Raw genomic sequence first — 229,789 nt, forward strand, 5'->3', positions numbered from 1 at the left:
GTGGTGTGGCGCCCTTATAGTCAGGCTCCCGAAGGTCTGCAAGCGGAAAAATGCATGATTTGACAAAAAAATGACATGGGCAGCCAGAAGCCCTGAAAAACAAGGATTCCTGTTTCGTAACAAATGGTTAAACTGCGACGCCGCGCCCATTTTCGTGCTCTTGGCGTTTCGAGAGCAGTGGAATCACGGAATCGAAATCATCGCGCTCGTGCATGGAGATAACGATTTCAGCAGGTCTCCAGAAACGAAAACGGGGCCGAAACGGCCCCGCTCGACATACATGTCGATCGCAGTCTCAGTGCAGAATCTGGCTGAGGAACAGCCGGGTGCGCTCGTGCTGCGGGTTGTCGAAGAATTCGGCGGGCGAGTTCTGTTCGACGATCTGGCCCTGGTCCATGAAGATGACGCGGTTTGCCACCTGGCGGGCGAAGCCCATTTCGTGGGTGACGCACAGCATCGTCATGCCGTCTTCGGCAAGGCTGACCATGGTGTCGAGCACTTCCTTGACCATTTCCGGGTCGAGCGCCGAGGTCGGCTCGTCGAACAGCATGATCTTCGGCTTCATGCAGAGCGAGCGGGCAATCGCCACGCGCTGCTGCTGGCCGCCGGAGAGCTGGCCGGGATATTTGTTCGCCTGCTCGGGGATCTTGACGCGCTTCAGATAGTGCATCGCCACTTCTTCGGCTTCCTTCTTGGGCATCTTGCGAACCCAGATCGGCGCGAGCGTGCAGTTTTCGAGGATCGTCAGATGCGGGAAGAGGTTGAAGTGCTGGAACACCATGCCGACTTCACGACGCACCTCATCGATCTTCTTCAGGTCGTTGGTGAGCTCGATGCCATCGACATTGATCGTACCCGACTGATGTTCTTCAAGCCGGTTGATGCAGCGGATCATGGTCGATTTGCCCGACCCGGAAGGACCGGCGATGACGATGCGCTCGCCCTTCATGACCTTCAGGTTGATATCGCGCAGCACGTGGAAGTCGCCATACCACTTGTTCATGCCGATGAGTTCGATCGCCACGTCCGTTGTCGAGACGGTCAGTTTTTTTGCTTGGGTTTCTGCCATTTGAGCGTCCCTTATCGTTTATGCCCGGTGTCGAGGTGCCGTTCCATGAACAGCGAATAACGCGACATACCGAAGCAGAATATCCAGAATACGAAGCCTGCGAAAATATAGCCAGTCATGGCGGTGACGGGCGTGGCCCAGTTCGCATCCGATTGGTTGAGTGTGACAATGCCGAGCAGGTCGAACATGCCGATGATCGAGACCAGCGACGTGTCCTTGAACAGCCCGATGAAGGTGTTGACGATGCCCGGAATGACGAGCTTCAGCGCCTGCGGCAGCACGATCAGTCTCGTCTTCTGCCAGTAGTTCAGGCCGAGCGAATCCGCACCTTCATATTGTCCTTTCGGAATGGCCTGCAGGCCGCCGCGGATCACCTCCGCCATATAGGCCGAGGAGAACAGCGACACGCCGACGAGCGCGCGCAGGAACTTGTCGAAGGTCCAGCCATCGGGCAGGAACAGCGGCAGCATGATGCTGGCGAAGAACAGGACGGTAATCAGCGGAATGCCACGAATGACCTCAATGAAGAGCACGCAGAGCATCTTGATCACCGGCAGGTTCGACCGCCGGCCGAGCGCCAGAAGAATGCCGAAGGGGAGCGACACCGTGATCCCGAAGAACGACAGGATGAGGGTCACCATCAGGCCGCCCCAGAGCTGCGTTTCCACCTTCGGCAGGCCGAAGACGCCGCCGATGAGCAGGAAGAACGCAATGAAGGGCAGGATGATGAAAAGCGCCAGCGCATTCAGTCGCTTGAACGGCGCTTTTGGAATCAGCATCGGTATCAGCAGGATGGCGAACGCCACCATCACCAGGATGGGACGCCAGCGTTCGTCGATCGGATAGCGGCCGAAGACGAATTGGCCGAGCTTCGCCGAAACGAAAGCCCAGCACGCACCGGACTGGCCGTCCGGCAGCGCGCCGCCCTGCGAAGCGGTAAGGCAGGCGATACGATCGCTGCCGGTCCATACCGCGTCGATGAACAGCCACTTGATGATCGGCGGCACCAGATAGGCGAGCAGGGCAAGGGCGATAACCGTCAGGACGGTGTCCTTCGGCGTGGCGAAAAGTTTGGTGCGCAGCCAGTGGCCGAAGCCGACGGCGCTCGAGGGCGCGGGTTTGGCGTCCTCGATGGTCTGTCGCACGAATGCGTGATTGCTGATCGTCATCGTTATCGCTCCACCAGGGCCATTTTCGCATTGAACCAGTTCATGACCACGGCCGTGAGCAGGGACAGCGAGAGATAGATGACCAGCCAGATTGCAACGACTTCGACCGCCTGTCCCGTCTGGTTCAGGATCGTGCCGCCGACCGAGACGATGTCGGCGAAGCCGACAGCGACCGCAAGCGAGGAGTTCTTGGTCAGGTTAAGATACTGGCTCGTCAGCGGCGGGATGATGATGCGCATCGCCTGCGGAACGACGATCAGGCGCGTCGTGGTGCTGGAGCGAAGTCCCAGTGCATCCGCAGCTTCCGTCTGACCCTTCGCCACAGCCTTGATGCCGCCGCGAACGATTTCGGCGATAAAGGAGGCGGTGTAGAAGGAAAGCGCCAGGAACAGCGACATGAATTCAGGTGCGACGACCGCGCCGCCCGAGAGATTGAACCGCCCGGCAATCGGATAGTCGAATGTCAGCGGCGCCCCGAGCGCCAGAAATGTCGCCAGTGGCAGGCCGATGATGAGAAGCGTCGCCGTTATTCCGGTGCGGAACTGCTGTCCGGTTCTTTCCTGTCTGGCCTTCGCCCAGCGGTAAACGAAGACGCTGAGAACGATGGCGACGAGGAAGGCCAGCGGCACGAGCCAGGTGCCTTCTCCCCACAGCGGCTTGGGAAAGAAAAAGCCGCGATTGTTGAGGTAGGTTCCAAGCGGAAGCTCGAGCGACTCGCGCGCCTGCGGCAGAACCGAGATGACGCCCTTGTACCAGAAGAAGATAACGAGCAGCGGCGGGATGTTGCGGAAGATTTCCACATAGGCCTGCGCGAGTTTCGAAATCAGCCAGTTGTTGGACAGCCGGGCGATGCCGACGATGAAACCGATGATCGAGGCGGCGATGATGCCGAAAAACGCAACCTGGATCGTGTTGAGAATGCCAACGAGCAATGCCCGGCCATAGGTCGCATCGCTGGTATAAGCGATCAGCGACTGGCCGATATCGAAACCGGCTCTTCCGTTGAGGAAGCCGAAGCCGGACGAGATGTTTGACCGTTGAAGATTGGTGATCGTATTCGTCACGATGATCCAGACGAAGGCGGCCAGGACGACGACTGTCAGGACCTGATAAAAAATGCCGCGTATACGTGGATCGTAGATAAGTGACGACGCGCTTTGCGCGCGCGATCGTTGCGAACTGACCGCGTTGCCTGCCATAGGCACCTTTCCCTTTTATGTGCTCTTTGCGAGCTTATTTATATAATTTGAAGCGGAGGCCGGGCGTTGCCCAGCCTCCTTATGATCTAGCCGGTAATGGGGCCGATCAACGGACCGGCGGTGCGTATTGCAGGCCGCCCTTGGTCCACAGCGCGTTCTGGCCACGCTCGATCTTCAGCGGGGAGCCAGCGCCGACGTTGCGGTCGAAGACTTCGCCGTAGTTACCCACCAGCTTGATGATGTTGTAGGCCCAGTCGTTGGTCACGCCGAGATCGGTACCGATCTTGGTGCCTTCTTCCGTGCCGAGCAGGCGCTTCACGTCCGGATTGGCGCTGTTCTTCTGCTCATCGACATTCTTGGAGGTGACGCCAAGCTCTTCGGCGTTGACCATCGCATAGTGAACCCAGGTCACGATGTCGAACCACTGGTCGTCACCCTGGCGAACGGCCGGGCCAAGCGGCTCCTTGGAGATGACTTCCGGCAGAACGACGTTTTCGTCCGGGTTCTTCAGCTTCAGACGGATTGCATACAGACCCGACTGGTCGGTGGTGTAAACGTCGCAACGGCCCGAATCATAGGCGGAGGTTGCGTCGGATTCCTTTTCGAAAACGACCGGGTTGTACTGCAGATTGTTGGTCTTGAAGTAGTCGGCCAGGTTGAGCTCGGTGGTCGTGCCGGTCTGAACGCAGACGGCGGCGCCGGAGAGCTCGAGAGCGGACTTCACGTTGAGGCTCTTCTTGGCGATGAAGCCCTGGCCGTCATAATAGTTGACGGTGCGGAAGTTGAAGCCGAGCGACGTGTCGCGGCTGATCGTCCAGGTGGTGTTACGGGTCAGAACATCGACTTCACCGGACTGGAGAGCCGGGAAGCGGTCCTTGCTCGAAAGGGCGACGAACTTGGCTTTCGAAGGATCACCGAAAACCGCGGTGGCAATACCACGGCAATAGTCCACGTCGATACCGGACCATTCGCCCTTGTCATCGGGATTGGAAAATCCCGGAATGCCCGCGCTGACGCCGCAGGTGACGAAACCTTTTCCCTTCACATCCTGAAGCGTCGCAGCCGAAGCGACCGAGGCTCCTCCCAAAACTGCTGCGCCGATGGCGGCTGACAGAATTGCCTTTTTCATTTTTCCCAACCTTTGTTTGTTATCGTCACTTGGAAGGGGACCGGCATGTTTGTCTTCCCCAGCTCCCCCTTCAGCGAGATCTTTTTCGATCCGCTTTTTCTATCACAATCACAATTGGCAGCGGGGTCAAGACGTGCGGGCAATAATTGTGCCTATAAAACGGAATTTTCCAAATTTTGGTCGGGAAGTGTGCAAAGGGTGAAAATATAAGCATATTTTTGCGGAAATTTGCACTTGCACAGTATTTGTATACTTATTGTATTCTGGTTGGCGATGGATCAATCCGACCTGCTCAGGCGTCCCTGCGGGACTTGACCTTGCGTTGCGGTCTTAGCATTGTCGCACGCGTCAATGTTCCTTCGAAAGCTGATCTGAAATGACCAAGACAAATGACTTGCTTTCCGCCGCAGGTGTGAATACGCGCCTGACCCATGGCGGCAACGATCCCGCGGACTGTTTCGGTTTCGTCAATCCGCCCATCGTGCGCGGTTCGACCGTGCTTTTTCCCGACGCGGAGACGCTTTCGACCGAAAACCAGAAATATACCTATGGCACCCACGGCACGCCGACGACGGATGCTTTGTGTAATCTCGTCAACGAACTGGAAGGGTCTGCCGGAACCATTCTCGTGCCCTCGGGCCTTGCGGCCATCACCGTGCCATTCCTTGCCTATCTCGGCGCCGGCGATCATGCGCTGATCGTCGATTCCGTCTATTTTCCGACGCGCCGTTTCTGCAATACGATGCTGAAGAAGCTCGGTGTCGAGGTGGAATATTACGACCCGGCAATCGGGGAGGGCATTGAGGCTCTCATCCGGCCGAACACCAAACTGGTGCATCTGGAAGCGCCGGGCTCCAACACCTTCGAGATTCAGGATGTAAGGCTGATCACGGATATCGCTCACCGCCATGATTGCGTGGTGACGATGGACAATACCTGGGCGACGCCGCTTTATTTCAAGCCGCTCGATTTCGGCGTCGATGTCTCCATTCACGCCGCCACCAAATATCCTTCGGGTCATTCGGATGTGCTGATGGGCTTCGTTTCGGCCAATGAAAAGCACTGGAAGGCGCTTTATCAGGCCAATACCAATCTCGGCATCTGCGTCACCTCCGACGATGCCTATCAGATCCTGCGCGGCATGCGCACCATGGGAATAAGGCTGGAGCACCACCAGAAAAGCGCGCTCGATATCGCCACATGGCTGGAGAGCCGTGACGACGTCGTCCGCGTGCTGCATCCGGCGCTGCCGAGCTTTGCCGGGCACGAACTCTGGAAACGCGATTTCAAGGGCGCAAGCGGTGTCTTCTCCTTCGTGCTGAAGGCGGAAGAAGGCAAATACAAGCAGGCGGCGGCCGCCTTCCTCAATGCGCTGACCTTCTTCGGGCTCGGCTATTCCTGGGGCGGATACGAATCGCTTGCCGTTTCGGTCTCGCTTGTCGACAGAACCATTGCCAAGGGCCCGTCGGAAGGGCCGGTCATCCGCCTGCAGATCGGGCTTGAGGATATCGCCGATCTCAAGAAGGACCTCGAGGTCGGGTTTGCGGCAGCGGCCGGGGTTTGACCTCAGCCTTTGGCGCGATAGCCGTAGAGCCAGTCGAAGTCCTTCAGGAAGGCGTCGGTGGGACGCGTGGAAAACATGAAGTCCCTTGCAATACGCACCGGGCCCGTGGCGTGATAGGCAAAACGATTGAGAGAGGCCCGCTTGCGGGCCTTTTCTATGCGCGGCAGGCGAAGGGCCTCAAAGCTGGCAAGGGCCTGCGGCAAGGGCAGGGCCTTTTCGGCGTTGCCGCCTGCCGTCGCCCCCGCAAGCTCGAAAGCATCCTCTATCGCCATGGCCGCGCCCTGTGCGGCGAAGGGCATCATGGCATGCGCCGCATCGCCGATCAGCACCGTGTCGCGGCCATTGTGCCAGCGGCCCGGGCCGGCCTGATAGAGCGGCCAGAAGGTGGGATTTTCAGATGAATCGAGCAATCGTACGATATCCGGGCTGAAGCCGCGAAACTGTTCCAGCAGCATGGCTTTCTGCCGCCCGCTCGATTCCGCCCGCCAGGTTGCGCCGGGGTCGGCACCGAGCGCGATGGCGACAATGTTGAAACCGCCGACTTCCTTCAGCGGATAGGCGACGATATGGCCGCCGGAACCGAGATAGGCGGTCACGGCGCTTTTATTGATGGCTGACGGCACATCATTTGCGGCGACCGTGAAGCGCCAGGCAATATTGCCGGAGAAGGTGGCTGTGGGGGCGGAAGGGACCGCGAAGCGGGCCGCCGACCAGACGCCGTCCGCGCCGACGATCAGATCATGGTCACGGAAGGTGGTTGCGGCAATCACGTCCACCGTCGCGTTTTCGATGCGCTTGCCGAGATGCAGGCGGCAGAGCGGGTTGCGTGTCACCGCCTGGAGAAGCGCATTCTGCAGCGTCGAGCGGTGCAGCACGCCATAGGGTGCGCCCCAGCGTGTGCGCGCCACCGCGCCCATCGGCAGCGAGAGCAGCGTGGCGAGCGATTTTCCGGAGGCGAGTTCGACGCTGACCGGTTCGGTCCAGCGCGCTTCGATTTCCGGCAGCACGCCGAGTTCGGCGAGAATGCGGGCGGCATTGGGCGAGAGTTGCAGGCCTGCGCCCACTTCCGTCAGTTCACCGGCCTGCTCGATGATGTCACAGTCGATACCGTACCGGGCAAAGGAAAGGGCAGCGGTGAGACCGGCGATGCCGGCACCGACAATGGCTACGGATTTGATGGGCATTGGTGCGCCCCGATCAGGAAAAGTGGAAGGTCAGGCGGCCTTCACATGGAAGACGCAGCCCGGAGGATTGGTCTGCTCGGCCTTCAGCGACGGATTGTAGCGGTAAAGGGTGGAGCAGTAGGAACAGACCTTCTCGTTGTCGTCGCCCATATCGATGAAGATATGCGGATGATCGTAGGGAACGGAAGCGCCGGTGCACATGAATTCCTTGACGCCGATCTCGATCATGCGGTGTCCGCCATCGTTCTGGAAGTGGGGAATGGAATGCCCGGCCATGTTCGTCTCCAAATGCAATATCGTTATCGAGCCGCAATCCGTCTTCGCGTGCCGGCTCGTCGTTGCGGATATGTAGCCTCAAACGCATTGCATCTCCATAAAAATCGTCAGCAAAACATGTTCAACATTGCTAATTCCTGCCATATGGTCCGGCAAAAAGGATGTCCTTGATGAATCTCAACACGCCGCAGTTTTCCGATTTTTCCCATGACGGCCTTCGCCTTGCCTATTTCGATGAGGGCGATCCGGCGGGCGAACCGGTTCTGCTGATCCACGGCTTCGCCTCCAGCGCCAATGTCAACTGGGTGCATCCCGGCTGGTTGAAGACGCTGGGCGAAGCGGGCTACCGGGTGATCGCCATCGATAATCGCGGCCACGGCGCAAGCGACAAGCCGCACGATTCCGAAGCTTATTATCCGCCCGTCATGGCCGGGGATGCGGTGGCGCTGCTCAACCATTTGGGCATCGCCGAAGCGCATGTGATGGGCTATTCCATGGGCGCGCGCATTTCCGCCTTCCTTGCCATGGCGCATCCGGAGCGCGTGCGTTCGCTGGTCTTCGGCGGGCTCGGCATCGGCATGGTCGAAGGTGTCGGCGACTGGGATCCGATTGCCGAGGCGCTTCTCGCACCTTCGCTCGATGTCGTCACCCATGAGCGCGGCCGCATGTTCCGCGCCTTCGCCGACCAGACGAAAAGCGACCGGCTGGCGCTGGCCGCCTGTATCGAGACGTCGCGGGTTCTCGTCACGCGCGAACAGGCTGAGAAAATCGATGCGCCGACGCTGATTGCGGTCGGAACGAAGGACGATATCGCCGGTTCCGGTGCGGAGCTCGCCGCGATCATGCCGCATGCGCGGGCGATCGATATTCCCGGCCGCGACCACATGCTGGCCGTCGGCGACCGGGTGTTCAAGGCGGCGGTGCTGGAATTTTACCGCTCGCTTTGACCCGGAGCATTTCCGGGAAAAGCGGAGCCCGGTTTTCCGTCCGGAAATGCGCCAACGCTGAGGACGGCAAGAAACGGTTTTTCATGCTGCATGAAGAAAAACTGAAGCCTTGCCGCCTTTAAAGTCGTCATTCGAATCCCATTTCTAATGCACGTCTTTTTCTGTATAAAGAACGACCACTGCAAACGAGGAGACCATTCATGGTCGCACGTACCGAGGCCCGTCAGCCCGAACAGCTGGCGATCGTCGATCCCATCTGGGGCAGCCTGCTCAATGAAGCCCGCAGCGCCGCGGCGCAGGATCCGCTGCTTTCGGCCTTCCTTTATTCGACGATCCTCAATCACCGGTCTCTCGAAGAATGTGTGATCTACCGCATCTGCGAACTCCTCGATCATCCCGACATGCAGGCCGTGCTTCTGCGCCAGACCTTCCAGGACATGCTGGATGACTGGCCGGAATGGGGAAGCGTGCTGCGCGTCGACATTCAGGCCGTTTACGACCGCGATCCCGCCTGCACGCGCTTTATGGAGCCGCTCCTCTATTTCAAGGGGTTCCAGGCCATCCAAACCCACAGGCTCGCCCACTGGCTGCTGCAGAAGGGCCGCAAGGACTTCGCGTTTTACCTGCAAAGCCGCTCCTCGAGCATCTTCCAGACGGATATCAATCCGGCCGCGCGCATCGGCAAGGGCATCTTCCTCGATCATGCCACCGGGCTTGTCGTCGGTGAGACGGCGGTAATCGGCGACAACGTCTCCATCCTTCACGGCGTCACGCTCGGCGGCACCGGCAAGGAAGGGGCGGACCGCCATCCGAAGATCGGAAACGGCGTGATGATCGGGGCTGGGGCGAAAATCCTTGGCAATATCGAGATTGGCAGTTGCTCGCGCATTGCCGCCGGTTCGGTGGTGCTGAAGCCGGTTCCGCCCAAGACGACCGTTGCCGGCGTGCCGGCGCGTGTGGTGGGAGAAGCAGGGTGTTCCGAACCTTCGCGCCTGATGGACCAGCTTATCGGGGCCGATATCTGACCGGCCCTGCCGCGCTCCGATGGGGCCGGCATTTTCACGGTCGTCCGTGTGGAAGACACGGATGACTTGCCGCTTTCACTTTACTTTGGCCTTTGTCCCATGCCAAAAGCGGGCCAACGCGAACCGCACAGGAGAATAGTGGTGAAAGCCGACGAAATCAAAAAACTCGACGCCTATTTCAAGCGCACCTTCAACCCGACGATGGTGGTCAAGGCACGTCCGCGCAAGGACGATTCCGCCGAAGTGTATCTTGGCGAAGAGTTTCTCGGCGTCGTTTATATCGATGACGAAGACGGCGACCGCTCCTACAACTTCTCCATGGCGATCCTCGACGTCGATCTGTGATCGTCACCATCCGGTGACGGATGGAGTTTCGCACTGAACCAGTCGCCCGTGGCGGTTACGCCGCGGGCGATTTGTTTTTTCGGCTGCTGACCTGCATCATCAGGCGGTTTTCCGGCCGCAGGGTAACCCGCATCAGCGGCTCGGTATTTGCCGGGCTTTTGTTCCCGAGGTGGTCGTTCTGCAAAAGAACGGCAAGGATTGCGACAGCCTCCATCATGGCAAAGGCATTGCCGATGCAGACGCGCGGACCGGCGCCGAAGGGCATATAGGCGTAGCGGTGGCGCGCCTTGACCTTTTCGGGCTCGAAGCGTGACGGGTCGAAGCGGTCGGGTTCTTCCCACAGTGTTGTGTGCCGGTGGACGGCGTAGATCGGCACATAAAGAACGGTGCCGGCGGGGATATCGTGTTCGCCGAGCCTGAAGTCCTGCAATGCGGTGCGTGTCACGACAGGGGCGGGCGGGTAAAGCCGCATCGCTTCCGAAAATACCTGTCTGGTATAGGTCAGGCGGGCGATATGTTCGGCCGCGACCGGTTCACCTGCGGTAACGGTTTCGATCTCGTCGATGACCTTGCGCTCCACGTCGCTGTTTTGCGAGAGCAGATGGAAGGTCCAGGCAAGGCCGAGGGCCGTGGTTTCATGCCCGGCGGTGATGAAGGTCAGGAGATTGTCGATGATTTCCGTGTCGCTCATCATGCGTCCGGTTTCTGGATCTTTCGCTTCGAGCAGCATGGAAACCAGATCGTTCCTCTCGATTGGCTTCCGGCGTCTTTCGGAAATGACGGTTGCCAGGCTGGAGCGAAGATAATCCACCGCCGCGCGCGCCTTGCGCCGGCCCGGATGCGGAAGCCATTCCGGTGCGCCCAGCATGGCGAGTGCGAAGGTCCAGCCCGTGGGTTTCAGATAGTCGGTGATGCTTTGCTCGACACGCCCGATATCGATGCCGTGGCCGCCGGACATCATGGTTTCGACGATGATGTCGAAGGTCGTCCGCATCATCTCATGGCCGATATCGATGTCGCCGGCAGGCGATGAGCGCCAGCGCTGTTGCGTGCGGCGCGCGGCGTCGATCATGACCGGCAGCAATTCCAGCAGCTTTTCGTGCCGGAACGCTGCGGCGACGGATTGCCTTTGCCACTTCCAGTGATCGCCATCGGCTGTCAGAAGCCCCTGGCCGAGTGCGAGGCCGAGGGCGCGGCGCACATCTTCGCCCTTGCCGAGCAGATGGGCGTTCTTGACCAGCGCCTCATGGATAAGCGCGGGATCGGCAAGATGAACCCGCATGACGCCGCCGAGACGGGTAAAGACCGCCGGCTCGCTGAAAATTTCCGGCGGCAGAGCCTTCAACGGATTGCGGATGAGCGACAGCGCGACGCGGGCTGTTGCGAATTTGGAGACGGGAGCGATTCCGGGCGTATCCGGGGAGGCGGTGCGAAGGTCGGTTCCGGTCATTTACAGGTCCTTTGTCCGCGTTGAACACTTACATTTCCTGTTAAGGTGTATACCTTATTCTGGGTATTTAAGGTGCATACCTTAGATTTCAATGGTCGGGTTCGAAATCAATGAAGAAAAGCAGTACCGGGCGGACGGCGGCACGCCCCACACGCCAGAGAATTCTCGACGCCGCACTCACTCTGTTTAACGAGCGCGGGCCCGACCACGTGACGACCGCCGAAATCGCAAGGGCGGTAGAGATCAATGAGGGCAATCTCTATTATCACTTCCGTACCAAGGAAGCGCTGGTTCTGGCGCTGTTTGCCCGGTTCGAGGCCGACGCGCTGGCAATTGTCGGAAAGATTGACGGGGCCGATGAGGGAGCGGCGGCAACCTATGCCGGTTTTCTGCGGCTCTGGTTTTCGCTGGTGTGGGACTACCGGTTCCTGTTTCGCGATCTGGTCGGTCTTGTCTCTTCCGCCCCGGCGCTGGTGGAGCCCGTGCGAACCATAAGCGCCGCGATGCGGCTTGCTGTCGGCGATATCGTCGCGCGCATGGAGAAAGCGGGCCTCGCCGCGATACCCGAGGAAGAGCGGCCTGCCGTTCTGACGAACCTCTGGATCGTCTCCACCTATTGGGCGTCCTATCTCAACCTTCAGGAAGGCATCACCGAGTTCGGTCCGCTGCAGCTTGAGTGGGGATTGAAGCAGGTCTCAAGCCTGTTCAGGCCCTATCTCTCCGCGGAAGCGAAAGTCGAGCTGGAAGTGTTGCTGGTCGGGGAGCCGTAGGTTTCACCGGACGGTGATATGGCTGGAAAACAGGGACGCCCGCGACGATATCCGTCGCGGGCGCTTTTACGATGATCAGCCATATGCCGCTGAAGTATCAGGCAGCCTTCAGCAGATCGCCATGCGGATCGAGGACGAACTTGGTGGCCGCGCCCTGATCGAAGCTTTCATAGCCCTGCACCGCATCGTCGAGTGCGATGATCTTGGCGTTGACGATATCGGCAATCGGCAGGCGGTCATGCAGGATCGCCTGCATGAGCTGGCGGTTATATTTCAGCACCGGCGTCTGGCCGGTGTGGAAGGATTGCGCCTTGGCCCAGCCGAGGCCGAAGCGCAGCGACAGGCTGCCCTGTTTCGCCGCCGCATCGACTGCACCTGGGTCTTCGGTGACATAGAGGCCCGGAATGCCGATGGAGCCGGCGGCGCGGGTGATTTCCATCATCTGGTTGAGAACGATGGCCGGCTGTTCGCCGCCCGCATGGCCGCGCGCTTCGAAGCCGACGGCGTCGATGGCGCTATCCACCTCGTTGGTGCCGACGATTTCCGCGATCATGTCGCCCAGCCGGTCGCCCTTGGAAAGATCGACGGGTTCAAAACCGACTTTTGCCGCGTGCGCAAGGCGATCCTTGTTGAAATCGCCGATCATGACGACCGCAGCACCCAGAATGCGGGCGGATGCGGCGGCGGCAAGGCCGACCGGGCCGGCGCCCGCAACATAGACCGTGGAGCCGACGCCGACGCCCGCCTTGACAGCGCCGTGGAAGCCGGTCGGCAGAATGTCCGACAGCATGGTGAGGTCGCGGATCTTCGACATCGCCTTGTCGCGGTCCGGGAACTTCAGCAGGTTGAAATCGGCATAGGGGATGGTGACATAACGGGCCTGTCCGCCGATCCAGCCGCCCATATCGACATAACCGTAAGCGCCGCCGGCGCGGGACGGGTTCACCGTCAGGCAGACGCCGGTATCCTGCGACTTGCAGCAGCGGCAGCGGCCGCAGGCGACGTTGAAGGGCACCGAGACGATATCGCCGATTTCCAGCATCTCGACATCGACGCCTTTTTCGATGACTTCGCCGGTGATTTCATGGCCGAGGACGAGGCCCGGCATCGCCGTGGTGCGGCCGCGCACCATATGCTGGTCGGAGCCGCAGATGTTTGTGGAAATTACCTTGAGAATGACGCCGTGCTCGATACGGCGGCCATCCGGCGCCTCAAGCTTCGGGTCATCGATATCGCGAACCTCGACCTGACCCGGCCGCATGTAAACGACGCCTCTGTTCCTGCTCATATCCATCTCCTCCATGGTTTGAACACCGTACCTGTCCGCTCCTCCGGAAACAGGTGACTCCATGGGTGCAGCAAACCATGTGAGGGGAGATGTGGCGTTCGGGAATACGACACGCGGTGTGGTCGTAACGACACTGCGTTTCGCCCGATGTCACGGTGGCGTTATCTGTCGAGCGGTTTTCTGAGGCGGCCGGCGGCGTCCTGAATATATTGCCAGGCGACACGGCCCGAGCGGCCGCCGCGCGTGGTCGCCCATTCCAGCGCCTCGTGATGCAGCGTTTCGCGGTCCAGACCCAGATCGAAATGCGCCGCATAGCTGTCGATCATCGTCAGATAATCGTCCTGGCCGCATTTGTGGAAGCCGAGCCACAGGCCGAAACGGTCCGAAAGCGAGACCTTCTCCTCCACCGCTTCCGAAGGGTTGATGGCGGTGGACTGTTCGTTTTCCATCATGTGGCGCGGCAGAAGATGGCGGCGGTTGGAGGTCGCATAAAACAGCACATTGTCCGGCCGGCCTTCGATGCCGCCGTCGAGCGCGGCCTTCAGCGATTTATAGGCCGTATCGTCATGGTCGAAGGAGAGGTCGTCGCAGAAGACGATGACGCGATGGCCGGAGGCTTTCAATATATCGAGCAAAGCGGGCAGGGTGTGGATGTCCTCGCGGTGCACTTCCACCAACTTCAGCGAAACGCCGCTTGCCGCGCGCACATCTTCGTGAACGGCCTTGACCAGCGAGGATTTGCCCATGCCGCGCGCACCCCACAACAGCACGTTATTGGCGGCAAAACCTTCCGCGAAACGCAGCGTGTTTTCGTGGAGGATATCGCGGACATGGTCGACACCACGGATGAGCTTCAGGGCGATGCGGTTGGGGCGGGGAACCGGCTGGATAAAGGAGTTGACTGGCGCCCAGACGAAACAATCGGCCGCATTCCAGTCGTTTACGGCGGGCGCCGGCCCGGCCAGACGTTCCACGGCGATGGTGAGCCGGCGCAGTTCTGAAAGAAGCAGGGAGGCCGTTTCTTCTCGAATCATGGTGTTTCTTCCGCTTGTCTGGTGTTCAAAACTCTGTTTTGCGCCCGGCCTAGCATGGCGTTTCAGGCCCATAAAGGTTAAGAGGTCCGGAATCGGTACGGCGTGGGCCCTGCATCTGTTGCAATCCCGGCGTTCCCCACTATATTCCGGCGGCTTGAAAGCTGGGGCGGCATCCAAGGTCGTGCCGTAATTCTGAGGAGTTTTATATGTTCATTAGTCAAGCTTTTGCCCAGGACGCAGCGGGCGGCGCATCGGCCTTCGGTTCCGGCCTTGAAATGCTTTTCCTGTTTGCGCCGCTTATGGTGGTCTGGTACTTTTTCCTTATCCGCCCGCAGCGCGCGCAGATGAAGAAGCGCCAGGAAACGCTGACCAATATTCGCCGTGGCGATCAGGTCGTTCTCGGCGGCGGCATCGTCGGCAAGGTGACCAAGGTCATCGATGACAATGAACTCGAAGTCGAAATCGCCGAAGGCGTGAAAATCCGTGCCGCCCGCGCCTACATTGCCGAAGTGCGTGTGAAGGGCGAAGTGGTCAAGACGGAAGCCGCTTCCTGATCCTGCCGGATTATCGAATGCCCGATTGCGAATTTTGACGGGTTGCGCACAGCGCGACCCCAACCCTGACCGAGATCGAAATGCTTCATTTTTCCCGTTGGAAAACAGTCTTCATCTGGCTGCTTGTGCTGGCAAGCGTCTTCATCGCCTCTCCCAACCTGTTTACGGACAAACAGCTGGAGGGCATGCCTGCCTGGTACAAGGACAACAAGGTAACGCTCGGTCTCGACCTTCAGGGCGGGTCGCACATCATGCTCAAGATCGAGCGTTCCGACATCGTCAAGGAACGGCTTGAAACGATCGTGGGCGATGTGCGCACGCAGCTTCGCGACGCCAACATCCGCTATTCGGGGCTTACCGGCAACGGCCAGCAGATTCAGGTCCGCATCAGCGATCCCGCGCAGGTGGAAGCCGCCAAGAACGCGCTTCGCGACCTGACGCAGCCGGTGTCCGCCGGCACGCTGGTCGGCGGCTCCATCACCGAAGTGACGATGAATGACGGCGGCGACAATCTGCTCAGGCTCAACCTGACGGATGAAGGCATCGACTACCGCCTGTCGTCCGCCGTTTCGCAATCCATCGAAGTCGTGCGCCGTCGCGTTGACGAAGTCGGCACCACCGAACCGCTTATCCAGCGTCAGGGTTCGGACCGCATCATCGTGCAGGTGCCCGGCCTTCAGGATCCGCAGCGCCTGAAGTCGCTTCTGAACCAGACGGCAAAGCTCTCCTTCCGCATGGTCGATACGACGATGCCGGTACAGGAAGCCATGAACGGCCGTCCGCCCGCAACGTCGGAAGTTCTTTATTCGCAGGACGATCCGCCGGTTCCCTATCTGGTGGAGCGCCGTGCGCTCGTTTCCGGCGATAATCTCGTCGACGCGCAGGCAAGCTTCAACCAGCAGACCAACGAGCCGGTCGTCACCTTCCGCTTCGACAGCCGCGGTGCGCAGCGCTTCGCGCAGGCGACGCAGCAGAATGTCGGCAAGCCTTTCGCCATCGTGCTCGACAACCAGGTCATCTCCGCGCCTGTCATCCGCGAGCCGATCATCGGCGGTTCGGGACAGATTTCGGGTAATTTCTCGGTACAGGGCGCCAACGATCTCGCGGTTCTGCTGCGTGCCGGCGCGCTGCCGGCCACGCTGACCGTGGTTGAAGAACGCACCGTCGGCCCGAGCCTCGGTAACGACTCCATCACCGCCGGCCTGACGGCCAGCGCCATCGGCGCGGTCGGCGTCCTCATCTTCATGTTCGTCTTTTATGGCTTCTTCGGCCTGCTGGCGAATATCGCCCTTATCGTCAACGTCATCATGCTGCTCGCTGTGTTGAGTGTGATCGGATCGACGCTCACCTTGCCGGGTATTGCCGGTATCGTCTTGACCATCGGCATGGCTGTGGATTCGAACGTTCTGATCTATGAGCGCATACGCGAGGAGGTGAAGAGCGGTAAACCGCTGATCCAGTCATTGGATAACGGCTTCACCCGCGCCTTTGCGACCATTATCGACGCCAACCTGACGACGCTGATCGTGGCAAGTGTGCTGTTCTACATGGGCACAGGCCCGGTGAAGGGCTTCGCAGTCACGCTGGCCGTCGGTATCATCACCACCGTCTTCACGGCCTATACGCTGACGGCATGGATGTTCGGCTACTGGGTTCGCCGCAGCCGCCCGAAACACCTGCCGAAGGGTGTCCGCACCGCCATGTTCGACGGTCGCGACATTCCCTTCATGCGTTATCGCCGCGTGGTATTCATGATCACCGGCGCCATCATGCTCGCCTGCGTCGGCGGTTTCGTGGCCAAGGGTCTGAACCTCGGCATCGATTTCCAGGGCGGTTCGGTCATCGAAGTGCGCGCCAAGCAGGGTGAAGCCGATCTCGCCGATATTCGCGATCGTCTGAACCAGCTCAATCTCGGTGAAATCCAGGCGCAGAATTTCGGTACGCCGCAGGATGTTCTCATCCGCATCCAGGCGCAGGACGGCGGCGAAAATGCCGAGCAGTCAGCCATCACCATGGTACGCGGCGAGCTTGAGGACAAATATGACTTCCGCCGCGTGGAAGTCGTCGGTCCTGCCGTTTCCGGCGACCTGACGGTTACCTCCACCATCGGCGTTATGCTCGCCATGGCGGCGATCATGGTCTACATCTGGGTTCGCTTCGAATGGCAGTTTGCACTCGGCGCGGTCATCTCCATGGTGCACGACGTGGTCTTCACTATCGGCCTGTTCGTCTTCCTTGGGATAGAGTTCAATCTGACCAGTATCGCGGCGATCCTTACGATCATCGGATATTCGCTGAACGATACCGTGGTCATCTACGACCGTGTCCGTGAAAACCTCAGGCGATACAAGAAGATGCCGCTTTCCATGATCATCGACGTGTCGCTGAACCAGACTCTGTCGCGTACGATCCTTACCGGTCTGACCGTACTTCTGGCACTGCTGGCACTGTATCTCTTCGGCGGCGAGGTCATCCGTTCCTTCACCTTCGCCATGCTGTTCGGTGTCGGTATCGGCGTGTTCTCCTCGGTCTACATCGCCGCTCCGGTGCTGATCGCCTTCAAGCTGCGTCCTGATAGCAAGGATGCGGAAGACGAGAAGGACGACAAGAAAGAAAACAACACCGGCGCCATTGGCGGCAAGCCTGCCGTCTGATGGCCGGCGGGATTGAAATACGCCCGGCCCATTTTCCTGGCCGGGCGCCCATCGATGCCTATGGCAATGGCGGGTTCCGTTTTGCCGACATGTCGCATCGCGGTTCGCTTCTGCTCCTGCCTTCCGGCATCTACGGGTGGGAGCCTGTCGATGCGAAAGAACTGACGGTCGGACATTTCGAAAAGGTTCTGGCGGAAGCGCAGGATATCGAAGTGCTGCTGATCGGGACGGGCGACGGCATGCGGGTCCTGCCGAAGGAATTGCGCGCCGCCTTCAAGGAGGCGGGCATTTCCGTTGACCCGATGAGCACGGGCGCCGCCGTGCGCACCTATAATATCATGCTGTCGGAATCGCGCGCCGTGGCTGCGGCGCTGATTGCCGTCGAAGGCTGACAGGACGTTTCGCGCGGGGAACCATGGCACCCACAGAAAATCTCGACGTCTGCCTCGCGACGCTGCGCGATACCGATCGCGACCGCTATCTCGCCTGTCTTCTGTCGCCTGCCGACAGGCGTAATGCGCTTGCCGCGCTATACGCCTTCAATGCCGAAATCGCCCGCATCCGTGATTCCGTGCGCGAAGCGCTGCCCGGCGAGGTGCGCATGCAATGGTGGCGCGATCTTCTCGACGGTAATCCGCACGGCGACAGCCAGTCCCACCCGGTGGCTGCCGCGCTTTTGACGACGATCGAGCGATATCGCCTGCCGCGCCCGGTTCTCGCCAATATGATCGAGGCGCGTATCTTCGATCTCTATGACGACCTGTTCGAGGATCGCAATGCGCTGGAAGGCTATGCCGGAGAGACCGCATCCGCATTGATCCAGCTTGCAAGTCTCGTGCTTTCCACAGAAGACGCCGCATCCAGCGCGGAGGCGGCAGGTCACGCGGGCGTTGCGCAGGCCATGGCCGGCATGCTGCTGCTCATGCCGCTGCACCGGCGTCGCGGGCAGGTCTATATTCCCGCCGATATGCTGGCTGCGGCCGGGCTCGACCGCGAAACATTTCTTGAAGGGCAGGACAGGCAGCGCATCGGCATCGCCATCGAAATTTTTGCGGCCCATGCGCTGGATCATATCGAGAAGGCGAGACGCTCGAAGATTTCGAAAAATGTCTTTGCCGCCTATCTTCCCGTCGCCCTGTCCGGGCCGGTCATCGCTGCCGCGAGAAAGGCGGGGAGCGGCGTATTCGACGGCGACCTGCAACTGTCGCAGCTTCGCCGGCAATGGCTGCTGGCGAAGGCTTCCTTCCTCAAGCGTTTCTGATGGCACGGATCGCGCCAAGCGGTGAAACGACGTCGATCCCGCAAAGCCACACTTCACACAAGCCTCGGTCTATATGAAGCTGAACCGGGTTCGCATCGTTTCGATTCGCGAATCTTGATGTTTCGATGCTGAGGGAGCGTCCCGGATGAGTATTGCGATCTGGATTATCGTTTTCGTGCTGCTTTCGGTCTTCGCTGTTTACGCCTGGCGCATGACGCGGGCGACGGATGAGGATAACAGTCATGATGTGGGGCAGGCGATCATGGATTTCGCCCGCGCCTTTCCCAATGAGGCGATCAGAAGTCTGCATATGACAGCGGATGGCGGCGCAGCCTTCGTGCGGCTGCACGACAACAAGGCCGGCTTCATGCGCAATATGGGATCGCATTATGTGTGCGTGATGATCGATCCCGAGCGCATCCGGGTCGAAAGTCTTGAGAGCGGCGACGGTTTCGTCGTCACCTTCTTCGACATGCCGAAATATAGCGGCTCATACCGGTTCAAATCGGCCGGAGAGGCGGCCGAGGTTTCCCTCTGGCTGCTCGGCAGTCTCGTGGAGGCGCAGGACCATCACGACGAAGGGCCGCTGCCCTCGAACGGTTGAGGCATGTCAGGTGTCGGCTGTCACTGCCCGTCAAGCGGTGGGGTCGCACCGGCCTGCTGGCGCTCGCGCCAGATGATGAACAGGCCGGATGCGACGATGATGAGGATGCCGAGCCATTTCGACGGCGTCGGGAAATCCGAAAACAGCGCATAACCGAGAATCGTCGCCGAGATGATCTCGAAATACTGGAACGGCGCCAGCAGAGAGAGCGGCGCCAGCCGGAAGGCCCTGACGATCAACAGGTGCATGTAGCCGGATATCGACCCCAACAATACGAGCAGGGCAAGTGCGAAGCCGGATTGCGGCAGCGAGACGGCAAAATCCTTGTCGCCCAGCGCATCGCCGGCGAAAAGTGCGGCCCCCATGAACACGGTCCCCGCAATGCCGGACATTGTCTGCATGACCAGCGGGCTGTCGGCATCGCCGATGGCGCGGTTCAGGAAGAGGTAGAGCGTATAAAGAAAGGCGCATGCGACCGGCAGAAGCGATGTCCAGCCGAAGATTTCGAAGCTGGGCTGTATGACGATCAGCGCGCCGCCGAACCCGACCGCAATCGCCGTCCAGCGCTTCCAGCCCACCTTGTCGCCGAGGAAGAGGGCCGACATCATCGTCAGCATGAAAGGCTCGACGAAATAGATCGCGAAGACATCGGCGAGCGGCATATATTTAACGGCGGCGAAGAACATCAGGCTGGCCGAGGCGTGCAGCACGCCGCGCAGGCAGTTCATCCACGGCCGCTTGGCGCTGAACAGCGCCCTGGGCGACACCACGAGCAGCAGCGGCAGGGTGCAGAGCACCTGGAAAAAGAAGCGGTAGAAGGTCACCTGCGCCGGCGACATGCCGCCGCTCACCGCCATATATTTGGCAATCGCATCCATGACCGGCAGCACCAGCATGCAACCCGCCATGATGGTCATGCCCTTGGCGATATCGTTGAAACCGGTCTGGCTGGTCATGGATCGGGGAGTCATGGGTCAGGCTGCGCTTTCGACCAAAAGGTCCAACGGGAGAGGGGACGCCCGAAAGGTCGCCCCCCTTCCGGGGTCAGGCGGCCTTCTGGCGCGGCAGGCTCTTCATATCAATGACGAAACGATAACGCACATCGCTTTTTATCATGCGTTCATAAGCGTCGTTGATCTGATCGATATCGATCATCTCGATTTCGGCGGCGATGCCTTTTTCGGCGCAGAAATCCAGCATTTCCTGCGTCTCGGGAATACCGCCGATCATCGAACCGGCAAAGGTCTTGCGTCCGGGAATGAGGCTGAAGGCCATAACCGAGAGCGGTTTTTCCGGCGCGCCCACCTGCACCAGCGCGCCGTCACGTTTCAGCAGCGCCAGATAGGCGTTGATGTCATGGTCGGCGGCCACGGCGTCGATGATGAGATCGAGGCTCGAAGCGGCCTTCTTCATCTGCTCTGCATCGCGGGAGACGATCACCTCGTGGGCGCCGAGCTTTTTCGCGTCCTCCGCTTTGGCGGGCGACGTCGTGATCATCACCACCGTCGCGCCCATGGCATTGGCGAGCTTGACCGCCATATGGCCAAGACCGCCGAGACCGACGACGCCGACACGCTTGCCGGGGCCGGCGTTCCAGTGGCGCAGCGGTGAATAGGTGGTGATACCCGCGCAGAGCAGGGGTGCCGCCGCCGCCGGATCGAGGCCTTCGGGAATGTTGAGGACGTAACGATCATCGACGACGACGTGGGCGGAATAACCGCCGAACGTATGCGCGCCGCCGCCCATCGCTTTGTCGGGCGAATTATAGGTGCCGGTCATGCCGTTTTCGCAATATTGCTCCAGCCCCTCGGCGCAGCTTGCGCATTCCCGGCAGCTATCGACGATGCAGCCGACGCCGACGCGGTCGCCCGCCTTGAACCGGGTGACCTGCGCGCCGACACGGCCGACGCGGCCGATGATTTCGTGACCGGGAACGCAGGGATAGAGGGAGCCCGGCCATTCGCTGCGGGCAGTGTGGATATCGGAGTGGCAGACGCCACAGAATTCGATCTCGATTTCGACATCGCGCGGGCCGGGATCGCGACGCTTGATGGTCGCGAGCTTCATCGGCGAAGAGCCGTCATCGCAGGCATAGGCGGACGTAGTGAACATGATCGTTCCTCCTCTTGTGGTGATCGATGCTGGAAACACCGGCCTGCGGCAAAGGTTGCGGTGGGATCAGCCGCTTGCGCCGGTTTCGGGCACTGCCTCGCCAAACACCTCCTCAAAGGCCTCGCGCAGCAGAACGTCGACGTCGCCGATCATAACCGGCAATCCAAGATCGACAAGGCTGGTGACGCCATAGGCGCTGATGCCGCAGGGAACGATGCCGGAAAAATGCGAGAGGTCTGGATCGACATTGATCGAGAGCCCGTGGAAGCTCACCCATTTGCGCAGCCTGATGCCAAGTGCCGCGATCTTGTCCTCGGCCATGCCGCCATCGGGAAGCAGCGGTTTTTCCGGACGCCGGACCCAGACGCCGACGCGGTCCTCGCGCCGCTCGCCACGCACATTCATCTTGTCGAGCGTGCGGATGATGACATCCTCCAGCGCCGCCACATAGGCGCGGACATCCTGCCGCCGCCGCTTCAGGTCGAGCATGACATAGACGACCCGCTGTCCCGGCCCGTGATAGGTATATTCGCCGCCACGACCCGTGGCGAAGACGGGGAAACGCTCCGGCTCTATAAGATCGGCGGCGTCGGCGCTGGTGCCGGCGGTATAGAGCGGCGGGTGTTCCAGAAGCCAGACGAGTTCGTCGGCCTCGCCGCTGGCGATGGCGGCGACTTCACGCTCCATTTCCTCAATCGCCTGTTCATAGGGGACGAGGCCTTCCGAGATTCGCCAGCGTACGGGCGGCGATCCGGCGACGGGCAGCATGTTTGTCTCGATATCGGTGCGTGTGAGCATGAAAAAGTCCTTTCCACAGCCTTCTCGCAAAATGGCGACAAGGCCGCAACCCCAGCATTTCCGGGCTTCCTGCATATAGGATGGTGCGGTGCGATTTTTAATTTCAAAAAACTGTCACGACGCTCTTGTGCACCGAAAATCCTTTTGCTACATGCACCCCCGTCGGCGCAAGTCGACGCCTACCACGATGCGGTCGTGGCGGAATTGGTAGACGCGCAGCGTTGAGGTCGCTGTGGGGCAACCCGTGGAAGTTCGAGTCTTCTCGACCGCACCAAAGAAACCCGCTTCGGCGGGTTTTTTCTTTTTTAGCCAGTCGTTTAGCTTGCCTTCTGTTTCCTGTCCCCGGTTCGTTGGACGGTATTGGATGTGCCCCAAGCCACACCAATCTGCTTTATCCCGCAGCCAGAGCGCCATGAATTAAGGGCGGCAAATTATCGACCTGCCGCCGTTCGAATTGAATGGACGAGGTGGATCAGCGTCGGTTGCGCTGGCCGTCACCGACACGGTAGGGGTCACCGTCCATGACCTGATCCATGCGCCACTCGTTTCCACGATATGGACTATGCCACGTCTGGCACCCGGCCAGAAAGACGGTTGCGGTCAGCAATCCGAAAGTGAGGGCGGCTCGCACCATATTGAACTCCTTCGACATGTCATCACAAGCCATGTAGGCGCAGCCAGGTGGTTTTGCGATGCCTCTTTGAAATTTATCGTCCATTTCGGAACCCTGGAGCACGTCCGGTCAAAACGGAATCGTCGGACGTGCTCTATCGCTTTGTTTTTTCGCATTTCCAGACGTAAAACCGCTGCGCACTTTTACTGGAAATGCTCTAGCTGGATTCGGCCATCGTCAAATTTCGGTGGATATCGATGCACGCTGCAGTAGTCGTGCGGTTCCCCCCTACAAAAACGAGGGGTGGAATATTAGAGGTCCGATGTTAGCTTTTGTCAGGAAAATATGTCTGGGGGTTTTCGTGCTGGGGGACAAAACGGATTCAGACAATGCGCTTGGCTATTACATGTGGAGCATTTCCGACAACAGGCTGATCATGGATGCGGTCACTGCGGAATGCCACGGGTTTTCGGAGCCGGTTGCGTCGCGCGGGGTGACGATCGAGGAGATTCTGGAAAGAATCGATGTCGAGATGCGCGATCAGGTGGCGCAGGCCATTTTTGAGAGCATCACTACCGGTGTGTTTTTCGACCAGCGCTACAAGGTCAATCTGCCGGATGGGTCGGACCGGTGGATTGTGGCGAAGGGCAGGGCGATTTTTGATGCCGACAATACGCCGTTTCTGGGTATTGGCAGCGTTCGGGATATTACCCTGAAAAAAACCTATCAGTTCGAGCCTCGGCAATAGCGACCGGACGGGGTGAAAATCGTGCATAAAAAGAGGCGGCTTTCGCCGCCTTTTTTCGTCTGCACTGTGCCGGGACATCAGAAGACGGCAAGATATTTCAGCAGCGAAATAATGCCGATGATGATGACGATCACCTGTGCGATCTGTTTCGCACCGCCGCCGACCGGCAGTCGCGCGATAAGCCACAAGACGAGCACAATCACCAGGAAGGTGATCAGAATGCTGACGAGCGTAGATGTAACCATATGTCCCAGCTCCCTTTTCAATCAATACTCAACGGTCGTTCACCGTTGCGTGAGTAAAAGCGCGAGGCTAATTTTGGTTCCATCGGGTGAAATCGCGGTGTGAGGTCGGGCATGAATCAGTTCAGGGTTAAAAAGCGGCCGACGGGCGCTGTCGTCACTCTTGGCCGTCTCGGGCATCCCGATGTCGTCACGGCCACTGGAGGCGCCCTGACGGTGGTGACGGCGGCCTCGGAGCCGGGTTTCAATCCGCTCGACCTTCTTTATTCGTCGCTGTCGGCCTGTCTGGCGCTCAGCGCCCGGATTGCGGCGAGCCGCATGGGTGTGCTCGACCGGTTCGAGAAGGTCACGGTGCATGTATCAGGCGAAAAGGCTGAGGAGGAGCCGTCGCGGATCGTGCGTTTCGATGTCCGGATCGAGATAAAGGGGGATTTCGATGAGGCCGCGCGCGGCGCCATCGCCCATATGGCGGAGGATATCTGCACCGTCAGCAACACGCTGAAGGGCGATGCGGAATTTGCGCTTTCGATTACCGGCTGACCATCAGGATTTCCGGGATTTTTCCCATTTTTTCACCAGCCGGTCGCGCTTGAGCTTTGAGAGGCGCTTCAGCCAGAAAATGCCGTCCAGCTGGTCGATCTCGTGCTGGATGCAGATGGCGTGAAATCCCCCGGCGGTCTGCCGGTGTTCGCAGCCGGCTATGTCCTGAAATCTCACCTCGATTTCGGAGGGCCGCTCCACCTCGTCGGTAAATCCCGGCATGGAGACGCTGCCCTCCACATGGCGCATAGTCTGCGTGGATTGGCTGACGACTTCAGGGTTGATGTAGGTAAGGACGGTTCCCGGTGTCAACTCCAGCACAAAAACTCGCTGTTTGACGCCGATATGGGCGGCGGTGATGCCGACGCCGGGCGCGGCGCGCATCGTGTCGATCAGGTCCGTCACCAGCTCCTGCAATTGCCCGTCGAAAGCCGTGACCGGCGCGCAGATTTCGGACAAGCCGGGATGGGGGTAGGGCAGGATCGGCCTGATTGCCAAGGAATGCTCCGTTCGTTTCAAATCCGCAGGGACGCCGCCGCAAGGGCCTGTCCTTCTTCGGTTGCCTCCAGAAAGCTGCGCTGGGTGCGGGCATCGCGTTTTGTCACCTGCACGAAACGTGGCGACAGGGCAGTGATTTCGCGCAGAATGAGGGCGTGTGCAAGCCCCAGCCGGTTGGCGATGCTGCGGCTGTCAGCGGCGATGTTCAGATAAACCGAAAGAAGGATCGCTGCGCCCGTGGCTGTCAGCGCCCGTGAGGCGCTTTCATGAACCCGCTCCACCGCCGCCATGAACGCGGCGGCGGATTGCTCCTCTTCCATCAGGAGGCATCCCGGCGCAGGCGAACGGAGACGAGCACCGATTTCGATGTCGGCGTGAAACTGCCTTCGCCATAGCTCGACAGCGGCACCAGCACGTTAAGTTCGGGATAATAACCGCCGACGCTGCCCTGCGGGATATTATAGGGCACCAGCCGGAAATTCCGCGCAATGCGTTCAACGCCGTCGCCATATTCGCCGATGACATCGACGCGCTGGCGGGAATGGGCGCCGAGCGCTTCCATGTCCTTCGGATTCATGAAGATGACGTGGCGCTCGCCATAGACACCGCGATATCGGTCATCCATGCCGTAGATCGTGGTGTTGTATTGATCGTGGCTGCGGAAGGTCTGCAATACGAAGAGGTCATCGCGCGTGAGCGCCTGCTGGTGTTCGGTTTGTTCGGGCAGCGGACCGCTATAGAAGGTGGCCTTTTTCGCCGGTGTGTTCCATTCCCGTTCGGCTGCTGCGTTGCGCAGATGAAAACCGCGCGGCACGCGGACGCGCTCGTTGAAATTATCGAAACCGGGAATGACCCGCTCGATCATGTCGCGGATGAGATCGTAGTCATCGGCAAGCGCCTTCCAGTCGACTTGGGCATTGCCAAGCGTCGCCTCGGCGATGCCGGCGACGATGGCGACTTCCGAACGCAGCTCATCCGAGGCCGGCGGATTGATGCCGCCGGAACCGTGCACCATGCTCATGGAATCCTCCACCGTGACGATCTGCGAGCGGCCGGCCGAATTGCGGTCGATTTCCGTTCGGCCGAGACAGGGCAGCACGAATGAAGTTTCGCCCGGCACCAGATGCGAATGGTTGAGCTTGGTGGCGATGTTGACGGTCAGCTTCTGCTTTTCGAAGGCCTTGACGATCAGCGGGCTGTCGGGCGTCGCACGCATGAAATTGCCGCCGAGCGCGATGAAAGTATCCGCCTCGCCGTCCAGCATGGCGGCGACGGCTTCGACGGTGTTGTGGCCGGGCTTGCGCGGCATGGGGACGCCGAGTTCCTTTTCCAGCGCGTCGAGAAGTGCGGGCGGGGCTTTTTCATCGATGCCGACGGTGCGGTCGCCCTGCACGTTGGAATGGCCGCGCACCGGGCAAAGGCCGGCGCCCGGACGGCCGATATTGCCGCGCAGCAGCATGAAATTGGTGATCTCGCGAACGATGATGACCGAATGCTTGTGCTGGGTGACGCCCATGGCCCAGGTGGCGATGACGGAACCGGCATTCATGTAGATACGGGCGGATTCCTCAATCTCCGCGCGGGTGAGGCCGGACTGGTCGAGGATGCTTTCCCAGCTCGTTGCATCGACGGCGGCGCGATAGGCCTCGAACTCCGCCGCATGTTCGGCGATGAAGTCGTAATCGATGATGGCGGGTTCGCCCGCCGCCCTTGCGGCATCGTCAGCGGCGAACACCGCCTTGCTCATGCCGCGCACGGCCGCCATGTCGCCGCCCTGGCGCGGCTGGTAATAATTGGTGGCGATGCGGGTGCTGCTGCCGGTAATCATCTCCACCTTGTCCTGCGGGTCGGCAAAGCGCTCCAGACCCTTTTCGCGGATGGGGTTGAAAACGGCGATGCGGGCGCCGCGAAGGGCGGCGCGGCGCAGGTCGCCCAGCATGCGGGGATGGTTGGTGCCGGGATTTTGCCCGATGACGAAAATGGCGTCCGTCTGCTCGAAATCCTCAAGCAAGACGGTGCCTTTGCCGACGCCGATCGAAGCCTTAAGGCCGACGCCGCTTGCTTCGTGGCACATGTTGGAACAGTCGGGGAAATTGTTGGTGCCGTAAAGCCGAACCATCAACTGATAGAGGAAGGCAGCCTCGTTGGAGGCGCGGCCGGAGGTATAGAACTCCGCCCGGTCCGGGCTGTCGAGACTGTTGAGAATACGACCGATTTCGGCGAAGGCATCGTCCCAGGAGACGGGCAGATATTTGTCGCTCGCCCGGTCATAACGCATGGGGTGGGTGAGGCGGCCCTGCTTTTCCAGATCGTAGTCGGACCAGCTGCGCAGTTCCGAGACGGTGCGGCTGGCGAAGAAGTCCGGCGGCACGCGGGCTTCCGTTGCTTCCCATGACACCGCCTTGACGCCGTTTTCGCAGAACTCGAAAGATGAGCCGTGTTCCGGGTCGCCCCAGGCGCAGCCCGGGCAGTCGAATCCGTCCGGCTGGTTGGTCTTCAAAAGCGTGCGGGCGCCGGAAATCGGGGCACCGGATTCAAGAAGGCGTTTGCCGACGCTTTTGAGTGCGCCCCAGCCGCCTGCGGCGGTCGATGCCTTGCCTATGAAGTCCGTCTTGCTCATGGTCCTGATTCCCGGAAACTGTCTTCTCGTGCCCGCCTGCCGGCGTTTGCCGTTTGTCAAATGCCTATCCAGAAGCGCCGTTCCACGCTGCCTGTCAATGTCTTAATTGTGCATTGCGGCGAAACCTTTGTTCGCCCGTTCGACATTTAAAACGGGAACGGCGTAAAGGGGGTGGGCGTTGTCGCAAAACAAGCTGCAAAGCTTGGCTAAACATGCCTATAGCCGCTGGCCGCGGCTGAGCCTGCGAACCGGAAGGGGAATGTCGGATGGATTTTTCGCCGCAGCCGGAGAGCTTGTTTATTTGCCGCTATCCGGTTGTTGACAATAAACCTTTTAACGCCATTCTGCCTGCGCATCCGTGCACTGCGGCATTTGAATACAAGGGGACGCCAGATGACAGACCGTGACGACGATCCTGTCGCGCCCGAGGACATGAAGCCTGCGGAAGCGCCCTCCGATATTTACGCAGAAGACGGGTCCGTCCGCTCGGATTTTCTGACGATGGTGGGTGCCGCGATCGCTGACCGCGATCTGCTTTTCCTGCGCAAGAACGTGGCGCGGCTGCACGAATCCGAACTCGGCGACCTGCTGGAATCCATCCTGCCTGAACAGCGTCATGCGCTGGTGCGCCTTCTCGGTTCCGACTTCGACATGACGGCGCTGACCGAGGTGGATGAGGGCATCCGCCTCGATATCGTCGACCAGATGTCGAACGAGCAGATCGCCGCCGGTATCGGCGAGCTGGATTCGGACGACGCCGTCTATATTCTCGAGGATCTCGACGACGAGGACCGCGAGGATATTCTCTCGCAACTGCCGTTCACCGAACGTGTGAGGCTGATGCGGGCTCTGGATTATCCGGAAAGCTCGGCCGGCCGCCGCATGCAGACGGAATTCGTGGCAGTGCCGCCGTTCTGGACCGTGGGGCAGACCATCGATTATCTGCGCGAGGAGGAGGAGCTGCCGGATTCCTTCACGCAGATCTTCGTCATCGATCCCACCTTCAAGTTGGTCGGCGCGCTCGATCTCGACAAGGTGCTGCGCGCCAAGCGTCAGGTGAAGATCGAAACGATCATGCATGAGACCAACCATTCCATTCCGGCCGAGATGGACCAGGAAGAGGCGGCGCAGCTTTTCGAACAATACGACCTTCTCTCCGCCGCCGTGGTCGACGACAACGGTCGACTGGTGGGCGTGCTGACCATCGATGACGTGGTGGACGTCATTCAGGAAGAGGCCGAAGAGGATCTGCTGCGCCTTGGCGGTGTCGGTGACGAAGAACTGTCGGACTCGATTGCCAGCACATCGCGTTCACGCGTGCCCTGGCTTGCGGTCAATCTCATCACAGCCTTTCTCTCCGCCTCCGTCATCAGCCTGTTCGATGCGACGATCCAGCAGATCGTCGCGCTGGCGATCCTGATGCCGGCGGTGGCCGGCATGGGCGGCAACGCCGGATCGCAGACCATGACGGTGTCTGTGCGCGCACTCGCCACCAAAAGCCTCGATATTCACAACGCCGCGCGCATCATCCGGCGCGAGGCGGGTGTGGGTATCCTGAACGGCATGCTGTTCGGCTGCGCCATCGGCATTGTTGCCGGCATCTGGTTTCAGGATATCCATATCGGCGGCATCATCGCCACGGCCATGTGTCTCAACATGCTGGCGGCGGCGCTGGCGGGCATTCTCATTCCGCTGGTGCTCGACAAGTTCGGAGCGGACCCGGCGGTCTCTTCGGCGGTCTTCGTCACGGCGGTCACCGATATTGTCGGTTTTTTCGCCTTTCTGGGGATTGCGACCTGGTGGTACGGTATTTCCGGGTAGGGCCAGGCGGGCGAAAATTGACTTTTACGTGAAGGTCAAATAATATCATCCGGTTATGAATCGGATAGGCCCTTGGACAAGTATTATAGCATAACCGAACTGACACGCGAATTCGGTGTTTCCACCCGTACCTTGAGATTTTACGAGGACGAGGGGCTGATTCACCCTGAGCGTCGCGGGCGCACACGGCTTTTCAGGGCTGCGGACCGCCGCCTCATTCAGGAAATCCTGCGCGGCCGCCGTATCGGTTTCACCATCTCTGAAATTCGCGAAATCATTCACGTCTACAAGGAACCGCCGGGCGAATCGGGCCAATTGGTGCTTCTGATGAAGAAGGTCGATGAAAAGCGCGCCGAGCTTCGGCAAAAACGCAAGGACATCGAAGAGACGCTGGCGGAACTCGACAATGTCGAAGAAGCCTGTCTGACGCGGCTTGCCGAAATCGGCGTTGGGACTTGAAGCCGGCCCTATAGCGGTATTGGCTATTCCGTCGACGTAACTGTCGAGAATTGCTCCGAAGCCTTTCCATTTTTGTTGCATATGGAACGAGCGGGTTTTGCTTGTCTCTTCTCCCCGCCGGGGAGAAGAAAAGGCGGCAAGGCTAACGTTCTGGCTACCTGAGCCTACTGCGCCTCAACGGTACACTGTTGCGCCACCTCGCTGACCTTCGTCTGCTGATCGGCGCTGAGCTTGCCTTCCATCATCGTGTCGAACAGGTTTTCCGCCTGCAGCTTCTCCAGCGTGCAGCCGCAAAAACGCTGGCACAGTTCCAGCCCGTTCGCCTGCTCGACGCAGCTCTTCTCACAGCTCGATTTGTAAAGCTCGACCTGATCGACAGGCGGGGGCGGGGCGATGAGCGACAGCGTGTAGACGAGGCCGATCAGCACCGGCTGGTGAATGAGGTAAAAGGCAAGGCTGTGACGGCCGGCGCCTGCGATCAGGTTGCGAGGTGAACTCGGGCTTCGAAAGCGGTCGAGCCAGTCGCGCGGCGTGACGAATTGCGAGACCGCAAGTCCGGCAAGGAAGGGCGCAAGCCAGGGGAGAAGCGGCACATAATCGTTCGAGCGGGGGGGCATGGTGGAAAAACCGATCCAGGCCAGCCATTTTGCGTTGAACAGTTCCGATTGCAGATAGTGCGGCAGGATGAAAGCGATCGCTGCAAAAAGCAGCGTCACGGCCGCGGGTGCTCGCAGGAACAGCAGCCCGACAAGGCTTGCGGCGGCGATATTGTGCAATATGCCGAAGAAGATGAAGCTGTCCGGAAAGGCGAAATAGGTGGCGACGGTAATGAGCAGCGCCGAGCCGGCCACCATCGCAAAACGCTTGCCGAAGGACGGCCAGTTCACGCCCTTGCCATGGGCGAGAAACAGGCTGAAACCTGCCAGAAACAGGAACGAGCTGGCGATGCCGCGCGCATAGAGTTTCCACAGGCCGGTCGTCGCCGTGCCGGGTTCGAGATAGCCGAAATATTCCAGATTCCACGTGAAGTGGTAGGACGCCATGGCGATGAGGGCCAGCCCGCGCAGGGTGTCGAGACCGCCTATGCGGCCTTTGCGGCGGTTTTCGTTTGCGGCTGCGTTCGTGTCCATGGTTTCCGTTTTTCAAGCTTTCGGGGAGGCCGGTATCACGATGGGCTTGGCCCTTGAAGTGCGGCTATTTCAAGGCCTGTTTTCTTCCATGATGGCGCGTCGTGCTTCGGAAAAGAACTGGCGGCGTAACAGCGCCACGATGATGATGACCGTGCTGGCGATGAAGACGTAAGGGCTGATGAACCAGCCGAGATAACCGATGGACAGAAAGATGGTCCGCAGGCCGTCATTGAAGTTCTTAGCAGCGATGATGTTCATCTTTATGACGTTTTCGGCCGCCCGCTCCGCCGCCTCGCGATCGGCGCCGACATCGTGGACCATGGGAATGGCGCCGAACAGGATCGTGCAATAGTTGAACAGGCGGTAGGACCAGCCGAACTTGAAGAAGGAATAACCGAAAAGACAGGTGAGCCCGATGACCTTCAGTTCGAAGGCCGTGCGCCCGGCATAATGAACGAAAGGCATGTCGCGAAACACCGATTCGACCTGTTCTGTCGCGCCCAGAAGGGCGAAACATCCGCCGATGGCGAAGATGGAGGTGGAGGCGAAAAAGGCGGTGCCGTTCTGCAGGCCGGCCATAATCTGCGTGTCGATCATCTTCAGGTCGCGCTTCAGCGAGTTCATGATCCAGTCGCGGCGGCGCTCGGCCATGGCCTGATTGAGGCTGGCTCTCGAAAACAGCCTCGTTCCCGTCGTGACATGGGTATAGACGGCCCATAACAGGATGAAAACGACGATCGAGATATAGTCCATGACGGTCATCACGGGCAGGTCACCTTGCTGTTTGCGAATCTTCGAAAGCATATTGATTTGAAGGCGATGGCAAGGCAATGGCGGCGGCTGCCGTCACTCCATATTCTCCTTTGGCGTTGCGGTTTCATCATTCGGTTTTTCGCTAACTTTCCGGTAACCAAGTCGCTTTATCAATCCAGTCGCGGACGACAGGTCTGCCGGTTCCGGATTAAGGTTTTGCGTCCCGGTTCCGCCTGATTTTTGGCTAACGGCAGGGACCGATTGACAGGATAGCCGTTCGCACCTAGCCTTTCATCAGGACCGGTGTTTCCGGTATCCGGAGTCGCCAAGGCTGATATGCCCCGCATCCTGCAGGCAGGTCTTGTTTTCTCCGGTCCGGTATCAGCGGCAGTCCGGCATGAGCAACCGGGGGACGCCTTTTTCTACGAATCGTTCCCTTCATGTCTGCCTGTCCCTGGCTTGCGACACGGCGAAGATGCCGGTCCGCTTCATTCTCTTCCTTCAGGTTTTAGATGACAGATAAAAACCGCTCCGTTTTCATTCTTGGCGGCGCGCGCTCCGGCAAGTCCCGTTTTGCAGAGGAGCTTGCGGGCAAGTCCGGTGGAAGCCTGCATTATCTGGCCACCGGCCGGGCATGGGATGACGAGATGCGCGACCGCATCGTCCATCATCAGGCGCGGCGCGGCGGCGAATGGACCACCCATGAAGCGCCCGTCGATATTGCCGCCGTGCTGGAGCAGCTCGACGCGCCGGAAAATGTCGTTCTCATCGATTGCCTCACCCTGTGGCTCACCAATCTGATGATGGAGAATGCCGATATCGAGGTTGCCTTTGCGGCGCTTGAGGCGGCGATTGTATCGGCTCGGGCGAGGCTGATTTTCGTCTCCAACGAAGTCGGTCTCGCATCGTGCCGGAAAACCGCATGGCGCGGGAATTTCGCGATCACGCCGGCCGCCTGCATCAGCGAATCGCCGCCATTGCCGCTGAGGTCTATTTTGTCGCCGCCGGTCTGCCCCTGAAGATGAAGGGCTAATTGCGCTTAGAACTTCATAGTGAGGGACGCTTTGAATGTCCGTCCTGGACCCGGCATCATGCTGAGCGACAGGGGATCGATGTAGTAGCGGTCGAACACGTTTTCGATGCTGAATCCGGCGGTGGCGTTTTCGCTTATCTTGTAGGATGCGGATAAATCAAAGAGCGTCACCGGCTGGTAGAATAGCTGTGTCGCGACGCCTCCGAAATTGTTCCAGGGTTTATCCAGTTTCGTGATCGGCGCGCTCGTGTGGGTCACTCTGGTTGCGATTTCCAGAGCCTCATCCAGGAAACGCGCTCCGAAGGTTCCGGTCAATGTGTATTGGGGCGGGTTTTGCGCGTTCGTGAAGGAGCCGGAGAACCCGCCATCGACGCATCCGGGTATGTTTTTCAGCCGGCTGTCGGAGGACATTGTCCTCATGAATTGCGCTACATCGGGTGCGCATGTTGTGGCTGAGAGATTGTATGTGGCCGAAACATCCGTGAAGAACGCTCCATTGTCGTATGTCGCCTGGAGTTCCAGTCCCTTCACGGTAAAGGAATCGGCATTGTAGAACGCATTATTATATTGGCGCGCCAGTCTCCTGAGCGCGGGATCCCTGTAGGAGCCCTCATTATAATATTCGTGTCGGGTGATGTAGTCCTTGGTTTTGTTGTTGAAGTAGGAGAGGCGGGCCATGAAACTGTCGCCGCCCTCCAGAAGATTTTCCATTTTGGTCGACACGCCGAATTCGAGGTTGCGGGCCTGTTCGGGTCTCAGATCGGCAGGCGCCGCGGCCGAAGCGTTGCCGACCATGGATTCCGTGAGGCTTGGCATACGAATCCCGTGGGTATAGGCCGCGTGAAGCTTCCAGCCATCGAAAACTTCGTAGCTGCCGCTGAGACTGGGCGCAAAGCCTGAGTTGCGACGCCGCAGATTGTCATAATATATGGTTCTTTTACCCTCGCTGGACCATTGATCACTTTCGACCAAAGTGAGACTGTCATCATAGTCTAAAGAGGAAAGAGATGTCATTTCACTGTCATCCCCCGCGTGTCCAACAGGATATCCTTTGCCATCGGGCATCTTTCGCGGATCGGTGGCATCGGTATAGTTCCCTTGGGTATCGGAATACCAGAACGCATTGCCGCGCGGCACTGGGCGTGTCTCTAGCGGAAGAGAATAATCATACAGGTACCAGCCGTTGCCGTCCGGAACCAGATTGCCGTCGCCATCGACCAGGAAGTCGTACTCGGTTTCGTTCTTGTAAAAATAGAGCGATTTACGGTTGATCGTATAAGTCTCTTCTTCACGTCTTTTGTTATGATCGTAGGTCTTGAATTTGGTGAACCTGCCGCCGAGGCTGATGTCCAGGCGCTCGTCCGGCTCCCAGGTCACTGTGCCGAAGCTATCGAACTGCTCACGGTCCGCCTGCTGATGAAAGTTTCCGCTGACCTGTCTGCCATTGGCTTCGCTGGGGGCGTCCGAGGGCGGGAAAAGCTTCTCGAAGCGCAGCGCCGCACCATAGTTGATTTTGAACTGTCCAATCTCGGTGTCGACTTTGGATGTGTTGGCGATATCAACCGAAGTCGTCTCCATGATACGTGACGCGCCGTAAAAGCGTTTGTAGCACCGCTCCGAGAAAGGATCGTCGTTGCATGCGGGCCGGTCGCTGGGCGTCTGGCTCGATAGCGTCAGATAGCCGTCATAGGCCAGATGCGAATAAGCGAAATTGGCTGTCAGGTCGATGAGGTCGCTGTCTTGTGGATTCCACCTGTATCGTGCCGTTACGCTATCGCTGTTGACCGTCGAGGGATCCCATTGCGGGATGGAGCCTGTTGAGTTTCGCAATATTTGCGAACTCATGATCTCGCCCATGCGACCATTGAAATAGCGATAGCCGAGATCCAGTGTGTGATCCTCGAGCGGACGCAATGTCAGCTTGAATAGGGCGGATTCCGTCTGGCTTGAGGTGTTGAACACCTCGCCGCCATCCGGGTAGAGCTTTGCGACCGAGTTTTCCTCTCTTCCATCCTGGAATATCCGATATTTGTCGCGGCCCTTGCTGCCGGCGAAGTAATTGCCGTTGTGACGTTTTGCATAGGCGCCAACCACGTCGAAGTTTTCCTGGCCGAGTGCGAAGGCAGCGCTTCCATTGCCCGTTTGCGGTTCGAAAAACGAGTTTCTGTCGGTATTTTCCGGCGCATTGAAAGTATCGGGCAACGATGCGCTGTTGGAAGCGACGCTTCCCCTGAGCCTCACGCCGATTTCGTTGCCCTCTATCAGAACATCCTCCGGCCGGATCGTCGACATGGCGATGGTGCCGCCGATGGCGTCAAGGGCGGGAGAGGGGCCTTTGAAGACGCTGACCGAGCTTATCAAATCCGGATCGATATAGTTTCTTTCCTGACGCCCCGCATAACCGCGATAGACATCGATGCTGTTTTCCGCGCCGTCCACGGTCACCTTGACCCGCTTTTGCCCTTGCAGACCGCGAATATTGGGATCGATGCCTCCGCCTGTCCGCGCTTCGCCGGTATAGACGCCTGGAATTCCTTTCAGAATATCGGAAGGGCTGGAGCCGGTCAGCCGGCTGATCGTTTCCTCATCCACGAAGTAAGCGCTTTGCGCCTGATCGTAGGCCGCGGTTTTTTCCCCGTTGAAGCGGCCAAATCCTGCGCCTGACACAATGATTGGTTCGAGCTCCGTGCCTTCCGCCTCTACCGATGCCTGGGGTGTGGCGGTGATGGTGACGACCTTGTCATTCAGGAAACGGTATTGAAGTCCGGTGCCCCGCAAAAGACGGCTTATGGCTTGCGAGGGTGTGAAGGAACCCGAAAGGCCGGATGTGGTTCTTTCCCTGACGAGTGAAGCTTCGATGCCGATCTGTAAGCCGAGGCGTGCTGCCAGCGCGTTGAGAGTCGCGGATAGTTTGCCGGCGGGAATTTCGAATGTTATGGCTTCACCTGGCGTTTGCGCGGTCGCAAGCGGCATCACGCACAGGCTCGCGCCGCTATAAAGGGCCGCAGCCAGCATGCCGCGCATAACGATCTTTCTCTTCATATCCCCAATCCCCAGCAAATCCGATAAAAAAGGTTTGTCGGGGAGCTAGACGAATGAGCATCGGGGTTTCTGCAGTCCGGTGAAGAAAAACTAGTAAATTATAGTCAGGAATTTGCCGGTCCGGGCGATCCGCAGACCGAAAGCATCGGCGAAATCGTCAAGTGCGCGGTTTCCATCCGTCAGATTGAACGAACCGGTTATCCTTTTCCTGTTCAGACGGGGATCGAGCGTAATGACGCGGCCGGGTATATGACGGAATATCTGGGTGACCACCTCCGATAGCGGGCGATCGTCGAAGACGAGGCGACCGTTGCGCCAGGGTGTCTGAAACTCCGCTGGGACCGTTTCCTCAGGTCCGATGCCCGCGTCATCGACGATGATGCGTTTTCCCGGATCCAGAACGACCCTTTGCTTCGTGGCGTCGGAATGGACGGCGACCCTGCTTTCTGTCACCGTTACCTCAAAGCCGCTCTCCAGAAGATTGACGTCGAAAGCCGTTCCGAGCGCCGTGACGGCGCCCTCCGGCGTGGCGACTTCGAAAGCGCCGAGCGTATCGGACCGCGCCACCTCGAAATAGGCTTCGCCTTTCAGCAAATCTATCCTTCGGCGTCCGTTGGAGAAGGAAAGTGCAATCGCGGTATCGGAATTCATATGTATGGTCGAACCGTCCGGCAGCTTTTCGGTTCGCAGTTCCGTCTTCGCCGTCATCAGGTCGGCCCTGAGCTGGGTCGGAACATCCAAGACGGCAATGAGGCTACCTGAAACGGTCAGCAAAAGGACGGCCACGATTATTTTGCCAGGCCCTTTGCCGCGGCGAAATGTCTTCCTCGTGAAAGCCGGCTCTTTTGCAAGCGCGATATGCGTCTGATCAAGCACGGCTGCGACGCGACGATAGGATTCCGCATGCGCGGGATCGGCCGCGAGCCACCGGTCGAATTCTTCCTTTTCGGCCGGGCTTGCGGTTTCCGAAAGACAGAGCGCCCAATCCACCGCTTGTTGCCGGATGCGCTTGCTGTTGTCTGTCATGCTTTCACGTTTCCATCGCGTTCGATCGGGGTTGCGGAATTGGGCGCCGAATGCGGCTAGTCGAACTGATCCATCTTTTCCAGACAATGGAGCACGGCATGTCGCAAATGCCTGTCCACCGATCCACGTGTGATGCCCATGGCGGCGGCGATATCCTCGCGCGGTATTTGTCCCACCCTGTGTGCTATGAACACCCGGCGGCATGTCGGCGGCAAAGCCTGGATTGCCTCGCGCAATGCCGCAAGCCGCTTGCGGAGATCAAGATTTTGTCCGGGGGCGTGCTGCTGGATGGCGATTGCTTCTGCGGATCGGTCAAGCTGCGCGAAAAGCCGTGTTTCGAAAGCGGCTCTTCTCATCCTGTCGAAACCGAGATTGACTGCCGCCCGAATGAGAAAGGCTTTTATACTGGATTTGTGTTCCAGCCGATGGTCACTGGTTGCAAGCTTTATATAAAGATCATGCACGACATCGTGCGACAGGGACTGATCGATACCTTTTCGACTGACAGCCTGAATTATCTCCCTGTAATAACGTTCAATAGACATGTCCAGCGGACGCCTTTCTTCGGAAAAACGTTCTGGAGATACTTCGAGCGGCGGCTTCGAACTCATTATAATCTGTTGCCAATCCAGTTAAAACCGCAGTTTCCCAGACGAAATAGCATTGCCGCATGAAAAGGCAATAAAAACATGATTGTATTATTCATATTTTTTCCGGGTTCTTTTCTTGATCTGGATCAAGGTGGCGTTCCCCTGCCGGTGGCAATGCTCCAACCGACGCAAAGGCGCGTTTCCGCTCTCCCAGGCGCGTGCCGTGCCTTTCGTCGGTCGGCTTGCACGTTGGGGGAAACCAACAATGAATTACACGTTAGAAACCGCGATCGTGGCGCTCGGCGCCTTTCTCGCGTTGCTCGGGGTAGCCTTTGCCCATGACAGTCTTTTCGCCGCCCATATGTGGGTGCTGTTCTTTACGCTTCTGGTCAGCACGGTGCTTCTGCTGCGCCGTGTCTCCTTCGCACCTGTCGATTCAGCCGCGCGTGCCCGCCTCAAGTCGGAATATTTCGACGAGGTGGTGAAATACGGCGTCATCGCCACCGTGTTCTGGGGTGTCGTCGGCTTTCTGGTCGGCGTCGTGGTGGCGCTTCAGCTCGCCTTTCCCGATCTCAACATCGCGCCCTATTTCAATTTCGGCCGGATGCGGCCGCTGCACACATCGGCGGTGATCTTCGCTTTCGGGGGAAATGCGCTGATCGCCACCTCCTTTTACGTGGTGCAGAGAACCTGTCGGGCGCGCCTGTTCGGCGGCAATCTCGGCTGGTTCGTGTTCTGGGGCTACAACCTCTTCATCGTCATGGCCGCCACCGGCTATCTGCTCGGCATCACGCAGGGACGCGAATATGCGGAGCCCGAATGGTATGTGGACATCTGGCTGACCATCGTATGGGTCGCCTATCTGCTTGTGTTCCTCGGCACGATCCTCACGCGCAAGGAGCCGCATATCTATGTGGCGAACTGGTTCTATCTGAGTTTCATCGTCACCATCGCCATGCTGCATATCGTCAATAATCTGGCGGTGCCGGTGTCCTTCCTCGGGATCAAGAGCTATTCGGCCTTCTCGGGCGTGCAGGACGCGCTGACGCAATGGTGGTACGGCCATAACGCCGTCGGCTTCTTCCTGACGGCCGGCTTCCTCGGCATGATGTACTACTTCATCCCGAAGCAGGTGAACCGCCCGGTCTATTCCTACCGCCTGTCGATCATCCACTTCTGGGCGCTGATCTTCATGTATATCTGGGCCGGCCCGCACCACCTGCACTATACCGCGCTGCCGGACTGGGCGCAGACGCTCGGCATGGTGTTCTCGGTGATGCTGTGGATGCCTTCGTGGGGCGGCATGATCAACGGTCTGATGACGCTTTCGGGCGCATGGGACAAGATCCGTACCGATCCCGTCGTGCGCATGATGGTGATGGCGGTGGCATTCTACGGCATGGCGACCTTCGAAGGCCCGATGATGTCGATCAAGGCCGTCAACTCGCTCAGCCACTATACCGACTGGACCATCGGCCATGTTCATTCCGGCGCTCTCGGCTGGAACGGCATGATCACTTTCGGCGCGATCTATTACCTGACGCCGAAACTGTGGGGCAGGGAGCGCCTCTATAGCCTGCAACTGGTCAACTGGCACTTCTGGCTCGCCACGCTCGGTATCGTCGTTTACGCCGCCGTCATGTGGGTGGCCGGCATCCAGCAGGCGCTGATGTGGCGCGAATATGATGCCCAAGGCTTCCTCGTCTATTCCTTCGCGGAATCGGTCGCGGCGCTGTTCCCCTATTACGTGATGCGTGCATTGGGCGGCCTGATGTTCCTCAGCGGCGCGCTGATCATGGCCTACAACGTCACGATGACCATCCTCGGTCATCAACGCGAGGAGGGCGCCAGCAAAGGCGCGGCACCCTCGCTGCAGCCTGCTGAATAAGGAGGGGCCCCATGTCCATTCTTGACAAACACGCCGTCATCGAACGCAACGCGACGCTGCTTCTGGTCGGTTCCCTGCTGGTCGTTTCCATCGGCGGCATCGTTGAAATCGCACCTCTCTTTTATCTCGAAAATACCATCGAGAAGGTGGAGGGCATGCGACCCTACACGCCGCTGGAGCTGGCCGGGCGCAACATCTACATCCGCGAGGGATGTTATGTCTGCCACAGCCAGATGATCCGGCCGTTCCGCGACGAGGTGGAGCGTTACGGGCATTACAGCCTGGCGGCGGAATCCATGTACGACCACCCGTTCCAGTGGGGCTCCAAGCGCACGGGGCCTGATCTTGCGCGCGTCGGCGATCGTTATTCGAACGAGTGGCACGTGCAGCATCTGGCCGATCCGCGTTCGGTGGTACCGGAATCGATCATGCCCTCCTATGCGTTCCTGAAGACCACGCCGCTGAAGATCACCGACGTTTCCATGGAGCTGAAGGCCAACCGCGCCGTCGGCGTTCCCTATAGCGACGAGATGATCGAAAAATCCGCCGCCGATCTGGCCGCCCAGGCCGACCCGAATGCGGATTCGTCGGAACTCCTGGCGCGTTATCCGAAGGCGAAGGTGGGAGATTTCGACGGCGATCCGACAAAGCTCACCGAAATGGATGCGCTGGTCGCCTATCTGCAGATGCTCGGCACGCTGGTCGATTTCTCGACCTATGACGATGCCGCCGGATACCGGTGAGGAGGTTTAAGCCATGGAAACCTACACGGCCATGCGCCACTTCGCCGATAGCTGGGGCCTGCTTGCCATGACCCTGTTCTTTGCCGGCGTCGTCGTTTTCACCCTTCGCCCCGGCTCCAGACAAGCCGCGGACGATGCCGCCAGCATTCCGCTCAAGGAGGACTAGGATATGTCCGAAAAACACATTGATGACATCAGCGGCGTCGAAACCACCGGCCATGAATGGGACGGTATCCGCGAGCTTAACAATCCCATGCCGCGCTGGTGGGTCTGGACTTTCTATTTCACGATCCTGTGGGCCATCGGCTACACCATCGCCTATCCGGCATGGCCGCTGATCAATGGGGCGACGCAAGGGTTGCTCGGCTGGAACAGCCGCGGCGACATCGCCGCCGAAATTGCCGATGCAAAACAGTCGCAGAGCGTCTTTGTCGACAAGATCGCCAATTCGTCGCTTGCCGAAATTCAGGCGGATCCGACCCTGATGCAATTTGCCCTTTCCGGCGGCGCTGCCGCTTTCAAGGTCAATTGCATTCAGTGTCACGGTTCGGGCGCTAAAGGCGGGCAGGGCTATCCCAACCTCAACGATGACGACTGGATGTGGGGCGGCAGCGTCGACGACATCTATACGACGGTGAAGCACGGCATTCGTTTTGCCGACGATGCGGATACGCGTGCTTCGGAAATGCCGGCCTTTAGCGATATCCTCCAGTCGAATGAAATCCGCGAGGTTGCCGCCTATGTCGTCAGTCTCACCGGCACCCCCTCCAACCCGGCGCTGGTGGAGCCCGGCAAGCAGCTCTTTGCCGACAATTGCGCCTCCTGCCACGGGGAAGACGCCAAGGGCAATCGCGAATTCGGCGCGCCCAATCTTGCCGATGCGATCTGGCTGAAGTCCCAGGGCGAAGAGGGAATTGTCTCACAGATACGGTCGCCCAAGCACGGGGTCATGCCCGCCTGGGGCGAGCGCCTCGGCGATACGACGGTCAAGCAGCTTGCGATTTTCGTGCATTCGCTTGGCGGCGGTGAGTGATAGCAAAGACAGGAAATGGAAAGGGCTGTGTCATGCGGCCCCCGGATAGATGACAGCGGCCTGAAAGCTGTCTTCCGTCATGCTCGGGCCTGTCCCGAGCATCTGCAACGTCTCGATTTAATTGGACGTGATTAGATCCTTGGGACAAGCCCAAGGATGACGTCGAGTGTAAAGAAGCTCTGCCATCACACTCAAAGGGCCGCATAGCGGCCCTTTTTTCTTTATCGGTCCGACCAGACGGCCAGTTCATATCCGTCCGGATCGGTGAAGTGAAAACGCCGGCCGCCGGGAAAGGCGAAGATTGCGACGCTGATCTGCCCGCCGGCGGCTTCGACGCGTCGTTGCACATCCTCGATATCGGCGGCGTAGAGAATGACGAGCGGTCCGCCCTTGGCCGAGACCGGCGCCGTGGTGGTGAAACCGCCGGTCAGCCGGCCATCGGAAAACTCGCAATATTGCGGACCGTAATCCTTGAAGGACCAGCCGAAGGCGCCACCGTAAAATTCCTTGCTGCGTTCGATATCGGTGACGTTGAATTCGACATAGTCGATCCGCCGGTCGTTCGTATTCGTGGTCATGCTTCCTCCATCAATCCGTTTCGAGCAGCGCCTTCAGCGTTTCGAGATCGGCCGTGACAGCTTTTGCGTCCTGCTCGAAATCCTCGTCCGTCATGCCCTGAAGGCGAAGCAGGGTGAAACTCACCTCCGTACCGCTGCCATTCGGCGTTACCCGTAGCGCGTTATAAACCTTCACGCCATCCGGCAATGTCACGACATGGTCGATGACGCCGAACTCGTTTGCGGGCGCGAAATTGACGCGCACCTCGCCAAGCGGCCCGCCCTCGGCGATCCAGTCCTCGCCGTCCGGTGTGAGGCCGCCCGCAAGGCCTGCGGCCCAGCGGGGCATGTTCTGCGGGTTGGAGGCGAAGTCATAGACGTGGCTCCAGGGTTTTTCGACCGACAGATGAATGATTCTCGACTGCATGACAGGCATTTCATCCTCCCTTGGCGGCGCGTTCCCATCTGCGCCACTTTGTCGTCACTTGATGTAAGTCAAGGATGTTTCACCGGGGAGATGGGAGAAAGCAAGGAGATAAAAACGGACTCCTATCATGAACATCTATCGCGCCGGACAGGATCGCCCGCAACAGCCCGTCGAGAGGCTGGAGGCGGAGGCCGTCAATTCCGCAAAAACGCGCAAACCGCTCTATGAAGCACGCAGGAAGATTTTTCCCAAGCGTGCGGAAGGCAGGTTCCGGAGGTTCAAATGGCTGGTGATGCTGGTCACGCTCGGCATCTATTATCTGACGCCGTTCCTGCGCTGGGATCGCGGTCCCTATGCGCCGGATCAGGCGGTGCTGATCGATATCGCCAACCGGCGCTTTTATTTCTTCTTCATCGAAATCTGGCCGCAGGAGTTCTTCTTCGTCGCCGGATTGCTGGTCATGGCCGGGCTTGGGCTCTTTCTCGTCACTTCCGCTGTCGGGCGCGCATGGTGCGGTTACACCTGTCCGCAGACCGTCTGGGTCGACCTGTTTCTGGTGGTCGAACGGGCGATAGAGGGCGACAGGAATGCGCGCATGAAACTGGATGCCGCACCCTTCACATTCGGCAAATTGCGCAAGCGGGTGCTGAAACATGCGATCTGGCTGGTGATCGGCGTTCTGACCGGCGGCGCCTGGATTTTCTATTTCGCCGATGCGCCGACGCTGGCGATGCAGTTCATGACAGGGCAGGCGCCGATGATCGCCTATTCCACCGTCGCCATCCTCACCGCCACCACCTATGTCTTCGGCGGGCTGATGCGGGAACAGGTCTGCACCTATATGTGTCCGTGGCCGCGCATTCAGGCGGCGATGCTGGATGAGAATTCGCTTGTCGTCACCTATAATGACTGGCGCGGCGAACCGCGCTCGCGGCATGCCAAGAAGGCTGCGGCGGCAGGGGAGAGCATCGGCGACTGCGTCGATTGCAATGCCTGCGTCGCGGTCTGTCCCATGGGCATCGACATCAGGGACGGGCAGCAGCTGGAATGCATCACCTGCGCGCTCTGCATCGATGCCTGCGACGGGGTGATGGACAAGATCGGCAAGCCGCGCGGGCTGATCGCCTACGCGACGCTTTCCGAATACCAGTCCAACATGGCGTTGGCGACCGGCAATGGTGAGCATGCCATCCGCCCCGCCAATGTGCGCGAGGAGGACGGCAGCTTCAGGAAGAGCATCCGCCACTTCAACTGGCGCATCGTCTTCCGGCCGCGCACGTTGCTTTACACGGCCATATGGTCGGCGGTCGGCATCGGCATGCTGTTTGCGCTGGTGACGCGCGAGCGGCTGGCGCTGAATGTGCTGCATGACCGCAATCCGCAATATGTGCTGGAATCGAACGGTTCCATTCGCAACGGCTATACGGTGCGCATTCTGAACATGGTGCCGCAGCCGCGCATAATGAGCCTCACCATCGAGGGCATTCCGAATGCGGTGATGAAGATCAACGGCATGCCGGATACGGCCGCGCGGACCTTCGAGGTGACGGTGGAGCCGGACGAGGCGACGACGCTGAAGGTCTTCGTCACCCTGCCGGGCGAGGATGTGGCGCGTACGGCGGAAAACTTCGAATTCATCGTCAGCGATACGGGCGGCCATGAGACGGCCCGCTACGGTGCTGTCTTTAACGCTCCGGGAGTGAAAAAATGACCGTGAACAATCGTCAGACGTCCGGTTTCACGTTCACCGGCTGGCATATGCTGGGTGTCATGCTGCTGTTTTTCGGCACCGTCATCACCGTCAACATGGTGATGGCCTGGAACGCGGTCAACAGCTGGAGCGGGCTCGTCGTGCCCAATACCTATGTGGCCAGCCAGCAGTTCAACGCCAAGGCGGAAGCCGCCAAGGCAAGGGCTGCGACCGGTATCAAGGGCAAGCTCATCGTGGATGAAAAGACGGTGCGTTACGAGGTGTTTCATCCCGATACCGGCCCGGTCGACACCGATAAGGTGACGGCGCATTTTCGCCGGCCTGTCGGGGAGCGCCAGAATTTCGACATGGAGCTGACCCCGGTTTCCACCGGCGTCTTCACCGGCCCGCATGACATGCTGCCGGGCCAATGGATCGTCGAGGTCACCGCCGTCAAGGACGGCCGGATCATCGTCCATGAGGGCACGCGGATCGCCGTCATCAGGGGGCGCCAATGAGCTGCTGCGCACCGGGAACGGAAGGTTCGCTGCAACTCGGCGAGCCGGTCAATCCACCATCGTCAGAGGAGTTGATGCTGGCGAGCCGCGATCTGGGGCAGGGGTTGCGCCAGACCGATCTCAGCGTGCCGGATGTGTATTGCGGCGCCTGCATCGCCACCATCGAGACCGCGCTCGGCCGTCTGCGCCAAGTGGAGCGGGCGCGGGTGAACCTGTCGTCCAAACGCGTGGCCGTCGTCTGGAAAGAGGAAGTCGACGGCGTCAGGACCGATCCCGCCGAGATTGCCCGCGCCATTCTTGCGACGGGATATCGCACGCATCTTTTCGCCAGCGGGCAGGATGCCTCGGACGCCTTGCGTTCGCAGCTGATAAGGGCGGTGGCGCTGTGCGGCTTTGCTTCCGCCAATATCATGCTTCTGTCCGTCTCCGTCTGGTCGGGGGCGGATGCGGCGACGCGCGACATGTTCCACTGGATTTCGGCGATGATCGCCGCGCCGGCGCTGATCTATGGCGGGCGTTTCTTCTATCAATCTGCCTGGAACACGCTGAAACATGGCCGCACCAATATGGACGTGCCGATCGCACTCGCCATCACGCTTTCCTATGTCATTTCCCTGTGGGAGACGATCCATCACGGCGAACATGCCTGGTTCGATGCGACCGTCTCGCTGCTGTTCTTCCTGCTGATCGGCCGGACGCTTGACCATATCATGCGCGACAAGGCGCGCTCGGCCATTGCCGGACTTGCCCGGCTTTCGCCGTGCGGGGCAACGGTGATCGGTGAGAACGGAACGCGGGAGTATCGGCCGCTTGCCGATGTCCAGCCGGGAATGTCGATTGCGATTGCGGCCGGGGACCGGGTGGCGGTGGACGCCGTGGTCGTCTCCGGCAGCAGCGATCTCGACATGTCCATCGTCAACGGTGAAAGCGCGCCACGCCGCGTTGCGGCAGGCGACAGCCTGCAGGCCGGCACGCTCAACCTCACCGGTTCGCTCACCGCCCGGGTGACCGCCTCGGCCAGGGATTCCTTTCTGTCGGAAGTGATCGGATTGATGGAGGGGGCCGAAGGCGGACGGGCGCGTTACCGCCGTATCGCCGACCGCGCCGCAAGCTATTATTCACCCGTGGTGCATCTTCTCGCGCTGGTGACGTTTCTCGGCTGGGGCATTTTCGGCGGTGACTGGAAACAGGCGATGCTGATCGCCATTGCGGTTCTCATCATCACCTGCCCCTGCGCGCTTGGTCTTGCCGTTCCCGTCGTGCAGGTGGTGGCCGCCGGGAGGCTTTTCCGCCACGGCATCATGGTCAAGGAAGGCTCGGCGATGGAGCGGCTGGCCGAAATCGACACTGTGCTGTTCGACAAGACCGGCACCCTGACTATCGGCAAACCGAGACTGGTCGAGACTGGCGATGTGAAGCCCGCCACCATGGCGATTGCAGCGGGGCTCGCCGCCCATTCGCGGCATCCCCTGTCGAAAGCCCTGCATGCTGCCTATAGCGGCGTTTTGCCGGCCTATGAGGCGGTGCGGGAAATTCCGGGCTCCGGCGTCGAGGCGGAGAACGAAGCGGGAACCTACCGGCTGGGCAATCGCCGTTTCGCGTGCCCGGATGAAGTGAGCGTCGATAATGGCGATGCGCGGTCGGAAGTTGTGCTGTCCCTCGACGGCCGGCATCTGGCGAGCTTCGGTTTCGAGGATAATCCGCGCGCAGGTGCGGTTGCGGCACTGCGCAGCCTGTCGGTACGGGGGCTGATGCAGGAAATCGTTTCGGGTGACCGGGCAGCAGCCGTCAGCGCCATGGCGCAGCGGCTGGGGATCGGCAACTGGCGTGCCGATCTGTCGCCGAAGGACAAGGCGGCGCGCTGCGCCGAGCTTGCCGGAGAGGGGCGCAGGGTGCTGATGGTGGGAGACGGTATCAACGACGCGCCGGCGCTTGCCGCCGCGCATGTGTCCATGGCGCCCGCCACCGCCGCCGATATCGGCCGGCAGGCCGCCGATTTCGTGTTCATGCAGGAGGATCTCGATGCCGTGCCTTTCGCAATCGAGACATCGCAGCGGGCCGGAAGGCTGATCCGGCAGAACTTCGCGCTTGCCATAGGCTATAACGTCATCGCCGTGCCGATTGCGATTGCCGGTTATGCGACGCCGATGATTGCGGCCATCGCAATGTCGACATCGTCCCTGATCGTCGTCGCCAATGCCCTGCGGCTTGCCGGTACGGCTGAAACCGTCCGTCCTCAGAACCAAGCGAAGACCGGATTTGCAGGCGAGGGGGTGCAACTGGCATGAATATGCTGATCTATCTCATTCCCGTCGCGCTGTTTTTAGGGGCGCTTGGCCTTTTCGCCTTCCTCTGGTCGGTGCGCTCGGGCCAATATGAGGATATGGACGGGGCCGCCTGGCGCGCGCTGGATGATGGTGACGACCGGCCCCGACGATCATAAGAGGCGAGGCGGGCTAGCCGTTTTGAACTGGCCTCGACCTGTCGCAAATATGCAAAGCTGATTTGCGTCATCAAAATTTAATCGTTTCAGTCGCCCCCAGCCTTGCCGTTTGTTCATTACAGTGCCACAACACGACCACCTAAAAGCAAGATGGAGGCACATCCGTGGAACAGGCAGAAATCGGTTTGATCGGTCTCGGCGTCATGGGCTCGAACCTGGCGTTGAACATCGCGGAAAAGGGCAACAAGATTGCCGTATTCAACCGAACCCCTGAAGCGACGAAAAAATTCTACGCCGAGGCTGGGGACTTGCAGGGACAGTTGATCCCCTGCGAAACCATCGAGGAATTCGTCGCCGCCATTCGCCCTCCGCGCCCGATCATCATCATGATCAAGGCCGGCGATCCGGTCGACCAGCAGATGGAAATCCTGAAACCGCATCTGTCCAATGGCGACATCATGATCGATGCCGGCAATGCGAATTTCCGCGATACGATCCGTCGTTTCGACAATCTGAAGGATAGCGGCCTGACCTTTATCGGCATGGGTGTTTCCGGCGGTGAAGAAGGCGCGCGCCATGGACCGTCGATCATGGTCGGCGGCACCGAGGACAGCTGGAAGCGCGTCGAGAAGGTGCTGACTTCCATTTCCGCCAAGTACAACAACGATCCATGCGTGGCATGGCTCGGCAATGATGGTGCCGGCCATTTCGTCAAGACCATCCATAACGGCATCGAATATGCCGATATGCAGATGATCGCCGAAATCTACGGCATCCTGCGTGACGGCCTTGGCATGAGTGCCGTGGAAATCGCCGATGTGTTCGCAGAATGGAACAAGGGCCGCCTGAATTCCTACCTGATCGAAATCACCGAGAAGGTTCTGCGCGCCGCCGATCCGATCACCGGCAAGCCCATGGTCGATCTGATCCTCGACAAGGCCGGCCAGAAGGGCACCGGCAAGTGGTCGGTCATCGAGGCGCAGAACATGGGCGTCGCCGCAACCGCCATCGAAGCGGCCGTGGCTGCGCGTATTCTCTCCTCGCAGAAGGATGAGCGTGAAGCTGCCGAGAAGATCTTCGGCCTGCCGACCCTTGCGCCTGCACCGGCTGACAAAAAGGCTTTCATCGCCGATCTGGAAAGCGCGCTTCTGGCCGCCAAGGTCGGCGCTTATGCGCAGGGCTTCGCCATCATGTCGGCCGCTTCCAAGGAGTTCAACTGGAACCTGCCGATGCCGACGATTGCCCGCATCTGGCGCGCGGGCTGCATCATCCGCTCGGAATTCCTCGATGAGATCACCTCGGCCTTCACCAAGGACCCGCATGTAGCCAACCTCATCGTGACGCCTGCCTTTGCCGGCATCGTCAAGGATACCGACGCACCGCTGCGCCGTGTCGTTTCCTATGCCGTTCTGTCGGGCCTGCCGGTTTCGGCGCTGGCTTCGGCGCTCGGCTATTTCGACGCCTATCGCCGCGGCCGCGGCAGCGCCAACCTCATCCAGGCGCAGCGCGACTTCTTCGGCGCGCATGGTTTCGAACGTACCGACGGTGTGGACAAGCCGCACGGCCCTTGGGGCAGCGGCGCCGACATTTTCTGATCGGCTGAAACGACAAACAAAAAGGCCCGCGAAAGCGGGCCTTTTTTTATTTCATCGATGCCTGGATTAGCGGGCGGCGGCGAGGCCGACGATCAGGCCGCTGACGGCGTTGATGAGCAGGAACTGGTTGTCGACGCGCACCCAGCGCTGGTCGCGGCGCGGCTCGGCAAGGCGATAGCGGCGATAATCACGGCGGTCGATGACGTTGCGGCGTTCACCCGCAGACAGGCGCTGGCCGCGATCCCAGCGGTGCTTCTTGACGATGACCTTCTTGGTGGTGACCTGACGCTCGACGGTAACACCGCGATGGCGATCGTCGTGACGACTTTGGGCCTGCGCCATCGGAGCTGCGAGAACGGTAGCGGCCAGAAGAATGGTGACGAACTTTTTCATGGAAGTTTCCTCTCGTGTTTCGATGAGGAGAACTTACGAATAAACGAATGAACGGAAACTGAATTTAAAATTACATTTATGTAATGGTTATTAACGGTTAGGGGCGGGAGTTAATCTTTTGTTTTGAGATTTTTGGCCCGGCTTTTGCAATGTGCAGACCGCCCGGCGGAACCGGGCGGTCTCTCATCAGTCAGACGCGTTCGGCGGATTTTGCCCAGAGGTTGATATCCGCTTCCTTGGCGTAACGGTCGATTTCGGCAAGTTCCTCGGCCGTGAAATCCGGCTTGTCGAGCGCCTTCACGCAATCCTCGACCTGTTCGACACGGCTTGCGCCAATGAGCGCCGAGGTGATGCGGCCGCCGCGCAGAACCCAGGCAATCGCCATCTGCGCCAGCGTCTGGCCGCGCCGCTCGGCAATGCTGTTGAGTGCACGGATGTTCTCGACATTGCGCTCGTTGAGGAAAGCGGGGTTCAGCGACTTGCTCTGCGCGGCACGGCTGCCCTGCGGCACGCCACCCAGATATTTCGTCGTCAACATGCCCTGCGCCAGCGGGGAGAAGACGATGGAGCCGATGCCCAGTTCTTCCAGCGTATCAACGAGACCGTCTTCCTCGATCCAGCGGTTGATCATCGAATAGCTCGGCTGATGGATGATGCAGGGCGTGCCGAGGTCCTTCAGGATCGCGGCGGCCTCGCGGGTGCGCTTCGAATTATAGGACGAGATGCCGACATAAAGCGCCTTGCCCGAACGCACGATCTGGTCCAGCGCGCCGCAGGTTTCCTCAAGCGGCGTATTGGGGTCGAAACGGTGGGAATAGAAGATATCGACGTAATCCAGCCCCATGCGCTTCAGGCTCTGGTCGCAGGAGGCGATTACGTATTTGCGGCTGCCCCATTCGCCATAGGGGCCGGGCCACATGTTGTAACCGGCCTTGGAGGAGATGATCATCTCATCGCGATAGCCCCTGAAATCCGTCTTCAGGATTTCACCGAAGGCGGTTTCGGCGCTGCCGGGCGGCGGGCCGTAATTGTTGGCGAGATCGAAATGGGTGATGCCGAGATCGAAAGCGCGGCGGCAAATGGCCTGTTTGGTCTGGTGCGGCGTGTCGTTGCCGAAATTGTGCCAGAGCCCCAGCGAGATTGCCGGCAGTTTCAGGCCGGTCTTGCCGCAATGATTATATTTCATGGACGCGTATCGGTTTTCGGCCGGTTGCCAAACCATGGGTCTTCCTCCGCTTGCTGATGACTGGCTGCCGGAGAACCCGGCAACCTTTTGAACCGATGAAGACAGGCGTGGGTTCACCTGTCATTCCCGAGAGGGATGGTTATGCCTTTCTCCGCATGGTTTCAATGCCGGGATTGGGCGAGGATTGGCAGGTATGAAGATCGAAGATGCGGAAATGCGGCTGGGGGCCGTCCGCCTTCGGGGTGAAGATGATACGGCGCGTTTCGCCGGCGGCAAGATCGAAGAGATTGTCGGAATAACGTCCGGGTTGATCTGCCTCCAGCATGACGAAGAGGGCGAGACCCGTGGCGGTGACATCGATTTCGAACTGGCCGTTTTTCAGTGTGTTGGTGGTGAATGTCAGGCCGGCAGGCTGAAGCTCCAGCGCCTTGTAGCTATCGCGCACATGGTGGCCTTCGCCGGTCATGCCGTTGGAAGCGATGAAGCTCCAGGCAAGGACGGCGCCGTCAGGCAGACTGTCCATGTCGATATCGGTCAGCATGGCGGCCCTGTCGGTCGCGCAGGTGCCGTTGGCGGATTTCAGCGGCACGCGGTTGCCGTCCATGGTCAACGCAACGATGTTCATGTCGATCTCCACATCCTCCGCCGTGTCGTTGACCATGGAGAAGCTCACCCGGCGTCCATCTTCTGAGGGGATGGCCGAGACCGTGACGGGCTGGAAGAAACGGCGGGCGGCATAATGCAGCGCTTTCCAGCCGCCGCCATAATCGAGACTCGACCATGAGGCGACCGGCCATGTGTCGTTGAGCTGCCAATAAAGCGTGCCCATGCAATGGGGCTTGAGCGAGCGCCAGTAATCGACAGCCGTGCGGATGGCCAGCGCCTGCTGGACCTGACTGAGATACACGAAATTCTCGAAATCCTTCGGGAAGCGGAAGTAGCGGAACATGGTGCCGGCGATGCGCTCATTGCCGCCGACATTCTTCTGGTGCAGCTCGATGACCGGGGAGGCGATGTTCATGTCCCTGTCTTCCGCGTAGGTACGGATGACGGGCATGGATGTATAGGACTGGAAACCGAATTCGGAGCAGAAGCGCGGCTTCACGCATCGAAAATTATCGAACGACTTGTTCTCGTGCCAGACGGACCAGTAGTGCATGTCGCCGGAACCATCCGCATGCCAGGCATCGCCATAATCGAGATAACCGGAGGCGGGGCTCGAAGGCCACCACAGCGCTTCGGGAGCGGCTTTTTTCAGGGCCCGTTCGATGGTGCGGTTCAGGCGGTCATAGGCCACGAGATAACGATCGCGATTGTTGCGGGATTCATCGAACCAGGTCAGCGCACCCACCAGCTCGTTATCGCCGCACCAGAGCGCGATGGAGGGATGGGAAGAGAGGCGTTTCACCTGATAATCGACCTCGTGTTCGACATTGTCGAGGAAATCCTCGCTGCAGGGGTAAAGGTTGCAGGCGAACATGAAATCCTGCCAGACCAGCAGGCCGAGACGGTCGCAGAGATCGTAGAACCAGTCTTCCTCATAAAAGCCGCCGCCCCAGACGCGGATCATGTTCATATTGGCCTCGACCGCAGAGCAGAGAAGGTCTTCGGTCTTTTCCCGGCTGGTGAGCGAATAAAGCGCATCGGCGGGGATCCAGTTGGCGCCGCGGCAGAAGATTTCCCGGCCGTTGATGCGGAAAGCGAAGCGGCTGCCTGCCTCGTCCTTGTCCGTCAGAAGCTCGATGGTCCTGAAGCCGATCTGCCGGGTCACGGTCTCATCGGGCAATTCCACCGTCAGCCTGTAGAGCGTCTGTTCGCCACTGCCGGCTGGCCACCAGAACTCCGGATTTTCCACGAAGAAGACGTGGCGCACCACCGTTTCACCGGCTCCGACGCCGCAATCGAGCCTGAGCCTTTCATCGTTGAGAGACAGATATACCGGCAGGCTCGCGGGGCCTTCGGCAAACAGCGTGACGGCGACATGCAGCTCGACGCCGCCCTCAACATGGTGCTGCGAGGTGACGACATGTTCGATGCGGGCTGTATCGAGGCGCTTCAGTAGAATTTTGCCGTAAAGGCCGAGCGGCGCAATCGCGATATTCCAATCCCAGCCGAAATGGCATTGCGGCTTGCGCAGCATGTTGCCATTGGCAATCGGTGAGTTGCCGGGGTGATAGGGAATATAAAAAGGCTGCCGCGCCTGCCGTTCCGCGCCGGCCGCAATGTTGGAATGGAAATGGATGCGGATGGTGTTTTCACCGGGCCGCACAGCCCGCGAAACATCCGGGCGGTAACGGCGGAAACAATTGTCGGCGCTCAGGACAGGGATGTCGTTGACGAAGACGATGGCGACGGTGTCGAGGTAGTTGATATCGAGATACCAGCTGGCATCCGCCTCATCGAGAATGAAGGTTCGCTCGAGAATCCAGTCCTGCTGCGCGACCCATTGCACCGCCTTCTCATTGGCGCCGTGATAGGGATCGGGAATGATGCCCGCATTTTTGAGCGCGGTGTGAATATCGCCCGGTACGGAAAGCTGGGTGGCGTGGTCTCCTTCCACCGAGGTCAGGCGCCAGGACCCGGCCAGATCGATGACGGTTTCGGGCGAGGAAGAAGAAATCATAATCGGACCCTGCATAATATGAATTCGAAGAAGACTGGGCTGCATCATGGTGCAGGCTTGTGTCAGAATCTGGGGGAGAATGGATGCGTGCAAAGCGGCTGCCTCACATTTATCCGGCTTTGCGATTTCCTCCCTTCGGCAACGTTACCGTAAAACAATCGTTCCGTCATTCCTTTGAGTGACAATCTGTAACATGAAAAATGCCGGGGAAGGCCGGGTCTTGATAATGACGTTGCCTCGTCCAAAATTAATCTATTTTTATTATTTTATATTAGTGTGTTATATGGATTTTTTAATCTATATAATGAGGAAATTTATCCAATGATATCCGGACTTTTGGCCCCGTAAGAAAAAGAACGCGGTCGGGAAATATTTTCCGGACCTATATCGTTTTAGCTGAATTGGCCGATAGCCGGACAGGACCGGCCTTTGACCGCAGACCTTTGCCTTTGCAACAGGGCAAAAGCTATCTATGATTACCGTTCGGTAAAGCGTGGCGAAATGACATGAACGATACTGGCAAATCCGGCAGGGACGACATACCCGCGACCACGGGCGAGCGTCCGACCTTGAAGACAATCGCCTATATGACGGGTCTCGGCATCACCACCGTATCGCGCGCACTGAAGGATGCGCCCGATATCGGCGCTGAAACCAAGGAGCGCGTGCGGCTGATCGCCCGGCAGATCGGCTACCAGCCAAACCGCGCCGGGGTGCGCCTTCGCACCGGCAAGACCAATGTGATTGCCCTTGTGCTGAGTGTCGATGAAGAACTGATGGGTTTCACCAGCCAGATGGTCTTCGGCATCACCGAGGTTCTTTCCACGACACAATATCATCTGGTCGTGACGCCCCACATCCATGCCAAGGATTCCATGGTGCCGATCCGCTATATTCTCGATACCGGTTCGGCGGATGGGGTCATTATTTCGAAGATCGAGCCCAACGATCCGCGCGTTCGTTTCATGACCGAGCGCAACATGCCCTTCGTCACCCATGGGCGGTCCGATATGGGCATCGACCATGCCTTTCATGATTTCGATAACGAAGCCTATGCCTATGAGGCGGTCGAACGGCTGGCGCAATGCGGGCGTAAAAGGATCGCCGTCGTCGTGCCGCCATCGCGGTTTTCATTCCACGATCACGCCCGCAAGGGGTTCTTGAGGGCAATCAGGGATTTCGGCCTTAGCGAATTTCCGCTGGATGCCATCACCATCGAAACGCCGCTCGAAAAAATCCGCGATTTCGGCCAGCGGCTGATGCAATCGGATGACCGTCCCGACGGCATCGTTTCGATCAGCGGCAGCAGCACCATTGCGCTGGTGGCGGGTTTCGAAGCGGCAGGTGTGAAAATCGGCGAAGATATCGATATCGTCTCGAAACAGTCCGCCGAGTTCCTGAACTGGATCAAACCGCAGATCCACACCGTCAATGAGGATATCAAACTGGCGGGCAGGGAGCTTGCGAAGGCCCTTCTGGCGCGCATTAACGGCGCGCCGCCGGAAACCCTGCAGAGCATCAGCAGCCCTGTCTGGTCTTCGATGGCGCCGAAGCCGTAACGAGCTGCTTTGCGATTGATGGCGTGACGTCTCCACCCAGCGATTGTCGCGCCTCGTTTCCTTATGCAGTACTTTATATTTCAATCGCAAGTAACTGTTTTAAAATATATATTATTCCGATTATTCACGCCTCGGCCGTATTCCGGTTCAAAGCCGGAATGACGGAACCGGGGCGTTAGGGGCGGCAATACGCATCAGGACAGGCAATCCTTCAGCGAGCCTGCAATGCCGCGCATCAGCTTGAAATAGAGGTCCGGGCCGGGTTCCAGCGTCGCTGCCTCCGGATCGAGCGTCGCCGATTTCGCGGCGGTGCCTTCGGTGATGACCGAAATCAGCTTCGGCTCGAATTGCGGTTCAGCGAAAACGCAGGTTGCGCCGAGCTGGCGAACCTTTTCCTGCATCTGCTTGACGCGGTCCGCACCGGGCAGGGTTTCGGGGCTGACGGTGATCGATCCAGCCGTCTTCACGCCGTAACGATGCTCGAAATATTGATAGGCATCGTGGAACACGATGAAGGGCTTGTCCTTCACCGGCTTGACCGTTTCCTTGAGTTCGGCGTCGAGCGCATCGAGGTCGTCGATCAGTTTTTTGGTGTTGGCCTGATAGGTCGCGGCATTGCCGGCATCGGCGGCGATCAGCGCGGTTTCTATCGTCTGCGCCATGGCCTTGGCATTTTCGGGATCGAGCCAGAGATGGGTATCGTATGCGCCGTGGTCATGGTCCTCGTGACCCTCCGCATGGTCGTGTCCATGATCGTGCGCGCCTTCCTCTTCAGCGTGGCCGTCATGCGCCTCGTGGCCTTCATCGCCATGGTCATGTGCTTCAAAGGGGCCGCCTTCGCGGAAGGGCAGCTTTTCCAGACCCTTTGCGTCTTCCAGTTCCACCACGGTTGCCTTGCTGGCAAGCGCTTCGAGCGGCTTTTCCAGGAATGCTTCCAGTCCCGGCCCAACCCAGAAGACCACATCGGCCTTTTCGAGCTTGCGGGCATTGGACGGTCTGAGATTATAGGTGTGCGGCGAAGCCGCGCCGTCGACGATGAGCTGCGGTTCGCCGACGCCCCGCATGATGGCGGCGACGAGGGAATGGACGGGCTTGATCGAGACCACGACATCGGGCGCGGCGGTGGCGCCGGAAGCGGCGGCCGCTATTGCCACCGATGCCATGAGCGGGATCAGGAACGATTTCATGAAATGCACTCCACTTGAAGAAGTATAGTTATGTTATTACATTTATTGCGTAACTCTATAACGTATGCAATAGCGGTAAGCAACATCGCCGAACGGACAATCCCATGCTTCATTCCGCCCATCGGGGCAAAGAGATACTGGTTTCCCTTGCCAATGCCGGCGTGCGGCGCAACGGCCGCTGGCTGGTGCGTGGCGTGGAATTTTCCGTCAGCAAAGGCGAGATCGTCACGCTGATCGGGCCGAACGGTTCCGGCAAATCCACCAGCGCGAAAATGGCGATCGGCGTGGTGAAGCCGACCGAGGGCGAGGTTTCGCGCATTGCCGGTCTGAAGGTCGGTTATGTGCCGCAGAAGCTTTCCGTGGACTGGACCATGCCGCTTTCGGTGCGCCGGCTGATGACGCTGACCGGGCCGCTGCCAGCCCGTGAAATCGACGCGGCGCTGAATGCGACGGGCATTGCGCATCTCGCCAATGCGGAAGTGCAGCACCTTTCCGGCGGCGAGTTCCAGCGCGCGCTTCTGGCCCGCGCCATCGCCCGCAAACCCGATCTGCTGGTTCTCGACGAGCCCGTGCAGGGTGTCGATTTCTCCGGCGAGATCGCGCTCTATGATTTGATAAAAAATATCAGAAATTCAAATAATTGTGGAATTTTGTTAATCTCGCATGATCTGCATGTGGTGATGGCCGAAACCGACACCGTCATATGCCTGAACGGCCATGTCTGCTGCCGGGGCACGCCGCAGGCGGTTAGCCAGAGCCCGGAATATATGCGGCTGTTCGGCGGCGCCGCAGCCAAGGCGCTTGCCGTCTATAGCCACCATCACGATCATACTCATTTGCCCGATGGTCGGGTGCAGCATGCGGATGGTTCGGTGACCGATCATTGCCACCCCGAGGATGGGCACCATCATATGCATGACCACGGCCACCACCACGACAGCCATGACGAATGCGGCTGCGGCCATGAGCATGAGGGCCATACGCCTCCCAGCGAGCGGCAGGGAGAGCGCCATGTTTGACGATTTCTTCGTTCGCGCCATGGTCGCCGGTATTGGCGTTGCGCTCACTGCCGGTCCTCTCGGCTGTTTCGTCGTCTGGCGGCGCATGGCCTATTTCGGCGATACGATGGCCCATTCGGCGCTGCTTGGCGTCGCGCTGTCGCTGCTGTTGCAGCTCAACCTCATCGTCAGCGTCTTTCTGGTGGCGTCGGCGGTTTCGATCCTGTTGCTCTTTTTGCAACGGCGTCAGGCGCTCTCCGCCGATGCATTGCTTGGCATCTTGTCCCATTCGGCGCTGGCGATAGGACTCGTCATCGTCGCTTTCATGAGTTGGGTGCGCATCGATCTCGTCTCGTTCCTGTTCGGCGATATTCTCGCGGTTACCCGCAGCGATATTGCCCTGATTTGGGGAGGCGGGCTGGTGGTCATCGTCTCCATGGTGTTCCTGTGGCGGTCGCTGCTTGCCTCCACCGTCAATACGGAGCTGGCCGAAGCCGAGGGGCTGAACCCGGAGCGCGCAAAGCTGATCTTCACGCTATTGATGGCGCTGGTGATCGCCATTGCCATGAAGGTGGTCGGTATCATGCTCATCACGTCATTGCTCATCATACCGGCGGCGACCGCCAGACGCTTTTCCGCCACGCCTGAGGTGATGGCGGTGGTGGCTTCGCTGATCGGCGCAGTCGCCGTTGTCGGCGGCCTGTTCGGCTCGCTCAGTTACGACACACCGTCCGGCCCATCCATCGTGGTTGCCGCGGTGATCCTCTTCGTTATAAGCCTGTTGCCGGCGCCGGGTTTTTCCCGCGCCGCGGATGAAGGAGGCAAATCATGAATGCGCAGACCCAGCAGAACCTCACCAAGAACCAGTCGCTGGTCATGAATGCCCTCTCAAACGCGCATCAGCCGCTCAGCGCCTATATGATCCTCGACAAGCTGCGGGATGAGGGTTTTCGTGCGCCGCTGCAGGTTTACCGGGCGCTGGAAAAGCTGGTGGAGTTTGGTCTCGTGCACCGGCTCGAGAGCCTCAACGCCTTCGTTGCCTGCACCCATACGCAGGCGGAGTGCTGCTCGCACCACCATGGCACGGTGGCTTTCGCCATCTGCGAATCCTGCGGGCAGGTGACGGAATTCCACGATCATGAAATCGACCACCGTCTCGAGCGCTGGGTGAAGGACAGCAAGTTCAAGGCGGAAAAGACCACCATTGAAATTCGCGGCCTCTGCGCCGCCTGCTCGGCTTAGTCTCACGGCAGGGCGGGCGTGGATGCCCGCCGTTTCCTACCCCTCGATTATCGCCAGATCTTTCGAAAAGCGCTTCCAGTTTTCGATGTATTTTTCCGCCGAGCGGCGAAGCCCCGCGACGGCCTCGTCATCCAACGTGCGGATGGCGCGCGCCGGCGAGCCGACAATCAGGGAATTGTCCGGAAACTCCTTGCCCTCCGTCACCAGCGCATTGGCGCCGACGAGGCAGTTGCGGCCGATCTTCGCGCCGTTCAGGATCGTCGCACCCATGCCGATGAGCGAATTGTCGCCAATGGTGCTGCCATGCACGATGGCATGGTGGCCGATGGTGCACATTTCGCCGATGACAGCGGGAAAACCGGGATCGCTATGCACCATCACGCCTTCCTGAATATTGGTGCCGCGCCCGATGCTGATCGGCTCGTTATCGCCGCGCAGCGTTGCGCCGAACCAGATGCCGACATCCTCGCCGAGCGTGACAGAGCCGATGACATTGGCGTCGGGGGCAACCCAGTAGCGATCGGGCGCAGGGGTCTGCGGCACCCGGTCGGCGAGGCGGTAAAGCGGCATGGTGGTGTCCTCCCTTTAGTCTTGGCGATGGCTTTCAGGCAACCGTCACGCCTAGCGTGCCGACACCTTCGACGCCGCATTCAATGCGGTCGCCACGCACGATGGGGCCGACGCCGGCCGGTGTGCCGGTCATGATGACATCGCCAGCGGCAAGCGTGAACAGCTTGGAAAGCTCGGCAATCACTTCCGGCACCTTCCAGATCATCTGGGCCAGATCGCCCGTCTGCTTGCGTTCGCCATTGACGGCGAGCCAGATCGCACCGGTAGCGGGGTGGCCGATCCTGTCTGCCGGGACGATGGGGGAGACCGGTGCGGAATATTCGAAGGCCTTCGCGCCTTCCCAGGAGCGGCCCATCTTCTTCAGGCCGTCCTGAAGGTCGCGGCGGGTCATGTCTATGCCGACGGCGTAACCCCAGACATGGTCCAGTGCCTCGGACGCCGGGATATCGGCTCCGCCGCTTTTCAGCACAACGACACATTCGACTTCGTAGTGCACATTCGATGACAGCGGCGGGTAGGGGAAGTCCTGACCGGCGGGCAGCAGATTGTCCGGGTTTTTCTGGAAATAAAAGGGCGGCTCGCGCGAGGGATCGTGGCCCATCTCAATGGCGTGATCGGCATAATTGCGGCCGACGCAATAGACCCGCCGGACGGGGAACAGATCGCCCGTGCCTTCCACGGGCAGGAGAACGGGTTTCGGAGCGGGGATGACGGTGGCGGCCATGTGGATTTCCTGTCGTCTTTTTCGGTGCAATTCTTGTCCCCCGATTCCGGGGCGATTTCCAGTTCAAAATGACCCTGGCTGCAAAACTGGCTTTTTACGGTCCTTTGCTGTAGAAGCCGGCGCAAAGAGGTTAATCCATGTACAGACAAGCGCTTGCAAGCGGCGAAAAAATCTTCGCCGTGGCCCCCATGATCGACTGGACCGATACCCGCTGCAGGTTTCTGCACCGGCAATTGTCGAAGCGCGCGCTGCTTTATACCGAAATGATCGTTGCCGACGCCATCATCCATGGCCAGCGCGACAGGCTGCTCGGCTATCACCCTGAGGAACATCCCGTCGCGCTGCAGCTTGGCGGATCGGATCCGGCCAAGCTCGCCGAGGCGGTGCGGATCGCCGGCGATTACGGATATGACGAGATCAACCTCAATGTCGGCTGTCCGTCGGATCGCGTGCAATCCGGCACATTCGGCGCCTGCCTGATGCGCGAGCCGGAGGTGGTGGCGCAATGTGTCGCGGCAATGAAGGCTGTCGGCAGCGTGCCGGTTACGGTGAAATGCCGGATCGGGGTGGACGATCAGCAGCCGGAAGCGGTTCTGCCGGATTTTCTGAAGCGGGTTGTTGCGGCAGGCGCGGACGCGGTCTGGGTTCATGCGCGAAAAGCCTGGCTGCAGGGGCTTTCGCCAAAGGAAAACCGCGAAGTGCCGCCGCTCGATTATGATCTCGTCTATCGCATGAAGCGGGAAAACCCCGATGTCTTTATCGGCATCAATGGCGGTATCGCCGATCTCGATCAGGCGAGCGGGCATCTCCAGCATATGGATGGCGTGATGCTCGGCCGTGCCGCTTATCACAACACGTCCATTCTTGCCGATGTCGACCATCGCATCTATGGCGAAGAGGCTCGCCAGCCAGACTGGATAGCGCTGCGTGACGCGATGATGGCCTATGCCGCCGACTATATCGCGGCGGGCGGACGTCTCAACCACGTCACCCGCCACATGGTCGGTCTGTTTCAGGGCATGCCCGGCGCGCGCCGTTTCCGGCAAATCCTCTCCAGCGACGCCACCCGGCCGGGCGCTGGCCCGGAGGTTATCGAGGCCGCTTTCGCCACCATCGATTTCAGCCCGACGAAAAACATGGCGGGCTGAAAGAGTTCAGACCGCCTTTTGCAGTTCCTGCGCACCAACAGGCGCATTCACCTTGCCGCCGGTGATGAAGAAGGCGAAGACATCGCGCGGTGTCTTTTCGACCTTCCGATCCGGCGCTATCAGCGGCAGATCGTCCGGCACGGCGCCCTTTGCATAGGTCTTTACCCGCTCGGCCCAGTGGTCGATCTCTTTTTTCGGGTAACAGGTCTTGATATCGTCCTCGCCCTTCTGCAGGCGGCAATAGACGAAATCGGCCGTCACATCCGGCAGCATCGGATAGTCATGATGATCGGCGCAGACGACGGCGACCTTGTGCTTGCCGAGAAGATCGATGAATTCCGGAACCTGAAATGTCTCGTTGCGCACCTCGACGACATGGCGAAGAGGGATGCCGTCCTGCTTCTCCGGTAACAGGGACAGAAATGCGCCAAAATCCTCCGCGTCGAATTTTTTCGTCGGGGCGAATTGCCAGAGGATCGGGCCGAGATGGGACCCAAGCTCCGTCAGCCCCTGCGTCAGAAACTTCGTCATCGATTCACCGGCCTCGGCCAGAACCCTGCGGTTGGTAACGAAACGGCTCGCCTTTAGCGAGAAGACGAAATCCTCGGGCACTTCGGAAGCCCATTTGGCAAAGGTTTCCGGTTTCTGGCTGCTGTAATAAGTGCCGTTAACCTCGATCGCCGTGAGCTGCCGGCTGGCGTGCTCCAGCTGGCGCTTCTTCGGCAGTTTTTCCGGATAAAAAGCGCCTTCCCATGGCTCGAAGGTCCAGCCGCCGATACCGGTGCGGATCGTGCCTGATGTCGACATATGCTGTTCCTCCTCCGGCCTTCGGCCTATCGAACCCTTGCGACGAAAGCTGCGGATTACTCCGCAGCCTCCCGTTTTCCGGCCGGCCGGCGCTCGAGAAGCTCCTTCAGGAAGTGACCGGTATAGGAACGCTCAACCTTGACGATGTCCTCCGGTGTGCCGGTCGCCACCACCTCGCCGCCGCCCGTGCCGCCTTCGGGTCCGATGTCGATGATCCAGTCCGCCGTCTTGATGACTTCGAGATTATGCTCGATCACCACGACGGAATTGCCCTGTTCGACCAGGGCATGCAGCATTTCCAGGAGCTTGTTGACATCATGGAAATGCAGGCCGGTCGTCGGTTCGTCGAGAATATAGAGCGTGCGGCCCGTTGAGCGCTTCGACAGTTCCTTGGCGAGCTTGACGCGCTGCGCCTCGCCGCCGGAGAGCGTATTGGCCTGCTGGCCGACCTTGATGTAACCGAGGCCGACATCGAAAAGCGATTGCAGCTTGTCGCGCACGGCCGGCACGGCGGCGAAGAACTCCACGCCTTCCTCGACCGTCATATCCAGCACATCGGCGATGGACTTGCCCTTGAAGGTGACATCGAGCGTCTCGCGATTGTAACGCTTGCCGTGACAGACATCGCAGGTGACGTAGACGTCAGGCAGGAAGTGCATCTCGATCTTGATGACGCCGTCGCCCTGGCAGGCCTCGCAACGGCCGCCCTTGACGTTGAAGGAGAAACGGCCCGGCGCATAACCGCGCGCCTTGGCTTCCGGCAGACCGGCGAACCAGTCGCGGATTGGCGTGAAGGCGCCGGTATAGGTGGCCGGGTTGGAACGCGGTGTGCGGCCAATCGGCGATTGGTCGATATCGATCACCTTGTCGATGAATTCGAAACCGTCGATGCGGTCGTGTTCGGCCGGGATTTCGCGCGCACCCATCACCCGACGCGCCGCCGATTTGTAGAGCGTCTCGATCAGGAAGGTGGATTTGCCGCCGCCCGAAACGCCGGTTACGGCAGTGAAAACACCGAGCGGCACGGCGGCCGTGACATTCTTCAGGTTATTGCCGCGTGCGCCAAAAACCTTGATTTCGCGGCCCTTCTTGGGCTTGCGGCGCTCCGCCGGCACGGCGACACCGAGCTCGCCGGAGAGATATTTGCCGGTCAGCGATTTCGGATTAGCCATCACCTCCTGCGGTGAGCCTTCAGCGATCACCTGACCGCCATGAATGCCGGCGGCCGGGCCGATATCGACCACATAATCCGCCGTCAGAATGGCATCCTCGTCATGTTCGACCACGATGACGGTATTGCCGATATCGCGCAAGTGTTTCAGCGTATCGAGCAGGCGGGCATTGTCGCGCTGGTGCAGGCCGATCGAGGGCTCGTCGAGAACATAGAGAACGCCGGTGAGGCCCGAACCGATCTGCGAGGCCAGCCGGATGCGCTGGCTTTCACCGCCGGAAAGCGTGCCGGAATTGCGCGATAGGCTGAGATAATCCAGCCCGACATCGTTGAGGAAACGCAGGCGTTCGCGGATTTCCTTGAGGATGCGGACTGCGATCTCGTTCTGCTTGGCGTTGAGGCTTTCCGGCAGCACCTCGAACCAGTCGCGTGCGGTGCGGATCGACATTTCGGTGACTTCGCCGATATGCAGCCTGTTGATCTTGACGGCGAGCGCTTCCGGCTTCAGGCGGTAACCGGCGCAGGCCGGGCAGGGGGCCGCCGACATGTAGCGTTCGATTTCCTCGCGCGCCCAGGCGCTGTCGGTCTCTTTCCAGCGACGCTCCAGATTGGGCACGATGCCTTCGAAATTCTTCACCGTCTTGTAGGAGCGGGCGCCGTCCTGATAGTTGAATTCGATCTTGTCATCGGTGCCCTGCAGGATGGCGTGCTGCGCCTCTTTCGAAAGATCCGACCACTTGCTCGACAGCTTGAAACCGAAAGCCTTGCCGAGCGCTTCCAGCGTCTGGTTGTAATAGGGAGAGGAGGATTTCGCCCAGGGAGCGATGGCGCCGTCGCGCAGGGTGCGGGCGGGCTCCGGCACGATCAGGTTTTCATCCACCTTCTGCTGCGAGCCGAGGCCATCGCAGCTCGGGCAGGCGCCGAAGGGATTGTTGAAGGAAAACAGCCGCGGCTCGATTTCCGGAATGGTGAAGCCGGAAACGGGGCAGGCGAATTTTTCCGAAAACAGTACACGCTCATGGGTCTCGTTGAGCGACTTATTGGCGGAGCCGCCGGCGGCGGTTTCTTCCGGCGGCAGGGGCTTGTCGGCGAATTCCGCGACCGCCAACCCGTCGGCGAGCTTGAGGCAGGTTTCGAGACTGTCGGCAAGGCGCGCGGCCATATCCGGGCGCACCACCGCACGGTCGACCACCACGTCGATATCGTGCTTGTATTTCTTGTCGAGGGCGGGCACGTCGGCGATTTCGTAGAACTGGCCATCCACTTTGACGCGCTGGAAGCCCTTCTTCATCAGATCGGCGAGTTCCTTTTTATATTCGCCTTTGCGGCCGCGCACCATCGGCGCGAGAATATAAAGACGCGTGCCTTCCTCGAAAGCGAGGATGCGGTCGACCATCTGGCTGACCGTCTGGCTTTCGATCGGCAGGCCCGTGGCCGGCGAATAGGGGACGCCAACACGCGCGAACAGCAGGCGCATATAGTCGTAAATTTCGGTGACCGTGCCGACCGTGGAACGCGGATTGCGCGATGTGGTCTTCTGCTCGATGGAGATTGCCGGTGACAGGCCGTCGATCTGGTCGACATCCGGCTTCTGCATCATTTCCAGGAACTGGCGCGCATAGGCCGAGAGGCTTTCGACATAACGGCGCTGGCCTTCGGCATAGATCGTATCGAAGGCAAGCGAGGACTTGCCCGAACCGGAAAGGCCGGTCATGACGATCAGCTTGTTGCGCGGCAGGTCCAGATCGATGCCCTTGAGGTTGTGCTCGCGGGCGCCACGGATGGAAATCGTCTTCAGTTCACTCATGACAAGGCTCGGACAAAAATAACAGGCTTGATGGCAGCGCGTCCTTATGTAGTGACGCAGCCGGATGTGTCGAGGTCTATTCCCAATCGGTCGCAGCTTTTCGGAATGCTTGACTCGAAATCTGCGATTTAATAGAACAAAAAAGGAACGAATTGCAAGCGCGAATGTCTGCTCCCGCAGCTTAAGATTATTCTTTGTGGATAGTTCCATGCTTGCGGTGCCCTTTGCGGGCGGCGGCAGCTATTGTGTGGCGAATTTTTTGAAATGCAATTGCCGGTCATGATGGCCGGCGGACAGGATGACGAGATGGCTGGTAGCGTAAACAAGGTAATTCTGATCGGAAACGTGGGCGCCGATCCCGAAATCCGCCGGACGCAGGATGGCCGTCCCATCGCCAATCTGCGCATTGCCACCTCGGAGACCTGGCGGGACCGCAACAGCGGCGAGCGCCGCGAAAAGACCGAATGGCACACCGTCGTCGTCTTCAACGAAGGCCTGTGCAAGGTCGTCGAGCAATATGTCAAGAAGGGCGCCAAGCTCTATATTGAAGGCCAGCTGCAGACGCGCAAATGGCAGGACCAGACCGGTAACGACCGTTATTCCACTGAAATCGTGCTGCAGGGCTTCAACTCCACGCTGACGATGCTCGATGGTCGCGGTGAGGGCGGTGGCCGTAGCGGCGGCGATTTCGGCGGCGGTAACGATTATGGCAGCGGCGGCGGCTCCAGCTATGGCGGCGGTTACGACCAGCAGTCCTCTCCGCGCGGCGGCTCTTCCCGTGGCGGCGGCCAGCCTTCCGGCGGCTTCTCCAACGATATGGATGACGATATTCCGTTCTGAGCGGATGGCGAATTCGGGAAAGCGTAACGGGAGACAGGCATGAGTGATGCGCCCGCACCGAAACAGCCGGCGACCTGGCGCATCGTTCTTGCCTTCTTCCTCGATTTCTGGACGGCGTTTTTCGCCGCCGGATTTCTCGTGGCGGCGGTTGCAGGCGGGCGCACGCCACAGGGTTTTGCCTTGAACGGTGTGCCTGCCTTTATCGCGTTTGCGCTTATCATCGCATATTTTGTCGTGCTCGGCCGGTTCTTTGGCGGCACGCTATGGCAGCGTCTTCTGAAGACGAGGCGCTAGCATCCGGCTTTGCCGGCTTTCCGATCGGGGAGAAGGTATTTCGGCGTCGCGGCAGATTATGCCGCGACCTTGTCCGCCAGCATCGCGACCATGACATCGGATTGCGACACGATGCCCACCATCTTGCCTCTGGCGTCGATCACCGGCAGGTAGTGCAGTCCTTCTTCGGCAAAGCGGATGATGGCCTCCTCGATTGCCGTTTCCGGCCGTACGGTTCTGACCGGCGATGTCATGATGTCCTTGACGGTATCGTTGGGGGCGCTTGCGCCGGAGAGGATGAGGCGCAGCCGCTGCAGGAAACCGATGGAGGGACGGCCGTTTCTCCAGCTCGCCTTTTCCAGAAAATCCGTCTGGGTGACGATGCCGACGATCTCCGCCTTATCGTTGGTGACCGGCAATGCCTTGAAATGGTGGCTGTGCATCAGCGCATGGGCATGGCGCAGACTGTCATCAGGCGCAACACCGACGACATCGCGCGACATGACGCTGGCGCAATCGAGATGCAGCGCACGGCGACGCCAGGAGCGCGTTCGGTCTTGCGTAAAATGGTTTCGAGTTCATCACGGTCGATATCGAGGACCTGGTCATATTCCTTCAGCACCTCGTCGAGGTCGTTGGAGGAAAAGCCGATTTTCTGGATGGGTGTCGGATCCGTGGTGCCATGGGCGGCCTTTCCAAGCTTCAGACCGTGTGGGTAGGCGCGGCCGGTGGCATTGTTATAGGCGAGGGTCAGGGCAAGAAGGATCAGCGAATTTCCGGCGACCGGCCACAGCAGAAAGCCATAACCGAGGCTGTGCACGGCAGGGCCGCCGAGAACGGCGGTCAGCGCCACAGCACCGCTTGGCGGGTGCAGGCACCGCAAGGCCATCATCGCGGCTATGGCGAGGCTGATGGCGAGCGCGCTGGCAAGGAATAGATCCGGAACCAACAGCGCGACTGTCACGCCCACGAAGGCCGAAACGAGGTTGCCGCAGAGGATCGACCAGGGCTGCGCCAGCGGGCTGGAGGGCACGGCGAACAGAAGCACGGCCGAAGCGCCCATCGGGGCGATCATGGCGGGCAGGGTGGGATCGAAACTGAGAGCGAGACTTCCCAGAAGGCCGGTCAGCAGAATGCCGACAAAGGCGCCGGTTGCGGAGCGCAGCCTTTCCCTGTTGCTGACGGGTGCGGCATCCGGGATGAGGCGACGCAGCGTGGAACGCATGGAGATAACTTTCAAATCCGAAAAAACATGAGTCTTTTAGCCGAAGCGGCGGTCGGATTTAAAGGGAGGATTTTCCGGCGTTTTAGCGGTTGGCGTGAATTTATTGCGCAGACACTGCCAAGGGTCGGCTTTTCAAAAAGCGAAGGCCGATTTTATCCCGTCGACCACGAACTGCACGGAAAGGGCGGCAAGCAGCACGCCGAGCAGCCGGGTCAGGATCGCGCGGCCGGTATTGCCGAGAAAACGGTCCATCCGCTCCGAGACGATCAGGGCCGCATAAACGAGAGCCATGGCGAAAGCGAGGATCAGGATGAGCACCAGCATCTCGACGGTGGTTTTCATCGAGCCGGCAAGTAGCACGGTTGCGGAGATGGCGCCCGGCCCGGCGATCAGGGGCAGCGCCAGCGGAAAGACTGCCAGATTGTGAAGGTGGTCCTTGGTGATGGCGATCTCGGAGGTCTTTTCCTTGCGCTCTTGGCGTTTTTCGAAAATCATCTCGAAGGAAATCCAGAACAGCAACAGGCCGCCGGCGATGCGGAAAGCGCCGAGCGAGATGCCGAGAAGATTGAGGATGGCGAGGCCGAAGAGTGCGAAGACGGCGAGAATGCCGAAGGCGATGATGGAGCCGCGCAGCGCCACCTGGCTGCGCTGGTCGCGCGTCATGCCGGCGGTCAGCGCCAGAAAGACGGGGGCAAGGCCCGGCGGATCGAGCGTGACCAGAAGTGTGGTAAGCGCGTTGATGAGCGTTTCGCTGCTGGCCATTCTTTCCCCGTCTCATCTGTTTTTAGGGCGGAGCCTACGCAAGTCGCCGGCACTTTGAAAGGGAGCGGCGGCGCTTTTGCCGGGCTAAATCGTGAAATGCGGCGTTCGTCTTGCAAATGACGCAAAAGCCTGTTCAAAACTCGCCGGGAAATTGGCTTAACGTGGCTGTTTCCGCTATAAAAATCCATCCGATTCTTAACAGAGAATGTGATCCGTTTTGACTGACCAGAGCCCCCCCGGCGGCGGAAAACTTCCGCCAGGCATTGAACCGATTTCCATCATGGAGGAAATGCAGCGGTCGTATCTCGATTACGCCATGAGCGTCATCGTGTCCCGCGCGCTTCCCGATGTGCGAGACGGCCTGAAGCCGGTTCATCGCCGTATTCTTTACGGCATGTCCGAACTCGGCATCGACTGGAACAAGAAATACGTCAAATGCGCCCGTGTTACCGGGGACGTGATGGGTAAATTCCATCCGCACGGCAATGCGGCGATCTATGACGCTTTGGCGCGTATGGCGCAGGACTGGTCGCTCCGCCTGCCGCTGATCGACGGGCAGGGCAATTTCGGCTCCATCGACGGCGATCCGCCGGCGGCAGAACGTTATACCGAATGCCGTCTGGAAAAGGCCGCCCATTCTTTGCTCGACGATCTCGACAAGGAAACGGTCGATTTCCGCGACAACTATGACGGCACCTTGCAGGAGCCGGTCGTCATTCCGGCGAAGTTCCCGAACCTTCTGGTCAACGGGGCAGGCGGCATCGCGGTCGGCATGGCCACCAATATTCCGCCGCACAATCTCTCGGAAGTCATCGACGGCTGTATCGCGATGATCGACAATCCGGCGATTGAGCTGCCGGAGCTGATGCAGATCATTCCCGGCCCGGATTTCCCGACCGGCGCGCTGATCATGGGCCGTTCCGGCATCCGTTCGGCCTATGAGACCGGCCGCGGCTCGGTCATCATGCGCGGCCGCGCCACCATCGAACCGATGCGCGGCGACCGCGAGCAGATCATCATCACCGAAGTTCCCTATCAGGTGAACAAGGCGAACATGATCGAAAAGATGGCCGAACTGGTCAAGGAAAAGCGCATCGAGGGCATTTCCGACCTGCGCGACGAATCCGACCGCCAGGGCTATCGCGTCGTCATCGAATTGAAGCGCGACGCCAATGCCGAAGTCATCCTGAACCAGCTTTACCGCTACACGCCGCTGCAGACCTCCTTCGGCTGTAACATGGTGGCGCTGAACGGCGGCAAGCCGGAGCAGATGACGCTTATCGACATGCTGCGCGCCTTCGTGGCCTTCCGCGAGGATGTCGTCAGCCGCCGTACGAAATATCTGCTGCGCAAGGCGCGCGAGCGCGCGCATGTGTTGGTTGGTCTGGCGATTGCGGTTGCCAATATCGACGAGGTCATCCGGGTTATCCGTCATGCGCCCGATCCCGCCTCGGCCCGCGAAGAGCTGATGACGCGGCGCTGGCCGGCGCAGGATGTGGAAAGCCTGATCCGTCTTATCGACGATCCGCGCCACCGCATCAACGAAGACGGCACCTATAATCTCTCGGAAGAGCAGGCGCGCGCCATTCTCGAACTGCGCCTTGCCCGCCTCACCGCGCTTGGCCGTGATGAAATCGGCGACGAGCTGAACAAGATCGGTGCTGAAATTTCCGAGTACCTCGAAATCCTGTCGTCGCGCCTGCGCATCCAGCAAATCGTCAAGGACGAGCTTGTCGCCATCCGCGACGAGTTCGGCACGCCGCGCCGTTCAGAGATCGTCGAGGGCGGTCCCGATATGGACGATGAAGACCTCATCGCCCGCGAGGACATGGTCGTCACCGTTTCGCATCTCGGCTATATCAAGCGCGTGCCGCTGACCACGTACCGGGCGCAGCGCCGCGGCGGCAAGGGCCGTTCCGGCATGGCGACGCGCGACGAGGATTTCGTCAACCGTCTCTTCGTTGCCAATACCCACACGCCGGTGCTGTTCTTCTCCTCGCGTGGCATCGTCTACAAGGAAAAGGTCTGGCGCCTGCCGATCGGCACGCCGCAGTCCAAGGGCAAGGCCCTCATCAACATGCTGCCGCTGGAGCCCGGCGAGCGCATCACCACCATCATGCCGTTGCCCGAGGACGAAACCACCTGGGAAACGCTGGACGTGATGTTCTCGACGACGCGCGGCACGGTTCGCCGCAACAAGCTCGGCGATTTCGTGCAGGTCAACCGCAATGGCAAGATCGCCATGAAGCTGGACGAGGAGGGCGATGAAATCCTCTCCGTCGAAACCTGTACGGACCGCGACGACGTGCTGCTGACGACCGCGCTCGGCCAGTGCATCCGCTTCCCCGTGGACGATGTGCGCGTCTTTGCCGGCCGCAACTCCGTCGGTGTGCGCGGCATCAACATGGCCGAGGGCGACCGCATCATCTCCATGACCATTGTGGGCCATGTGGAAGCTGAACCGTGGGAGCGTGCGGCCTATCTGAAGCGCTCGGCTACCGAGCGGCGTGCCGCAGGCGTCGATGAGGACGATATCGCGCTCGTCGGCGAGGAAGTGACGGAAGAGGGTGAACTCAGCGAAGAGCGCTATCAGGAACTGAAGGCACGCGAAGAATTCGTGCTGACTGTTTCCGTGAAGGGCTTCGGCAAGCGTTCCTCTTCTTACGACTTCCGCACCTCGGGTCGCGGCGGCAAGGGCATCCGCGCCACCGACACCTCCAAGACCAACGAAATCGGCGAACTCGTCGCAGCCTTCCCCGTGGAAGAAGGCGACCAGATCATGCTGGTTTCCGATGGCGGTCAGCTCATCCGCGTGCCGGTCAACGGCATCCGCATCGCCAGCCGCGCCACCAAGGGTGTGACGATCTTCTCGACCGCCAAGGATGAGAAGGTGGTTTCCGTGGAGCGTATCAACGAGCCGGAAGGCGACGACGAAGCAGAGAACGGCAATGGCGAAGATGCCGCCGACGATCTGCCGGATACGCCGGAGGCACCGGAAAACGAGGCGTAAGCCGCCTCGTTATCTTCGGTTACCAATCAAGAAAAACCCCGCGGCGCTCAGGCTCCGCGGGGTTTTTGTTTGTGTCGTATCGACTGCGTTTGATTTTCAGCGAATGCGAATATGGACCGGAGCGCGACCCGAGCGGCTAGCGACATGAAGGTGGATGTTCGCTTCCGGCTGATTGGAGCGCCAGGCGCGGGCGCCATGCGACAGAAGCAGCGCCACGAGATCGCGTGTCTTCGCCTTGGAACGATTAAGACCGAGATCGGCGATACGCATCGCCGCTTCGTGAATGGGATGCAGAACCGACAGGCTGCCATGCCCGTTGCCAGACGCAATGTCCGAATAATTCTCGTTGACTGCCATCTTGGAAAGCCTCGCTACACATTACAAACTTCGAGGAGACAGGCGATGTTTCGACCATGAAGCACCGCCTGCGGAAACGTCTGTTACTGGAGTGACGCCCAGCAGCTGACGCCTTTCTTTTTCAATGCATTGCATGCATTCACCGCGGCGTTCTGGCCATCGAAGCCGCCGAAACGGGCGCGGTAGATCTGGGAGCCGTCCTTGCTGAAGGCGACCGTGAAGGGTTTTGCGGAGCGCAGTGCCGCGCCGCCCTTTTCCTGCGCGTTCTGCAACAGGCCGCGTGCGGAGTTCTCGTCGGGAGATGCACCGATCTGGATGACCCAGCCGCCCTGCGGAGCCTCGGACCTGGCCGAAACCGAAGGGGCGGAGAGGACAGGCGCCGTGGTGGAGGCGGTGACAATATTGTCCACCTTGGTCGAGTTGGTGATCAACTTGCGGTCCGGTGCAGCGGGCGCCTGATTGATTGGATCCTTGCCCTTCTGCCAGGTGGCGGCTTCCATGGCCTTGACGGCTGCATTGGAAGAGGAGCCTGCGAAGGCGGTGACCGGCGTTTCTTCGTAACGGGTCTGCGGCACCGGACCGGAATTGGGCAGGCCGGCTGCGGTTGCTGCAACTGCCACGGAAGGAACAGCAGCGGCCACGGCGACGGGCTCTTCGACCGGCGCTGAGCGGGTCTGCGCGATCAGGTTGCTGTTGCCGCCACGCGATGCCTGCGGCAGGTAGGTTGCGACAAGCTTGCGCATGGTGGCGTCGCGGGCAGCGCTGGAGCGGCCGCCGAGAACGACGGCGACGATGGAGCGGCCGTCAAGCTGAGCCGATGTGGCAAGGTTGCTGCCGGCTGCACGGGTATAACCGGTCTTGATGCCATCTACACCCTTCACGGTTCCGACGAGGCGGTTATGGTTGCCGATAACCTGCTTGCCGAAATTGAAGGTGCGGGTGGAGAAATAGCCGTAATATTGCGGGAAATGCTGGCGAAGCGCGACGCCGAGACGGGCCTGGTCGCGCGCCGTCGTCATCTGCGCCGTGTTGGGCAGGCCGTTGGCGTTGCGATAGGTCGTGCGGGTCATGCCGAGTGCGCGGGCCTTGGCGGTCATCATTCTGGCGAAACGGTCTTCCGAGCCGCCGAGATATTCGCCGAGCGCCGTTGCCATGTCATTTGCGGACCGGGTGACGAGTGCAAGGATAGCCTGTTCCACGGTGATGCTGCCGCCGGCGCGCACGCCGAGCTTGGATGGCGGCTCCTTGGCGGCGTTGGCTGACACCGGCACCTTGGAATCGAGCGAGATGCGTCCGGTGTTGAGCGCCTCGAATGTCAGATAAAGCGTCATCATCTTCGTCAGCGAAGCCGGATAACGCAGCCCGTCCGGATCCTCGCCATAGAGGACCTTGCCGGTCTTGGCATCGATGACGATGCCCGCATATTTCGGATCGGCCTTTGCGGTTTGAACGGATGTTGCGGTTATGAACGCCGCAGCAAGGGTTAACGCAATAAACCTTACGAAAGACGTCGCACCCGCTTTGCGCGAATGTGCCCCAGATAGACTTTTCAACACTGCTGAACTCTTCAATCGCATATTTCTGTTCCGCTCGGACACGCCCCGCCCGATGCTCCGGGAAGAAACTTTATCGGGATGGCGTTACCAAGTGGTTTATGAAAGGTATCTGCCTTCCATAAAATGCGACTTTTCGCACGCAATCTGTGCCGTGCTGTTTCACCGATTTCCGTCTTTTACGAGGCGGCGCTCGATATAGTTTTTCACATCCGCGTCCAGCTTTTGCCATTGCGGCAGCAGGGTGGAGGAGAAACGGTAGAACAGGCTGAGGTCCTGTCCGGCGTGAATATCCCTCTGGCAATCGCTGCCGGTGGCCGCCTGCGGCGTTTGCGGCAGCAGGCAGCGCACCACATAGGCGCTTTCGCCTTCGCGCTCGCCGGTCAATATGACTTCCTTGCCGTAACCGGAATCGGCGCGCAGGCGGTGCAGCAGCAGGCCGTGCTTCAGCGGCACGGGCTCTCCTTCCGTCAGCCTCGAATAGATCGGCCCGAAACGACCGGACATGTCCTCGGACATGGTGCTTTGCGAAAGCTGGATGAAGATCAGCCCTGCCGCCTGCGCAGGATCGTCGAAGACGGCGCGATTCGCTTCCTCGTAACCCTTGAGGTCAGGCCAGCTTAGATAGAGGTCGACGCGCTCGCGTTCTCCGCCCAGGCGCTCGGAAGGCGCCCGCAGGGTGTTTTTGGCAAGCTTCAGCCGGTCGTTGCCGATGACGATCTCAACCTCTTCAGTAGCCGTCGTATGGCCCGCCTGGAGAATCCGCTCGCCATACCATTTGATGCCGACATTGAGGGTGCCGAGAAAGACGAGAAGAATTCCGGCGATGAGAGCGGCCCGGAGCATGAGTGACGATGAAAGCAGGGGTTTCTGGTCGTTCATGGGCTTCCATATTCGTTCCGGCCACCGGATGAGTTTCCGGCCGGGAAATAGCCGTGCAAAGCTTTAACCCGAGGCGATCGGCATTGAAATGATGTTTTGCCGCTGCTACCTGATAACGACCAAGCAAAGGACGGCATATGGCAGCGCGCGACAGATATTCCCGGAAGCTCGAATGTTCCAGATGTGGTCATCAGGGTTTTGCCGAAGCGTCGGAATCGGATGACAAGAGCCGTCGGGACGTCGATTTTCGCATCGATGAAATGCCGCGTGGATTTCGCGCGGAGCGCGCCTCGGGCGATCCGACGGATTTCATGATCCGCTGCGCCCAGTGCGGCAATATATTCCGTTTCCTGCAGAAAACCGCCTATGCGCCCGGAGGCGAGCCGCGGGTGAAGGCCTGAAGGGAAGGTATCGGCATGACTTTACCGCAACAACCGAACGGAGCGCCGCAAAGGCGCAAGCCGATCTGGCCGTGGATCGTGCTGCTGGTGCTGACGCTTTCAGCCATTTATTCCTATAATCGCGCCAACGAAATCATCGCCGAATTGTCCGATACCTTGCCGCCGGCGCTGCTGAACCTGTTCGAAGATATTCTCCGGGGTGACGGCCGGCATGGCAATGGCGGGCCGAGCATCGGCGTTTGAGGCGAGGGCGGTATGGGGAGTCGCCGGCCTTTTTGGCCGCGCTTCGTCTTCTGGGCCATAAAAGAAAAAAGCCCCGCAAAGAGGCGGGGCAGGTTGATCGCTCGGGGAAAGTTGGGCAATGCCCGGGAGCGATGGCCTGATATAAGTGACAATAGTGCTGACGCGATAGGCCATTTCCGTCCCAAACAGTACGCCTATGCATAAATTTCGCTCAATCAGCAGATTTTTGAACGATGAGTTCGGAAAATCTGTAAGACAACTTGACAGACTTTCGCTTTATTCTTCGCATTGCCTCGAATTGCACATATTCGCCTTTAACATAACGTGACATGAGCAGACGCATGGATAAATCGGGAATCCTCTTCGTGGCGCTTTTGCTGGTGCTTGTCGCAATCGTTTTAAGCCTGACGCTATTCGAGACGGCTCAGCAGGTGCCCTCGATACCTTCAGGCGACGGATCCCTGCTGCCGCCGGCAACGCCTTCGGGGCAATGATCTGCCAACCATAAGAGAAGGGCGACACAGCTCGCCCGGGCGGGATTGACGGCCTTTTTCAAACCGCTATAAAGCCTCACCACCGATGGATGGGTGTCCGAGTGGTTTAAGGAACCGGTCTTGAAAACCGGCGTGCGTGAGAGCGTACCGTGGGTTCGAATCCCACCCCATCTGCCATCATAGCTTCCCGCATGCCCCTGTATCTTCCCATTTGGCCTTGATTAATATGGGGATTCTGGTTCATGCGGTTTCCACCGGTTCCCGCAATACACCGTGGCGTCCCGGTAAAACCGGGTAAGTGCCAACCCGAAACCGGGTACGCAAGGCGCATTCACCGACATAACGTTTCGAAAAACCTTCCATATCTTCATAATATCGACAACTCAAAGCGTCATAAGTCCCCAATCGCAATGCGACCGGCTCGATACTGACCGTGACAAACAGCGTTGATACTATCAATAGCGTTTTCTCAGACGGATTTTGAGCATAGTGAGGACTGATTCTTTAATATTGAACCTTATTATTCTTTAGATTATTGAATAAATCAGTATTGATATATTTATGAATACATATATGGGTATATTTTCATATTCAGTCTTCGGTGCCATTTTCTGTTTGGCAATCGGTAGTAACTGGCCAGACGTGCGGGCTGCCGAGATGGTGACGATACGCGCCGGCGGCGATGCGTCATCGTGCGGTCGGATTGGTGGAGACTTCGCGATGGCGACGTCGGAGACCACAAATCTTGAATATGCGGAATTTCTGAATACGGTGGCCGCCATAAACGATCCCCATGGGCTGTATTCACCGATGATGGAGACGCATTTCTGGGGAGGGATATCGAGAAAAGGCGAGCGCGGGAACTTCAGATACGCGCCAAAGCCCGGATATGCTGACCTGCCGGTTACCTTTGTGAGTTGGTACTCCGCCGTGAGATATGCAAATTGGATGCATTACGGCAAGCCGTTGAAACCTGCCGGTCTGGGCGTGACGGAAGGGAATGCCTCCAACGGCGCGTATGATACCGCGACATGGTTGAGAAACAGGGATGCGCAATATTGGTTGCCGAGCTGTGCGGAGTGGCGTCAGGCCGCTTTCTTCGATCCGGCCGAAAACAGGCAGCGCCGATATGTCACCGGACATGAACTGCCGGCCTCCGGTATCGGGCCATCGTCGGCCAATTACTTCGACGGCCGCTGGGCTGCGCCTTTCCCGCATCTGATACCGGCAAAGGACTCTGGTACGGCACGGTCTGCGAGCGGAACGCTGGGACAGGCAGGCAATGTTCTGGAATGGGTGGAAGACCTGACCGGTGGCCAGCGCATGGCGCTGGGGGGATCGTTGTTGCTGCCTGCTGCGGCGCTCAAATCGGAATATGTGGATACGGAATATCCTGATGTGACCATTTCCAGCATCGGTTTTCGTGTCGCGTCACGGCTTGCCCCATCACCCCCAGGCTTCGTCGATCTTCCCGAGGTTCCGTTCAAACAGTATGATTTTGTCCGTGTCGCCGACAAGGGAAATCCGGTCGATCCGAGAACAGGCCGGGGTCGCGTCGAATATGATTTTGACATTGGAAAATACGAGCTGTCCAATCGCGAATATGCGGAATTTCTGAATGCGGTCGCGCGCGAAGGCGACGCTTACGGTCTCTTCAAAATCGATATGCAGACCGGTGTTGTCGGCGGCCTCGAGAAAATATCCGAAGGCGGCAAGGCCACCTATCGATCGAAGCCGGGTTGGGAGAAACGGCCGGTAACCTATGTTTCCTGGTTCGATCTCGCCCGTATGGCAAACTGGCTGCATTACGGCCGCCCCGCAATCGGTAGGCAGGCGCTTGGCACGACGGAGGGAGACGCAAAGACCGGCGCCTATGATACCCGTGCCTTTCCCGCCCCAAAGGCTTCATTCGACAGCGCCCGCTTGCCCTCTCGAAACCTCGGTGCCAGATTTTTTATTCCGAGCGACGACGAGTGGTACAAGGCGGCTTATTACAACGCCGAGCATCGTCGATATTTCAAATATCCAACGAAGTCAGACACGCCTCCGAAGCCCGCGTCGGCGCAAATGCCTGCCGGAGCCAACTATACCCTGCTCGACCAGCTTGGCGAGGGCATGCCTTATTTTGTCAGCGAGGTGGACGCCTTTGCAGCGTCGGAAAGTTATTACGGCACGCGCCAGCAAGGCGGTAACGTCTGGGAATGGATCGAAGACTGGCGAAGCAAGGGTGAGGGCGGATGCTGGCGCTGCGACGAGTGGACCAAGGGCATGAGAGGCGGTTCGTTCAACTATACCGAAATCGGACTTTCCGCTGAAAACCTCGACCCCGGCGCCCCGGAACTCGGCCTTTTCGTTTATGGCGCGAGGCTGGCCCGCATCGAGGAAGGGTGGAGGCCCGTGTCGCCTTCGCCTGTTACACTCATTATCGATACTTTAGGCGAGCAAATCGCGAGGCTCAAATCCCGTCCCGCATACCTCGCCTTGACGAGCTTCCTTGCGGGAGTTGTTTCGCTCGGCTCGGCGTATTTTGCGATCGCCTACGTCAGACGCAGAGCCGCGAGGTGACTTAAGCGTTTCACATTGTTCATGTCGGACGTCCCCCACAAGGCATTGACCGCGGTGGACACGCAATCCGCAAATTGGAAAAAACGATCAAACACCAGATGTTTTCCTGACACCGATGTTCGGTTTGGAAACAGTTTAGCAGCGCCGTAAGGAGAAACCCGCCTTGCGGCGGGTTCCATGTTGCTGATCCAATCAGATTTCCGGGCAGCCCCGTTCATTGGCGAAGGTGATGCGATCCGGTCCCCGGCGCGTGAAGCCTTCGACGACGACACGACCAGGAGTGACGCGCACGACCTCTGGATCGCGCAGGCCTGCCTCACGGGCGGCGGCGCGGGCTTCGCGTTCGCTGCAGCCGCGCATGCGGGGCGGGCCGCGGCGGTCTACGTCCCGGTCACGATCGCGGATGACGGGGCGAACGCCGTCGGGGCCGATTCTGAGTTCCATGTCCTGCGCACCTGCGGGGATCGGCGCGGCGAAGGATACCAGGGCGATGCCCATCGCCAGAGCTGTGGTTTTCATAAGCTTGATCATGTTTCCTCCTTCAGCCGAAACCGGCGGAAAGCTCGTTTGTTTGCGGGGAGAGAACGCGGTTGCCGTCGGTTTGTTCCTTGCCGATGCGGTGAGTGGGAGATGCTGAGGCGGGTAAATCCGGCCCGATGGGTGAGTTAAAAGATAGAAATCATTAACCACGTTCATTACAATTTTATCGAATTTGCAGAAGTCGTTCGCATTTTCGCCACGTTATGCACAAGATTAAGCGACTGTTAGGTGCTTCGATGGCAGGGGCAAATAATCGAGGCAAGTGAGGGTGCGGTTCTCCGAGCCAATAGCAGCGTGGGGCAGACGATTTGAATTCTCCGGTCAAGAAACTCGGCATCAACGCCAGGTCGGGCGTGAAGTGGCTTGCAATTTCCGTGCTTTGCGCCGCAACCGCATCGTGTTCCACGACATCCGAGACCAAGCCTAAGCCCAAGCGCAGCAAGGAATATTTTTCCGAATCCGAATATGGCGTCAAAGCCAGCCCGCGCGTGGCCGATGGCAAAGCCATTCCCAAGGGCGGCGGGCGAGAGCTGATCGGCAATGCCTATACCGTCAAGGGCCGCCGTTATTTCCCGAAGGAAGAGCCGGGTTACAACAAGACCGGCCTTGCTTCCTGGTACGGTTCCGCCTTCCATGGCCGCCTGACCGCCAATGGCGAAGTCTACGACAAAGAACATCTTTCTGCCGCACATCCGACATTTCCCCTGCCGAGCTACGCGCGCATCACCAACATGGAAAATGGCGCTTCGGTTCTGGTGCGCGTCAACGATCGCGGACCGTTCCACGAAGGCCGCCTGATCGACGTTTCCAGCAAGACGGCCGATCTTCTCGACATGAAGGCCACCGGCACGGCCAATGTGCGGGTACAATATGCCGGCCGCGCACCGCTCGATGGTCACGACATGCCTTATCTGATGGCATCCTATATTCCGAAGGGTTCGCGTTCGCCGGGTGTGGCGCCCGAAGGGCAGATCGCGACGGGTGTGATGGTGGCTTCGGCCTCGCCGAATTTCGTTCCGGCTCCCGCGTCCAACCCGAATTATGGCGGCTCCGCACAGACGGCGCTTGTCGGTTCCAAGAAGAATGCAGCGCTTCAGGCCATGCCGCTGGTCAATGGCCCGGCGCCGGCTTTCGAGCAGTTCGCGATCCTGCCGGAAATCGGCCCTATCCTGGCGGAGCGTCCGGAAGGCAATTTCATGCGTGAGCCGGCGGCGCCCGGAGGCAATTATCTGCGCGTGCCGACGCCTTCCTCCAAATTTGCGGCGGCCTATTCCGAAGAATCGGCTACGGTCTCCAGGACCGCGAGCGCCTTCGACAGCGTGCTCGTCGACCGTGGCGCGCTTAACGAGCAATCGATACTCGCCCATGTGAAGCGTCAGCAGGCGAAGTCGCGCTGACGGATTGAAGGATACGGCTGGCCTCTCGCCTTTATCGCGGGCAGCCGGTTACGGCAGGCAGGACTGGGCGGTTTCATGCGCAAGGCCATTCATCGCTCCTATTGTTCGGTCGTCGCAGCGGCAGCGTTTGCGTTTTTCAGTGCAGGCCCGGTGCAATCGCAGACCGGCCCCTTCATCGCAAAGGCCGAACAGGCCTATATGATCGATGCCGAAACAGGCACGGTGCTTCTTTCGCAAAACGAGAATCAACCTTTTCCGCCCGCGTCGCTTGCCAAGCTGATGACGGTTGAGGTGGTGCTGGATGCGCTGTCAAAGGGGCAGGTGACGGCAGAGACGGCTTACCCCGTCTCCGAATATGCCTGGCGCACGGGCGGCGCGCCCTCGCGCACCTCGACCATGTTCGCGGCGCTGAAATCCTCCGTCAGCATCAACGATCTTTTGACCGGCATCATCGTGCAGAACGCCAATGACGGCTGCATCGTCGTTGCCGAAGGCATGGCGGGTTCGGATGCCGCCTTCGCCAAGCGCATGACTGTGCGGGCGGGCGAACTGGGCATGAGCAGCAGTACCTTTACCAATTCGACCGGGCTTCCCGACCCCGGCAACCGCACGACTGCGAGGGACATGGTGCGTCTTGCGCAACATCTGCGTGACACCTATCCCGAGCGTTACGGGCTTTTCGCCAAACCGGATTTCGAATGGAACCGGATTTTCCAGCGCAACAAGAATACGCTCCTGATGCCCGGCAGCGGTATCGACGGTCTCGGTCTCGGTTTTGCGGAAGGCAGCGGTTTTGCGGCTGTCGTTTCGGCCGAGCGGGAAGGCCGCCGGGTCTATCTGGCGCTTGCCGGCATCGTGGACGACAAGACGCGGCAGGAAGAGGCCCGCCGGGTGGTGGATTGGGGCCTGACCGCCTTTGAAAAACGCCATCTCTTCAGCAAGGACGAAGCGGTCGGGTCGGTCAGCGTCTATGGCGGCGATGTTTCGCATATCGATCTTTCGCCGAAGGAAGATGTGAGCGTCCTTGTGCCGGTCAATAATCCGGATCGTATTTCCGGCCGTATCGTCTATCGCTGGCCCCTGAATGCGCCTCTGGACGTCGGGGCGAATGCCGGAACGCTTAAGATTTTTTCGGGCGAGCGTCTGTTGCGGGAAGTACCGCTTTATACTAATGCGGCGGTCGGCAAGGGGTCTCTCACCCAGAATGCGACAGGCGCGCTGAAGGAACTGTTGCTGTTCTGGCTCTGAAAGCCTGTTCCACGGGCGGCCTTGTTCCTATGCTTTTGTTCAGGCACTGGATTTTCTGAAAACCGCTTCACAGATTTCGGTTCGATGCTGTAAACAGGCATTTCGAATTCGAGGAAACCCCTGCAGGACGTGACATTGGCCGAAAAGACCGGATTGTTCATCAGTTTCGAAGGCGGCGAAGGCGCTGGCAAGTCGACGCAGATTCGCACGCTTGCCGAGGCGCTTCGCGGCCGTGGTTTCGAGGTGGTCGTGACGCGCGAGCCGGGCGGCTCGCCGGGTGCGGAGGCCGTTCGGCATGTTCTTCTCTCGGGTGCTGCGGAATCCTTCGGGGTGCGCATGGAAGCGATCCTGTTTGCGGCGGCGCGCAACGACCATGTCGAAGAGGTCATTCGCCCGGCGCTTGCGCGCGGCGAGATCGTGCTCTGCGACCGGTTCCTCGATTCGTCGCGCGTCTATCAGGGCACGACCGGCAATCTGGAGCCGGATTTTATCGAGACACTGCAACGTATCGCCATTGACGGTGTCGTGCCGGAACTGACGTTGATTTTCGATATCGCCGCCGAAAAGGGGCTCGCCCGCGCCAGAAAGCGCGCGGATGAAGGCGCTGCGCCGGACCGGTTCGAAAAAGAGGAAATCGAGACCCACGAGAAGCGGCGTGAGGCCTATCTGGATATTGCGCTCGCCGAGCCGCGTCGTTGTCGGATCGTCAACGCCGATCAGCCGGAAGAAAAAGTGGCGGAGGATGTCATGTCCTTCGTCGCACCCTTGCTCGAACAGCTGAAAACAGCGGCGGGCGCGGCGCATGAGTGAGGTTCAGGGCGTTCTCGACGGTGCGATTGCGCCGCAGCAGAACACGAAGCTTTTCGGACATGAGGAAGCGGAAGCCTTCCTCGCGCAATCCTATCGCTCCGGCAAGGGGCATCATGCTATTCTGATCGAAGGGCCGGAGGGGATCGGCAAGGCGACGCTTGCCTTCCGTTTCGCCAATCATGTGCTCAGCCATCCCGATCCGTCGCTGGCGCCGGATTTTCTCGCCGATCCCGATCCGCAATCGCTGGTCAGCCGCCAGATCACGGCCGGGGCCTCGCATAATCTGCTGCATCTGACCCGTCCGGTGGATGAAAAGACCGGCCGCGTGAAATCCGCCATCACCGTGGACGAGGTGCGGCGGGCAGGGCACTTCTTTTCGCAGACCTCCGGTACCGGCAACTGGCGTATCGTCATCATCGATCCCGCCGACGATCTCAATCGCAACGCCGCGAATGCGATCCTCAAAATACTGGAGGAGCCGCCGAAACGGGCGATGTTCCTCGTCCTGTCGCATGCGCCGGGAAAATTGCTGCCGACCATCCGTTCGCGCTGTATGCCGTTGAGGCTCCTGCCGCTTTCCGATGCAGCCATGGTGCAATCTCTCGATCATCTCGGCATCAGCCCGGAAGGCGAAAAGCGCGACGCCCTGCTTGCCGCCTCCAAGGGCAGCGTGGCGCAGGCGTTGAAGCTGATGAATTACGGCGGCTCCGACATTGTCGAGGCCTTTGCGGAGGTCATGGCTTCCGAAGGGCCCGGCGTGCGCAAGCTGATGCACAAGCTTGCCGAGGTTCTGGCGCAGAAGGATGGCGACATCGTCCTCGGCTTCTTCATGGAGCATGTGACGGAAGAGCTCATGGAGCGCGCACGGGCGGCGGCGATGGCGGGCGATATCGCGGCGGCGGAAAAACATGCACGGCTTTCCTCGGCACTCTCGGAACGCATCACCGTGGCGCAGGCCTATAATCTCGACAAGAAGCAGATGGTGCTTTCCATTCTGGAAGATATTCGCGGCGTTTGAAGGCGAGGCATCGTACGGAATGTACGATTCGACGGTGCATAAATTCTCCTCCGTCATGCCGGACTTGATCCGGCATCCAGCCACGGCGCGTCCGCGCCGTGAAGAGAGTCTTTTGCGATCAAGGACTTGATCGCGCTGGACCCCGGATCAGGTCCGGGGTGACGGTAGTGCGGATGCCAAGCGCTCGCCAAATCCGCTTTGTCTGCAGGCTGTCGTACAAAACGTACGCTCTGCCTTTCGCTGCTGCGAACAATGGTTTAAGAGCGGTCTATCCAAAAAACAGCCTGTAAAGTCGATAGACCGTCATGACAGACAAGACACCATTCTACATCACCACCGCGATCTCCTATCCTAACGGCAAGCCGCATATCGGCCATGCCTATGAGTTGATTGCGACGGACGCCATGGCACGCTTTCAGCGCCTGGATGGAATGGATGTGTTCTTCCTGACCGGCACCGACGAACACGGCCAGAAGATGCAGCAGACGGCGCGGGCGGAAGGCATTTCGCCGGAAGAACTGGCTGAGCGCAATTCCGACCAGTTCCGCGCGATGGGCAAGCTGCTCAACGCTTCGAACGACGATTTCATCCGCACCACGGAAGAACGTCACCACGAGACCTCACGCAATATCTGGAACCTGATGGCCGATAGCGGCGATATCTACAAGGACAGCTATGCCGGCTGGTATTCCGTGCGCGACGAAGCCTATTACGCCGAGGACGAGACGGAAGTGCGCGCTGACGGCGTTCGTTACGGGCCGCAGGGCACGCCGGTCGAGTGGGTGGAGGAGGAAAGCTACTTCTTCAAGCTCTCCGAATATCAGGACAAGCTGCTGAAGCTCTATGAGGAGAACCCGGAGTTCATCGGCCCGGCAGAACGCCGCAACGAAATCATCTCCTTCGTCAAATCCGGTCTGAAAGACCTGTCGATTTCCCGCACCACCTTCGACTGGGGCATCAAGGTTCCGAACGATCCGAAGCACGTCATGTATGTCTGGGTCGATGCGCTGACCAACTATATCACCGCCACGGGTTACATCGAGGATAAAAACGGCCCGCGTGCCAAATATTGGCCCGCCGACGTGCATATCATCGGCAAGGACATTATCCGCTTCCACGCGGTTTACTGGCCCGCCTTCCTGATGAGCGCGAAGCTGCCGCTGCCCAAGCGGGTCTATGCGCATGGCTTCCTGCTCAACAAGGGCGAGAAGATGTCGAAATCGCTCGGCAACGTCGTCGATCCGGCCAATCTGGTGAACCATTTCGGTCTCGATCAGGTCCGTTATTTCTTCCTGCGCGAAGTCTCCTTCGGCCAGGACGGCAGCTATAGCGAAGAGGGCATCGCCACCCGCATCAATGCCGATCTTGCCAACGGTATCGGCAATCTCGCCAGCCGTTCGCTGTCGATGATCGTCAAGAATTGCGATGGTCAGATCCCGACGCCCGGTGAGTTCACCGAAGAAGACAAGGCGATGCTGGCTTCCGCCGACGGGCTGCTGGCGCTCTGCCGCGAGGAAATGGGCAAGCAGCTCATTCACCGCGCGCTTGCGGCTATCATCGCCGTCGTCTCGGAAACCGACCGCTATTTCGCCTCTCAGGAGCCGTGGGCGCTGAAGAAGACCGATCCCGAGCGCATGGGCACCGTGCTTTACGTTACGGCAGAAGTAGTGCGCCAGATCGGCATTCTCCTGCAACCCTTCATGCCGGAATCCTGCGAGAAGCTGCTGGATCTCGTTGCTGCCCCTGCCGACAAACGTGATTTTGCGGCACTCGGCGAAGCGGGCCGTCTGGTTCCGGGCACGCCACTGGAAGCACCGAAGCCAGTCTTCCCGCGTTACGTCGCACCGGAAGCGTGAAGGCGAGACCCATGCTGATCGATACGCATTGCCATCTGGATTTTCCCGATTTCGAGGCTGAGCGCGACGATATCATCGCCCGCGCCCATGCTTCGGGTGTAAGCCAGATGGTGACGATCTCGACCCGGGTGCGCCGGCTGTCCGAACTTTTGAAGATCACGGAAAAATATCCGTCGGTCTTCTGTTCGGTCGGCACGCATCCGAACAATGCCGATGAGGAACTGGATATTTCCGCCGACGAGCTTGTGCGGCTGGCGGAGAGCCATGACAAGATCGTGGCGATCGGTGAGGCGGGTCTGGATTATTTCTACGATACGCAGAAGCCGGAAGACCAGAAGACCGGCCTCATTCGCCACATCGAGGCCGCAAGACGAACGAAGCTGCCGCTTGTCATCCACAGCCGCAGCGCCGATGACGACATGGCCGCTATTTTGCGCGCCGAAAGCGAAAAGGGACCATTCCCCTTCATCCTGCACTGCTTTTCCGCTGGTCCCGAGCTGGCGAAAACCGGTGTCGAGCTTGGCGGTTATGTTTCCTTTTCCGGCATTCTGACCTTCCCTAAATCGCAGGACATCCGCGATATCGCCGCCACCGTGCCGCTGGACCGGCTGCTGGTGGAGACGGATGCGCCCTATCTTGCGCCGAAGCGCTGGCGGGGAAAGCGCAACGAGCCGTCCTATGTGGTTAATACCGCTGAGGTTCTGGCCGAGGTGCATGGCGTTTCCTATGAGCGCATGGCCGAAATCACCACCGAAAACGCCTTCCGCTGCTTTTCCAAGATGACAAGGGTGTAGATGTGGCAATCTACCGTCGTCGCTTCACGGTTCTCGGTTGCGCGTCGTCGCCCGGCGTGCCGCGCATCAACGGCGACTGGGGCGCCTGCGATCCCGAAAACCCGAAGAACCGGCGCACGCGAACGGCCTTCATGGTGGAGCAGATCGGCCCGGATGGCGGCAGGACGACTGTCGTCATCGACACCGGCCCGGATTTTCGCGAACAGATGATCGCGGCGAAGGTGGAGGCGGTCGATGCGGTGCTTTACACCCACGCCCATGCCGACCATCTGCACGGTATCGACGATCTGCGCATCTATTTCGCCCTTCAGCAAAACCGCATTCCGATCTATGCCGATCCCATTACCATGGCGCGGATAAAGGACGGTTTCGCCTATTGCCTGGAGACCCCGCCGGGCAGCAGCTATCCGCCCATCGTCGAACCGCGGATCATCGCCGATATCGACGCGGCGCTGATCATCGATGGGGCAGGCGGGCCGATCCCATTCAACGTGCACATGCAGCAGCATGGCGATGTGCATTCGCTGGGCTTCCGTATTGGTGACGTCGCCTATTGCACCGATGTCAGCGATTTTCCGGCAGAAAGCCTGCGGAAGCTTGCCGGTCTCGATGTCCTCGTCATCGACGCGCTGCAGCACCGTTATCACCCCAGCCACCTTTCGCTGGAACAGGCGCTTGGCTGGATCGAAAGATTCGCACCCAAAAGGGCGATCTTGACCCACATGCATATTCCGCTCGATTATGAGACGGTGATGCGGGAAACGCCTGATCATGTCGAACCGGCTTATGACCAGATGCGTTTCGAGATCGAGATCGAAGCAGCCTGACGCCGCCTGAAAAGGAACAGCATGTCGACCAAGCCTTTCCGTGCACCCAGTATGGCGAGCTTCTTCGACAATCTGCGCGCCAGTCGCCTGCGGGCGATGTTCCGGCGCGGCGAACTGGGACTGGTGCTCCTTGCCGTCTTCATCGGCATTGCGGCGGGCCTTCTGGTGGCGCTGATCGGCGCCTTGAGCACAGCGTTGCATATGCTGGTTTTCGGCGTCGAGCGGCTGAGCAGCAGCGATCTTTCCGGACGGATCGTGCTTGCCGGCCCGATCATCGGCGGCATCGTGCTCGGCCTGATTATCTTCATCCTTTCGAAGACCCGCAAGAAACCCATGGTCGACCCCATCGAGGCGAATGCGCTGCATGGCGGCCGCCTGTCGCTGACGGACAGCATCATCGTTTGCGTGCAGAATATCGTCTCCAACGGTTTTGGCGCGTCCGTCGGGCTTGAGGCCGGTTACACCCAGATCGCCAGCGGCGTCGCCTCGAAGATCGGCATCAAACTGAAGCTGCGGCGAGGGGACATGCGTATCCTCGTCGGCTGCGGTGCGGCGGGCGCGATTGCGGCCGCCTTCAACGCGCCTCTGACCGGGGCGTTCTACGCCATCGAACTCATCATCGGCACCTATACCGTGGTGACGCTTGCGCCGCTCATCGTCTCGGCACTGGTGGCGACGACGGTCATCGGGATTATCGGCGGCCATGGCATCTCGATCGATATTGTCGATGCCAGCCGTGTAACACCGGCGGATTATGTGCCCGCCATCTTTCTCGGCGTCGTATGTGCGGCCATCGGCATCGTGCTGATGCAGGCGGTGTCCTTCATCGAAGAAACCGCACGCAAAAGCGCCATTCCGGGCTGGCTGCGTCCTGCCATCGGGGGCGTGGCGGTGGGTGGGCTTGCGCTGATTTCACCGCAGGTGCTGTCGAGCGGCCATGGCGCGCTGCATCTCAATATCGATGCGGAACTGACGATATACGGGGTGGCCGGGCTGTTCCTGCTGAAGGCGGCGGCCAGCGCCATTTCCATCGGCTCGAATTTCCGTGGCGGCCTGTTTTTCGCGTCGCTGTTCATGGGCTCGCTGCTCGGCAAGATTTTCGCGCTCTGCGCACCCTATATCGGTTATGGGTCGACAGCGCCCATCGTCTATGCGGTGATCGGCATGAGCGCCTTTGCCGCCGCCATCATCGGCGGTCCGCTGACGATGACGTTTCTGGCGCTGGAACTGACTGGCGACTTCCAGATCACGGCGCTGGTGCTTGCCGCTGTCATCACCACTTCGCTCGTGGTGCGTACCACCTTCGGTTACTCCTTCGCCACTTGGCGTTTTCACCTGCGGGGCGAGAGCATTCGCAGCGCCCATGATATCGGCTGGATCCGCGACCTGACGGTCGGCAGGATGATGCGCGCCGATATCCGCAAGGCCAATGTCAGCATGGGCCTTCCGGCCTTCAAGGAGAAGTTCCCGCTCGGTTCGACGCAACGGGTAATCATGACCCATGATGACGGGCGTTATGCCGGTATCGTCCTCGTGCCGGAAATTTACGCCGACCCGATGGATCGCGACCCCGGCAAGATCAGCCTCGAAACCTATCTGCAATACAAGAACGATGTGTTGCTGCCGACCATGAATGCCCGCCAGGCGGCGGCAGCCTTCGATGCGGCGGAGAGCGAAGCGCTGGTCGTCGTCAATGACAAGATCGAAAATCGCCCTGTCGGATTGCTTACCGAAAGCCATACGCTGAGGCGCTATAGCGAAGAACTGGATTTGAGACGCCGGGAGGCGTCTGGTGAGCTTTGAAACTACATTAGATTGTCTGTTTTATATATTGATATAATTATATTTTTATAATCTTGCTTTCCTGGTTTTAATCCTTGGCCGGGAACGGTCTTTTCTCCGCGCAGACGCGCGTCGGCCGGATTTCTGCGACCGACACAGGAACGAGGGCGGAGGAGCGACTCCGGCCCGGGGAGCCAATTTGTCGCGTATGTGATGCACAACAAATCCACCAAAGTCAGCTTCTGGCCCAACACCCCGGCGGCACTGAACATGTGATCCCGCACGGCATTTTTCGCCGTCATGTCATTTTTCTCAGCGCCCGCTTGACAAAAAAACATTCGCCGCAATAAATAGACTGACTACTTAATTAATAAAATACCAAGTCGGAAAGAGCCAATCGGGGAAGGCAAGGTGGGACATGTTCGCACCTGTCCGGTCCCGAAGCCCGAGTGGCCAGATATTTTACTGCCTTCATCCTTACCGGCAGCGCCGGGAGCCGATGAAACTTGGAGAGTGCGATGCCTTCAGACAGCAGCACGGTTGAGACGATACCTCTTGCGACGTCCTGCGGCCAACTCGAAACGGTTTCGGGGGCCGGGTTTCGCGGGCTCGGTCTTCCACATCGCCGTGCGCCGCTGTATGGCGTCATCCTTGCCGGAGGCCTGTCGCTTTTCGGCAATGCGGTGGCGGCCGTTACGCTGCCGTGGATCGTGCTGTCCCTGACCGGCAATGCCGCCTGGACGGGGATAGCAGCGGCGGCGGGCATGATACCGCTGGTTATCGGTGCTTTTTGCGGCGGCCCCATCGTCGACCGTTTCGGTTCGCGCATCGTTGCGGTTACCGCCGATCTTGCCAGCGCCCTGAGTGTCGCGGCCATTCCCTTGCTCATGATGGCGGGGCAGATGGATATTGGCCTTCTGCTCGGCCTGATCGTGGTCGGGGCGCTGCTCGATGGTCCGGGCATGATCGCCCATGATACAAGGGTGCCGGAACTTGCCCGCATCGCGCGAATGCCGATCGAGCGGGTCACCTCGATAGATGAATTGCTTGAAAATGCGGCGATGATTTTCGGCCCGCCGGTCGCGGGCATCGCCATTGCCGCTTTCGGGATGGAATATGCCTTGATGATCACGGCGACCTGTTCGCTGCTCGCCGCCATGATCGGCGCGATCTGTTTGCCGCGTCATCGGCGCAAATCCGCCGGTGCGGATAGCGGCGATGCGACATTTGCGGGTCTGCGCTTTCTGCTGACGGAGCCGCTTCTGCGTCTTCTGCTTATCGTCGCCATGGTGATGCTGGCAGTTTTCGGGGCGCTCAACGCCGTTGTCCTGCCGGTGCTGTTCAAGGCGAGCGGGGCGGATGTCCTCGATCTCGGGCTGTTTCTCTCGGTCTCCGGGGCAGGGGCGGCTTTGTCGGCGGTGGTTTTCGCCATTCGCGGCCACTCGTGGAACGGCCGGGCCGTGCTGCTCGCCGGCATATCTGGCGCGACGTTTTCCATCGGCCTCATCGCTTTCCTTCAGAGCGGTCCCTCGCTGCTCATCGCGGCCGCCCTGATCGGCCTTTCCACCGGGGCGCTCGGCCCGCTCGCCAATGCGACGTTTCTGAAACGCGCGCCGGCCGCGATCCGCGGCAGCGTGCTTGGAACCACGGCGGCGATTGCGATGATGGCGACGCCGCTTGCCGTGCTGATCGCCGGTTTCGGTCTGGAAGCCGCTGGCGCCGTCTGGTTCTTGTGGGGGCTCAGCGCCACGCTCTGCCTGCTGGTGTTCTGGGTTTTCCTCAGCCCGGCCGCACGCGCGCTGGCGAAATCGCCGCCATGAGTGCGCCCCCCTGTTCCTTCAAGACGCAATCAAACCCGCTCCTGTGCCGCAGTATACGCCTGGCAGCCGAAAATCCGGTTCGGGCGGGTGCTTCTCCGCTCCCAATTCGCCTTTTACGGGTAAGGCGGATTGACAGGCAATCATGATATAATTAATGGACTAAGTGCTCAATTAATTTATGGGAGCAATCATGGCCCGCAAGCTGGATCCAGCCAAGCATGAAGCCAAGCGGCAGCAGATTCTCGAGGCCGCCATTACCTGCTTCGCGCAAAACGGCTTTCACCAGACCACCACGGCGCAGATTTGCGCGGCGGTCGGCATGAGCTCCGGCAATCTCTTCCATTATTTCGCCAGCAAGGAAGCGATCATCGAAACGATCGTTGCCGAAGAGCGACGGGAAACCGCTGACTATTTCGCCGAACTCGGCGCGGCGGACGATCAGTTCGGTGCGATTTTGGGTTTCGTCGACGCCTCGCTGGAGCTTGCGACCGATCCGACCTATGCCCGGCTGGTGCTGGAAATCGCTTCCGAAGCCATTCGCAATCCAGCCATTCATGCGATTGTACGCACCGCCGACCAGGAAATTCGCGCGGGCCTCGCCGATCTCGTGCGCAAGGGAATGGAGCGGGGACAGATCGACGCCAATCTCGACGCCGAGCGCACCGCCACCTGGATCGCCGCATTGATAGACGGTGTTTTCTCGCGTCTGGCGGTCGATCCCGATTTCCGGCCCCTGAAAGAGGCCGATATGATGCATCTCATCATCGGCCGCTTCCTGGCGGCACGGCAATATTCCAATGCAGCGGATGAAACCGGACGATGTCCGACGCCGGCAACGGCTGGGGCATAGGCCCGTACCGAATAGTCCCGGAAAACCGGACTGCGGTCTCAAGGACGGTCGTTGTCGCGGCTTTACGACGCGAAGCTGGTTCAAGCGCTTTCAGGGGCAGGGCGAGGGGAGTTTCTTCGTCTGGCCTGTCGACCATGACGATGTCCGTCACTTGACATATTCAATATATCCATTATTCTGGATATATGGATAATAGTAGTGCAATAACCGCGCTTGGCGCGCTCGCCCAATCTACCCGCCTGGAGACCTTCCGGCTTCTCGTGCGCCACGAGCCGGATGGCATTCCAGCCGGTGAGCTTGCGCGTCTTGTCGACGTTCCCCAGAACACGATGTCGGCGCATCTCGCCACGCTTTCCCGGGCCGGTCTGGTCAAGAGTGAGCGGCAGAGCCGGTCTATCATCTATCGCGCCGATCTTGACGGGTTGCGCCTGCTGACCCTGTTTCTGCTGAAGGATTGCTGCGGTGGTTCGACCGAGCTTTGCGCGCCTTTGATTGCCGAGCTGACACCCTGCTGCAGCCCGCAGGCGAAGCCGTCATGAACGCCGCCGGGCTGGTATCCACCATCTCTTCTGCTTCGATCGCGGGGCTTGCCAGACCACCGATCTAACCACGGACCGAAACCATGACCGACAAGATCTATAACGTGCTCTTTCTGTGCACGGGCAATTCCGCTCGCTCCATTCTTGCCGAATCCATTCTCGCCAAGGAAGGTGAGGGGAGGTTCAATGCCTATTCGGCCGGCAGCCGGCCGAAGGGAGAGGTAAATCCTCACGCACTGAAGGAACTGGCGGTGCTGGGGTATCCCACCAGCGGCTTCACCTCGAAAAGCTGGGACGTGTTTGCCGGGCCGGATGCGCCACGGATGGATTTCATCTTCACGGTATGCGACAGCGCCGCCGGCGAAGCCTGTCCGGTCTGGATCGGCCATCCTATGACGGCCCATTGGGGGATAGAGGATCCCGCCGCTGCGGTTGGCTCGGAGATCGAGGTTCAGCGCGCCTTCGCGCAGGCCGCGCGTTTCCTCAAGAACAGGATCGCGGCTTTCGTCAGCCTGCCTCTGCAATCCATCGACCGAATGGCGCTGGAAACACAGCTTCGACAGATCGGTGCATTGGATGGAACCACCAATCCTGAAGGAAAGTCGGCCTGATGTCCGTGTTCGAACGATATCTGACCGTCTGGGTGTTTCTGTGCATCGTCGCCGGTGTCGCGCTCGGCCATTTGATGCCCGGCGTCTTTCAGCTCATCGCTGCGGCCGAGATCGCCAAAGTGAATATTCCGGTCGCGATCCTGATCTGGCTGATGATCATTCCGATGCTGCTCAAGATCGATTTCCGCTCTCTTTCGCAGGTCGGCATGTTCTGGCGCGGCATTGGCGTGACCTTGTTCATCAACTGGGCCGTCAAGCCGTTCTCGATGGCGCTGCTCGGCTGGTTTTTCATCGGCTGGCTGTTCCGGCCTTATCTTCCGGCTGGTGAGATCGATTCCTATGTCGCCGGGTTGATCATCCTTGCCGCGGCTCCATGCACCGCCATGGTCTTCGTCTGGAGCAACCTTACACGCGGTGAACCGCTGTTTACGCTGTCGCAGGTCGCGCTCAACGATGCGATCATGGTCGTGGCCTTTGCTCCCGTGGTCGGCCTGCTGCTTGGCCTTTCCGCCATTACCGTACCCTGGGATACGCTTGTTCTCTCTGTTGCGCTCTATATTGCCGTTCCGGTCATCCTTGCGCAGCTGATCAGGCATCGGCTCATGACTGACGGAACCTCACGGATGCTGGATTGCGTTCTCGCAAAGCTGCAGCCGGTTTCTCTGGCGGCGCTGCTCGCGACACTCATTCTTCTCTTCGCCTTTCAGGGCGAGCAAATCATCGCCCAGCCGGCCATCATCGGCCTGCTCGCCATTCCAATCCTCATCCAGGTCTATCTGAATTCGGGGCTCGCCTACCTCCTGAACCGCATGACGGGTGAGCGCCATTGCGTCGCCGGGCCTTCCGCACTCATCGGCGCCAGCAACTTCTTCGAACTCGCGGTCGCGGCCGCCATCAGCCTGTTCGGCTTTCAGTCAGGTGCTGCGCTGGCAACCGTTGTCGGCGTCCTCATCGAAGTTCCGGTCATGCTTTCGGTCGTCTGGATCGTGAACCGCTCGAAGGGCTGGTATGAGGCTGCCCCCGCCGTTTCCCGAACGATAATGACCGAAAGGCAGTAACCATGGACGCCACCATCTATCACAACCCGTCCTGCGGGACGTCGCGCAACACGCTGGCGCTGATCCGCGCGGCAGGGATCGAGCCGACCGTGATCGAATATCTGCGGGAACCGCCGACACGCGAAAAGCTTTCAAGAATGATTGCGGATGGGGGCCTGACGGTGCGCGAAGCCATGCGCGAGAAGGGGACTCCCTATGCCCAGCTCGGTCTCGACAATCCGGACCTGACTGACGACCAGTTGCTCGATGCGATGATGGAAAGGCCGATCCTGATCAATCGTCCCTTTGTCGTAACACCGCTCGGCACCAGGCTCGCCCGTCCTTCAGAGGTCGTACTGGATATTCTGCCGGACACTTTCAAAGGGCCGTTCTTCAAGGAGGATGGCGAGCAGGTCCTCGATAATGAAGGAAAGCGCATTGTCTGACAGGTTTCCCGCGTTGCAGGCGCATCACCTGCACAGCATTGACCCGGAGGCTCTACGTCCGGCGTTTTCGACCCATAAACCACGCATCCTGATCCTTTATGGCTCGCTGCGCGAGGTGTCCTATAGCCGTCTGCTGGCATTCGAGGCTGGGCGGCTGCTCGAACGGCTCGGTTGCGAGGTTCGTATATTCGATCCGAATGGCCTGCCTTTGCCCGATGAAGCGCCGACCAGCCATGCCAAGGTGCAGGAATTGCGTGAACTTTCAGAATGGTCGGAAGGACAGGTCTGGGTAAGCCCAGAACGTCATGGCGCAATGACCGGCATCATGAAGTCGCAGATCGACTGGATTCCTCTTGCAATCGGTTCTGTACGGCCGACACAGGGCAAGACGCTCGCCGTCATGGAAGTGTCCGGCGGCAGCCAGTCCTTCAACGCCGTGAACCAGATGCGAATTCTCGGCCGATGGATGCGGATGATCACCATTCCCAACCAATCCTCGGTGGCAAGGGCGTATCAGGAATTCGACGCAGAAGGCCGGATGAAGCCGTCATCCTATTATGACCGGGTCGTGGATGTCTGCGAGGAACTGGTGAAATTCACGCTGCTGACGCGTGACGCTTCCAGCTATCTCACAGATAGATATAGCGAACGCAAAGAGTTGGAAGATGAACTTGAGAAACGTGTTTCGCTAAAATCAATCTGACAGGGTGAGTTCTGTTCAACGCTTCGTGCTTTTCAATCCCGGAACCATATGATCAGTTCGATTTCGGCGGGAGAAGATATCACGGGCTTTCGAGGCGTTGAACCTGCCATGGCTTGATCGTGCGGCGACGTATGTAACCAGCAATAGCCGCACAAATCCGGAACTGCACCATCAAATAAGTTCCATAATATATCTTATGCGATTATTGTTTGTGGATTGAAGCCACCTCCCTGACGGGTGTTTTTCCGGCACCGTCAAAGGCGGTCTTCCCCTATGGACGGGATTTTGAAGATCCGCCGGCGTGGTGCGGATTAAACCTCTTCCTGTGGTGTTCTCCTGAGTGCGACTACTCATCAAGGAGCTTGCGCCGTGAAATATTTCCACTCCATCACTCTCCTTTTCCTGACATTGGTTTGCTCGCCGGTCTCTGCCAGTCCATTCTCGTCGGCGGCCGGACGCTATCGTATCGATCCTGCCTCTCACATCCGCTTTTCGATTGCGCAGGTTGCCGGTCCCGGGATCAAGGGCACAATTCCTGATATTTCCGGCCGCTTCGACATCGACCCGGACCAGCCGGCCAGGTCTTACGTGGAAATCAGTCTCAACCCTTCCAGCGTCCAGACCGGGCAAGAACGGGTGGAAAATTTCCTGCGATCCAGCGCGGTTTTTAATATCGCCGTTTATCCGCAGATCGTGTTTCGCTCCAGCCGCGTTACGCAGGACGGACCGCGCAGCGCCGTGGTTGAAGGCATATTGACAGCCAGAGGCATATCCAGACCCGAAACGTTTCACGCGACATTCGTTGAACAACAGAAGGGATCCGTCACCTTCCACGTCACCGGCAATGTCGCACGCCTGCCCTATGGCATGGGTGTCGGAGTGCCGCTCTATTCGAATACGGTTGCATTCGACATCGATTTGAAGGGCGTCAGATAAAGGCGCTGGGGCAGCAAAAAGTCGAGCCCGGTGGGATTAAATGCCGCGGGCGGGTGTTTGTCTAATATCGGGCATATCGTCCAATCCGTTACCCTTCAAAGGATTATCGTCATGCGTGCACATCATTTCATTCTGGCCGGCGTTGTAGCGCTTGCCGCCACGGCCGCCCTCGCCGAACCATATGCCGGTGGCGCCGTGGTTGAAAAGGCAACGGCCAAAGGCACGATCCTGACCGACGCCAAGGGCATGACCCTCTATACATTCGACAATGATACCAATGGCGCATCGTTCTGCTACGACGGCTGCGCAAAGAAATGGCCGCCCCTCGCCGCCTCGAAAACCGACAAGGCGGATGGCGACTATAAACCAATCTCCCGCAAAGATGGTACGATGCAATGGTCGCATGACGGAAAGCCGCTCTATCGCTGGCAGATGGACAGGAAGCCCGGCGATGTCACGGGCGATGGCGTTGGCGGCGTCTGGCACATTGCCAAGGAATAGTATCCATGCCGGATTTTCTGGACGAGATGACGAGTTGCATACCAGCGCTTCGCCGCTACGCGAATGCGCTCACGCATGACCGTGACACGGCTGACGATCTCGTCCAGGACTGTCTGGAAAGAGCGATCCGTAAAAAGGCGCTGTGGAAACCGCAGGGACCGTTGCGTCCGTGGTTGTACCGGGTGCTTGTCAACGTCTACCGTAACAATCTGCGCGGCCGCAATCGCCGGCCCTCGCAAATCCCGATCGACGATGTTGCGGAACAGCTGTTTGTGCCGGCGGCGCAGACGGGCCGGATTGCGCTTGCCGAAATGGCCCGCGCCATTGAAAAACTGTCCGGCGAACATCGCGAGGCCCTGCTCCTCGTCGTCGTCGAAGGCCTCAGTTATGCGGAAGCGGCAAATGTTCTTGAAATTCCGCTGGGCACGCTGATGTCCCGTCTGGGGCGGGCCCGAACGGCTCTCGCCCGGATGACCCAGGAAGACCAGCCAAATCTCAAGGTGATAAAATGACCGGCAGCGAATCGCAGATAACCGAAGCCGATCTGATCTCTTATGTCGACGGGCAGCTCGAAGACCCACGGCGTGACGCCGTTCGTGCCCACCTCGCCTCCAATCCGGCCGACGCAAGCAAGGTTGCGATGTGGCAGCAGCAGAATGCGACGCTGACGGCTCTCTACGGCCCGCTTGATACCGACGCCCTGCCCGAGCGTCTTGATGTTTACCGCATCGAGCGGCGTCTGCGGTCGCAGCGCGCCGATTGGCGTAACATGGCGGCGGCATCCATCCTCATTCTGGCCATTGGCTTGGCAGGCGGCTGGTTCGGGCGCGGGCTGGTCTCTCAGGTCGCGGAGCCGGCACACTCCATCGTGGCGGATGCGACGCAGGCACATAAGCTGTTTGCGAGCGAGGTTCTGCATCCGGTGGAAATTCGGGCCGATGCGGAGAACGCTTCCAGCCTGCCGAAATGGCTTTCGAAACGGCTGGACCGCAAACTGAATATTCCCGACCTCACCCGCCACGGTCTGTCCCTTGTCGGCGGCCGGGTGCTCCCCAGCTCGGAGGGCGCCGCCGCCCAGCTGATGTATGAGGATAAAAGCGGGCAGCGCGTCACTCTTTATATCGTGGCTGCGGTCGACTCGAGCGATACCGCGATGCGCCGCTCCAGCATCGGTTCACTGGAGGCCATCTCCTGGGACGACGAAACCATCCGCTGTGCGTTGGTCGGCAACCTGCCTTCCGACCGCATGGACGCAATCGCGAAAGATACCTATCAACAATTGAGCTAGCCGATGAGATATTTCGAGGATCATTCCGATAGGGTATCAACGCGGGAACGGCCGTGGCGTAATACGCCCATATCCTATGGATTGGTGGCGATCTCGTTCCACTGGACAATCGCGGTGCTTTTCCTGATGCAGCTTGCGCTGGGATATCTGATGAGCCGCGACAATATCGACCCGGTTCTTCAGTTCGACCTGTTCCAATATCACAAGTCGATAGGATTTCTGGTGCTGGCCCTCGCCGTGCCGCGTTTCCTGTGGTCGGTTTTCAGCAGAAAGCCGCAGGCTTTAGAAGGTGAAGGGCTGGCATCGAGGTTCGCCGCGCGGGCCGCTCACGCCGCGTTGCTGTTCCTTACGCTCGCCGTTCCTCTCGCCGGCTGGGCGGTTGCGTCGACCTCTCCTCTGCAAATCCCCAGTTACGTCTTCGACCTCGTGGTCGTGCCGGGATTGCCTCTGGTGATTTCCGACAAGGCGGAGGCCTTCTGGAGCGAGGTTCACGCCACCCTCGCCTACCTTGCCGCAGCCATCGTCTTTCTTCATGTGGCGGCGGCGTTATGGCACCATTTCATCCGCAAGGACGCGACTCTCCGACGTATGCTTCCGTTTCCGACAGCCGCAGATAGCAGGCATAAAACCTCCGCTTCCGGGAAATAAACGCACAAGCCGTTATTTAAGTATTGTTTCCATTATTTTTATGACGATAGAGCCTGTCCGCAACGTCATCTGAACCGGGAAGAATGGGCGGGGCACTTGACGTTGCATAAAAGTCGCATCGCAACGGCTTTCGGTCTCTTCGCCGCGCTGGATGACTCTGTTTCGGAGCGATCATTTGTTATTGTCGCCGCCGAAGAGCATTGGCGCATCGAGGTAGACTTTGCCTAAGTAAATACCGGTCTCAATCCAGTTTCACCCGTATTGCCGGATAGCCACAGGCTGTCGGCGTATGATCATGTTCATCGGGTGGTGGCAAGAGACCGGTCTGGCATTGTTACAATGTGCCCTGCGCAGCGCCGCTGTCTCAGCTCTTCACCACCCAAGAACACCGCCATGCCGTTCCCGTAAGGGTTTTCTCCTGCACCATCTTGGTGGACTTCCGAATGGAAGACCAAGAGACCATGTGCAATTTACTTCGGGTCCAATGGACCGTTACGCCACGAACGGCGCCCCAGCCCTGGCTTGCATGCAGCGGATGCGGCGGCCTGAGGGCGTTTCAGGCCAGTGGCAAGATCCGGCTCAATGCCAATGGCCGCAAGCTGGATGCCTGGCTTATCTATAGATGCATAATCTGCGACAAGAACTGGAACAGGCCGATTTTCGAGCGCCAGAATGTCCGGGACATCAGCCCTGCGGTTCTCGAAGCGCTGCAGTCCAACGATCCGCAATGGATAAGGGCGGAGACATTCAATCTCGAAGCTTTGCGGCGCAAATCGCAGCGCGTCGACGAGTTTCCCGAATTCGATATCGCGAAACAGATACGGGATGAACCTCCCGACTGGGCCATGGCGGAGATCGATCTCGCGGTTCCGTTTCAGGCCGGCATACGCCTTGACCGCCTGCTAGCGTCTGAACTCGGGCTTTCGCGGTCGATGCTGCAGAAGCTTCAGGATGACGGTTGGCTTCGGGCGCAGTCCGACGGTTCCGATCTTTTGCGACGGCGCGTTAAAAACGGCAGCCGGATCGTGATCGCGCGCTGCGACAGCTTCGATCCGGAGCATTTGTGGAAACCCGTCACGGCGGAATTCTAACGGCATAACGAGGGCCTGAAACTTCAGGCCCTCGCTTGCAGCATCGTTCAGCCGGAAAACCCCTGCTCCGCCTCAGGCGAGCGCCTTCTTCACAGCAGCGAGACCTCGGCGCAGGAACGGATCGGAATGGACGTAGAAGAATTGCACGCCACGCTTCCGCCAGTGCGGCATTTCGTCCAGCGTCGCGAGCGTTCCCGCGATTTTTCCGGCTGCGCGTATCTTGTCGACAGCAATGGCGACCTTCTCCATTACCACATCCGGGCGTGGCTCGCCGAATGGCGGCGCGGGCGGATAGCCCATATCCTGCGAAAGATCGCCGGGACCGATGAAGAAGACGTCGATGCCCTCGACCGTCAGCATCTCGTCCAAAACATCGATCGCATCGACGGTCTCGATCATGGCGATGACCAGCCGCTTTTCGTAATCCGACGGCAAGGCGTAACGCACCGCATCGACAATCGCGCGGGCCTCCTCGGCATTGCCGACCATGGGCACCATGATCCCGTCCGCACCGGCATTGAGATAGCGAATGATGAGCGGCCGCTCGTGCGAATGCGGGCGCACGATGGCAGCGCCCCCAACGGAGCGCACCACCTGCCCGGTCGCCCGCACATCCTCAAAGCTCCATGTGCCGTGCTCGCAATCGAGGAAGATTGCGTCCGCGCCCAGTTCCACCAGCCGGGCGGAAAGGCCCGACGACGTATGATGCGGGGTGAACATGCTGATGGCTTCACCCGCCGCAAGGCGGGCGCGCAGCTTTGCTCCATTCATGGGCGTCTCTCCCTAGTTCTTTTTCGGCATATCCGGCGTATCGTCCGGCGCGCCCACCCAGCGCGCGACTTCGATATCCTTCGATGTGTCACGCATATGGGTCGGGCAGATGTGCAGTTCCGGAATGACCGCGCTTTTGTTCAGGCTGGCGCAAAGCAGGATGGCGCGGGCCACGTCATGCGGATCCATCATCACGGCGCGTTCTTCCTTCAGAGGCGGACGCGCGCGGTTGTTCATGATCGGTGTATCCGTCTCGCCCGGCAGGATGGTTGTCGCCCGGATACCCTGGTTGCGATAGGTATTTGCAGGAAGGTCATGAAGTTCTTCACGCCGGCTTTTGCAGCGCCATAGGCCACGCCGCCCAGAAGATTGGGATTGAGGGCGGCGAGCGAGGAGACGGTGATGATTGTGCCCTCACCCTTTGCGATCATCTCCGGCAGCACCGCCTGTGTCAGGTTGAACACGGCCGTCAGATTGACGTTGATGGTGGCGTTCCACTCCTCCTCGCCGATGAAGCGGGCGTTGAGCACCTTGCTGGCGGAACCGGCATTGTTGACCAGAATATCGATGGGACCGACGGCTTCGCCGATCGACTTGACCATGTCGAAGATCGCATCGCGCGAGGCGATGTCGAGCGTGCGGGCAATCGCCTTGCCCTTCTTCTTCTCGATCAGTTCCACGACCTCGCGCAGCGGATCGAGGCGGCGTCCGGTCAGAACGACCGTCGCCCCTTCTTTCGCCAGCAAAATTGCGGTTTCGCGGCCGATGCCTGAACCGGCGCCGGTTACCAGCGCAATTTTTCCGTTCAGCAGTCCCATTCTCATCTCCTATTCGGCTGCGGCAGCAATGGCGCCAGAATAGCCGAAGATTTCTTTCGCCGCCTTCGCGGTGACCAGACCTTCGGAAATATCCTGTTCGATCAGTGCGCGCGAACGCTCGCTGGCCCTGCCCCAGCCGCCACCGCCGGGTGTCTGAACTTCCAGACGTTCGCCGGTCTGAAGCACGACCTTGCCCTTGGGGAAATGCGACTTGCCCTGCTTCATCACCTTGCCGGCGGACCCGCTCCGGCCTTCCACCACGCCGAAGCAGGGGTGGCGGACGCGTTCCGATGCCAGATAGATGTTCATCGGGTTTTTGCCGAGATTGCGCAGAACGACACGCTGACCAAGGCCGCCGCGATGTTTGCCGGCGCCACCGGAATCGGCGATCAGCTCCTTGCGTTCCGTCAGCACCGGAACGGCGACCTCGAACATTTCGATGGCCGTGACCTTGCAGTTGGATGGGAAGCTCAGCGTATCCAGCCCGTCGAATTCGGCGCGTGCGCCCTGCCCGCCATGGAAATTCTGCACGGAACCGTATTGCGTGCCATCGTTACGCTGGCCGACGCAATTGGCCGCCCAGATCGGCGCGCCGCCGCTGTCGCCCAGAACCTTTTCCGGCACGATGCCTTCCAGCGCCTTGAATATGAGCGAGGGAATGACGTGGCCGATGAGGTTGCGCGAATTGCCCGCCGTCCATTCCTGCGGATTGAGAATGCAGCCGAGCGGCGCCTCATCCGTGATCGGGACGATGCAGCCCTCATTATTGGGCGTTTCGGCATCGAGCAGGCATTTCAGCGCGTAGACCGAATGGGCGTAACGGTAGTTCGTGCGGCAGTTGATCGAATGCAGGACCTGATCCGACGTGCCGGTATAATCCACATGAATGGAATCGTCCCTGACGATCACCGAAGCTTTCAGCTTGACGTCGACATCGTAGCCGTCGAGCAGGACTTCGGCGGAATAGGTGCCGTTCGGCCATTCGCGGATCGCCTTGCGCGTCTGCGCCTCCGAGCGGGTGTGGATGGCGTCGGCCAGCCCGTCGACATCGTCCAGCCCGTATTCATCGAGGAATTTCACCAGTTCGCGGCCCATGACATTGTTGGCGGCGATCATCGATTCCAGATCGCCGCGCACTTCCGTGGGAAGGCGGACGGAGGCTGCGATGATATCGAACACATCCTCGTTCGGAACGCCGGCCTTGAGCAGCTTGACGATTGGGAAACGGATGCCTTCCGCGAAAATGTCGCTGGCTTCCGAATGCAGCGGCGCGCCGCCAATATCGGGAAGATGGGCGATGGACCCCGCATAGGCGACGACCTTGCCGTTCTTGAAGATCGGCGTGATCATCGTCACGTCGGGCAGATGGCCGGTTCCGATTTCGGGGTCATTGGTGGCCAGAACATCGCCCTCCTCCAGCATCTCGACTGGAAACTTCGGCAGGAAATATTTCTGCGCCGCCGCGGGCAGCGAGGTGATGAAAACCGGGATCGACCAGGTGCATTGCGCCAGAGCCCTGCCCTTACTGTCGAGAAGTACCGTAACGTAGTCATGGTTCTCTCGCACGATCGGCGAAAAAGCCGTCTTGCCGAGCACGTTATCGGCCTGATCCGCGATGAAGATCAGGCGGTTCCACATGACCTGAAGGTTGATCGGATCGTTGAAATCGGTTGCGGGTTTCGACATTTGACTGCCCCCTTAGAGAATATTGATCACGAGATTGCCGTGGGCATCGACATGGAAGGTGCCGCTCGGCCCGACAACGGCCGTCGATTCACGCTGTTCCACAATGGCAGGCCCCTTCACCTCATAGCCGACCGGCAGCTTGTAATGGTCGTAAACCGAGGTTTCGACATAGCCGCCCGCCTCCTGAAAATAGACCTGCCGGCTGCCCTTGCGGGCTTCGGCAACGACGGTTTCATGCGGCCGGGTGACCTGATCCTTCTCGCCGCTGGCGCGCAGACGCCAGGTGATGACTTCTAGCGGCGCCGCCACCGTGCGGCCGAACAATTCGCGATAGAGCTTGAAGAAACTGCCGCGCAATTCTTCAAGGAAAAGGTCTTTCGGCAGGTTACGGTCGGGCAGTACCACCGTAATCTCGTGTCCCTGCCCCACATGGCGCATATCCACGGTATAACGATTGGTGATCGTCTCCTTCGGAACGCCGGCGGCCGAAACGACTTCCGCCCCCTGAGCGGAAAGATCATCGAGCAGACGGTTCATTGCCTCGATATCCCAGGCATCGAGCGCCATCGGATGGCTTGCGGAGAGATCGACGGCGACCGGCGCGATCAGCAGGCCGATGGCGGAGCTGACGCCCGCGCCGGTCGGGCAGATGATGCGCGAAATGCCGAGCTTGCGGGCGATGCCGTAGGCGTGCACTGGGCCTGCTCCGCCGAAGGCCACCATCGGTAAAGAGCGTGGATCGACGCCGAGATCGGTCGCATGCATGGCAGCGGCCTTGCTCATGGATTCATTGACGAGATCATGGATGCCCCAGGCGCAGCGCTCGACAGACACATCGAGAGAAGTGGCCAGTTTGGACATCGCCCCGTGGGCGGCGTCCTTCGACACCTTGAACGAGCCGCCGACGAAGGATTCCGTTCCCATGTAACCGAGCAGAATATCGGCGTCGGTCACCGTCGGTTCGGTTCCGCCGCGCTGATAGGCCGCCGGACCCGGCATGGCGCCAGCGGAATGCGGGCCGACATCGAGAAGACCGAGCGGGTTCTTCGCGGCGATGGAACCGCCGCCGGCGCCAATCTCGATCATCTGGATCGACTGAATTTTCAGAGGAAAACCGGATCCCTTGCGGAAGCGCTGGTAATGCGCGACTTCGAGATCGGTGCCGACATTCGGTTCGCCATCGGGAATGAGGCAGAGCTTGGCGGTGGTGCCGCCCATGTCGAAGGAAAGAACGCTTGCTTCGCCCGCCGTGCGGCCGAATTCGGCGGCGGCGACAGCACCTGCGGCTGGGCCGGATTCGATCAGGCGAACGGGAAGTTCGGCGGCGCGACGGCTCGGCACAAGACCGCCCGAAGAGGTCATCCACAGCACCTGCCGGTCGATGCCCTTCTCAGCAAATTCCCGCTGCAGATGGGCGACGTGGCCGGACATTTGCGGGCGGGTATAGGCGTTGACCACCGTTGTCGAGGCGCGGTCGAATTCGCGCATTTCCGGGCAGACCTCGGAAGACAGCGACACGAAGATATCCGGGTCTTCCTCGCGCAGAAGGGCGGCGACGCGCTGCTCATGCTGCGGATATTTGTAAGCGTGCAGCAGGCAGACCGCCACCGAGCGGATGCCTTTTTCCTTCAGCCGTCCGGCAATCTCGCGAACGGTATCTTCCTTGAGTTCCGTCATTACCTCGCCGTCGGCGGCGATGCGTTCTTCGGCGCCAAAACTGTTGGCGCGGGTGACCAGCGGATCGGGATATTTGATGTTCAGATCATAGAGATCGTAACGCCCCTCGTTGCGGATGCGCAGCATGTCCTGAAAACCGTCGGTGGTGACGAAGCCGGTTTCAACGCCCTTGCGCTCCAGCACGGCATTGGTGACGACGGTGGTTGCGCCAAGCACCTGCAGGTTCTCGATCGCAATCGCGTCCGCATGCTTTTCGAGCAGCTCCGACACGCCCTGAACAACGGCTTCGGCCGGATTTTTCGGCGTGCTCAGGACTTTATGGAGGTGAAGTTCGCCGCTGTCGTCCAGAAGCGCGAAATCGGTAAAGGTACCGCCAGTATCGAAAGCCAGTTTTGCCATTGTTTCCCTCGAGCGACCATGCAGCCTCTCCGGCTGCCTTGTGGACCCAAATTTGAATCCGTTCACTGATGGAAAATTTGAAACGTTCGGCGGGCCTTTACCAACACAACCTCGGTCTGCCGCCATAGGGTTTGCTTATAGCGAATTCAGATGGCGCGAATGCCGGGGTGGTGGCCGCTCTTGAGCTTGGTGACGATCTCGAGAAGCACGGAACGCGCCGCCAGAGCCGGCTCGGAAAGCGGCATATGATCGGAGACGCAGAGCGACACTGTTGCATCGATGACAGGTGTTGTGAGGGGATGTAGCTGCGCGCCGCTGAAGCTCGGGGTTTCCAGAACCACCGAGGCTGGCAGGATCGTTGAGCCGAGACCGTCCAGTACCGCAGCGCTCAAAGCAGGCACGGATTCCAGTTCTGAAATGACCTCCGGTCGCGCCCTGGCTCGGGCAAGACCTTCATCGATGAGCCGGCGAAGAAAATGCGCTTTGCTCGGCAGCAGCATCGCGTGGCCATCCAGCGCCGAGAGCGGAAGCGGCTGACCGGGTTCGGCCGGCAGTTTCATATCGGCGGGCGAGACGAGGAACATTTCTTCCCGGAACAACGGCTCCAGCGTCACGCCCTTGATGGGATCGGAGGTGTAGATCAGCGCCATATCCATCTTGCCGGTCATGATCAGCTCGCTGAGGATATGGCCGAAACTGTCGTTGATATGGACCGTGATGGCGGGAAACCGCGCCCTCATCTCCTTGATGAGCGGCAGGGACAGCGCGCTGGAGGAGGAATAGGTCGCGAGCCCGATGGAGACGCGGCCGGAGACCGAGCGGGCCGAGCGGTCGATATCGGTCTGCGCCTGCTCGATCTGCTTCAGCATGATCTGCGCATGGCGATAGAGGATCAACCCGGCCTCGGTCGGCGCGATGCCGACATTGCTGCGCAACAGCAGCTGGTGCTTGAAGTGCTGTTCCAGGGACGCGATCTGCTGCGATAGCGCCGGCTGCGCCACGCGAAGAATGCCGGCGGCACGCGAAACGCTGCCGGTATCGACGATCTTGACGAAGCTCTTGAGTTTTTTGAAATCGACGCTCATCGGTCCCCACTTTTTGGGGAAATCCTAGCGCATCGGGGCGGAAACAGGAATGGATTTCTGCAAGGACGGCGCGTAATTTCAATGGGATAGAGCGTTTCACATGTCCCGAACACTGTAGACGACACAAGTGCTTTATGTAATCGGGCATTTTCGCACCCTCATTCCTGTGCTTGTCACAGGAATCCAGCCGACGCGCGTCTGCGCGGCGGGAAGAGTCCTCTCAGCCCAAGGACTTGGGCTGGCTGGATCCCTGTGACAAGCACAGGGATGAGGGACGGTGAGCGGACGGCAAAAAGCCTCCTTTGGGCCGAGCGGTCTGTCTTACCGCAGGGCCGCCACCGCACGCTCGATGCGGTCGCATGCATCCTCCAGCACTTCCATGGAGGTGGCGAAGGAAATGCGGAAATAGGGCGAAAGGCCATAGGCAGCGCCCTGAAGAGCCGCCACGCCGACGCTGTCGAGGAGATAAAGAACGAAGTCGAGATCGTTTTCGATCACCTTGCCATCCGCGGTCGTTTTGCCGATCACCCCGGCGCAGCTCGGATAGAGGTAGAAGGCGCCATCCGGCACCATGCAGGAAAGGCCGGGGATCGCGTTCAGGCGCGCGCAGGCGTAGTCGCGCCGCTGTTTATAGACCGCAACGCTTTCCGTCACGAATGTCTGATCGCCGGAAAGCGCGTGGGCTGCGGCGGCCTGGCTGACCGAGGACGGGCAGGATGACATTTGTGACTGCAACTTGTTGATGGCGGCGACGAGTGCTGCCGGCCCTGCCCCGTAACCGATCCGCCATCCCGTCATTGCATAGGATTTTGAAACGCCGTTGGTCAGAAGCACACGGTCCTTCAGTTCCGGAACGACGGCAACGAGGGTTTTCATCGGCTCGTTTCTGAACCAGACCTGATCGTAAATATCGTCGGAAAGGACCATGACATGCGGATGGCGCAGCAATACGTCGCCCAGCGCCTTCAGTTCCGCTTCGCTATAGGCAGCACCCGTCGGGTTCGAGGGAGCGTTGAGGATCAGCCACAGCGTCTTCGGGGTGATCGCCGCTTCCAGCGCTTCGGCCGTCAGTTTGAACCCCGTTTCCTCCGGGCATGCGACGATGACGGGCGTGCCGTCATTGGCGATGACCATATCGGGATAAGACACCCAGTAGGGAGCCGGAATAATCACTTCCGCACCATTCTCCACGCTTGCCATCAGCGCCAGAAACAGGATCTGCTTGGCGCCGCCGCCGACGCAGATTTCGCTATCGCTATAGGTGATGCCGAGACGTTTCTGGAAGTCGCCAATGATCGCCTTGCGCAGCGCCGGCGTGCCGTTGACAGCGGTATATTTGGTCTCTCCCCGATCGATGGCGGCATGCGCCGCCGCCTTGACGGCTTCCGGTGTATCGAAATCCGGCTCGCCCACCGTCAGGTCGGCGATGTCGCGGCCGGCGGCCTTCAATTCGCGGGCGCGGGCCGCCGCCGCCGTGCTTGGCGAAACCCTAATTTTCGACACGCGTGATGCTGGCACGAAAGTGCTCATGGTCTTTCCTCGTCTGATATAAAGCTTTGGACCAGTCAGTGCGCGGCTTCGAGTTCGCCACGCATCTTTCCGGTCAGGAACAATTCGCCAAGTTCGTCATGGGTGATCTCTGCCGGCGTGCCGTCCCAGATCACTTTGCCGAGACGGAGAATGACGGCGCGCTCAGCCACCTCCATGGCCTTTTTGGTGTTCTGCTCGACAAGCAGGATGGTCATGCCATTTGCATGCAGCCGCAGGAGTTCATCGAAGACGATGCCGATTGCGGCGGGTGAGAGACCAACCGAAGGCTCATCCACCAGCAGCACCTTCGGCCGCTGCAGAACCGCCATCGCCACTTCGAGCAATTGCTGCTCGCCGCCCGACATATTGCCCGCGAGCGTCGAGCGCCGTGTCTTCAGGATCGGGAAAAGGTCGTAGACATAATCCCGGTCCGCCTTCACCTTTGCATCGCGAATGGTATAGGCGGCCATTTGCAGGTTTTCATCGACGGTCATGACTGGGAAATTGCAACGGCCCTGCGGCACGAAGGATATGCCCTCGCCCAGAATGGCGCGTGACGACAATCCGGCGATGTTCCTGCCGCGCCAGTCGATGCCGCCTTCCTTGATGGTCGTCATACCATAGAGCGTCTTGAGTAAGGTCGATTTGCCCGCACCGTTCGGCCCCATGAGGGCCACGAATTGCCCGGCCGGCACATCCAGATCGACGCCGTTCAGGATATCGAGATTGCCGTAACCCGCGCGCAGGCCCTTGATGGAAAGATTGCTGTCAGCCGCCAAGATAGGCCTCCCTCACACGCTGGTCCTCAATGATGTCATGCGGCAGTCCTTCGACCAGTTTCGTTCCCTGATCGAGCACGACGACACGCTGGCAGATGCTTGTGACGACATCGATATTATGTTCGATGACGAGGAAGCTCACGCCGAGCGATTTATTCGCATATTGTATCGTCTCCACCACACGCTCGATGATCTTCGGATTGATGCCCGCCATCGGCTCGTCGAGCAGGATAAGCTTCGGTTCCGGCATCAGCATCGAGGCGAACTGGATGAGTTTCTGCTGGCCGCCGGACAGATTGCCGGCGGGCTGGTGGCGAACGTCCCAGAGGCCCGCCATCTTGATCAGTTCGCGCGCCCGCTCTCTCAACCCGGCCACGCGGCGGCTCGACATGCTGCCGAGGCCGAATGTCGACAGGAGCGAGGGAAAGGTGAACATCTGCCCGGCGATGATGAGGTTCTCCTCCACATCGAGCGCCTTGAAGGTCACTGTCTTCTGGAAAGACCGCAGCATGCGGCCTTCGCGGGCGATGCGGTTGAGCGACCAGCCGGTGATATCCTGCCCGTCCAGTATCACCTTGCCGGTGTCCGGCCGGGCAAGCCCGGTGCTGCAATCGAAGAAGGTGGATTTTCCCGAGCCGTTAGGCCCGATCAGTCCGGCGATCTCGCCGCGATTGATGTGCATGCTGACATCGTTGACCGCCTTCACCGCGCCATAGGACTTGCTGAGGTTCTTTATCTCGAGGATGGGAAGATGAGCCGTCATTTCGAGCCTCCGATCGCGTTCCAGAAGCGATTGATCAGGGGAGCAAAGCCCTTTTTGAACCAGAAGACGAGAACGAGAAGGCAGAAGCCATAGGCGATCATCCGCACTTCAGGAGCGACGCGCAGCGCCTCCGTCAGACCGACGAAGAGCAGGCTGCCGAACACGGTTCCCGAAATCATGCCAGCACCACCGCCAAGAACGATGATCAGCATCGTCGTGGAATAATACATCTGGAAGGTCAGCGGGCTGACCACCGTGAGGTAATGGGCATAGAGGCTGCCCCCTACCCCGGCAAAAACGGCGCTCAGCATGAAAACGATCAGCTTGTAGCGCCAGGTCGGAACGCCGAGAGACTCCGCCAGCGTTTCGTTTTCGCGAATGGCCACCATGTTGCGGCCCGCCGGCGAGCGGACGATTGCCCATGCGGCAAGCGTTCCCAGCACGCAGATGGCCAGAGCCAGATAATAGAAACTGGTGGTTCCGCTGACCGTGAAGGAGAGCGGGCCAAGCTCGAAATAGGGCTTCGGGATGCCGGAGAGGCCCATGTCGCCGCGGGTCAGCGAAATCCAGTTCTTGGCGATTGCCTGGCCGATGATGACGAAACCGAGCGTACACATGACGAAGGATGTCGAGCGAAGCCGCAAAGCCGGAATGCCGAGCGGCAGGGCGAGCGCGCCGGAGACCACGCCGGCGGCAATAAGGTTCACATAAAACGGCGTTTCATAGTGAACCGCCAGCAGACCGGCGGTATAGGCGCCGATGCCGAAGAAAGCCGCCTGCGCCAGCGATAACAGACCGGTATAGCCGACAAGCAGGTTGAGCCCGTGAGCCGGCAGCATGAAGATGAGCGCGATGATCAACGAGTGGGTAACGTAACGCGTGCCGATGAAGGGCGCGGCAAGTGCTACGACGATCAGGACGGCGGCGAGCGGAATGCGCAGATCGCGGCGGCGTGCCTGGGGAACGGTGTCTGTGAGAGACATGTCTAGTCCTCAAAATTCGAGTAAATTCGGCGGGCGCGGCTTCCAGAGCGTTTTGGCTTTTCTTCGAAACGCCAAAGCGCTCTAACTCTTTATTTTTCCGCATTTCCGGACGGAAAACCGGGTCCACTTTTCCTGGAAATGCTCTAAAAGCGCGCCTGCGTCGAAAACAGGCCGTGCGGACGCCACATCAGCATCAGGATCAGCGTTGCGAAACCCACCGTGTCGCGGAATTGCAGCCCGACATAGGTGGCGACGAGGCTTTCGGCGATGCCGAGGATCATGGCCGCGAAGAAGGTTCCCCGCACGTTGCCAAGGCCGCCCATGATGATGATAGGCAGGGTCTTGAAGGTGATGAGCTCCCCCATGCCGCCATAGACGCTGACATTGACCGGCGCGGTCAGCACGCCCGAAAGTGCTGCAAGCGCGGCGCCGAGGATGAAGGTGCGCAATACGACCTGCGAGACATCGATGCCAACCACGCCGCAACATTCGACATTCTGCGAGACCGCCCGCATCGCCATGCCGAGACGGCTATAGGTGACCATCAGTTCCAGACCGACGAAGACGATGAGGCAGACGACGAGAATGAGCACGCGCTGCTGCGCCAGCGTGAAGCCGAGAATGGAAATCGGCTCGATATAACCGCCGGCGAAAAACTTGTAGCCGCCGCCGAAGACGAAAATGATCGTGTTCTGCAGGATCAGCGCGATGCCGAGGGTGGCGAGAACGCCGGACTCCGCCGGCGCCCCCACCATTCTGCGCATCACCAGCTGGCCGACCACATAGGCCACGACCACGGTTGAAAGAACGCCGACGACGATCGAAGCCTCATAGGACAGGCCGAGATAATCGATGGCGAACCACGCCCCGAAGGTTCCAAGCATGTAATATTCGCCATGAGCGAAGTTGATGGCTCTCAGCACCCCGAAAATCATGGTCATGCCGACGGCGACGATGGCGTAGACGGAACCGGTGACGATCCCGTTTACGACTTGCTCGAGAATTGTCGAGAACATGGCTGTACCCCTCCCGTTCTGTCAGTTCGCAGGGTACTGGATTTCCGCCGTATAAGCGCCCTTGATGCTGGGCTTGCCGTTCTCGATCTGGAGAAGGATCATCGGAAGGCGCGCCTGATTGTGATCGTCGAAGGTCACTTCGCCGACCGGGCTCTTGTACTTGATCTTGGAGAGCGCCTCGCGCACCGCATTGCGATCAGCGCTGCCGGCTTGCCTGATCGCCTGGGCGAGCAGGTTGACGGTATCCCAATGCACATAGGCATGGTTGTTCGGCGCTTCTTTGTATGTGGCGGTGAATTTCTCGACGAAGGCCTTGCTGGCGGGACTATCAAACTGCGGCAGCCAGGCTGCGGCCTCAACAGCGCCTTCCATGGCTTTCGGCGCGGATTTGATCGTCTTTTCGGTGTTGAATTCACCGTTGCCGATCAGTGTAACCTTGCCGGCAAGGCCGAGTTCCAGCATCTGGCGGGCAACGATCGGCGTGGTATCGGCGAGACCATACATGATGATCGCCTGCGCGCCGTTATCGCGGATCTTCGCCAGCACGCTGCGGAAGTCGACCTCGCCTTCCTTGTAATAATCCTCGCTCAGAATTTCGCCCTTGAAGTCCGGCAGGTATTTCTTGGTGAAGGTGATGGCGGAGCGGCCGTAGTCGCTATCGACCGACAGGACGGCGAATTTGGTGAAACCACGCTGTTCGGCGGCGTATTTCGCCACGACGAAGGCCCGGTTCTCATCCGTCGGATAATTGCGGAATGTCCATTTGAAACCGCCGACGCCAGCCTGATAGGTGATCTTCGGGTTGGAGGACGCGGCGTTCAGCAGCAGAACCTCGGCATCCTCGGCGACGGGCTGCATCGCAAGCGTCACGGAGCTGGAGACATCGCCGATGACGAAATCCACCTCGTCCTGATCGATCAGGCGGCGGGTGGCCGAAACGCCTTCGACCGGCGTGCCCTGGCTGTCGGCATTGAAGAGTTCGATCTGCTGGCCGTTGATGCCGCCAGCCGCGTTGATGTCCTTTACCGCGAGTTCCGCGCCGTGCATGGAGAAAGCGCCGTAGCGCGCATTCGGGCCGCTCATCGGCGCGACGAGGCCGAGCCTTATCGTGTCAGCCGCATAAGCGGAGGCGGAGAGCGCCGGCGACAGGCTCAGGATCGGAGCGACCGCTGCGGAAACCAGTAGAAGTCTGCGAGTAATACCGTTTTTCATGTTCCCACTCCTTTTCGGATTTATCTGTTCCGGCTTTGGCCGGGCGAGCTTTTGCCGCTTTTGCGGTTCTTGTCGATTAACGTCATGCTAATCTTTCAGGCAGAGTAGGTTCATCGCCGGATATTTTGCCAACACAAGTCCTTTCTGCCGCTATAGCGTTTCCTTATGCCGGCAGTCGTTTCCCCCTATCCAGACGTCGGGTTTCGATTTTTGCATGTCTTCCATGCAGGCAAATGCCTGTATTTTTCGCGTCGGAATGGGCATATTTTATGCAATCTCATCACTGGAAACCACGAAAATGAAACTTCACGAAACCGTTCGAAACTATTTCCGCAACCGTCGCGCCGTGGCCGAACTGAGCGTGCTCGACGACAGAAGCCTTTCCGACATCGGCGTCAGCCGCTCGCATATCCGTTCCGCTGTGGAAGGCCGCCGCTAACAGGCAAAAGTGGCCGCCTTCATGGGCGTCCGCGCGCAGCTCGATCTTCAGGCGCTGAAAATTGCGCCTCAGAATCGGTAAAGCTCCTGTAGAACTCTTCTCCACATATTGGGCGGCGCTTTCAGAGCGCGGCCAAGAGGAGAGTCGAATGAACCACCCCGATTATTCCCCCGGATATTCCATTGTCGCGACAATCCCGTCTGTCGAGGACTATCTGCGCCTTCGCGCCGTGGCCGGGCTAAGCCCCTTCTCACGGGAGGCGGCGGAGAAGGGTTTGCAGGGCACGGTCTTCTCCGTGCTGGTACTGCATGCAGGTTCCGCCATCGGCATGGGCCGGCTGATCGGCGATGGCGGCTGCTTTTTTCAGGTCGTGGACATTGCAGTCGATCCCGCCCATCAGGGCCGAGGCTTGGGCAAGGCGGTCATGGAGGCGCTGATGGGCCATGTGAAGAGCGAGCTTCCCGCTTCGGCCTATGTCAGCCTGATCGCCGATGTACCGGCAAACAGGCTATACGAAAAATTCGGCTTCAAGGAGACCGCGCCGAGGTCGCTCGGAATGGCCTATCGCGTCAGCACCTCGGCTTGATCGCAGGCAGTCCGCACCGAGGGGGCCCGCCGTCGATGCGGTTCAGCCGTTCGATGCAGCTTTGAAAATCGCCAACTGATCGGCAAAGGCGCGTTTATAGGCGGGACGCGCCTCGCCCCGGGCGACATAGGCCGCGAGATTCGCGTATTCATCGAGAATGCCCGAACTTTTTATCCGTTGCAGCACCGATATCATCAACAGATCACCGGCGCTGAATGCGCCGTCGAGCCACTCGGCCTTCCCCAGTCGGTGGGATAATTCGCCAAGCCGCTTGCGAATACGTTCATCGACGATCTGCAGGCGCTCGCCGTGCCAGCTTTTATCCCTTTCGAGAAAACCGGTGACAAAATGCTCGACAATGGGCGGTTCCATGGTGCTGAGCGCGGCGAACATCCACATGATCGCGCGCGCCCGCGCATCCGCATCCTGTGGCAACAGGCCGGCATGGCGTTCGGCTATATGGAATATGATCGCACCGGATTCGAACAGGACGAGATCGCCCTCCTCATAGGTCGGGATCTGCCCGAAGGGTTGAAGCGCGAGATGCGCCGGTTCCCGCATCGCCTTGAAGGAAAGAAGGCGGACGTCATAGGGCTGGCCCACTTCTTCGAGTGCCCAGCGGACGCGCATGTCGCGGGCGAGACCCTTGCCGCCATCGGGCGAACGTTCAAAAGCGGTAATTGTGACTGCCATTGCTGTTCTCCATCACTCCCCACCCCGGAATGCCGCCGCCTGACGTTGCGTCACACTATGCGCTGGGATGAGCGAAAACAACGTCGTCGTGTTTTCGGCACAGGCTCAGGCGGCGGTGCGCTTTCGACGGGACACCCAGATCAACACCGGCAATGCGGTAAAAGAGAGTGCAGCGCCCGCCAGGAAGGTGCCGAAGGAACCATGGAGGTCCCACAGCAAGCCGGCGATGACATTGCCGACCAGCACCGCCAGACCTGTCATCAGATTGAAGATGCCGAAGGCCGTTCCCTTGAGATGTGGCGGCGCCGTTTCCGCAATCAGGGCTGCGAGCAGCCCCTGCGACAGGCCCATATGCAGGCCCCACAGAAGAATGCCGAACAGGAACAACGGAATGGAATTGGCAAAAGCGAGCGTCAGATAGGAGGCCACCAGCACGGCCACGCTCGCCGCGATAATCCCTGAGCGGCCGATCCTGTCCGAAAGCCGGCCGGCGGGATAGGCTGTCAGGCCGTAGACGACATGCATGATGACCATCGTGATCGGTATCCAAGCCGGCCGGAAGCCTGCCTCTTCGGATTTCAGCAACAGGAATGCTTCGCTGAAACGGGCGAAGGTCAGGAGCGACGCCGCGATGATGACGATCCAGACCGCCTGGTTGAGTTTCGCAAAATCGGCGAGCCGGAATGGCTTTTCGGCTTTTGGTCTTGCGGGCGCATCCGGCTCCTTCACACCGGCGATGAGGATGAACACCGCAAGGAAAGCGGGAATGACCGCGATCCAGAAAATGGCGAGCACATTTTCGCTGAGCGCGAACATCAGCCCGATGGCCGCCAGCGGCCCGATGAAGCCGCCCACCGTATCGAGCGACTTTCTGAGCCCGAACGCGGCGCCACGAATTTCAGGCGGCGTCACATCGGCAATAAGGGCGTCGCGCGGCGTTCCGCGAATGCCCTTGCCGACCCGGTCCACCGCCTTGGCGGCGACGATCCAGCCAAGCGAGGTGGCGAAGGGAAAAGCGAGTTTCGAGATTGCGCCGAGACCGTATCCAAGCACGGCGAGCATTTTCCGCCGCCTCGTCCAGTCCGCGATAATCCCGGAAAACAGCTTGGTCGTGGTGGCGATGGCAACCGACATGCCCTCGATGAAACCGACAGTGACCGCGGAAGCGCCGAGACCGGAAACGAGATAATAGGGCAGCAGCGTCTGCACCATTTCCGAAGAAATATCCATCAGAAGGCTAACGATGCCGAGCACCCAGACCGTCGCTGGAATGCGTGCCCGAACCGTTGCAGAAACAGGCGTAGAAGAAGTCGTCATGATGGCCCCCCGATCGTCTCTGGAATAATCATGTCCTCCTGAAACAATCAACCGGGCGGATATCGTGCAACCGCGACAAACAGGGAAAATCAGCGCCATCAAATCTCTGTGGGGCTGAAGCAAATACCGCCGAAGCCCGATGAAAGGGCTGGCCATTTCATGCAAAAACTCTAAGCTCCAGCGCCGGACACGGATTGCCGAGAACCATCAGTTTTTAGTTCAAATCATTAGGGAGAAAACATCAGATGAGCCTGCGTATCAACGATATAGCACCCGACTTCACCGCCGAGACCACCCATGGTCCGGTGAGTTTCCACGACTGGATCGGCGACGGCTGGGCGGTCCTGTTTTCGCATCCGAAGAACTTCACGCCGGTCTGCACGACGGAACTCGGCGCGATGGGCGGCCTGCAGCCGGAATTCGAAAAGCGTGGCGTCAAGATCATCGGTATTTCCGTCGATCCGGTCGAAAGCCATGAAAAATGGAAGAACGATATTCGCACGGCCACAGGCTTCAACGTCGATTATCCGCTGATCGGCGACAAGGACCTGAAGGTCGCCAAGCTCTATGACATGCTGCCGGCCGGCGCGGGCGACAGTTCCGAAGGCCGCACGCCTGCCGACAACGCCACCGTGCGCTCCGTCTTCGTCATCGGTCCCGACAAGAAGATCAAGCTGGTTCTCACCTACCCCATGACCACCGGCCGCAATTTCGAGGAAATTCTTCGCGCGATCGATTCCATCCAGCTCACATCCAAACATCAGGTGGCGACCCCGGCCAACTGGAAGCAGGGCGAGGATGTCATCATCACCGCCGCCGTCTCCAACGAAGATGCGATCGCCCGTTTCGGTTCCTACGACACGGTTCTTCCCTATCTGCGCAAGACCAAGCAGCCCGGCTGATTTGAAGCCTGCGATGGGGCGGTGAAACATCATCGTCCCATTCTCCCTTAGGTACGACAGCAGGCTCTAGCCGGCGTCTTGCCTGACGACGCGCAGCATGGGCCGGGCATCGAGTTCGGCGGGCGTAAAACACGCAAGAAGGTCGAAAGATGTTATGGCTTCGCCGGCAGCGAAGCGTCGCCCGTTGACGACGAGATGCCCGAGGCCGAATAGGGTGAGAAGCGCTTCCGTCGCATCTCCGGCCGGGGTTTCGAAAAGAAGATTCGTCTGGCCGAAATGTTCCAGACCCGTTGTCCAGGCCCTGATCTTTTCCCCCTCCTCCATCACGAAGGTTCCGAAGGCCAGCATCGTTGCCATTTGCTGCGGCTGGTCCAGATGGCCGTTTGCATAATTCAGATAATCATCGAGATTGGCGCGGCCGACGATCATGTCGAGATAATGCAATGCAACGGCCTGCATGGGAGCAACCTGATGAATGCCGAGCAGGGCTGAGGCGATCTCGTTATGGGCTATTTCAGGATTGTCCTCATCCGCCATGATGAGGAATTTGAACTCGCACTGATGTGTTGCGCGGCTAAAATCGTCATATGCCGCTTTGGCATCGACGCAAAAGGTCTTTGACCAGTCGACCCTGGCCTCTGCGACGGCCGGATATTGGGCCGGCGCAACCGGCGCCGCTACCATCGGCTCGGGAGTGCCGACAAAAACCCTGGTCGAACCGCGCAGGCCGTCAAACACGCCCTTTTCGCTCAGCCGCTCACATTCATACCCCTCCTCGCCCCACGCTTCTATCAGGGTCAAATCAGAGATCGTGGGTTCGCTGTCGAAATAGAGTGTCGCCTTGAAAAATTGAGTGTCGCCATTTGCCATTGCAAATCCCGTCCATGGCATTTCCTGCGCTCTATGGCTTTATGATCCCGCCATGATAGTCAAGCCGGTACGTCTCGACATGGCCCCGGTAAATGCGCTCGATGCCGGTGAAGGACCGGAATTCACCTTCATTCGTATCGACATAGACCAGATTTTCCACCGGGTGGGTGAAGCCGCCAAGGAACCGGCCCTCCCGATAGAGCGTGGAAAGCGACCGCTGAATGACCATGCCAGCCGTGGCGCCATCGATCATGTCTGGCCGGAGGATGCGGCCGTAATAACTCATCGCCCACACCGCTGCTCCCTCATGCCAGACGACCTCCTGGCCGATGAAATCGGTTCCACCGAAATAGCTGTCGATATAGTGCCAGTCGCCGCTCTGATAACCGAGATCGTGCGATCCCTTGCGCGTGGGCGTCGCGGATTTGTTGCCGCCGCCGACATAGGTGGCGGACTTGGCCTGCACGATGAACTCTTCCAGCATGGGAAACCTTTCGGGATAAGAACATAAAGGGAACATAGGCGATTTTCAGGGTGGTCGCAAGTGCGCCCCTTGCCCGGCATCGAACCCGCATTTCAGCAATGGCGGGCTTGGTAATCGCGGCGTTTGCGCTTAGAAGCATGGCAGGAATTATCCGAAAAGAGTGCCCATGCCGCAAAACCCGCAAATCTATGTCGATGCCGATGCCTGCCCCGTGAAGCCGGAGATTCTCAAGGTGGCGGAGCGGCATGGGCTGGAAGTGACCTTCGTTGCTAATTCCGGTCTGCGCCCATCGCGCGATCCCATGGTGAAAAACGTCATCGTATCCGCCGGTTTCGACGCGGCGGATGACTGGATCGCCGATCATGCCGGTGAGAACGATATCGTCATCACCGCCGATGTGCCGCTGGCCGGGCGCTGCGTCGCCAAGGGTGCGTTGGTGACCGGGCCGACGGGTCGTGTTTTTGACCAGTCGAATATCGGGATGGCGACGGCGATGCGCGATCTTGGCGCGCATCTGCGCGAAACCGGTGAAAGCAAGGGATATAATGCGGCTTTTTCACCGCGCGACCGCTCTACCTTTCTGGAGACGCTTGACCGCTTTTGCCGCCGTGTCAAAAAATGACGGCGCCAACGGAAAGGTGCCGCCCATGACCCCGGCCAATATGAAAAGTAACAGCTATCGCCGCCATCAACCTTTCGTCATTGCTTTTTTGGTCGGCGCCGTGAGCCTCGGCCTGGCGCTGGTTTTTGCGCCGCCGCTGGCGATAGAAATCGCGGCCGTTCTGTTCTTCCTGACCTACCTCATCCTGATTGCCTTTCGCCTGTCGGGCCTGACGGCGCAGCATCTGAAGGCCCATGCCGATAGCGACGACCTGCCTGCGGTCGCCATCATCGCCGTCACGCTGCTTGCCGTTGCCGTCGCGGTGGTATCGCTGTTTCAGGCCCTCAACCATACGGGCGAAACAGTCTGGGCGCTGCTCATCGCCTTCGCCTCGGTGATCTTCGGCTGGTTGACCATCCACACCATGACCGCGCTGCATTATGCCCATCTTTACTGGCGGCCGGCCATGGTGGACGGCAAACGCCAGCATCGCGGCGGCATGGATTTTCCGGGCACGAAGGAACCCTGCGGTTACGACTTTCTCTATTTCGCCGTGGTGATCGGCATGACGGCGCAGACATCGGATGTGGGGATAACCACGACCGCCATGCGCAAGGTCACGCTGCTGCACTCCATCGTTTCTTTCTTCTTCAATACGGTTCTGGTGGCGGCGGCGGTCAATGCAGCCGTCTCGCTTGCGGGCTGAACCGGGAAATTTTCACAAGGAATGGCTTCATGAACATTATTTCGCAAAATACAGCCTTTGGCGGTATGCAGGGCGTATTTTCGCACACATCGGAAACCCTGAAATCTGAGATGACCTTTGCGGTTTATGTGCCGCCGAAGGCGATCCACGAGCCCTGCCCTGTCCTGTGGTATCTTTCCGGCCTCACCTGCACCCATGCCAATGTCATGGAAAAAGGCGAATATCGCCGCATGGCCTCCGAACTGGGGCTGATCATCGTTTGCCCGGATACCAGCCCGCGCGGCAATGACGTGCCGGACGAATTGACCAACTGGCAGATGGGCAAGGGCGCCGGATTTTATCTCGACGCCACAAAGGAGCCCTGGTCCGAGCACTACCGGATGTACAGCTATGTGACGGAAGAACTGCCTGCTCTCATCGGCCAGCATTTCCGTGCGGATATGAGCCGTCAGGGCATTTTCGGCCATTCAATGGGCGGCCATGGCGCGATGACCATTGCGCTCAAGAACCCCGAGCGTTTCAAGAGCTGCTCCGCCTTTGCGCCGATCGTGGCTCCCTCTTCGGCCGACTGGTCCGAGCCGGCGCTGGAAAAATACCTCGGTGCAGATAAGGCCGCATGGCGTCAATACGACGCCTGTGCGCTGGTCGAGGACGGCGCGCGTTTTCCCGAGTTCCTGATCGATCAGGGCAAGGCCGATAGTTTTCTCGAAAAGGGCCTGCGCCCCTGGCTGTTCGAAGAAGCGGTCAAGGGCACGGATATCGGCCTGACGCTGCGCATGCATGAGCGCTATGACCACTCCTATTATTTCATTTCCACCTTCATGGATGACCATTTGAAGTGGCATGCGGAGCGGCTGGGATAAGGACGGAGAAGCAGGTTGGCGGCGCCCTGTAAGCGCCGCCGCTGCAGATTTAACCTGACATTACGGGATGCGGGCAATGACCTTGATCTCGAAATCGAAACCGGCAAGCCAGTTGACGCCGACGGCCGTCCAGTTCGGGTAAGGCTTTTGGCTGAAAATCTCCTGCTTGACGGTCATGATCGTTCCGAACTGGTTTTCCGGATCCGTGTGGAACGTCGTCACATCCACGATATCATCGAAAGTGCAGCCCGCCGCTGTAAGCGTGGCCTTGAGGTTTTCAAAGGCCAACCGGACCTGACGTTCAAAATCAGGTTCAGGCGTTCCATCGGCACGGCTGCCGACCTGACCGGAAACGAAAAGAAGGTCACCGGATCGGATAGCTGCGGAATAGCCATGCTCCTCGTAAAGCGCATGCCTGTTAGCGGGGAAAACTGCTTCGCGTGCGGTCATTTCGCGTCTCTCTTTTGGCTGAGTGGTCATGGACGAGAGAAGCGTTGCTCTTTTTAAAAGAAGGCTTCGGACGCCCATTTACATACGTTACGTATGTCAGATAGTTACATACGCGCCGCATGTCAATTATATATACGCGACGTATGTAAATTTAAGAGCGCCGAAGATGCGCCTGATTGAAGCTTGAAATATTTCGGAAGCTGCAATGCGGACGAATAGGAGTCGCGCCCTCGCCTTTTGTGTCCTGCTTATGGAAACAGAGCCGTCGCCAGCGTCGTCGGGCCGGGCCGGTTCAGTCTGAATTCGCGGATCACGCGTTCGGCGACGCCATAGGCAAGTTCCTGCTCTATCGACTGATTATCGAAGCTGACGACGGTGGCGGTGAATTTGGCCTCGGCGATCACCTCTCCCGTCGCGACGGCGGCGGCGCGGACGATGACCTTGGCCGACGCCCTTTCCCCGAACAGGAACGGGCCGCGTGTAACGGATGCGAGACGGATGGTCAGTACCACGCGCGGCCGGGTTTCTCCACGCGCCGTTGTTTTGATCGCATTCTGCACCTGCGCATGAATGGACTGCATCAGCGCCGGAGCGACATCCGGGCGTGCGGCGACGAATGCGCCGCGCACATCGTAAAGCAGCCGGTCAGTATTGGTCGCTTCCGGTTCCAGCCTGAAAGACATGAGCGTGAAACACGCCAGCACAAGAATGCCAAGGCGTTTCAACGAGGTGGTCATGATCAGCGGCTCCCCTAACGTGAGGTAACCGCATATTCGGCCATCAGGGTTAGAAAAGCGTTAAGAGGCGCTCTTGAGCGACTCCAGAACATTGAGTGCCGCGCGCATATCGACAAGCCTGACGGCGCGGCGCTCCAGCGCCTCCTCGTCCTCGCCCCATTGCTCGGCGGTCCAGTCCTCGTCCAGATGGGCAAGCGCCCAGGCTTCCTCCAGCGTCAATTGCCCTTCCGCCAGTGCAAGGGCCAAAATGGCGGAGCCGGTCAGCGATGTCATGGTGTGAAGAGCGGCAAGCGCAATCGGTGTGTCGTATTTCTTCAGCGTTACCGCGAAAGCCGCGATGGCTTCGCGCGGCTGGTCCTGATGCATCACGCCTTCGACGAGAATGAAGCGCGCTCCGAGCACATTGGCCGCCCAGTCCAGAACCGGATCCCAATGGTCCGTCTGCCGCGCAACCAGCGCTTCCGGATCGCCGGCGCGATAGCAGAGGAGATCGGAAGACGAAAAACGGAGTATGTCCTCAAAAACAGCCTGCGTGTCGTTGGCGACGCCATCAATGGCCGTGTTCACATGTCGCGAGACGGGCATGACCACCGGATTGACCACTTCTTTCTGGGCATCCCATTCATCGCGAAGCAGTTCCGCCAGCGCACGCGTCGGAACGGTCAGCGGCTTCTTGGCGGGGGTGCGCAGCGGCTTGCCATCGAGAAGGATGGTAAAACCGCCCTCTTCCGCCTCGCCGACGGTGACATCCTTGTAGAACCGCTTCGGCAGAGGTTTCTGCATCTGGATCTGCGCGCGCAGGATCGGGTCGGGATGGCTCAGGCCCTCCGAAAGGTCGTTCAGGAGATCACGCATGGCACGTCCTCGTCAGTCGGATAGAAAGGTTATTCAAGAATATCGGCCGGAACATAGGCCGGAATTTCGCGCGGGTGGCTGACGACCGCATCCGCGCCCGCCTTCCAGAGATCGTCGACCGAGGCATAACCCCAGGCGACGCCGATTGCTTTCGCGCCTGCAGCCTTGGCCATCTGCATGTCATAGATCGCATCGCCGATAACCACAGTATCGGCCGGAACCATGCCGGTTTCATGGCAGCATTCCATCACCATGGCCGGATGCGGCTTGGAGGGGCAATCATCCGCCGTGCGCGAAACGATGAAGTGATCGGCAAGGCCGTGGGTCTGTAGGATATGGGTAAGACCGCGCCGGCCCTTGCCGGTCACAGCGCCGATCAGCACATCGTCGCGTTTCGAAAGCATATCGATCAGCGTGGCGATACCGTCGAAAAGCGGCACGGTCATTTCCGGCCGCTCCCGCAGGGGATGGTAGATTTCCCTGTAACGTTCCGTCATCGCCTTCGCTTCATCATCCACATGCGCCTTGCCGAGCATGCGGGCGATGGCGATATCCAGCGTCAGACCGATGATCGCCTTGGTTTCGGAGATATCGGGGCGCGGCTTGCCGAAATCGGCGAAAGTATCGGCCATGACGGCATGGATCAGGCCGGCGCTATCCACCAGCGTTCCGTCGCAATCGAAAAGAACGAGTTTCATGGGCTGTCAGTCTTCCCTATCGCCATCGGCCACGTCGAGACCGAGCAGGTTCCAGGTCTGTACCATATGCGGCGGCAGGGGTGCGCTGACCCGAAGCCGGCCGCCATTCGGATGCGGAATGTCGATATGGCGTGCGTGGAGATGCAGGCGCTTCTGGATGCCGCCCGGGAAATCCCAGTTCGGATCGTCGATATAATATTTCGGATCGCCGATGATCGGGTGACCCATATGCAACGCGTGCACGCGCAGCTGATGGGTGCGGCCGGTATAGGGTTCCATTTCCAGCCAGGCGAGGTTCTGCGCGGCGGTATCGATGACGCGGTAATAGGAAACGGCGTGATCGGCCCCCTCCTCGCCATGCTTGGCAATACGCATGCGATCGCCATCCATCGTCTGTTCCTTGACCAGCCAGGTGGAAATCTTGTCCTGATGCTTGCGCGGCACGCCCTTGACCAGCGCCCAATAGGTCTTCTTGGTATCGCGTTCGCGGAAGGCGGCGGTCAGCTTCTGCGCAGCACCGCGGGTGCGGGCAACCACCAGCACGCCCGACGTATCGCGGTCGAGGCGGTGCACCAGACGCGGCTTTTCGCCCTTCTGGTTGGTCCAGGCTTCCAGCAGCCCGTCGATATGGCGGGTGACGCCCGAACCGCCCTGCACGGCAATGCCGGCCGGCTTGTTGAAAACGAAGACCTTGTCGTCCTCATGCAGCAGCATGCGCGCCAGAAGCTCGCCATCTTCGGAATGCTTGAGGTCCTTCGATCCGATGGGGCCGCTCTTGACCTTGAGATCGGAATCGACCGGCGGTACGCGCACCATCTGTCCCGGCTGCACGCGCGCATCCGTCTTCACCCGGCCGCCATCCACACGCACCTGTCCGGAGCGCAGAAGCTTCTGCAACTGCCCGAAACCAAGTCCCGGATAATGAATCTTGAACCAGCGATCGAGGCGCATACCGGCCTCGTCGGCCCCGACCTTGATATGCTCGATACCTGCCATGAAATTTCCAGTCTTTCTGTCCTGATCGCGCGCTCACATCTCTGGCGCGCCGTTTGGACCAAGCCTTTAGAACAAACTGCGGCCCAAGGCCAGCCCGGCGAAAACCGCCGCGATGGAAACCGCAAGGCTGGCAAGCACGTAAACGGCCGACAGCCCGAGCGCGCCGCGCTCGAACAGCGCGACCGCATCGAGCGAGAAGGACGAGAACGTGGTGAACCCGCCGAGCACGCCGGTGACGAGAAACAGGCGCATTTCCATCGAGGCATTCAGTCGCCGCGCCACAAGCTCGACCAGCAGACCGATCAGGAAAGATCCGACCACATTGACGACAAGGGTTCCCCAGGGGAAATTCGGTCCGGCCAACCGCATGCTCCAGACCCCGACCAGATAACGGAACACGGAACCGATTGCGCCGCCTGCAGCGACAAGGGCGATATTGATCATGGGGAATTGTGTCTCCGGAAGAAATCGTCGGACCGGACGGTCCAGGACATTTTTAGACCATGGGAACCGCTGGCGAAACCCCTTTGCCCGGCGCTTTCGGCTGTTAAAATACGATTAAATTGCAGCTGTGCGATTTAGCCTTCCAACAATGGGCAACTGTTAATCTACGGTTTTTCAGGGTCGGCGAAGATGGCCGGAGGTTCGATGACACAGGTTCTTTCCGTTTCCGCGAATACAGCGGCCTATGCGCTGGAGGCCATGAAGCCGCCGCAACGCGTGCCGCGCAAGAGCGAGGTTGAAGAGGCCATTCACGAACTGGCGCGCAAGGCCGAACACGGGGACGACTTCCAGCTCAGGGGCCTGATGACGACGATCAAGCCGCCGGCCCTCACCCTCTATTTCCTGATAGCAAGCAGCCAGCGCCAGGAGCCACAGGCGACACTGGAGCAGGCCGTGGAGGCCTACGAGGAAAACAGCTTCACCTCGAAATCTGAAGGTAATTTATAGATCAGGTGGATATATAGATATTTTAATGTCAATTCTTCAGTTTCGCACCGTATAGGCGGAATCCCCGTATTCAGCCTGGTGTCAGATTGATCTTCTAGAGATCTTCGACCGAGTTCCGGAAAATCACGTGAGCAAATGCCACCCTGCCTTTTCCGCCACGGCGCTGAAGAACAAACACGATAGATAAAAATTTGCGGCTACCGGACCTGTCACGCGTTCCGGTAGCCGTTTTTCATCCGTCAATTATGCTGGTGGTCGCCGCCGCCCTTGGCTGCGCCTGCGGACAGCACGATCTCCACCTTGCCGGCCTTTTCGAAGATGAGCGTTACCGGCACTTTGTCGCCTTCGGCAAAGGGCTTCTTCACATCGAAGAACATCATATGCAGGCCGCCGGGCTTCAGCTCCACCGTCTGGCCGGCGGGAATGACGATGCCGTCATCCAGCTTGCGCATTTTCATGACGTCGTTGACCATGGCCATCTCGTGAATTTCAGCACGTCCGGCGGACGAAGATTCGACACCGATCAGCTTGTCGTCGCTATCGCCGGCATTCTTGATCGTCACGTATCCACCGCCCACGGGCTGGCCCGGCAGCATGGCCTTGGTCGTTCCGTCCGATACTTCGAGGCTGCCGGCCTTCACGACATCCATATCCATGGTGGAGTGATCATGGCCGCCGGCATGCGCAGCTTTTGCGGCAACGCGAATGGTGGGAGCGGGACTTTTCAGGGAATGCGGATCGACGCCGGCCGCTGCCACTTCGTCCCAGGAAACCTTGCCCTTGTCGCCGCAGAGCTGCGTTACCTTGAATGGCAGGTCCTGCCCCGCTTCTATACCGGAGATTTTTCCCTGCACGGCGAAGGTGTCGTAGAATTCATCCGGCAGGTTACCGCCCTTCCAGCGGATTTCGACCGGTCCGCTTTTAATCTCCTTGCCGTGGTTCTTGTAGGCCTTCTGGTAGTCTCCCTTGATGACCTCCAGTTCCCAGCCAGCCTTGGGCTGCGGCTTCGCGGAAATGAATCCTTCCGGCAGCTTGATCTGAACTTCGGTGGTGGCGAGCCCGCCTTCGCAGCCATGCGGCACCTGGAGGGCGGCAACGACGGTGCTTTCCTGTTCGGCCGAACCGTCAACGAATGTGGCGTGGGCGAAAGCCTGCGCGGTCGAAACCGAGGCGACGAAAAGGCTGCAGGCGATGATCTTGGTGGTTTTCATTTGCTTGTCCCTGCGACTGCTATCCCTCTGGGTCCGCGCAGCCGCTCCGTGCCGCCAAAGGCGGCGATGATCCCGTAAAACGAAAAATCAGGCTGACAGGGACGGAGGGCCGCGCGCGGCGGGCTTCTGGATCGTCAGCACGGAGCGGAAGCTCCATTCCGCACGCAGGCGATTGTCGAGCCAGGCAAATTCAGTCTTCAGCCAGCCAGCCGTATCGGGCATCGGCAGAAGAATGGACGAGGCCAGGAGGCAGGCCTCGCAAAACAAGATGGCGTCGCCGGAATGGGCGGGGTCTTCCTTGGTATGGGAAGCATTGACGCCGTTGCCATGGCCAAGGCAGATTTCCGCAAAGGTGCCGTCCGGCAGTCGGTAACTCTCATCCAGCGCAACGGCGGGGGCTGTGGCAAGTGCCGGCTTGTGGGCAAAACCGAGAGACAACATCAGGGTCGCACAGAAAATGCGAAGCATTTTCTCTATCCCCATCAGCCGTCGTGTTCGATTTGCATCCATATCCTAGGCGATATCCCTGTTTCTCTCCGATTTCAAAGGGGAATTTTGCCGCAGGCCAGACCGTCGCAAGGGAACAATAGATGCCAGGCGGCATTTTCCTGCCGCAACCATCGTTCAAGGGAGGCCCGACAATGCCAGCCAAATCGAAGGCCCAGCAGAAAGCGGCGGGTGTCGCACTGGCGGCCAAACGCGGAGAAATGAAGAAATCCAGTTTAAAAGGTGCTTCAAAAAGCATGGAGAAGTCCATGACAGAAAAGGAACTTGAGGATTTCGCATCGACGAAACACAAGGGTCTGCCGGAGAAAAAATCCGACTGAAGGAAGCCGCCGAGACCATCTGTCGCCGCAGATCGCTGCGTCGATGGCGCAGATGGAGCAAGAATCTGTTCAGATGCGTCATTTGGTCCTTGCCAATAACGGGTCTTCGAAGATAATGAGCGTCGCATCATCGTTGGGAGAAACCGCTTCACTGCGGTGCCGAAGGAGCAACCGCCCCGGAAACTCTCAGGCAAAAGGACCAGCGGTGACGACGGAACTCTGGAGAGAAGCCACCTTTCATCAAGGACGGCTCGCCGAAGGGATAACAATCTCAGGCGACAAGGACAGAGGGGGCTCTTGAACCCGGCGCGTTTTTCGCGTCATGACCTGAGCCCGCGCGATCTTTCGCGCAACCCTGGAGGCGTCCTTGGACGATACCGCCGAGCTTCAAATCACGCCGCTCAATTCCCTGCACATTTCGCTTGGCGCCCGCATGGTGCCTTTCGCCGGTTATGACATGCCGGTGCAATATCCGGCCGGCGTTCTGAAGGAACATCTCCAGACCCGCACCTCCGCCGGTCTTTTCGACGTGTCCCATATGGGTCAGGTGATCGTGAAGGCGAAGTCCGGCAACAATGAAGATGCCGCGCTCGCGCTGGAAAAACTGGTGCCGGTGGATATTCTCGGCCTGAAGGAAGGCCGGCAGCGTTACGGTTTCTTCACCGACGAAAACGGCGGTATTCTCGACGACCTGATGATCACCAATCGCGGCGATCACCTGTTTGTCGTCGTCAACGCTGCCTGCAAGGGTGCCGATGTCGCCCATATGAAGGCGCATCTTTCCGACGCCTGCGAGATAACGCTTCTCGATGACCGGGCGCTCATCGCGCTACAGGGACCGCGCGCGGAGGCCGTTCTGGCTGAACTCTGGGCCGGCGTCTCGGAAATGAAATTCATGGATGTGCAGGAAGTGCCGCTGCATGACGTGCCCTGCATCGTCTCCCGTTCCGGTTATTCCGGTGAAGACGGCTTTGAAATCTCCGTGCCCGCCGACAAGGCCGAAGAGATTGCCAAAGCCCTGCTCGAGCATCCCGATTGCGAGCCGATCGGGCTTGGTGCGCGCGACAGCCTGCGCCTCGAAGCCGGCCTTTGTCTTTATGGCAACGATATCGATACCACGACCTCCCCCATCGAAGCCTCGCTCGAATGGGCGATCCAGAAAGCGCGCCGCGCTGGCGGCGACCGCGAGGGCGGTTTTCCCGGCGCAGAGCGCATTCTCGGCGAACTGAACGATGGCACATCGCGCCGCCGCGTCGGCCTGAAGCCGGAAGGCAAGGCGCCGGTGCGCGGCCATTCGAAGCTGTTTGCTGATGCCGAAGGCAAGACGGAAATCGGTGAAGTGACCTCGGGCGGTTTCGGTCCTTCGGTCGAAGGTCCCGTCGCCATGGGTTACGTCCCTGTTTCCCACGCTGCTCCCGGTACGGCTGTCTTTGCGGAAGTGCGCGGCAAATATCTGCCCGTCGCCGTCGCCGCCCTGCCCTTCATCAAGCCCACCTATAAACGATAATCTTCATCCCATCTCCGGAGAGAATACGATGCTGAAATTTACCGCAGAACACGAATGGCTGAAGTTCGAAGGCGATATCGCCACCGTTGGCATCACCAGCCACGCCGCTGAACAGCTTGGCGATCTCGTTTTCGTCGAATTGCCGGAAGTGGGCGCCACCTTCTCCAAGGATGGCGACGCGGCGACCGTTGAATCCGTCAAGGCGGCTTCCGACGTCTATTGTCCGCTGGATGGCGAAGTGGTGGAAATCAACCAGGCCATCGTCGACGATCCCTCGCTGGTCAATTCCGACCCGCAGGGCGCCGGCTGGTTCTTCAAGCTGAAGCTTTCCAACGCCGCAGATGCCGAGACGCTGCTCGACGAGGCAGCCTATAAGGAGCTGATCGCGTAATGACGACGCCCACCGAATTCCATTTCACCGACTATCAGCCCTATGATTTCGCCAACCGGCGTCACATCGGGCCGTCGCCGTCGGAAATGGCCGAGATGCTGAAGGTCGTTGGCTATAAGAGCCTCGACGCCCTGATCGACGCCACCGTTCCCTCTTCCATCCGCCAGAAGGTGCCGCTGACCTGGGGTGCCGCGCTGACCGAACGCGAAGCGCTCGACCGCCTGCGTGAGACGGCCAACAAAAACCAGGTTCTGACCTCGCTGATCGGCCAGGGTTATTACGGCACCATCACGCCGCCGGTCATCCAGCGCAATATTCTGGAAAACCCGGCCTGGTACACGGCCTATACGCCCTACCAGCCGGAAATCAGCCAGGGCCGTCTTGAGGCGCTGTTGAACTACCAGACCATGGTCTGCGATCTGACCGGTCTCGATGTTGCCAACGCATCACTGCTCGACGAGGCGACGGCGGCTGCCGAAGCCATGGCGATGTGCCAGCGCGTCGCGAAATCCAAGGCGACCGCCTTCTTCGTTGACGCCAATTGCCATCCGCAGACCATCGCGCTGATCGAGACCCGCGCGGCCCCGCTCGGCTGGAAGGTGATTGTCGGCAACCCCTTTACCGATCTCGACCCGGTCGATGTGTTCGGTGCGATTTTCCAGTATCCGGGCACGCACGGCCATGTCAGCGATTTCTCCGGCCTGATTTCCCGCCTGCACCAGACGGGCGCGATTGCCGCCGTCGCCGCCGATCTTCTGGCGCTGACGCTTCTGAAGTCGCCCGGCGAAATGGGCGCGGATATCGCCATCGGCACCTCGCAGCGCTTCGGCGTTCCGGTTGGTTACGGCGGTCCGCATGCGGCTTACATGGCGGTCAAGGACGCACATAAGCGCTCCATGCCCGGCCGTCTGGTCGGCGTTTCGGTCGATGCACGCGGCAACCGCGCCTATCGCCTGTCGCTGCAGACACGCGAGCAGCATATCCGCCGCGAAAAGGCGACGTCGAACATCTGCACCGCGCAGGTACTGCTCGCCGTCATGGCCTCGATGTATGGCGTCTTCCATGGCCCGCAGGGTATCAAGGCAATTGCCCAGCAGACCCACCAGAAGGCCGTGCTGATGGCCAAGGGGCTGGAAAAGCTCGGCTACACCATCGAGCCGGAAACCTTCTTCGACACGATCACCGTTGAAGTCGGCCATATGCAGGGCGTCATCCTGCGTTCGGCCGTGGCGGAAGGCGTGAACCTGCGCAAGGTCGGCGCCACCAAGATCGGCATGAGCCTTGACGAGCGCACGCGCCCGGCAACGCTGGAAGCCGTCTGGCGCGCTTTCGGCGGCAATTTCTCGATCTCGGATTTCGAGCCGGAATATCGCCTGCCGAAGGAACTGCTGCGCACCAGTCAGTATATGACGCATCCGATCTTCCACATGAACCGTGCCGAAAGCGAGATGACCCGTTACATCCGCCGGCTTTCGGATCGCGATCTGGCTCTCGACCGCTCGATGATCCCGCTCGGTTCCTGCACCATGAAACTGAATGCGACAGCGGAAATGCTGCCGATCACCTGGCCGGAATTTTCCGACATCCATCCCTTCGTGCCGGCCGATCAGGCGCTGGGCTACAAGGAGATGATCGACGATCTCTCCGAAAAGCTGTGCTCGGTCACCGGTTACGACGCCTTCTCCATGCAGCCGAATTCCGGCGCGCAGGGGGAATATGCCGGGCTTCTGACCATCCGCAACTACCACCTCGCCAATGGCGGCACCCATCGTGACGTCTGCCTCATTCCGACTTCCGCACATGGCACCAATCCTGCCTCCGCGCAGATGGTCGGCATGAAGGTGGTGCCGGTGAAGGTGCGGGATAACGGTGACATCGATATCGATGATTTCCGTGCAAAAGCAGAGCAGTATGCGGAAAACCTCTCGTGCTGCATGATCACTTACCCGTCCACCCACGGCGTGTTCGAGGAGACGGTTCGCGAGATCTGCGAGATCACCCACAAGCATGGTGGACAGGTCTATCTAGACGGCGCCAACATGAACGCCATGGTCGGTCTCGCCCGTCCCGGCGATATCGGTTCTGATGTTTCGCATCTCAACCTGCACAAGACCTTCTGCATTCCGCATGGCGGCGGTGGCCCCGGCATGGGACCGATCGGCGTCAAGGCGCATCTTGCTCCTTACCTTCCCGGTCATCCGGCGACGGACGGCCGTGAGGGTGCGGTGTCTGCTGCCCCGTTTGGTTCGCCGTCGATCCTGCCGATTTCCTGGAGCTATTGCCTGATGATGGGCGGCGAAGGGCTGACGCAGGCGACCAAGGTGGCGATCCTCAACGCCAACTACATCGCGGAGCGGCTGAAGGGCGCTTACGACGTGCTCTACAAGTCCGAAACGGGACGTGTGGCGCATGAGTGCATTATCGATACCCGCCCGCTGGCAGATAGCTGCGGCGTGACGGTGGACGATGTCGCAAAGCGCCTCATCGACTGCGGTTTCCATGCGCCGACCATGAGCTGGCCGGTTGCCGGCACGCTGATGATCGAGCCGACGGAATCCGAAACCAAGGCGGAAATCGATCGTTTCTGCGATGCCATGCTGGCTATCCGCGAGGAAGCCCGCGACATCGAGGAAGGCCGTGCGGACAAGACCAACAACCCGTTGAAGAACGCGCCGCATACGGTGGAGGACCTCGTCGGCGAATGGGATCGTCCCTATAGCCGCGAAAAGGGCTGCTTCCCGCCTGGCGCGTTCCGCATCGACAAATACTGGTCGCCGGTCAACCGCATCGACAATGTCTATGGTGACCGCAACCTCATCTGCACGTGCCCGCCAATGGAGGCTTACGCCGAAGCGGCGGAATAAGGCATCAGTGCGAACCGACATGAGAAGGCCCGGAGCGATCCGGGCCTTTTTTCGTTATGGCAAGGTTTTCGTTATCTGGCGATCACGCTTCCGCATGGTTGATCCTGGCATAGCCCGTGTTAAACAGATGACGCTGCGACATGGGGATGGAGTGGGAATGCGTCTGATTTGCCTGAACGGCTGGGGCGGAAAGCTCCACGACAAACTTGTCCCCTATATCGCCTCGTCCGATCCCGATATCTTATGTCTGCAGGAAGTGGTGCACACACCGGCCGCCACGCAGGACTGGCTGAGTTATCGCGATCACGGCATTGACTTGCCGCAAAGGGCGAATTTCCTGCGGGATGTCGCGAACGCTCTGCCCGATCACGTAGCAGTGTTCTGTCCCGCGGCGCAGGGCGATCTCTGGCAGGGCGAGACTCGATATCCTTCCCAATGGGGACTGGCGACCTTCGTGCGCAAGTCCATCGCCATCGTTGCGCAGGCGCAGGGTTTCGTGCATGGCGCCTTCTCTGCGGATGGATATGGCGATCACCCACGTTCACGCACGGGCCACGCCATCAGGGTTTTTGACTTCATGACCGGTCAGCCCGCCGTCATCGCCCATATGCATGGGCTGCGCGACCTCGACGGCAAGCACGATACCGCCGCCCGTCTGGCGCAGGCAAAACGCCTCGTCCAACTTGTGAAAAACATTGCGGAGGATGGCGACCGGATCGTCGTCTGCGGCGACTTTAATGTTCTGCCTGAGAGCGAAACCTTCGCCGTGTTGAAGGAACTGGATCTCACCGAACTTGTCACCACGCGCGGCTTTACCGATACCCGGACCTCGCATTATGCCAAACCGAACCGCTATGCGGATTACATGCTGGTCAATCCGGCTGTGGAGGTCGATCACTTCGATGTGGCAAGACAGCCTGAGGTCTCGGACCATTGCCCGCTGCTGCTCGAGTTCCGCTAAGATTCAAACATCCCAACGGCCTTTTTCTCATGGCTGTCTCAGCGTACAAGCCGGATATCGCTTGTCACCACCGTCTTGCCAGTCCGCGCGTCCTTGTCGGTGGTGCGCAACCGCAGGCCATTATCGCCAACCTTTTCAATGGTCATGGCGGCGACACGGTCACCGTTGATATCGCGATTCCAGCGGACGGTCAGGTTGATCGCATTTCCCTGTCTCGTGCCGGAAAGGGCAGACGGGCGGCCGGAAGGGCCGGTATAAGCGCCGCTATAGCGCCCACCCTTCGCTGAGAGATCGGCGGCGATTGCGCGCCTTACCACAAGCAGTCCCCGGCAAGTGCCGGACATGTTGAGCGAAGATGCTCCGGTATTGGAGTTGAGCGTACAGTTCACGCTGATCGGCGGCGTGCCAATGCGGGTAATCACGGTTCCCTTACCCGCCCAGGCGCCTTTCAGCGACGAGAGGAATTCGCGTTCATCCGCATGCGCGGGCTGTGCGCCGAGCAATCCGGCAGAAAATAAAATCGCAAAAGCCTTGGTCTTCATGGCGAGTATCCGTTTTTTCCACGAAGGCTAACTCGCTCGCGCCGGCAAACGTTCCTTCGGCCTGTTCTGCAACCGTCAAAAATATCGGCGGACCAATATTTCCGTTGTGTCGGTGCAACCAAATGCGGGCACAGATGTTTCTCGCCAGCCTCGATCGATTTCCCATCCTTTCGCGCATATTTTCGGAGCATATTTCATGACGACAATCGGCGTTCCGGCAGCGCGCGGCAGGCTTCCTTCCGGTGGTCTGCCCCGCAGCGGCGGCATTTCAGACCGCACGCTTTTTGCCCTTGCAGCGCTGAACTTTTTCCTCGCCGATGCCCGCGACGGCCTTGGGCCGTTTCTGGATGCCTTTTTAGCGACAAAGGGCTGGTCTTCGCTTTCGCTGGGCATGATTGCCACGGTGGGCGGCCTCGTCGGTCTGCTTGCCACGCCGCTCTGTGGCGCGCTGGTGGATGGCACGACGTGGAAAAGGCTGCTGATCGCCATTCCCGTCATCCTCGTGACCATCGGCGCGCTGATCACGCTGATCTTTCCGGATGCATGGATAGTCTGGACCGGTCAGATCATGACGGCCGTCGTCGGCGCCGTGGTCGGGCCGGCACTTGCTGGCCTCACGCTCGGCCTTGTCGGCGAACGCCTGTTCTCCCATCAGATTTCACGAACGAGTTCTGGAACCACGGCGGCAATTTTGCATCGCTTTTCGCGACCTATGTGGTGGTTACCTTCTTCGGCATGAACGGTATCATCGGCCTCATGCTGCTGACCGCTGCAGGCGCATTGGTCGCGACGGCGGCCATCGACCCCGATCGAATCGACCACAACGTCGCCCGCGGCCTTGCCGAAGACAAGGGAGAACCCGGCCCGTCCGGCATCAAGGTGCTGCTGCAGGAGCGCGGGCTGATCTTTCTCGCCATCATTCTGCTTGTTTTCCACTTCGGCAACGCGCCGATGAGCCGGTTGATCGCGCAGGATTTCGCCATCGAACTGCAGACGCCCTTCCGAACCACCGCCATCATTACCGGCGTCGCGCAATTCGCGATGATCTTCGTTGCCGCAATGGCCCCATGGCTGATACGCCGTTTCGGTCTCTCGACCGTTTTCATCATCGCGCTGATCGCGTTGCCGATACGCGGTCTCCTCGCCTCAGCCTTCACGGATTTCTGGGTGATCTTCCCGGTGCAGTTTCTCGATGGCGTTGGCGCGGGCCTGCTCGGCATCGTCACCCCGGTTGCGGTGGAGAGGATTTTGAAGGGCACCGGTCGTTTTAATGTCGGCCTTGCCAGCGTCATGATGGTTCAGGGTATCGGCGCATCGTTCAGCAATGTCGTCGCAGGCTGGCTGGTGACGAAGGGCGGTTATTCGCTGTCGCATCTCGTCGGCGGCGGCATTGCCGCTATCGCCATCGGGCTTTTTATTCTTCATCGCAACGAGATAGCGCCGAAACAGGATGACGACGCCGCCTCTCACCAACGGCACTGAAGGCGCAAACAAAAAGGAGGCCTGACGGCCTCCTGAAATCTCATCGTTTGTTGTCTGATCAACCGACGAAAGCGCGCTCGATCACGAATTCGGCGGGCTTGTTATTGGCGCCTTCGTTCAGACCGGCCTTTTCCAGAAGCTCCTTGGTGTCCTTCAGCATCGCCGAGGAGCCGCAGATCATGCCGCGATCGATTTCGGGATCGAGCGCCGGCACGCCGAGATCCGCAAACAGCTTGCCGTTTTCGATCAGCGTGGTGATACGGCCCTTGAAGGGGTAATCTTCGCGGGTGACGGTCGCATAGTGCTTCAGCTTGTCGCCGACGATCTCGTTCAGGAATTCGTGGTTGCGAATTTCCTCGACCAGATCGAAGCCGTATTTCAGCTCGGCCACGTCGCGGCAGGTATGGGTGAGGATAACTTCCTCGAACTTCTCATAGGTCTCCGGGTCACGGATCAGGCTCGCGAAAGGCGCTATGCCGGTGCCGGTGGAGAACATGTAAAGCCGTCTGCCGGGCGTCAGCGCATCCAGAACCAGCGTGCCTGTCGGCTTCTTGCGCATCAGCACCGTATCGCCGGGCTTGATCGCCTGAAGATGCGATGTCAGCGGACCGTTCGGAACCTTGATCGAGAAGAATTCCAGTTCCTCGTCCCAGGCGGGGCTGGCGATGGAATAGGCGCGGTAGATCGGCTTGTCGCCGACCATCAGGCCGATCATGGCGAATTCGCCGGAACGGAAACGGAAGCCGGCCGGGCGCGTCATGCGGAAACGGAACAGGTGGTCGGTATAGTGCTCCACCGATAAAACCGTCTCGGCGTAAACACCGTCAGGTATCTTGATCGCGAAATCTTCCGTCTTGGCTGGCGCGTTCATTTCAGGTTCCGTCCATTCTTATTCGATGCGACATTCTCCGACCGGGCAATTATACCATTTTTGCTCCGGTTTGAAGGCATGAGAATGTCAATACTGCCATGTGCGTAGGAAATATGTATCAAAAACTCATATTTCCACGCAACGTGTCATAGAGACGCACGACGACGCCAGCTATAGGCCTCACCGCCGCTCGCCGGCTTGGCTGTCGGCTGGTAATAAACCGGGATTTCCGGCAGGCGATTTTCGGACAGTCGGCGGATGGCCGTGCCGTTCGTCACCGCAAAGCTGGTGAAGCCGGTGCGAAGCATCAGCGGCACCTGATCGATCAGGACGTCGCCAACCGCCCTCACCTCGCCCGCAAAACCGAGACGGCTGCGCAGCAGCGAGGCGTGGCTGAACCCGCGACCGTCATTGAAGGCCGGGAAGCTTACGGCGACAAGGTCGATACGGTGGAGATAAGGTCCGAGCCGCGTCACATCGTCGGCGGGCGTGATCAGAACGCCGAGACCGATATCGTTGCTTTCGGCGGCACGAACCAGAAAATCGGCAAGCGGCAGCACGGGCTTCTGCTCCGCCGTCGCTTTCACTTCTTCCGTTTCGATCACCCAGGGATCGTTTTCCACGAAGCCGTCGCGGTTCCAGATTTTCGTCATCGCATTCTCCTCAGGCGGCTTCTGCAGCGGAACCGTAGAGCGCATCCTTGAATGGCTGCGGTCCAACGCGGCGATAGGCTTCGAGGAAAATTTCTTCCTTCGAAAGGCGAAGCCCGAGATAGGTGTCGACGATGGTTTCGATGGCGTCGGTGACTTTTTCCGGCTCGAAGCCACGGCCGATGATTTCACCGATCGAGGTGTTCTCATCGCCCGATCCGCCAAGCGTGATCTGGTAGAGTTCCGCGCCCTTCTTTTCCACACCCAGCAGGCCAATATGGCCGACATGGTGGTGGCCGCAGGCATTGATGCAGCCGGAAATCTTGATCTTCAGCTCACCGATTTCCGCCTGACGCTCCGGCGAACCGAAGCGGGTGGAAATTTCCTGCGCCACCGGAATGGAGCGCGCATTGGCGAGCGCGCAATAGTCCAGCCCGGGACAGGCAATGATATCGGTGATCAGCCCGGCATTGGCGGTCGCAAGGCCAGCGCCTACCAGCGCGCGATAAACCGGCTCGAGATCGGCCAGCGCCACATGCGGCAGGATGATGTTCTGCTCATGGCTGATACGGATTTCATCGAAGGCATATTCCGCGGCGATATCGGCGACGAGTTCCATCTGCTCATCGGTCGCATCGCCCGGAATGCCGCCGATCGGCTTCAGCGAGATCGTTACCATGCCGTAGTCGGGATGCTTGTGCGGCGCGACGTTCTGCTCGACAAAACGGGCAAAGCCTTCATCGGCCCGCTTCCAGCGCGCCAGGCTTTCCCAGCCTTCCGGCCGGTCCTTCAGCGCCGGCGGCGCGAAATAAGCGGTGATTGCCGCAATATCGGCATCCGGAAGCTTCAACTCGGTGTTCTTGAGTTCGGCGAATTCGACTTCGACCTGGCGGGCCAGTTCTTCCGCACCGGTCTCATGCACGAGGATCTTGATACGCGCCTTGTATTTGTTGTCGCGGCGGCCGTGCAGGTTATAAACGCGCATGATCGCCGTGGTGTAGGACAAGAGGTCCTCTTCCGGCAGGAAGTCGCGGATTTTCTTGGCAATCATCGGTGTGCGGCCCTGCCCGCCGCCGACATAGACGGCGAACCCGATCTCACCCTTGTCGTTCTTTTTCAGATGCAGGCCGATATCGTGCACCTGAATGGCGGCACGGTCGCGCTCGGCACCGGTGACGGCGATCTTGAACTTGCGCGGCAAGAAGGAGAATTCCGGGTGCACGGAAGACCACTGACGCAGGATTTCCGCATAGGGACGCGGATCGGCGACCTCATCGGCGGCCGCACCAGCGAAATGATCGGCGGTGACGTTGCGAATGCAGTTACCCGAGGTCTGAAGCGCGTGCATTTCCACGCTCGCCAGCTCGGACAAGATATCCGGCGTATCGGAAAGGCGCGGCCAGTTGTACTGGATGTTCTGGCGGGTGGTGAAGTGGCCGTAACCCCGGTCATATTTGCGGGCGATATGGGCCAGCATCCGCATCTGCTTCGAATTCAGCGTGCCGTAAGGAATGGCAACGCGCAGCATATAGGCGTGCAGCTGAAGATAGACGCCGTTCATCAGGCGCAGCGGCTTGAACGCATCCTCAGCCAGTTCGCCAGAAAGGCGGCGCTCGACCTGATCGCGAAACTGCGCCACGCGGCCTTCAACAAATGCGTGATCGAACTCGTCGTAACGGTACATATTCTTCCTCAGACTGCGATGAATGCTGCATCGGCCGGCTTGAAGCCGGTGGCATAGTGCACGGTGGGGCCGGCGGCGCGAATGCGTTCGCGAAGACGCGTCGGCCAAAGCTTGCCGTTCTCCTCGATGACATCGATGACGGCCACATCGACGACCTTGTTGGCGGAAAAATCCCGCTTGCCGATTTCCTCGAACGAGGCGACGGCCTCCGCATGGCGGGCAACGATTGCGCCCTGCAGGTTCTCCGTCCACTCCCCGTTGGCATCGAGCCAGACGGCGATGCCATCGCTCAGGCGGTTGGCGGTCAAAACCTTGTCAGCCATTTGCATACTCCCGTTTGAAATCCGCCGGCCGCACTGACGATGCAAGCGCCTCGGACCTGTCAAAATTGGCGCCCGCCACCGCATCGCCGATGATGACCATGACCGGTCCGGTCAGTTCATCGCGATGTTCGAGTTCGGGCAGATCGTTCAGTGTGCCATGCAGCAGGCGGCGATCCGCGCGGCTGGCGTTTTCGATGACGGCAACCGTGGTTTCCACACCCAATCCCGCGTCGATCAGCCGCCTCGCGACCGAAGCAGCAACACTGCGGCCCATATAGACGGCGATGGTGGCGCCGGAAACGGCAAGCCGTGCCCAATCGGGCAGGACATCGCCGGCCAGATCGTGGCCGGTGGTGAAAATCAGCGATGAAGCGACACCGCGCAGCGTCAGAGGCAATTCGAAATCCGCAGCGGCAGCGAAGGCCGACGTGATGCCGGGCACGATCTCATAGGCAATACCGGCCTCGCGCAGCGCCGCCATTTCTTCGCCCGCCCGGCCATAGACCAGCGGATCGCCAGATTTGAGGCGCACGACGCGCTTGCCATCTTTGCCAAGGCGCACCAGCAGGCGGTTGATCTCATCCTGCGATTTGCTGTGGCAACCCTTGCGCTTGCCGACGGAGAGCCGCTCGGCATCGCGGCGGCCCATATCGACAATCGCCTGCGGCACAAGCGCGTCGTAAACGATCACATCGGCTTCCATCAACACGCGCTGCGCGCGCAGCGTCAGCAGATCTTCAGCGCCCGGTCCTGCGCCGACGAGCCAGATACGGCCTTCGCTGCGTTCGGGCGATTGCAGCAGGCGGTCGACGGCCTGACGGGCGGAGAGCGTGTCGCCAACGGCGACGGCATCCGCCACCGCACCTGAAAAGAACCGCCGCCAGAAATTGCGCCGCAAGGCGCCCTTCGGCACGTTCTCCTCGGCCGCATCACGATACTGCACGGCAAGGCGCGCAAGCTTGCCAAGCGACGGCGAGAGCATCTGATCGATGCGGGCGCGGATCATCTGGGCAAGAACCGGCCCTGCCCCTTCCGTGCCGATAGCCACGGCGACGGGTGCGCGAGCGACGAGCGCAGGGGTGAAGAAATCGCAGAATTCCGGCTGATCCACCGCATTGGCGGGGATTTTCGCGGCGCGCGCGACGGTGACGATCTCTCGGTCCAGCGCCTCATCACCAGTAGCGGCGAAGACCAGCGTGGCGCCTTCGATCAATTCGCCGGCGAAAGCCAAAGCCCGATGATCGATGCCGTTTTCGCTGATATAACGGGCAAAATCGACTTCCGGCTGGTCGGCATAGGCAATGATATGCGCGTTGGTATTCGCGAGAAGCCTTACCTTCGCGAAGGCTTCATCGCCATTTCCGAAAACAGCGACCTGCCGCCCCTCGACCCGGAAGAAAGCGGGGAAGGTTGAAAGGCGGTCGCCAGCAGCGGAAAAATCATGTTCGTTGTGCATTGGACATATATCCCGCATTGCGGTGCAAGATTGAAGAAACAGAAATTCAAGCCTTTCCGGCACCTGGATTTTTATTTCTCGAAGACCCCGGTTTTGGAGGAAAACAAACCGGCGATGCTTTTCCACACCTGCGCAAGCCCTGAGAATCCCCTCGCAATCCCTTGACAAAGCGGGTCCTCGCGCCGAACAAGGAGCGACCATCGACTGCCGATTTCCCCATGCGAAGACCGCTTTTCTTTAAAGCGGCACGAAGGACCAGACCTTTGACCAGCCCCACCCTCGCCGCCCGCCTTCTCGATGTCATCGAACACGATATTCTGCCCTTGACGGCGCGTGGCGTCAGCCTTGGCAACAAGGTTTTCGGTGCGGCGATCCTGCGCAAATCGGACCTGTCGCTGGTGATCGCCGAGACCAATAACGAGCTGGAAAATCCGCTCTGGCATGGTGAAGTGCATACGCTGAAACGGTTTTACGAGCTGGGCGAAAAGCCGAATACGAAGGAGCTGATTTTTCTCTCCACCCACGAACCCTGCACCATGTGCATGTCCGCCATCACCTGGGCCGGCTTCGATAATTTCTACTCCTTCTTCAGCCACGAGGATTCCCGCGACGCTTTCGCGATCCCTCACGACCTGAAAATCCTCAAGGAAGTTTTCGGGCTGGAACCGGGCGGTTATCGCCGCAACAATGCCTTCTGGAATTCGTATTTCATCGCCGATCTGGTGGAGGGTGAAGACGATCCGCTGAAGACCACGTTGAAGGCGCAGACGGCTCGCATCAAGGCCGCCTATGACGATCTTTCCACCAGCTACCAGTCGTCCAAGAGCGGCAACGACATTCCATTGAACTAGAGCATTTCCGCAGGACGTGCGCGGCGGTTTTCCGTCCGGGCGATGCGCAGAAACAAAAAACGAAGGTTTGAGACACTATGGAAGCCTCGAAGGATATTTCCCGCCTGATCGAGATCATGGAAGCCCTACGGCAGCCGGAAACCGGTTGCCCTTGGGATGTCGTGCAGACTTTCGAGACGATCAAGCCCTATACCATCGAAGAGGCTTATGAAGTCGCCGACGCCATCGAGCGCAAGGACATGGACGATCTTTGCGAGGAGCTGGGCGACCTTCTGCTGCAGGTGGTTTTCCATGCACGGATTGCCGAAGAGATGGGCGAATTCGCCTTTGGCGACGTGGTGCATGCCGTGACCTCGAAGATGATCCGCCGTCATCCCCATGTCTTCGCCGTATCCGACGCCGATACGCCGGACGGCGTCAAACTGCAATGGGATCGCATCAAGGCGGAAGAAAAACGCGAGCGTGCAGAACGACGCGCGCGACGCGGCATCACCGAGGATTTCAAGGCAGGCTTTCTGGGCGGCGTACAGCGCAGCCAGCCGGCGCTGACCGAAGCCCTGAAGCTACAGGAACAGGCAGCGCGTGCCGGTTTCGACTGGTCGAACCCCGCTCCCATTCTCGACAAGATCGAGGAGGAAATCGCCGAACTGCGTGAGGCGCTGGCGGAAGGAAAACCGGAAAAGGTTTCGGACGAGCTCGGCGATCTCATTTTTGCGCTCGTCAATATCGGCCGGCATGTCAAAGCCGATCCGGAAGATGCGCTGCGCGGTACGAACACGAAATTCCGCAGACGTTTCAATCACATCGAAACGTCGCTAACTCAAAATGGCGAAACGCTGGAAGAAGCGAGCCTCGAGAGAATGGAAGATCTCTGGCAGGCGGCGAAACGCATCGAACGTTCGCTTGATACGGTTTCATCCTGATCGCAGGGATATGCAGTGAAGCCGGTAAGGCACGGCACTTCCATTATGACTGCCGAATGCATCTGGCAGCAGCAACCGTCACTCCGGATTTAGTCCGAGGTCCAGCGCGATAAAGTCTTTGATCGCAAAAGACTCTTCTCACTGCGCAGACGCGCCGTGGCTGGATTCCGGCTCAAGGCCGGTATGACGGAGAGAGTTTGGGACAATGCAAGGAGCGCTCAGCGCTCCCAGTCCTCGCGTTCGCGGATAGTCACTTTACCAAGCTTCCGTTCCAGTTCGGCCGCTTGCGCTTCGGACAGGCGCACATCGAGCGCGACCGATCCGTCCTCATGGTCTTCACGGCTGTCGACGATGGAATTGCTGTAGACCCAGGAGATCAGCGGCAATTGTTCGATGGAGAGGACAACGGTCGTTTCCGTCAGAACACCGGAAAGACGCTTTGAAATTTCGTCCATCAGGGCATCGACGCCCTCACCCGTGATGGCGGAAACGGCGCGGATATCCGAACGACCCTCGGCGCGCTGCATGATGGCGTCATGCGCTTCCGGCTCGAGACGGTCGACCTTATTCCAGACCTCGATGATGCGCTTTTCCGCTTCCTTCTCGTCAATGCCGAGGTCACCGAGAATACGCAGCACATCCGCAGACTGGGCGGCATTGTCCGGATCGGACATATCGCGCACATGCAGAACGAGATCGGCTTCCAGCACCTCTTCCAGAGTGGCACGGAAAGCGGCGACCAGATGCGTCGGAAGATCGGAAATGAAACCGACCGTATCGGACAGGATGACGGTGCGGCCATGCGGCAACTTCATGCGGCGTAAGGTCGGGTCGAGCGTGGCGAACAGCATATCCTCCGCCAGAACGCCGGCGCCGGTGATGCGGTTGAACAGCGTGGATTTGCCGGCATTGGTGTAACCGACCAGCGCGACGATCGGATGCGGCACCTTGCGACGCTTGGCGCGGTGAAGCTGGCGCGTGCGCACCACCTGCTCCAGCTCGCGCTCCAGCTTGACGATGCGTTCCTGCAAAAGCCGGCGGTCGGCTTCGATCTGGGTTTCACCCGGACCGCCCATGAAGCCCGCACCGCCGCGCTGGCGTTCAAGGTGGGTCCAGCTTCGGACGAGGCGGCCCTTCTGGTAGTTCAGATGCGCAAGATCGACCTGCAGCGTGCCTTCCTTTGTGGAGGCGCGGCGACCGAAGATTTCAAGGATCAGGCCCGTGCGGTCGATGACCTTGCAATTCCACTGCTTTTCGAGATTGCGCTGCTGCACCGGGGTCAGCGGATGATCGACGATCACCAGGCCGGAATCGGTCTCGTCGAGAAGATGACCGATTTCTTCGATCTTGCCGGTTCCGAACAGCGTGGCGGGGCGCGGCTGGTTCACCGGAACGATGAGACCCTGCGTCACTTCCAGATCGATGGCGAGCGCCAATCCTTTTGCTTCCTCAAGCTTGGCTTCGACCGAACGGCCGGGGGCAGCCGGGCCGGCAGCCGCGTCGCGCGTTTCGCGCTGCTTGAGGACCGGCACGAGGACGACCGCACGCATGGCGTCGCGGCGCTTTTCCTGCTCCGGAATAATCGATTCGTTCGAGGTGTCGCGCGTTGAAATGGGTTCAGCCTTGTCCAGAAAGAGGATTGCGGCCGACCGCATCCGCGCGGGCGGCCATGGGGATTAACCTGACGGCACGGGAAATGTTCCCGGTCCGGGTCAGTCTATGTCGAATATCCGTCGAGGGAGCCCGATCAGGCAGCGCCTTCTTCACTTTCGAACATCTGCATCGGCTGGCCGGGCATGATGGTGGAGATCGCATGCTTGTAAACAAGCTGCGAATGACCGTCACGGCGCAGAAGCACGCAGAAATTGTCGAAGGAAGTGACAACGCCCGTCAGCTTGACGCCGTTGATCAGGAAAATCGTGAGCGAAATCTTTTGCTTACGAACGGTATTGAGGAAGAGATCCTGAAGGTTTTGAGAACGTTCCGCCATGGCGCCGCTTCTTTCTTTTTTGCCGGCAGGGATACCGGAAAATAATCAATCAATAATAAGCCGGCCGAGTCTTGTCCCCCGCTTGGCCGACCTCAAACTCTGGTATCAAATCGTGTTCCGTTCCGCAACGGTCAAAACAGCCGAATGAGTACGAGTATTGACCCACATTTTCAATTCGGGACAGTCAAAAATATTGTATCGAAACACGGAAAAGTTGTTCCACGTCGCGCACCGCATCGGCGGATGCAAACAGCACGACCCGGTCCTTCGCCTTGATTTTCGTGCTGCCATCCGGGCGGATCACCACGCCGTCGCGATAGATCGCCCCGATGCGCACACCGTCGGGCATATCGATGTCGCGGAAGGACTGGCCGACCAGCGGCGACGTCTCCAGCGCTTCCGCCTCGATCACCTCTGCCGAGCCGCGCTGGACGGCATAGACCGACCGGATGCGGCCCTTGCGCACATGCTGAAGCACGCGGGAGATCGTCACGGCCCGCGGGTTGATATAGGCATCGAGCCCCAGAGAGCGGGCGACGTCGTGGAACGACGTACTGTTCAAAAGCGCCAGATTCGATTTACAGCCGAGCTGCTTGGCAATCACCGCCGCCAGAATATTGGTCTGATCGTTATTGGTGAGCGTCACCATCAGATCGGCATCCTGAATATCGGCCTGCATCAGGATTTTCTGGTCGAGCGCCGAACCGTGCATGACGATGGTGTGGCTTAACTGTTCGGATGCGGCAACCGCCCTGTCGCGGTCCGCCTCGATGATCTTTACCCGCGTTTTCGGCTGCATTTCCTCAATCTTGCGGGCGACGAAATGGCCGATATTGCCGGCGCCCGCAATCACGATGCGCTGCGCTTCCTGCTCCTCATGGCCGAAAAGGCTTAAGGTGCGGCGGGCGTGCTGGCGCTGGCAGATGACATAGGCAAGGTCGCCCACCCGCAACTGTTCCGAAGAATGCGCTACCTTGAGGATACCATCCCGATACACCCCCACCACCGTGGCGATGAGGTCTGGAAAGAGGCTGGAAAGCTGCTGCAACGGCGTATTGATGACCGGGCAATCCTCCATGCATTCGATGGCCAGCATGTAGATCGTGTCGTCGGCGAAACGCACCACATCCGTTGCGCCCGGAAAGGCGATGCGCCGGAGCACCATCTTGCCGACTTCGACTTCAGGCGAAATCGTCACGTCGATGGACATGTTCTCGCGGCTGAAGAGATCGGCATATTCCGGCTTCAGATAGCTCTGGTCGCGGATGCGGGCGATCTTGGTCGGCACGCTGAACAGGGCATGCGCCACCTCGCAGGCGACGATGTTGATCTCGTCATGCAAGGTCACGGCGATAATCATGTCGGCCTGGTCGGCGCCGGCTTTGGCCAGCATGTCGGGATGCGCGCCATGGCCGACATAACCGCGCACATCCAGCGTCTCGGTAATGGCAGTGATGAGCGGCGCGGCGGTATCGATGACCGATACCTCATTATCTTCCCGCGACAATTGTTCGGCGATACCGTAACCCACCTGCCCTGCGCCGCAAATGATGACTTTCATGCTGTCTCTCTGACGGAATAATCGGTTACGGCGAAGCGCCTTCTTTCCTTATACGCCGAGAGATTTCAGTTTGCGATGCAGTGCAGACCGTTCCATGCCGACAAATTCCGCCGTTCGCGAAATATTGCCACCGAAGCGGTTGATCTGCGCCATGAGATAGTCGCGCTCGAACATTTCACGGGCTTCGCGCAAAGGCAGGGTCATGATGTGCTGATCGCCCTGCGCCGAAATCTTCGGCAGCATGTCGCCAATATCCGACGGCAGCATGTCGGCCGAGATCGGCGCTTCACCGCCTTCTGGACGAGCGAGAATCATCAACCGCTCGATATTGTTGCGGAGCTGGCGGATATTGCCCGGCCAGTCATGCGTCTGGAGAACGGCCATGGCGTCGTCGCCGATCTTGCGCGGACGGATGCCGGCCTGCTCGGAAATCTGGCGCATGAACATATCGACGAGGAAAGGAATATCCTCGCGCCGCTCGGAAAGCGCCGGCACCTTCACCGGCACGACGGCGAGGCGATGATAGAGATCTTCACGGAACTGGCCTTCGGCGATCAGGCTTTCGAGGTGATGGGCGGTCGAGGAAATGATGCGCACATCCACCTTCACCCGCTTGCCGCCGCCGACGCGCTCGAACTGCTGATCGACCAGCACGCGCAGGATCTTGTTCTGCGTCTCGCGCGGCATTTCGCCGACTTCATCGAGATAAAGCACGCCGCGATGGGCTTCTTCCAGAGCGCCCACCTTGCGCGGTTGTCCGGGAAGGCCCTCCGTGCCGAAAAGCGCGATTTCCATGCGGTCCGGGGTAATCGTCGCGGCGTTGAGCGCCACGAAGGGCCCGCTCGCACGCGAGGACTTCTTGTGCACCATGCGCGCCACAAGTTCCTTGCCGGAACCGGAGGGGCCGAGGATCATGATGCGGCTGTTGGTGGGCGCAACCCGGTCGATGGTCTGGCGAAGCTGCGACACCGCAAGCGATGCGCCGACGAGTTCTACCGCGTCACCGGTACGCTTCTTGAGTTCCTGAACCTCACGCTTCAGCTTGGAGTTTTCCAGCGCCCGCTCGGCGATCAGAATGAGGCGGTCGGCCTTGAACGGCTTCTCGATAAAGTCGAAAGCGCCGCGCTTGATGGCGTTGACGGCGGTTTCGATATTGCCGTGACCGGAAATCATGACCACCGGGATTTCGGGATGGCGGCTCTTGATCTCATCCAGCAGCGCCAGACCGTCGAGCTTCGAGCCCTGCATCCAGATATCGAGAAAGATGAGGCGCGGCACGCGCTCCGAAATGGCGGCCAGCGCACTGTCGCTGTCGAACGCCATGCGGGTCTCGTGGCCCTCATCGGAAAGAATGCCCGCTACGATTTCGCGAATGTCCGCCTCGTCATCCACGACCAGAATATCAGACGCCATATGCTGCTTCCTTGTTATTTTCGCCGCCGACCGCCTCGATATAGGGCAGCAGCACTCTGATCATGGCGCCGTGGCCGTGATCGAACTCCGGCGGGGCATCGTGGAGTTCCAGATACCCGCCATGCTCTTCGATGATTTTCTTGACGATGGCGAGGCCGAGGCCCGTGCCCTTGTCCCGCATCGTCATATAAGGTTCGAGAATGCGGTGACGGTTCTCGACGGGAAGGCCGCGGCCATTGTCGATGATGTCAGCCACGAAACGCGAATTGGCCTCGTCGAAAGCGGCGCGCACCAGAATTTTACCCGGCCGCTTTTCGCCTTCCACCGCCTCGATGGCTTCCGTCGCATTTTTGATGAGATTGCCGAAGGCCTGACCCAGCATGCGGGCATCGAACATGCCCTCCAGCGGGGTATCGCCCAGTTCTGTCGCAAACTTTGTATCGGCAGCGCTGATTTCCCTCAGGAACGCCGCATCCTTCAGGATCGCCCGCAGATCCGACTTTTCCTTCGTCGGCTTCGGCATGCGCGCAAAAGCCGAGAATTCGTCCACCATCCGGCCGATATCACCGACCTGCCGGACGATGGTGTCCGTACACTGGTCGAAGACGGCACGGTCGCTCTCGTCGATCTGCTTGCCGAAACGACGCTTGATACGCTCGGCGGAAAGCTGGATCGGCGTCAGCGGGTTCTTAATCTCATGCGCGATGCGGCGCGCCACATCCGACCATGCGGTCGAACGCTGGGCGATGACGAGATCGGTGATGTCGTCGAGGGTGATGACGTAGCTGTCACGGCTGTCGCGGGCGTCCTCACGGGTCACCTGCACATTCAGCGTCCGTTCCTTGCCCCGCCGCATGATGTTGATCTGCTTGCGGAAATTGCCGCGTGACCAGGTATTGGCCTCGTTGACGACCTGTTCGATTTCGGGCGCGATCTCCGACAATTGCGCGCCGATAAGCTGCTCGGAGGTCTGCGCCAGGAATTCTTCACCCGACGGATTGACGATGGTGATCCTGCGGTTCTCATCGACACCGATGACGGCGGCGGTAACGCCTGACAGCACGGCCTCGATGAAGCGGCGGCGGTCGTCAATATCGTCCTTGGCCTCGATGATCTGTTCCTGCTGACTGCGCAGTTCCGAGACCATCTTGTTGAAGGTGCGCGACAGTCGCCCGACGTCGCCATCGACCGCGCGGACGGGAACCAGCACATGCATGTTGCCGGTGGCGACACTGTCTGCCGCACTGATGAGGAGACGGATCGGCCGCACGATACGGTCGGCAACCGCAATCGCCGTCCAGATGGCGGCGAGAAGCACGATCAGCGCGAAACCGAGATAAAGAATTGCAAAGGCGATCTGCAGCGGCGCGCGGCCTGCCTCCATCGCCTTGTATTCGGCGCGGTTCTCTTCCATCAGCCGCATCGCGCCCATCACCTTGGGATCGACGGCGCGCACCGTGTAAAGGAAGGTGCCGCTGATGCCTTCGAGCTTGATAATGGCGCCGACGAGGTTGGTGATACCGGGCGGTATCAGCGTCGGCTGGCCGGCGGCCGCCTTTTCAAGCGCGTCATGCGGGATGGCGGGAAGCGGTTTTTCGGTCTTGATGTCGGCCTGAGCAACGGCGTCGCCGTCCTCCTGCACCAGAAACGCGCCGAGAAGGCCGCGTCCCTTGGCCTGACGGGTCATCAGATCGACGAAGCCGGTACGATCCAGATAAAAAAGCGCACGGTTGCGGTCGAGGTCGGTCGCCATCGACAGGGTCTGACCCTGAAGATAACCGGCATTCTCCATCATATAGGCCTGGGCGATATTGCTCGATGAATCGACAATCGACTGCGTGCGCAGCGAAAACCAGCGGTCAAGGCCTACATTCAGCGTCAGACTGGCGAAGATGGCGACGAGCACCGCGGGCGTAATCGCCACGATGGAGAAAAGCACGACGATGCGCACATGCAGACGAGCAGCCGCCCTGCCCTTTTTACGCGCTTTCAGCAGCCGGTTGATTTCGCGCCCGATGAGGAAGATCAGGCCGATCACGAAGATCGAATTGATGACGACGGAGGCGATGACGACGTTCGATGTCGGCGCGATTGGCGTGACGCCCAGAAGTACGAACAGGGTGAGGATGGCGCAAACGAGAGCGACGCCGGCGAGCACCAGCCCCGGCAAAGCGAAAGACATCCTGCGATCGGCAACCACCATGCCCGCTGCTTCATCGGCAACGGCGTTTTCGGCGGCGGGTTTCCGCATGCACTACTCCCAATCGCTGGCCAGCCAGCACCACATTTCTGAAGTCAGGCGAGACGCGCCTCAGACTGGCGAATCTCTTTCCTTCCTAGTGTTTTTCAAGCAACACAATGTGGCGAAAGTGCAACGACAAATGCGGCCTTGTCAACATTCTCAGGTTGGGCGGGAGCTGCGATAAACGGAAACGCCAAGCTCGCGGATTTTCTTGCGCAGCGTATTGCGGTTCAGGCCGAGAAGATCGGCAGCCTTGATCTGGTTGCCGCGCGTCGCAGTCAGAGCCGCTAGAATCAGCGGATATTCGAGTTCGCGCAGAACGCGGTCGTAAAGGCCGGGCGGCGGCAGGCCATCGCCGAAACTGGCGAAATAATCCCGCATATTTTCTTCCACCGCCTGCGAAATGGTGAGCGAACCGGTGCGAACCGCCATCTTGTCGAGCGGGCTGTCGGGAACATCCGATTGCAGTTCCTGCTCGATGATCTCGCGGGTGATGACTTCCTGCGGATAAAGCGCCATCAGGCGGCGGATCAGGTTTTCCAGCTCGCGCACGTTGCCCGGCCAGGCGTAGGCCTTCATGACCTCCAGCGCCTCGCTCTCGAAACGCTTGCCTTCCAGACCTTCCTTCTCGCCCTGCTGGATGAAATGGCGCACCAGATCGGGAATATCCTCGGCGCGGTCACGCAGCGGCGGCAGCCGCAGCGGCACGACGTTCAGGCGATAATAGAGGTCTTCGCGGAAAAGGCCCTGATTGATCGACTGCTTCAGGTCCTTGTTGGTGGCGGCGACGATGCGGACATCGGTGCGGATCGGCGTGCGACCGCCCACCGTGGTATATTCGCCCTGCTGCAATACGCGCAGCAGCCGTGTCTGGGCATCCATCGGCATGTCACCGATTTCATCGAGGAAGAGCGTGCCGCCCTCGGCCTGTTCGAAACGGCCGGTCGAACGGTTCTGCGCGCCGGTGAAGGCGCCCTTCTCATGGCCGAAGAGTTCGGATTCGATCAGGTCGCGCGGAATAGCTGCCATGTTGATGGCGACGAAGGGGCCGTTGCGGCGCTTGCCGTAGTCATGCAGCGCGCGCGCCACCAGTTCCTTACCCGTACCGGATTCGCCCGTTATCATCAGCGTCAGGTCGGTCTGCATCAGGCGGGCGAGAACGCGGTAGATTTCCTGCATCGCGGCAGAGCGGCCAACGAGCGGCATACCGTCCTGCATGTCGTCATCGAGCTTCGCCGGCTTGCGCTTCGGCTCCGACAAAGCGCGGCCGATGATGGCGATCAGTTCCGTCAGGTCGAAGGGCTTCGGCAGATAGTCGTAAGCGCCTTTTTCCGAGGCCTTGATGGCCGTCATGAAGGTGTTCTGCGCACTCATGACCAGAACCGGCAGGTCCGGGCGGGCCTTCTTGATGCGCGGCAGCAGGTCAAAGGCGTTTTCATCCGGCATCACGACATCGGTTACGACAAGATCGCCCTCACCCGCCGAAACCCAGCGCCAGAGCGTGGCGGCATTGGAGGTGATGCGCACGTCGTAACCGGCGCGGCTCAGCGCCTGGTTCAGCACCGTGCGGATTGCGGCATCATCATCGGCGACGAGGATCGTAGCTGTCATTGGTCATTTCCTGTCGTGTTCGGCAAAGAGCGGTCGTCGAGCGCCACTTCCGGCGAGACGGGCATCAATACGCGGAAAGTCGTGCGGTGGTTCTGGCTGTCGCATTCGACAATGCCGCCATGGGCGCCGATCAGCTTGGCGACAAGCGCCAGCCCGAGGCCCGAACCATTCGTCTTGGTGGTGATGAAGGGATCGAAAAGATGCGGCAGCAGATCGGCCGGAACGCCCGGGCCATTGTCATGCACGCAGAATTCGAGCGGCAGCGAGATGCGCTCGCGGCTGCCGGCGACCGAAAGCCGCATGCCGGGGCGATAGGCGGTGGTGAGGATGATCTCGCCATCCGGCTGATTGCCCACGGCTTCCGCCGCATTCTTCACCAGATTGAGAAAGACCTGCACCAACTGGTCACGATTGGCATAAACAGGCGGCAGCGAGGGGTCGTAATTCTCTGAGATCTTGATATTGCGGGCAAAGCCGGCCTTGGCGATGGCCTTCACATGATCGAGCACGGAATGGATGTTGACCGGCACGCGATCCACCGGCCGCTCGTCGGAAAACACCTCCATGCGATCGACCAGCGAGACGATGCGGTCGGTCTCGTCGCAGATCAGCCGCGTCAGCGCCCTGTCTTCATCGGCAACCGATGTCTCCAGCAATTGGGCAGCGCCTCGAATGCCGGACAGCGGGTTCTTGATCTCATGCGCGAGCATGGAGGCAAGGCCTGTGACAGAGCGCGCCGCAGCGCGATGCGTCAGTTGCCGGTCGATCTTGTCGGCCATCGATCTTTCCTGGAAGACGACCACCACCGATCCCGGCTCGCTGACAACGGGCGCGACATAAAGATCGACCAGCTTGTCCTGGCCGAGACGCGGCGAACTCAGATCGACGCGATATTCGTTGACCGGCGCGCGGCGCTCCCGCACCTGATCGATCAACGCCAGAAGCGGGCTGCCGAAGGGGATGAAGGTGGAAACGCGGTAACGCGCGAGATGGGAGGCGCTCGCCCCGAAAAAGGCTTCGGCTTCCCAGTTGGCGAAGGCGATGAAACCTTCCGCATCCACCAGGATGACGGGGTTCTGCACTGCATTCAGAACCGCCATGGCGAGCGGGTTTGCATCTGCCGGGCTGTGTTTGTCAGCGCTCATGCGGCCTTCCTTGCGGCTTCTTCGCCCGCATTTTCGCTAAGGGCGGAGCGCAGCAGATCCGCCACTTCCGCCGTGTCACGCGATGTCATGATTTCAGCCTTGTCAGTCGTGGCGATCTCTGGCGCGAAACGGTCGAGATACCAGCCAAGATGTTTGCGGGCATGCCGGAGACCGGCTTCCCTTCCGTAAAATTCCAGCATCATCTCGTAATGTTCGATGGCGATGGCGGGAATATCGTCGCGGTGCGGCGCTGAATGTCCGGCAAGCACCGCCGGTAGCCAGGGCTGCCCCTGCGCGCCGCGACCGACCATGACGGCATCCGCACCCGAACGGCGCAGGATTTCGCGCGCATCCCCGGCCGTTTCAACGTCGCCATTGGCGATCAGCGGCACGGAAATCACCTCGCGCACGGCGCGGATGGCGTCCCAGTCCGCCCGTCCCTCGTAAAACTGCATGCGGGTGCGGCCGTGAATGGTGATCAGCTGAACACCTGCGGCTTCGGCACGGCGGGCGATCTCCGGCGCATTGATGGTGTTTTCGTCCCAGCCGAGCCGCATCTTCAGCGTCACAGGCACGTCGACTGCATTGACCGTCGCCTCGATGAGCGAGAGTGCATGATCGGGATCGCGCATCAAAGCCGAGCCGGAATAACCGCCCGTCACCTTCTTGGCAGGACAACCCATATTGATATCGATGATGCCGGCGCCATTATCCGCCGCGATCTTCGCTGCCTCGGCCATAAAATGCGCCTCGCGTCCTGCGAGCTGCACCATATGCGGAACCATGCCGGCATTTTTCAGCCGCGCCCAGGATTCGCCTCGGTTGGCGACGAGCTCACGGCTTGCCACCATTTCCGTAACGACAAGGCCCGCGCCATAACGCCAGGCGAGCTGCCGGAACGGCAGATCCGTCACGCCCGACATGGGCGCCAGCACGGCACGATTACGGATCGTGACTGAGCCGATGCTGAACGGTTCTGACAACTCCGGAAGATGCAATTGATGATCTTTCATGCAGAAGGGTTATTTGCATTATTTTTAGACAGTGTTTGTGCAGTTGCCAAGCACTTTTAGAGGGTTGCACCTTTTATTTGCTGGGCGACTGCCTGCCTGTTTTGCTGTCGGCAGCAATTTGTGCAGGTTCGAACACGCAATGGCGGCTGATCCTGCGGCATGCAGGGGCGAATGCGCGTCTTATCGGGCTGGCCATCCGGGTTTTGAAACGCTAGAGCAGGACTGTCAACCGCTAAGGGTTGCGCGCAAAGCATAAGACCAATGCAGGAAAGTACTATGAAACTCGGCATCGTCATCGTCGCCGCCGGACGCGGAGAAAGAGCGGGCTCTCCCGAGGAAGGGCCGAAACAATATCGCCCTATCGGAGGCAGGGCCGTGATCGAGCATACATTGTCGACCTTCCTTGACTGGGATCATGCCTCCCCCATCGTGATCGTCAGTCATACAGACGATGCGGCACTGCTGTCGCCGATCCTCCAGCGGCTTGATGCCGGAGAGCGGATCGTTACCGTCACGGGCGGCGCAACACGCCAGCAATCGGTGCTTGCCGGGCTGGAAGCTCTCGCCTCGGAAGAGCTGACGCATGTGATGATCCATGATGCCGTGCGGCCTTTCATCGCCGTAGACATGCTGGAACGGATCGTCGCCCTGCACCGGGCCGGCGCCAGTGGCGTTCTGCCTGCCCTCTCCGTCACCGACACGCTGAAGCGCGGCTCGGATGGTCGCGTCGTGGAGACGGTTTCCCGGCAGGGGCTTTATGCCGCGCAGACACCGCAGAGTTTCGGCTACGGCGATATTCTCGCCGCGCACCGCGCGGCTGCCGCCTCCGGAAAGTCCGATTTTACCGATGATGCTTCGATTGCCGAATGGGCGGGACTAACGGTGACGCTGACCGAAGGTTCGGTCGACAATGTAAAACTCACTCTCAAGCGGGATATCGCCATGGCCGATGAAAAGCTCTCCCACGGATTGCCGGACGTGCGCACCGGCAATGGTTACGACGTGCATCAGCTGGAGGCCGGCGACGGCGTGACACTGTGCGGCATCTTCATCGAACACGACCAGAAACTCAAAGGTCATTCGGATGCGGATGTGGCTTTGCATGCGCTGACGGATGCGCTGCTCGCCACCTGTGGTGCTGGCGATATCGGTGATCACTTCCCGCCTTCCGATCCGCAATGGAAGGGAGCGGCCTCGCGCATCTTCCTCGAACACGCGGCCAAAGTGGTTCGCGACAATGGCGGCACGATCATGAATGCCGATGTCTCGCTGATTGCGGAAGCGCCGCGCATCGGCCCGCACCGGCAGGCCATGCGCGAAGCGCTCTCGGACATGCTCGGCATCGCGCTTGAGCGCTGCTCGGTGAAAGCGACGACTAATGAGACCATCGGCTTTGTCGGCCGCCGGGAGGGTATCGCAGCAATCGCCACCGCTACCGTCGTTTACAGGGGCAGACCACTTTGAGCCTTTTTCCCGCCGACATAGAAGAGCTGGCGCGACAGATCATTGTCGATTTCACCGCGCATGGTTTCATGGTCTCGACCGCGGAAAGCTGCACTGGCGGCCTGATCGCCGGTGCCCTGACGGAGATTGCCGGCTCCTCCGCTGTCGTCGATCGTGGTTTTGTCACCTATACCAATGAAGCCAAGATGGACATGCTGGGGGTTAGCGTCGAGACGCTGGCGAATTTCGGCGCGGTTTCCCGACAGACGGCGCTGCAGATGGCGCATGGCGCCCTGTTTCGTTCACGGGCGGATTTTGCGGTGGCGGTAACCGGTATTGCCGGTCCGGGTGGTGGTTCCGCCGACAAGCCGGTTGGGCTGGTGCATCTGGCCGCCAAGGCGCGCAATGGCGGCAGCCTGCATAAGGAAATGCGTTATGGTGAGATCGGCCGCACCGAAATCCGGCTTGCGACGGTGAGGACGGCGCTGGAGATGCTGATTGCCCTCAATCAGGCCGGGTCCGTATAAATTTTATCGGCACGCGTTTCGAAGGCTTCCGCGAACATGCGGAAGGCCCGGTCGAACATCGACCCCATGACTGCGCCGAGCAGACGGTTCTTGAACTCATAATCGATGAAGAAATGAATGGCCGATCCGCCCTCGTCCGAGGCCTCGAAACGCCAGCGATTGTCGAGATATTTGAAAGGGCCGTCGATATATTTCACGTCGATGGCGCGCTCGGCCGGGTTCAGCAGCACCTGCGTGGTGAAGGTTTCGCGAATGGCCTTGTAGCCCACCGTCATATCCGCCACCAGCAGCACCTTGCCATCGCGCTCCTTGCGCGAACGCACGGTGAGCGCCTCGCAAAGGGGCAGAAACTGGGGATATTTCTCCACATCGGCGACGAGGTCGTACATGCGGTCGGGCGAGTGTTTGACGTGGCGATGCGTTTCGAACTGTGGCATGAGCGGCAGTTAATCCTCGACACGCAGAAGATCAAGAAGGCGGCGAAACTGTTTTCGGCTTTTCAGCTGGAATACCGGCACATCAGGACCATAAAGCGCGAAATTCTGCTCGAAGATCGGCGTATGGCGCCGCTCGAAATTCCAGATATAGCGCAGGAATTCGATGTCTATTCTTTCGGGGCACCCCTCCGCCATTTCCGGGCGGGCCTTGCCATAACCCTTGATCGCCCGGCTAACGGCACCCCACAGGCAGAGCCAGCGCGGCATGCGCACCCACAAAACGATATGGGATCGCGGCAACCGTATATCGAAAGACGACGGATTGCTGCCGTCCATCAGCCAACGCTCCTCGGTAATGATGGTGGCTATCCTCTCTCGCTGCTCCTCGCGCGGGCGCACCTGCCAGCCAGGCAGCCAGAAAACATCTCGATCCATGGAGATGTAGCGAAGCCCGAAATTGCGCGCGAGCTTCTGCGAAAGCGTCGACTTGCCCCCGCCGGAACAGCCCACGACCATGATTCGCTGCGCCCCGGCGATGATCGCAGCAGCGTCTTCCACCCTGTGAAGATAGTTTGGCATTTCAGAAACCTCATCTGACTGCTGGATTTTTCTGCCATCGCCCCGCAGCGATATCTTCGCCGTGCATGACAGTTACGGAAAATTGACTATTGTAACCCCGTCGCAGGGATTGCTATTTATTTGCGACTAATATTACACCCATTGGATGCAACGGCGCTGGAAGCTCCCGATTTCACCCAGCGTATTCATCCTTGGGTTCAGACCCGACATATAACCGCTTTGAGCCACTGAGTGAGCCGATGGACGATTTTTCCAACATCATCAACCTTCTCGAATCCGCCAAGCAACTCGCATCGATGAACGGCATGCCGGTGCTTGCCTATCTCATCGACGTCGCGAAATGCGAGGCGAGAGAGAACAAGCCGGTTCTGCGCAAACGCAAACGCGGCGAATCGACCGCCAAGGAAGACTGTTAATTGCCGGCGCGTAGAGCCGACCGATAAAGCCGACTGGCCCAATCTTCAAGACGATGTCATAATCAAACAATGAACTGGCCGCTTTTTCGAGGCGGCCATTTCTTTGCACAATGGAAACGACAGCGTCATGACAGCCGCATCCGCCGATATCAGAACCTACAGGGAAGAAAGACCGAAGGAACGGCATGGCTTCGTTCAGATCGTTCTTCCGGTCTCCGGGCGTCTGCTGATCGATGTGGCGGGACGGCAGGACGAATTGTCAACCGGACGCGGCGCGTTCATCCATCGCGACGCGCCGCACACCCAGGAAGCGACGGCAAGCAACCGCTCGCTGGTGGTCGATATCGATGAAGACGCCCTTCCCGAGCAAACGCTCGAGAAATTCGCCCATTCGCCGTTTCTCGACATAGCGCAGGATACGCGGCAATTGATCGCCTATATGCGCGGCGTCATCGGAACAGAGGGGCGACGCGACGATATTGCCGGCCTGTGGGCGCCGCTTCTGGTCGACAGCCTTGCCAATGAGAAAGCCGACATCCGCCTACGCCTGCACAGGCTCGTTGCACTCGTCAGGGCGGAACCGTTCTTCCCCTGGACCATCGAGATGCTCGCCTCCTGCGTAACGATTAGCGACAGCCGCCTGCATGCGCTGTTTCTCGAAGAATTCGGCCTCCCGCCTCACCGCTGGCTGGCCGGGCTGCGCATGGACAAGGTCTGCGCATTGCTCAGCAATTCCACCCTGCCAATTGCCGAGATCGCCTTGCGGGCCGGTTTTTCCGACCAGACTGCACTGACGCGCGCCATGCGCAATGCAGTGGGTGAAACGCCCGCAGCCTACCGTCGGACCTACGGGATTCATTAAAACCACCAGCACATCCGTCAGGAGTTTTTGTCAAGACAGCCGCGGAGGGCTGTGGCACATCGCAGGCAAATACGAATGCGGATGTGACATGACATGAACAGAACAGGTCTCGGTGTTTTTTACGGCATGCTGGCGGGTGCGCTCTGGGGTGGGATTTTTCTCGCTCCCAAACTCGTGCCGGATTTTTCCGCCCTGCAACTGTCGACGGCGCGTTATCTCACCTATGGGCTGATTTCCCTCATCATCATCGGGCCGCGCCTGAAACGCGTGTCGGCCCATTTTGGCGCGCGGGAGTGGATAGCGCTCGGCTGGCTGAGCATGATCGGCAACATCGCCTATTATGTCTTCATATCGACCGCAGTGAAATTGAGCGGCGTCGCCTTCACCTCCATCATCATCGGCTTCCTGCCGGTCGCCGTCACCATCATCGGGAGCCGCGATCATGGCGCGGTGTCGCTGAAGAAGCTATGGCCGTCGCTGGCCTTCGGCGCGATGGGGATTATCGGCATTTCCTGGCAGTCGCTGACGGAAAACGATGCGGGGCTCGATGTCTCTCGCGTCATCGGTCTTGCCTGTGCGCTCGGTGCGCTGGCGTCATGGACGGCCTTTGCGGTCGGCAATGCCCGTTGGCTCTCCCGCCTTCACGATGTCAGCGCGGATGACTGGAACATGATGACGGGTGTGGTGACCGGCGGGCTTGCGCTCGCGCTCGCCATCCCGGCCTTTGGCTTTGGCGGCGAAAGCCATAGTTCAGGCGACTGGCTGCATTTTGTGGCTGTTGCAGCCGGGCTGGGTTTCACTGCCTCCATCCTCGGCAATGCCTTATGGAACCGCATGAGCCGCCTGCTGCCGCTCACCATGGTCGGGCAGATGATCCTGTTCGAAACGCTGTTTGCGCTGCTTTACGGTTTTCTCTGGGAGGGGCGTGGCCCGACACTGATTGAGGTCGTGGCAATATGTTCGGTGGTGCTGAGCGTTGTGCTGTGCATGCGGGCGCACCGGCCGGAGAGAATCACGGCATGATTGGATTGAGGGGCGTTACTGGCGGCTGAACTATTTCACAAGCCTCGCCTCCCACTCCCCGTCATCCTCGGGCCTGTCCCGAGGATCCAATCACAGATCGTACAATCGATAGGTCGTAGATGCTCGGGACAAGCCCGAGCATGACGGTGGAGAGAGCGTATATCGCCCGATCCAGCAACCTATGTTGCCGAACCTTTTTGTCCCTTACTCCGCAGCTGCCAGCAGCTTCTTCTCGCGCGCCGCACGCAGGCGTTCGAAATCGTCACCGGCGTGGTGCGAGGAGCGGGTCAGCGGGCTGGAAGACACCATCAGGAAGCCCTTGGTGTAAGCCACCGTCTCGTAGGACTTGAACTCTTCCGGCGTCACGAAGGCCTCGACCTTGTGGTGCTTGCGGGTCGGCTGCAGATATTGGCCGATGGTCAGGAAGTCGACATCCGCGCTGCGCAGGTCGTCCATCAGCTGCAGCACTTCGTTTCGCTCTTCGCCGAGGCCGACCATGATGCCCGATTTGGTGAACATGGTGGGATCGAGTTCCTTCACCCGCTGCAAGAGGCGCACAGAGTGGAAATAGCGCGCGCCGGGGCGAACCGTGAGGTAATTGCCCGGAACGGTTTCCATATTGTGGTTGAAGACATCGGGCTTGGCGGCGACGACCCGTTCCAGCGCGCCGGGCTTCTTCAGGAAGTCGGGGGTGAGGATTTCGATGGTCGTCGTCGGAGACGCAGCACGGATCGCCCAGATGACCTTCTCGAAATGTTCAGCACCGCCATCGGCGAGATCGTCTCGGTCGACCGAGGTGATGACGACGTGGGAAAGGCCCATCTGCTTGACGGCCTTGGCGACGTTCTCGGGCTCGGCCATGTCAAGCGGATTGGGCTTGCCGGTTGCGACATTGCAGAAAGCGCAGGCGCGGGTGCAGATTTCACCCATGATCATGAAGGTCGCGTGTTTCTTGTCCCAGCACTCGCCGATATTCGGACAGCCGGCTTCCTCGCACACCGTCACCAGCTTGTGCGAACGCACCAGTTCACGCGTCTCGTGATAGCCCTTGGATGTCGGCGCCTTGACGCGGATCCATTCCGGCTTGCGCATGACCTCGGTATCGGGCTTGTGCGCCTTTTCCGGGTGGCGAATGCGCTTTTCGTCGGACGACGTCCTGTCGAGAATAGTGACCATTAAAAACCTGCTTCCATCGCCCCTGGCGACCTAAACATCTGTTGGCCCGATGCTTTAGAACAATTCCAGAAAAAGCGTAAGCCCCTTCCGGTCACGAAGCCTGTCAGCGCCGTACCAGCTTCGCCAGAAACAGCAACAGGCTGGCGCCGATGAACGACGTGACGAAATAGCCGAGCCTGCTGTCCTGCACGAAAACATCGAAGGTTCGAAGCACCGCAACCGCAACCACCGAACCGACAATGCCGAGGATGATGTTCATGAAAATGCCGAAGCGCATATCCATGAGCTTGCCCGCAAGCCAGCCGGCGAGACCGCCGATGATGATTGCTGCAATCCAGCCTACACTTTCCATTCCCACGCTCCCTGAAAGAACCAGCCCCTTTTAAGAAGCCTGCATCGAGACATATGGGACACCCGGCATGGTTAGACAATGCCGGGTATCACGGAGCACTTATGCGTTCAGCACACGCCCATAGGCGTCGAGCACGCTTTCCTTCATCGATTCCGAAATGGTCGGATGCGGGAAGATCGTGTGCATCAGGTCTTCTTCAGTGGTTTCGAGGTTCATCGCAACAACGAAGCCCTGAATGAGTTCGGTCACTTCCGCACCGACCATATGCGCGCCAAGCAGTTCACCCGTCTTCTTGTCGAAGATGGTCTTGACCATGCCCTGGTCTTCCCCGAGCGCAACCGCCTTGCCGTTCGCCGCAAAGGAGAAGCGGCCGACGCGGATGTCGCGGCCCTGTTCCTTGGCCTTGGCTTCGGTGAGACCGACCGAGGCGACCTGCGGGTTGCAATAGGTGCAGCCCGGGATTTTGAGCTTGTCCATCGGGTGCACATTCGGCAGACCGGCGATCTTTTCCACGCAGATCACTGCTTCATGCTCGGCCTTGTGGGCGAGCAGCGGCGGGCCGGCGACATCGCCGATGGCGTAGATGCCAGGCACATTGGTCTTGCCGTAACCGTCGATGACGATGAAGCCGCGATCCGTCTTCACGCCGGCAGCCTCAAGGCCGATGCCTTCGATATTGGCGACGACGCCGACGGCCGAAATCATGCGGTCGGCGGTGATCTTCTCGGAAGAACCGTCCTTCTTCTCCAGCGTCGCGGTGATGGAGTTCGCGCCCTTCTCCACCTTGGAAACCTTGGTTTCAAGGTGAATTTTCATGCCCTGCTTTTCGAGCTGCTTCTTGGCGAAGGTGGAGATTTCCGCATCCTCGACCGGCATGACCTGGCTCATGATCTCGACGACGGTGACGTCGACGCCCATGGTGCGGTAGAAGCTGGCGAATTCGATGCCGATGGCGCCCGAGCCCATGACGAGCAGCGACTTCGGCAGTTCTTCCGGCTTCATCGCCTCGAAATAGGTCCAGATCAGCTTGCCATCCGGCTCAATGCCGGGCAGCGCGCGCGGGCGCGCACCTGTGGCGACGATGATGTGCTTGGCGGTATAGGTGCCCTCACCCAGCGTGTTCTTCGGCACGGGACCCTGCGGCTGAACCACCGGCTTGGTGGATTTGCCGACGACGATCTCGCCCGGCTTGGTGATTTTTGCTTCACCCCAGATAATATCGACCTTGTTCTTCTTGAACAGGAAACCGACGCCATTGTTCATGCGCGCGGCAATGCCACGCGAGCGCGCCACGATTGCCTTGACGTCCGGCTTGATCGAGCCTTCCAGCGTCAGGCCGTAATCCTTGGCATGCGTGGCGGTGTGCATGACATCGGCGGTGCGCAGCAGGGCCTTGGTGGGAATGCAGCCCCAGTTGGAGCAGATGCCGGCCAAATGCTCGCGCTCCACGACGGCAACCTTCATGCCGAGCTGGGCTGCGCGGATCGCGGCAATATAACCGCCCGGTCCCGAACCGATGATGATGACGTCATAAGATTGAGCCATTGGAAATCCTGCCTTGTCTTATTCGGGTGACGGCAAACCGCCCCGAAACGAGAATGAGTGTCAAAGTCCGAGCATCATGCGGACGACGGGCTCCAGCCCGCGGCCGATGGCCCGCGTGTTTTCAGCATCGAGATGAACGCCGTCCACCGGCGTCGTGCGGGCAACGGAGCCGGCATCGAAAAAACCGCAATCGAGGTCGTCGGCAAGGTCCCGGTAAACCGAAGCCAGCATGGCCGATTCATCGATCGCATCGCGATAGATCGCCCCCATCACGGGGTTTGCCGTTTCGCAAAGCTGCGGCGGCGCGACGATCAGAACATCCGGCGCTTCCCAGTCAGCCACTTGCCAGACGTGATTGCGCGTGAGTTTCACCAATCGCTCTATACCCTTCATGGCGACAATGGCCGATCCGTGGATCGACGGTTTCATGTCGTTGGTGCCGAGCATGATGATGACGAGATCAAGCGGCGCATGGCTGTGCAGCAGCGTCGGCAGAAGCCGCGCGCCATTGCGGTCACAATCGGCCGTCAAGTCGTCATAAGCGGTGGTACGGCCGCCCAGCCCTTCGTGGATCACATGCACGTCGGTACCGAGCGCCTTTTGCAAGACGCTCGGCCAAAGATCTTCATGGCTGTGACGGCCACCCGTTTCCGCATTTGATCCCCAGGTCAGGGAATCGCCAAAGCAGAGGACCGATTTCACCATGTCACGCTCCGATCAAACCAGCATGCCCATCGGGTTTTCGATGTAGCGCTTGAAGGCGCCGATCAGTTCGGCTCCGAGCGCGCCATCGACGCAGCGGTGGTCGGTGGAGAGCGTGACCGTCATGACGTTGGCGATCTTGATCTCGCCATTCTTCACGACAGCGCGTTCTTCACCCGCACCGACCGCCAGAATGGTGGCATGCGGCGGGTTGATGACGGCCGAGAAGCTCTTGACGCCCATCATGCCCATGTTGGACACGGCGGTCGTGCCGCCCTGATATTCCTCGGGCTTCAGCTTGCGCTCCTTGGCACGCTTGCCGTAGTCCTTCATCTCGTTGGAGATGGTGGAGAGCGACTTCTCTTCCGCCTTGCGGATGATCGGCGTGATCAGGCCACCCGGAATGGAAACGGCAACGCCGACATCCGAATGCTTGTGCTTGACCATGGCGCTTTCCGTCCAGGAGACGTTGGCGTCAGGCACATCGCGCAAGGCAAGAGCCAGCGCCTTGATGACCATGTCGTTGACCGACAGCTTGTAGGCGGGCTTGCCGTCCTTTTCGGGGGCAGCCGCGTTGAGCTGGGCGCGCAGCGCCAGAAGCGTATCGAGCTCGCAATCCACGGAAACGTAGAAATGCGGAACCGTCTGCTTGGATTCGACCAGACGCTTGGCGATGACCTTGCGCATGCCGTCATGCGGCACCAGCTCGTAGGAGCCCTGTTCGAACAGCTTGAGAACCGCTTCGTCCGACTGGCCCTTGGCGAGAGCGGGAGCCGGTGCGCCGGCAGCTGCTGCTGCAGACGGCGCAGCCTTGGCACCGCCGGAAGCGGCAGCCTTTTCAACGTCGGTCTTGACGATACGGCCATGCGGGCCGGAACCGGAAACGGCCGAGAGGTCGAGACCGGCTTCCTTGGCGAGACGGCGGGCAAGCGGCGAAGCGAAGATGCGCTCGCCGGACTTTGCGACCGGAGCCGGCGTGGACGACGCGGCAGCCTGATCGGCGGCCGGTTTTTCAGCCTTGGCCGGGGCAGCTTCTTCCTTCGGCGCTTCGGCCTTTGCAGCTTCCTGCTTCGGAGCCTCAGCCTTGGCGGGAGCGGGAGCGGGAGCGGCAGCGCCGCCCTTTGCCGCCTCGGCCACATCCTCGCCATCGGCGGCGAGGATGGCGATCAGGGCGTTGACCTTGACCGCTTCGGTGCTCGCCGGAACGACCAGCTTGGCGACCGTGCCTTCGTCAACGGCTTCCACTTCCATGGTCGCCTTATCGGTCTCGATCTCGGCGATCACGTCACCGGGTGCGACCTTGTCGCCTTCCTTGACCAGCCACTTGGCCAGATTACCCTCTTCCATCGTCGGAGAAAGGGCAGGCATGGTGATGTTTATCGGCATCGAAACGCCTCCCCTTACTTGTAGCAGACGGTTTTGACGGCCTGAACGACTTCATCGACGTTCGGCAGAGCCAGCTTTTCGAGGTTTGCCGCGTAAGGCATCGGAACGTCCTTGCCGGCAATCGTCAGGATCGGCGCATCGAGATAATCGAAAGCGGCGCGCATGACCTGGTTGGCAATGAAGTCACCGACCGATGACTGCGGGAAGCCTTCCTCAACAGTCACCAGACGACCGGTCTTCTTGACCGATTCGATGACGGTGGGCAAATCCATCGGACGAATGGTGCGCAGATCGATCAGTTCGACGTCGATGCCGAGCTTTTCGAGTTCAGCAACCGCCTTGATGGCATAGGTCATGCCGATGCCGAAGGAAACGATGGTCGCATCCTTGCCCTTGCGGTGAATGCGCGCCTTGCCGATCGGCAGCACGAAATCATCGAGCTTCGGCACTTCGAAGCTCTGGCCGTAGAGAATTTCATTTTCCAGGAAAATGACCGGGTTCGGATCGCGGATGGCGGCCTTGAGCAGACCCTTGGCGTCGGCTGCCGTGTAAGGCATGACGACCTTGAGGCCCGGAATATGGCTGTACCATGCGGCGTAACATTGCGAATGCTGTGCACCGACGCGGGCAGCAGCGCCCGAGGGACCGCGGAACACCATCGGAGCGCCCATCTGGCCACCCGACATGTAAAGCGTCTTCGCCGCCGAGTTGACGATCTGGTCGATCGCCTGCATGGCGAAGTTGAAGGTCATGAATTCGACGATAGGCCGCAGGCCCGTCATCGCCGCACCGACGCCGATACCGGCAAAGCCGTGCTCGGTGATCGGGGTATCGATAACGCGACGCTCACCGAATTCCTGCAACAGGCCTTGGGTGATCTTGTAGGCGCCCTGATATTCGGCGACTTCTTCACCCATGACGAAGACTTTTTCGTCGGCGCGCATTTCTTCGGCCATGGCGTCGCGCAGCGCTTCACGCACCGTCGTCATCACCATTTCCGTGCCTGCCGGAATATCCGGATCGGCAGCAACTTCGATCTTGGGTGCTGCCGGAACCTTGGCGGCTTCCTTGGCAGCGCTCGGCTCCTCGATCGCTTCGCGGGTCTTGCCGCCAGCCGCATCCGAATCGGAATTTGCGGCTTCAGCCTTCGGCGCGGGAGCGGACGCGACGTCGTCGGCGCTTTCACCTTCCTGGAGGAGGACTGCGATCGGCGTGTTGACCTTGACGCCTTCGGTGCCGGCATCGATCAGCAGCTTGCCGATGACGCCCTCGTCCACGGCTTCCACTTCCATGGTCGCCTTGTCGGTCTCGATCTCGGCGATCACGTCGCCGGAGGTGACCTTGTCGCCTTCCTTTTTAAGCCATTTGGAAAGCGTGCCTTCCTCCATGGTCGGGGAAAGGGCGGGCATAAGAATTTCTACTGGCATGGGTTTCCCTTTCCCGATCAGAGCAGAATGTCGGTGTAGAGCTCGGATACATCCGGCTCTGGGTCGTTCTGGGCGAAGTCGGCGCTGTCGGCGACGATATCACGGACATCCTTGTCGATGGCCTTGAGTTCGTCTTCGCTTGCCCAGCCCTGCTCCAGAAGCCGTGCCTTGACCTGCTCGATCGGGTCATGTTCGGAGCGCATCTTCTGCACTTCGTCTTTCGAACGGTATTTCGCCGGGTCGGACATGGAGTGACCACGGTAACGGTAGGTCAGCATTTCCAGAATGATTGGACCCTTGCCCGAACGGCAATGTTCCAGCGCCTGATCGGCGGCGGCCTTGACGGCGCGCACGTCCATGCCATCCACCTGGATGCCGGGAATGCCGAAGGACTGGCCGCGCAGCGAATAGTTCGACTGGGCGGTGGCGCGGGCGGTGGAGGTGCCCATGGCGTAACGGTTGTTCTCGACGATATAGATGATCGGCAGTTTCCAGAGAGCGGCCATGTTGAAGCTCTCGTAGACCTGGCCCTGGTTGGCGGCGCCGTCACCGAAATAGGTCACGGAGACATTGTCGTTGCCGCGATAGCGGTTGGCGAAGGCGAGACCAGTGCCAAGCGAAACCTGCGCGCCGACGATGCCGTGGCCGCCATAGAAATGTTTCTCCTTGGAGAACATGTGCATCGAGCCGCCCTTGCCTTTCGACAGGCCGCCCTTGCGGCCGGTCAGTTCGGCCATGACGCCACGCGCGCTCATGCCGAGCGCCAGCATGTGGCCGTGGTCGCGGTAAGCGGTGATGACCTGATCGCCTTCCTTCTGCGACATCTGCATGCCGACGACGACAGCTTCCTGACCGATGTAGAGGTGACAGAAACCACCGATGAAGCCCATGCCATAGAGCTGGCCGGCCTTTTCCTCGAAACGGCGGATGAGCAGCATTTCACGATAAGCGTGAAGCTCTTCTTCCTTCGAGAAGTCCGGGCTGTTCTTGCCGGTGAATTCGGTTGCGGCCTTTGCCGTGGTCTTGCGGCCGGATACGGTCGCTGGTTTTCGCGGCGCCATTCATCCCTCCCTGAGTTGCCGTTTGAATGGATAGAGTGGCGCGTACCATATGCAAGAAAATGCCATGCAGCAATGCTTTAAACGCATGGCACATATTCACGCTAAGATGCTGTGAATAAATCAGAAATGTTAAATTAACTTGATTTAGGTTAATTAGAAATATGTGTTCATGATGACGATTTCGTCCGTGCGGGACATATTCAGCTGGTAACGGGAAATCTCGTCGATCATGTCCCGCTCCAGCGAGCCATCGCTCATCAATTCCACCTGCCGCTCCAGCGCCACACGAGCCTGCGTCAGCTTGGCAAGCTCCGCAGTGCGGGTGATACGCTGCCGCTCCAGCCGCTCCGTCGCCTGCAGGCCGAAGTCGCCATGGATGGAATGATAGCCGAAATAGGAAAGAAAAGCGATCGTGATGGCCGGAACGATCAAACGGCCGAATCGTCTCTTTTTATGATGTCTGGTCCACATGCCGGAGAGAAGCCTTAAAACGCATAACGTGAGTCTCGAGACTAAGGCGGATTGTTTAACTATCCGTTGACCTTAAATTCCAATCGGCAGATGCACGCAAAAAAGCCCGCCGGAGGGCGGGCTAAGAATGGCAGCGACGTTAAAAGAACCCTCGTCATACCGGCCCCCGGAACAAGCCCGAGGATGATCCGGCATCCAGCCACAGCGCGTCTGCGCTGTGGGGGGAGTCTTTCGCAATCAAGGACGTGATCGCGCTGGACCCCGGATCAAGTCCGGGGTGACGGAATGCGGATGCTACCGCTCGCCTCTGAATGAGCCCGCCAAGGCGGCGGGCCGCATCACAAACCAATACTGCCGGAATTACCCGCGCAGGATCGAGCGGCCGGCGTAAGCGGCCTGCGGGCCGAGCATTTCCTCGATGCGGATCAGCTGGTTGTACTTCGCGAGCCGGTCGGAACGGGCGAGCGAGCCGGTCTTGATCTGACCGCAATTGGTGGCGACCGCGAGATCGGCGATGGTGGAATCTTCGGTTTCGCCCGAACGGTGCGACATGACGGCGGTGTAACCGGCCTTGTGCGCTGTCTCGACCGCATCCAGCGTCTCGGAGAGCGAACCGATCTGGTTGACCTTGACGAGGATGGAGTTTGCAACGCCCATCTTGATGCCGTCGCGAAGACGCGCGGAGTTGGTGACGAAGAGATCGTCGCCGACGAGCTGGCACTTGTTGCCGATGAGATCGGTCAGCGTCTTCCAGCCTTCCCAGTCGTCTTCGGCCATGCCGTCTTCGATGGAAATGATCGGTACTTGGCGACGAGTTCCGCCAGATATTCCGCCATCGCGCCCGATTCCAGTGTGCGGCCTTCGCCTTCGAGAACGTATTTTCCGTCCTTGAAGAATTCGGTCGAGGCACAGTCGAGACCGACGAACATGTCGTCGCCCGGACGGTAGCCGGCCTTTTCAATCGACTTCATGATGAAATCGAGTGCGGCCGGTGCGCTTTCGAGACCCGGTGCGAAACCGCCCTCGTCGCCGACATTGGTGTTGTGACCCTGGGCAGCCAGTTCTTTCTTCAGCGTATGGAACACTTCAGAACCCATGCGCACGGCTTCGCGGATATTTTCCGCGCCGACCGGCAGGATCATGAATTCCTGGAAGTCGATGGGGTTATCGGCATGCGCACCGCCATTGATGATGTTCATCATCGGAACCGGCAGCAGATGTGCGTTCGGGCCGCCGACATAACGGTAAAGCGGCAGGCCGGAGGCTTCGGCGGCAGCCTTGGCGACAGCGAGCGATACGCCGAGGATGGCGTTGGCGCCGATGCGCGACTTGTTCGGCGTGCCGTCGAGCACGATCATCGTCTGGTCGATCTGGATCTGGTTTTCAGCGTCGAAGCCGCCGATGGCGTCGAAGATTTCCGTATTAACGGCTTCAACCGCCTTTTCCACGCCCTTGCCGAGATAACGCTTGCCGCCATCGCGCAGCTCAACCGCCTCATGCGCGCCGGTGGAGGCGCCGGAGGGAACGGCGGCACGGCCCATGGAGCCGTCTTCGAGGTAAACATCGACTTCAACGGTCGGGTTGCCGCGGCTGTCGAGGATTTCGCGCGCGATGATATCGGTAATGGCAGTCATGGTCTCTCCCTTGGGAATGGAACAGATATTTTCCGTCGCCTGTCTTAGACGATGGCGAAGAAATTACAATGACGACGGGCGGCAGAAACGGCCCGCCCGCCATTAAAATCGATTGGCACAGACAGTACCCGCCGCAACGCCCGCCGCCCCTCAGGCTTTGGTAATGGCGTCGAAGGCGAGCAGCTTTTCCAGCAGTTTCGGCATGTCCTTCAGATGAACCATGTTGGGGCCGTCGGACGGTGCATTGTCCGGGTCCTCATGGGTCTCGATGAAGAGGCCGGCGACGCCGACAGCAACCGCCGCCCGCGCCAGAGTCTCGACGAATTCGCGCTGGCCGCCGGTGGAACCGCCCTGCCCGCCCGGCTGCTGAACCGAATGGGTGGCGTCAAAGACAACAGGCGCGCCGAGCGAAGCCATGATCGGCAGCGAGCGCATGTCGGAAACAAGCGTGTTGTAACCGAACGAGGCGCCGCGCTCGCACAGAAGCACATTCGGATTGCCGCTCTCATTCAGCTTGGCCAGCACGTTCTTCATGTCCCAGGGGGCAAGGAACTGGCCCTTCTTGACATTGATGACGCGGCCAGTTTTCGCAGCGGCGACAAGAAGATCGGTCTGGCGGCTGAGAAAGGCCGGAATCTGCAGCACATCCACCACTTCGGACACGATGGCGCACTGTTCTTCGGTGTGAATGTCAGTCAAAACAGGAAAGCCAAATTCCTTCTTGAGATCGGCAAAAACCTGCATGGCGCTCTCAAGGCCGATGCCGCGCTTGCCGGAAAGCGAAGTACGGTTCGCCTTGTCGAAGGACGACTTATAAACGAGCCCGATCCCCAGCTTGTCGCAAAGCTCCTTCAGGACGCCAGCGATCATGAAAGCATGTTCCCGGCTTTCCATCTGGCAGGGGCCGGCGATCAAGGAAAATCGCTCTGTATTGGAAAAGGAAACCGAATTGGCGCCGTCGCCGGCGGTGACTTTGAGATTGTTCGTAACGCTCATCATTTTTCCTCGAAGGCGAATGCAACGCCCTGACCGGGCGCGGCGGACACCACCAGACGGCCGCCCGCTTCTGCGCTGGAGACGCCATTAGCAGCAAGCACCGCTTCTGTCACGGCAAGATCGTCAACGGAAAAGACGATGCCTGCGCCGTGCAGTCCATTGGGAGGATTGGGCAGGCTTTCGCTGAAGGCCGGTTTTTGGTTCAGCCTGATGCGCGCATTGCCGGTTGCAAAAAGAATATCTCCATCCGGAGACATCTCCTCCTCACAGGCAAATACCGTTTCGATCAGACGGACCGCGTTGGGATCGCCGCCGGAAAACAGAACGATCTCGCTGAGACCGGAAGCACCATTGGCGTGACGCTCCAGCGCCGCCCGGTCGTTCGGCAAAGCCTGCAATCGCTGGCAACTGAACAGAAAGAAATCCGAAGCCGTGCCGCTCGCTGCAAAAGCCAGCCGGAATGCCGCCTCACTCCGTGAGCCGTCCGGCATCCGCACGGGCCGTGAAAATTCAAAGATATCGCCCGCCGAGAAGCCGGACGCGGAAAACCTGTCATGATCGGCAATGGCGCTTTCGCTTCTTGCCACCAGGGCCGAAAAACCGTCCTCGCCATGACGCTGCCGAAAGGCCCGATCCCTACCGGTGAACACGTCGCCCCTGTTCACCGAGTCATTATATTTAGCCGGATCAGCAATGGCGAGCGGTTCCAGATAGGTGCCGTCCGCGAAGAAAACGCAGGCATTCTGCGTGCCGAAGGGATGGAGGGCCTCCGGAGCGACGGTGAAGCCGAGAATCTCAAGGCGGTCTTTCGCCACGGCAAGAGACTGTACCGGCAAAACGAGATGATCGACACTATTTCGGTTCGCCATGATCGAGCCCCTGTGCTGCGGGTTTGTGCGTGACAAAAGCACAGATGACACCAGCAATGCAAACGGTCAGCTTCGCCGGGTCGGCCTCGTCACGCACCTATGGCTCACCGGCAGGCGTCGAGACGGTTGATCGCCTCCACGTTTTTCGCTGAGGATCCTTTCGGATCGAAATCCGATGCCAGCCAGGTGTCGACGATGGCTTTCGCCAGTTCCGGGCCGATCACGCGGGCGCCCATGGTGATGATCTGGGCGTTGTTGGATTTCGCCGCCCGTTCGGCGGAATAGGTGTCATGGGTCAAGGCGGCGCGGATGCCGGGCACCTTGTTGGCGGAAATGCAGACGCCGATGCCGGTTCCACAAAACAATAGGCCGCGATCGAATTCGCCGGCGATGATGCTGCCGGCCACGGCTTCGGCCAGATCGGCATAAAATCCGTCCTGGCTTCGATCCACGACGGTCAGCCCTTGCCTGCCCGAGAGATGGGCGAGCACCGCATCCAGCAGGGGTTTTCCGGCGCTGTCGGCGCCTGCGACAATTCTCATTTCCAAATCTCCCGTTAGTCGCGCGTAAGCCCCGACGGGCTGCGGCCGCTATCTTCTGTTTTCACGATTGCAATCTGGCCTGTGCGCCTTCGGCAAGGCTGCGCAGGATGAGCGCGCAGGAGGTGGCGCCGGCATCGAGAACACCGAGCGAGCGCTCGCCGAGACGGCTGGCGCGGCCGATCTTCGCCACGAGATTGATGGTCGAATCCCTGCCGGTTTCGGCGGCAGCGACAAGGGCTGCGGCAGCATCGTGGAATGACGCGCCCGCGGCGGTGGCGGTGTCGAATGCCGTAACGGCCGGCACCAGCGTATCCAGCAGCGTCTTGTCGCCCACCTTGGCCGAACCGATGGAACTGACACCTTCGAGGCCGGCATGCAGCATTCTGCTGAAGGACGGTGCATCAATAACGTCGGCATTTTCGATTTTCTCGGCGAATTCCGTAAACATCACCCCATAAAGAGGCCCCATGGAACCGCCGATTTCCGTCATCAGGATCGTGCCGAGCGTATCGAGCGCCTTGGCAAGCGAGGCGTCCTGCCCTCTCAGCCGGTCTGCCGCCATGCCGAATCCCTTGGCCATGTTCACGCCATGGTCGCCATCGCCGATCTTGCCGTCGATCTCGCTGAGATAGGCGCGGTTTTCGATGATCCTTTCGGCCATGGAGAGAACGATATCGCCGGCCTTGGCGTTCTGAAAAGACTGCATGAATTTTCTCCTCACAGCATAACGGTGCAAAGCGCCTCGGTATCGAGCAGCGGTTTCAGCTCGTCATCCAGCGCCATCACGGTCAAAGTCGCGCCCACCATCTCAAGCGATGTGAAATAGTTGCCGATATAGGTTTTGTGGATTTTCAGGCCACGCGCCGAAATCTCGGATTCTATCGTGTCGTTGAGGATGTAGAGTTCGTTGACGGGCGTCGCACCAAGCCCGGAGACCAGCACCGCCACCTCGCTGCCGGCCGGCAGGTTGTGATCGTCGAGCACGATCTTGCACATGTCCTTCGCCACATCAGCAGCGGATTTCAGCTTCTCGACGCGAACGCCGGGTTCGCCATGGTGACCTATGCCCACTTCAATCGTGCCCGGTTCGATCTGAAAGTTGGGATGGCCGACCGCCGGCAGGGTGCAGGGGCCGAGACCGACGCCGATGGAGCGGCAATTGTCGATGGCCTTCTGGGCGGTGGCGCGCACCTCCTCCAGCGAAGCGCCGCCTGCCGCCTTGGCGCCGCCGATCTTCCACATGAAGATTTCACCGGCGACGCCGCGGCGTTTCTCACGCTCCTCGGGAGCGGCGGAACACACATCGTCATTGGCGACGACGGTGGCGATCTCGATGCCGTCTTTGGCGGCGAGCTTTGTCGCCATCTTCACATTCATATTGTCGCCGGCATAATTGCCGTAGAGCACGATCACGCCCCTGCCGCCATTGGCTTCGCGGATCGCGTCGTGAAAGCTCTTGGCCGTGGGTGATGAAAACAATTCGCCGACGGCGACGGCATCCAGCATGTTGCGGCCGGTGTAACCGATAAAGGCCGGCTCATGCCCGGAGCCGCCGCCCGTGACCACGCCGACCTTGCCGGCGACCGGTGCACCCCGGGCGACGACGACACGCGGATTTTCCGCAAGGCGCACGATGTCGCGATGGGCCTTGACGAAGCCTTTCACCGTATCTTCGACCACCTCGTCGGGGTTATTCACAAATCTCTGCATTACTCTCCTCCTTTATGCCGTCTGCGCCAGCCCCTGCCGCTTCTCAGGCGACAGCGGCCGAGCTTGCGGCTCCGCCCCCGGCCAATCCTCTTTTGACCGCGTCAAGCGAAACCGTCAGCGCCTGCTCTATTTCCCGAAGCGATGCGGGGCTGATACGCCTTACCGGCTGGGCATCCGCGCGACGGTGAAGGCGCGCTGGAAACTCGATGCTGATCGGCATCTCCGGCTTTTTGGCAATCTCACCGAGCAGCTTGCCGCAATCGATATCGCCCTCGCCCACCGGCACGAAAAACCAGCCTTCGGGCGTGCGTTTCACGTCCTTGATATGCGCATGGACCGAGGCCGGCAGCGCCGCCACCGCGTCATCGGCAAAATCCTTGAGTTGCTGACGATGGGACGCGGTATTGGCCGCGTCATAATTCAGCCCAAGCCATGGGGAGCCGAAACGCCGCGTGAGCGCGATGCCCTCCTGCGCGATATTGAAAAGGTTGTCGCTGCCGTCGCCGGGATTTTCCAGCCCGATCACGATGCCGAAGGCCTCGGCACGGCGCAGAAGCACCTCGATATTGCGCAGGAACCGGTCTTCGCGCTGCCGGGCCGAGGCATTGGTGGCGATTACCCTCGCGCCGATTCCCGCTGCAAAAGCCATTCTACCGGTGAAAATTTCAACGGAATCGTCCAGTCCAAGATCGATATGCGACGACATGGCATGGCAGCCGAGCCCGGCATCGCCCAGCGAGCGGCGCCATGACGCCATTTCAGCCGGCAGGAACGCGCTTTCGTCGAATGGTTCGGTGTAACCGACGATAAAGGCAGGCTCCACATAGAGAAAACCGATCCTGGCGATGCTCTCCAGCATCTCCTCGCGCCCATAGCCGTCATATGGCGCGCCGGACGCCGATATGATGCGATCTTTCATGCAATCCTCCCCTTGAGCCGCAGCCGAAGGGACGATGCCGATCACGCTGCAACCTCATTATTCCGACCGGAAAATGACGGAGAGGTCCGCTCGTGAGCAAGCGGAAAAAATTAACGCGCCAGTGAATTCAATTCACGTAACAGCCGCATTCCTATTCAAATGCGGGATCCTGAAGATCTTCGATCAGCCAGTCGGCAAACCGTCTTGCCAGCCTGCGCTGGCTGCCGGATTTGGGATAGGCGAGATAATGGCCGACATAGTGAAGGTCCTGCGTCGCGCCGCTCAGGGGCGCGACCAGCCGCCCGGATTTTATCTCGCGATGGGCAAGCCGTGTCGATTCCAGCGCCACGCCGACGCCATTGGCGGCGGCATCGATCGCCAGGAAACTGCGGTCGAAACTCATGGCCTGAATGGGCGGCTTGCCCAGGCCATTGGCCTCGAACCAGTCCGGCCATTGCAGACGTTTGTTGTCGCTTCGAATAAGCAATTGCCGGTTCAAATCCCGGGGTGTCCTGATCTCGTCCGCGAGCGCCGGCGAGCACAGCGGCGTGACACGCTCGCTGCCCAGCGGAATGATGATGAGATCGTCTCCCTGCGGTTCGCCATAGATGATATCGGCATCGAATTCACCATCGACGAAACGCACATAGGCGGTGCTGGCCGCCAGCCGCACCTCGATCCCCGGATTGGCGTTCAAGAATTGCGGCAGGCGCGGAGACAGTACCTGCGCCGCATAGCTGGGCGCACAATGCAGGCGCAGAAGATGGGAGCGATTGGAGGACACCACCTCGATGCCCTGCCGCAACTCCTCGAAGGCGTTCGATGCATGTGTCAGAAGTGTCTGCCCCGCCGCAGTCAGGCGCACGGTTCGCGTGGTGCGCTCGAAAAGCGGCGTACCGAGCACCCTTTCGAGCTTGACGATGGCATGGCTGACGGCGCTCGCCGACAGGTTGAGCTCATCGGCAGCGGCCCGGAAAGAGCCGAGCCGGGCGGCGGATTCGAAGGCGCGGATGGAGGTGAGTGAAATGCCGTTCAACATTCGATTACTGAAGCAGATTCATGATCCGATGTAAACTTCGCGTTTGAAGCGCCCGCTGCCCACCTGCAATATCGATACTGCATTCGTCGCAGGACGGGATGCGGCGGCAGGTCGGGAGCACCGCCGTCAAGCGTATGAAGCCGGCGCCCGGCTTGGGAGGATTGCTTATGTTGTTGAATGGAAAGACCGCGGTTATTTCAGGCGCCGCCAGCAAACGCGGCATCGGCCGCGCCACGGCGGAACTTTTCGCCCGCCACGGCGCCCGCGTCGCCATCGTGGATCTGGATGAAGCCGGCAGCATCGAAGCCGCGGCCTCGCTTGAAAAAGTGGATGGCGGCGAGCATCTCGGCGTCGGCGGCAATGTGGCGGATCGCGCCTCCTGCGAGGCGGCCGCGCAAAAAGTCATCGCCGCTTTCGGCAAGATCGATATCCTCATCAATAATGCCGGCATTACGCAGCCGGTGAAGACGCTCGACATTACCGGCGCAGACTGGCAGCGCATCGTCGATGTCAACATGACCGGTGTGCTGAATTTCAGCCAGGCCTTCATTCCCAACATGCGCGACAATGGCGGCGGCTCGATCGCCTGCATGTCGTCGGTCTCCGCACAGCGTGGCGGCGGCATTTTCGGCGGGCCGCATTATTCGGCGGCCAAGGCGGGCGTTCTCGGTCTCGCAAAGGCCATGGCGCGCGAATTCGGCCCCGACGGCATTCGCGTCAACTCCGTCACTCCCGGCCTGATCCAGACCGACATTACCGGCGGTAAGCTGACCGACGACATGCGCCGCGACATTCTCAAGGGCATTCCGCTCAACCGTCTCGGCGATGCCATCGATGTCGCCAATATCTATCTTTTCCTCGCCTCAGACCTCTCCTCCTACGTCACCGGTGCGGTTGTCGACGTGAATGGCGGAATGCTCATTCACTGAAAACCACCTGTCGAAGCCGATAAACCGGCTTCGATTTTTCTGACCGGGAGGAGGAAACCATGGCTCAGGGATATCGGCACGCAGATGCAACCGGGGAAGCGGCGCTGGCGAATGTATCGCTGGCGGAACGCGCCTGGCGCATCCGGCGCAACGCCCTTTTGATGGGTGAGGTGCAGGGACAGGGTTATGTCGGCCAGGCGCTCGGCATTGCCGATGTTCTGGCGGTGGCCTGGTTTCACACCATGCGTTACCGGGCGGACGATCCGCATTGGGAAGGCCGCGACCGGTTTCTGCTCTCTATCGGCCATTATGCGATTGCACTTTACGCAGCGCTCATCGAGGCGGGCGTCATTCCGGAAGACGAGCTGGAGACCTATGGCTGCGACGGCTCGCGCCTGCCCATGTCCGGCATGGCCTCCTATACGCCGGGCATGGAAATCACCGGCGGATCGCTCGGCCATGGGCTTGGCATTGCGGTGGGCATGGCTCTTGGTCTCAAGCGCAAGAATTCAGACCGGTTCATCATCAACATGATGTCGGATGGCGAGTTGGGCGAAGGTTCGACCTGGGAGGCCGCCATGGGCGCATCCCATCACAGGCTCGGTAATCTCATCAATCTCGTGGACTTCAACAATCAGCAGGCGGACGGCCCTTCCCGCGAGATGCTGTCCTCCGAACCTGTGGACGCCAAATTCGCGGCCTTCGGCTGGCACGTACAGCGCGTGGACGGCAACGATATCGACAAGGTTCGCGAGGCCTTCGATATCGCCATGTCACTTACCGATGACAGGCCGCGCGCCATCATTTTCGATACCCGGATGGGCCGCGGCGTGCCCTTTCTCGAAAACCGCGAAATCACCCATTTCATTCGCGTGGAAGCGCATGAATGGAAGCTGGCGCTCGACGCGCTTGAAGAAGGACGGCCGCAATGAGTGCAGCAGCCCCGCAGAAGCGCCTCACCACATCGGCGATGATCGCCTCCATCGCCGCCGAAGGCCAGCCGACACGGCCTGCTCCCTTCGGTCACGCCCTTGTTCAGCTGGCGAAGGAACGCGAGGATATTGTCGGCCTCACTGCCGATCTCGGCAAATATACCGACCTGCATATTTTCGCCAAAGCCTTTCCCGAGCGCTTTTATCAGATGGGTATGGCCGAGCAGCTTTTGATGAGCACTGCCGCCGGTCTGGCGCGCGAAGGCTGCGTGCCCTTCGCGACCACCTATGCGGTCTTTGCCGCCCGCCGCGCCTATGATTTCATCGCGATGGCGATTGCCGAGGAAAACCTGCCGGTGAAGATCGTCTGCGCCCTGCCCGGCCTGACGACGGGTTACGGCCCCAGCCATCAGGCAACCGACGATCTGGCGATCTTTCGCGCGCTGCCGAACATGACCATCGTAGATCCCTGCGATGCGACCGACATAGAAGGCGCGGTGCCGGCCATTACGGATTATAACGGCCCCGTTTATATGCGCCTGCTGCGCGGCCAGGTGCCGGTGGTGCTCGAAGAATATGGCTATCGGTTCGAACTCGGCAAGGCGAAGCTTATCCGCGATGGTGCACAGGTCCTTTTCATATCGTCCGGCATATTGACGATGCGGGTTCTCGAAGCGGCTGCCCTGCTTGAGAAGGAGGGCGTCGGCTGCGCCGTGTTGCATTCCCCCACCATCAAGCCGCTCGATACCGCCTCGATCTTCGCGGAAGTGGACCGGGCTGATCGTCTGGTCATCGTGGCGGAAAACCACAGCGAAATCGGCGGGCTTGGAGAGGCCGTGGCAATGGCGCTGGTGAAAAGCGGCCGTGCCCCGCGCCTGCAACACATCGCCCTGCCCGACGCCTTTCTGGATGCGGGTGCTTTGCCCACCCTGCATGACCGCTACGGCATCTCGACGGCGATGATCGTGGCGCGCGCAAGGGCGTGGCTGGAGAATGAAAGTTTTGAAGTACCGCGCGGTTCGGTCTAAAGGCTGAAGCTGAAACATGGTGCGGAATCAGCCGGAGGGAGCCGGCGGTTTCAAGGGAGTGGAGCGCGTTATCCGCGTGTTCGGACAACGCCGAGGGTATTTAAATCCAGGGAGGAGAAAAATGAGTATTTCCATCAACAGGCGTATGTTCCTGACCGGTACCGGACTGGCACTGGCGGCGCCGGCCATTCTGACGACAGCCCGCAACGCCCGGGCCGCCACGACGCTGACGCTCGGCCATGGGGCTGCGCCGGGCAATCCGCGCACGCTCGCGGCCGCGAAATTCGCGGAACTCGTTGCCCAGAAAACCGAAGGCCGCGTGGCGATCAACGTCGCCGGTTCGGAAACGCTTGGCAGCGACGCCGCCATGCTGACCAGCCTGCGCACCGGAGCGCTGGATTTCACCGCCAACAGCCAGGGTCCGGTTTCGAGCGTTGTTCCTGAACTTGCGGCACTCGGCCTACCCTTTCTGTTCAGCAACGCCGATCAGGCGATCAAGGTGCTCGAGGGCGATGTCGGCGCATCGCTCGATGCGCGCTTCCAGAAGGTCGGCATCGTGCCGCTCGACTGGTGGGACAACGGCATCCGCCATGTCTCCAATTCCAAACACGCCATCACCAAGCCGCAGGACGTCGCGGGCCTGAAAATCCGTACCCCCGCCGACCCGATGACCATGGATATTTTCAAGGCGCTGGATGCGGCGACGGTTCAGATCGCGTTTGGCGAACTCTACATCGCGCTTCAGCAGGGCGTGGTGGACGGGCAGGAAAATCCGCTGGTGAATATCGAAAGCTCCAAGCTTTACGAGGTCAACAAACATATCAGCCTCACCGCCCATAAATGGGAATCCACCCCGTTCCTGATGTCCAAATTCGCCGAAGGGCGGTTGGGCAAGGATTTCGAGGCGGTAAAGGCGGCTGCGAAGGAGGCAGGCGCGCTTCAGCGCAAACTCTCAGCGGAAAAGGCAAGCGCGTCTCTGGCCGCCTTCAAGGCCAATGCCGCCATCGAGGTGGTGGAAGACATCGACCACGCCGCTTTCGCGAAAGCGACCGCGCAGGTGCTGGAGACATGGAAGCAGAAGCCCTTCGGCGATTTCGTCGCCGAGCTGGAAAAGGCTGCCAAGGGCTGACGATCAGGATGCCGGGCCGGTTCATGCCGCCCGGCCTCGCCTTCATGTCCACTGACAGGATCGGCGGGAGCCTCGCTCACGCCGACATTCATACGGTTTCAGTTTTCAGGAGATGCGCCAATGCTCGAAGGAGCCTTGTCCGCCGCCAATCGCGTTGACAGTTTCATCGCCATCCTCTGCCGCATCATCATCGTGGCAACCGGCATTCTGCTCACGGTCATTATGACCGCAAACGTCATCGTCCGCTATCTATCGACATCCGGCGGGCTGGATTTTGCGGAAGAACTGCCGACCATGCTGTTTCCATGGTTCATCGTCGCCGGCATTACCCTTGCCGCGCAGAGCGGCGCGCATATGGCGGTGGAATGGATTTATGACAAGTTCGACGAACGCGGCAAGGTGGCGGTTCTGCTGTTCGCCAATCTCGTGACGGTCGCAAGTTTCGTCATTCTCGCGCAGCAGGCGCTTGTCGTCGCCGAGATCGCCGGCGCGGAAATCAGCCCTGTGCTGCAGCTGCCCAACAGCATCGGATATTATTCCATCGCCTTCGGCGCGGCATTGGTCTCGGTCACGACCGCAACCGCGAGCCTGCGCATTCTCTCCGGCGGCTGGCATGCCCGCCCGCACGGTGCAACCGAGGAGATGCCGCTATGACCATCGTGATGATCATTGCATTTTGTATCCTCATGATGATTGCGGTTCCGGTCGGCTATGCGCTGATCATCTCTGCCGGCGTCGCCGTGCTGTGGAACGGTTATGTGCCGCTTTCGCTCGTGGCGCAGCAGGTTTACGACCAGACGCAATCTTTCCCGATGCTGGCGCTGCCGTTCTTCATGCTCGCGGGAACGCTAATGCTCGGCGGCAAACTCGGAACCCAGCTTCTCGAACTCGCCTCCAAGGCCATGCAGCGCTGGCGCGGCGGCCCGCTTTCCACCGCCGTCATTTCGTCGGTCGTGTTCGGCGGCGTTTCCGGCTCGGCGGTCGCCAATGCGAGCGCACTCGGCTCGGTGCTCATTCCATGGCAAAAGCGCCAGGGCTACCCCGCTCCCCTTTGTGCGGCCAACAATGCCACCTCGGCTGTCATCGACGTGCTCATTCCGCCGTCGATCCCGATGATCCTCTATTCGCTGGTCAGCGGCGTCAGCATCGCCAATCTGTTCATCGCCGGCATTCTGCCGGGCCTGCTCATGGCCGTCGGTTTCATCTTCGTCTGCTGGGCCATTGCCGTGCGGCGGGGCTATGCGGTGCGTGACGAACGCATCCGCAAGCGCGATCTGGCACTACTTGCATTCCGCAGCCTGCCGGCGATCCTTCTGCCGATCCTGATCATCCTCGGCCTCCGCTTCGGCTTTGCAACGCCGACCGAAGTGGCCGTTCTTTCCGTCGTTTATTCGCTCGTGCTCAGCATCTTCTTCTATCGCGATCTGACATGGAAGCGTTTCTGCGACAATTTCGTCGAGGCCGGCTCCGCAACCGGCGTCGTCATGCTCGTCATCATGGGCAGCGCGGCGGTGGGCTGGGTGCTTACCTTCGATCAGGCGCCCCAGCATTTCGCCACCTGGGTCGCGGAGAATATCTCCAACCCGATCCTGATTATTCTCATGATGAATATCCTGATGCTGATCATCGGCATGCCGCTCGATCTGCCGCCGTCGATCCTGCTGCTCGGACCGATCTTCGTGCCGCTTGCGGATATGATCGGGCTCGACCGGGTGCAGCTCGGCATGATGATGGTGATCAATCTCGGTATCGGGCTCTATACGCCACCGATCGGCACCACGCTCTTCATCTCGTCCTCCATAGCCAGAGCGCCGCTCGGCGCAACGACGAGGGAATTGTGGCCGTTCTTCACCATGGCGATGCTGCTCCTTATCGCGGTCAGCTTCATTCCTGCGCTCACGATCTACTGACGTTCGGCGCGTAGCAAATCGGCAGCCAGAAACCACCGGCCGGGTCTCCCCGGTCGGTGGTTTCTGGTATTCAAGATGCGGCATACATCGTTAAATCTGCTTTGTTCATGGTTTCGACGATCAAATCACGATCTGCGATGCACCCTTCACGAAATTTTAGGGGATTGCGGAACACATATGGAACATATAGTGTTCGTTCTGTATTTGTTTCGCGACTTCAACGACGATTCTCAAGGGTGTTTTCCTCATGCTCACGCGCAAACAGCAGGAATTGCTTCTCTTCATTCATGAAAGAATGAAAGAGTCCGGCGTGCCGCCCTCCTTCGATGAAATGAAGGACGCACTCGATCTTGCCTCCAAATCCGGCATCCACAGGCTGATCACCGCACTCGAAGAGCGCGGCTTCATTCGCCGGCTACCTAACAGGGCGCGGGCGCTGGAAGTGATCAAATTGCCTGAGGCCTATGCTCCGGGTGCAAGGCCGCAGCGCGGTTTCTCGCCGAGCGTCATCGAAGGCAGCCTCGGCAAGCCGAAGACGCCGGAACCGGCCCCTGCCCCCAAGGCGCCGGCCAATGATCTCGGTGGCGCGGTCACCGTGCCGGTCATGGGCCGCATCGCCGCCGGTGTGCCGATTTCCGCCATCCAGAACAACACCCATGATGTGGCCGTGCCGGTCGACATGCTCGGTTCGGGCGAACATTACGCTCTTGAGGTCAAGGGCGACTCGATGATCGAGGCCGGCATTTTTGATGGCGATACCGTCATCATTCGCAACGGCAATACGGCCAATCCGGGCGATATCGTCGTAGCACTGGTGGATGATGAAGAAGCGACCCTGAAGCGTTTCCGCCGCAAGGGAGCCTCCATCGCTCTGGAAGCGGCCAATCCCGCCTATGAGACCCGCATTTTCGGACCGGACCGGGTGAAAATCCAGGGCAAGCTGGTTGGACTGATCCGCCGTTACCATTAATTGGCAACCCGCCTTTTTTCGCTAGGGGCGTCATCGAAATGATGGCGCTCCCTTTGAGGCATGTTGGCTTGTTCCCTGGAACAATGCGGCCCTGCGGAAGTAAAGAGAGGGGGTGTTTCTCCTCATCTCCGGGCGGTGACTTGGATATACCTCCTTCTCCCTGCCCTCAACTTCCCATTCATCAACGCGGCTTATGGGAGCCATGGATTATTTGCAATATTCCAAGGGCCATCCGCCGGTATAGAAATGCGCGTCATATCGGGGAAACACGTCATGTACGATCTTTATATCGCCAACAAGAACTATTCCTCATGGTCGCTGCGGCCTTGGGTATTGATGCGCACGCTCGGCATCGCCTTCGATGAAAAACTCGTTCCCTTCGGCGAAGGCGTTTCCTTCTCCACCTTCTCGCCGACCGGCAAGGTGCCCTGCCTTGTCGATGAGGGCGTGACGGTTTGGGAATCGCTGTCGATCGCCGAATATCTGGCGGAAAGACATCAGGGCGTCTGGGCGAGCGACAAGCAGGCAAGGGCCTGGTCACGGTCGGCGGCGAGCGAAATGCATGCGGGCTTTTCCTCGCTGCGCAATCTCTACCCCATGTCGGTCGGCATTCGCGTAAGACCGAAGGGTGGCGATGCCGGGCTTGCGGCCGATATAAAGCGCATTGATGTGTTGTGGAGCGAAGGTCTCGCGAAATTCGGCGGGCCTTTTCTTGCCGGCCAGAAATTCACGGCGGTCGATGCCTTCTTCTGCCCGGTGGCATTTCGTTTCCAGACTTATGGCGCGGAACTTTCGCCCGCGGCGAGAGCCTATTGCGACCGGCTGCTCACCCTTCCCGCCATGCGCGAATGGTACGAGGCCGGGCTGAAGGAAGTCTGGCGCGATGCGGCGCATGAAGAGGAAATTAGCGGGATCGGCGAATTGACCGCGGATCTGCGCATCAAGGCCTGACGGTCCATGCTGGCGGCACTTTATTGCGATGCCGCCAGCAGCCGCATGATGGGATCGGGCACGTCGCGATCGAAACGGCCGCTTTTCCAGTCGTAATAGCGATGTTCGCTCCAGGGCCTGTCCATTCCGGCGATTGCCGCGCGCAGCCTGCCGACTACCCCTGCCTGATCGCTGCCGGCGAAGTCCATTTCCAGCGAACCGATCCGCCGCAGGATATCGCGGTTCAGCAGAAGTGCGCCCGAGCGGCATTGGGAAAAGGACGTTCTGCGGGAGACGATAACGATATCGGCAATATCGCAAGCCTTTCCGGCAAAGCGGCCATCTTCCAGAACGATGATCCATTCGCCGCTTCCCGCGCGCGCAACGCACCATATGCCTTTGCTGCAAGTGAAAACACCGGGCTCGGCGTCTCTCAGGGCCGCTGTCATCTGCCGTGCAACCGCGCTCATCTCTTGCGGATCAAGCTTCGCCTTCGGGGCCAAAGCCACGGTTTTTGCCGTGGTCTCGGTCTTTAGAAAGACCGGCGGCACAGGCTGTTCCGGCAAAAGCAGCGCCCTTTGCCATTGGCCATAAACGAAACCCTGCGGCTGAACCTTCGTCGTGTAGGCTTTGCCGTCTTCCAGCAGCGCCACCAGCTCGCCATCCTCATGAACAAGCAAATCGGGCGGATCGCGATAGGCCGTGGCGGACGACAGGCCGAAGGCGAGGAACAGAATCGGCATCCCCAGAAGCGCAAGCCGGCTGCGCAGCAATGTCAGCAGCAGAAAACCAGCCGAGGCGAGCCCCAGAAACCACCCGTGCGGCCGGCCCGTCGCAGCGCTTCCGCCCCAGGACGCCACCTCCTGCGCAACCTCGATGACGAGGGCCATGCCGTATCCCATGACCTTCAGGAATGGTGCGTCTAGCCCGAAAGGCATCAGCAGCATGGCGACAAGGCCGAAAGGCATGACGATCAGCGACATCAGCGGCATGGCGGCCAGATTGGCGAAAAGTCCATAGGTGGTGACACGCTGAAAATGCTCGACCGAATAGATCGCCGTCGAAAGACCGCCGATCAGCGAGGTTGTTATGACACCGCCAATAATGGCGCCCGCCGTTTGCGCCACCGTCATCCATGCCGGTTTGCGCGCGATAAACAGACGCTCGCGATCGATACGCCAGCGGCTCCAGGCGGCATAGGAGGCGACAAGCGCGATGGTCGCGGCAAAAGACATCTGAAAGCTCGGGCCCATGATTTCCGAGGGGGAAAAAGCGAGAATGACCAAAGCGGAAAGCGCGACATTCCTGAGACTGAGCGAGGGTTGATCGAACAGCACCGCGATCAGCATCACCGACATCATCAGCCAGGCTCGCTCTGCCGAAACGGCGAAACCTGAAATCAGATAATAGGCAAGCGTCATCAAGAGTGCGGTGAAAGCCGAAATCTTCTTCACGGGCCAACGCTGCGCAAATGCCGGAAAAAGGCTGAAGGCAAGCCTCAGCCCGACGAAGAATATGCCCGACGCCAGCGCCATGTTGAGGCCGGATATGGCGACGATATGGGCAAGGCCGGAAAGCCGCAACGCTTCCATCGTTTCGGCGGATATGGCCTGTCTCTCATCGGTGACGATGGAGGCGGCAAAGGCGCCGGCATCGCCGCCGATGGTGTTGCGGATGCGCTCGGCAATGGCGGTGCGAAGGCCATAGAGCCGCATGTCGGCCCATTCCAGCCAGTCGGTCTTCGCGTCGATGCCGGGTGAAGCGACCGTCTGTGGCGGCTTATAGAAGAATCCGGTCGCGCCTATGCCCCTGAAATAGGAGGCGAAGGCGAAATCGTTAAGTCCCGGCAAGGCCGGGCCGGATGGCGGCGAAAGCCGCGCCTTGCCACGAATGGTCGCGCCGAGCGCGGCGGGCTCGCCTCCCCCACGTAACAGGAGCGAGACCTTCTCCGGCGGGCGTGACAATGCAGGCGCTTCCGTTGCGGTGAGTTGCACCACATATCGCCAGTCCCCGCGTGCATCCACCTCCCGGCGGGTCACCGTGCCGGTAATGGTGGTGGTGACGGGCGTATCCAGCACCACCGTTCCCGCACGCCATGTTTCGACCCCGGCGAAAAGCATGCCCAGCAAAAGCAGCGCGAAAAGGCCGCAGGCCGTCGCTGCGAAGCCCGAGCGATATTTCGCGAAGAACGCCAGGCCGGCGGCGATGAAACATGTAATCGCCAGAACGGAGAATGAAGGCGAGGTATTGAGAGAAAACCAGAGGATCGCACCGCAGCCGATGAAAACCGGAACGAAAAGAAAGTCGTGGCCGAATGCGCGCTCCTCGGCGAAGCATACGGCGATTTTTTGAGAGGCGACAGCTCGCAGGTTCGGCTTGCCGACAAGGGCGGGCGTGTCATATGCCGCGACATCGCCGGTTCTGCGAAGTGGATAAAGGATTTCCGTCGTGCCGGGCAAATCGCCCTGCATCGTTTCGGCATATCTGAAATGCTGTTTTTCCCCTTGACCGAGCAATCCGCGCCGCGCCCCTGCCGCACCGGGAACAGGTTTGCAGGCGGATGCGAGGGATTGCAATCCTTTCCTTTAACCCTGCGTTGACTGAGATTGAATTGCCATCGCCGGGAAAGACGAGAGCAGAGCGATTGCGTTTGCCGCAATGCACAATTTGACCTTTGGATAGCTTGGCATCTGCGCAAGGATCATATAGCTAATCGGTAGACGCTTAACCGCGGGGCGTGTCTCAACGCCCCCACCCGCATGTTTTCGGAGGATCAGTATGACGGAAAAAAGCGCTACAGTGACACTTGGCGAAAAGCAGGTCGAACTCCCGGTCAGGGAAGGCACGATCGGACCAAGCGTCGTCGATATCGCCACGCTGTACAAGCACACGGGCTCTTTCACTTACGACCCGGGTTTCACGTCGACGGCCTCCTGCGAATCCAAGATCACCTATATCGACGGTGACGAAGGCGTTCTCCTGCATCGTGGTTTCCCCATCGAGCAGCTCGCCGAACAGGGCGACTTCCTGGAAACCTGCTATCTGCTGCTTTACGGCGAACTGCCGACCGCGGCTCAGAAGAAGGATTTCGACACCCGCGTCACGCGCCACACCATGGTGCATGAACAGATGAGCCGCTTCTTCACCGGCTATCGCCGCGATGCGCATCCGATGGCCGTCATGTGCGGCACGGTCGGCGCTCTCTCTGCCTTCTATCACGACTCGACCGACATTACCGATCCGCACCAGCGCATGGTCGCTTCGCTGCGCATGATCGCCAAGATGCCGACGATCGCCGCCATGGCTTACAAGTACCATATCGGCCAGCCCTTCGTTTACCCGAAGAACGATCTCGATTACGCCTCCAACTTCCTGCACATGTGCTTTGCCGTGCCCTGCGAGGATTACAAGGTCGATCCGGTTCTGGCCCGCGCCATGGACCGCATCTTCATCCTGCATGCCGATCACGAGCAGAACGCCTCCACCTCCACGGTGCGTCTTGCAGGTTCGTCGGGTGCGAACCCCTTCGCCTGTATCGCGGCTGGCATTGCCTGCCTCTGGGGCCCGGCTCATGGCGGCGCCAACGAAGCGGCGCTCAACATGCTCAACGAAATCGGCACGGTTGACCGTATTCCGGAATATATCGCCCGCGCCAAGGACAAGAACGACCCGTTCCGCCTGATGGGCTTTGGCCACCGCGTCTACAAGAACTACGACCCGCGCGCCAAGATCATGCAGAAGACGATGTACGAAGTGCTGGAAGCCACCGGCAACTCTGACGATCCGATCATGCAGGTCGCGCTGGAACTGGAAAAGATCGCCCTTTCCGACCCCTACTTCGTCGAAAAGAAGCTTTACCCGAATGTCGACTTCTATTCGGGCATCACGCTGAAGGCGCTCGGCTTCCCCACGACCATGTTCACCGTTCTCTTCGCTCTTGCCCGCACCGTCGGCTGGATCGCACAGTGGAACGAAATGATCGAAGATCCGCAGCAGCGCATCGGCCGTCCGCGCCAGCTCTATACGGGCGCCGGCAAGCGCGACTACGTTCCGGTTTCCAAGCGCTAAGCCGCGAAACCCTATAAGATCAAAGGCCGGCAGGTTTTCACCCGCCGGCCTTTTTTGTTGGGCATCCGAACGGTGCTCAATGGCGTGCAGCAACGCCCAGGAACTGCTTGAGTTCGGGTGTCGCGGGATTGGAGAACACCTCTTCCGGCGGGCCAATTTCATGCACCCTGCCCTCATGCATGAAGACGACGCGGGAGCAGACGTCGCGCGCAAATTTCATTTCATGCGTCACCATCAGGAGCGTCATGCCCTCGGCGGCGAGTTCCCGCACCACGGCCAGCACTTCCGCCACCAGTTCGGGATCGAGCGCCGAGGTGATCTCATCGCACAGCAGCGCGATCGGCTGCATGGCGAGTGCACGGGCAATGGCGACGCGCTGCTGCTGGCCGCCGGACAATTCGTCGGGATAGGCATCGAATTTATGCGCCAGCCCGACCCGTTCCAGCATCTTGCGGGCAACGGCTTCGGCTTCCGGCTTTGGGGTCTTCTTCACCACGGTCTGCGACAGCATGACGTTGCCGCCGACGGTCTGGTGCGGGAAAAGATTGAACTGCTGGAAGATCATGCCGACCTTCAACCGCAGGGCTTTGAGATGCAGATCGTCTTCGAGAAGCTGCGCGCCGGCGACCGATATGGAACCGGCCGAAATCGTCTCCAGCCCGTTGATGCAGCGAAGCAGGGTCGATTTTCCCGATCCGCTCTTGCCGATGATGGCGATGACCTCGCCCGGCTCGACATCGAGATTGATGCCCTTCAGAACCTCGTTGCTGCCATAGCTTTTGCGGACTTCAGTGATTTCGATGAGCGACATTGAGCTTCCTTTCGAGGATCTGGCTGCTCTTCGACAGAGGCCAGCACAGCGCGAAATAGATGAGGGCGACGAGGCCATAAACGGTGAAGGGCTGGAAGGTGGCGTTGGTGACGACCGTGCCGGCCTTGGACAGTTCCACGAAACCGATGATCGAGGTCACGGCCGTTCCCTTGATGACCTGCACGAAGAAACCGACGGTCGGCGGAATGGCGACCCGCATGGCCTGCGGCAGGATGACGTAACGCATCTGCTGCAGGCGTCCCATGGCAAGGCTTGCCGATGCCTCCCATTGGCCCTTGGCGACGGATTCCACGCAGCCGCGCCAGATTTCGGTGAGGAAGGCCGCTGCCCACAGGATCAGCGTCAGACCTGCCGCGAGCCAGGCCGGCACATCGATGCCGAACAGGCCGAGGCCGAAAAAGGCGATGAAGAGCTGCATCAAAAGCGGCGTGCCCTGGAAAAGCTCGACATAATAGCGCGCAAAAACCCGCATCGATTTTTTCCGGGAAATGCGCATGAACAGCAGAAGCAGCGCCACCAGGCCGCCGCCGACGAAGGAAACGAGCGACAGCAGCACGGTCCAGCGCGTGGCGAGCAGCAGGTTTCTGAGAATATCCCAGGTGGAGAATTCGATCATCGGACACTCCTGCGCGGAAAAATGAGGTTGCCGCCCATCACCAACACCTGCCGGAGAAGGATGGCGAGCACGAGATAAATGACGGTGGAGACCATATAGGCTTCGAAGGCGCGGAAGGTGCGCGACTGGATGAAATTGGCCGCGAAGGTCAAATCCTCGGCGGCGATCTGCGAGACGACCGACGAGCCGAGCATGACGATCACCACCTGCGATGAAAGAGCGGGCCAGATGCGTTGCAGGGACGGCACCAGCACCACATGCCGGAAGGTTTCGAAACGGGTCATGGCAAGGCTTGCTCCCGCCTCGAACTGTCCCTTCGGCGTCGCCTGAATACCGGCGCGGATGATTTCGCAGCTATAGGCCCCGAGATTGACCACCATGGCGATATTGGCGGCGGTCAGCTCCGACAATTGCAGGCCAAGCGATGGCAGGCCGAAAAAGATAAAAAACAATTGTATGAGGAATGGCGTATTGCGAATGAGCTCCACATAGGTCGCGACCGGCGGCCGCAGCCATTTGGGCCCGAGCGCGCGCACCCAGGCGCAGACGATGCCGAGGGCGATACCGAGAACGCCGCCGATGGCAATCAATTCCAGCGTAACGGCGATGCCTTTGGCGATCTGCGGATAATAGTCGAGAAGCCATCCAAAATCGAATGTGTATTTCACCCGATGCTTCCTTTCGGCGAGGACAAACCATGCGCCGGTCCCACCTCAAGGCGAGGCCGACGCATGCATTTTGCCGGGTTGCTCAGAGATCCTTAGGCAGGTCGGTTTTCAGCCATTTCTGCGCGATCGTGTTCAAGGAACCATCGGTCTTTGCGGTGGCGATGATGGCGTTGACCTTTTCAAGCAACGCCGGTTGTTCCTTGTTCAGGCCGATATAGCAGGGCGAATTCTTGATCAGGAACTTCAGCTCGGGACGCTTCGGTGGGTTCTTGGCGAGAATGGCGGCGGCTACGACATTGCCCGTGGCGACGGCTTCCACCTGGCCGGCGAGGAAGGCGGAGATCGTGCCGTTATTGTCCTCATAACGCTTGATGGTCGTATCGGCAGGCGCCACTTTCGTCAGTTCCAGATCCTCGACGGCGCCACGGGTGACACCGATGGTCTTGCCGGACAAATCTTCCGCCTTGGTGACGGCAACCGAATCCGGAGCGAACACGCCGTTGAAGAAAGGCGCATAGGCGGTGGAGAAGTCGATGACCTTTTCACGGTCCGGGTTTTTGCCGAGGCTCGAAATCACGAGATCGACCTTGTTGGTCTGCAGATAGGGAACGCGGTTGGCGCTGGTGACCGGCACGAGTTCGACCTTCACGCCCAGCTTCTCGCCGATCAGATTGGCGACGTCGATATCATAACCCTGCGGTGCCATATCCGTGCCGACGCTGCCGAATGGCGGGAAATCCTGCGGGACGGCAACGCGGATCGTGCCGCGGGAGGTGATATCACCGAGCGCATCGGCAAAGGCTGCGGGCGAAAAGCCGAGCGTTGCGGAAATCGCGGCGATGGCAAGCAATGAACGTCTGGAAATCATTGGGAATTACTCCTTGGGGCTTGAGGAAAGAGGCTGAAGTGAAAGGGAATTGCGAAGCTCGTAGAGCGGATCCGGCCTGCGGGTGAGATCGAGACCGGTTTCGACTTCGTCGAGATGGCGGATGGCGAGTTCGGCGGCGCCATAAAAATCGGCAGCCTTGATCGCTTCGAAGATACGGCAATGTCCGTCATGCGATTGCTGCGCATGGAAATCGGACTGATAGAGCATGGAAATGAGGATGGTTCTGGCCGTCAGGTCGCGCAGCGTTTCGACGATGATGTCGTTGCCGGCGATTTCAGCGATGCGAATGTGGAAGTCGCCCATCAGGCAGGTCAGGCGCTGGCGGTCGCCTTTGGCAATCGCCGCCTTCTCCTCATCGAGATGATCGGCGAGGATGGCGATGCCTTCGGCGCTGACGCCGGAAAGATTGCGCAAGAGCCCATATTCGATGATGCGCCGCGCCTCATAGACCTTGATGGATTCTTCGGCGGAAGGCTCCACCACGAACCAGCCCCGGCGCGGGCTGACGGTGACGATGCCGCGCGTCTCCAGCCGCATCATCGCTTCGCGAATGCGCGTGCGCGACACGCTGAAAAGGCTGGCGAGCTGGTTCTCGCTGAGGCGGGTGCCCGGACGAATGCGAGCGGAAAGGATGCCGGAGATGATGGCGTCTTCTACCGCGCTCTGGGCGCTTTCTGATGTATGGCTATCTTGCATACAAGATTGAAAGCAAGAGGTGTGCCAGACGGAAATTTATGGGCCGGGAGCCATCCGATGGTCAGCCGTTTGCCGCACTAACGATCAAATGCAGTAAAATCGCGCCCTCGCCTGCCTGCATCGGCAGCAGGACGGCAGCCCGTGAGAGCGAGAGCCTATATGATTATTGTGAGGGACGAGCTTTGCTCTTCAGGACATCGAGAAGAATGCGCGCGCCGGTTTCGCCCGGAGGCACATCCGTGTGCAAACGCTGCTGCACGAGTGCATATCCTTCGAGCATCGCCTGCCGCTCAATGGTATCGGAAGACAGACGCTCGGCCCAGCGCAGCATCGAGCCTGCCCTTACCACCTCGTTGAAATATTCGGGCACGACGGCGTAATCGGCAATCAGGTTCGGCAGCGCCCCTGTCCAGGTCTTCACACGCTTGCTCAGCATGGTGAAAATCCAATCCGTCTTGTAGACCGAGATCGTCGGTACGCCCGCGAGTGCGAGTTCCAGAATGACCGTGCCGGAAGCGGCGACGGCCGCATCGGCTTCAGCAAACGCATTCCATTTGAAAGCGGAATCGATACCGATTTCGGGCCTGATATCCTCCGGCCATGAGGCCGCCAGTTCGCGGATACGTTTTTCCTGGCGCGGCACGGTGGGCAACAGAAACCGCGTCGGACCGTTGCGCTCGACAAAAGCCCTCGCCGCCGCCTGAAACGGCTCCATCAACCGCGTTGTTTCAGTGGAACGCGACCCTGGCAGGAGAAGAATGGTCTTCGGTTCGCCATCCGCCGGCAGGGAACGTTCCGCCCGCTTCTGGCGCACTGCCAGCACATCGGGGTCGACGCTGAGGCGATGACCGACAAAAGTTGTCGGCGGACCGCCGAGACGGCGCATGGCTTCCGGCTCGAAGGGCAGCAGAGCCAGCACGTGATCGACATAGGAGAGCATCGCGGTGGCGCGATATTCCTTCCACGCCCAGACGCTGGGGCAGACGTAATTGACGACCGGCAGATGCGGCAATTGCTGCCGGACTTTTTTCGCAACGCGATGGGTGAAATCCGGGCTGTCGATAATCAGCAGAATATCGGGCTTTGCGGCGGCGATTGCCTGAGCGGTCTGGTTGATCCGCGCAATGAGCTTCGGCAGTTTTTTCAGAACCTGCGTAAAGCCCATGATGGAGAGTTCGGAATAGTCGAACAGGGAAACCAGTCCCTGCGCTTCCAGCGCTTCGCCTCCGACACCCACCAGCTCGACAGGCCCCGTATATTGGGCCTTGAGCGAGCGGATCAGATCCGCACCCAGAAGATCGCCGGATACTTCCCCGGCTATGACCGCCACTTTTAATGCCGCCGTCATCCGATCATGTCTCCGCCAAGTGATGTATCGATGCCGCAGACGAATATGCCCGCCTCATCGGCCGCTTTCAACATCGCCTCGCGATCGAGCACCAGCGCCCGCCCGGCTTCGACGGCGATGCCCGCCAGCCCGGCTTTTCGCGCATTCTCCACCGTTTCCACACCGATTGTCGGCAGGTCGGCGCGCACATCCTGCTGCGGCTTGCAGAGCTTTACGAGCACACCCCTGCGGCGCGGGGATATACGTCCTTCGGCGCGCAATGCCGCAACGCGCGCCAGCATGGCATCCGTGCCCTCAACGCCTTCCAGCGCGACGATACGGCCACCGACGGCGACGGCTCCCTGCCCCACATCGAGCTTGCCGAGTGCAAGCGCGGCCTCAGCCGCCTTGCGTATATCGCGCAGATCATCCTCGGCAGGCTTCTGCGCGCCGAAAGGGCCTATCGCGGCCAGCAGGCCGGGGGCGATCTCGTGAGCGCCGATGACTTTTGCACCGAGCGTACCGATGATTTTGATGACCATCTGCAGAACGGCGTCGTCGCCGCTCGACAGCAGCGTCCTCACAATGGACGGCAATTTGAGCAGGATGCCAAGCGTGGGGCGGATCTCGCGCCATTCCGGACGCCGCGCCACGGCGCCGGACAGCACGACACGGTCTACCCGGTTTTCGCGCAGCAGACGGCCAAGCCCGGCGACATCGCCGACACTGATGACGGCATTGTCGAAACCGCTCCAGTCGAAACGGGAATCATCGCGCAACCGCACGATGAAAGGGTTCTCGCCCATCTCACGGGCGGCGGCCGCCACATAGAGCGGCAGCTGGCCGCTGCCGGCCACAATGGCGAGACGCCCGCCGCCTGTCACGGCTCACTTGCCCCGGTTGGGCGAAGAGATCGCGCGGTCGCTATCCGCACCGATGAAATCGATGACTTCAAGCGCCTGCGGGCAATCCAGATAATCGTTACGGTCGATGGCCGCTGCATTGCCGCGGATCGTGCCTTCGGCCTCGAAAATCGCCTTGTAGACGCGTCTGACCTTGTGAATATCGGCGCGCTCGATGCCGGCACGGGTCATACCGACGACGTTCAGGCCGCCGAGGATGCCGGGATTGCCATTCAGCATGCCATAGGGAATGACATCGTAATTGACCGCCGAAAGCCCGCCGATAAAGGCCTGGCGGCCAATGCGGGTGAACTGGTGCACGGCACAGCCACCGCCGAGAATAGCGCGGTCCTCAATGGTGACATGGCCCGCCAGCATGACATTGTTGGAAAGCACGATGTGGCTGCCGAGGCGGCAATCATGCGCCACATGCGAATTGGCGAGGAAGAGATTATCGTCACCGATAACGGTCTTGCTGCTGCCATCGGAACTGCCGGCGTTCATCGTCACGCCTTCACGCATGATGCAGCGCTCACCGATCTCGAGAGTCGTTTCCGAACCGTCGTGGCGAATTGCCTGCGGCGTGCCGCCGATGACCGCCATGGGATGGACAACCGAGCCACGGCCGATGACGGTCAGGCCGGAAACAACGGCGTGATTGTGCAGCTGGACATCGTCATGCAGCGTGACTTTCGCGCCGACATAGCTCAGCGCACCGATGACGACGTTTTCACCGATCACCGCACCGTCTTCGATCACGGCGCTCGGGTGAATTCTGGCCGAGGCGGCAATCGTGCTCATTGCTGATCCTCGGGGATCATCATGGCACCGACATCTGCCTCCGCCACCAGCGCGCCGTCAACCTTCGCCTCGCAATGGAATTTGAAGACATTGCCGCGCTGACGCTGCTTGACGACATGGATTTCCAGACGATCGCCAGGGATCACGGGCTTGCGGAACCGCGCATTGTCGATTGTCATGAAGTAGACTAGGTGACCGCCCTCACCCTGGCTGCGAGCGCAGATCGCACCCGCCGTCTGGGCCATGGCCTCGACGATCAGAACGCCCGGCATGATCGGTCGGTCCGGGAAGTGACCGGTGAAATGCGGTTCATTGACCGTCACGTTCTTGATGCCAATCGCCGAGTTGTTACCGTCGATCTCGATGATCTTGTCGATCAGCAGGAATGGGTAACGATGCGGCAGAAGCTTCATGACTTCCAGAATGTCAGCCGCGCCGAGCGCCGTCTTCGTTTCTTCAGTCATTGTTTTTCTCTCCTGTTTTTTTATCACGCCCTTCAGCGCGCGCCAGAATTTCGGCCATGTCGCGCAGGAAATATTTCATCGGACGCGCGGGCGTGCCGCCATAACGGGCGCCTGCCGGCACGTCCGCCACAACACCGCTCATCGCCGCGATCTGTACGCCGTCGCCAATGTTGATATGGCCATTGATGCCGGCCGCACCGCCAATCATCACACCGTCGCCGATGCGGGTGCTGCCCGCAATGCCGACCTTGCTGACGATGCCGCAATGGCGGCCGATGCGGACGTTGTGGCCGATCTGGACCTGATTGTCGATCTTGGTGCCTTCGCCGATGACCGTGTCATCCATGGTGCCGCGATCGATCGTGGTGTTCGCGCCAATCTCGACATTGTCCTGAATGATGACCCGGCCGATCTGCACGATCTTCAACATGCCGCGCGGACCGGGCGCATAACCGAAACCATCCTGACCGATGCGCGCGCCGTTATGGATAATCACATTATTACCGATGAGGGCCGCAAGAACGCTTGCGCCGCCGGCAATGGTGCAATCGCGCCCGATCTGCACATCCTGTCCGATGATGACGCCGGGACCGATCCGAGTGCCCGCGCCGATATGGGCGCCAGCTCCAATCACGGCGAGCGACTCGACGATGACACCCGCCTCCAGCTTCGCGGATGGATCAACATGCGCAGCATGGGAAATTTCAGCTTCCATCCGCGCGATCGGACCCGGACGCATGGCGGAAGGATGCAGCAAGGCACCAACCTGCGCAAAAAGCGTGTGAGGGTTTTTCGATATCAGCGCAGGGGTGTGAGACGGAAGCATGTCTACAAGGGCGGCGTCACAAATGACGGCGCCAGCGTCGCAGGTCTGCAGCTCATCGCGGTTCTTGCGCGAAAGAATATAGCAGAGCTGATCGGGTTTTGCCCGGTAGACCGGCGCAACGGACCGAATGATCCGCTCTCCCGCCGCGTCATCAGACAGTTCCGCCCCAAAACGGTCTGCGATATCTTTCAATCGCAGTCCCTCGTGGGGCGGAAAAAAGGCGTTGTATTCCATCAGCCGGAAACTCCAGAACGTTCAAAGTTGCAGTTCTGGACTGCCGATATCAGAAAGTGTTGGACATGCCAAACCGGAAACGCTGTTCCTCGTCGTAGTCTTCCTTGGCGAAAGGCACGGCGTAGTCGACGCGGATCGGACCGAAGGGCGACGCCCACATCACGCCGATACCGGCGGATGCGCGGATGGAGTTGTCGTCCTTCACACCGGCGCTGTTGGCAACCTTGTTGCCATAGAGCGTGCCGGCATCCACGAAGCCAGCGAGGCGCAGGCCGAAATCTTCCGGAACGCCAGGCATCGGAGCCGTGACTTCAGCAGAAGCGGCGAAATAGGTCGTGCCGCCGATGGAGTCGGAACCGATGCGCGGACCGATACCATCGTTCTTGAAGCCGCGAACCTGACGGCCGCCGAACTTGAACTGATCGAATACCAGCAGATTGTCGCCCGTCGGCATCACGTGACCGGCCTGGCCGGTGAGCGAGCCGATGACATCGTACTCATCGGAAAGCGTGTAGAAGAAGCGAGCCTTGGCGTAAATCTTGTAATATTCGGAATCGCCGCCGAGACCTGCAAATTCGTTCGTCAGAGCAGCCTGCCAGCCTTCGCGCGGCATGTTGCGGTCATCGAGCGTATTGTAGTTCAGCGTGTTCGAAATGATGGACTGCGTCCAGTCACCGCCACGGATCAAGTCCTTGTAGGGCTCGGCAAGGTTGCTGCCGGTTTCCCAGTCGCCCTCACCGTCATAATTGATCTGCTTGTACGTGTACTTGAACGTCGTCGAGAGGTCTTCGGTGATCGGCGCAGTCACGCGCAGCGAGAAGCCCTGCTCGTCATAGTCATAATAGTCTTCGCTGCGGCTCTGGCTCTTGAACAGGTCGAAACCTGCGGCAAGGCGGTAGCCGAGGAAATAGGGTTCCGTGAAGGACAGCGTATAGCTGCGCGCATCGTCTTCACCCGCACCGGCGGCGAGACGGATGTACTGGCCGCGGCCGAGGAAGTTCTTTTCTTCGATGGAGGCTTCGAGCAGCACACCGTCGTTCTGCGAATAGCCGGCGCCGATACCGAACGAACCCGTCGACTGATCTTCTACGTCGACAACGATGACGACGCGGTCAGGCGCACTGCCGCCGGCGGTCGAAATATTGACCTTCGAGAAATAGCCGAGCGCTTCGAGACGGCGCTTTGCAGCCGTGATGACCGTCTGGTTGAACGCATCGCCTTCGGAAATATCGAACTCGCGACGAATGACATAGTCACGCGTGCGGGTGTTGCCGCGGATTTCAATACGCTCGACATAGGCGCGCTCGCCCTGGTCGACGATGTAGGTCACACCGATGGTGTTGCCAGCCATGTCGCGGTCGCCGCGCGGCGTTACGCGGGCAAAGGGATAACCTTCGCCGGCCACGCGCTTGGAAATCGCTTCCATGCTCTGCTGAACTTCCTTGGCGCTGTAGCTTCCGCCCTGGTGGGTTTCCACGAGGCCCTGAAGCTCCGAACCGTCGACGCCCGGAACGGTCGATTCGACCGCGACATTGCCGAAGTTGTAACGCTGACCTTCATCGACCGTGATGGAGATGGTGTATTCGTTCTTGGACTCGTCCAGCACAGCCTCGGAGGACACGACACGGAAGTCGGCGTAACCGCGGTTGTAGTAGAACTGGCGCAGCGCCTCTTCGTCGGCGCGCAGCTTGTCCTCGTTATAGACGTCCTTACGCGTCAGGAACGACAGCATGTTGGACTTCTTGGTATTGATGACGGCGGCCAGACGACCATCGCTATAGGCATTGTTGCCGACGAAATCGATACGGCCGATCTTCGTGCGCTCGCCTTCATTGATGACGAAAGCAATGTTCACACGGCCCTGACCGACGGAAACGGTCTGCGTGGTGACTTCAACGTCGCTACGGCCGATGGCGGCATAGGCTTCCTTGATGCGGGCAATATCCGCCGTCACGATGGCCTGATTGAACGGGCCGAGGGACTGGGTCTGCACAACGCCGGCGAGCTTGTCGTCCTTGATCTTGCGATTACCGTTGAAGACCACCTGGTTGACGAGCTGGTTCTCATTGACGGTCACGACCAGCGTGCTGCCGGAAACGCGCATGGAGACATTCGAGAAATAACCGGTGGCGTAAAGACGCTTCACCGATTCATCGATGTCCGAATTGGAAAAGTTCTTACCCGGCGCAATGGTGATGTTGGAACGCACGGAGTCCGCACCGGACCGGTCGGCCCCGCGAACATCGATCCTGCTGATGACGGCCGCATTTGCAGCGCCAGCAGAGGCAAGCACGCCAAGGCCCGCAACCGAAGCAACACCGGCAGACAGAGCAACCGCCGACACAGCGTTCAAAAATCTTGAACCAGCCTTCATTTCAATTCTTACCTTTTTACGTTGTCCCTCAGCGGGCGGAACCCGACTCCGGCCATGTGCGTCGTTTTACCTGCTTTTCCCCTACAAGCAAGCGCGAACGTTAAATTCTGTTTACTTCGTGCTCCAGAGTGGCTCATTCGCCACTTCGGCATAAAAACAAGGTAAACAAATAACTAACAAAACCGTTAAAACACAATCCTCAGCCGATCAAGCTGCTGATATCATTCCATGTTGCAAAAACCATAAGACCCAAAATCATCATCATCCCGATACGGAACGCGACTTCCTGCGCGCCCGCGCCGAGCGGCCTGCCGCGAATGGCCTCGATGGCGTAGAACACCAGATGCCCGCCGTCCAGAACCGGCACAGGCATCAGGTTCAAAAGACCGATGGAGACGGAAAGAACGGCGGCAAGCTGGATAACGGCGGAAATGCCGAGCGTCGCCATCTGGCCGGAGGCCTGCGCCACACGCACCGGACCGCCAAGCTGATCGGCGTTCATGCGCCCTGTCACGAGATTGCCGATATAGTTGAATGTACCGGTGATGACGTGGCCCGTTTCCCGCACGCCTTCGACCAGCGCCTCGGACGTCGAATATTCGATATGGCGGAAATTGCCGCTGGTCTGGTCGGTGACGATGCCGATAATGCCCATTTCCAGCTTGTTGCCGAACTGGTCTGTGGTTTCGGTGCGGGTCGGGACCATCGGCAGCTTCAGCTCCTCGCCCGCCCTTTCGACCGTCACCGTGATCGGCGTGCCCGGCCGGATGCCGACGTAACGGCGGACATCCTCGAAGGTCATCACTTTTTCGCCATCGATCGCCACCAGCCGGTCGCCGGGCTGCACGCCCGCGGCGGCAGCCGCGCTGTTTTCACGGACTTCCGCCACGACCGGATCGGCGATCATCCGGCCATAGATACCGAAGAGCACCGCGAAGATGAGAATCGCGAGAATGAAATTGGCGATCGGGCCTGCGGCAACCGTGGCCGCCCTTTTCCACAGCTTAGCGCCGGAAAGCGTCTGCGCCCTCTCCTCCAGCGACATATGCGACAGGCCGGAACTATCCGGCTTGCTCGCTGCATCCTCATCGCCGAAGAACTTGACGTAACCGCCGAGCGGGATCGCGGAAATCTTCCATCGCGTGCCGCGCTTGTCGGTGAAGCCGATCAACTCCGGGCCGAAGCCGATGGAAAATGCGGTGGAGCGGATGCCGCACCAGCGACCGACCAGATAATGGCCCATTTCATGGACAAAAACGAGCAGCGACAGCACCAGGATGAAGGGCACGATATAGCCGGTCAGAAAGCCGGTCGCCGCCATTACTGTGTTCATGACAATCTGCCCTTTGTGTCGTGACCTTTCGCGCCGCTCAGAAACCCGGCAACAGACCGCCGCCCGATCCGGGCACGTCGCCGGTTGCCGCCGCATGCACGAAAGCAATGAGGAATACCGTAAAGCAGGCGAAAACAAGACCGTCGACACGGTCCATGAAGCCGCCATGGCCCGGAATGAGATGACTGGAATCCTTGACCTGGAAACGCCGTTTCACGAAGGATTCGAAGAGATCGCCGATCTGGCTGAACACCGAGAGGATAAGGGCGAGCCCCAGCACCAGCACGCTGATCCTGCCGTGATAGGCCATGGACACCGCGCCGCCGCCGATCACGGCCGCTACCGCCCCGCCGATGGCGCCGGACCAGGTCTTGCCGGGCGAGATCGAAGGCGCAAGCTTCGGCCCGCCAATGGCGCGTCCGACGAAATAGGCGAGAATATCCGTCGACCAGACGACGGCGAAGATAAACAGGATGGACACGAAGCCGGTCAGCTCGTCGCCACGGATGGCTGCCAGCGATATGCCGCTCAGGCCCGCATAAAAAATGCCGCCCACCAGCCACCAGTTCCTGCCGCGCAAAATTGGAAACAGCGCCGCCGTCAGCGTGAAGCCGGATAAGAGCGGCAGATCGAGCGAGGATTCTCCGAATATCGTATTGCCGGCGATGACGGCGACCGCGAACCAGCCCCAGGCATTGCCCGTCGAATTGGTCTCCGACAGCCGGGTAATCGTCGACCATTCATAATAGATGAGGATCGCCAGGAGGCCCGCGACGATGCGGAACAGAATGCCGCCATACCAGGTCGCGGCCAGAATGACCGCCGCCATGACGATTGCGGACACGATCCGCAGTCTGAGTTCACGGCTCATCAGGCGCCTGCCACGGCAACCTGCTCGGTGAGTGCACCGAAGCGGCGGTCACGCGTTGCATATTGCTCGATTGCGAAGAAGAATCGCTGGCGGTCGAAGTCCGGCCAATATTCGGGAACGAACAGGAACTCGGAATAAGCGGCCTGCCAGAGCAGGAAGTTCGACAGGCGCTCTTCGCCGCTGGTGCGGATGATGAGATCCGGATCGGGCATCCCCGACGTGTCGAGTCTGGCCGAAATCATCTCCGGCGTGATGGATTCGGCATTAAGCCGGCCTTCGGCGACATCGCGCGCAATCGCCGCTGTCGCACGCGCAATCTCGTCGCGGCTTCCGTAGTTGAAGGCGATCACCAGCGTCAGCTTGGTATTGTCCGCCGTCATCTGTTCCGCCTCTTCGAGGAGAGAACGGATGTCGTGCTTCAGCCCCTGCCGGTCGCCGATGATCCGCACGCGGACATTTTCGCGGTGCAGTTCCGCAAGATCACGCCGGATGAAGGCTTTCAAAAGCCCCATCAGATCGCTCACCTCGGATTCGGGTCTGCGCCAGTTTTCCGACGAGAAGGCAAAGAGCGTGAGATAGCGTATTCCGCAATCGCCGGCCGCGCGCACGGTCTCGCGCACGGCCTCCACACCGCGGCGATGCCCCATCACGCGCGGAAGACCGCGCTGCTTTGCCCAGCGTCCATTGCCATCCATGATGATGGCGACGTGCTCGGGTATGGAGGAACGTGTCGTCGTCGGCATATCGATCCAGTAACAGGGCAGCGCGGAATTAAAACGAATAAAATACAGGTCTATCGCGAACGATATCAGACCTGCATGATTTCCTTTTCCTTCTCGGCAAGCAAGCGGTCAATTTCCGAAATCGTGTCATCGGTCATTTTCTGAACCTTTTCCGACTGTCCACGGCTTTCGTCCTGACCGATGTCACCGTCCTTTTCGGCTTTTTTCAGACCATCCATGCCATCACGACGCACATGGCGAATCGCCACCTTGGACTTTTCGGCATAATCGTGGGCGACTTTGACGAGCGATTTGCGGCGCTCCTCGTTGAGTTCAGGCAGAGGAATGCGCAGGTTCTGGCCGTCGACGATGGGGTTGAGGCCGAGATTGGATTCGCGGTCGCACGGTCGACGGCGTTGACCATCGACTTGTCCCAGATGTTGACGCCGAGCATGCGCGGCTCCGGAACGGTGATATTCGCAACCTGGTTCAGCGGTACGCGCGAGCCATAAGCCTCGATGGTGACCGGATCGAGAATATTGGCCGAAGCGCGGCCGGTGCGAAGCGATGCGATATCGCTCTTGAATGCATTGATGGCGCCGTCCATACGGCGCTTGATATCGTTGAGGTCAACACCACTCATCTTGATACTCCATCTTGTCGGCCAAGCCGGCCGTAATCGCCCCTTGAGGCGGCATCGTTTTGATTATTTGTCGTGCACGATGGTCTTGCGGCCGCCGCCGGTCAATATCTGCGCAAAACCGCCCTTCTCGTGGATCGAGAAAACAATGATCGGAATATGGTTTTCGCGGGCAAGTGCGACAGCTGCGATATCCATGACCGCAAGGCCCTTGCCGAGCACCTCGCTATGGGTCAGCTCGTCGAAACGGGTCGCCGTCGGATCCTTCTTCGGGTCGGCGGAATAGATGCCATCCACCTGCGTGCCCTTGAAGATGGCTTCGGCGCCCATTTCCGCAGCGCGCAAGGCCGCGGCAGAATCAGTGGTGAAGAATGGGTTGCCCGTACCGCCGGCGAAAATCACCACACGCCCTTGCGCGAGATGATGGAGCGCCGCACGCTGCGAGAAGCTCTCACAGATTTCAGGCATGGCGATTGCGGAAAGAACGACGGTATCGATGCTGAGCTTGCGCAGCGAGGTTGCGAGCGCAAGCGCGTTGATGACGGTCGCCAGCATGCCCATATGGTCGCCGGTAACGCGGTCGCCGCCCTTGGAGGCCACGGCAACGCCACGGAAAATATTGCCGCCGCCGACGACAACGCCGACTTCGACGCCCATCGCCCTCGCCTCGGCGATATCGGAAGCGATGCGGTCAGCCACCGCCACATCGATACCGAAACCCTGATCGCCCATGAGGGCTTCGCCGGAAGCCTTGAGAAGAACGCGTTTGTAGATCGGCTTGGAAGACATCATGACTCCTCGGAAATGTAACCGAAACGCGGATACACGAAGGGCACCGCGTTGTCACGCGATGCCCTCCCGTTTTCCCAAGATTGGGTAAATATAATCAGCCCTTGGCGACGGCTGCGACTTCGGCTGCGAAATCGCTTTCTTCCTTCTCGACGCCATCGCCGAGCAGCAGGCGAACCATGCCCGTCACTTCGATGGAAGCGCCGGCTTCCTTTTCGGCTTCCTTGACGGCAGCGCCGACGGTCAGGTCCGGGTTGATGACGAAAGCCTGCGACAGAAGGGCGACTTCTTCGAAGAACTTGCGCATACGGCCATCGACCATCTTTTCGATGATGGCTTCCGGCTTGCCGGATTCGCGGGCCTGTTCGATGAAGACGTTGCGCTCGCGCTCGGCAACGGCGGCGTCGACTTCTTCAGCGCGGATGGCGAGCGGGTTGGTCGCAGCGATGTGCATGGCAACCTGACGGCCGATGGAGTTCAGAACGGCCTTGTCGCCTTCCGACTTCAGGGCAACGAGAACACCGAGCTTGCCGATGCCGTCGCCGGCAGCGTTGTGGATGTAGGTCGCAACAACGCCGTGCGGAACTTCGAGCGCTGCCGAGCGGCGGAGCGTCATGTTCTCACCGATGGTGGCAATCGCGTCCTTGATGCTGTCGGCAACGGACTTGCCGGTTGCCGGATAGGTGGCAGCGGAAACAGCGTCAACGGTGCCGTTGGTGGTGAGGGCAACCTGGGCGATACCGCGGATGAGGTCCTGGAACGCATCGTTACGGGCAACGAAGTCGGTTTCGGAGTTCAGCTCAACGACGACAGCCTTGTGACCCATGGTGGCAACGCCGACCAGACCTTCGGCAGCCGTACGGCCGGACTTCTTGTCGGCCTTTGCGATGCCCTTGGCGCGCAGCCAGTCGATCGCCGCTTCCATGTCGCCATTGGTCTCAGCAAGAGCCTTCTTGCAGTCCATCATGCCTGCGCCAGACTTTTCGCGCAGTTCCTTCACCATTGCGGCTGTGATTTCGGTCATTGTTTGCCTCTTATCGGTTCGATCGGTCAGCCGGCGGAATTTGCCGTGCCGAAGTTCTGGGTGATGACTGTACCCGGCCGCACACCCTTTGAAACCGGAGAGGATTTCAGGAAAGGGGCATGCGCATTCCCAAGTGCTGCGGCGTCTCCATGCATCGAGATGATGGGTGCCGCTGAAGTATGACAGCGTTATGAAGACTGCCTTCCGTTTCAACCGCATCGGACGCCAGCGATTTCATAAAAAACGTGGCGGAGCGCTTGAAACGAACAAGGCCGTCAACCCATTGAAGGTCTTTGACGGCCTTGTCATATCCTGGTCGAGGAGACGGCGACCGAGATCGCCGCCAGACAGGGCCTATATCAGGCGCCAGCCTCGTCTTCGAGAGCGGGCTCGATCGGAGCTTCTTCCGAAGCGCCGATGTCGCGGCCGGAAGCGCCCTGCTGACGGGCAATACCGTCGATGGCAGCGCGGGCGATCAGGTCGCAGTAAAGCGAGATGGCGCGCGAAGCATCGTCGTTACCCGGGATCGGGAAGTCGATGTGGTCCGGATCGCAGTTGCTGTCGATGATCGCAACGACCGGAATGCCAAGACGCTTGGCTTCTTCGATCGCGATCTTTTCCTTGTTGGTGTCGATGATGAACATCAGGTCCGGAACGCCGCCCATATCGCGGATACCGCCGAGAGCCTTTTCAAGCTTTTCGCGTTCGCGCTCGAGGTTCAGGCGTTCCTTCTTGGAGTAGCCGGAAGCTTCCGAGTTCAGGATCTCGTCGACCTTGCGCAGGCGCTGGATCGAGTTGGAGATGGTCTTCCAGTTGGTCATCATGCCGCCGAGCCAGCGGGAGTTGACGTAGTACTGGGCCGAACGCTTTGCGCTGTCGGCGATGATTTCGGACGCCTGGCGCTTGGTGCCGACGAACAGAACGCGGCCGCCGCGAGCGACGGTGTCGGACACGACCTGAAGGGCGCGCGACAGCATCGGAACGGTCTGAGCCAGGTCGATGATGTGGATGTTGTTACGGTCGCCGAAGATGTACGGCTTCATCTTCGGGTTCCAGCGGTGCGTCTGGTGGCCGAAGTGAACACCAGCTTCCAGAAGCTGGCGCATAGAAAAATCGGGCAATGCCATGCCTTGTTACTCCTTTTCCGGTTTAACCCCCGCGAAGCGAACAGCACCGATTTTAATCGACACCACCGGGCGGAACGGACCGGATTTCTCCCGGAACATCCCAAGCTTCGCGTGTGGAATGGTGAGCCGCATACAGTCGCCCGCATGAAAATGCAAGCATTTATGCGAAAAAACCGCAGAAACAGCCGCGTTTCAGCGGACAGGCTTGTTTTCGCAGGTTTCGGGCTTGAGAATATCGAGCTTCGCAAGCTTTCCCGTCAGAACGAAATCGCCGTAATCCATCGTCAGATCGCGGGTGATTCCGTTTTCGTAAAGCTTGAACGACATGCGGTAGATCGGCAACGCGTCCGTGCCGGTCTTGTCGTTGTAATAGGCGATGGTTACCGGCCAGAATGCCGCCTTGGCGAATTCGCCCGCCTTGCCGGCGTCGGCATCGCCATCCTTCGGCATCTGCGACTTGCCGACCAGGGTGGAGGTGATCAGGCTTTCATCGCCATCGTCCGAACCGTCGAAAATGCGGGATTCGAAGATGCGCTTTCCCTGTTTGGCATGTTCGATGACCTGGAACATGTGTTCCGTTGGAAATTCGCTGGCGACGAGACTGACCTGGCGGGCATCCGGGCGGGTCAGATCGACCTTCACGCCATCGGTGCCGTCGGTCGCAGCGCCCTGCACTTCCTTGTCCAGCTTGTCGTCGGTGTAGGACTTGGTTTCGAAGGTGAATTTCTTGGCCGTCAGATCCTCGAAGGTCGTGGTCTGCTGGTCGGTCATGCGAACTGCGTCGCCGGTGTTGATCTGCGTTACGAAACGGAAATCCGTCTTGTAGCCCTGACAGGCCGACCCGGTGAACTCATAGACCATGCGACCCGTCATGCCCTCGATGCCGGATCGATCGGACGCATCCTTGAGTTCGAGATCGTAGACGGCGCGGTGGGCGACGAGATCGGGAACCGTGACCGGCAAGGCATTGGCAGCGTTTGACAGGCCGGTCATAAGCCCTGTTGCGGCAACGAAACCAAGCGTCCTGACAAACATGCAATATCTCCTGTTGGACTCGCCGCTCATATTGTACAAGCAACCGCCCGGCTTTTGGATCAACATCTTCTGAATGCCGGATTCTTGAAGGATTTACAACAAAACCGGAGACGAAAATGTCGGACGTCATCGAAGGCCGCCTCAAGGAACTTGGCTTCACGCTCCCCGTAGCCGCAGCACCAGCCGCAAACTACGTTCCATTCACCATCAGCGGCAATCTGCTTTATGTATCGGGTCAACTGCCGATGGAATCGGGCAAGATTGCGGTGACGGGCCTCGTTGGCCGCGATGTCGACGTGCCAGGCGCCCAGCGCGCGGCCGAACTTTGCGCCGTCAACATTCTCGCACAGGTCAAGGCTGCTTTGAATGGCGATCTCTCGAAAATCCGCCGTGTCATCAAGCTGAATGGCTTTGTCGCGTCGGTTCCGGAGTTCGTGGAACAGCACCTCGTCATCAACGGTGCTTCCAATCTCATTGCCAATGTTCTCGGTGAGCCCGGCAAACATGCCCGCGCCGCCGTCGGCATGGCCTGCCTGCCCTTCAATGCCGCCGTCGAAATCGACGCCATCGTGGAAATCGACGTATGACGCTGAAACTCTCCTGGCTGACGGCTCAGCCCGTCGCCCATCGCGGTTATCATGATCTCAATAAGGCGGTCTGGGAAAACACGCTTTCCGCCTTTTCCCGCGCCATCGAGGCCGGTTTCGCCATCGAATGCGACGTGCAGCTGGCGGCCGACAGTGTGCCGGTGATTTTTCACGACGACGACATGGCCCGCCTGACCGGCATCAAGGGCGATGTGCGCGAACGCACATCGGCCGAACTGTCACTTCTTGCCGTCGGCCAGACCGGGGACCGGGTCCCTACCCTCAAACAGCTTCTCACGCTCTGCGCCGGCAAGGTGCCGCTGGTCATCGAACTGAAAGGCCGCGCCGGCGAAGGCGTCGACGACGGTTTTGCCGAGGCGGTGCTGGAAGACCTCGAGGGCTATAAGGGCCATGTGGCGCTGATGAGCTTCGACCACCATCTGCTGAAGGATCTGAAGGCGGCCGGCTCGCCGTGGCCGCTGGGTCTGACGGCCGAAGGCGACAAGCCGGAAGACTTCTTCAAACATGACGAAGCGATGCAGCTCGGGCTCGATTTTATCTCCTATCATTGGGCTCATCTGCCCAACAGCTTCATTGAGGCGCAAAGAAAACTTGGCCTTCCGGTGATTACCTGGACGGTCAGGGATGAAAATGCGCGCGAGACTACCTATAAATATGCGGACCAGATGACATTCGAAGGTTTCGACCCGAGAGAGAACCCGTCCGCCACGGTATGACAGAAGACTATTCCATCAGCATTGCGCAATCCTTCAGGGATATCGATCCGGAAAGCTGGAAACGGCTTTCCGGAACCTCGCGCAATACGTCAGGAAAAATCTACAACCCCTTTATTTCCCATGAATTTTTATCATCCATGGAAGAATCGGGGTCGGCGACAGCCAAAACCGGCTGGCTTGGGCACCATCTGCTTCTCGAAAACGCCTCCGGTGCTCTCGTCGGCGCAGTGCCGGCCTATCTGAAGAACCACAGCAAGGGCGAATATGTTTTCGACCATGGCTGGGCGGATGCTTTCGAACGGGCCGGCGGACATTATTATCCGAAACTGCAATGCTCGATCCCTTTCACGCCGGCAACCGGACCACGGTTGCTCGTCTGCGAAAACGAGGACGAGACACGTTTCAAAGCGCTCCTGGCCTCCGGTCTCGCGCAGGTGACTGATAAGATCGGCGTCTCCTCGGCACATGTCACATTTCTGGAAGAGAGCGATCTTTCCGCTCTTCTGCCGCGCGATTTCCTGCACAGGACCGACCAGCAGTTTCATTTCATCAATGACGGTTATCGCGACCACGGTGATTTTCTTGACGCCCTTTCCTCGCGCAAGCGCAAGGGGCTGAAAAAGGAACGCCGTGCGGCGCTGGAAAACGGCATCGAGATCGACTGGCTGACCGGAAGCGACCTGACCGAGGATATCTGGGACCAGTTCTTCGCTTTCTACATGGATACCGGCAGCCGCAAATGGGGCCGGCCCTATCTGACGCGGGAATTTTATTCGCTGATCGGCGAGCGTATGGCCGATGACGTGCTGCTGGTGATGGCGAAACGTGAGGGGCGCTATATTGCCGGTGCGATCAATTTCATCGGCTCGGATGCGCTTTATGGCCGCCACTGGGGCTGCATCGAGGATCATCCCTTCCTGCATTTCGAGGTCTGTTATCATCAGGCAATCGATTTCGCCCTCTCCAGGGGATTGAAACGGGTGGAAGCGGGTGCGCAGGGCGAACACAAGCTGGCGCGTGGCTACATGCCCGTCACCACCCATTCGGCGCATTTCATCGTCCATCCGGGCCTGCGCCGCGCCATTGCCGATTATCTTCAGCGCGAGCGCGAGGAAGTCGAGCATATCGGCGATTATCTTGATGAACACACGCCCTTCCGCAAGGGCGAGAGACAGGAACAGGAACCGGACGCATAGTCCGCGATGAGGAGATCACCGATGACGGCCAGCGCTTATGACGACAACAATATCTTCGCAAAAATCCTGCGCGGCGAAATTCCGAGCCACAAGCTTTATGAGGACGAGCACACGCTGGCCTTCATGGATGTGATGCCGCAGGCCCCCGGCCATCTGCTCGTGGTTCCCAAGACCGGCTCCCGCAACCTGCTCGATGCCGACCCGGAAGTGCTGGCGAGGACCATTCCCGTGGTGCAGAAACTCGCCGTGGCGGCCAAGGAAGCCTTCGATGCGGATGGCGTCTTCATCGCCCAGTTCAACGAACCGGCGGCTGGGCAGACCGTTTTCCATCTGCATTTCCACGTCATTCCGCGCAAGGAAGGTGAGCCGCTGAAGCCGCATTCCGGCGTGATGGCCGATGGCGAGGTGTTGAAGGCCCATGCGGAGAAGATAAAGGCGGCGCTTGCTTCGTGATGGTTGCCTAGCAGGCGCGTATCCTGCAAAGCCGTAGCACATCTCCACGCCGTCACCCCGGACTTGGTCCGGGGTCCAGTGCGATCAAGTCCTTGATCGCGAGAGAGTCTTCTTACGGCGCAGACGCGTCGTGGCTGGATGACGGATCCAGTCCGGCAGGGGGACAATGGTGTTTTGTCACTCCAAAGGCCGATACGCATTCCGTTCCGGCCATGGCCAGCCTTCAAGCACCGCCATATCCGGCCGGAATATTTCCACCTTCAGCGGATAACAGGCCGCCGTATCGCTCGAATGCGTGGCGCTGCAGTCACCGCCCGGGCAGGCGGAAAGCGCGCCGATAAGATCGATCTCGGCAAAAAGCTCCAGATAATCACCCGGCCGCACCGGGCTCGCCTTCATGAAATATTGGTGTGTGTCGCGGGTGAAACCCGTGCACATGAAGACGTTGAGGACGTCATGCACATGCGGCTCCGCCTGCCGGAATGACAGGCTCTTGGCGGAGGCCAGCGCATTGGTCAGATTGGAATGGCAGCAATGGTGGTAGTCGCCGCCACTCAGGAGCTTGTTGGTGTAGGGATCGCAGCGTGTGCCGATCACGTCATGCACACCGCCGCCGTCTTCGTCGAAGCCATACCATGACAGCGTATCATGCGTGATCGTCGCCATCGGCCGCAGGGACGGCAGGTTGCTCCACAGCCGGTTGCCGACCGAAACATGGGTGGCGTGCAGGGCGCGAGTCTTGCCGCTGAAAAACCGCTCGGTCAGATCATGGGCGTTCCAGAGGTTCAGGTCTCCGACCTGCGGACCTTCAACGCTTACGATGCGAAAGAAATGCCCCTTCGGCACATGAAAGGTGCGGCCGTCACGCGGCGGCACGATGACCTCATCGATCTTTTCCATGCCTTGTTTGGCTTCTTCCAGACGCGCGAGGTCTGGCATTTCAAGCGTCCCGTTCGGATAAACGACAACAGGACGGACGGCGCGACGTGCGGCGGCGTCGACAGGTTCGGCGGCGGGCATGGGGGTGATGAAATCCTCGGGCAATCAAAATCTCGAGGCGAAATTGCGCCATGCTTGCTCGCCTGACAAGACGGGTTTTTCTTGCGCTCAGCCCAAGTCTTACTTACCCTTGAGACACCATGAAATTGCCGCCGCTCACCACCCTCCGCGCATTCGAAGCCGCAGCCAGAAGAACGAGTTTTTCTCTGGCTGCGCAGGAACTCGGCATGACGGCAACCGCCGTCAGCCAGCATGTGCGCAACCTCGAGGCCTGGCTCGGTATGGCGCTGTTCGAGCGGCATGCGAGGGGTGTGAGGCTTACTCCGGCCGGAAAGGAATTCGGCACGACGATTTCGATCGCCCTACGGCAGATCGCTTCTGGCACCGCCCGGATCCGTCAGGGCCATGACCGCATGACCGTCCGCCTTGCCAGCCTGCCCTCTGTCGTGGCGCATTTTCTGACGCCCCGCCTGCCTCGCTTTCGGGCGCTTTACCCCGATATACAGGTATCCATCAGCTATTCCGGCGCGCATCACGCAATACCGGCCGATCTCACCATAGGACATGGCATCGCCTCCGGGGAAAATGCAGTCGCGCTTTTCAGCGCGGAGACGCGGCCGACATGCGCGCCGGGCTATGTCGCTAAATTCGGTCCTTTCGACAATGTTGGCAGCCTGTTACGAGCGGAATTGCTGCATGACGACACCGAGGCGGCCTGGCAGAACTGGTTCGCAGCCGGGGGAATATCCCTGCCCGATAGCGCCGGTCCGGTTTTCGCGGATTTCAATCTGCTCGTGACCGCTCTCAAAGCCGGTCAAGGCATCGGCCTCTGCCCGACGGCGCTGCTTCACGACGAGATTGCCGAAGGTCGACTGACCGTGCTCTTCGACCGGGCGGCGGATACGGAGAAATATTACTGGCTGATGGAAGCCGAAGAGATGACCGCACCGGCTAGACTTCTTGCGGATTGGCTTGTTGCGGAAGCCCGAGAGAGCGGTCTCTGACATAAACCAATCTCAGAAACCGAGCGCGAACAAACCACCCGCCAGAAGCAGGATCGGCACCGCCACGCCGACGATGACGCGCTGGCCTGCCATCAGAAAAGCGATGAAACCGAGCGCGGCAGCGCCGATGCGCAGCCAGAGGGGTGAGGCTTCCAGCGTTCCGGTTGGAAAGACGATCAGCTTGGCGGTGACGGCCATGACGAGTGCGGTGGCGACTGCCCTTACCCAGTGCAGCGCTTCGGAATCCTCCTTCAGGCGGTTACCGGCGAGAACGCCGAGCCAGCGCCAGAGATCGGTCGCCAGCCAGCCGGCAATCGCGATGAAGAGATAGGGCGCCCACCAATGTTCGGTCATCATGGTTCGCTCTCCGGTGAAACGGGTTTTATCCGACGGCGGAACACGAGGCGGTCGATCAGATAGGCCGCCGTGCCTCCGCCTATCCCGGCATAGAGAATATCGAATTCCGGTGCGATGACCGCGAAAGCGGGCCCGGCGATGACGCCGATGACGAAGGCGACCTTGACGACGGAATGACGGGCCGAAGCCCAGATCGATGCCACAAAATAGACCGGTGTGAGAAAAAACAGCACGCCGGCGACAAGCGGCGGAAAGGCGGCGACAACGCCGTAACACAGGCCGACGATGATGGCATTGACCACGGTAAGCGTCATGCCAAAACCAGCAAACCAAGCGGCGCGGGCTTCACGCGGCACCCTGGAAAGATTCTGCGTGGCAAAGACCCAGGCGGTGATCGCAACAAAATGCGAGAGAAACAGCAAAATCCATGTCGGGGTCTTCGCGCCGCGCATTTCCGGAACGATGGAGGCGACCATCGGCATCATCCGTACCGAAGACAGCGTCACCGCCAGAAAGCAGGCGGCAAGATTAGCTCCGCCGACCATGGAGCCAATCAGGATCATCTTGGCCGGCAGGGCCCAGATCATCAGCGTCATGAACACGGCTTCACCGCGCGCGACACCCGATTCCAGCGCGAAAGCGCTGAAACCGACGAAAGATGTCATCAGAATGAGCGAGGGCAGCGAAAATATGCCCCGCATTCCCCGGAAAAACCAGCCGCTCAGGGGGATGGTATCGCTGTCGGCAGTCTGCATTGCTGACCCACTTGTGCATGTCACCCGAAACTGTGCCGCAGATTCGGGGTAACGTCATGCATAAAACAAAAAACAAAACGCGCCGGAGGTATCAGGGAAAACGCGACGCGCTTCATACATGAAAATGCCGGGCTTTCGCCCGGCATCGGTTTATCGGTCGAAGACCTTGATCATTTCTTCTTCGGCACTTTCGGCACCGCATTGGTCTTGCGCCGCGGCTTGCTGTCCTCGTCCGACTTGTCGGCCTCGGCAACAAGGACATCCGCCTCTTCATTGGCCTTCGCCGCCTTGGAAGCAGGTTTCGTCTTGGCCTTTGCCTTGCCGGGCGATTTGGCCGCCTTCAGTTCGGCCTCCGGCTGCGGCTTCACGGGTGCCGTCTCCGGCAGGACCTCGAGTATGAGACCTTCGGAGCCGTCATCCTTCTTGCCGACGGTGACGCTGACGACGCCGCCCTTCTTGAGCTTGCCGAAGAGGATTTCATTGGCGAGCGGCTTCTTGATGTTTTCCTGGATCACGCGCGACAGCGGGCGGGCGCCCATCTTCTCGTCGTAACCCTTCTCCGCCAGCCAGGAGATCGCATCTTCATGCAGATCGAAGGTGACGTTGCGCTCAGACAGCTGGGTTTCCAGCTGCATGACGAACTTCTGCACCACCTTGTGGATGACGGCAGTCGGCAGCGGCGAGAACGGAATGATCGCATCCAGACGGTTGCGGAATTCCGGGGTGAACAGACGGTTGATTGCCTCTTCATCCTCGCCCGTGCGCCGGGAAGAACCGAAACCGATGGCGGATTTCGCCATTTCGGATGCGCCCGCATTGGTCGTCATGATGAGGATGACGTTGCGGAAGTCGATCTTCTTGCCGTTATGGTCGGTCAGCGAGCCATGGTCCATCACCTGCAACAGAATGTTGTAGATGTCCGGATGCGCCTTTTCGATTTCGTCCAGCAGCACCACGGAATGCGGGTGCTGGTCGACGCCGTCGGTCAGCAGACCGCCCTGATCGAAGCCGACATAACCGGGAGGTGCGCCGAGCAGGCGCGACACGGTATGACGTTCCATATATTCCGACATGTCGAAGCGCAGCATCTCGACGCCGAGCGAGGCGGCAAGCTGCTTGGCCACTTCCGTCTTGCCGACGCCCGTCGGGCCGGAGAAGACATAGGAGCCAATCGGCTTGTTCGGTTCACGCAGGCCCGCACGTGCCAGCTTGATGGCCGTGGCCAGCGCTTCGATGGCGATATCCTGACCGTAGACGACGGAACGCAGTTCCTTTTCAAGGTTGGCGAGAACCATCTCGTCGTCCTTGGAGACCGTCTTCGGGGGAATACGGGCCATCGTCGCGATGGTGGCCTCGATTTCCCGCTCGGTGATCAGCTTACGGCGCTTGGAGGCCGGCAGCAGCATCTGCGCCGCACCGGTCTCGTCGATCACGTCGATCGCCTTATCCGGCAGCTTGCGGTCGGAAATGTAGCGGGCCGACAGTTCGACGGCAGCCTTGATCGCCTCGTTGGAATATCTCAGGTGATGATAATCCTCGAAATAAGGCTTCAGCCCCTTCATGATCGCGATGGCGTCATCGATGGACGGCTCATTGACGTCGATCTTCTGGAAACGGCGCACGAGCGCGCGATCCTTTTCGAAGAATTGCCGATATTCCTTATAGGTGGTCGAGCCGATGCAACGGATCGCACCCGAAGACAAAGCAGGCTTCAAGAGGTTCGATGCATCCATCGCGCCGCCGGAGGTCGCGCCCGCACCGATGACGGTGTGGATTTCATCGATGAACAGAACCGCGCCCGGATATTCCTCAAGCTCCTTGACGACCTGCTTCAGCCGCTCTTCGAAATCGCCGCGATAGCGGGTTCCGGCCAGCAGCGTGCCCATGTCGAGCGAGAAGATGGTGTCGTTGGCGAGCGCTTCCGGCACCTTGCCTTCGACGATACGCTTGGCGAGACCTTCGGCAATCGCCGTCTTGCCCACGCCCGGATCCCCCACATAAAGCGGGTTGTTCTTGGAGCGGCGGCAGAGGATCTGGATCGTACGGTTGACCTCGTCGTGACGGCCGATCAGCGGATCGATCTTGCCGTTTTTCGCCTTTTCATTGAGGTTGATGCAATAGGCCTTCAGCGCATCCTGCTGCTTCTTGGCGGACGATCCGTCTTCCTCGGGATTGCTGCGGCTCGCCTTGTTTTCGCTTTCCGGTTCATCGGCACCGCGCGGCGTGCGCGTCTGCGACGTGCCGGGGCGCTTACCGATGCCGTGGGAGATGTAGTTGACCGCGTCGTAACGGGTCATCTCCTGTTCCTGCAGGAAATAGGCGGCGTGGCTTTCGCGCTCGGCGAAAATGGCCACAAGCACGTTCGCGCCGGTCACTTCCTCGCGGCCGGACGATTGAACATGGATGACGGCCCGCTGGATGACCCGCTGGAAGCCGGATGTGGGTTTGGAATCCTCGTCGTAACCCGTGACGAGGTTCGTCAGTTCATTGTCGACGTAATCGCTGACAGTCTTGCGCAGCGCATCGAGATCGACATTGCAGGCGCCCATCACGGCTGCGGCATCCGCGTCGTCGATCAGCGCCAGAAGGAGATGTTCCAGCGTCGCATATTCGTGGTGACGCTCATTTGCAAAGGTCAGTGCCTGGTGCAGCGCCTTCTCGAGACTTGGGGAAAAAGTTGGCACGTTGCGATCCTCATTTCTTTTCCATGACGCATTGCAGCGGATGCTGGTGCTGTCGGGCGAAATCCATGACCTGGCTTACTTTCGTCTCTGCGACCTCATATGTAAACACCCCGCATTCGCCCACGCCGTGCTGGTGCACGTGCAGCATGATGCGGGTTGCCGCTTCGCGATCCTTCTGGAAAAAACGCTCCAGAATGTGGATGACGAATTCCATGGGAGTGTAGTCGTCATTCAGTAAAAGAACACGGTACAAATTCGGTCTTTTTGTTTTTGGCTTGACGCGGGTGATAACAGACGTTCCGCGGTTGGTGCCGCCGCCGTCTTCCCCTTCGCCCTCGCCCTGCATGTAGATCGGCCTAGCGATCATCTTTCATCATTCTCCAAACCGTTCTCAAACCGACAGTTCTTTGCCAGGAGGGAGAACTTCGCCTCTTCATATCTAGGTCGTTAAGACGCGATTTTAAGCCCCTTGCGAAACGGTGCAATCACTATTGCGTTTGCCAAGAGGCAAACCTCGGGAAAAGTGCGGATATGGGGGCAACCGGGGCGCAGGAAGACACGGACCCGCAGTAGTGGCGCATTTTTCAGGCCGGATGCAAATGGATGCGACAGGTCGCGGCGCAGCCGAATCCGGTTCGCCGCCGCCGGCCTTATTCCTTGTCGTCAAGCATTTCGCGAACGGCGATGGCGAGCTGTTTGAGCGAGAAGGGTTTCGGCAGGAAACCGAACTTGGCGTCCGCCGGCAGGTTCTTTGCGAAGGCATCCTCGGCATAACCGGACACGAAGATGAATTTCAGGTCCGGATAGGATTTGCGCAGTTCTCTCAGCAGCGACGGACCGTCCATTTCCGGCATCACGACGTCGGAAACGACGATGTCGACCTTGCCTTCCAGTTCCTCCATCACCTCCAGGGCTTCGGTGCCGGAGCCGGCCTCGTGCACGGTGTAGCCGCGGGTTTCCAGCATGCGCTTGCCGCCGCGCCGCACCGCTTCCTCGTCCTCCACCAGAAGCACGACGGCGGATTTGCCGGTCAGGTCCAGCGGCTCTTCCTTCACCGGCTCGGCTGCGATGACCGGAGCAAGCGCCGCCTCGCCGGGCTGCCCGTTGCTCTGAGCGGCCTCCACCACATGGCGCGGCAGATAGATGCGGAAAGCGGTTCCCTTGCCCACTTCCGATTCGGGATAGATATAACCGCCCGACTGCTTGACGATGCCATAGACCATCGACAGGCCAAGGCCGGTGCCCTTACCAACTTCCTTGGTGGTGAAGAAGGGTTCGAAAATCTTGTCCATGATCTCGGGCGGAATACCCGTGCCGTTATCGGCAACTTCCACCATCACCATGTCCTCGGCCGGGAATTCCGGACGGCCAAGCGCTGCGATTTCCTTCGCGTCGACGTTGCGCGTCTTGATGGTGATCTTGCCGCCGTCGGGCATGGCGTCGCGTGCATTGACGCAGAGATTGATGAGCACCTGCTCGAATTGCGACAGATCCGTCTTCACCGGCCACAGATCGCGGCCGTAATCGACCTCCAGCTTGACATTGGTGCCGGAAATCAGCCTGTCCACCAGCATGCGCAGATCGCCGATCACATCCGTCAGGTTGAGGATGGCCGGACGCATGGTCTGCTTGCGCGAGAACGCCAGAAGCTGGCGCACCAGCACGGCCGCGCGGTTGGCGTTGCGCTTGATCTCCATGAGATCGGCGAAGCTCGGATCGGCAGGCCGCGCCTGTAGCAGAAGATGGTCCGACGACAGCAGGATGGCGGTCAACACATTGTTGAAATCGTGGGCGATACCGCCGGCGAGCGTGCCAACGGCATTCATCTTCTGCGTCTGCGCCATCTGGGTCTCGAGCGCCTTCTGCTCGGTCACCTCTATGGCATAGACGATAGCCACCTCTTCCGGAGCTTCATCGTCCTGATCGATGACGGCGTTGACGTAGAAACGGAAATGCCGGCCCTCGTCGCTCGGGTGGCGGGAATCGAAGGGCGCTATATCGCCCTGACGGTCCTTGGCTTCGGCCAGCGCCTGCTCGAGCCGCGGCTTCTCATTGTCATGGATGACAGTCTCAAGCGCGACGCCGCGATCGATATCGTCGCGTCCGACAACGCCGGAAAACAACTTCAGGAAGGGCGCGTTGATCCGCAGGATGCGGCCTTCGCCATCGAGCGAGGCAATCGCCATCGGCGTGTTGTTGAAAAAGCGGGTGAAACGCATGGCGGAGGAGGATTCCGTATCCTCCTGCCCCTTTGGGCGCATCAGGACGATGGTGCGGCTCTCGCCGGGCGCGCCATCTTTCGAGGTGACCTGATGCACGAGGCGGGCCGGCATGCTCTGGCCGTTCACCCGGCGCATGTCGAGATCGAGGATTTCAGTGCGCTTCGCCGTGCCCTGCGGGTGTACCGATTCGATCAGCGCCATGCCCTCGCCGGCGACGATATCGGAAACGGTCATAGAACCGGGTGAGAACTGCGCCAGATCGATGCCGAGCCATTCGGACAAAGTGGCGTTCAGATAAACGATCTCGCCCTTGCGCCCGGCGGAAAAGAAACCGGCCGGGGCATGATCGAGGTAATCGATGGCATTCTGCAATTCGCGGAAGAAGCGCTCCTGATCCTCGCGCTCCGGCGTGATATCGGCGATCTGGAAGACATGCAGCCCCTCGCCGCCCGCATCCTTCAGCACCCGGCCCTTCAGCCTGTACCAGTGCGGGCCCGCATTGGAATCCTCACCCAGCGGTTTGAGCAAGCGGAACTCTTCGTAGCCGTCGCGGCCTTCGCGCAGCACGTTGATGAGCCGGTAAAGCGCTTCGGTCGATTCCCGGCTGCGCGACAGGAGCGTTTCGAGACTCTGGATATCGCTCGCCTTGGTCGTGCCGCTCATCCGGCAATAGGTGGCGTTGGCATAGACCATATGCCCCTTGGCATCGGTGATCAGCGTGCCTTCGGGATGAGCCGACAGGAATCGGCGGGCAAGCCCGTCGGATTGCGACTGCGGCATGACCTCGATGAAGCCGATGATCGACGAGACCAGAAAGAAGATACCCATCATGGCCAGCACGCCGAGAATGCCGAGCACGATTTCGTTTTCCAGAGAATCCTTGAAATAGACGAAGGCGGCAGCGGCGGCGATCAGAACCAGCGCCAGAAGCAGAATGCGCAAGACCGTGCCGGAACGGGCGCGCCTGTCCACCAGCGGAAGGTCGTTGTCGCTTGTCTCGCGCACCCGTGTCATCTTGGCCTCGCAGTCGTGCAGGTCGTCATTCGGTCAGCCCCATTTCCCTGACGGAATCGGGCAGTAAAATTTCTTGTAGCAACTCGCTTGACCGGCAAAAAGCTCCGCCAGGACACAAAGGCTTAAAAACGCACAGCGAAAACGGCCTGAAAGGTGTATAAAAGCCTTAAAAGACTACGGCCTGGTACAGGTCAGCTCCTTCACCTGACATTGAATGCGCGGCGCGGAACAGACGATCTTGCCGTCAGCGACGATGCAAACCGAGCATCCGTCCGTGAAGTCGACGCAGGAAGGATTGTCGCGCACGAATTCCGCCATGGTCGCGGCGTTATCCGGCACCTTGTCTTCGGCCCACGCGATTGAATGCGGAAATGCGAAAACGGTGGCAATAGCAAAACAACACGCATCAAATGCCGTGCGAGGGAGCCGTTAATGCGCAATGACTGGGACATTCCAGAACGCTCCTTCGGCAAAAGAATTGCAACTTTCACTGTCTTTCAGCATTGAAGGACGAGATATGGCGCTTTGGTGGCGTCGTTACGGTTGAGGCGGCAATCCTGTGGGGCGAAATGAATAAACCTTGTATCGCGCCCAAAAAAATCGTCTTTTCCTGCTTGACGTTCACTTTATAAGAACCACGGCAATATTAATTGCCCAAGAAACGAAAAAGCCAAAAAATCTGAAGGGATGATCTCCATGATGGAAGATTTTATCGGCGCTTATGGAAACCGTCTCATCGTCGCGGTCGTCGGTGTGGGTGTGGCCCTGCTTGTTCTGGCGATTGCGCTGTGGCTTCTGCGCAGGCGCAGCGGTTCTGCCCCTTTCATCCGGGGCGGGCGCAACCGGCAGCCGCGCCTGCAGGTTCTCGATGCGACGGCCGTGGACGCACGCCGCCGTCTGGTGCTGGTGCGCCGCGACAATGTCGAGCATCTCGTCATGATCGGCGGTCCGACGGATATCGTCATCGAAAGCGGTATAGGCGCGATCCCCATTGTCAGGGACGTGCAGGAGCCGGAATTGAAGGCGCTGCCGCGCCAGGAAAGCGAGCAGAAGAGAGCCGAGCCGGCGATCCAGCAGGAACGTCGCCCCGCCCTGCCGCAACAGCAGCCCGTTGCGGCTGCGGCTCCCGTTTCAGCGCCTGAAGAACCCGTGAAGCAAGCACAGCGGCCGGAGCCGCCGTCACCTGTGCCCTCCCCGCGTCCAGCACCCGTTGCGGCGGCCACCGCTCAGGTTCCGCCACGCCCATCGACGCCGCCGCAACCCGTACCCACGCCTTTAACGGCGCGCGAAACCGCGCCGCCGGCAAGACAGGCGGCACCCGAGCGGGAGACAGCGCGCCCCACGCCGCCGCCGATACCGGTTGCAACGGCTCCGGTCGCTGCCGTCTTGCCGATGGCGGCTGCATCGCTCGACATGGCTGCGGCCCGAACGGAACCCAGGCGTGCCGAGCCCGTCGTGCCGGCTCCGACACCGGTCGCACCGCCGATCCCTGCACAGGCGCCCGTCGAGGCAAAGGCGGAAGAACGGACTGCGGAGTTCGCCCCGCCGGTCTTTGCCGCGCGCGAACCGGTGATCGATCAATCCATCGCCGCCGATTTTCTCGATGCTGCACGGGAGCGCGTCCTTCCCGACCTGAAGCCGGGACAGACAACGCCGCCCGCACCTTTCCCGCCCAAGCCTGAAAATCCGGCTGTGGCTTCGAACGACGCCGAGCCGAAATTTTCCGATGAGCTCGCCAGCGATTTCGAAAGCTTCCTCGAGGCGGAAATCGCCAAGAGCAAGGAGGCGGATAATGAGCCGTCCATCGCCCCTGTCGCCGAAAAGCAGATCAAGCCGCAGCCAGCTTCCCCGCCTGTCACCGGCGCTTCACCGGATGGAGACATGCAGAAGGAAATGGCGCGTATCTTCGGAGAGCTTTCCGTGACCCGCGACCGCTGACGCGCGCGGGTCTTCCGACCAAAAATTCGAAATAGAAAAAGGGCACGGAAGCGATTTCCGTGCCCTCATTATTTGTCATGCGATTTGCCGACCTGCTGGCCGCAGCGCCTTACTCGTCGCGATAGACTTTTTCGCGACGCTCGTGACGCTCCTGCGCCTCGATGGAGAGCGTTGCAATCGGGCGGGCGTCCAGACGCTTGAGGCCGATAGGCTCGCCCGTTTCCTCACAGTAACCGTAAGTACCGTCTTCGATCCGCTGAAGAGCTGCATCGATCTTTGAAATCAGCTTGCGCTGACGGTCGCGGGCGCGAAGTTCGATCGCCCGGTCCGTTTCGGAAGAAGCCCGATCGGCGAGATCGGGGTGGTTGGCGCTTTCTTCGGCGAGATGTCCGAGGGTCTCGCGCGCTTCTCTCAGGATGTCATTTTTCCAGGCGACCAGCTTCGCGCGGAAGTAAGCCCGCTGGCTGGCATTCATGAACTCATCGTCTTCCGAGAGCACATATTTGCTAAGATCGATCTTCTCACTCAACGCGATTCTCCTCGAAGAACATCTCAATGCGGCGGTGTATACTCCAATGATAGTGGCCGATTCAAGTCTGCAGATCAGTTTTCAGGCATTTTTAAAACTGACACAAAAATCATCTAAATGACTAATTTTTATCCTTTATTCGTATTGAAGCGAACTCTTCTTCAATCACTTCAACGCGACTTACCAACAGGAAAGAGGACTTGCGGTCCTGCAACCCTATCCTGTAGCATTCAACCCGTGCCCTGACATTCGAACGCCGGTCCCCGCCCTTGACAGCATCTTCCCCGAGCCGAGTTTATCTTCTGCGCCACGCCAAGGCCGCCTGGGCGGCGCCGGGAGAACGGGATTTCGACCGGGGATTGAACGAATCCGGTTTTGCCGAGGCGGAGGTCATCGCCGACCTTGCCGCCGACCGGCATTACCGCCCCGATCTGCTTCTGTCATCCACGGCCGCGCGCTGCCGGCAGACCACGCAGGCCTGGCAGCGTGCCTTCAACGAAGGCATAGACATCTTCTACGTCGATGAGATGTATAATGCGCGCAGCGAAACCTACCTTTCCCTCATCGCCGCGCAGGCGCAGGCGCAATCGGTGATGCTGGTGGGCCACAACCCCACCATGGAGGCGACGCTGGAAGCGATGATCGGCGAAGATTTGCTGCATGCCGCCCTGCCCGCGGGCTTTCCGACATCGGGGCTTGCGGTTCTCGACCACGACGAGAACGCCGCAAACGGTAAAAACAGCTGGCGGCTGGTCGATTTTCTCGCGCCGGGCAAATAATCGCTACAGCGCTTCGTAAGAATTTTGCAAAGCCGCCCTGCTGAAAATCCGCTGGAGCGCTTCTTTTTTGGGCAGCCATACCTTCCTATATTGCAGCCGTGACCGTTAAACACAGCCAGGAAACTGCCATTGCCGCCTTATCTTACGTCCCTGACAGACAGCGCGCTTATCGCATTCGATAATCTGGCCGACCGTGCGAGCAACCTCACCCACCCGACATTGCGGCTTGGCGTCACCGGCCTTTCACGGGCGGGCAAGACGGTTTTCATCTCTTCCCTCGTCCACAATCTTCTGAATGGCGGCCGGCTGCCGCTGTTCGAGGCGATGCGGTCCGGACGCGTCTCGAATGTGCGGCTGGAGCCACAGCCGGATGACGCCATTCCCCGTTTTCAATATGAGGATCATATTCAGGCGCTGGTGCGCGACCGGCTGTGGCCGGATTCGACAAGGGCGATCTCGGAACTCAGGATAACGCTGGATTATCAGAGCGCCAGCGGCTGGGGCCGATGGTTTTCGGCCGGCAAGCTTTCCATCGATATTGTCGATTATCCCGGCGAATGGCTGCTCGACCTGCCGCTTCTGTCGCAGGACTATAAACAGTTCAGCGACGCGACCGTCGCGCTCGCCGGAAGCGGCATCCGCGCCGAACTTGCGCAGGAATGGCTGGCGATCGCCTCTTCTCTCGACATCAACGCACCGGCCGATGAGATGACGGCCCGACGTCTGGCCGAAAGTTTCGCAGCCTATCTGAAGGCCTGTAAATCCGACGAAAGATCACTCTCGACCCTGCCGCCCGGCCGTTTCCTGATGCCCGGCGATCTGGAAGGATCGCCCGCGCTGACCTTCGCGCCCCTTCCCGGCCTGACGGATGAGAAAGCGCCGAAAGGCTCGCTGCGCGCCATGATGGAACGGCGCTATGACGCCTACAAGTCGATTGTGGTCAAACCCTTCTTCCGCGAGCATTTCGCCCGCCTCGACCGGCAGATCGTTCTGATCGACACGTTGCAGGCGGTCAATCGCGGCCCTGAAGCCGTGCAGGATTTGGAGCGGGCGCTGGGCGACGTTCTCGCCTGTTTCCGCCCCGGCACCAACAGCCTGCTGTCGTCGCTGATCGGCCGGCGTATCGACAAGGTGCTGATCGCCGCCACCAAGGCCGATCACCTGCATCACGAAAGCCACGACCGGCTGGAGCGGCTGACCCGCCGTCTGGTGGACCGCGCCATCACCACCATCGGCATGAATGGCGCCGGCATCGAGGTCATGGCGCTCGCTTCCGTGCGCGCCACCAGAGAGGCAAGCGTGCGACAGGATGGCCACGAGCTGCCCGTTATCGTCGGCACGCCCATGGCCGGTGAAACCATCAATGGCGAGACCTTCGACGGCAATCGCAAGACGGCGATCTTTCCCGGCGATCTGCCTGAAGATCCCGAGCCGCTTTTCCGCAGCATCGACAGGGATGGCGACAAGGCGTCGCTGCCGGACGTCAATGTCGTGCGCTTCCGTCCGCCGAACATAGATGAGCCGGGCAGCGGCGGCATCAGGCTTTCCGTTCCCCATATCAGGCTCGACCGCGCCATGCAGTTCCTGTTCGGAGACAAGCTCGCATGAAGCTTCCCACACAAAACGATCCGCAGGCGCGCCGCCCGGCCGCTTTCACGCTTGAAACCGAAGAGACGGCACGACCGTCCGCCGCACAGAAACGCGCGCCGCGCAGCTTCGACGCCGAGATTTCGCTGACGCCCGACGAGGACGATCCGTTTCTGGCGCCTGAGGAGATCGATGCCGCGGCGCTGCCGGTGGCGTCTCCGAAGAAAAGCCGCTTCTCCTTCGGCAAGCTTGCGCTCGGCGCGCTTGGCGTCTTGTTCTCGCTTGCCTTCGGGCTCTGGGCGGATCAGCTCATCCGCAACCTGTTCTCCCGTTCCGACTGGCTGGGTTACACGGCCACTACCGCTCTTATTGTAGCGCTTTTCGCCGTTCTCGTTCTCGTCGGCCGGGAAGTCTTCGGCATCATGCGGCTCAATGCCGTGCAGTCTCTCAAGGCGGACGCTGAAACAGCGAGCCTCGACAAGAGCCCCAAACCCGCACGCGCCATCGTCACCCGCCTGAATGCCGTTCTCTCCCATCGGGCCGAAACGGCCAAGGGGCGTGCGGCGCTGAAGGAAACCGAAAACGATGTGATCGACGGCCCGCATCTGATCGAGCTTGCCGAACGTGAGTTGCTCGTGCCGCTCGACAGGCAGGCCCGCGCCCTCATTCTCAATTCGTCCAAGCGCGTCTCCGTCGTCACCGCCGTCAGCCCGCGCGCGGTGGTCGATCTCGCTTATGTGCTGTTTGAAGTGACGCGGCTGGTGCGCGCCATGGCGGAGCTTTATGGCGGCCGCCCCGGCACGCTCGGCATGCTGAAGCTCCTGCGCGATGTCGTCGCCCATCTTGCCGTCACGGGCTCGATCGCCGTTGGCGACGGGCTCGCCCAGCAGGTTCTTGGCCATGGTCTTGCCTCGAAACTCTCGGCGCGACTCGGCGAAGGTGTCATCAACGGCCTGATGACGGCGCGAATCGGCATTGCCGCGATGGATCTGTGCCGTCCGCTGCCGTTCAGGGCGGTGAAGCGGCCGGGGATCGGCGATTTCATGTCCGACCTCACACCCGATTTAAGCGGTGGAAAAACCGGTGAAAAAGCCTGATTGCTCCGGCTTGGGCGGTTCAAAAGGTTACGAACGAAGCCGCAAATGAGAGCAAAATAAACCAAGCATTAACCATTCCGCCGGTAGATTGCAGCCTATCGAACAGGCATCTTCGCCGGGGAAAGTATCATGTATTCGCGCTTCTTTTCGCTTGTGGGCGGGCTTGCCGCCATATTGTCCGTCAGCGGCGGTTTCGGCATGTCTGACGTCCATGCGGCATCGCGCGATCGCGACGACGTGTTCTTCCGCTCCGTGGCCGGTGTCTGGAAAGGCCCGGGCGAAATCGTCGCCGGTAAATACAAGGGCACGAAATTCACCTGCGATCTGACGGGCGAGCCGCTCGACGACAAGCAGACCGGCATCAAGCTCGGCGGCACCTGCCGCGTCGGCGTCTTCAGCCAGCCCATGTCCGCCGTCATCAGCCAGAAGGGCAACTCTTACGAGGGCAAATTCCTCGACGGTGCCGAAGGCAAGGGACTGGACATCACCTCCGGACAGGTCAGCGGCGACAAGGTCGTCGTCGGCATTAACCGCGCCAAGCTCAACGGTGCGATGGTCGCCCGCGTCTCGGACGACAATTCGATGAACATCACCATTTCGGTCAAGGTCGCCGACCAGATGATCCCGGTCATCGGCGTGACGCTGGCGCGCGATATCGACCAGCTCGCCGTCGGTTCGATCAAGCCGTAAAAGCCATACTCTTCTCAGCCATCGCCAAGCGGGAGTGTCCACCACTCCCGTTTTTCATTTGCGCTGATAATGCCGGTCTTGTCCGCCTGCTGAAGCCATTGCCGCACGGGCTTGCCCTTTACCTCAAGGTCGGGCGCGATATCGGCAAGCGGCATCAGCACGAAAGCGCGCTCCGTCATGCGCGGATGCGGCACCTCGATGCTTTCCGTAACGAGAGACTCATTCCCATAGGTGAGCACATCGATATCGATGGTGCGCGGACCCCAGCGCTCCGTGCGCACCCGCTTCATGCCCTTTTCGATGTCGAGGCATAGCTGCAGCAGCGCAGGCGCTGAAAGCGAGGTTTCGACCAAGGCGCAGCAATTGAAGAAATCCGCCTGATCGGTCTTGCCCCAAGGCGGCGTGCGGTAAAGGCCGGACACGGCCAGCAGGCGGCAATCGTGACGCGCATCGAGTTCGCGCAGCGCCCTTGCCATGGCGGCGGCAGGATCGCCGATATTGCCGCCGAGCCCCAAGGCGGCGACGGTCATCTTTTCAGGCGCGGTGTTCAACGCTCACCTGTGCATAATCGAGAATGCCGGGAACCGGTGCCGAGGGTTTGCGTACCGTGATCCTGAGCCAGACGATCTGCGGATAACGGGCGCGCAGCGCCTTGGCGATGTCGTTCGCCAGCGCCTCGATGAGATAACGGCGCTGGCCGACGACGATTTTTTCGATGACGGCGAAAGCCACGCCATAATCGACGGTGTTTTCGATATCGTCGGTTTCCAGCGCATCACCCGCCTCGACTTCCATCTCGGCATCGACGAAAAAGCGCTGGCCCAGCACCTCCTCCTGCTCGAGAAGACCATGACGGGCGAAAAAAGAACAGTTTTTCAGGATAATGGTATAGCGGCTCATCGCATCGCCTCCATGGCAGGACTGTTTCGCCAAAAAGCCCGCCACCTTCGGGACACGGCTTACCGGCACTCGTTGATCTACGCATCGGCCTTTGCCGACGCTTTGGCAAGAACCGCATCGGCGATTGCCAGCGCATCGCGGGTTGCGGCGACATTGTGCACACGAAAAATCGAAGCGCCGGCAAGCCTCAGGATCGCGGTGGTCGCAGCCGTTCCGATATCGCGTTCACGGGCCTCATCCCGGCCCGTCAGCGACCCGATGAAACGCTTGCGCGACGTACCGGCCAGAACCGGCAGGCCGAAAGCGGCAAGTTCGCCGAAACGCGCCATCAGCGCGACATTTTCGCTCTCGTCCTTGGCGAAACCGAAACCGGGATCGAGCACGACGGCGTCACGGGCAATACCCGCATCCTCGGCGATCTCCAGCGAGCGATTGAGAAATTCGAGCTGGTCGGCGATGACATCGGCAAGCTTCTGCCGGTCGCGGCCGGTATGCATGATGCACACGCCGGCGCGGGTGGCGGCGACCACGCCCGCCATCTCCGCGTCTTTCTGCAGGCCGAAGACGTCATTGACGATATGTGCGCCCGCCCCGACCGCCAGCCGCGCTGTCGAGGCGCGATAGGTATCGACGGAAATCAGCACATCCGTCTCGCGGCGCAATTTTTCGATGACGGGAAGGACCCGGTCCTGTTCCTCGGCTTCCGTTACTGCGGCCGCTCCCGGCCGGGTGGATTCGCCGCCGATATCGATGATGTCAGCGCCCTCCTCCACACAGGTCAGCGCATGGGAAAAAGCCGCATCGACGGCGAGATAACGGCCGCCATCGGAAAAGGAATCGGGCGTTGCATTGACGATGGCCATAATACGGCCACGCCCATCAAGTTTCAGGGAGCGGCCATGGGCCGCTTGCCACGCGTTGCTGCCGGCTGTTATCACGTAACACACGCCTTTCGGGAATAACGGAGTGTTATGCCAATTCTTATAAGTTCCGCTCCGCCTATGCAGCAAACCTTTTTCAAGTTCAACCGGAAGGCCGGGTCATGACCAAATCATCACGTGCTCTTTGCGCCGCTTTAGCGGCGGCAGTGGCACTTTCCCTACCCGGATCGGCTTTTTCCGAAACCATCGTCCGCAAGACCTATTCCTATTTTTCGATCAGCGGCAAGACCGCCGCCGACCTCGACCAGCAGCTTTCCAGGCACGGCCCGCTGACACGCAATACCGGCGCGCGCCATCCCGGCGCCACCGAAATCAAATTCGGCGGCGAACTCACTTATGTCGAGAAAAACGGCCTTTGCAGCGTCGGAACGGCCAAAGTGGTGCTGAATACCCGCATCCTCCTGCCGCAATGGAAAAACCGCCGCCGCACCACGGCGGAACTGGCCTTCATCTGGGATACGCTACTTGCCGATATCAAGCGCCACGAGGAGCGCCACGCGGAAATCGCCCGCACCCATGCCCGCTCGCTTGAAAGACAGCTGACGTCGCTTCGCCCGCAGAAAAGCTGCGAGACGCTGCAGGAAATGGTCGGCAAGATCACCCAGACGGTGATGGACGAACACGACCGCGATCAGTTGCGCTTCGATGTGGTGGAATCGAAAAATTTCGATGCCCGCATGACACGGCTTTTGAAGAACCGGCTAGAGCAGGGCCAGAACCGCCGCTGACGGTCGCTGGACGTACCTCCCCCAAATCAAAACGAACAACACGGGACATGCCGTAACGTCATGTCCGATATCACCCGTGAATTCTCGTCATGGTGCGGCCGGCAAGACTCATTGTAGCTTGTTCACACGGTTTGAAATGGTTGCGGCCTACGGCGGTCCGACGGTTGCAACCGTCTCCGGTTCTCCCGGTGCGCGCTTGAGGGCTCGCAGGTGTTTCCTCCCTCGCCTGCATGCTGCGTACCCGCCTCGCCCCGCTCCCCGCTACCAGGTGAGCGGGGCTTTTTCTGCGTTTAGCAATGACGAAAGATTTCAGCCCTGACGTTCGGGAACATGAACGACGAGACCATCGAGCTCGTCGTTCATCTTGATCTGACAGGAAAGGCGCGAGGTGGGGCGCACGTCGAAGGCGAAGTCCAGCATGTCCTCTTCCATCGGTTCCGGTCCGCCGACACGCTCCGCCCAGGCGTCGTCGACATAGACATGACAGGTCGCACAGGCACAGGCGCCGCCGCATTCCGCATCGATGCCGGGAATGGAGTTGCGCACCGCATTCTCCATGACGGTAGAGCCATTGCTCACGTCGAGTTCATGGGGCGTGCCGTCAAAGGCAACGATGGTCAGTTTTGTCATGCCGGAAATCCAAAATGTGATCTAAGAACTGTTCTAAACACATAGAAAGGCCGGTCCGCCTTGGCAACCCGCTTCAAGGGCGCGCAGACGCAACCGGCCTTGCAAAATGACAAATTTGATGCGTTACGCCTCAGCGGCAGAGCTTGAGGATGAAATTTTCGGCTTCGACGATGGTTGCCGCGAGTTTTGCTATCGCCGCGCTGTCATTGCCCTTATCCTCCACCACGGCTGCGGCTGCAGAAACGGCCGAGGCGCCGACGGCCTGCGCAGACCCCTTCAAACGATGGGCCGTCGCCATGACGGCCTTGTCGTCGGCGCCTGCCATTTCATGCAGGGCGGCGCGGGCGTTGCGGCTGAAGAGTTGCAGCACTTCGATCTCCAGATCCTTGTCGCCCATCGTCTGCCGGGCGAGATGATCGAAATCGATCGGTTTTTTACCGGCGGCGGGCGCACCGCCGCAATTGTCGGGAGCTTCGAAAGCAATACTGACCGCTGCCATGGCTGAAATTCCTGTCTCACCGTTTCCTGTTTCGTGTCACATCTGTGTCGTATTCACGCATCCGGGTCGCTGCTATCGGCTTAAATTACGGCGTGACGCGGGCGAAAATCTTCTGCTATGGTTAATTTATGTTAAACTTATGCGAAACAAGGCGTTCAGCGTGAAACTCAGGTTTAAAAACTGTTAAAAAGCCGACACTTCGCCACCGCCGCAAATCCGCATTAATTGTTTCGAACACCTAAATGTGTCACTACGGTACTGCCGTTCCCACGAGGCTTAAGCTCAAGCTTTGTTATTGCGGCACAGTGATGTAATTTCGCCCGAAAGCTGGACCACCAGCAATTCGGGATTTGGTAAATGGCGGAATTGTTCTCTCTTCAAGGGATAATGTTCCGCTGGCATGATGGCGGCAGTCCGCTTGCGGAACGCAAGTGGTCAACGGCATGAAGCCGGGCGTATGTGTAACGAGGCGTAACCGCATGGCGAATAACAAGATCAGCGACTCTGTCGACGAGACTGCATTTCAGGCGTTGGAAGACGCCCTGCAGCTTGGCGCTTTCGAAGAAAAGCCGGAGACGCGGAAAACTGCAGCGCCGAAGCAGCCGGAGGCCAGATTGAAGGAAGCAAGCAGACAGACCCCTGCTCCCGAGGCCGCCCGCGCGCCCGCAGAACAGACGCCCAGATCGCCCAATCTCGAAGCGGCCAATGACGGCTCCAAGCGCAGCCCGGCCATGATCCTGAAATCGCTGGAAGGCGGCTCCATCGGCGGCGCGCTGCGCAACGCCACGATCATGTCGGTCATCTGGGCGCTCGGCGGTCTTGGCATCGCACATCTTCTTTATGGCAACGCGCTGTGGAACATCGCCTCGCTGGCCGATCTCACCGCGATCCCCGGCCTGATGGCTATCGTCGTCGGCATCCTCGTTCCCATCATGCTGTTCTTCGCCTTTGCGATCATGATGGCGCGCGCCCGCGATCTGCGCAACGCCGCCCGCTCCATGGCCGAAGTCGCCCTTCGCCTTGCCGAGCCGGAAACGGTCGCGTCCGACCGCATCATGTCCGTCGGCCAGGCGGTTCGCCGTGAAGTCTCGGCCATGAATGACGGTATCGAGCGGACAATCGCCCGCGCGACGGAACTCGAAACCCTCGTGCATTCCGAGGTCAACGCGCTTGAGCGCAGCTATGCCGACAACGAATTGCGCGTGCGCAGCCTCGTGCAGGAACTGACCGCCGAGCGTGACGCCATCGTCAATCACGCCGAGCGCATCCGCTCCTCCATCGTCGGCGCCCAGGAACAGATCAAGGAAGAGCTTTCCATCGTCGGTGAAGAGCTCTCGATGCGGATCGCCACGACCGGCGAGGCTTTCGCCTCGATGATCGACACCCGCTCGGCCGCGCTTTTGGAAAAATCGCGCGCCTCGACCGAAGCGATGGGCAGCCTGATCGCCGCCAAGACGGAAAACCTGCTTCAGGCGCTGAGTTCCTCCGGCGCGACGCTGTCCAACGAATTCGACATGCGCCTGCACAACCTCACCTCGACGCTGGATGAGCGCGGTGAAGTCCTGCTCGAGCGTTTCGCGATCCATGCATCGACGCTGGATAGCGGTGCGGAAAGCCTCAATAGCGCGCTTGAAGAGCGCACCCGCCAGCTCAACGAAACGCTGTCCACGCGCACGCTCGAACTCAACCGCAATATCGACCGCGGCCAGCAGATCATCGGCGGTTCGCTGGATACCGTTCTCGACAAGCTGTCCACGACGCTTGAAGAAAAGGGTCTCTCCTTCCGCCAGAGCCTGCAGAGCACGGCGGACGATGCGATCATGGATCTCGATCTTCGCTCCGGCCTCTACGAAGAGCGGATGCAGGCGACGGTCGGCCAGGTCAACTCTGCCTTCGACGAGCATGTCGCGCAGTTCGCCAGCGCCTTCGACCAGCGCGCCGGCAGCCTCGACAGCAAGCTGATGGAAAGCCTCGCCCGCATCAACGAGACCGTTGCCGGCGGCTCCGAAGCGCTCGACACCATGCTGAGCGCCGGTCTGGAGCGCATCGGCACCACCATGACCGATCAATCGCTGGCGCTCGCAACCGCGCTCGGAACGGGTCAGGAAATGCTGGAAAGCGCCCTTGAAAGCCGGACGCAGGCCTTCAGCGACGCAATTGGCCAGCGTACCGCCGAAATCACCGATGCCTTCACCAGTTCGCACGAGAAGATCGACGCCGTGCTGGCGGAACGCAGCAATGCCCTGTTCGGCGCGCTTTCGGCCAGCCAGAACCGTTTCGACGAAGCGCTCGCCAGCCGTTCGATGGCGATTACCGGCTCCGTCTCCGGCACGGCCGAACGTCTCGCCGCCATGCTCGACGAACGTGCCGCCGCGATCAACAACGTCGTCGCCGATGTCGAGCGCCGTCTTGCCGAAACGCTCGAAACCCGGGCGGCGGCCATCACCGGCGCGGTTTCCGGCATCGAAGACCGCATTTCCGACACGCTGGAAAGCCGCACGGCTGCCCTGCATGACGTCGTCTCCGGCGCGGAGAGCCGTATCGCCGAAACCCTGGATGGTCGCACTGCCGCGCTTTCCAGCGCCATTTCCGGCGTCGAGGAACGCATCGCCGACACGATGGACAGCCGCACGCTGTCGCTCGACATGACCTTTGCCAATGTCGAGGAAAGACTTTCCGAGACGCTCGACAACCGCACCTCTGCCCTCACCGGCATTGTCGCAAGTGCTGAGGAAAAGATTGCCGGCGCGCTCGACAGCCGCACGGCCACCTTCGGAGACGTGGTCGCCGGTGCTGAAACCCGTATCGCGGAAACGCTGGACGGCCGCACCGCAGCCCTCAACGCCGTTGTCTCCGGTGCTGAAGAACGCATCGCCGATGCGCTCGACAGCCGTACCATGGCGCTCGACATGGCATTCTCCGGCGCGGAAGAAAAAATCACCGAAGCGCTCGACACCCGCACCGCAGCCCTTGGCGAACTGGTGGCCGGCGCCGAGACCCGCATCGCCGGGGCGCTCGACAGCCGAACCGAGTCGCTGAAGACCGTCGTTTCCGGCGCGGAAGAGCGGATCACCGACGTGCTCGACAGCCGCACCATGGCGCTCGACATGAGCTTCTCCGGTGTCGAGGAAAAGATCGCCGATATTCTCGACGGTCGCACCATAGCCCTGCACAATGCCGTTTCCGGTGTCGAAGACCGCATTGCCGGCGCGCTCGACAGCCGTACTGCGGCCCTGTCGGGCATCGTCTCCGGTGCGGAGGAGCGCATCGCAGACGCGCTCGACAGCCGCACCATGGCGCTCGACATGGCGATTTCCGGCGTCGAGGACCGTATTGCCGAGGCTATGGATGCCAGAGCATCGTCGCTTTCGCTTGCCGCAGCCGGTGTCGGCCAGCGCCTCGAAGCCACCGCATTCACGCTCGAAAACGCGCTTGCCAGCGGCCATGAGCGGCTCGAAACCATGCTCGGTTCGCAGGCTGAACGCATTGCCGGATCGCTGGAGCGCAATAGCGGCCTGATCGAGCAGAGCGTCTCGGGTGCGGCCAACCGCATCGAAAGCGTTGTCGAAGACGGCAGCACCCGTTTTGCCCAGACGGTGGAAGAAGGTGTGTCCCGCCTCGAAAGCAATCTGTCGCAATCGCATGAGGATATTCGCACCGCGCTCGATCAGCGCCAGGCGGATCTTGCCGCGACGCTCAGCTCCGCCACGACCCAGATGGGCGACATGCTCTCCGAACAGGCGATGATGATCGGCACCACGGTCGCCTCCAGCGCCAGCATGCTCGAACTGTCTCTCGAAACCCAGCAGGAAACGCTGCAGAAGGCGATCGACGGCAGCGCGCAGACGCTGGAAGAGCGCCTGCGCAACAGCGCCGGCGACATCGCCGTCAAGATCGGCGAAGCCGCCCGCGAAATCGGCGGCGCGACGGATGCCCTGTCCTTGAAAATCGAGACCTCCATCGGCAATGTCACCACCCGTCTCGACGAGACCGGCGCCCGTATCGAGACCTCGCTCGATACGCTGCAGGCACGCGTCGGCGGCGATCTGGCCAATGTAAACACCTCGATCGAGGATGCCGGCCGCCGCTTTGCCGAAGCGCTGGAAGACAAGACGGCTGTGTTCGCCCGCGCCAGCGACGAGGCGGCCGAGCGTATCACCGGCATTCTGGACGAACAGACCACGCGTGTCGCGGACACGTTCGAAAACCGGACCAGCCGTCTGGCAGAGACCTTCGAAACCGGCACTGCCCGCATCGATGAACGCCTCGGCACCATGGACCGGGCGTTGACCATCGGCCTTGAAAACGTCAACCGCACCATTGAAGGCAAGGCGAGCGATCTCGCCGTCAGCCTGCGCGGCGCGGTCACCTCCGCCACCCAGAGCATCGGCGAAGAAGCCGTGCGCTCCACCTCCCTTCTCGCCAAGTCCGGTTCCGAATTCGCCGAACAGGTGCAGGCGCAGAACGAGGCCTTCACCAAGGCCATCGAGGAACGCTCCGGCGAGATCGTCAACCGCATTTCGGATGCGCAGACGCGCCTTTCCGGTCAGGCCGCCGCCGTCGCCCAGACCTTCTCCGAGGCAGGCAACATCATCGTCAACAAGGTTGCCGAGGCTGAAGCCGTCGTCCGCTCTCAGGTCGGCGTCATTTCCGAGACGCTCACGGGTGTCGAATCCGCCCTCGACGCCCGCGGTGAATCCATCCGCTCGGCGCTGGACAACCGCACCCGCGAACTCAACTCGATGCTGGCCAGCCGCTCCGCCGAGCTTTCGCGCCTGATCGAGGAGAAAGCCAAGCCTGTCGTCGACGAATATGCCACCATCGGCCGCGAAGCCGCCGAAAAGATCGTTTCCGCAGCCCAGCAGAGTGCAGACCTTCTGTCGCAGAGTAACAGCGGCATGGTCGGGATGGTGGAACAGGCGATCAGCGATTATGCCGCTGCCGGAACGGATGCGGCAAGCAAGCTCGTCGCAGCCACCCGCCAGAGCACCGACATGCTGTCGGAAACGCATACGGCCATGGCGGACGCCGTCGAACAGGGCATCGACAAATATGCCCGCGCCGGCAGCGATGCGGCCAACAAGCTGGTGGCCGCCACCCGCCAGAGCACGGATATGCTGTCGCAGACCCATAACAGCATGGCGGAAATCGTCGAACAGTCGGCAACCAACTTCAACTCCGCTGTCGAGCGCGCCGCACAGGGCTTCGGCGCGGCAGACGAGGCATTGAACGCCTCGGCGACCCGCTTCTCCGAATCCGCCTCGCAGGCCGCCGACATGGTGTCCAGCTCCAGCCGTCTGCTCGAAGGAAAGATCGACCGCCTGTCGAATATTTCCGGCCAGACGCTGGCGCAGGTTGCCGGCATCGTCGGCCGTTTCGAGGAACATTCGAAGGTGCTGAGCCAGGCTTCCGAGCTCCTCAATGCCGCACAGTCGAGCCTCGTCGGCACGCTGGAGGAGCGCCAGGACGCGCTGCGCAGCCTGTCCGTCGGCCTCGTCAAGCGTTCCGAGGAAATCGAAAGCGCCATGCGCAACGTCATCGGCGTGGTGGAAACCACGCTCAACGAGGCCGAGGAGCGTTCGCAGAACGTTGCCGGCAATCTGCGCGACAATCTGCAGGCCTCCTTCTCCGATATCGGCCGTTCGCTCGATGAGACCGAACAGCGCGCCCGCTCGGCGGCACAGACCATGCGGGGCGCTCTGCTCTCCGCCGGTCAGGATGCCAGCCGCTCGATTGAAAGCACGCTCTCCGACGCGCAGAAATATTCCGACGAGCTGGTCAACCGCCTGCGTGGCGGTGTCGAATCCTCGCTTTCGGAAGTCGACAATCTTCTCGGCAGCGCCTCGGAAAAATCGAACGCCGCCGCAGCCAGCCTCAAGGAGACGCTGCGTCAGGCCGTGGAAGAAGCCGTCAGCCGCTTCGCCGGCGCGACGGACGAAATCCGCCGCTCCAGCCACGATATCCGTCGCGAACTGGATGCGACCCGTGCGGAACTGAAACGTGGCGCCTTCGACCTGCCGGAAGAGGCCAAGGAAAGCGCTGCCGCCATGCGTCGCGCCGTTTCCGAACAGATCAAGGCCCTGCAGGATATTTCCCAGCTCGTTGGTCGTTCGACCCACCAGATGGAAGTCTCCGAACCGGTTGCCCGCGCCATCGCCGCAACCCAGCCGGCGGCCGAGCGCCGTGTCGAGACGCGTCCGCAACCGGCAGCCCCGGCCCGGTTCAGCAGCAGCGCCCGGCCCAGCCGCAGCCTGCTCCCGCACCGGCCGCATTGCGCGGCACCCTGCCGCTTGAGAACCGTCAGGTCGAGAACCGTCAGGCGCCTGCCCCGGCCCAGCCGGGTGCTCCGGCCGGACGCCGCGAAGAAGGCGGCGGCTGGATCAGCGATTTGCTGCGCGGCGCATCGCAGGAAACGCCAGCGGCGTCCGCACCTCGCGCCGGCGCGGAACAGCAGCCGACCCGTGCCGCCGACACCCGCAATCCGCGCCACATGGTGGAATCGCTGAACTCGCTCTCGGTCGACATCGCCCGCGCCATCGATCACGACGCCTCCGTGGAGCTGTGGCGGCGTTACCAGCGCGGCGAGCGCGACGTCTTCACCCGTCGCCTCTATACGCTGAAGGGTCAGACGACCTTTGACGAAATCAAGCGTAAATATGAGCGGGAAGCGGAATTCCGCACCGCCGTGGACCG

General features: G+C 59.9%; 217 protein-coding genes, 2 tRNA genes, 7 pseudogenes and 1 riboswitch (1 of these 227 cut by a window edge). Of the genes and pseudogenes, 100 read left to right on the forward strand and 126 right to left on the reverse strand.

The genetic code is table 11. The annotated features are described in order from the left end of the window. Positions 1-295 precede the first annotated feature (295 nt). The 4 genes from L904_RS10935 to L904_RS10950 form a co-directional block, all read right to left on the reverse strand. Positions 296-1,069 carry an amino acid ABC transporter ATP-binding protein gene (locus L904_RS10935; protein WP_003524857.1) on the reverse strand — a complete coding sequence of 258 codons (774 nt, stop codon included), beginning with the start codon at positions 1,067-1,069 and terminating at the stop codon, positions 296-298. Positions 1,070-1,080: 11 nt separating this feature from the next. Further along, a complete protein-coding gene (locus L904_RS10940; protein WP_003524858.1) occupies positions 1,081-2,238 on the reverse strand; it encodes an amino acid ABC transporter permease in 1,158 nt (385 codons plus the stop codon). 2 nt (positions 2,239-2,240) lie between these two features. Continuing rightward, positions 2,241-3,437, reverse strand: a complete 1,197-nt coding sequence (locus L904_RS10945; protein WP_003524861.1) for an amino acid ABC transporter permease — start codon at positions 3,435-3,437, stop codon at positions 2,241-2,243. Positions 3,438-3,543: 106 nt separating this feature from the next. Next, a complete protein-coding gene (locus L904_RS10950; RefSeq protein WP_003524863.1) occupies positions 3,544-4,566 on the reverse strand; it encodes an amino acid ABC transporter substrate-binding protein in 1,023 nt (340 codons plus the stop codon). A gap of 376 nt (positions 4,567-4,942) precedes the next feature. On the opposite strand from L904_RS10950, the gene L904_RS10955 reads away from it, so the two are divergent. After that, positions 4,943-6,130, forward strand: coding sequence for a cystathionine beta-lyase (locus L904_RS10955; protein ID WP_035261216.1), 1,188 nt, complete (start codon positions 4,943-4,945; stop codon positions 6,128-6,130). A gap of 2 nt (positions 6,131-6,132) precedes the next feature. On the opposite strand, the gene L904_RS10960 is transcribed toward L904_RS10955, so the two are convergent. Next, entirely contained in the window at positions 6,133-7,314 is a 1,182-nt protein-coding gene (locus tag L904_RS10960; protein ID WP_035261219.1) for an FAD-dependent monooxygenase, read from the reverse strand. Between the two features lie 30 nt (positions 7,315-7,344). Next, on the reverse strand, positions 7,345-7,590 hold the full coding sequence (locus L904_RS10965; protein ID WP_035261222.1) for a zinc-finger domain-containing protein: 246 nt from the start codon (positions 7,588-7,590) through the stop codon (positions 7,345-7,347). Positions 7,591-7,760: 170 nt separating this feature from the next. On the opposite strand from L904_RS10965, the gene L904_RS10970 reads away from it, so the two are divergent. The 3 genes from L904_RS10970 to L904_RS10980 all read left to right on the forward strand — a co-directional run bounded on the left by L904_RS10970 (position 7,761) and on the right by L904_RS10980 (position 9,907). Beyond that, the gene (locus L904_RS10970; protein ID WP_035261230.1) at positions 7,761-8,537 is read left to right on the forward strand and encodes an alpha/beta fold hydrolase; all 777 of its coding nucleotides are present in this window, start codon (positions 7,761-7,763) and stop codon (positions 8,535-8,537) included. A 200-nt stretch (positions 8,538-8,737) separates the two neighbouring features. Further along, on the forward strand, positions 8,738-9,562 hold the full coding sequence (gene cysE / locus L904_RS10975; RefSeq protein WP_035261225.1) for a serine O-acetyltransferase: 825 nt from the start codon (positions 8,738-8,740) through the stop codon (positions 9,560-9,562). Between the two features lie 141 nt (positions 9,563-9,703). Next, positions 9,704-9,907: a DUF3126 family protein gene (locus tag L904_RS10980; protein WP_003524869.1), complete on the forward strand. Its 204-nt coding sequence runs from the start codon at positions 9,704-9,706 to the stop codon at positions 9,905-9,907. 55 nt (positions 9,908-9,962) lie between these two features. On the opposite strand, the gene L904_RS10985 is transcribed toward L904_RS10980, so the two are convergent. After that, entirely contained in the window at positions 9,963-11,357 is a 1,395-nt protein-coding gene (locus tag L904_RS10985) for a cytochrome P450 (protein WP_059762541.1), read from the reverse strand. A gap of 110 nt (positions 11,358-11,467) precedes the next feature. Here L904_RS10985 and L904_RS10990 point away from each other — a divergent pair, with 110 nt between their 5' ends. Then, the gene (locus tag L904_RS10990) at positions 11,468-12,127 is read left to right on the forward strand and encodes a TetR/AcrR family transcriptional regulator (RefSeq protein WP_035262042.1); all 660 of its coding nucleotides are present in this window, start codon (positions 11,468-11,470) and stop codon (positions 12,125-12,127) included. A gap of 97 nt (positions 12,128-12,224) precedes the next feature. On the opposite strand, the gene fdhA is transcribed toward L904_RS10990, so the two are convergent. Further along, the gene (gene fdhA, locus L904_RS10995; RefSeq protein ID WP_003524961.1) at positions 12,225-13,415 is read right to left on the reverse strand and encodes a formaldehyde dehydrogenase, glutathione-independent; all 1,191 of its coding nucleotides are present in this window, start codon (positions 13,413-13,415) and stop codon (positions 12,225-12,227) included. A gap of 161 nt (positions 13,416-13,576) precedes the next feature. After that, positions 13,577-14,449: an ATP-binding protein gene (locus tag L904_RS11000; protein WP_035262045.1), complete on the reverse strand. Its 873-nt coding sequence runs from the start codon at positions 14,447-14,449 to the stop codon at positions 13,577-13,579. A 206-nt stretch (positions 14,450-14,655) separates the two neighbouring features. Here L904_RS11000 and yajC point away from each other — a divergent pair, with 206 nt between their 5' ends. The 5 genes from yajC (at position 14,656) to L904_RS11025 (ending at position 19,522) form a co-directional block, all read left to right on the forward strand. Beyond that, complete coding sequence (yajC, locus tag L904_RS11005; protein WP_003524964.1) at positions 14,656-15,003, forward strand: preprotein translocase subunit YajC; 348 nt, start codon at positions 14,656-14,658, stop codon at positions 15,001-15,003. Between the two features lie 80 nt (positions 15,004-15,083). After that, positions 15,084-17,657: a protein translocase subunit SecDF gene (gene secDF, locus L904_RS11010; RefSeq protein WP_003524965.1), complete on the forward strand. Its 2,574-nt coding sequence runs from the start codon at positions 15,084-15,086 to the stop codon at positions 17,655-17,657. Then, positions 17,657-18,049: an Mth938-like domain-containing protein gene (locus L904_RS11015; RefSeq protein ID WP_003524967.1), complete on the forward strand. Its 393-nt coding sequence runs from the start codon at positions 17,657-17,659 to the stop codon at positions 18,047-18,049. The genes secDF and L904_RS11015 overlap by 1 nt, the downstream gene beginning before the upstream one ends. Before the next feature lie 23 nt (positions 18,050-18,072). After that, complete coding sequence (locus tag L904_RS11020) at positions 18,073-18,918, forward strand: phytoene/squalene synthase family protein (protein ID WP_020810930.1); 846 nt, start codon at positions 18,073-18,075, stop codon at positions 18,916-18,918. Between the two features lie 145 nt (positions 18,919-19,063). Beyond that, on the forward strand, positions 19,064-19,522 hold the full coding sequence (locus L904_RS11025) for a hypothetical protein (protein WP_003524973.1): 459 nt from the start codon (positions 19,064-19,066) through the stop codon (positions 19,520-19,522). A gap of 20 nt (positions 19,523-19,542) precedes the next feature. Here the strand turns inward: L904_RS11025 and L904_RS11030 are convergent, their stop codons facing one another. The 3 genes from L904_RS11030 to lipB form a co-directional block, all read right to left on the reverse strand. Further along, positions 19,543-20,478, reverse strand: coding sequence for a DMT family transporter (locus L904_RS11030; protein ID WP_020810929.1), 936 nt, complete (start codon positions 20,476-20,478; stop codon positions 19,543-19,545). Positions 20,479-20,566: 88 nt separating this feature from the next. After that, positions 20,567-21,634 (reverse strand): NAD(P)-dependent alcohol dehydrogenase, encoded by a 1,068-nt coding sequence (locus L904_RS11035; RefSeq protein WP_020810928.1) that lies wholly within the window; start codon positions 21,632-21,634, stop codon positions 20,567-20,569. Between the two features lie 66 nt (positions 21,635-21,700). Continuing rightward, positions 21,701-22,432, reverse strand: coding sequence for a lipoyl(octanoyl) transferase LipB (gene lipB / locus L904_RS11040; RefSeq protein ID WP_031234018.1), 732 nt, complete (start codon positions 22,430-22,432; stop codon positions 21,701-21,703). Between the two features lie 189 nt (positions 22,433-22,621). Here lipB and L904_RS11045 point away from each other — a divergent pair. Then, positions 22,622-22,706, forward strand: a tRNA-Leu gene (locus L904_RS11045). A 198-nt stretch (positions 22,707-22,904) separates the two neighbouring features. Here the strand turns inward: L904_RS11045 and L904_RS28110 are convergent. Continuing rightward, on the reverse strand, positions 22,905-23,066 hold the full coding sequence (locus L904_RS28110) for a hypothetical protein (protein ID WP_078053104.1): 162 nt from the start codon (positions 23,064-23,066) through the stop codon (positions 22,905-22,907). Positions 23,067-23,367: 301 nt separating this feature from the next. Between L904_RS28110 and L904_RS11055 the strand changes: the two genes are divergently transcribed. Further along, positions 23,368-23,793, forward strand: coding sequence for a PAS domain-containing protein (locus L904_RS11055; protein ID WP_020813199.1), 426 nt, complete (start codon positions 23,368-23,370; stop codon positions 23,791-23,793). A gap of 77 nt (positions 23,794-23,870) precedes the next feature. On the opposite strand, the gene L904_RS26940 is transcribed toward L904_RS11055, so the two are convergent. Next, positions 23,871-24,038: a Thivi_2564 family membrane protein gene (locus L904_RS26940; RefSeq protein WP_003502827.1), complete on the reverse strand. Its 168-nt coding sequence runs from the start codon at positions 24,036-24,038 to the stop codon at positions 23,871-23,873. 111 nt (positions 24,039-24,149) lie between these two features. Between L904_RS26940 and L904_RS11060 the strand changes: the two genes are divergently transcribed. Beyond that, on the forward strand, positions 24,150-24,575 hold the full coding sequence (locus L904_RS11060; protein WP_020813198.1) for an OsmC family protein: 426 nt from the start codon (positions 24,150-24,152) through the stop codon (positions 24,573-24,575). Positions 24,576-24,578: 3 nt separating this feature from the next. On the opposite strand, the gene L904_RS11065 is transcribed toward L904_RS11060, so the two are convergent. Genes L904_RS11065 through L904_RS11075 form a run of 3 tightly spaced genes read right to left on the reverse strand, consistent with a single transcriptional unit; the run spans position 24,579 to position 27,693 of the window. Continuing rightward, positions 24,579-25,073, reverse strand: coding sequence for a peptide deformylase (locus L904_RS11065; protein WP_020813197.1), 495 nt, complete (start codon positions 25,071-25,073; stop codon positions 24,579-24,581). A 17-nt stretch (positions 25,074-25,090) separates the two neighbouring features. Then, positions 25,091-25,393, reverse strand: coding sequence for a hypothetical protein (locus tag L904_RS11070; RefSeq protein ID WP_020813196.1), 303 nt, complete (start codon positions 25,391-25,393; stop codon positions 25,091-25,093). After that, positions 25,393-27,693: an FdhF/YdeP family oxidoreductase gene (locus tag L904_RS11075; RefSeq protein WP_020813195.1), complete on the reverse strand. Its 2,301-nt coding sequence runs from the start codon at positions 27,691-27,693 to the stop codon at positions 25,393-25,395. The genes L904_RS11070 and L904_RS11075 overlap by 1 nt, the downstream gene beginning before the upstream one ends. A 393-nt stretch (positions 27,694-28,086) precedes the next feature. Between L904_RS11075 and mgtE the strand changes: the two genes are divergently transcribed. Together mgtE and L904_RS11085 are read left to right on the forward strand one after the other, a co-directional pair. Beyond that, positions 28,087-29,514, forward strand: coding sequence for a magnesium transporter (gene mgtE, locus L904_RS11080; protein WP_003524988.1), 1,428 nt, complete (start codon positions 28,087-28,089; stop codon positions 29,512-29,514). Positions 29,515-29,586: 72 nt separating this feature from the next. Further along, positions 29,587-29,973 (forward strand): MerR family DNA-binding transcriptional regulator, encoded by a 387-nt coding sequence (locus L904_RS11085; RefSeq protein WP_003524989.1) that lies wholly within the window; start codon positions 29,587-29,589, stop codon positions 29,971-29,973. A gap of 164 nt (positions 29,974-30,137) precedes the next feature. On the opposite strand, the gene L904_RS11090 is transcribed toward L904_RS11085, so the two are convergent. Further along, positions 30,138-31,103 (reverse strand): heparan-alpha-glucosaminide N-acetyltransferase, encoded by a 966-nt coding sequence (locus tag L904_RS11090; RefSeq protein WP_020813194.1) that lies wholly within the window; start codon positions 31,101-31,103, stop codon positions 30,138-30,140. A gap of 69 nt (positions 31,104-31,172) precedes the next feature. Further along, positions 31,173-31,865: a DUF599 domain-containing protein gene (locus tag L904_RS11095; RefSeq protein WP_003524993.1), complete on the reverse strand. Its 693-nt coding sequence runs from the start codon at positions 31,863-31,865 to the stop codon at positions 31,173-31,175. Between the two features lie 503 nt (positions 31,866-32,368). Here L904_RS11095 and cobU point away from each other — a divergent pair. Next, positions 32,369-32,889, forward strand: a pseudogene (cobU, locus tag L904_RS11100) (bifunctional adenosylcobinamide kinase/adenosylcobinamide-phosphate guanylyltransferase). A gap of 6 nt (positions 32,890-32,895) precedes the next feature. Here the strand turns inward: cobU and L904_RS11105 are convergent. The 3 genes from L904_RS11105 to L904_RS11115 form a co-directional block, all read right to left on the reverse strand. Continuing rightward, entirely contained in the window at positions 32,896-35,931 is a 3,036-nt protein-coding gene (locus tag L904_RS11105; protein WP_031234514.1) for a TonB-dependent receptor, read from the reverse strand. A 90-nt stretch (positions 35,932-36,021) separates the two neighbouring features. Further along, on the reverse strand, positions 36,022-36,957 hold the full coding sequence (locus L904_RS11110) for a FecR domain-containing protein (protein WP_020813190.1): 936 nt from the start codon (positions 36,955-36,957) through the stop codon (positions 36,022-36,024). Positions 36,958-37,013: 56 nt separating this feature from the next. Next, positions 37,014-37,568, reverse strand: coding sequence for an RNA polymerase sigma factor (locus L904_RS11115; RefSeq protein ID WP_020813189.1), 555 nt, complete (start codon positions 37,566-37,568; stop codon positions 37,014-37,016). 244 nt (positions 37,569-37,812) lie between these two features. Here L904_RS11115 and ccoN point away from each other — a divergent pair, with 244 nt between their 5' ends. Genes ccoN through ccoP form a run of 4 tightly spaced genes read left to right on the forward strand, consistent with a single transcriptional unit; the run spans position 37,813 to position 41,211 of the window. Continuing rightward, positions 37,813-39,435, forward strand: coding sequence for a cytochrome-c oxidase, cbb3-type subunit I (ccoN, locus tag L904_RS11120; RefSeq protein ID WP_031234513.1), 1,623 nt, complete (start codon positions 37,813-37,815; stop codon positions 39,433-39,435). 11 nt (positions 39,436-39,446) lie between these two features. Further along, positions 39,447-40,178 carry a cytochrome-c oxidase, cbb3-type subunit II gene (gene ccoO / locus L904_RS11125; protein ID WP_031234512.1) on the forward strand — a complete coding sequence of 244 codons (732 nt, stop codon included), beginning with the start codon at positions 39,447-39,449 and terminating at the stop codon, positions 40,176-40,178. 13 nt (positions 40,179-40,191) lie between these two features. Next, positions 40,192-40,344: a CcoQ/FixQ family Cbb3-type cytochrome c oxidase assembly chaperone gene (locus L904_RS11130; RefSeq protein WP_003525003.1), complete on the forward strand. Its 153-nt coding sequence runs from the start codon at positions 40,192-40,194 to the stop codon at positions 40,342-40,344. A 3-nt stretch (positions 40,345-40,347) separates the two neighbouring features. Continuing rightward, entirely contained in the window at positions 40,348-41,211 is an 864-nt protein-coding gene (gene ccoP / locus L904_RS11135; RefSeq protein WP_059775497.1) for a cytochrome-c oxidase, cbb3-type subunit III, read from the forward strand. Between the two features lie 221 nt (positions 41,212-41,432). Here ccoP and L904_RS11140 read toward each other — a convergent pair whose 3' ends face one another. Continuing rightward, complete coding sequence (locus L904_RS11140; RefSeq protein WP_020813186.1) at positions 41,433-41,789, reverse strand: VOC family protein; 357 nt, start codon at positions 41,787-41,789, stop codon at positions 41,433-41,435. A gap of 10 nt (positions 41,790-41,799) precedes the next feature. Continuing rightward, complete coding sequence (locus tag L904_RS11145; RefSeq protein WP_020813185.1) at positions 41,800-42,204, reverse strand: SRPBCC family protein; 405 nt, start codon at positions 42,202-42,204, stop codon at positions 41,800-41,802. Positions 42,205-42,322: 118 nt separating this feature from the next. Between L904_RS11145 and ccoG the strand changes: the two genes are divergently transcribed. From ccoG to gndA, 5 genes are all read left to right on the forward strand, one after another. After that, positions 42,323-43,906, forward strand: coding sequence for a cytochrome c oxidase accessory protein CcoG (gene ccoG, locus L904_RS11150; RefSeq protein ID WP_020813184.1), 1,584 nt, complete (start codon positions 42,323-42,325; stop codon positions 43,904-43,906). Continuing rightward, a complete protein-coding gene (locus L904_RS11155; protein ID WP_020813183.1) occupies positions 43,903-44,403 on the forward strand; it encodes a FixH family protein in 501 nt (166 codons plus the stop codon). Before ccoG ends, L904_RS11155 begins: the two co-directional genes overlap by 4 nt. Next, a complete protein-coding gene (locus L904_RS11160) occupies positions 44,400-46,691 on the forward strand; it encodes a cation-translocating P-type ATPase (protein ID WP_020813182.1) in 2,292 nt (763 codons plus the stop codon). Before L904_RS11155 ends, L904_RS11160 begins: the two co-directional genes overlap by 4 nt. After that, entirely contained in the window at positions 46,688-46,846 is a 159-nt protein-coding gene (gene ccoS, locus L904_RS11165; protein WP_003502794.1) for a cbb3-type cytochrome oxidase assembly protein CcoS, read from the forward strand. The genes L904_RS11160 and ccoS overlap by 4 nt, the downstream gene beginning before the upstream one ends. Positions 46,847-47,010: 164 nt before the next feature. Continuing rightward, positions 47,011-48,441 (forward strand): NADP-dependent phosphogluconate dehydrogenase, encoded by a 1,431-nt coding sequence (gndA, locus tag L904_RS11170; RefSeq protein WP_035262148.1) that lies wholly within the window; start codon positions 47,011-47,013, stop codon positions 48,439-48,441. A 66-nt stretch (positions 48,442-48,507) separates the two neighbouring features. Here gndA and L904_RS11175 read toward each other — a convergent pair whose 3' ends face one another. The 3 genes from L904_RS11175 to L904_RS11185 form a co-directional block, all read right to left on the reverse strand. Next, on the reverse strand, positions 48,508-48,834 hold the full coding sequence (locus L904_RS11175) for an RcnB family protein (RefSeq protein WP_035262146.1): 327 nt from the start codon (positions 48,832-48,834) through the stop codon (positions 48,508-48,510). Positions 48,835-49,024: 190 nt separating this feature from the next. Beyond that, positions 49,025-50,056 (reverse strand): L-glyceraldehyde 3-phosphate reductase, encoded by a 1,032-nt coding sequence (gene mgrA, locus L904_RS11180; RefSeq protein WP_035262142.1) that lies wholly within the window; start codon positions 50,054-50,056, stop codon positions 49,025-49,027. Between the two features lie 103 nt (positions 50,057-50,159). Beyond that, on the reverse strand, positions 50,160-52,658 hold the full coding sequence (locus L904_RS11185; RefSeq protein ID WP_035262154.1) for a glycoside hydrolase family 2 protein: 2,499 nt from the start codon (positions 52,656-52,658) through the stop codon (positions 50,160-50,162). 491 nt (positions 52,659-53,149) lie between these two features. Between L904_RS11185 and L904_RS11190 the strand changes: the two genes are divergently transcribed. After that, complete coding sequence (locus L904_RS11190; protein WP_020811500.1) at positions 53,150-54,202, forward strand: LacI family transcriptional regulator; 1,053 nt, start codon at positions 53,150-53,152, stop codon at positions 54,200-54,202. Positions 54,203-54,396: 194 nt separating this feature from the next. Here the strand turns inward: L904_RS11190 and znuA are convergent, their stop codons facing one another. Then, positions 54,397-55,389, reverse strand: a complete 993-nt coding sequence (znuA, locus tag L904_RS11195; RefSeq protein WP_035262139.1) for a zinc ABC transporter substrate-binding protein ZnuA — start codon at positions 55,387-55,389, stop codon at positions 54,397-54,399. A 104-nt stretch (positions 55,390-55,493) separates the two neighbouring features. Here znuA and znuC point away from each other — a divergent pair, with 104 nt between their 5' ends. Genes znuC through zur form a run of 3 tightly spaced genes read left to right on the forward strand, consistent with a single transcriptional unit; the run spans position 55,494 to position 57,629 of the window. Continuing rightward, the gene (gene znuC / locus L904_RS11200) at positions 55,494-56,408 is read left to right on the forward strand and encodes a zinc ABC transporter ATP-binding protein ZnuC (RefSeq protein WP_035262138.1); all 915 of its coding nucleotides are present in this window, start codon (positions 55,494-55,496) and stop codon (positions 56,406-56,408) included. Then, positions 56,401-57,219 carry a zinc ABC transporter permease subunit ZnuB gene (znuB, locus tag L904_RS11205; protein ID WP_020809931.1) on the forward strand — a complete coding sequence of 273 codons (819 nt, stop codon included), beginning with the start codon at positions 56,401-56,403 and terminating at the stop codon, positions 57,217-57,219. Before znuC ends, znuB begins: the two co-directional genes overlap by 8 nt. After that, on the forward strand, positions 57,216-57,629 hold the full coding sequence (zur, locus tag L904_RS11210) for a zinc uptake transcriptional repressor Zur (RefSeq protein WP_020809932.1): 414 nt from the start codon (positions 57,216-57,218) through the stop codon (positions 57,627-57,629). The genes znuB and zur overlap by 4 nt, the downstream gene beginning before the upstream one ends. 36 nt (positions 57,630-57,665) lie before the next feature. On the opposite strand, the gene L904_RS11215 is transcribed toward zur, so the two are convergent. Then, the gene (locus L904_RS11215) at positions 57,666-58,199 is read right to left on the reverse strand and encodes a gamma carbonic anhydrase family protein (protein ID WP_020809933.1); all 534 of its coding nucleotides are present in this window, start codon (positions 58,197-58,199) and stop codon (positions 57,666-57,668) included. Between the two features lie 34 nt (positions 58,200-58,233). Continuing rightward, positions 58,234-58,923 carry a fumarylacetoacetate hydrolase family protein gene (locus L904_RS11220; protein WP_020809934.1) on the reverse strand — a complete coding sequence of 230 codons (690 nt, stop codon included), beginning with the start codon at positions 58,921-58,923 and terminating at the stop codon, positions 58,234-58,236. 137 nt (positions 58,924-59,060) lie between these two features. Here L904_RS11220 and dusA point away from each other — a divergent pair, with 137 nt between their 5' ends. Then, positions 59,061-60,071, forward strand: a complete 1,011-nt coding sequence (gene dusA, locus L904_RS11225) for a tRNA dihydrouridine(20/20a) synthase DusA (RefSeq protein WP_020809935.1) — start codon at positions 59,061-59,063, stop codon at positions 60,069-60,071. Between the two features lie 6 nt (positions 60,072-60,077). On the opposite strand, the gene L904_RS11230 is transcribed toward dusA, so the two are convergent. Together L904_RS11230 and uvrA are read right to left on the reverse strand one after the other, a co-directional pair. Continuing rightward, positions 60,078-60,878 carry a DUF72 domain-containing protein gene (locus L904_RS11230; RefSeq protein WP_020809936.1) on the reverse strand — a complete coding sequence of 267 codons (801 nt, stop codon included), beginning with the start codon at positions 60,876-60,878 and terminating at the stop codon, positions 60,078-60,080. A gap of 56 nt (positions 60,879-60,934) precedes the next feature. Beyond that, entirely contained in the window at positions 60,935-63,856 is a 2,922-nt protein-coding gene (uvrA, locus tag L904_RS11235; protein ID WP_020809937.1) for an excinuclease ABC subunit UvrA, read from the reverse strand. Positions 63,857-64,120: 264 nt separating this feature from the next. On the opposite strand from uvrA, the gene L904_RS11240 reads away from it, so the two are divergent. Next, entirely contained in the window at positions 64,121-64,696 is a 576-nt protein-coding gene (locus L904_RS11240) for a single-stranded DNA-binding protein (RefSeq protein ID WP_020809938.1), read from the forward strand. Between the two features lie 39 nt (positions 64,697-64,735). After that, a complete protein-coding gene (locus L904_RS11245) occupies positions 64,736-64,990 on the forward strand; it encodes a hypothetical protein (protein ID WP_020809939.1) in 255 nt (84 codons plus the stop codon). 56 nt (positions 64,991-65,046) lie between these two features. Here L904_RS11245 and L904_RS11250 read toward each other — a convergent pair. Further along, positions 65,047-66,194 (reverse strand): annotated as a pseudogene (locus L904_RS11250) (HPP family protein). Positions 66,195-66,326: 132 nt separating this feature from the next. Then, a complete protein-coding gene (locus L904_RS11255) occupies positions 66,327-66,956 on the reverse strand; it encodes a MarC family protein (RefSeq protein WP_003525062.1) in 630 nt (209 codons plus the stop codon). Positions 66,957-67,173: 217 nt separating this feature from the next. Between L904_RS11255 and gyrA the strand changes: the two genes are divergently transcribed. Then, the gene (gene gyrA, locus L904_RS11260) at positions 67,174-69,966 is read left to right on the forward strand and encodes a DNA gyrase subunit A (protein ID WP_035261270.1); all 2,793 of its coding nucleotides are present in this window, start codon (positions 67,174-67,176) and stop codon (positions 69,964-69,966) included. Positions 69,967-70,062: 96 nt separating this feature from the next. Here the strand turns inward: gyrA and L904_RS11265 are convergent, their stop codons facing one another. From L904_RS11265 to L904_RS11275, 3 genes are all read right to left on the reverse strand, one after another. Then, the gene (locus L904_RS11265) at positions 70,063-70,323 is read right to left on the reverse strand and encodes a hypothetical protein (RefSeq protein WP_003502750.1); all 261 of its coding nucleotides are present in this window, start codon (positions 70,321-70,323) and stop codon (positions 70,063-70,065) included. Between the two features lie 83 nt (positions 70,324-70,406). Then, positions 70,407-71,900, reverse strand: a complete 1,494-nt coding sequence (locus tag L904_RS11270; protein WP_051671858.1) for a D-alanyl-D-alanine carboxypeptidase family protein — start codon at positions 71,898-71,900, stop codon at positions 70,407-70,409. 138 nt (positions 71,901-72,038) lie between these two features. After that, complete coding sequence (locus L904_RS11275) at positions 72,039-72,758, reverse strand: hypothetical protein (RefSeq protein ID WP_035261273.1); 720 nt, start codon at positions 72,756-72,758, stop codon at positions 72,039-72,041. 137 nt (positions 72,759-72,895) lie between these two features. Between L904_RS11275 and L904_RS11280 the strand changes: the two genes are divergently transcribed. The 5 genes from L904_RS11280 to L904_RS11295 all read left to right on the forward strand — a co-directional run bounded on the left by L904_RS11280 (position 72,896) and on the right by L904_RS11295 (position 76,461). Continuing rightward, entirely contained in the window at positions 72,896-73,159 is a 264-nt protein-coding gene (locus tag L904_RS11280) for a hypothetical protein (RefSeq protein ID WP_035261275.1), read from the forward strand. Positions 73,160-73,174: 15 nt separating this feature from the next. Further along, a complete protein-coding gene (locus L904_RS11285) occupies positions 73,175-73,402 on the forward strand; it encodes a hypothetical protein (protein WP_035261278.1) in 228 nt (75 codons plus the stop codon). 341 nt (positions 73,403-73,743) lie between these two features. Next, entirely contained in the window at positions 73,744-73,896 is a 153-nt protein-coding gene (locus L904_RS26950; protein WP_196248053.1) for a hypothetical protein, read from the forward strand. 87 nt (positions 73,897-73,983) lie between these two features. Next, positions 73,984-74,073: transfer RNA gene (locus L904_RS11290), tRNA-Ser, on the forward strand. Positions 74,074-74,457: 384 nt separating this feature from the next. Then, positions 74,458-76,461 (forward strand): SUMF1/EgtB/PvdO family nonheme iron enzyme, encoded by a 2,004-nt coding sequence (locus L904_RS11295; RefSeq protein ID WP_082707604.1) that lies wholly within the window; start codon positions 74,458-74,460, stop codon positions 76,459-76,461. Between the two features lie 192 nt (positions 76,462-76,653). Here L904_RS11295 and L904_RS11300 read toward each other — a convergent pair whose 3' ends face one another. After that, positions 76,654-76,992, reverse strand: coding sequence for a hypothetical protein (locus L904_RS11300; RefSeq protein WP_003523701.1), 339 nt, complete (start codon positions 76,990-76,992; stop codon positions 76,654-76,656). Between the two features lie 317 nt (positions 76,993-77,309). On the opposite strand from L904_RS11300, the gene L904_RS11305 reads away from it, so the two are divergent. The 21 genes from L904_RS11305 to L904_RS11410 all read left to right on the forward strand — a co-directional run bounded on the left by L904_RS11305 (position 77,310) and on the right by L904_RS11410 (position 97,203). Further along, entirely contained in the window at positions 77,310-78,398 is a 1,089-nt protein-coding gene (locus L904_RS11305; RefSeq protein WP_035260707.1) for a septal ring lytic transglycosylase RlpA family protein, read from the forward strand. A 75-nt stretch (positions 78,399-78,473) separates the two neighbouring features. Beyond that, positions 78,474-79,646, forward strand: a complete 1,173-nt coding sequence (locus L904_RS11310) for a D-alanyl-D-alanine carboxypeptidase family protein (protein WP_035260708.1) — start codon at positions 78,474-78,476, stop codon at positions 79,644-79,646. A 135-nt stretch (positions 79,647-79,781) separates the two neighbouring features. Further along, entirely contained in the window at positions 79,782-80,456 is a 675-nt protein-coding gene (gene tmk, locus L904_RS11315) for a dTMP kinase (protein ID WP_035260709.1), read from the forward strand. Next, positions 80,449-81,474 (forward strand): DNA polymerase III subunit delta', encoded by a 1,026-nt coding sequence (locus tag L904_RS11320; protein WP_035260710.1) that lies wholly within the window; start codon positions 80,449-80,451, stop codon positions 81,472-81,474. Before tmk ends, L904_RS11320 begins: the two co-directional genes overlap by 8 nt. A gap of 305 nt (positions 81,475-81,779) precedes the next feature. Next, positions 81,780-83,330 carry a methionine--tRNA ligase gene (gene metG / locus L904_RS11325; RefSeq protein WP_035260711.1) on the forward strand — a complete coding sequence of 517 codons (1,551 nt, stop codon included), beginning with the start codon at positions 81,780-81,782 and terminating at the stop codon, positions 83,328-83,330. Positions 83,331-83,341: 11 nt separating this feature from the next. After that, positions 83,342-84,124 (forward strand): TatD family hydrolase, encoded by a 783-nt coding sequence (locus tag L904_RS11330; RefSeq protein WP_059762545.1) that lies wholly within the window; start codon positions 83,342-83,344, stop codon positions 84,122-84,124. Between the two features lie 2 nt (positions 84,125-84,126). After that, the gene (locus L904_RS11335) at positions 84,127-84,951 is read left to right on the forward strand and encodes an MBL fold metallo-hydrolase (protein ID WP_035259991.1); all 825 of its coding nucleotides are present in this window, start codon (positions 84,127-84,129) and stop codon (positions 84,949-84,951) included. 21 nt (positions 84,952-84,972) lie between these two features. Then, positions 84,973-86,754, forward strand: a complete 1,782-nt coding sequence (locus L904_RS11340; protein WP_035259988.1) for a chloride channel protein — start codon at positions 84,973-84,975, stop codon at positions 86,752-86,754. A gap of 497 nt (positions 86,755-87,251) precedes the next feature. Continuing rightward, on the forward strand, positions 87,252-88,553 hold the full coding sequence (locus tag L904_RS11350) for an MFS transporter (protein WP_035259983.1): 1,302 nt from the start codon (positions 87,252-87,254) through the stop codon (positions 88,551-88,553). A 190-nt stretch (positions 88,554-88,743) separates the two neighbouring features. Continuing rightward, entirely contained in the window at positions 88,744-89,403 is a 660-nt protein-coding gene (locus L904_RS11355; RefSeq protein WP_082707605.1) for a TetR/AcrR family transcriptional regulator, read from the forward strand. 185 nt (positions 89,404-89,588) lie between these two features. Beyond that, on the forward strand, positions 89,589-89,942 hold the full coding sequence (locus L904_RS11360) for a helix-turn-helix transcriptional regulator (RefSeq protein WP_035259343.1): 354 nt from the start codon (positions 89,589-89,591) through the stop codon (positions 89,940-89,942). A gap of 83 nt (positions 89,943-90,025) precedes the next feature. After that, positions 90,026-90,553, forward strand: a complete 528-nt coding sequence (locus tag L904_RS11365) for an arsenate reductase ArsC (protein ID WP_059762546.1) — start codon at positions 90,026-90,028, stop codon at positions 90,551-90,553. After that, the gene (gene arsB / locus L904_RS11370) at positions 90,553-91,611 is read left to right on the forward strand and encodes an ACR3 family arsenite efflux transporter (protein WP_035260518.1); all 1,059 of its coding nucleotides are present in this window, start codon (positions 90,553-90,555) and stop codon (positions 91,609-91,611) included. Before L904_RS11365 ends, arsB begins: the two co-directional genes overlap by 1 nt. Before the next feature lie 2 nt (positions 91,612-91,613). Next, entirely contained in the window at positions 91,614-92,036 is a 423-nt protein-coding gene (gene arsC / locus L904_RS11375) for an arsenate reductase (glutaredoxin) (protein WP_035260515.1), read from the forward strand. Beyond that, positions 92,011-92,739, forward strand: coding sequence for an arsenical resistance protein ArsH (arsH, locus tag L904_RS11380; protein WP_245285011.1), 729 nt, complete (start codon positions 92,011-92,013; stop codon positions 92,737-92,739). Before arsC ends, arsH begins: the two co-directional genes overlap by 26 nt. A gap of 369 nt (positions 92,740-93,108) precedes the next feature. After that, positions 93,109-93,675, forward strand: coding sequence for a YceI family protein (locus tag L904_RS11385; protein ID WP_035260511.1), 567 nt, complete (start codon positions 93,109-93,111; stop codon positions 93,673-93,675). A 111-nt stretch (positions 93,676-93,786) separates the two neighbouring features. Beyond that, positions 93,787-94,176, forward strand: a complete 390-nt coding sequence (locus L904_RS11390) for a lipoprotein (protein ID WP_035260509.1) — start codon at positions 93,787-93,789, stop codon at positions 94,174-94,176. 5 nt (positions 94,177-94,181) lie between these two features. Beyond that, complete coding sequence (locus L904_RS11395) at positions 94,182-94,688, forward strand: sigma-70 family RNA polymerase sigma factor (protein WP_035260507.1); 507 nt, start codon at positions 94,182-94,184, stop codon at positions 94,686-94,688. Further along, positions 94,685-95,464, forward strand: coding sequence for an anti-sigma factor (locus L904_RS11400; protein ID WP_035260505.1), 780 nt, complete (start codon positions 94,685-94,687; stop codon positions 95,462-95,464). The genes L904_RS11395 and L904_RS11400 overlap by 4 nt, the downstream gene beginning before the upstream one ends. A gap of 3 nt (positions 95,465-95,467) precedes the next feature. Continuing rightward, positions 95,468-96,112, forward strand: coding sequence for a cytochrome b (locus tag L904_RS11405; protein WP_035260502.1), 645 nt, complete (start codon positions 95,468-95,470; stop codon positions 96,110-96,112). 461 nt (positions 96,113-96,573) lie between these two features. Beyond that, entirely contained in the window at positions 96,574-97,203 is a 630-nt protein-coding gene (locus L904_RS11410) for a DUF1062 domain-containing protein (RefSeq protein ID WP_035260500.1), read from the forward strand. A 72-nt stretch (positions 97,204-97,275) separates the two neighbouring features. Here L904_RS11410 and L904_RS11415 read toward each other — a convergent pair whose 3' ends face one another. The 11 genes and pseudogenes from L904_RS11415 to L904_RS11465 all read right to left on the reverse strand — a co-directional run bounded on the left by L904_RS11415 (position 97,276) and on the right by L904_RS11465 (position 109,922). Then, positions 97,276-97,974: an HpcH/HpaI aldolase/citrate lyase family protein gene (locus tag L904_RS11415; protein WP_059762548.1), complete on the reverse strand. Its 699-nt coding sequence runs from the start codon at positions 97,972-97,974 to the stop codon at positions 97,276-97,278. A 12-nt stretch (positions 97,975-97,986) separates the two neighbouring features. After that, positions 97,987-98,792, reverse strand: a pseudogene (locus L904_RS11420) (SDR family NAD(P)-dependent oxidoreductase). 9 nt (positions 98,793-98,801) lie between these two features. Then, positions 98,802-100,478 (reverse strand): hydantoinase B/oxoprolinase family protein, encoded by a 1,677-nt coding sequence (locus tag L904_RS11425; RefSeq protein WP_059762550.1) that lies wholly within the window; start codon positions 100,476-100,478, stop codon positions 98,802-98,804. Between the two features lie 12 nt (positions 100,479-100,490). Then, positions 100,491-102,554 carry a hydantoinase/oxoprolinase family protein gene (locus L904_RS11430; protein ID WP_035259890.1) on the reverse strand — a complete coding sequence of 688 codons (2,064 nt, stop codon included), beginning with the start codon at positions 102,552-102,554 and terminating at the stop codon, positions 100,491-100,493. A 146-nt stretch (positions 102,555-102,700) separates the two neighbouring features. Beyond that, positions 102,701-103,639 (reverse strand): nitrogen assimilation transcriptional regulator NAC, encoded by a 939-nt coding sequence (gene nac, locus L904_RS11435; RefSeq protein WP_059762552.1) that lies wholly within the window; start codon positions 103,637-103,639, stop codon positions 102,701-102,703. A gap of 321 nt (positions 103,640-103,960) precedes the next feature. Next, positions 103,961-105,169 carry an aspartate transaminase gene (locus tag L904_RS11440; RefSeq protein ID WP_035261114.1) on the reverse strand — a complete coding sequence of 403 codons (1,209 nt, stop codon included), beginning with the start codon at positions 105,167-105,169 and terminating at the stop codon, positions 103,961-103,963. A gap of 35 nt (positions 105,170-105,204) precedes the next feature. Continuing rightward, complete coding sequence (locus tag L904_RS11445) at positions 105,205-105,948, reverse strand: ABC transporter ATP-binding protein (RefSeq protein ID WP_003523645.1); 744 nt, start codon at positions 105,946-105,948, stop codon at positions 105,205-105,207. After that, a complete protein-coding gene (locus tag L904_RS11450; protein ID WP_035261116.1) occupies positions 105,938-106,711 on the reverse strand; it encodes an ABC transporter ATP-binding protein in 774 nt (257 codons plus the stop codon). The genes L904_RS11445 and L904_RS11450 overlap by 11 nt, the downstream gene beginning before the upstream one ends. Further along, a complete protein-coding gene (locus tag L904_RS11455; RefSeq protein WP_003523642.1) occupies positions 106,708-107,694 on the reverse strand; it encodes a branched-chain amino acid ABC transporter permease in 987 nt (328 codons plus the stop codon). Before L904_RS11455 ends, L904_RS11450 begins: the two co-directional genes overlap by 4 nt. A 143-nt stretch (positions 107,695-107,837) precedes the next feature. Continuing rightward, a complete protein-coding gene (locus L904_RS11460; RefSeq protein WP_035217353.1) occupies positions 107,838-108,710 on the reverse strand; it encodes a branched-chain amino acid ABC transporter permease in 873 nt (290 codons plus the stop codon). A 21-nt stretch (positions 108,711-108,731) separates the two neighbouring features. After that, on the reverse strand, positions 108,732-109,922 hold the full coding sequence (locus tag L904_RS11465; protein ID WP_035261118.1) for an ABC transporter substrate-binding protein: 1,191 nt from the start codon (positions 109,920-109,922) through the stop codon (positions 108,732-108,734). Positions 109,923-110,220: 298 nt separating this feature from the next. Between L904_RS11465 and L904_RS11470 the strand changes: the two genes are divergently transcribed. Both L904_RS11470 and L904_RS11475 read left to right on the forward strand, forming a co-directional pair. After that, the gene (locus L904_RS11470; protein WP_155272854.1) at positions 110,221-110,361 is read left to right on the forward strand and encodes a DUF1127 domain-containing protein; all 141 of its coding nucleotides are present in this window, start codon (positions 110,221-110,223) and stop codon (positions 110,359-110,361) included. 148 nt (positions 110,362-110,509) lie between these two features. Further along, the gene (locus L904_RS11475; protein ID WP_051671856.1) at positions 110,510-110,947 is read left to right on the forward strand and encodes a GNAT family N-acetyltransferase; all 438 of its coding nucleotides are present in this window, start codon (positions 110,510-110,512) and stop codon (positions 110,945-110,947) included. Positions 110,948-110,989: 42 nt separating this feature from the next. Here the strand turns inward: L904_RS11475 and L904_RS11480 are convergent, their stop codons facing one another. After that, positions 110,990-111,640: a glutathione S-transferase family protein gene (locus tag L904_RS11480; protein WP_035261122.1), complete on the reverse strand. Its 651-nt coding sequence runs from the start codon at positions 111,638-111,640 to the stop codon at positions 110,990-110,992. Positions 111,641-111,745: 105 nt separating this feature from the next. Next, positions 111,746-112,957: an MFS transporter gene (locus L904_RS11485; protein WP_051671857.1), complete on the reverse strand. Its 1,212-nt coding sequence runs from the start codon at positions 112,955-112,957 to the stop codon at positions 111,746-111,748. Positions 112,958-113,202: 245 nt separating this feature from the next. Between L904_RS11485 and L904_RS11490 the strand changes: the two genes are divergently transcribed. After that, positions 113,203-113,859, forward strand: a complete 657-nt coding sequence (locus L904_RS11490; RefSeq protein ID WP_035217366.1) for a peroxiredoxin — start codon at positions 113,203-113,205, stop codon at positions 113,857-113,859. A 66-nt stretch (positions 113,860-113,925) separates the two neighbouring features. Here L904_RS11490 and L904_RS11495 read toward each other — a convergent pair whose 3' ends face one another. Then, positions 113,926-114,729, reverse strand: a complete 804-nt coding sequence (locus tag L904_RS11495; RefSeq protein WP_035261124.1) for a hypothetical protein — start codon at positions 114,727-114,729, stop codon at positions 113,926-113,928. A 31-nt stretch (positions 114,730-114,760) separates the two neighbouring features. Continuing rightward, positions 114,761-115,213 (reverse strand): DUF5680 domain-containing protein, encoded by a 453-nt coding sequence (locus L904_RS11500; RefSeq protein ID WP_035261129.1) that lies wholly within the window; start codon positions 115,211-115,213, stop codon positions 114,761-114,763. Between the two features lie 166 nt (positions 115,214-115,379). Between L904_RS11500 and L904_RS11505 the strand changes: the two genes are divergently transcribed. Genes L904_RS11505 through fghA form a run of 3 tightly spaced genes read left to right on the forward strand, consistent with a single transcriptional unit; the run spans position 115,380 to position 117,383 of the window. Continuing rightward, positions 115,380-115,835: a YaiI/YqxD family protein gene (locus tag L904_RS11505; protein ID WP_059762553.1), complete on the forward strand. Its 456-nt coding sequence runs from the start codon at positions 115,380-115,382 to the stop codon at positions 115,833-115,835. A gap of 25 nt (positions 115,836-115,860) precedes the next feature. After that, positions 115,861-116,520: a DUF1345 domain-containing protein gene (locus L904_RS11510; protein ID WP_035264055.1), complete on the forward strand. Its 660-nt coding sequence runs from the start codon at positions 115,861-115,863 to the stop codon at positions 116,518-116,520. Positions 116,521-116,549: 29 nt separating this feature from the next. After that, entirely contained in the window at positions 116,550-117,383 is an 834-nt protein-coding gene (fghA, locus tag L904_RS11515) for an S-formylglutathione hydrolase (protein ID WP_035264052.1), read from the forward strand. 60 nt (positions 117,384-117,443) lie between these two features. On the opposite strand, the gene L904_RS11520 is transcribed toward fghA, so the two are convergent. From L904_RS11520 to crcB, 6 genes are all read right to left on the reverse strand, one after another. Further along, positions 117,444-117,833 carry a RidA family protein gene (locus tag L904_RS11520; protein WP_035264051.1) on the reverse strand — a complete coding sequence of 130 codons (390 nt, stop codon included), beginning with the start codon at positions 117,831-117,833 and terminating at the stop codon, positions 117,444-117,446. Positions 117,834-118,081: 248 nt separating this feature from the next. Further along, positions 118,082-118,570 carry a hypothetical protein gene (locus L904_RS11525; RefSeq protein WP_035264048.1) on the reverse strand — a complete coding sequence of 163 codons (489 nt, stop codon included), beginning with the start codon at positions 118,568-118,570 and terminating at the stop codon, positions 118,082-118,084. Positions 118,571-118,630: 60 nt separating this feature from the next. After that, entirely contained in the window at positions 118,631-119,425 is a 795-nt protein-coding gene (locus L904_RS11530) for an ATP12 family chaperone protein (protein WP_035264046.1), read from the reverse strand. Between the two features lie 29 nt (positions 119,426-119,454). Further along, the gene (locus L904_RS11535) at positions 119,455-120,123 is read right to left on the reverse strand and encodes an HAD family hydrolase (RefSeq protein ID WP_035264044.1); all 669 of its coding nucleotides are present in this window, start codon (positions 120,121-120,123) and stop codon (positions 119,455-119,457) included. Positions 120,124-120,129: 6 nt separating this feature from the next. After that, positions 120,130-121,119, reverse strand: a complete 990-nt coding sequence (locus L904_RS11540) for an RluA family pseudouridine synthase (RefSeq protein ID WP_035264040.1) — start codon at positions 121,117-121,119, stop codon at positions 120,130-120,132. Positions 121,120-121,185: 66 nt separating this feature from the next. Further along, a complete protein-coding gene (gene crcB, locus L904_RS11545) occupies positions 121,186-121,563 on the reverse strand; it encodes a fluoride efflux transporter CrcB (RefSeq protein ID WP_035264038.1) in 378 nt (125 codons plus the stop codon). Between the two features lie 204 nt (positions 121,564-121,767). On the opposite strand from crcB, the gene L904_RS11550 reads away from it, so the two are divergent. Beyond that, the gene (locus L904_RS11550; protein WP_035264065.1) at positions 121,768-122,070 is read left to right on the forward strand and encodes a hypothetical protein; all 303 of its coding nucleotides are present in this window, start codon (positions 121,768-121,770) and stop codon (positions 122,068-122,070) included. Between the two features lie 239 nt (positions 122,071-122,309). Here L904_RS11550 and L904_RS11555 read toward each other — a convergent pair whose 3' ends face one another. Continuing rightward, entirely contained in the window at positions 122,310-123,281 is a 972-nt protein-coding gene (locus L904_RS11555) for a copper chaperone PCu(A)C (protein WP_035264036.1), read from the reverse strand. An 87-nt stretch (positions 123,282-123,368) separates the two neighbouring features. Then, positions 123,369-123,749, reverse strand: a complete 381-nt coding sequence (locus tag L904_RS11560) for a hypothetical protein (protein WP_080707361.1) — start codon at positions 123,747-123,749, stop codon at positions 123,369-123,371. A gap of 173 nt (positions 123,750-123,922) precedes the next feature. Between L904_RS11560 and L904_RS11565 the strand changes: the two genes are divergently transcribed. From L904_RS11565 to L904_RS11585, 5 genes are all read left to right on the forward strand, one after another. Continuing rightward, complete coding sequence (locus L904_RS11565) at positions 123,923-124,108, forward strand: DUF3008 family protein (protein WP_035264062.1); 186 nt, start codon at positions 123,923-123,925, stop codon at positions 124,106-124,108. A 124-nt stretch (positions 124,109-124,232) separates the two neighbouring features. Continuing rightward, a riboswitch (glycine riboswitch) is annotated at positions 124,233-124,320 on the forward strand. 155 nt (positions 124,321-124,475) lie between these two features. After that, entirely contained in the window at positions 124,476-125,615 is a 1,140-nt protein-coding gene (gcvT, locus tag L904_RS11570) for a glycine cleavage system aminomethyltransferase GcvT (protein WP_035264032.1), read from the forward strand. Positions 125,616-125,643: 28 nt separating this feature from the next. Continuing rightward, a complete protein-coding gene (gene gcvH, locus L904_RS11575) occupies positions 125,644-126,006 on the forward strand; it encodes a glycine cleavage system protein GcvH (protein WP_003496104.1) in 363 nt (120 codons plus the stop codon). Further along, entirely contained in the window at positions 126,006-128,870 is a 2,865-nt protein-coding gene (gcvP, locus tag L904_RS11580) for an aminomethyl-transferring glycine dehydrogenase (protein ID WP_035217412.1), read from the forward strand. The genes gcvH and gcvP overlap by 1 nt, the downstream gene beginning before the upstream one ends. A 157-nt stretch (positions 128,871-129,027) precedes the next feature. Continuing rightward, complete coding sequence (locus L904_RS11585; protein ID WP_035264031.1) at positions 129,028-129,831, forward strand: endonuclease/exonuclease/phosphatase family protein; 804 nt, start codon at positions 129,028-129,030, stop codon at positions 129,829-129,831. A 38-nt stretch (positions 129,832-129,869) separates the two neighbouring features. Here L904_RS11585 and L904_RS11590 read toward each other — a convergent pair whose 3' ends face one another. Beyond that, positions 129,870-130,373: a hypothetical protein gene (locus L904_RS11590; RefSeq protein WP_035264030.1), complete on the reverse strand. Its 504-nt coding sequence runs from the start codon at positions 130,371-130,373 to the stop codon at positions 129,870-129,872. Between the two features lie 134 nt (positions 130,374-130,507). Here L904_RS11590 and L904_RS11595 point away from each other — a divergent pair. After that, positions 130,508-131,855 (forward strand): annotated as a pseudogene (locus tag L904_RS11595) (MFS transporter). 58 nt (positions 131,856-131,913) lie between these two features. Here the strand turns inward: L904_RS11595 and L904_RS11600 are convergent. From L904_RS11600 to cysG, 5 genes are all read right to left on the reverse strand, one after another. Continuing rightward, a complete protein-coding gene (locus L904_RS11600) occupies positions 131,914-132,726 on the reverse strand; it encodes a ferredoxin--NADP reductase (RefSeq protein WP_035264028.1) in 813 nt (270 codons plus the stop codon). 146 nt (positions 132,727-132,872) lie between these two features. Further along, positions 132,873-133,379, reverse strand: a complete 507-nt coding sequence (locus L904_RS11605) for a DUF934 domain-containing protein (protein ID WP_035264027.1) — start codon at positions 133,377-133,379, stop codon at positions 132,873-132,875. Between the two features lie 10 nt (positions 133,380-133,389). Further along, a complete protein-coding gene (locus L904_RS11610) occupies positions 133,390-135,060 on the reverse strand; it encodes a nitrite/sulfite reductase (RefSeq protein ID WP_003521340.1) in 1,671 nt (556 codons plus the stop codon). An 8-nt stretch (positions 135,061-135,068) separates the two neighbouring features. Next, a complete protein-coding gene (locus L904_RS11615; RefSeq protein WP_003521341.1) occupies positions 135,069-135,383 on the reverse strand; it encodes a DUF2849 domain-containing protein in 315 nt (104 codons plus the stop codon). After that, positions 135,376-136,839, reverse strand: a complete 1,464-nt coding sequence (gene cysG, locus L904_RS11620; RefSeq protein WP_035264025.1) for a siroheme synthase CysG — start codon at positions 136,837-136,839, stop codon at positions 135,376-135,378. Before cysG ends, L904_RS11615 begins: the two co-directional genes overlap by 8 nt. 218 nt (positions 136,840-137,057) lie before the next feature. Between cysG and L904_RS11630 the strand changes: the two genes are divergently transcribed. Both L904_RS11630 and mazG read left to right on the forward strand, forming a co-directional pair. After that, positions 137,058-137,690 carry a deaminase gene (locus L904_RS11630; RefSeq protein WP_371259432.1) on the forward strand — a complete coding sequence of 211 codons (633 nt, stop codon included), beginning with the start codon at positions 137,058-137,060 and terminating at the stop codon, positions 137,688-137,690. Between the two features lie 77 nt (positions 137,691-137,767). Further along, a complete protein-coding gene (gene mazG, locus L904_RS11635) occupies positions 137,768-138,613 on the forward strand; it encodes a nucleoside triphosphate pyrophosphohydrolase (protein WP_035264017.1) in 846 nt (281 codons plus the stop codon). 218 nt (positions 138,614-138,831) lie between these two features. On the opposite strand, the gene hflX is transcribed toward mazG, so the two are convergent. From hflX to dusB, 8 genes are all read right to left on the reverse strand, one after another. Next, a complete protein-coding gene (gene hflX / locus L904_RS11640) occupies positions 138,832-140,268 on the reverse strand; it encodes a GTPase HflX (RefSeq protein ID WP_196248075.1) in 1,437 nt (478 codons plus the stop codon). A gap of 92 nt (positions 140,269-140,360) precedes the next feature. Beyond that, entirely contained in the window at positions 140,361-140,603 is a 243-nt protein-coding gene (hfq, locus tag L904_RS11645; protein WP_003496145.1) for an RNA chaperone Hfq, read from the reverse strand. A 184-nt stretch (positions 140,604-140,787) separates the two neighbouring features. After that, positions 140,788-142,164: a Trk system potassium transporter TrkA gene (gene trkA, locus L904_RS11650; protein WP_035264014.1), complete on the reverse strand. Its 1,377-nt coding sequence runs from the start codon at positions 142,162-142,164 to the stop codon at positions 140,788-140,790. Between the two features lie 48 nt (positions 142,165-142,212). Further along, positions 142,213-143,577: a sigma-54 dependent transcriptional regulator gene (locus L904_RS11655; RefSeq protein ID WP_003521348.1), complete on the reverse strand. Its 1,365-nt coding sequence runs from the start codon at positions 143,575-143,577 to the stop codon at positions 142,213-142,215. Beyond that, positions 143,567-145,828, reverse strand: a complete 2,262-nt coding sequence (locus L904_RS11660; RefSeq protein WP_035264012.1) for a PAS domain-containing sensor histidine kinase — start codon at positions 145,826-145,828, stop codon at positions 143,567-143,569. The genes L904_RS11655 and L904_RS11660 overlap by 11 nt, the downstream gene beginning before the upstream one ends. Before the next feature lie 150 nt (positions 145,829-145,978). Continuing rightward, complete coding sequence (gene ntrC, locus L904_RS11665) at positions 145,979-147,430, reverse strand: nitrogen regulation protein NR(I) (protein WP_003521350.1); 1,452 nt, start codon at positions 147,428-147,430, stop codon at positions 145,979-145,981. Further along, positions 147,427-148,575, reverse strand: a complete 1,149-nt coding sequence (locus L904_RS11670) for a nitrogen regulation protein NR(II) (RefSeq protein WP_035264009.1) — start codon at positions 148,573-148,575, stop codon at positions 147,427-147,429. Before L904_RS11670 ends, ntrC begins: the two co-directional genes overlap by 4 nt. Beyond that, positions 148,572-149,588 (reverse strand): tRNA dihydrouridine synthase DusB, encoded by a 1,017-nt coding sequence (gene dusB, locus L904_RS11675; protein ID WP_035264006.1) that lies wholly within the window; start codon positions 149,586-149,588, stop codon positions 148,572-148,574. The genes L904_RS11670 and dusB overlap by 4 nt, the downstream gene beginning before the upstream one ends. 276 nt (positions 149,589-149,864) lie before the next feature. Here dusB and L904_RS11680 point away from each other — a divergent pair, with 276 nt between their 5' ends. Together L904_RS11680 and L904_RS11685 are read left to right on the forward strand one after the other, a co-directional pair. Continuing rightward, on the forward strand, positions 149,865-151,052 hold the full coding sequence (locus tag L904_RS11680) for a bifunctional 2-C-methyl-D-erythritol 4-phosphate cytidylyltransferase/2-C-methyl-D-erythritol 2,4-cyclodiphosphate synthase (protein ID WP_035264003.1): 1,188 nt from the start codon (positions 149,865-149,867) through the stop codon (positions 151,050-151,052). Next, complete coding sequence (locus L904_RS11685) at positions 151,049-151,558, forward strand: CinA family protein (RefSeq protein ID WP_035264000.1); 510 nt, start codon at positions 151,049-151,051, stop codon at positions 151,556-151,558. Before L904_RS11680 ends, L904_RS11685 begins: the two co-directional genes overlap by 4 nt. Here the strand turns inward: L904_RS11685 and L904_RS11690 are convergent. Beyond that, the gene (locus tag L904_RS11690) at positions 151,540-151,995 is read right to left on the reverse strand and encodes a type II toxin-antitoxin system RatA family toxin (protein WP_035217445.1); all 456 of its coding nucleotides are present in this window, start codon (positions 151,993-151,995) and stop codon (positions 151,540-151,542) included. The two genes, L904_RS11685 and L904_RS11690, sit on opposite strands and share 19 nt — an antisense overlap. A gap of 9 nt (positions 151,996-152,004) precedes the next feature. Then, positions 152,005-152,574: an ATPase AAA gene (locus L904_RS11695; RefSeq protein WP_035263998.1), complete on the reverse strand. Its 570-nt coding sequence runs from the start codon at positions 152,572-152,574 to the stop codon at positions 152,005-152,007. A 239-nt stretch (positions 152,575-152,813) separates the two neighbouring features. On the opposite strand from L904_RS11695, the gene L904_RS28115 reads away from it, so the two are divergent. The 3 genes from L904_RS28115 (at position 152,814) to L904_RS11705 (ending at position 154,875) form a co-directional block, all read left to right on the forward strand. Further along, positions 152,814-152,990 carry a hypothetical protein gene (locus L904_RS28115; protein WP_003496171.1) on the forward strand — a complete coding sequence of 59 codons (177 nt, stop codon included), beginning with the start codon at positions 152,814-152,816 and terminating at the stop codon, positions 152,988-152,990. Between the two features lie 127 nt (positions 152,991-153,117). After that, positions 153,118-153,852, forward strand: coding sequence for an AraC family transcriptional regulator (locus tag L904_RS11700; RefSeq protein WP_035263993.1), 735 nt, complete (start codon positions 153,118-153,120; stop codon positions 153,850-153,852). A 93-nt stretch (positions 153,853-153,945) separates the two neighbouring features. Next, positions 153,946-154,875, forward strand: coding sequence for a DMT family transporter (locus L904_RS11705; protein WP_035263990.1), 930 nt, complete (start codon positions 153,946-153,948; stop codon positions 154,873-154,875). Between the two features lie 204 nt (positions 154,876-155,079). On the opposite strand, the gene lipA is transcribed toward L904_RS11705, so the two are convergent. From lipA to L904_RS11785, 16 genes and pseudogenes are all read right to left on the reverse strand, one after another. Beyond that, complete coding sequence (gene lipA / locus L904_RS11710; protein WP_003521361.1) at positions 155,080-156,051, reverse strand: lipoyl synthase; 972 nt, start codon at positions 156,049-156,051, stop codon at positions 155,080-155,082. A 103-nt stretch (positions 156,052-156,154) separates the two neighbouring features. Beyond that, on the reverse strand, positions 156,155-156,403 hold the full coding sequence (locus tag L904_RS11715) for a GlsB/YeaQ/YmgE family stress response membrane protein (RefSeq protein ID WP_003521362.1): 249 nt from the start codon (positions 156,401-156,403) through the stop codon (positions 156,155-156,157). A 99-nt stretch (positions 156,404-156,502) separates the two neighbouring features. After that, positions 156,503-157,948 carry a dihydrolipoyl dehydrogenase gene (gene lpdA / locus L904_RS11720; RefSeq protein ID WP_003502607.1) on the reverse strand — a complete coding sequence of 482 codons (1,446 nt, stop codon included), beginning with the start codon at positions 157,946-157,948 and terminating at the stop codon, positions 156,503-156,505. A gap of 60 nt (positions 157,949-158,008) precedes the next feature. Beyond that, complete coding sequence (locus L904_RS11725) at positions 158,009-158,653, reverse strand: SGNH/GDSL hydrolase family protein (protein ID WP_020811800.1); 645 nt, start codon at positions 158,651-158,653, stop codon at positions 158,009-158,011. A 12-nt stretch (positions 158,654-158,665) separates the two neighbouring features. Continuing rightward, a complete protein-coding gene (locus L904_RS11730; protein WP_020811799.1) occupies positions 158,666-160,036 on the reverse strand; it encodes a pyruvate dehydrogenase complex dihydrolipoamide acetyltransferase in 1,371 nt (456 codons plus the stop codon). A 14-nt stretch (positions 160,037-160,050) separates the two neighbouring features. After that, positions 160,051-161,463 (reverse strand): pyruvate dehydrogenase complex E1 component subunit beta, encoded by a 1,413-nt coding sequence (locus tag L904_RS11735; RefSeq protein WP_059762555.1) that lies wholly within the window; start codon positions 161,461-161,463, stop codon positions 160,051-160,053. Between the two features lie 17 nt (positions 161,464-161,480). Beyond that, on the reverse strand, positions 161,481-162,524 hold the full coding sequence (gene pdhA / locus L904_RS11740; RefSeq protein ID WP_035262411.1) for a pyruvate dehydrogenase (acetyl-transferring) E1 component subunit alpha: 1,044 nt from the start codon (positions 162,522-162,524) through the stop codon (positions 161,481-161,483). A 153-nt stretch (positions 162,525-162,677) separates the two neighbouring features. After that, the gene (locus tag L904_RS11745; protein WP_003502598.1) at positions 162,678-162,995 is read right to left on the reverse strand and encodes a septum formation initiator family protein; all 318 of its coding nucleotides are present in this window, start codon (positions 162,993-162,995) and stop codon (positions 162,678-162,680) included. Between the two features lie 360 nt (positions 162,996-163,355). Further along, positions 163,356-164,629, reverse strand: a pseudogene (eno, locus tag L904_RS11750) (phosphopyruvate hydratase). A 150-nt stretch (positions 164,630-164,779) separates the two neighbouring features. Beyond that, on the reverse strand, positions 164,780-165,625 hold the full coding sequence (gene kdsA / locus L904_RS11755) for a 3-deoxy-8-phosphooctulonate synthase (RefSeq protein WP_059762556.1): 846 nt from the start codon (positions 165,623-165,625) through the stop codon (positions 164,780-164,782). Then, positions 165,625-166,494 (reverse strand): VOC family protein, encoded by an 870-nt coding sequence (locus L904_RS11760; protein ID WP_035262413.1) that lies wholly within the window; start codon positions 166,492-166,494, stop codon positions 165,625-165,627. Before L904_RS11760 ends, kdsA begins: the two co-directional genes overlap by 1 nt. Before the next feature lie 104 nt (positions 166,495-166,598). Beyond that, on the reverse strand, positions 166,599-167,036 hold the full coding sequence (locus L904_RS11765) for an RpiB/LacA/LacB family sugar-phosphate isomerase (RefSeq protein ID WP_003521371.1): 438 nt from the start codon (positions 167,034-167,036) through the stop codon (positions 166,599-166,601). A gap of 61 nt (positions 167,037-167,097) precedes the next feature. Then, positions 167,098-167,742 (reverse strand): dihydroxyacetone kinase subunit DhaL, encoded by a 645-nt coding sequence (gene dhaL / locus L904_RS11770; protein ID WP_035262415.1) that lies wholly within the window; start codon positions 167,740-167,742, stop codon positions 167,098-167,100. Positions 167,743-167,753: 11 nt separating this feature from the next. Beyond that, on the reverse strand, positions 167,754-168,746 hold the full coding sequence (locus L904_RS11775) for a dihydroxyacetone kinase subunit DhaK (RefSeq protein ID WP_035262418.1): 993 nt from the start codon (positions 168,744-168,746) through the stop codon (positions 167,754-167,756). 43 nt (positions 168,747-168,789) lie between these two features. Further along, positions 168,790-169,665: a sugar phosphate isomerase/epimerase gene (locus L904_RS11780; RefSeq protein ID WP_035262422.1), complete on the reverse strand. Its 876-nt coding sequence runs from the start codon at positions 169,663-169,665 to the stop codon at positions 168,790-168,792. Between the two features lie 151 nt (positions 169,666-169,816). Continuing rightward, entirely contained in the window at positions 169,817-170,704 is an 888-nt protein-coding gene (locus L904_RS11785) for a LysR substrate-binding domain-containing protein (protein WP_035262423.1), read from the reverse strand. 167 nt (positions 170,705-170,871) lie between these two features. On the opposite strand from L904_RS11785, the gene L904_RS11790 reads away from it, so the two are divergent. From L904_RS11790 to L904_RS11825, 8 genes are all read left to right on the forward strand, one after another. Further along, complete coding sequence (locus L904_RS11790; protein WP_035262426.1) at positions 170,872-171,633, forward strand: SDR family NAD(P)-dependent oxidoreductase; 762 nt, start codon at positions 170,872-170,874, stop codon at positions 171,631-171,633. Between the two features lie 59 nt (positions 171,634-171,692). After that, the gene (locus L904_RS11795; RefSeq protein ID WP_051671879.1) at positions 171,693-172,565 is read left to right on the forward strand and encodes a transketolase; all 873 of its coding nucleotides are present in this window, start codon (positions 171,693-171,695) and stop codon (positions 172,563-172,565) included. Continuing rightward, entirely contained in the window at positions 172,562-173,593 is a 1,032-nt protein-coding gene (locus L904_RS11800) for a transketolase family protein (RefSeq protein ID WP_051671880.1), read from the forward strand. Before L904_RS11795 ends, L904_RS11800 begins: the two co-directional genes overlap by 4 nt. A gap of 121 nt (positions 173,594-173,714) precedes the next feature. Beyond that, the gene (locus tag L904_RS11805) at positions 173,715-174,722 is read left to right on the forward strand and encodes a TRAP transporter substrate-binding protein (RefSeq protein WP_059752824.1); all 1,008 of its coding nucleotides are present in this window, start codon (positions 173,715-173,717) and stop codon (positions 174,720-174,722) included. A 120-nt stretch (positions 174,723-174,842) separates the two neighbouring features. Further along, positions 174,843-175,376, forward strand: coding sequence for a TRAP transporter small permease (locus L904_RS11810; protein WP_035261735.1), 534 nt, complete (start codon positions 174,843-174,845; stop codon positions 175,374-175,376). After that, positions 175,373-176,632 (forward strand): TRAP transporter large permease subunit, encoded by a 1,260-nt coding sequence (locus tag L904_RS11815; RefSeq protein ID WP_035261732.1) that lies wholly within the window; start codon positions 175,373-175,375, stop codon positions 176,630-176,632. The genes L904_RS11810 and L904_RS11815 overlap by 4 nt, the downstream gene beginning before the upstream one ends. Before the next feature lie 247 nt (positions 176,633-176,879). After that, entirely contained in the window at positions 176,880-177,602 is a 723-nt protein-coding gene (gene lexA, locus L904_RS11820; RefSeq protein WP_035261730.1) for a transcriptional repressor LexA, read from the forward strand. Between the two features lie 273 nt (positions 177,603-177,875). Then, the gene (locus L904_RS11825) at positions 177,876-178,553 is read left to right on the forward strand and encodes a glutathione S-transferase family protein (protein WP_035261728.1); all 678 of its coding nucleotides are present in this window, start codon (positions 177,876-177,878) and stop codon (positions 178,551-178,553) included. 20 nt (positions 178,554-178,573) lie between these two features. On the opposite strand, the gene L904_RS11830 is transcribed toward L904_RS11825, so the two are convergent. Further along, on the reverse strand, positions 178,574-181,003 hold the full coding sequence (locus tag L904_RS11830) for a ComEC/Rec2 family competence protein (RefSeq protein WP_035261741.1): 2,430 nt from the start codon (positions 181,001-181,003) through the stop codon (positions 178,574-178,576). 307 nt (positions 181,004-181,310) lie between these two features. On the opposite strand from L904_RS11830, the gene gltA reads away from it, so the two are divergent. After that, positions 181,311-182,600 (forward strand): citrate synthase, encoded by a 1,290-nt coding sequence (gene gltA / locus L904_RS11835; protein WP_003502585.1) that lies wholly within the window; start codon positions 181,311-181,313, stop codon positions 182,598-182,600. Positions 182,601-182,676: 76 nt separating this feature from the next. Here the strand turns inward: gltA and L904_RS11840 are convergent, their stop codons facing one another. The 19 genes and pseudogenes from L904_RS11840 to L904_RS11930 form a co-directional block, all read right to left on the reverse strand. Continuing rightward, positions 182,677-183,411: an amino acid ABC transporter ATP-binding protein gene (locus L904_RS11840; RefSeq protein WP_035217484.1), complete on the reverse strand. Its 735-nt coding sequence runs from the start codon at positions 183,409-183,411 to the stop codon at positions 182,677-182,679. After that, positions 183,389-184,048 carry an amino acid ABC transporter permease gene (locus L904_RS11845; protein ID WP_035261725.1) on the reverse strand — a complete coding sequence of 220 codons (660 nt, stop codon included), beginning with the start codon at positions 184,046-184,048 and terminating at the stop codon, positions 183,389-183,391. The genes L904_RS11840 and L904_RS11845 overlap by 23 nt, the downstream gene beginning before the upstream one ends. Continuing rightward, positions 184,045-184,716, reverse strand: coding sequence for an amino acid ABC transporter permease (locus tag L904_RS11850; protein ID WP_035261720.1), 672 nt, complete (start codon positions 184,714-184,716; stop codon positions 184,045-184,047). Before L904_RS11850 ends, L904_RS11845 begins: the two co-directional genes overlap by 4 nt. 82 nt (positions 184,717-184,798) lie before the next feature. Continuing rightward, positions 184,799-185,584, reverse strand: a complete 786-nt coding sequence (locus L904_RS11855; protein ID WP_035261717.1) for a transporter substrate-binding domain-containing protein — start codon at positions 185,582-185,584, stop codon at positions 184,799-184,801. Between the two features lie 6 nt (positions 185,585-185,590). Then, positions 185,591-186,301: a GntR family transcriptional regulator gene (locus L904_RS11860; RefSeq protein ID WP_035261715.1), complete on the reverse strand. Its 711-nt coding sequence runs from the start codon at positions 186,299-186,301 to the stop codon at positions 185,591-185,593. A 163-nt stretch (positions 186,302-186,464) separates the two neighbouring features. After that, a complete protein-coding gene (gene lpxB, locus L904_RS11865) occupies positions 186,465-187,649 on the reverse strand; it encodes a lipid-A-disaccharide synthase (RefSeq protein WP_035261712.1) in 1,185 nt (394 codons plus the stop codon). Beyond that, positions 187,646-188,512 (reverse strand): LpxI family protein, encoded by an 867-nt coding sequence (locus tag L904_RS11870; RefSeq protein WP_035261709.1) that lies wholly within the window; start codon positions 188,510-188,512, stop codon positions 187,646-187,648. The genes lpxB and L904_RS11870 overlap by 4 nt, the downstream gene beginning before the upstream one ends. Positions 188,513-188,515: 3 nt before the next feature. Continuing rightward, positions 188,516-189,331, reverse strand: a complete 816-nt coding sequence (lpxA, locus tag L904_RS11875) for an acyl-ACP--UDP-N-acetylglucosamine O-acyltransferase (RefSeq protein ID WP_059762558.1) — start codon at positions 189,329-189,331, stop codon at positions 188,516-188,518. Continuing rightward, a complete protein-coding gene (fabZ, locus tag L904_RS11880) occupies positions 189,328-189,795 on the reverse strand; it encodes a 3-hydroxyacyl-ACP dehydratase FabZ (RefSeq protein WP_003521400.1) in 468 nt (155 codons plus the stop codon). Before fabZ ends, lpxA begins: the two co-directional genes overlap by 4 nt. After that, positions 189,788-190,855 carry a UDP-3-O-(3-hydroxymyristoyl)glucosamine N-acyltransferase gene (lpxD, locus tag L904_RS11885; protein WP_003521402.1) on the reverse strand — a complete coding sequence of 356 codons (1,068 nt, stop codon included), beginning with the start codon at positions 190,853-190,855 and terminating at the stop codon, positions 189,788-189,790. The genes fabZ and lpxD overlap by 8 nt, the downstream gene beginning before the upstream one ends. Positions 190,856-190,904: 49 nt before the next feature. Further along, complete coding sequence (gene bamA, locus L904_RS11890; RefSeq protein ID WP_035260572.1) at positions 190,905-193,229, reverse strand: outer membrane protein assembly factor BamA; 2,325 nt, start codon at positions 193,227-193,229, stop codon at positions 190,905-190,907. Positions 193,230-193,428: 199 nt separating this feature from the next. Further along, complete coding sequence (gene rseP / locus L904_RS11895; RefSeq protein ID WP_196248046.1) at positions 193,429-194,550, reverse strand: RIP metalloprotease RseP; 1,122 nt, start codon at positions 194,548-194,550, stop codon at positions 193,429-193,431. 49 nt (positions 194,551-194,599) lie between these two features. Further along, positions 194,600-195,433 (reverse strand): phosphatidate cytidylyltransferase, encoded by an 834-nt coding sequence (locus L904_RS11900; protein ID WP_003521405.1) that lies wholly within the window; start codon positions 195,431-195,433, stop codon positions 194,600-194,602. Continuing rightward, positions 195,433-196,176 (reverse strand): isoprenyl transferase, encoded by a 744-nt coding sequence (locus L904_RS11905; protein ID WP_035260567.1) that lies wholly within the window; start codon positions 196,174-196,176, stop codon positions 195,433-195,435. The genes L904_RS11900 and L904_RS11905 overlap by 1 nt, the downstream gene beginning before the upstream one ends. A gap of 65 nt (positions 196,177-196,241) precedes the next feature. Further along, positions 196,242-196,798 (reverse strand): annotated as a pseudogene (gene frr, locus L904_RS11910) (ribosome recycling factor). 63 nt (positions 196,799-196,861) lie between these two features. Further along, positions 196,862-197,584: a UMP kinase gene (gene pyrH, locus L904_RS11915; RefSeq protein ID WP_003502561.1), complete on the reverse strand. Its 723-nt coding sequence runs from the start codon at positions 197,582-197,584 to the stop codon at positions 196,862-196,864. Positions 197,585-197,681: 97 nt separating this feature from the next. Continuing rightward, entirely contained in the window at positions 197,682-198,608 is a 927-nt protein-coding gene (gene tsf / locus L904_RS11920) for a translation elongation factor Ts (protein WP_003521408.1), read from the reverse strand. A 359-nt stretch (positions 198,609-198,967) separates the two neighbouring features. Continuing rightward, entirely contained in the window at positions 198,968-199,735 is a 768-nt protein-coding gene (gene rpsB, locus L904_RS11925; RefSeq protein ID WP_035262376.1) for a 30S ribosomal protein S2, read from the reverse strand. Positions 199,736-199,927: 192 nt separating this feature from the next. Then, positions 199,928-200,770, reverse strand: coding sequence for a cell envelope integrity EipB family protein (locus L904_RS11930; RefSeq protein ID WP_035262373.1), 843 nt, complete (start codon positions 200,768-200,770; stop codon positions 199,928-199,930). Positions 200,771-200,886: 116 nt separating this feature from the next. Between L904_RS11930 and L904_RS11935 the strand changes: the two genes are divergently transcribed. The 4 genes from L904_RS11935 to L904_RS11950 are packed head-to-tail and all read left to right on the forward strand — an operon-like array spanning position 200,887 to position 203,743. Then, complete coding sequence (locus tag L904_RS11935) at positions 200,887-201,357, forward strand: RidA family protein (protein ID WP_003521410.1); 471 nt, start codon at positions 200,887-200,889, stop codon at positions 201,355-201,357. Beyond that, positions 201,354-202,094: a glycerophosphodiester phosphodiesterase gene (locus tag L904_RS11940; RefSeq protein WP_020810562.1), complete on the forward strand. Its 741-nt coding sequence runs from the start codon at positions 201,354-201,356 to the stop codon at positions 202,092-202,094. Before L904_RS11935 ends, L904_RS11940 begins: the two co-directional genes overlap by 4 nt. After that, positions 202,091-203,290, forward strand: coding sequence for a GNAT family N-acetyltransferase (locus L904_RS11945; protein WP_020810563.1), 1,200 nt, complete (start codon positions 202,091-202,093; stop codon positions 203,288-203,290). The genes L904_RS11940 and L904_RS11945 overlap by 4 nt, the downstream gene beginning before the upstream one ends. A 21-nt stretch (positions 203,291-203,311) precedes the next feature. Beyond that, positions 203,312-203,743, forward strand: coding sequence for an HIT family protein (locus L904_RS11950; protein WP_003496252.1), 432 nt, complete (start codon positions 203,312-203,314; stop codon positions 203,741-203,743). A 177-nt stretch (positions 203,744-203,920) separates the two neighbouring features. Here L904_RS11950 and L904_RS11955 read toward each other — a convergent pair whose 3' ends face one another. Beyond that, on the reverse strand, positions 203,921-204,763 hold the full coding sequence (locus tag L904_RS11955; RefSeq protein WP_031233957.1) for a DUF1989 domain-containing protein: 843 nt from the start codon (positions 204,761-204,763) through the stop codon (positions 203,921-203,923). A gap of 119 nt (positions 204,764-204,882) precedes the next feature. Between L904_RS11955 and L904_RS11960 the strand changes: the two genes are divergently transcribed. Beyond that, on the forward strand, positions 204,883-205,746 hold the full coding sequence (locus L904_RS11960) for a LysR substrate-binding domain-containing protein (RefSeq protein WP_020810565.1): 864 nt from the start codon (positions 204,883-204,885) through the stop codon (positions 205,744-205,746). A 12-nt stretch (positions 205,747-205,758) separates the two neighbouring features. Here the strand turns inward: L904_RS11960 and L904_RS11965 are convergent, their stop codons facing one another. From L904_RS11965 to L904_RS28375, 6 genes are all read right to left on the reverse strand, one after another. Beyond that, the gene (locus L904_RS11965) at positions 205,759-206,103 is read right to left on the reverse strand and encodes an AzlD domain-containing protein (protein ID WP_020810566.1); all 345 of its coding nucleotides are present in this window, start codon (positions 206,101-206,103) and stop codon (positions 205,759-205,761) included. Then, on the reverse strand, positions 206,100-206,858 hold the full coding sequence (locus L904_RS11970; RefSeq protein WP_020810567.1) for an AzlC family ABC transporter permease: 759 nt from the start codon (positions 206,856-206,858) through the stop codon (positions 206,100-206,102). Before L904_RS11970 ends, L904_RS11965 begins: the two co-directional genes overlap by 4 nt. A 170-nt stretch (positions 206,859-207,028) precedes the next feature. Continuing rightward, a complete protein-coding gene (gene clpA, locus L904_RS11975; RefSeq protein WP_003521419.1) occupies positions 207,029-209,542 on the reverse strand; it encodes an ATP-dependent Clp protease ATP-binding subunit ClpA in 2,514 nt (837 codons plus the stop codon). A gap of 10 nt (positions 209,543-209,552) precedes the next feature. Then, the gene (gene clpS / locus L904_RS11980; RefSeq protein WP_003521420.1) at positions 209,553-209,909 is read right to left on the reverse strand and encodes an ATP-dependent Clp protease adapter ClpS; all 357 of its coding nucleotides are present in this window, start codon (positions 209,907-209,909) and stop codon (positions 209,553-209,555) included. Between the two features lie 283 nt (positions 209,910-210,192). Continuing rightward, the gene (cckA, locus tag L904_RS11985; protein ID WP_035262369.1) at positions 210,193-212,778 is read right to left on the reverse strand and encodes a cell cycle histidine kinase CckA; all 2,586 of its coding nucleotides are present in this window, start codon (positions 212,776-212,778) and stop codon (positions 210,193-210,195) included. Between the two features lie 174 nt (positions 212,779-212,952). After that, positions 212,953-213,117: a hypothetical protein gene (locus L904_RS28375; protein ID WP_245285027.1), complete on the reverse strand. Its 165-nt coding sequence runs from the start codon at positions 213,115-213,117 to the stop codon at positions 212,953-212,955. Between the two features lie 348 nt (positions 213,118-213,465). Between L904_RS28375 and L904_RS11995 the strand changes: the two genes are divergently transcribed. After that, positions 213,466-214,716 carry a flagellar biosynthetic protein FliO gene (locus L904_RS11995; protein ID WP_059762560.1) on the forward strand — a complete coding sequence of 417 codons (1,251 nt, stop codon included), beginning with the start codon at positions 213,466-213,468 and terminating at the stop codon, positions 214,714-214,716. Positions 214,717-214,825: 109 nt separating this feature from the next. Here L904_RS11995 and dksA read toward each other — a convergent pair whose 3' ends face one another. Next, positions 214,826-215,245 carry an RNA polymerase-binding protein DksA gene (dksA, locus tag L904_RS12000; RefSeq protein WP_003496274.1) on the reverse strand — a complete coding sequence of 140 codons (420 nt, stop codon included), beginning with the start codon at positions 215,243-215,245 and terminating at the stop codon, positions 214,826-214,828. Positions 215,246-215,547: 302 nt separating this feature from the next. On the opposite strand from dksA, the gene L904_RS12005 reads away from it, so the two are divergent. The 4 genes from L904_RS12005 to L904_RS12020 all read left to right on the forward strand — a co-directional run bounded on the left by L904_RS12005 (position 215,548) and on the right by L904_RS12020 (position 219,398). Continuing rightward, positions 215,548-216,024, forward strand: coding sequence for a histidine phosphatase family protein (locus L904_RS12005; protein ID WP_051671851.1), 477 nt, complete (start codon positions 215,548-215,550; stop codon positions 216,022-216,024). 129 nt (positions 216,025-216,153) lie between these two features. Beyond that, on the forward strand, positions 216,154-217,632 hold the full coding sequence (locus L904_RS12010) for a YcjX family protein (RefSeq protein ID WP_020810821.1): 1,479 nt from the start codon (positions 216,154-216,156) through the stop codon (positions 217,630-217,632). After that, a complete protein-coding gene (locus L904_RS12015) occupies positions 217,629-218,708 on the forward strand; it encodes a YcjF family protein (RefSeq protein ID WP_020810822.1) in 1,080 nt (359 codons plus the stop codon). The genes L904_RS12010 and L904_RS12015 overlap by 4 nt, the downstream gene beginning before the upstream one ends. A 129-nt stretch (positions 218,709-218,837) precedes the next feature. Further along, positions 218,838-219,398: a hypothetical protein gene (locus L904_RS12020; protein WP_020810823.1), complete on the forward strand. Its 561-nt coding sequence runs from the start codon at positions 218,838-218,840 to the stop codon at positions 219,396-219,398. 14 nt (positions 219,399-219,412) lie between these two features. On the opposite strand, the gene folK is transcribed toward L904_RS12020, so the two are convergent. The 3 genes from folK to folP all read right to left on the reverse strand — a co-directional run bounded on the left by folK (position 219,413) and on the right by folP (position 221,161). Further along, on the reverse strand, positions 219,413-219,928 hold the full coding sequence (gene folK / locus L904_RS12025) for a 2-amino-4-hydroxy-6-hydroxymethyldihydropteridine diphosphokinase (RefSeq protein ID WP_020810824.1): 516 nt from the start codon (positions 219,926-219,928) through the stop codon (positions 219,413-219,415). A 4-nt stretch (positions 219,929-219,932) separates the two neighbouring features. After that, positions 219,933-220,298: a dihydroneopterin aldolase gene (folB, locus tag L904_RS12030; RefSeq protein WP_003502532.1), complete on the reverse strand. Its 366-nt coding sequence runs from the start codon at positions 220,296-220,298 to the stop codon at positions 219,933-219,935. Positions 220,299-220,375: 77 nt separating this feature from the next. Next, positions 220,376-221,161 (reverse strand): dihydropteroate synthase, encoded by a 786-nt coding sequence (gene folP, locus L904_RS12035; RefSeq protein ID WP_080657558.1) that lies wholly within the window; start codon positions 221,159-221,161, stop codon positions 220,376-220,378. 179 nt (positions 221,162-221,340) lie between these two features. Between folP and L904_RS12040 the strand changes: the two genes are divergently transcribed. Then, on the forward strand, positions 221,341-221,967 hold the full coding sequence (locus tag L904_RS12040; protein WP_020810826.1) for a DUF922 domain-containing Zn-dependent protease: 627 nt from the start codon (positions 221,341-221,343) through the stop codon (positions 221,965-221,967). Between the two features lie 309 nt (positions 221,968-222,276). Here L904_RS12040 and L904_RS12045 read toward each other — a convergent pair whose 3' ends face one another. Together L904_RS12045 and L904_RS12050 are read right to left on the reverse strand one after the other, a co-directional pair. Continuing rightward, positions 222,277-222,597, reverse strand: a complete 321-nt coding sequence (locus L904_RS12045) for a 2Fe-2S iron-sulfur cluster-binding protein (RefSeq protein WP_003502527.1) — start codon at positions 222,595-222,597, stop codon at positions 222,277-222,279. Positions 222,598-222,727: 130 nt separating this feature from the next. After that, a complete protein-coding gene (locus tag L904_RS12050; protein WP_020810827.1) occupies positions 222,728-223,096 on the reverse strand; it encodes an Hpt domain-containing protein in 369 nt (122 codons plus the stop codon). A gap of 479 nt (positions 223,097-223,575) precedes the next feature. On the opposite strand from L904_RS12050, the pseudogene L904_RS12055 reads away from it, so the two are divergent. Beyond that, positions 223,576-229,789 (forward strand): annotated as a pseudogene (locus L904_RS12055) (hypothetical protein); it runs 139 nt beyond the window's last position.

It is taken from the genome of Agrobacterium sp. LY4 (genome assembly GCF_001526585.1).
GTDB classification, from domain to species: domain Bacteria; phylum Pseudomonadota; class Alphaproteobacteria; order Rhizobiales; family Rhizobiaceae; genus Agrobacterium; species Agrobacterium leguminum.

Bases quoted from the DNA above. Each gene is read 5' to 3' on its own strand.
- L904_RS11320 (WP_035260710.1), top strand. From the start codon at position 80,449: ATGAGTGAGGTTCAGGGCGTTCTCGACGGTGCGATTGCGCCGCAGCAG.
- hflX (WP_196248075.1), bottom strand. From the start codon at position 140,268: ATGCGGTCGGCCGCAATCCTCTTTCTGGACAAGGCTGAACCCATTTCA.
- secDF (WP_003524965.1), top strand. From the start codon at position 15,084: ATGCTTCATTTTTCCCGTTGGAAAACAGTCTTCATCTGGCTGCTTGTG.
- tsf (WP_003521408.1), bottom strand. From the start codon at position 198,608: ATGACCGAAATCACAGCCGCAATGGTGAAGGAACTGCGCGAAAAGTCT.
- L904_RS11430 (WP_035259890.1), bottom strand. From the start codon at position 102,554: ATGGCAAAACTGGCTTTCGATACTGGCGGTACCTTTACCGATTTCGCG.
- dusA (WP_020809935.1), top strand. From the start codon at position 59,061: ATGTACAGACAAGCGCTTGCAAGCGGCGAAAAAATCTTCGCCGTGGCC.
- L904_RS11465 (WP_035261118.1), bottom strand. From the start codon at position 109,922: ATGAAAAACGGTATTACTCGCAGACTTCTACTGGTTTCCGCAGCGGTC.
- L904_RS11520 (WP_035264051.1), bottom strand. From the start codon at position 117,833: ATGACCGCACGCGAAGCAGTTTTCCCCGCTAACAGGCATGCGCTTTAC.
- ntrC (WP_003521350.1), bottom strand. From the start codon at position 147,430: ATGACAGCTACGATCCTCGTCGCCGATGATGATGCCGCAATCCGCACG.
- L904_RS11055 (WP_020813199.1), top strand. From the start codon at position 23,368: ATGTTAGCTTTTGTCAGGAAAATATGTCTGGGGGTTTTCGTGCTGGGG.
- ccoO (WP_031234512.1), top strand. From the start codon at position 39,447: ATGTCCATTCTTGACAAACACGCCGTCATCGAACGCAACGCGACGCTG.
- znuA (WP_035262139.1), bottom strand. From the start codon at position 55,389: ATGAAATCGTTCCTGATCCCGCTCATGGCATCGGTGGCAATAGCGGCC.
- L904_RS11530 (WP_035264046.1), bottom strand. From the start codon at position 119,425: ATGCGTGATCTCCTGAACGACCTTTCGGAGGGCCTGAGCCATCCCGAC.
- lipA (WP_003521361.1), bottom strand. From the start codon at position 156,051: ATGGTCACTATTCTCGACAGGACGTCGTCCGACGAAAAGCGCATTCGC.
- L904_RS11845 (WP_035261725.1), bottom strand. From the start codon at position 184,048: ATGATCGAATTCTCCACCTGGGATATTCTCAGAAACCTGCTGCTCGCC.
- L904_RS11000 (WP_035262045.1), bottom strand. From the start codon at position 14,449: ATGATTCGAGAAGAAACGGCCTCCCTGCTTCTTTCAGAACTGCGCCGG.
- dusB (WP_035264006.1), bottom strand. From the start codon at position 149,588: ATGAAAGATCATCAATTGCATCTTCCGGAGTTGTCAGAACCGTTCAGC.
- L904_RS11095 (WP_003524993.1), bottom strand. From the start codon at position 31,865: ATGACCGTCATGGACTATATCTCGATCGTCGTTTTCATCCTGTTATGG.
- L904_RS11690 (WP_035217445.1), bottom strand. From the start codon at position 151,995: ATGCCACAGTTCGAAACGCATCGCCACGTCAAACACTCGCCCGACCGC.
- L904_RS11525 (WP_035264048.1), bottom strand. From the start codon at position 118,570: ATGACCACCTCGTTGAAACGCCTTGGCATTCTTGTGCTGGCGTGTTTC.
- L904_RS11230 (WP_020809936.1), bottom strand. From the start codon at position 60,878: ATGTCGACATCAGGCACGATCCGCACCGGTATCGGCGGCTGGACCTTC.
- L904_RS11800 (WP_051671880.1), top strand. From the start codon at position 172,562: ATGAGTGCAGCAGCCCCGCAGAAGCGCCTCACCACATCGGCGATGATC.
- L904_RS11725 (WP_020811800.1), bottom strand. From the start codon at position 158,653: ATGGTGAAATCGGTCCTCTGCTTTGGCGATTCCCTGACCTGGGGATCA.
- L904_RS11275 (WP_035261273.1), bottom strand. From the start codon at position 72,758: ATGAACGACCAGAAACCCCTGCTTTCATCGTCACTCATGCTCCGGGCC.
- hfq (WP_003496145.1), bottom strand. From the start codon at position 140,603: ATGGCGGAACGTTCTCAAAACCTTCAGGATCTCTTCCTCAATACCGTT.
- L904_RS11395 (WP_035260507.1), top strand. From the start codon at position 94,182: ATGCCGGATTTTCTGGACGAGATGACGAGTTGCATACCAGCGCTTCGC.
- L904_RS11405 (WP_035260502.1), top strand. From the start codon at position 95,468: ATGAGATATTTCGAGGATCATTCCGATAGGGTATCAACGCGGGAACGG.
- L904_RS11220 (WP_020809934.1), bottom strand. From the start codon at position 58,923: ATGGCCGCCACCGTCATCCCCGCTCCGAAACCCGTTCTCCTGCCCGTG.
- fabZ (WP_003521400.1), bottom strand. From the start codon at position 189,795: ATGACTGAAGAAACGAAGACGGCGCTCGGCGCGGCTGACATTCTGGAA.
- L904_RS11015 (WP_003524967.1), top strand. From the start codon at position 17,657: ATGGCCGGCGGGATTGAAATACGCCCGGCCCATTTTCCTGGCCGGGCG.
- L904_RS11760 (WP_035262413.1), bottom strand. From the start codon at position 166,494: ATGGCGAACCGAAATAGTGTCGATCATCTCGTTTTGCCGGTACAGTCT.
- L904_RS11115 (WP_020813189.1), bottom strand. From the start codon at position 37,568: ATGAGTTCGAAGCCGCCGCTCGAAGTATCTCCAGAACGTTTTTCCGAA.
- L904_RS11790 (WP_035262426.1), top strand. From the start codon at position 170,872: ATGTTGTTGAATGGAAAGACCGCGGTTATTTCAGGCGCCGCCAGCAAA.
- L904_RS11785 (WP_035262423.1), bottom strand. From the start codon at position 170,704: ATGTTGAACGGCATTTCACTCACCTCCATCCGCGCCTTCGAATCCGCC.
- L904_RS11670 (WP_035264009.1), bottom strand. From the start codon at position 148,575: ATGAGCGCTGACAAACACAGCCCGGCAGATGCAAACCCGCTCGCCATG.
- L904_RS11110 (WP_020813190.1), bottom strand. From the start codon at position 36,957: ATGACAGACAACAGCAAGCGCATCCGGCAACAAGCGGTGGATTGGGCG.
- L904_RS11700 (WP_035263993.1), top strand. From the start codon at position 153,118: ATGACAGCCGCATCCGCCGATATCAGAACCTACAGGGAAGAAAGACCG.
- L904_RS11500 (WP_035261129.1), bottom strand. From the start codon at position 115,213: ATGCTGGAAGAGTTCATCGTGCAGGCCAAGTCCGCCACCTATGTCGGC.
- L904_RS11565 (WP_035264062.1), top strand. From the start codon at position 123,923: ATGCCAGCCAAATCGAAGGCCCAGCAGAAAGCGGCGGGTGTCGCACTG.
- L904_RS11365 (WP_059762546.1), top strand. From the start codon at position 90,026: ATGACCGACAAGATCTATAACGTGCTCTTTCTGTGCACGGGCAATTCC.
- L904_RS11470 (WP_155272854.1), top strand. From the start codon at position 110,221: ATGAAACTTCACGAAACCGTTCGAAACTATTTCCGCAACCGTCGCGCC.
- L904_RS11955 (WP_031233957.1), bottom strand. From the start codon at position 204,763: ATGCCCGCCGCCGAACCTGTCGACGCCGCCGCACGTCGCGCCGTCCGT.
- L904_RS11360 (WP_035259343.1), top strand. From the start codon at position 89,589: ATGGATAATAGTAGTGCAATAACCGCGCTTGGCGCGCTCGCCCAATCT.
- L904_RS11660 (WP_035264012.1), bottom strand. From the start codon at position 145,828: ATGCGGAAACCCGCCGCCGAAAACGCCGTTGCCGATGAAGCAGCGGGC.
- L904_RS11815 (WP_035261732.1), top strand. From the start codon at position 175,373: ATGACCATCGTGATGATCATTGCATTTTGTATCCTCATGATGATTGCG.
- arsB (WP_035260518.1), top strand. From the start codon at position 90,553: ATGTCCGTGTTCGAACGATATCTGACCGTCTGGGTGTTTCTGTGCATC.
- L904_RS11940 (WP_020810562.1), top strand. From the start codon at position 201,354: ATGACGCTGAAACTCTCCTGGCTGACGGCTCAGCCCGTCGCCCATCGC.
- L904_RS11825 (WP_035261728.1), top strand. From the start codon at position 177,876: ATGTACGATCTTTATATCGCCAACAAGAACTATTCCTCATGGTCGCTG.
- nac (WP_059762552.1), bottom strand. From the start codon at position 103,639: ATGAGCGTCGATTTCAAAAAACTCAAGAGCTTCGTCAAGATCGTCGAT.
- dhaL (WP_035262415.1), bottom strand. From the start codon at position 167,742: ATGCAGTCTTTTCAGAACGCCAAGGCCGGCGATATCGTTCTCTCCATG.
- L904_RS11460 (WP_035217353.1), bottom strand. From the start codon at position 108,710: ATGTTCTCGACAATTCTCGAGCAAGTCGTAAACGGGATCGTCACCGGT.
- L904_RS11035 (WP_020810928.1), bottom strand. From the start codon at position 21,634: ATGTTCACTACGTCCGCCTATGCCTGCGATGACGGCTCTTCGCCGATG.
- ccoN (WP_031234513.1), top strand. From the start codon at position 37,813: ATGAATTACACGTTAGAAACCGCGATCGTGGCGCTCGGCGCCTTTCTC.
- L904_RS10945 (WP_003524861.1), bottom strand. From the start codon at position 3,437: ATGGCAGGCAACGCGGTCAGTTCGCAACGATCGCGCGCGCAAAGCGCG.
- L904_RS10960 (WP_035261219.1), bottom strand. From the start codon at position 7,314: ATGCCCATCAAATCCGTAGCCATTGTCGGTGCCGGCATCGCCGGTCTC.
- ccoS (WP_003502794.1), top strand. From the start codon at position 46,688: ATGAATATGCTGATCTATCTCATTCCCGTCGCGCTGTTTTTAGGGGCG.
- L904_RS11765 (WP_003521371.1), bottom strand. From the start codon at position 167,036: ATGAGAATTGTCGCAGGCGCCGACAGCGCCGGAAAACCCCTGCTGGAT.
- L904_RS11860 (WP_035261715.1), bottom strand. From the start codon at position 186,301: ATGCAAGATAGCCATACATCAGAAAGCGCCCAGAGCGCGGTAGAAGAC.
- L904_RS11390 (WP_035260509.1), top strand. From the start codon at position 93,787: ATGCGTGCACATCATTTCATTCTGGCCGGCGTTGTAGCGCTTGCCGCC.
- L904_RS10940 (WP_003524858.1), bottom strand. From the start codon at position 2,238: ATGACGATCAGCAATCACGCATTCGTGCGACAGACCATCGAGGACGCC.
- ccoP (WP_059775497.1), top strand. From the start codon at position 40,348: ATGTCCGAAAAACACATTGATGACATCAGCGGCGTCGAAACCACCGGC.
- L904_RS11795 (WP_051671879.1), top strand. From the start codon at position 171,693: ATGGCTCAGGGATATCGGCACGCAGATGCAACCGGGGAAGCGGCGCTG.
- L904_RS26940 (WP_003502827.1), bottom strand. From the start codon at position 24,038: ATGGTTACATCTACGCTCGTCAGCATTCTGATCACCTTCCTGGTGATT.
- L904_RS11680 (WP_035264003.1), top strand. From the start codon at position 149,865: ATGAAACTCGGCATCGTCATCGTCGCCGCCGGACGCGGAGAAAGAGCG.
- L904_RS11355 (WP_082707605.1), top strand. From the start codon at position 88,744: ATGGCCCGCAAGCTGGATCCAGCCAAGCATGAAGCCAAGCGGCAGCAG.
- L904_RS11735 (WP_059762555.1), bottom strand. From the start codon at position 161,463: ATGCCAGTAGAAATTCTTATGCCCGCCCTTTCCCCGACCATGGAGGAA.
- L904_RS11240 (WP_020809938.1), top strand. From the start codon at position 64,121: ATGCAATTGCCGGTCATGATGGCCGGCGGACAGGATGACGAGATGGCT.
- L904_RS11415 (WP_059762548.1), bottom strand. From the start codon at position 97,974: ATGAATGGAGCAAAGCTGCGCGCCCGCCTTGCGGCGGGTGAAGCCATC.
- L904_RS11265 (WP_003502750.1), bottom strand. From the start codon at position 70,323: ATGGCAGTCAACGAGAATTATTCGGACATTGCGTCTGGCAACGGGCAT.
- L904_RS11560 (WP_080707361.1), bottom strand. From the start codon at position 123,749: ATGCTTCGCATTTTCTGTGCGACCCTGATGTTGTCTCTCGGTTTTGCC.
- lpxD (WP_003521402.1), bottom strand. From the start codon at position 190,855: ATGGAATACAACGCCTTTTTTCCGCCCCACGAGGGACTGCGATTGAAA.
- L904_RS11295 (WP_082707604.1), top strand. From the start codon at position 74,458: ATGAATACATATATGGGTATATTTTCATATTCAGTCTTCGGTGCCATT.
- L904_RS12015 (WP_020810822.1), top strand. From the start codon at position 217,629: ATGAAGCTTCCCACACAAAACGATCCGCAGGCGCGCCGCCCGGCCGCT.
- L904_RS11215 (WP_020809933.1), bottom strand. From the start codon at position 58,199: ATGCCGCTTTACCGCCTCGCCGACCGGGTGCCGCAGACCCCTGCGCCC.
- L904_RS11145 (WP_020813185.1), bottom strand. From the start codon at position 42,204: ATGCCTGTCATGCAGTCGAGAATCATTCATCTGTCGGTCGAAAAACCC.
- L904_RS11185 (WP_035262154.1), bottom strand. From the start codon at position 52,658: ATGCAGGGTCCGATTATGATTTCTTCTTCCTCGCCCGAAACCGTCATC.
- L904_RS11585 (WP_035264031.1), top strand. From the start codon at position 129,028: ATGCGTCTGATTTGCCTGAACGGCTGGGGCGGAAAGCTCCACGACAAA.
- L904_RS11075 (WP_020813195.1), bottom strand. From the start codon at position 27,693: ATGAGCAAGACGGACTTCATAGGCAAGGCATCGACCGCCGCAGGCGGC.
- L904_RS11810 (WP_035261735.1), top strand. From the start codon at position 174,843: ATGCTCGAAGGAGCCTTGTCCGCCGCCAATCGCGTTGACAGTTTCATC.
- L904_RS11745 (WP_003502598.1), bottom strand. From the start codon at position 162,995: ATGTGGACCAGACATCATAAAAAGAGACGATTCGGCCGTTTGATCGTT.
- L904_RS11105 (WP_031234514.1), bottom strand. From the start codon at position 35,931: ATGAAGAGAAAGATCGTTATGCGCGGCATGCTGGCTGCGGCCCTTTAT.
- L904_RS11855 (WP_035261717.1), bottom strand. From the start codon at position 185,584: ATGATTTCCAGACGTTCATTGCTTGCCATCGCCGCGATTTCCGCAACG.
- L904_RS11340 (WP_035259988.1), top strand. From the start codon at position 84,973: ATGTCGACCAAGCCTTTCCGTGCACCCAGTATGGCGAGCTTCTTCGAC.
- L904_RS12045 (WP_003502527.1), bottom strand. From the start codon at position 222,597: ATGACAAAACTGACCATCGTTGCCTTTGACGGCACGCCCCATGAACTC.
- L904_RS11600 (WP_035264028.1), bottom strand. From the start codon at position 132,726: ATGAACGCGCCAGCCAAGACGGAAGATTTCGCGATCAAGATACCTGAC.
- L904_RS11330 (WP_059762545.1), top strand. From the start codon at position 83,342: ATGCTGATCGATACGCATTGCCATCTGGATTTTCCCGATTTCGAGGCT.
- L904_RS11060 (WP_020813198.1), top strand. From the start codon at position 24,150: ATGAATCAGTTCAGGGTTAAAAAGCGGCCGACGGGCGCTGTCGTCACT.
- L904_RS11705 (WP_035263990.1), top strand. From the start codon at position 153,946: ATGAACAGAACAGGTCTCGGTGTTTTTTACGGCATGCTGGCGGGTGCG.
- mazG (WP_035264017.1), top strand. From the start codon at position 137,768: ATGGAAGCCTCGAAGGATATTTCCCGCCTGATCGAGATCATGGAAGCC.
- L904_RS11775 (WP_035262418.1), bottom strand. From the start codon at position 168,746: ATGCAGAGATTTGTGAATAACCCCGACGAGGTGGTCGAAGATACGGTG.
- L904_RS11350 (WP_035259983.1), top strand. From the start codon at position 87,252: ATGCCTTCAGACAGCAGCACGGTTGAGACGATACCTCTTGCGACGTCC.
- L904_RS11030 (WP_020810929.1), bottom strand. From the start codon at position 20,478: ATGACCAGCCAGACCGGTTTCAACGATATCGCCAAGGGCATGACCATC.
- gcvP (WP_035217412.1), top strand. From the start codon at position 126,006: ATGACGACGCCCACCGAATTCCATTTCACCGACTATCAGCCCTATGAT.
- L904_RS11930 (WP_035262373.1), bottom strand. From the start codon at position 200,770: ATGTTTGTCAGGACGCTTGGTTTCGTTGCCGCAACAGGGCTTATGACC.
- L904_RS11655 (WP_003521348.1), bottom strand. From the start codon at position 143,577: ATGGCGTCTGATATTCTGGTCGTGGATGACGAGGCGGACATTCGCGAA.
- cckA (WP_035262369.1), bottom strand. From the start codon at position 212,778: ATGACACGGGTGCGCGAGACAAGCGACAACGACCTTCCGCTGGTGGAC.
- L904_RS11555 (WP_035264036.1), bottom strand. From the start codon at position 123,281: ATGAAAACCACCAAGATCATCGCCTGCAGCCTTTTCGTCGCCTCGGTT.
- L904_RS11935 (WP_003521410.1), top strand. From the start codon at position 200,887: ATGTCGGACGTCATCGAAGGCCGCCTCAAGGAACTTGGCTTCACGCTC.
- L904_RS11970 (WP_020810567.1), bottom strand. From the start codon at position 206,858: ATGCAGACTGCCGACAGCGATACCATCCCCCTGAGCGGCTGGTTTTTC.
- L904_RS12040 (WP_020810826.1), top strand. From the start codon at position 221,341: ATGACCAAATCATCACGTGCTCTTTGCGCCGCTTTAGCGGCGGCAGTG.
- rseP (WP_196248046.1), bottom strand. From the start codon at position 194,550: ATGGCGGCGACCGGCTTTCTGACCGGCTATATCGTGCCCTTCATCCTG.
- fdhA (WP_003524961.1), bottom strand. From the start codon at position 13,415: ATGAGCAGGAACAGAGGCGTCGTTTACATGCGGCCGGGTCAGGTCGAG.
- L904_RS11485 (WP_051671857.1), bottom strand. From the start codon at position 112,957: ATGACGACTTCTTCTACGCCTGTTTCTGCAACGGTTCGGGCACGCATT.
- L904_RS10970 (WP_035261230.1), top strand. From the start codon at position 7,761: ATGAATCTCAACACGCCGCAGTTTTCCGATTTTTCCCATGACGGCCTT.
- L904_RS11025 (WP_003524973.1), top strand. From the start codon at position 19,064: ATGAGTATTGCGATCTGGATTATCGTTTTCGTGCTGCTTTCGGTCTTC.
- L904_RS11945 (WP_020810563.1), top strand. From the start codon at position 202,091: ATGACAGAAGACTATTCCATCAGCATTGCGCAATCCTTCAGGGATATC.
- L904_RS11610 (WP_003521340.1), bottom strand. From the start codon at position 135,060: ATGTACCGTTACGACGAGTTCGATCACGCATTTGTTGAAGGCCGCGTG.
- L904_RS11300 (WP_003523701.1), bottom strand. From the start codon at position 76,992: ATGATCAAGCTTATGAAAACCACAGCTCTGGCGATGGGCATCGCCCTG.
- L904_RS10965 (WP_035261222.1), bottom strand. From the start codon at position 7,590: ATGGCCGGGCATTCCATTCCCCACTTCCAGAACGATGGCGGACACCGC.
- L904_RS11490 (WP_035217366.1), top strand. From the start codon at position 113,203: ATGAGCCTGCGTATCAACGATATAGCACCCGACTTCACCGCCGAGACC.
- clpS (WP_003521420.1), bottom strand. From the start codon at position 209,909: ATGATCGCTAGGCCGATCTACATGCAGGGCGAGGGCGAAGGGGAAGAC.
- lexA (WP_035261730.1), top strand. From the start codon at position 176,880: ATGCTCACGCGCAAACAGCAGGAATTGCTTCTCTTCATTCATGAAAGA.
- L904_RS11280 (WP_035261275.1), top strand. From the start codon at position 72,896: ATGGCAGCGCGCGACAGATATTCCCGGAAGCTCGAATGTTCCAGATGT.
- L904_RS10935 (WP_003524857.1), bottom strand. From the start codon at position 1,069: ATGGCAGAAACCCAAGCAAAAAAACTGACCGTCTCGACAACGGACGTG.
- kdsA (WP_059762556.1), bottom strand. From the start codon at position 165,625: ATGAGCGTTACGAACAATCTCAAAGTCACCGCCGGCGACGGCGCCAAT.
- folK (WP_020810824.1), bottom strand. From the start codon at position 219,928: ATGACCGTCGCCGCCTTGGGGCTCGGCGGCAATATCGGCGATCCTGCC.
- L904_RS11020 (WP_020810930.1), top strand. From the start codon at position 18,073: ATGGCACCCACAGAAAATCTCGACGTCTGCCTCGCGACGCTGCGCGAT.
- lipB (WP_031234018.1), bottom strand. From the start codon at position 22,432: ATGCTCACACGCACCGATATCGAGACAAACATGCTGCCCGTCGCCGGA.
- znuC (WP_035262138.1), top strand. From the start codon at position 55,494: ATGCTTCATTCCGCCCATCGGGGCAAAGAGATACTGGTTTCCCTTGCC.
- metG (WP_035260711.1), top strand. From the start codon at position 81,780: ATGACAGACAAGACACCATTCTACATCACCACCGCGATCTCCTATCCT.
- L904_RS11440 (WP_035261114.1), bottom strand. From the start codon at position 105,169: ATGAGCACTTTCGTGCCAGCATCACGCGTGTCGAAAATTAGGGTTTCG.
- L904_RS28115 (WP_003496171.1), top strand. From the start codon at position 152,814: ATGGACGATTTTTCCAACATCATCAACCTTCTCGAATCCGCCAAGCAA.
- L904_RS11130 (WP_003525003.1), top strand. From the start codon at position 40,192: ATGGAAACCTACACGGCCATGCGCCACTTCGCCGATAGCTGGGGCCTG.
- mgrA (WP_035262142.1), bottom strand. From the start codon at position 50,056: ATGGTTTGGCAACCGGCCGAAAACCGATACGCGTCCATGAAATATAAT.
- L904_RS11900 (WP_003521405.1), bottom strand. From the start codon at position 195,433: ATGAGCCGTGAACTCAGACTGCGGATCGTGTCCGCAATCGTCATGGCG.
- L904_RS11255 (WP_003525062.1), bottom strand. From the start codon at position 66,956: ATGGCCAGCAGCGAAACGCTCATCAACGCGCTTACCACACTTCTGGTC.
- L904_RS10985 (WP_059762541.1), bottom strand. From the start codon at position 11,357: ATGACCGGAACCGACCTTCGCACCGCCTCCCCGGATACGCCCGGAATC.
- L904_RS11505 (WP_059762553.1), top strand. From the start codon at position 115,380: ATGCCGCAAAACCCGCAAATCTATGTCGATGCCGATGCCTGCCCCGTG.
- L904_RS10950 (WP_003524863.1), bottom strand. From the start codon at position 4,566: ATGAAAAAGGCAATTCTGTCAGCCGCCATCGGCGCAGCAGTTTTGGGA.
- L904_RS11605 (WP_035264027.1), bottom strand. From the start codon at position 133,379: ATGACGAAAATCTGGAACCGCGACGGCTTCGTGGAAAACGATCCCTGG.
- pyrH (WP_003502561.1), bottom strand. From the start codon at position 197,584: ATGTCTTCCAAGCCGATCTACAAACGCGTTCTTCTCAAGGCTTCCGGC.
- cysG (WP_035264025.1), bottom strand. From the start codon at position 136,839: ATGCACAACGAACATGATTTTTCCGCTGCTGGCGACCGCCTTTCAACC.
- mgtE (WP_003524988.1), top strand. From the start codon at position 28,087: ATGACAGACCGTGACGACGATCCTGTCGCGCCCGAGGACATGAAGCCT.
- L904_RS11510 (WP_035264055.1), top strand. From the start codon at position 115,861: ATGACCCCGGCCAATATGAAAAGTAACAGCTATCGCCGCCATCAACCT.
- fghA (WP_035264052.1), top strand. From the start codon at position 116,550: ATGAACATTATTTCGCAAAATACAGCCTTTGGCGGTATGCAGGGCGTA.
- bamA (WP_035260572.1), bottom strand. From the start codon at position 193,229: ATGAAGGCTGGTTCAAGATTTTTGAACGCTGTGTCGGCGGTTGCTCTG.
- L904_RS11535 (WP_035264044.1), bottom strand. From the start codon at position 120,123: ATGAAACTCGTTCTTTTCGATTGCGACGGAACGCTGGTGGATAGCGCC.
- L904_RS11410 (WP_035260500.1), top strand. From the start codon at position 96,574: ATGTGCAATTTACTTCGGGTCCAATGGACCGTTACGCCACGAACGGCG.
- L904_RS11310 (WP_035260708.1), top strand. From the start codon at position 78,474: ATGCGCAAGGCCATTCATCGCTCCTATTGTTCGGTCGTCGCAGCGGCA.
- L904_RS11695 (WP_035263998.1), bottom strand. From the start codon at position 152,574: ATGCCAAACTATCTTCACAGGGTGGAAGACGCTGCTGCGATCATCGCC.
- rpsB (WP_035262376.1), bottom strand. From the start codon at position 199,735: ATGGCATTGCCCGATTTTTCTATGCGCCAGCTTCTGGAAGCTGGTGTT.
- gcvH (WP_003496104.1), top strand. From the start codon at position 125,644: ATGCTGAAATTTACCGCAGAACACGAATGGCTGAAGTTCGAAGGCGAT.
- L904_RS11400 (WP_035260505.1), top strand. From the start codon at position 94,685: ATGACCGGCAGCGAATCGCAGATAACCGAAGCCGATCTGATCTCTTAT.
- L904_RS26950 (WP_196248053.1), top strand. From the start codon at position 73,744: ATGGATAAATCGGGAATCCTCTTCGTGGCGCTTTTGCTGGTGCTTGTC.
- L904_RS11960 (WP_020810565.1), top strand. From the start codon at position 204,883: ATGAAATTGCCGCCGCTCACCACCCTCCGCGCATTCGAAGCCGCAGCC.
- L904_RS11270 (WP_051671858.1), bottom strand. From the start codon at position 71,900: ATGCGATTGAAGAGTTCAGCAGTGTTGAAAAGTCTATCTGGGGCACAT.
- L904_RS11480 (WP_035261122.1), bottom strand. From the start codon at position 111,640: ATGGCAGTCACAATTACCGCTTTTGAACGTTCGCCCGATGGCGGCAAG.
- ccoG (WP_020813184.1), top strand. From the start codon at position 42,323: ATGAACATCTATCGCGCCGGACAGGATCGCCCGCAACAGCCCGTCGAG.
- gltA (WP_003502585.1), top strand. From the start codon at position 181,311: ATGACGGAAAAAAGCGCTACAGTGACACTTGGCGAAAAGCAGGTCGAA.
- znuB (WP_020809931.1), top strand. From the start codon at position 56,401: ATGTTTGACGATTTCTTCGTTCGCGCCATGGTCGCCGGTATTGGCGTT.
- lpxB (WP_035261712.1), bottom strand. From the start codon at position 187,649: ATGACGGCGGCATTAAAAGTGGCGGTCATAGCCGGGGAAGTATCCGGC.
- L904_RS11155 (WP_020813183.1), top strand. From the start codon at position 43,903: ATGACCGTGAACAATCGTCAGACGTCCGGTTTCACGTTCACCGGCTGG.
- L904_RS11550 (WP_035264065.1), top strand. From the start codon at position 121,768: ATGACACAGGTTCTTTCCGTTTCCGCGAATACAGCGGCCTATGCGCTG.
- arsC (WP_035260515.1), top strand. From the start codon at position 91,614: ATGGACGCCACCATCTATCACAACCCGTCCTGCGGGACGTCGCGCAAC.
- uvrA (WP_020809937.1), bottom strand. From the start codon at position 63,856: ATGAGTGAACTGAAGACGATTTCCATCCGTGGCGCCCGCGAGCACAAC.
- L904_RS11425 (WP_059762550.1), bottom strand. From the start codon at position 100,478: ATGTCGAAACCCGCAACCGATTTCAACGATCCGATCAACCTTCAGGTC.
- L904_RS11780 (WP_035262422.1), bottom strand. From the start codon at position 169,665: ATGAAAGATCGCATCATATCGGCGTCCGGCGCGCCATATGACGGCTAT.
- L904_RS11615 (WP_003521341.1), bottom strand. From the start codon at position 135,383: ATGGCTGACAAGGTTTTGACCGCCAACCGCCTGAGCGATGGCATCGCC.
- L904_RS28110 (WP_078053104.1), bottom strand. From the start codon at position 23,066: ATGGTGCGAGCCGCCCTCACTTTCGGATTGCTGACCGCAACCGTCTTT.
- L904_RS10955 (WP_035261216.1), top strand. From the start codon at position 4,943: ATGACCAAGACAAATGACTTGCTTTCCGCCGCAGGTGTGAATACGCGC.
- L904_RS11905 (WP_035260567.1), bottom strand. From the start codon at position 196,176: ATGCCGACGACGACACGTTCCTCCATACCCGAGCACGTCGCCATCATC.
- yajC (WP_003524964.1), top strand. From the start codon at position 14,656: ATGTTCATTAGTCAAGCTTTTGCCCAGGACGCAGCGGGCGGCGCATCG.
- L904_RS11840 (WP_035217484.1), bottom strand. From the start codon at position 183,411: ATGTCGCTCATCGAAATCACTGAAGTCCGCAAAAGCTATGGCAGCAAC.
- trkA (WP_035264014.1), bottom strand. From the start codon at position 142,164: ATGAAAGTCATCATTTGCGGCGCAGGGCAGGTGGGTTACGGTATCGCC.
- L904_RS11190 (WP_020811500.1), top strand. From the start codon at position 53,150: ATGAACGATACTGGCAAATCCGGCAGGGACGACATACCCGCGACCACG.
- L904_RS11090 (WP_020813194.1), bottom strand. From the start codon at position 31,103: ATGGACACGAACGCAGCCGCAAACGAAAACCGCCGCAAAGGCCGCATA.
- lpdA (WP_003502607.1), bottom strand. From the start codon at position 157,948: ATGGCTCAATCTTATGACGTCATCATCATCGGTTCGGGACCGGGCGGT.
- cysE (WP_035261225.1), top strand. From the start codon at position 8,738: ATGGTCGCACGTACCGAGGCCCGTCAGCCCGAACAGCTGGCGATCGTC.
- L904_RS11140 (WP_020813186.1), bottom strand. From the start codon at position 41,789: ATGACCACGAATACGAACGACCGGCGGATCGACTATGTCGAATTCAAC.
- pdhA (WP_035262411.1), bottom strand. From the start codon at position 162,524: ATGGCGCCGCGAAAACCAGCGACCGTATCCGGCCGCAAGACCACGGCA.
- L904_RS11995 (WP_059762560.1), top strand. From the start codon at position 213,466: ATGATCTCCATGATGGAAGATTTTATCGGCGCTTATGGAAACCGTCTC.
- L904_RS11450 (WP_035261116.1), bottom strand. From the start codon at position 106,711: ATGACGGCTCATCTTCCCATCCTCGAGATAAAGAACCTCAGCAAGTCC.
- zur (WP_020809932.1), top strand. From the start codon at position 57,216: ATGAATGCGCAGACCCAGCAGAACCTCACCAAGAACCAGTCGCTGGTC.
- folP (WP_080657558.1), bottom strand. From the start codon at position 221,161: ATGGCCATCGTCAATGCAACGCCCGATTCCTTTTCCGATGGCGGCCGT.
- L904_RS11630 (WP_371259432.1), top strand. From the start codon at position 137,058: ATGCGAAGACCGCTTTTCTTTAAAGCGGCACGAAGGACCAGACCTTTG.
- L904_RS11730 (WP_020811799.1), bottom strand. From the start codon at position 160,036: ATGCCGATAAACATCACCATGCCTGCCCTTTCTCCGACGATGGAAGAG.
- L904_RS12050 (WP_020810827.1), bottom strand. From the start codon at position 223,096: ATGGCAGCGGTCAGTATTGCTTTCGAAGCTCCCGACAATTGCGGCGGT.
- L904_RS11805 (WP_059752824.1), top strand. From the start codon at position 173,715: ATGAGTATTTCCATCAACAGGCGTATGTTCCTGACCGGTACCGGACTG.
- L904_RS11175 (WP_035262146.1), bottom strand. From the start codon at position 48,834: ATGAAAAAGTTCGTCACCATTCTTCTGGCCGCTACCGTTCTCGCAGCT.
- lpxA (WP_059762558.1), bottom strand. From the start codon at position 189,331: ATGAGCACGATTGCCGCCTCGGCCAGAATTCACCCGAGCGCCGTGATC.
- L904_RS11285 (WP_035261278.1), top strand. From the start codon at position 73,175: ATGACTTTACCGCAACAACCGAACGGAGCGCCGCAAAGGCGCAAGCCG.
- crcB (WP_035264038.1), bottom strand. From the start codon at position 121,563: ATGATCAATATCGCCCTTGTCGCTGCAGGCGGCGCAATCGGTTCCGTG.
- L904_RS11070 (WP_020813196.1), bottom strand. From the start codon at position 25,393: ATGGAAGAGGAGCAATCCGCCGCCGCGTTCATGGCGGCGGTGGAGCGG.
- L904_RS12020 (WP_020810823.1), top strand. From the start codon at position 218,838: ATGTATTCGCGCTTCTTTTCGCTTGTGGGCGGGCTTGCCGCCATATTG.
- L904_RS11245 (WP_020809939.1), top strand. From the start codon at position 64,736: ATGAGTGATGCGCCCGCACCGAAACAGCCGGCGACCTGGCGCATCGTT.
- L904_RS11590 (WP_035264030.1), bottom strand. From the start codon at position 130,373: ATGAAGACCAAGGCTTTTGCGATTTTATTTTCTGCCGGATTGCTCGGC.
- L904_RS11715 (WP_003521362.1), bottom strand. From the start codon at position 156,403: ATGGAAAGTGTAGGCTGGATTGCAGCAATCATCATCGGCGGTCTCGCC.
- L904_RS11965 (WP_020810566.1), bottom strand. From the start codon at position 206,103: ATGATGACCGAACATTGGTGGGCGCCCTATCTCTTCATCGCGATTGCC.
- folB (WP_003502532.1), bottom strand. From the start codon at position 220,298: ATGAGCCGCTATACCATTATCCTGAAAAACTGTTCTTTTTTCGCCCGT.
- L904_RS10990 (WP_035262042.1), top strand. From the start codon at position 11,468: ATGAAGAAAAGCAGTACCGGGCGGACGGCGGCACGCCCCACACGCCAG.
- L904_RS11475 (WP_051671856.1), top strand. From the start codon at position 110,510: ATGAACCACCCCGATTATTCCCCCGGATATTCCATTGTCGCGACAATC.
- L904_RS11950 (WP_003496252.1), top strand. From the start codon at position 203,312: ATGACGGCCAGCGCTTATGACGACAACAATATCTTCGCAAAAATCCTG.
- L904_RS11160 (WP_020813182.1), top strand. From the start codon at position 44,400: ATGAGCTGCTGCGCACCGGGAACGGAAGGTTCGCTGCAACTCGGCGAG.
- L904_RS11830 (WP_035261741.1), bottom strand. From the start codon at position 181,003: ATGCAGGGCGATTTGCCCGGCACGACGGAAATCCTTTATCCACTTCGC.
- L904_RS11455 (WP_003523642.1), bottom strand. From the start codon at position 107,694: ATGTCTCTCACAGACACCGTTCCCCAGGCACGCCGCCGCGATCTGCGC.
- L904_RS11495 (WP_035261124.1), bottom strand. From the start codon at position 114,729: ATGGCAAATGGCGACACTCAATTTTTCAAGGCGACACTCTATTTCGAC.
- L904_RS11540 (WP_035264040.1), bottom strand. From the start codon at position 121,119: ATGGCAGGTATCGAGCATATCAAGGTCGGGGCCGACGAGGCCGGTATG.